The sequence below is a fragment of the Eubacterium album genome (assembly GCF_025336545.1).
GTDB lineage: Bacteria > Bacillota > Clostridia > Lachnospirales > Lachnospiraceae > Eubacterium_U > Eubacterium_U album.
Window position 1 is genome coordinate 57,672 of sequence record NZ_JAODBU010000007.1, and the last position, 211,778, is coordinate 269,449.

The 211,778-nt window shown below is 32.1% G+C and carries 181 protein-coding genes, 4 tRNA genes, 1 other RNA gene, 1 pseudogene, 1 riboswitch and 4 other annotated features; of the genes and pseudogenes, 163 read left to right on the forward strand and 24 right to left on the reverse strand.

The features are described from left to right. Positions 1-167 precede the first annotated feature (167 nt). The 7 genes from N5B56_RS07865 to N5B56_RS07895 all read left to right on the forward strand — a co-directional run bounded on the left by N5B56_RS07865 (position 168) and on the right by N5B56_RS07895 (position 6,324). Positions 168-884, forward strand: coding sequence for a CpsB/CapC family capsule biosynthesis tyrosine phosphatase (locus N5B56_RS07865; RefSeq protein ID WP_260978691.1), 717 nt, complete (start codon positions 168-170; stop codon positions 882-884). A gap of 21 nt (positions 885-905) precedes the next feature. Beyond that, positions 906-1,946, forward strand: a complete 1,041-nt coding sequence (locus tag N5B56_RS07870; protein ID WP_260978692.1) for an LCP family protein — start codon at positions 906-908, stop codon at positions 1,944-1,946. Positions 1,947-1,958: 12 nt separating this feature from the next. After that, positions 1,959-2,726, forward strand: a complete 768-nt coding sequence (locus tag N5B56_RS07875; protein ID WP_178516271.1) for a YveK family protein — start codon at positions 1,959-1,961, stop codon at positions 2,724-2,726. Between the two features lie 18 nt (positions 2,727-2,744). After that, positions 2,745-3,428, forward strand: coding sequence for a CpsD/CapB family tyrosine-protein kinase (locus N5B56_RS07880; protein WP_118565486.1), 684 nt, complete (start codon positions 2,745-2,747; stop codon positions 3,426-3,428). Positions 3,429-3,677: 249 nt separating this feature from the next. After that, positions 3,678-4,229 (forward strand): hypothetical protein, encoded by a 552-nt coding sequence (locus tag N5B56_RS07885; protein ID WP_260978693.1) that lies wholly within the window; start codon positions 3,678-3,680, stop codon positions 4,227-4,229. 63 nt (positions 4,230-4,292) lie between these two features. Then, entirely contained in the window at positions 4,293-4,556 is a 264-nt protein-coding gene (locus tag N5B56_RS07890; RefSeq protein WP_022088283.1) for a PqqD family protein, read from the forward strand. 76 nt (positions 4,557-4,632) lie between these two features. Further along, positions 4,633-6,324 (forward strand): ABC transporter ATP-binding protein, encoded by a 1,692-nt coding sequence (locus tag N5B56_RS07895; protein ID WP_260978694.1) that lies wholly within the window; start codon positions 4,633-4,635, stop codon positions 6,322-6,324. 62 nt (positions 6,325-6,386) lie between these two features. Here N5B56_RS07895 and N5B56_RS07900 read toward each other — a convergent pair whose 3' ends face one another. Next, on the reverse strand, positions 6,387-6,563 hold the full coding sequence (locus N5B56_RS07900) for a hypothetical protein (RefSeq protein WP_022088285.1): 177 nt from the start codon (positions 6,561-6,563) through the stop codon (positions 6,387-6,389). A gap of 348 nt (positions 6,564-6,911) precedes the next feature. Here N5B56_RS07900 and glmM point away from each other — a divergent pair, with 348 nt between their 5' ends. The 3 genes from glmM to hisC all read left to right on the forward strand — a co-directional run bounded on the left by glmM (position 6,912) and on the right by hisC (position 9,892). Next, positions 6,912-8,255 carry a phosphoglucosamine mutase gene (gene glmM, locus N5B56_RS07905; RefSeq protein ID WP_117910376.1) on the forward strand — a complete coding sequence of 448 codons (1,344 nt, stop codon included), beginning with the start codon at positions 6,912-6,914 and terminating at the stop codon, positions 8,253-8,255. Between the two features lie 82 nt (positions 8,256-8,337). Further along, positions 8,338-8,862 (forward strand): VanZ family protein, encoded by a 525-nt coding sequence (locus N5B56_RS07910; protein WP_158562687.1) that lies wholly within the window; start codon positions 8,338-8,340, stop codon positions 8,860-8,862. After that, entirely contained in the window at positions 8,837-9,892 is a 1,056-nt protein-coding gene (hisC, locus tag N5B56_RS07915; RefSeq protein ID WP_260978695.1) for a histidinol-phosphate transaminase, read from the forward strand. The genes N5B56_RS07910 and hisC overlap by 26 nt, the downstream gene beginning before the upstream one ends. A 209-nt stretch (positions 9,893-10,101) precedes the next feature. On the opposite strand, the gene N5B56_RS07920 is transcribed toward hisC, so the two are convergent. Next, positions 10,102-10,803 carry an ATP-binding protein gene (locus N5B56_RS07920; RefSeq protein ID WP_260978696.1) on the reverse strand — a complete coding sequence of 234 codons (702 nt, stop codon included), beginning with the start codon at positions 10,801-10,803 and terminating at the stop codon, positions 10,102-10,104. Positions 10,804-10,956: 153 nt separating this feature from the next. On the opposite strand from N5B56_RS07920, the gene N5B56_RS07925 reads away from it, so the two are divergent. The 19 genes from N5B56_RS07925 (at position 10,957) to N5B56_RS08015 (ending at position 27,913) form a co-directional block, all read left to right on the forward strand. Next, the gene (locus N5B56_RS07925; RefSeq protein ID WP_260978697.1) at positions 10,957-11,625 is read left to right on the forward strand and encodes a Crp/Fnr family transcriptional regulator; all 669 of its coding nucleotides are present in this window, start codon (positions 10,957-10,959) and stop codon (positions 11,623-11,625) included. Between the two features lie 162 nt (positions 11,626-11,787). Further along, on the forward strand, positions 11,788-12,633 hold the full coding sequence (locus N5B56_RS07930; RefSeq protein WP_260978698.1) for a formate/nitrite transporter family protein: 846 nt from the start codon (positions 11,788-11,790) through the stop codon (positions 12,631-12,633). A gap of 15 nt (positions 12,634-12,648) precedes the next feature. Further along, positions 12,649-14,178 carry a Y-family DNA polymerase gene (locus N5B56_RS07935; RefSeq protein ID WP_117910361.1) on the forward strand — a complete coding sequence of 510 codons (1,530 nt, stop codon included), beginning with the start codon at positions 12,649-12,651 and terminating at the stop codon, positions 14,176-14,178. Between the two features lie 110 nt (positions 14,179-14,288). Further along, a complete protein-coding gene (locus tag N5B56_RS07940) occupies positions 14,289-14,711 on the forward strand; it encodes a YolD-like family protein (RefSeq protein WP_117910377.1) in 423 nt (140 codons plus the stop codon). A gap of 83 nt (positions 14,712-14,794) precedes the next feature. Then, positions 14,795-15,172, forward strand: coding sequence for a CidA/LrgA family protein (locus tag N5B56_RS07945; RefSeq protein WP_260978699.1), 378 nt, complete (start codon positions 14,795-14,797; stop codon positions 15,170-15,172). Further along, positions 15,165-15,857, forward strand: coding sequence for an LrgB family protein (locus N5B56_RS07950; RefSeq protein WP_022088295.1), 693 nt, complete (start codon positions 15,165-15,167; stop codon positions 15,855-15,857). The genes N5B56_RS07945 and N5B56_RS07950 overlap by 8 nt, the downstream gene beginning before the upstream one ends. Positions 15,858-15,959: 102 nt before the next feature. Continuing rightward, positions 15,960-16,535 (forward strand): cytidylate kinase-like family protein, encoded by a 576-nt coding sequence (locus tag N5B56_RS07955; protein WP_118565481.1) that lies wholly within the window; start codon positions 15,960-15,962, stop codon positions 16,533-16,535. Between the two features lie 187 nt (positions 16,536-16,722). After that, a riboswitch (TPP riboswitch) is annotated at positions 16,723-16,829 on the forward strand. A 76-nt stretch (positions 16,830-16,905) separates the two neighbouring features. Next, positions 16,906-17,727, forward strand: a complete 822-nt coding sequence (thiM, locus tag N5B56_RS07960) for a hydroxyethylthiazole kinase (RefSeq protein ID WP_118565480.1) — start codon at positions 16,906-16,908, stop codon at positions 17,725-17,727. After that, positions 17,714-18,352: a thiamine phosphate synthase gene (gene thiE, locus N5B56_RS07965; protein WP_118565479.1), complete on the forward strand. Its 639-nt coding sequence runs from the start codon at positions 17,714-17,716 to the stop codon at positions 18,350-18,352. The genes thiM and thiE overlap by 14 nt, the downstream gene beginning before the upstream one ends. 92 nt (positions 18,353-18,444) lie before the next feature. Next, on the forward strand, positions 18,445-19,248 hold the full coding sequence (thiD, locus tag N5B56_RS07970; protein WP_117910365.1) for a bifunctional hydroxymethylpyrimidine kinase/phosphomethylpyrimidine kinase: 804 nt from the start codon (positions 18,445-18,447) through the stop codon (positions 19,246-19,248). 15 nt (positions 19,249-19,263) lie between these two features. Then, entirely contained in the window at positions 19,264-20,574 is a 1,311-nt protein-coding gene (thiC, locus tag N5B56_RS07975) for a phosphomethylpyrimidine synthase ThiC (RefSeq protein ID WP_117910366.1), read from the forward strand. A gap of 306 nt (positions 20,575-20,880) precedes the next feature. Further along, positions 20,881-23,457: an ATP-dependent chaperone ClpB gene (gene clpB, locus N5B56_RS07980; RefSeq protein ID WP_022088301.1), complete on the forward strand. Its 2,577-nt coding sequence runs from the start codon at positions 20,881-20,883 to the stop codon at positions 23,455-23,457. Between the two features lie 268 nt (positions 23,458-23,725). After that, positions 23,726-24,436: a polysaccharide deacetylase family protein gene (locus N5B56_RS07985; protein ID WP_260978700.1), complete on the forward strand. Its 711-nt coding sequence runs from the start codon at positions 23,726-23,728 to the stop codon at positions 24,434-24,436. 151 nt (positions 24,437-24,587) lie between these two features. Further along, positions 24,588-25,061, forward strand: a complete 474-nt coding sequence (locus N5B56_RS07990; protein ID WP_022088303.1) for a COG2426 family protein — start codon at positions 24,588-24,590, stop codon at positions 25,059-25,061. Between the two features lie 17 nt (positions 25,062-25,078). Then, the gene (locus N5B56_RS07995; protein ID WP_118565476.1) at positions 25,079-25,438 is read left to right on the forward strand and encodes a hypothetical protein; all 360 of its coding nucleotides are present in this window, start codon (positions 25,079-25,081) and stop codon (positions 25,436-25,438) included. 13 nt (positions 25,439-25,451) lie between these two features. Then, positions 25,452-25,631, forward strand: a complete 180-nt coding sequence (locus N5B56_RS08000) for a DUF4250 domain-containing protein (RefSeq protein ID WP_118565475.1) — start codon at positions 25,452-25,454, stop codon at positions 25,629-25,631. Positions 25,632-25,994: 363 nt separating this feature from the next. Beyond that, the gene (locus N5B56_RS08005) at positions 25,995-27,089 is read left to right on the forward strand and encodes an endonuclease/exonuclease/phosphatase family protein (RefSeq protein ID WP_260978701.1); all 1,095 of its coding nucleotides are present in this window, start codon (positions 25,995-25,997) and stop codon (positions 27,087-27,089) included. Positions 27,090-27,218: 129 nt separating this feature from the next. Then, entirely contained in the window at positions 27,219-27,617 is a 399-nt protein-coding gene (locus N5B56_RS08010) for an arsenate reductase/protein-tyrosine-phosphatase family protein (RefSeq protein ID WP_022088307.1), read from the forward strand. 173 nt (positions 27,618-27,790) lie between these two features. Further along, positions 27,791-27,913 carry a hypothetical protein gene (locus N5B56_RS08015; protein WP_260978702.1) on the forward strand — a complete coding sequence of 41 codons (123 nt, stop codon included), beginning with the start codon at positions 27,791-27,793 and terminating at the stop codon, positions 27,911-27,913. 55 nt (positions 27,914-27,968) lie between these two features. On the opposite strand, the gene N5B56_RS08020 is transcribed toward N5B56_RS08015, so the two are convergent. Continuing rightward, the gene (locus tag N5B56_RS08020) at positions 27,969-29,357 is read right to left on the reverse strand and encodes a citrate/2-methylcitrate synthase (protein WP_022088309.1); all 1,389 of its coding nucleotides are present in this window, start codon (positions 29,355-29,357) and stop codon (positions 27,969-27,971) included. A 493-nt stretch (positions 29,358-29,850) separates the two neighbouring features. Between N5B56_RS08020 and N5B56_RS08025 the strand changes: the two genes are divergently transcribed. The 18 genes from N5B56_RS08025 (at position 29,851) to N5B56_RS08110 (ending at position 50,970) form a co-directional block, all read left to right on the forward strand. Beyond that, positions 29,851-31,167 (forward strand): replication-associated recombination protein A, encoded by a 1,317-nt coding sequence (locus N5B56_RS08025; RefSeq protein WP_118565472.1) that lies wholly within the window; start codon positions 29,851-29,853, stop codon positions 31,165-31,167. A 27-nt stretch (positions 31,168-31,194) separates the two neighbouring features. Beyond that, entirely contained in the window at positions 31,195-34,737 is a 3,543-nt protein-coding gene (locus N5B56_RS08030) for a DUF5717 family protein (RefSeq protein ID WP_117910372.1), read from the forward strand. A 15-nt stretch (positions 34,738-34,752) separates the two neighbouring features. Then, positions 34,753-35,988 carry a DUF5716 family protein gene (locus tag N5B56_RS08035; RefSeq protein WP_260978703.1) on the forward strand — a complete coding sequence of 412 codons (1,236 nt, stop codon included), beginning with the start codon at positions 34,753-34,755 and terminating at the stop codon, positions 35,986-35,988. Then, the gene (locus N5B56_RS08040) at positions 35,985-36,764 is read left to right on the forward strand and encodes a tetratricopeptide repeat protein (RefSeq protein ID WP_022088313.1); all 780 of its coding nucleotides are present in this window, start codon (positions 35,985-35,987) and stop codon (positions 36,762-36,764) included. The genes N5B56_RS08035 and N5B56_RS08040 overlap by 4 nt, the downstream gene beginning before the upstream one ends. A gap of 71 nt (positions 36,765-36,835) precedes the next feature. Further along, positions 36,836-37,043 (forward strand) — a binding site (T-box leader). Between the two features lie 117 nt (positions 37,044-37,160). After that, positions 37,161-39,800: a valine--tRNA ligase gene (locus N5B56_RS08045; protein ID WP_260978704.1), complete on the forward strand. Its 2,640-nt coding sequence runs from the start codon at positions 37,161-37,163 to the stop codon at positions 39,798-39,800. Between the two features lie 84 nt (positions 39,801-39,884). Next, a complete protein-coding gene (locus N5B56_RS08050; RefSeq protein WP_022088315.1) occupies positions 39,885-40,034 on the forward strand; it encodes a hypothetical protein in 150 nt (49 codons plus the stop codon). A gap of 65 nt (positions 40,035-40,099) precedes the next feature. Then, on the forward strand, positions 40,100-41,551 hold the full coding sequence (locus N5B56_RS08055) for a tetratricopeptide repeat protein (protein WP_117909689.1): 1,452 nt from the start codon (positions 40,100-40,102) through the stop codon (positions 41,549-41,551). A gap of 107 nt (positions 41,552-41,658) precedes the next feature. After that, positions 41,659-41,991 (forward strand): STAS domain-containing protein, encoded by a 333-nt coding sequence (locus tag N5B56_RS08060; RefSeq protein ID WP_022088317.1) that lies wholly within the window; start codon positions 41,659-41,661, stop codon positions 41,989-41,991. 22 nt (positions 41,992-42,013) lie between these two features. After that, positions 42,014-42,511 (forward strand): anti-sigma F factor, encoded by a 498-nt coding sequence (spoIIAB, locus tag N5B56_RS08065; RefSeq protein WP_117909706.1) that lies wholly within the window; start codon positions 42,014-42,016, stop codon positions 42,509-42,511. After that, positions 42,489-43,205 (forward strand): SigF/SigG family RNA polymerase sporulation sigma factor, encoded by a 717-nt coding sequence (locus N5B56_RS08070; protein ID WP_117909688.1) that lies wholly within the window; start codon positions 42,489-42,491, stop codon positions 43,203-43,205. The genes spoIIAB and N5B56_RS08070 overlap by 23 nt, the downstream gene beginning before the upstream one ends. A gap of 419 nt (positions 43,206-43,624) precedes the next feature. Beyond that, positions 43,625-44,251 carry a stage V sporulation protein AA gene (locus N5B56_RS08075; RefSeq protein WP_260978705.1) on the forward strand — a complete coding sequence of 209 codons (627 nt, stop codon included), beginning with the start codon at positions 43,625-43,627 and terminating at the stop codon, positions 44,249-44,251. Between the two features lie 36 nt (positions 44,252-44,287). Continuing rightward, positions 44,288-44,716: a stage V sporulation protein AB gene (locus N5B56_RS08080; RefSeq protein WP_158562653.1), complete on the forward strand. Its 429-nt coding sequence runs from the start codon at positions 44,288-44,290 to the stop codon at positions 44,714-44,716. 81 nt (positions 44,717-44,797) lie between these two features. Next, complete coding sequence (locus tag N5B56_RS08085; protein WP_117909682.1) at positions 44,798-45,322, forward strand: SpoVA/SpoVAEb family sporulation membrane protein; 525 nt, start codon at positions 44,798-44,800, stop codon at positions 45,320-45,322. 276 nt (positions 45,323-45,598) lie between these two features. After that, on the forward strand, positions 45,599-45,994 hold the full coding sequence (locus N5B56_RS08090) for a DUF2752 domain-containing protein (RefSeq protein WP_158574515.1): 396 nt from the start codon (positions 45,599-45,601) through the stop codon (positions 45,992-45,994). 26 nt (positions 45,995-46,020) lie between these two features. Beyond that, complete coding sequence (gene rbr / locus N5B56_RS08095) at positions 46,021-46,557, forward strand: rubrerythrin (protein ID WP_022088324.1); 537 nt, start codon at positions 46,021-46,023, stop codon at positions 46,555-46,557. 301 nt (positions 46,558-46,858) lie between these two features. Beyond that, a complete protein-coding gene (locus N5B56_RS08100; RefSeq protein WP_260978706.1) occupies positions 46,859-48,877 on the forward strand; it encodes an LTA synthase family protein in 2,019 nt (672 codons plus the stop codon). Positions 48,878-49,032: 155 nt separating this feature from the next. Then, positions 49,033-49,995, forward strand: coding sequence for an NAD(P)/FAD-dependent oxidoreductase (locus N5B56_RS08105; protein ID WP_260978707.1), 963 nt, complete (start codon positions 49,033-49,035; stop codon positions 49,993-49,995). A 150-nt stretch (positions 49,996-50,145) separates the two neighbouring features. Beyond that, positions 50,146-50,970 carry a Cof-type HAD-IIB family hydrolase gene (locus N5B56_RS08110; protein WP_022088327.1) on the forward strand — a complete coding sequence of 275 codons (825 nt, stop codon included), beginning with the start codon at positions 50,146-50,148 and terminating at the stop codon, positions 50,968-50,970. 117 nt (positions 50,971-51,087) lie between these two features. Here the strand turns inward: N5B56_RS08110 and putP are convergent, their stop codons facing one another. Further along, complete coding sequence (putP, locus tag N5B56_RS08115; protein ID WP_118565465.1) at positions 51,088-52,629, reverse strand: sodium/proline symporter PutP; 1,542 nt, start codon at positions 52,627-52,629, stop codon at positions 51,088-51,090. A gap of 325 nt (positions 52,630-52,954) precedes the next feature. Here putP and spoVAD point away from each other — a divergent pair, with 325 nt between their 5' ends. From spoVAD to gdhA, 3 genes are all read left to right on the forward strand, one after another. Then, a complete protein-coding gene (gene spoVAD, locus N5B56_RS08120) occupies positions 52,955-53,965 on the forward strand; it encodes a stage V sporulation protein AD (protein ID WP_022088329.1) in 1,011 nt (336 codons plus the stop codon). Positions 53,966-54,018: 53 nt separating this feature from the next. Next, positions 54,019-54,372: a SpoVA/SpoVAEb family sporulation membrane protein gene (locus N5B56_RS08125; RefSeq protein ID WP_022088330.1), complete on the forward strand. Its 354-nt coding sequence runs from the start codon at positions 54,019-54,021 to the stop codon at positions 54,370-54,372. Positions 54,373-54,722: 350 nt separating this feature from the next. Then, a complete protein-coding gene (gdhA, locus tag N5B56_RS08130) occupies positions 54,723-56,057 on the forward strand; it encodes an NADP-specific glutamate dehydrogenase (protein ID WP_117909671.1) in 1,335 nt (444 codons plus the stop codon). 413 nt (positions 56,058-56,470) lie between these two features. On the opposite strand, the gene N5B56_RS08135 is transcribed toward gdhA, so the two are convergent. The 3 genes from N5B56_RS08135 to N5B56_RS08145 form a co-directional block, all read right to left on the reverse strand. Continuing rightward, entirely contained in the window at positions 56,471-56,656 is a 186-nt protein-coding gene (locus tag N5B56_RS08135; protein WP_022088332.1) for a hypothetical protein, read from the reverse strand. A 111-nt stretch (positions 56,657-56,767) separates the two neighbouring features. Further along, on the reverse strand, positions 56,768-57,955 hold the full coding sequence (gene gltS, locus N5B56_RS08140; protein WP_117909669.1) for a sodium/glutamate symporter: 1,188 nt from the start codon (positions 57,953-57,955) through the stop codon (positions 56,768-56,770). Between the two features lie 23 nt (positions 57,956-57,978). Further along, positions 57,979-58,935 (reverse strand): TAXI family TRAP transporter solute-binding subunit, encoded by a 957-nt coding sequence (locus tag N5B56_RS08145; protein ID WP_243053243.1) that lies wholly within the window; start codon positions 58,933-58,935, stop codon positions 57,979-57,981. Between the two features lie 478 nt (positions 58,936-59,413). Here N5B56_RS08145 and N5B56_RS08150 point away from each other — a divergent pair, with 478 nt between their 5' ends. The 3 genes from N5B56_RS08150 to N5B56_RS08160 all read left to right on the forward strand — a co-directional run bounded on the left by N5B56_RS08150 (position 59,414) and on the right by N5B56_RS08160 (position 65,759). After that, entirely contained in the window at positions 59,414-60,583 is a 1,170-nt protein-coding gene (locus tag N5B56_RS08150; RefSeq protein WP_260978708.1) for a cation diffusion facilitator family transporter, read from the forward strand. A 301-nt stretch (positions 60,584-60,884) separates the two neighbouring features. Next, entirely contained in the window at positions 60,885-62,495 is a 1,611-nt protein-coding gene (locus tag N5B56_RS08155) for a DEAD/DEAH box helicase (RefSeq protein WP_022088336.1), read from the forward strand. A gap of 294 nt (positions 62,496-62,789) precedes the next feature. Continuing rightward, positions 62,790-65,759 (forward strand): hybrid sensor histidine kinase/response regulator, encoded by a 2,970-nt coding sequence (locus tag N5B56_RS08160; RefSeq protein ID WP_260978709.1) that lies wholly within the window; start codon positions 62,790-62,792, stop codon positions 65,757-65,759. 164 nt (positions 65,760-65,923) lie between these two features. On the opposite strand, the gene N5B56_RS08165 is transcribed toward N5B56_RS08160, so the two are convergent. Further along, positions 65,924-68,506, reverse strand: coding sequence for a transglycosylase domain-containing protein (locus N5B56_RS08165; RefSeq protein WP_260978710.1), 2,583 nt, complete (start codon positions 68,504-68,506; stop codon positions 65,924-65,926). Positions 68,507-68,887: 381 nt separating this feature from the next. On the opposite strand from N5B56_RS08165, the gene N5B56_RS08170 reads away from it, so the two are divergent. From N5B56_RS08170 to N5B56_RS08180, 3 genes are all read left to right on the forward strand, one after another. Then, a complete protein-coding gene (locus N5B56_RS08170; RefSeq protein ID WP_260978711.1) occupies positions 68,888-69,514 on the forward strand; it encodes a YigZ family protein in 627 nt (208 codons plus the stop codon). Positions 69,515-69,632: 118 nt separating this feature from the next. Next, positions 69,633-71,456 (forward strand): translational GTPase TypA, encoded by a 1,824-nt coding sequence (gene typA / locus N5B56_RS08175; RefSeq protein WP_117909659.1) that lies wholly within the window; start codon positions 69,633-69,635, stop codon positions 71,454-71,456. A 277-nt stretch (positions 71,457-71,733) separates the two neighbouring features. After that, positions 71,734-72,744, forward strand: a complete 1,011-nt coding sequence (locus N5B56_RS08180; RefSeq protein WP_260978712.1) for a DUF5688 family protein — start codon at positions 71,734-71,736, stop codon at positions 72,742-72,744. Positions 72,745-72,807: 63 nt separating this feature from the next. On the opposite strand, the gene N5B56_RS08185 is transcribed toward N5B56_RS08180, so the two are convergent. The 3 genes from N5B56_RS08185 to N5B56_RS08195 all read right to left on the reverse strand — a co-directional run bounded on the left by N5B56_RS08185 (position 72,808) and on the right by N5B56_RS08195 (position 74,702). Further along, a complete protein-coding gene (locus N5B56_RS08185; RefSeq protein WP_117909655.1) occupies positions 72,808-73,041 on the reverse strand; it encodes a hypothetical protein in 234 nt (77 codons plus the stop codon). Positions 73,042-73,230: 189 nt separating this feature from the next. Beyond that, complete coding sequence (locus N5B56_RS08190) at positions 73,231-74,409, reverse strand: ISL3 family transposase (protein ID WP_260978713.1); 1,179 nt, start codon at positions 74,407-74,409, stop codon at positions 73,231-73,233. Between the two features lie 221 nt (positions 74,410-74,630). After that, positions 74,631-74,702, reverse strand: a tRNA-Arg gene (locus tag N5B56_RS08195). Between the two features lie 223 nt (positions 74,703-74,925). Here N5B56_RS08195 and N5B56_RS08200 point away from each other — a divergent pair. The 37 genes and pseudogenes from N5B56_RS08200 (at position 74,926) to N5B56_RS08380 (ending at position 118,696) form a co-directional block, all read left to right on the forward strand. Further along, positions 74,926-76,266, forward strand: coding sequence for a hypothetical protein (locus tag N5B56_RS08200; RefSeq protein WP_117909651.1), 1,341 nt, complete (start codon positions 74,926-74,928; stop codon positions 76,264-76,266). 45 nt (positions 76,267-76,311) lie between these two features. After that, positions 76,312-76,926 (forward strand): thiamine diphosphokinase, encoded by a 615-nt coding sequence (locus tag N5B56_RS08205; RefSeq protein ID WP_117909650.1) that lies wholly within the window; start codon positions 76,312-76,314, stop codon positions 76,924-76,926. A gap of 83 nt (positions 76,927-77,009) precedes the next feature. Continuing rightward, positions 77,010-77,744, forward strand: coding sequence for a pseudouridine synthase (locus N5B56_RS08210; RefSeq protein ID WP_117909648.1), 735 nt, complete (start codon positions 77,010-77,012; stop codon positions 77,742-77,744). Between the two features lie 31 nt (positions 77,745-77,775). Then, positions 77,776-79,728: an NAD-dependent DNA ligase LigA gene (ligA, locus tag N5B56_RS08215; RefSeq protein ID WP_117909646.1), complete on the forward strand. Its 1,953-nt coding sequence runs from the start codon at positions 77,776-77,778 to the stop codon at positions 79,726-79,728. Positions 79,729-79,991: 263 nt separating this feature from the next. Next, on the forward strand, positions 79,992-80,972 hold the full coding sequence (locus tag N5B56_RS08220; RefSeq protein WP_260978714.1) for an ABC transporter substrate-binding protein: 981 nt from the start codon (positions 79,992-79,994) through the stop codon (positions 80,970-80,972). A 142-nt stretch (positions 80,973-81,114) separates the two neighbouring features. Further along, complete coding sequence (locus tag N5B56_RS08225) at positions 81,115-82,101, forward strand: ABC transporter substrate-binding protein (RefSeq protein ID WP_260978715.1); 987 nt, start codon at positions 81,115-81,117, stop codon at positions 82,099-82,101. A 163-nt stretch (positions 82,102-82,264) separates the two neighbouring features. Continuing rightward, positions 82,265-83,050, forward strand: a complete 786-nt coding sequence (locus N5B56_RS08230; RefSeq protein WP_243053242.1) for an ABC transporter permease — start codon at positions 82,265-82,267, stop codon at positions 83,048-83,050. After that, complete coding sequence (locus tag N5B56_RS08235; protein WP_117909641.1) at positions 83,050-83,808, forward strand: ABC transporter ATP-binding protein; 759 nt, start codon at positions 83,050-83,052, stop codon at positions 83,806-83,808. The genes N5B56_RS08230 and N5B56_RS08235 overlap by 1 nt, the downstream gene beginning before the upstream one ends. A 28-nt stretch (positions 83,809-83,836) precedes the next feature. Continuing rightward, complete coding sequence (locus N5B56_RS08240; protein WP_118565454.1) at positions 83,837-85,324, forward strand: class I adenylate-forming enzyme family protein; 1,488 nt, start codon at positions 83,837-83,839, stop codon at positions 85,322-85,324. A gap of 56 nt (positions 85,325-85,380) precedes the next feature. After that, positions 85,381-85,602, forward strand: coding sequence for a phosphopantetheine-binding protein (locus N5B56_RS08245; RefSeq protein ID WP_022087867.1), 222 nt, complete (start codon positions 85,381-85,383; stop codon positions 85,600-85,602). Positions 85,603-85,711: 109 nt separating this feature from the next. Next, on the forward strand, positions 85,712-86,506 hold the full coding sequence (locus N5B56_RS08250) for an alpha/beta hydrolase (protein ID WP_022087868.1): 795 nt from the start codon (positions 85,712-85,714) through the stop codon (positions 86,504-86,506). A 447-nt stretch (positions 86,507-86,953) separates the two neighbouring features. Then, a pseudogene (locus tag N5B56_RS08255) lies at positions 86,954-87,988 on the forward strand (branched-chain amino acid aminotransferase); the annotation flags it as partial. A 237-nt stretch (positions 87,989-88,225) separates the two neighbouring features. Next, positions 88,226-88,780 carry a chromate transporter gene (locus tag N5B56_RS08260; RefSeq protein WP_022087870.1) on the forward strand — a complete coding sequence of 185 codons (555 nt, stop codon included), beginning with the start codon at positions 88,226-88,228 and terminating at the stop codon, positions 88,778-88,780. Beyond that, positions 88,777-89,346 carry a chromate transporter gene (locus N5B56_RS08265; protein WP_260978716.1) on the forward strand — a complete coding sequence of 190 codons (570 nt, stop codon included), beginning with the start codon at positions 88,777-88,779 and terminating at the stop codon, positions 89,344-89,346. The genes N5B56_RS08260 and N5B56_RS08265 overlap by 4 nt, the downstream gene beginning before the upstream one ends. A gap of 50 nt (positions 89,347-89,396) precedes the next feature. After that, positions 89,397-90,344: an AAA family ATPase gene (locus N5B56_RS08270; RefSeq protein ID WP_260978717.1), complete on the forward strand. Its 948-nt coding sequence runs from the start codon at positions 89,397-89,399 to the stop codon at positions 90,342-90,344. A 10-nt stretch (positions 90,345-90,354) separates the two neighbouring features. Next, positions 90,355-91,449, forward strand: a complete 1,095-nt coding sequence (locus tag N5B56_RS08275) for a DUF58 domain-containing protein (RefSeq protein WP_117909629.1) — start codon at positions 90,355-90,357, stop codon at positions 91,447-91,449. Positions 91,450-91,578: 129 nt separating this feature from the next. Continuing rightward, on the forward strand, positions 91,579-94,107 hold the full coding sequence (locus tag N5B56_RS08280) for a transglutaminase-like domain-containing protein (RefSeq protein WP_260978718.1): 2,529 nt from the start codon (positions 91,579-91,581) through the stop codon (positions 94,105-94,107). 309 nt (positions 94,108-94,416) lie between these two features. Then, positions 94,417-95,601, forward strand: coding sequence for an acetyl-CoA C-acetyltransferase (locus N5B56_RS08285; protein WP_022087875.1), 1,185 nt, complete (start codon positions 94,417-94,419; stop codon positions 95,599-95,601). Positions 95,602-95,871: 270 nt separating this feature from the next. Next, complete coding sequence (locus N5B56_RS08290; protein WP_022087876.1) at positions 95,872-96,663, forward strand: enoyl-CoA hydratase-related protein; 792 nt, start codon at positions 95,872-95,874, stop codon at positions 96,661-96,663. Positions 96,664-96,721: 58 nt separating this feature from the next. Further along, positions 96,722-97,561, forward strand: a complete 840-nt coding sequence (locus tag N5B56_RS08295) for a 3-hydroxyacyl-CoA dehydrogenase family protein (protein ID WP_147586455.1) — start codon at positions 96,722-96,724, stop codon at positions 97,559-97,561. A 92-nt stretch (positions 97,562-97,653) separates the two neighbouring features. Continuing rightward, positions 97,654-98,811, forward strand: coding sequence for an acyl-CoA dehydrogenase (locus N5B56_RS08300; RefSeq protein ID WP_022087878.1), 1,158 nt, complete (start codon positions 97,654-97,656; stop codon positions 98,809-98,811). 17 nt (positions 98,812-98,828) lie between these two features. Beyond that, positions 98,829-99,614, forward strand: coding sequence for an electron transfer flavoprotein subunit beta/FixA family protein (locus N5B56_RS08305; RefSeq protein WP_022087879.1), 786 nt, complete (start codon positions 98,829-98,831; stop codon positions 99,612-99,614). A 28-nt stretch (positions 99,615-99,642) separates the two neighbouring features. Continuing rightward, a complete protein-coding gene (locus N5B56_RS08310; protein WP_428979596.1) occupies positions 99,643-100,686 on the forward strand; it encodes an electron transfer flavoprotein subunit alpha/FixB family protein in 1,044 nt (347 codons plus the stop codon). A gap of 229 nt (positions 100,687-100,915) precedes the next feature. After that, positions 100,916-102,280 (forward strand): NCS2 family permease, encoded by a 1,365-nt coding sequence (locus N5B56_RS08315; protein WP_022087881.1) that lies wholly within the window; start codon positions 100,916-100,918, stop codon positions 102,278-102,280. 263 nt (positions 102,281-102,543) lie between these two features. Then, entirely contained in the window at positions 102,544-103,410 is an 867-nt protein-coding gene (locus N5B56_RS08320) for a C39 family peptidase (protein ID WP_260978719.1), read from the forward strand. 22 nt (positions 103,411-103,432) lie between these two features. After that, positions 103,433-103,930, forward strand: a complete 498-nt coding sequence (locus N5B56_RS08325; RefSeq protein ID WP_022087883.1) for a GNAT family N-acetyltransferase — start codon at positions 103,433-103,435, stop codon at positions 103,928-103,930. Between the two features lie 260 nt (positions 103,931-104,190). Then, a complete protein-coding gene (locus N5B56_RS08330; RefSeq protein ID WP_260978720.1) occupies positions 104,191-107,535 on the forward strand; it encodes an EAL domain-containing protein in 3,345 nt (1,114 codons plus the stop codon). A gap of 376 nt (positions 107,536-107,911) precedes the next feature. Further along, entirely contained in the window at positions 107,912-108,670 is a 759-nt protein-coding gene (locus N5B56_RS08335) for an NYN domain-containing protein (protein WP_118565450.1), read from the forward strand. A 141-nt stretch (positions 108,671-108,811) separates the two neighbouring features. After that, positions 108,812-109,044 (forward strand) — a binding site (T-box leader). A 192-nt stretch (positions 109,045-109,236) separates the two neighbouring features. Then, positions 109,237-110,460, forward strand: a complete 1,224-nt coding sequence (gene tyrS / locus N5B56_RS08340; protein ID WP_260978721.1) for a tyrosine--tRNA ligase — start codon at positions 109,237-109,239, stop codon at positions 110,458-110,460. 108 nt (positions 110,461-110,568) lie between these two features. Continuing rightward, positions 110,569-112,308 carry a S8 family peptidase gene (locus N5B56_RS08345; protein WP_260978722.1) on the forward strand — a complete coding sequence of 580 codons (1,740 nt, stop codon included), beginning with the start codon at positions 110,569-110,571 and terminating at the stop codon, positions 112,306-112,308. A gap of 199 nt (positions 112,309-112,507) precedes the next feature. After that, positions 112,508-113,380: a DegV family protein gene (locus tag N5B56_RS08350; RefSeq protein ID WP_336306287.1), complete on the forward strand. Its 873-nt coding sequence runs from the start codon at positions 112,508-112,510 to the stop codon at positions 113,378-113,380. 146 nt (positions 113,381-113,526) lie between these two features. Next, positions 113,527-113,805, forward strand: a complete 279-nt coding sequence (locus tag N5B56_RS08355) for a type II toxin-antitoxin system Phd/YefM family antitoxin (protein WP_022087889.1) — start codon at positions 113,527-113,529, stop codon at positions 113,803-113,805. A gap of 3 nt (positions 113,806-113,808) precedes the next feature. Continuing rightward, positions 113,809-114,126 carry a type II toxin-antitoxin system RelE/ParE family toxin gene (locus N5B56_RS08360; protein WP_022087890.1) on the forward strand — a complete coding sequence of 106 codons (318 nt, stop codon included), beginning with the start codon at positions 113,809-113,811 and terminating at the stop codon, positions 114,124-114,126. A gap of 290 nt (positions 114,127-114,416) precedes the next feature. Continuing rightward, positions 114,417-116,570 carry a PTS sugar transporter subunit IIABC gene (locus tag N5B56_RS08365; RefSeq protein WP_260978723.1) on the forward strand — a complete coding sequence of 718 codons (2,154 nt, stop codon included), beginning with the start codon at positions 114,417-114,419 and terminating at the stop codon, positions 116,568-116,570. 70 nt (positions 116,571-116,640) lie between these two features. Continuing rightward, positions 116,641-117,255 (forward strand): glycerol-3-phosphate acyltransferase, encoded by a 615-nt coding sequence (locus N5B56_RS08370; protein WP_118565446.1) that lies wholly within the window; start codon positions 116,641-116,643, stop codon positions 117,253-117,255. Continuing rightward, positions 117,243-118,361 carry an MGDG synthase family glycosyltransferase gene (locus tag N5B56_RS08375; RefSeq protein ID WP_022087893.1) on the forward strand — a complete coding sequence of 373 codons (1,119 nt, stop codon included), beginning with the start codon at positions 117,243-117,245 and terminating at the stop codon, positions 118,359-118,361. Before N5B56_RS08370 ends, N5B56_RS08375 begins: the two co-directional genes overlap by 13 nt. 176 nt (positions 118,362-118,537) lie before the next feature. Next, positions 118,538-118,696, forward strand: a complete 159-nt coding sequence (locus tag N5B56_RS08380) for a hypothetical protein (RefSeq protein WP_260978724.1) — start codon at positions 118,538-118,540, stop codon at positions 118,694-118,696. 86 nt (positions 118,697-118,782) lie between these two features. On the opposite strand, the gene N5B56_RS08385 is transcribed toward N5B56_RS08380, so the two are convergent. Beyond that, on the reverse strand, positions 118,783-118,983 hold the full coding sequence (locus N5B56_RS08385) for a hypothetical protein (protein WP_022087895.1): 201 nt from the start codon (positions 118,981-118,983) through the stop codon (positions 118,783-118,785). Between the two features lie 231 nt (positions 118,984-119,214). On the opposite strand from N5B56_RS08385, the gene N5B56_RS08390 reads away from it, so the two are divergent. From N5B56_RS08390 to hydF, 7 genes are all read left to right on the forward strand, one after another. Then, positions 119,215-119,874, forward strand: a complete 660-nt coding sequence (locus tag N5B56_RS08390) for an HAD family hydrolase (RefSeq protein WP_022087896.1) — start codon at positions 119,215-119,217, stop codon at positions 119,872-119,874. 316 nt (positions 119,875-120,190) lie between these two features. Continuing rightward, the gene (locus tag N5B56_RS08395) at positions 120,191-120,889 is read left to right on the forward strand and encodes an ABC transporter ATP-binding protein (RefSeq protein WP_022087897.1); all 699 of its coding nucleotides are present in this window, start codon (positions 120,191-120,193) and stop codon (positions 120,887-120,889) included. 11 nt (positions 120,890-120,900) lie between these two features. Next, the gene (locus tag N5B56_RS08400) at positions 120,901-123,171 is read left to right on the forward strand and encodes an ABC transporter permease (protein WP_260978725.1); all 2,271 of its coding nucleotides are present in this window, start codon (positions 120,901-120,903) and stop codon (positions 123,169-123,171) included. A gap of 366 nt (positions 123,172-123,537) precedes the next feature. After that, entirely contained in the window at positions 123,538-126,291 is a 2,754-nt protein-coding gene (locus tag N5B56_RS08405; RefSeq protein ID WP_260978726.1) for a PAS domain-containing hybrid sensor histidine kinase/response regulator, read from the forward strand. Between the two features lie 105 nt (positions 126,292-126,396). After that, a complete protein-coding gene (hydG, locus tag N5B56_RS08410; RefSeq protein ID WP_260978727.1) occupies positions 126,397-127,818 on the forward strand; it encodes a [FeFe] hydrogenase H-cluster radical SAM maturase HydG in 1,422 nt (473 codons plus the stop codon). 33 nt (positions 127,819-127,851) lie between these two features. Further along, on the forward strand, positions 127,852-128,703 hold the full coding sequence (locus N5B56_RS08415; protein ID WP_260978728.1) for a PHP domain-containing protein: 852 nt from the start codon (positions 127,852-127,854) through the stop codon (positions 128,701-128,703). A 27-nt stretch (positions 128,704-128,730) separates the two neighbouring features. After that, positions 128,731-129,987: a [FeFe] hydrogenase H-cluster maturation GTPase HydF gene (gene hydF, locus N5B56_RS08420; RefSeq protein WP_260978729.1), complete on the forward strand. Its 1,257-nt coding sequence runs from the start codon at positions 128,731-128,733 to the stop codon at positions 129,985-129,987. Between the two features lie 179 nt (positions 129,988-130,166). Here hydF and N5B56_RS08425 read toward each other — a convergent pair whose 3' ends face one another. Next, on the reverse strand, positions 130,167-130,532 hold the full coding sequence (locus N5B56_RS08425) for a metal-dependent transcriptional regulator (RefSeq protein WP_022089657.1): 366 nt from the start codon (positions 130,530-130,532) through the stop codon (positions 130,167-130,169). Positions 130,533-130,751: 219 nt separating this feature from the next. On the opposite strand from N5B56_RS08425, the gene N5B56_RS08430 reads away from it, so the two are divergent. From N5B56_RS08430 to N5B56_RS08475, 10 genes are all read left to right on the forward strand, one after another. Continuing rightward, positions 130,752-130,964: a FeoA family protein gene (locus tag N5B56_RS08430; protein WP_117909598.1), complete on the forward strand. Its 213-nt coding sequence runs from the start codon at positions 130,752-130,754 to the stop codon at positions 130,962-130,964. 128 nt (positions 130,965-131,092) lie between these two features. Further along, positions 131,093-131,314: a FeoA family protein gene (locus N5B56_RS08435; protein ID WP_022089659.1), complete on the forward strand. Its 222-nt coding sequence runs from the start codon at positions 131,093-131,095 to the stop codon at positions 131,312-131,314. Between the two features lie 200 nt (positions 131,315-131,514). Further along, entirely contained in the window at positions 131,515-134,025 is a 2,511-nt protein-coding gene (feoB, locus tag N5B56_RS08440; RefSeq protein ID WP_260978730.1) for a ferrous iron transport protein B, read from the forward strand. 286 nt (positions 134,026-134,311) lie between these two features. After that, complete coding sequence (locus N5B56_RS08445; protein WP_178514746.1) at positions 134,312-135,022, forward strand: LytR/AlgR family response regulator transcription factor; 711 nt, start codon at positions 134,312-134,314, stop codon at positions 135,020-135,022. Further along, on the forward strand, positions 135,022-136,347 hold the full coding sequence (locus N5B56_RS08450) for an ATP-binding protein (RefSeq protein ID WP_022089787.1): 1,326 nt from the start codon (positions 135,022-135,024) through the stop codon (positions 136,345-136,347). The genes N5B56_RS08445 and N5B56_RS08450 overlap by 1 nt, the downstream gene beginning before the upstream one ends. A 186-nt stretch (positions 136,348-136,533) precedes the next feature. After that, positions 136,534-139,461 carry a glycoside hydrolase family 3 N-terminal domain-containing protein gene (locus N5B56_RS08455; protein WP_260978731.1) on the forward strand — a complete coding sequence of 976 codons (2,928 nt, stop codon included), beginning with the start codon at positions 136,534-136,536 and terminating at the stop codon, positions 139,459-139,461. A 500-nt stretch (positions 139,462-139,961) separates the two neighbouring features. Then, the gene (locus N5B56_RS08460) at positions 139,962-142,385 is read left to right on the forward strand and encodes a glycoside hydrolase family 3 C-terminal domain-containing protein (RefSeq protein ID WP_260978732.1); all 2,424 of its coding nucleotides are present in this window, start codon (positions 139,962-139,964) and stop codon (positions 142,383-142,385) included. Between the two features lie 95 nt (positions 142,386-142,480). Continuing rightward, positions 142,481-143,065: a hypothetical protein gene (locus tag N5B56_RS08465; RefSeq protein ID WP_260978733.1), complete on the forward strand. Its 585-nt coding sequence runs from the start codon at positions 142,481-142,483 to the stop codon at positions 143,063-143,065. 200 nt (positions 143,066-143,265) lie between these two features. Beyond that, complete coding sequence (locus N5B56_RS08470) at positions 143,266-144,444, forward strand: iron-containing alcohol dehydrogenase (protein ID WP_260978734.1); 1,179 nt, start codon at positions 143,266-143,268, stop codon at positions 144,442-144,444. Positions 144,445-144,597: 153 nt separating this feature from the next. Beyond that, positions 144,598-145,950, forward strand: a complete 1,353-nt coding sequence (locus N5B56_RS08475; protein ID WP_260978735.1) for an MATE family efflux transporter — start codon at positions 144,598-144,600, stop codon at positions 145,948-145,950. A gap of 61 nt (positions 145,951-146,011) precedes the next feature. On the opposite strand, the gene N5B56_RS08480 is transcribed toward N5B56_RS08475, so the two are convergent. Both N5B56_RS08480 and N5B56_RS08485 read right to left on the reverse strand, forming a co-directional pair. Next, on the reverse strand, positions 146,012-146,803 hold the full coding sequence (locus N5B56_RS08480) for a YibE/F family protein (protein ID WP_022089793.1): 792 nt from the start codon (positions 146,801-146,803) through the stop codon (positions 146,012-146,014). Continuing rightward, positions 146,794-147,915, reverse strand: a complete 1,122-nt coding sequence (locus N5B56_RS08485; protein WP_260978736.1) for a YibE/F family protein — start codon at positions 147,913-147,915, stop codon at positions 146,794-146,796. Before N5B56_RS08485 ends, N5B56_RS08480 begins: the two co-directional genes overlap by 10 nt. 359 nt (positions 147,916-148,274) lie before the next feature. On the opposite strand from N5B56_RS08485, the gene N5B56_RS08490 reads away from it, so the two are divergent. Continuing rightward, positions 148,275-148,829, forward strand: a complete 555-nt coding sequence (locus N5B56_RS08490) for a phosphatase PAP2 family protein (RefSeq protein ID WP_260978737.1) — start codon at positions 148,275-148,277, stop codon at positions 148,827-148,829. Between the two features lie 184 nt (positions 148,830-149,013). Here the strand turns inward: N5B56_RS08490 and N5B56_RS08495 are convergent, their stop codons facing one another. Then, complete coding sequence (locus tag N5B56_RS08495; protein WP_260978738.1) at positions 149,014-150,564, reverse strand: M15 family metallopeptidase; 1,551 nt, start codon at positions 150,562-150,564, stop codon at positions 149,014-149,016. Positions 150,565-151,118: 554 nt separating this feature from the next. Here N5B56_RS08495 and N5B56_RS08500 point away from each other — a divergent pair. From N5B56_RS08500 to N5B56_RS08530, 7 genes are all read left to right on the forward strand, one after another. Beyond that, positions 151,119-151,493 (forward strand): GntR family transcriptional regulator, encoded by a 375-nt coding sequence (locus N5B56_RS08500; protein ID WP_022089797.1) that lies wholly within the window; start codon positions 151,119-151,121, stop codon positions 151,491-151,493. A 1-nt stretch (position 151,494) separates the two neighbouring features. Then, the gene (locus N5B56_RS08505) at positions 151,495-152,358 is read left to right on the forward strand and encodes an ABC transporter ATP-binding protein (protein WP_022089798.1); all 864 of its coding nucleotides are present in this window, start codon (positions 151,495-151,497) and stop codon (positions 152,356-152,358) included. Next, the gene (locus N5B56_RS08510) at positions 152,355-153,008 is read left to right on the forward strand and encodes an ABC-2 transporter permease (RefSeq protein WP_260978739.1); all 654 of its coding nucleotides are present in this window, start codon (positions 152,355-152,357) and stop codon (positions 153,006-153,008) included. The genes N5B56_RS08505 and N5B56_RS08510 overlap by 4 nt, the downstream gene beginning before the upstream one ends. Positions 153,009-153,074: 66 nt before the next feature. Further along, positions 153,075-153,314, forward strand: a binding site (T-box leader). A 101-nt stretch (positions 153,315-153,415) separates the two neighbouring features. Further along, positions 153,416-154,633 carry an aminotransferase class I/II-fold pyridoxal phosphate-dependent enzyme gene (locus N5B56_RS08515; RefSeq protein ID WP_260978740.1) on the forward strand — a complete coding sequence of 406 codons (1,218 nt, stop codon included), beginning with the start codon at positions 153,416-153,418 and terminating at the stop codon, positions 154,631-154,633. Between the two features lie 138 nt (positions 154,634-154,771). Beyond that, positions 154,772-155,284 (forward strand): flavin reductase, encoded by a 513-nt coding sequence (locus N5B56_RS08520; protein WP_022089801.1) that lies wholly within the window; start codon positions 154,772-154,774, stop codon positions 155,282-155,284. 45 nt (positions 155,285-155,329) lie between these two features. Then, positions 155,330-156,028, forward strand: a complete 699-nt coding sequence (locus N5B56_RS08525; RefSeq protein WP_022089802.1) for a GTP pyrophosphokinase — start codon at positions 155,330-155,332, stop codon at positions 156,026-156,028. Next, positions 156,025-156,783: an exodeoxyribonuclease III gene (locus N5B56_RS08530; RefSeq protein WP_260978741.1), complete on the forward strand. Its 759-nt coding sequence runs from the start codon at positions 156,025-156,027 to the stop codon at positions 156,781-156,783. Before N5B56_RS08525 ends, N5B56_RS08530 begins: the two co-directional genes overlap by 4 nt. Positions 156,784-156,911: 128 nt before the next feature. Here N5B56_RS08530 and N5B56_RS08535 read toward each other — a convergent pair whose 3' ends face one another. The 3 genes from N5B56_RS08535 to N5B56_RS08545 are packed head-to-tail and all read right to left on the reverse strand — an operon-like array spanning position 156,912 to position 159,964. Beyond that, the gene (locus N5B56_RS08535; RefSeq protein WP_260978742.1) at positions 156,912-158,345 is read right to left on the reverse strand and encodes an ABC transporter permease; all 1,434 of its coding nucleotides are present in this window, start codon (positions 158,343-158,345) and stop codon (positions 156,912-156,914) included. Beyond that, a complete protein-coding gene (locus tag N5B56_RS08540; RefSeq protein WP_260978743.1) occupies positions 158,338-159,291 on the reverse strand; it encodes an ABC transporter ATP-binding protein in 954 nt (317 codons plus the stop codon). The genes N5B56_RS08535 and N5B56_RS08540 overlap by 8 nt, the downstream gene beginning before the upstream one ends. A 1-nt stretch (position 159,292) precedes the next feature. Next, positions 159,293-159,964: a hypothetical protein gene (locus N5B56_RS08545; protein WP_260978744.1), complete on the reverse strand. Its 672-nt coding sequence runs from the start codon at positions 159,962-159,964 to the stop codon at positions 159,293-159,295. Positions 159,965-160,309: 345 nt separating this feature from the next. On the opposite strand from N5B56_RS08545, the gene N5B56_RS08550 reads away from it, so the two are divergent. Further along, positions 160,310-161,284, forward strand: a complete 975-nt coding sequence (locus tag N5B56_RS08550; RefSeq protein WP_260978745.1) for a Gfo/Idh/MocA family protein — start codon at positions 160,310-160,312, stop codon at positions 161,282-161,284. 209 nt (positions 161,285-161,493) lie between these two features. Here the strand turns inward: N5B56_RS08550 and ssrA are convergent. After that, positions 161,494-161,837: a transfer-messenger RNA gene (gene ssrA / locus N5B56_RS08555) on the reverse strand. A 77-nt stretch (positions 161,838-161,914) separates the two neighbouring features. After that, positions 161,915-162,715 carry a formate/nitrite transporter family protein gene (locus N5B56_RS08560; protein WP_147586488.1) on the reverse strand — a complete coding sequence of 267 codons (801 nt, stop codon included), beginning with the start codon at positions 162,713-162,715 and terminating at the stop codon, positions 161,915-161,917. A gap of 297 nt (positions 162,716-163,012) precedes the next feature. On the opposite strand from N5B56_RS08560, the gene N5B56_RS08565 reads away from it, so the two are divergent. From N5B56_RS08565 to N5B56_RS08600, 8 genes are all read left to right on the forward strand, one after another. Continuing rightward, a complete protein-coding gene (locus N5B56_RS08565; protein ID WP_117909566.1) occupies positions 163,013-164,140 on the forward strand; it encodes a hypothetical protein in 1,128 nt (375 codons plus the stop codon). A gap of 103 nt (positions 164,141-164,243) precedes the next feature. Beyond that, on the forward strand, positions 164,244-164,921 hold the full coding sequence (locus tag N5B56_RS08570) for a response regulator transcription factor (protein ID WP_022089811.1): 678 nt from the start codon (positions 164,244-164,246) through the stop codon (positions 164,919-164,921). Continuing rightward, the gene (locus N5B56_RS08575; RefSeq protein ID WP_260978746.1) at positions 164,921-166,432 is read left to right on the forward strand and encodes a sensor histidine kinase; all 1,512 of its coding nucleotides are present in this window, start codon (positions 164,921-164,923) and stop codon (positions 166,430-166,432) included. Before N5B56_RS08570 ends, N5B56_RS08575 begins: the two co-directional genes overlap by 1 nt. After that, positions 166,416-167,024 (forward strand): imidazole glycerol phosphate synthase subunit HisH, encoded by a 609-nt coding sequence (hisH, locus tag N5B56_RS08580; protein ID WP_117909562.1) that lies wholly within the window; start codon positions 166,416-166,418, stop codon positions 167,022-167,024. Before N5B56_RS08575 ends, hisH begins: the two co-directional genes overlap by 17 nt. Before the next feature lie 59 nt (positions 167,025-167,083). Next, on the forward strand, positions 167,084-167,845 hold the full coding sequence (hisF, locus tag N5B56_RS08585; protein ID WP_118565426.1) for an imidazole glycerol phosphate synthase subunit HisF: 762 nt from the start codon (positions 167,084-167,086) through the stop codon (positions 167,843-167,845). Positions 167,846-167,946: 101 nt separating this feature from the next. After that, the gene (locus tag N5B56_RS08590) at positions 167,947-168,834 is read left to right on the forward strand and encodes a diacylglycerol/lipid kinase family protein (protein WP_260978747.1); all 888 of its coding nucleotides are present in this window, start codon (positions 167,947-167,949) and stop codon (positions 168,832-168,834) included. Positions 168,835-168,848: 14 nt separating this feature from the next. Then, a complete protein-coding gene (locus N5B56_RS08595) occupies positions 168,849-169,523 on the forward strand; it encodes a uracil-DNA glycosylase (RefSeq protein ID WP_022089816.1) in 675 nt (224 codons plus the stop codon). Positions 169,524-169,547: 24 nt separating this feature from the next. Beyond that, positions 169,548-171,101 carry an ABC-F family ATP-binding cassette domain-containing protein gene (locus N5B56_RS08600; RefSeq protein WP_260978748.1) on the forward strand — a complete coding sequence of 518 codons (1,554 nt, stop codon included), beginning with the start codon at positions 169,548-169,550 and terminating at the stop codon, positions 171,099-171,101. A gap of 103 nt (positions 171,102-171,204) precedes the next feature. Here the strand turns inward: N5B56_RS08600 and N5B56_RS08605 are convergent, their stop codons facing one another. Beyond that, a complete protein-coding gene (locus tag N5B56_RS08605) occupies positions 171,205-175,449 on the reverse strand; it encodes a 2-hydroxyacyl-CoA dehydratase (RefSeq protein WP_260978749.1) in 4,245 nt (1,414 codons plus the stop codon). A 270-nt stretch (positions 175,450-175,719) separates the two neighbouring features. Here N5B56_RS08605 and N5B56_RS08610 point away from each other — a divergent pair, with 270 nt between their 5' ends. From N5B56_RS08610 to N5B56_RS08655, 10 genes are all read left to right on the forward strand, one after another. After that, positions 175,720-176,643: a DUF1751 domain-containing protein gene (locus tag N5B56_RS08610; RefSeq protein ID WP_260978750.1), complete on the forward strand. Its 924-nt coding sequence runs from the start codon at positions 175,720-175,722 to the stop codon at positions 176,641-176,643. A 25-nt stretch (positions 176,644-176,668) separates the two neighbouring features. Beyond that, on the forward strand, positions 176,669-178,165 hold the full coding sequence (gene malQ, locus N5B56_RS08615) for a 4-alpha-glucanotransferase (protein ID WP_260978751.1): 1,497 nt from the start codon (positions 176,669-176,671) through the stop codon (positions 178,163-178,165). A gap of 20 nt (positions 178,166-178,185) precedes the next feature. Further along, positions 178,186-179,442 carry a diaminopimelate decarboxylase gene (locus N5B56_RS08620; RefSeq protein ID WP_117909548.1) on the forward strand — a complete coding sequence of 419 codons (1,257 nt, stop codon included), beginning with the start codon at positions 178,186-178,188 and terminating at the stop codon, positions 179,440-179,442. A 14-nt stretch (positions 179,443-179,456) separates the two neighbouring features. Then, the gene (locus tag N5B56_RS08625; RefSeq protein ID WP_260978752.1) at positions 179,457-180,821 is read left to right on the forward strand and encodes a hypothetical protein; all 1,365 of its coding nucleotides are present in this window, start codon (positions 179,457-179,459) and stop codon (positions 180,819-180,821) included. Positions 180,822-180,833: 12 nt separating this feature from the next. Continuing rightward, a complete protein-coding gene (locus N5B56_RS08630) occupies positions 180,834-181,157 on the forward strand; it encodes a hypothetical protein (RefSeq protein ID WP_022089823.1) in 324 nt (107 codons plus the stop codon). A 19-nt stretch (positions 181,158-181,176) separates the two neighbouring features. Continuing rightward, entirely contained in the window at positions 181,177-182,172 is a 996-nt protein-coding gene (locus tag N5B56_RS08635) for a DUF2953 domain-containing protein (protein WP_260978753.1), read from the forward strand. A gap of 14 nt (positions 182,173-182,186) precedes the next feature. Further along, positions 182,187-182,537, forward strand: coding sequence for a GerW family sporulation protein (locus N5B56_RS08640; RefSeq protein ID WP_022089825.1), 351 nt, complete (start codon positions 182,187-182,189; stop codon positions 182,535-182,537). 287 nt (positions 182,538-182,824) lie between these two features. Then, positions 182,825-183,700, forward strand: coding sequence for a methylenetetrahydrofolate reductase [NAD(P)H] (gene metF / locus N5B56_RS08645; RefSeq protein WP_117909540.1), 876 nt, complete (start codon positions 182,825-182,827; stop codon positions 183,698-183,700). Between the two features lie 8 nt (positions 183,701-183,708). Further along, entirely contained in the window at positions 183,709-184,386 is a 678-nt protein-coding gene (locus N5B56_RS08650) for a vitamin B12 dependent-methionine synthase activation domain-containing protein (protein WP_260978754.1), read from the forward strand. Then, positions 184,376-186,787, forward strand: coding sequence for a homocysteine S-methyltransferase family protein (locus tag N5B56_RS08655; protein ID WP_260978755.1), 2,412 nt, complete (start codon positions 184,376-184,378; stop codon positions 186,785-186,787). The genes N5B56_RS08650 and N5B56_RS08655 overlap by 11 nt, the downstream gene beginning before the upstream one ends. Positions 186,788-186,946: 159 nt before the next feature. Here the strand turns inward: N5B56_RS08655 and rpmB are convergent, their stop codons facing one another. Further along, positions 186,947-187,132 carry a 50S ribosomal protein L28 gene (gene rpmB, locus N5B56_RS08660; protein WP_022089829.1) on the reverse strand — a complete coding sequence of 62 codons (186 nt, stop codon included), beginning with the start codon at positions 187,130-187,132 and terminating at the stop codon, positions 186,947-186,949. A gap of 383 nt (positions 187,133-187,515) precedes the next feature. On the opposite strand from rpmB, the gene N5B56_RS08665 reads away from it, so the two are divergent. From N5B56_RS08665 to rlmB, 23 genes are all read left to right on the forward strand, one after another. Next, on the forward strand, positions 187,516-187,875 hold the full coding sequence (locus N5B56_RS08665; protein ID WP_022089830.1) for an Asp23/Gls24 family envelope stress response protein: 360 nt from the start codon (positions 187,516-187,518) through the stop codon (positions 187,873-187,875). Between the two features lie 22 nt (positions 187,876-187,897). Beyond that, complete coding sequence (locus tag N5B56_RS08670; RefSeq protein ID WP_336306544.1) at positions 187,898-189,559, forward strand: DAK2 domain-containing protein; 1,662 nt, start codon at positions 187,898-187,900, stop codon at positions 189,557-189,559. Between the two features lie 16 nt (positions 189,560-189,575). Continuing rightward, positions 189,576-190,082 carry a DUF6106 family protein gene (locus N5B56_RS08675; protein ID WP_022089832.1) on the forward strand — a complete coding sequence of 169 codons (507 nt, stop codon included), beginning with the start codon at positions 189,576-189,578 and terminating at the stop codon, positions 190,080-190,082. A 117-nt stretch (positions 190,083-190,199) separates the two neighbouring features. Further along, on the forward strand, positions 190,200-191,654 hold the full coding sequence (gene guaB / locus N5B56_RS08680; protein WP_022089833.1) for an IMP dehydrogenase: 1,455 nt from the start codon (positions 190,200-190,202) through the stop codon (positions 191,652-191,654). Positions 191,655-191,918: 264 nt separating this feature from the next. After that, a complete protein-coding gene (locus N5B56_RS08685; protein WP_117909533.1) occupies positions 191,919-192,998 on the forward strand; it encodes a trigger factor in 1,080 nt (359 codons plus the stop codon). A gap of 153 nt (positions 192,999-193,151) precedes the next feature. Next, positions 193,152-193,448 carry a CAP domain-containing protein gene (locus N5B56_RS08690; protein ID WP_118565417.1) on the forward strand — a complete coding sequence of 99 codons (297 nt, stop codon included), beginning with the start codon at positions 193,152-193,154 and terminating at the stop codon, positions 193,446-193,448. A gap of 105 nt (positions 193,449-193,553) precedes the next feature. Beyond that, positions 193,554-193,752 (forward strand) — a binding site (T-box leader). An 87-nt stretch (positions 193,753-193,839) separates the two neighbouring features. After that, on the forward strand, positions 193,840-195,804 hold the full coding sequence (thrS, locus tag N5B56_RS08695) for a threonine--tRNA ligase (protein ID WP_022089836.1): 1,965 nt from the start codon (positions 193,840-193,842) through the stop codon (positions 195,802-195,804). Between the two features lie 108 nt (positions 195,805-195,912). Continuing rightward, a complete protein-coding gene (locus N5B56_RS08700; RefSeq protein ID WP_117909529.1) occupies positions 195,913-196,236 on the forward strand; it encodes a DUF1540 domain-containing protein in 324 nt (107 codons plus the stop codon). A 302-nt stretch (positions 196,237-196,538) separates the two neighbouring features. Then, positions 196,539-197,033 (forward strand): translation initiation factor IF-3, encoded by a 495-nt coding sequence (infC, locus tag N5B56_RS08705; protein WP_022089838.1) that lies wholly within the window; start codon positions 196,539-196,541, stop codon positions 197,031-197,033. A gap of 30 nt (positions 197,034-197,063) precedes the next feature. Continuing rightward, complete coding sequence (rpmI, locus tag N5B56_RS08710) at positions 197,064-197,261, forward strand: 50S ribosomal protein L35 (RefSeq protein WP_022089839.1); 198 nt, start codon at positions 197,064-197,066, stop codon at positions 197,259-197,261. Between the two features lie 22 nt (positions 197,262-197,283). Next, positions 197,284-197,640, forward strand: coding sequence for a 50S ribosomal protein L20 (gene rplT / locus N5B56_RS08715; protein WP_022089840.1), 357 nt, complete (start codon positions 197,284-197,286; stop codon positions 197,638-197,640). A gap of 166 nt (positions 197,641-197,806) precedes the next feature. After that, positions 197,807-198,859 carry an ABC transporter ATP-binding protein gene (locus N5B56_RS08720; protein ID WP_313958661.1) on the forward strand — a complete coding sequence of 351 codons (1,053 nt, stop codon included), beginning with the start codon at positions 197,807-197,809 and terminating at the stop codon, positions 198,857-198,859. Then, positions 198,859-201,027: a Gldg family protein gene (locus N5B56_RS08725; protein WP_022089842.1), complete on the forward strand. Its 2,169-nt coding sequence runs from the start codon at positions 198,859-198,861 to the stop codon at positions 201,025-201,027. The genes N5B56_RS08720 and N5B56_RS08725 overlap by 1 nt, the downstream gene beginning before the upstream one ends. Next, positions 201,027-201,683 (forward strand): DUF4340 domain-containing protein, encoded by a 657-nt coding sequence (locus N5B56_RS08730; RefSeq protein ID WP_260978756.1) that lies wholly within the window; start codon positions 201,027-201,029, stop codon positions 201,681-201,683. The genes N5B56_RS08725 and N5B56_RS08730 overlap by 1 nt, the downstream gene beginning before the upstream one ends. Positions 201,684-202,021: 338 nt before the next feature. Then, positions 202,022-202,094, forward strand: a tRNA-Val gene (locus N5B56_RS08735). 7 nt (positions 202,095-202,101) lie between these two features. Beyond that, a tRNA-Met gene (locus N5B56_RS08740) sits at positions 202,102-202,175 on the forward strand. 274 nt (positions 202,176-202,449) lie between these two features. Beyond that, a complete protein-coding gene (ispF, locus tag N5B56_RS08745; protein WP_022089844.1) occupies positions 202,450-202,917 on the forward strand; it encodes a 2-C-methyl-D-erythritol 2,4-cyclodiphosphate synthase in 468 nt (155 codons plus the stop codon). 3 nt (positions 202,918-202,920) lie between these two features. Further along, the gene (locus N5B56_RS08750) at positions 202,921-203,832 is read left to right on the forward strand and encodes a DUF2156 domain-containing protein (protein WP_022089845.1); all 912 of its coding nucleotides are present in this window, start codon (positions 202,921-202,923) and stop codon (positions 203,830-203,832) included. A 47-nt stretch (positions 203,833-203,879) separates the two neighbouring features. Further along, the gene (locus tag N5B56_RS08755) at positions 203,880-204,881 is read left to right on the forward strand and encodes a GNAT family N-acetyltransferase (protein WP_022089846.1); all 1,002 of its coding nucleotides are present in this window, start codon (positions 203,880-203,882) and stop codon (positions 204,879-204,881) included. 92 nt (positions 204,882-204,973) lie between these two features. Further along, on the forward strand, positions 204,974-205,627 hold the full coding sequence (cysE, locus tag N5B56_RS08760) for a serine O-acetyltransferase (protein ID WP_022089847.1): 654 nt from the start codon (positions 204,974-204,976) through the stop codon (positions 205,625-205,627). Between the two features lie 4 nt (positions 205,628-205,631). Then, entirely contained in the window at positions 205,632-207,038 is a 1,407-nt protein-coding gene (cysS, locus tag N5B56_RS08765; protein WP_022089848.1) for a cysteine--tRNA ligase, read from the forward strand. Continuing rightward, positions 207,023-207,475, forward strand: a complete 453-nt coding sequence (locus N5B56_RS08770) for a Mini-ribonuclease 3 (RefSeq protein WP_022089849.1) — start codon at positions 207,023-207,025, stop codon at positions 207,473-207,475. The genes cysS and N5B56_RS08770 overlap by 16 nt, the downstream gene beginning before the upstream one ends. A gap of 24 nt (positions 207,476-207,499) precedes the next feature. Continuing rightward, positions 207,500-208,240 (forward strand): 23S rRNA (guanosine(2251)-2'-O)-methyltransferase RlmB, encoded by a 741-nt coding sequence (gene rlmB / locus N5B56_RS08775; RefSeq protein WP_022089850.1) that lies wholly within the window; start codon positions 207,500-207,502, stop codon positions 208,238-208,240. A gap of 170 nt (positions 208,241-208,410) precedes the next feature. On the opposite strand, the gene N5B56_RS08780 is transcribed toward rlmB, so the two are convergent. Further along, a tRNA-Thr gene (locus N5B56_RS08780) sits at positions 208,411-208,483 on the reverse strand. Between the two features lie 261 nt (positions 208,484-208,744). Between N5B56_RS08780 and N5B56_RS08785 the strand changes: the two genes are divergently transcribed. The 3 genes from N5B56_RS08785 to N5B56_RS08795 all read left to right on the forward strand — a co-directional run. Then, on the forward strand, positions 208,745-210,703 hold the full coding sequence (locus tag N5B56_RS08785) for an RICIN domain-containing protein (protein ID WP_260978757.1): 1,959 nt from the start codon (positions 208,745-208,747) through the stop codon (positions 210,701-210,703). Positions 210,704-210,882: 179 nt separating this feature from the next. Continuing rightward, the gene (ilvN, locus tag N5B56_RS08790; protein ID WP_022089853.1) at positions 210,883-211,365 is read left to right on the forward strand and encodes an acetolactate synthase small subunit; all 483 of its coding nucleotides are present in this window, start codon (positions 210,883-210,885) and stop codon (positions 211,363-211,365) included. A gap of 87 nt (positions 211,366-211,452) precedes the next feature. Then, positions 211,453-211,778: NAD(P)-dependent oxidoreductase (locus N5B56_RS08795; RefSeq protein ID WP_260978758.1), on the forward strand; the 326-nt coding region annotated here is incomplete at its 3' end.

Sequence of the window (211,778 nt, forward strand, 5' to 3'; positions counted from 1 at the left end):
AGTTTTAACAAACTATTAAAACGAAAAGCAATAGTAGAGAGAGTAAGGCTTTTACTTGACAGTTATGATTTTTTAAAATATCATATATAAAGTAAAAGATTATTGGGGATATTAAGCCTGACAATAGTGTATGAATTACTTGATTTTTGAGACAAAAGGAGGCAGAAATGATTGATTTTCATTCTCATGTATTGCCTGGTATAGATGATGGAAGCAGTTGCGAGGAGGAATCACTTGACATGCTTCGTATAGCAAAGAGTCAAGGAGTTATTACAATGTTAGCAACTCCTCATTTTTATGCTCAAAATAATTCAGTCGGACATTTCCTAAAAGACAGAGAAAAGTCATTTAATAAATTAAAAGCATGTACCGAATACATGAAAGATGATGCGTATCCTGCTATAAAGCTTGGAGCTGAGGTGTGTTATTTTAATGGAATAGGACAGGCAAGAGAATTGGAAAAACTGTGTATAGAAGATACAGATGCGATTCTACTCGAGCTTCCTTTCACACAATGGAACAAATTTGTTTTGCAGGATGTCATAATGCTGATGGAAGAGAGACGTCTTACGGTTATTTTGGCACATATAGAAAGATTTTATGCTTTTCAGACAAGGAAAAAAATTTGGAAGGAAATGCTTGAATTACCTGTTATTTTCCAGGTGAATGCAGATTTTCATGACAATAGAAAGAAAAGAAAAGTCGTAAAAAAGTTAATAGAAAATGATAAACCTCTTATTTTAGGAAGTGATTGTCATAATGTTGAGAACCGAAAACCAAATCTTATAAGCGGATATGATTATATATCAGATAAATATGGTAAAAAGATGGTTGAACAAATAGATAATCTGGGAAGAGAAGTGCTTGGATTTGATACTAAATAAAATTGATAGGGTGTTAATCAAATGAAAAAGAAAAGAAAAAAATACATAAAAATTGTTGCAGGTATATTGATATTCATATTATTTATTATAGCTTTTGGATATGGACTCCAGTATATTGATAATAAGACGGAAAAGACGAATGTTTCGGATGAGGATTCTATTAATGACTGGAATGTTCAGGTCGCAAGAGGAAAAATAAAGCTTAATAAGAAAAAATATGATTATTATCATGATTTTGAAAATTACCTTCTTATTGGAACAGATGCTTCAGGAAATGATGGAGAAGGCGATGAATATCAGGGCAGTATGGCAGATTTTTTAATGCTTGTTATTGTTGATAAAACAGATGGAACTTATAGTTTTCTGCAATTTAACAGAGATACCATGACAGAGATATCATTAATTAATCATGAAGGAAAAGGTGCAGCAACGGCAACTCTTCAGTTATGTACGGCACATTGGTATGGTGGAAATAAAGAACAAGGCTGTAAGAATACAGTAAAAGCCGTAAAGAAATTATTAGGTGGTATGGAAATTAATGGCTATTATGAACTTAACATGAGTGAAATTCCTACACTTAATCAAATTGTCGGTGGAGTTACAGTAACATTAGAAGAAGATTTTACAGACAAATATCCTGAAATGAAAAAAGGAGCAACATTACAACTTACTGATGATGAAGCATACGCTTATGTACATGACAGATATGGTGTTGGTGATGAAGAAAATGCATCAAGAATGAAGCGACAACAACAGTATATGACAGGTTTCTTCAAAAAATTACAGGATAAAATTAAGTCAGACAGTAATTATACAACAGATATATTTAATCAGTTGCAGGATAAGGCAACAACAGATATAACAATTGGAACAATATCTAATATAAGCAATATATTTGCAAGTGGAACAAATAAGGGGATATATGAATTACAGGGAGAATCAAAGGTTGGCCAGGCACTGGGAGATAATCTTGATCATATTGAATTTTATGTAGATAAAGATTCTATGGTTACAACTATGGAGGATTTATTTGGAATAAAGGAACATAACAACAAGGAGTAAAGGAAAGAAAAAATGAAACAACAGGTAGATAATATTAATATGAATGAAAAAGAAGATGAAGTAGAAATTAATCTTTTAGACTTATTCAACTATTATCGTAAAAAGATTATTTTTATCATAATTGGTTTTGTAGTTGGAGCTATATTAGCAGGTCTTGGAACAAAATTTTTAATAACACCAAAGTACACTGCTACAGCTAAAGTATATATGGTATCTGCATCAAATAATTCAGTAGTTAATTTGGCAGACTTAAGTATTGGTACTTCATTGTCGGAAGATTATGCGGAATTATTGCATGTACGTCCTATAATAGAAGCAGTAAGCAAGGAAAATGATTTAGGATATTCATATGAACAGCTTAACGGAATGATTAGTATTTCTACAGTAGAAGATACACGTATTTTGAAAATAGCAGCTGTTAGCACTAAACCAAAGGAAGCTAAGATTATAGCGAATGCATTGGCTGAAAAGGCAGTTACTGAAATTCCTAAATTAATGGGAACTACAGCACCAAATATTGCAGAAAGAGCAATTACACCTAAATTTAAAAGTTCACCAAGTCTTAAGAAGAATACAATGCTGGGAGCACTTGGAGGGATGGTTTTAGTATTAGCAGTATTGACATTCTTATTTATTACTGATGATACAATTAAGACAGAAGAAGATATTGAAAAATATTTGGGAATTATTCCATTAACTGTTATTCCTGATGGAAATGTGAAATATGGTTCATATAGCAATTATGCAAAAGGAAAAAAAGATTATACACCGAAAAAATAAGCTTGAGGAGAAAGTAAAATGAATAAAATTAAAATGGATTCAATACAGGAACTTCCTTATGCTGTAGAAGAATCAATAAACCGTCTTCGTATAAATGTCAGCTTTTTAGGAAATGAAATAAAGAAAATTATGGTTGTAAGTACATTGCCAAATGAAGGTAAAAGTTTTGTTACAATGCAGATGTGGAAACAGATGGCTAATGCCGGAATTAAGTCAGTGTTAGTTGATGCTGATATGAGAAATTCAGTATTAGTGAAGAAAAATGATATGGAGCGTCAGGATGGGAAAGAAATGAAAGGTCTTGTAAATTATCTTGCAGAAGATTTTTCTCTAGATGAAGTTATATATGAAAGTCCTTTTGAAAATGGATACATTATTCCAAATGTAGAAAATATAATTAATCCATCAATGTTACTTGAAAGTGACAAATTTGGAAATATGTTAAATGAACTTTCAAAAGATTACAGATATGTATTTGTAGATGCACCACCACTAGGACTTGTTTCAGATGCTGAAAAAATTGGAAGCATGTGTGATGGAGCGATTCTTGTTATAAGAAGTGGAGAAATCACAAGAGCAGAAGTTAAGAATTCAATAAAACAGCTTGAAAGATCAGGATGTAAAATATTAGGAGTGGTTTTAAACCGTGCAACAGATTTGAAAAATAAATACAGTAAACAGAAATATTATAGTGGTAAATAGTAATGATTTATAATACTAAGGAAAAATCTATTAATAATACACAATATTTATGTATAAATTTTACCGAAAATGTCAAAAATATATAGTTTTATATAAAAAGGTATTTAAAAAGACACTCTTTAGTAGTATAATGTGCCTATGGTGAGCTTTTATGATTGTAAAAAGTTTGCTATAGGGCAATCGACTTGGCTTTGGTCGATGTTGCGAATTAATAAATAAAGCTCAATAGAGGACAGGAGGAACTTAATAATGATGAAGAAGTTATTGAAAGAAGTTGCTGTATTAGCAATGGCAGCAGTAGTAGCAGTTAGTTCAGTTTCAGGAGTACAGGCAGCAGTTGCTAGTCCAACAGTAAGTGTTGTACCGGTTGATAAGAAGAACGTTGCAGCTACAGATGGTAACAATGTAGATACAAAGGCTGATGGAACAGCTGAGGTTAACAATGTTACAGTTAGTAAGAATATAGCTACAGTACCTGCTACAGTAACAGTTGATGGGGTAACTTACACAGTAACAGTAATTAAGGCTAAAGCATTTGCTAAGACAGCAAAGAAAGCTAAACAGATTGTAATTCCAGCTACAGTTAAGAGAGTTAACAAGATGGGATTCACAGGAGCTAAGAAAGTAAAGAAGATTATTGTTAAAGGAACAAAGAGCTTCACAGTAAAGAAAGGTGCTTTCAAGGGATTAAATTCAGCTAAGATTACAGTTAAAGTTAATAAGAAGATGAAAGCTAAAGAATTCAAGAAATTAAAGAAGAATTTAAAGAAAGCCGGATTCAAGGGAAAAGTTACAAAATAATAATAATTACATAAAGAAAAGGAGCTTTGAAAGCTCCTTTTCTTTTTATAGAAGGAGAATGAAATGAAGATAAAAGAAGGGTTTATTTTAAGAAAAGTAGGAGGAAGTAACGTAATTGTTCCTACAGGAAATGAGACAAACGAATTTAATGGAATGATAACAACAAATGATACAGGTGCATTTATATTTGAGAAATTACAAAGTGGAATGAATAGTGATGAAATAGTCAAAACGATAACTGAAGAGTTTGAAATAGACAGTGAAACTGCAACGAAGGACGTAGAAAAATTCATTGAGAAAATGAAAGACGCAAATATATTTGAATAGTTATTCTGGCAAAAAAAGGGATAACTGATTACAAATATATTATTTATAATAATAGAGAAAGAATTTGATTTAGATAATGAAAGATAGAGAAAGTCTTGTATGGATAAAAGCTAAAGCTAAGAAGCAAAGCTTTAGAATAATTATTTTAAGTATAGCAAATATAATTCTTGCACTAATTGGAACAGGCTTATCGGTTTTAAGTAAGTTTGCAATAGATGCGGCAGCAAATGCAGCAGATGCGCAGGGACACGATGAATTTATTAAATTTAGAAACCAGATTATAGTTGTGGGCATTATTATTTTATGCACAATTTTGTTTAGAATGATTCTTAGAATTGCAACGCAGAGCATGACTGTTAAGGCACAGGCAGGTCTTGAAATGAGCATGAGATCGCAATTGTATCAGAGCATTATAAGAAAAAATTATAGTGATATAATGAAATATCATAGTGGAGAGTTAATTAACCGTCTGACAAGTGATATGAAAATAGTTACAGAAGGAGTTACATCAATTATTCCAACTATTTTGTTTTGCGTTTTCCAATTCTTAGGTGCTTTTATAGTGCTTGTTTCATTTGACTGGAGATTTACTATTTTATTTTTAGCAGCAGGAATTGTATTGTCAGTAACAACATTATTTTTTAGAAAAAAATTAAAAAGTCTACATAAGGCTGTTCAGGAGACAGATGGAAAAGTAAGATCATTTTATCAGGAATCAATAGAAAGCATTCTAGCTGTAAAAACATTTGGCGTAGAGGATAAGTTTGCTGAAAAAGGCGACATACTTCAAAAGAAAAATTATGATATGAAAATGAAACGAAGGGTCATAAGTATATGTGCAAACACAGGATTTAGTTTCATTTTTAATGCAGGGTATTTGTTTGCATTAATCTGGTGTGCATTAAAAGTATGCGCAAAGACAATGAGTTTTGGTACTTTGACTGCAATGCTTCAGTTAATATCCCAGATACAAACTCCATTTTTCAATATAACTAAGGTTATTCCGCAATATTACAGTATTTTGGCTTCGGCAGAAAGAATAATCGAGATTGAGAATATACAGGATGAACAAAGAAACGAACCAAAGGAAACGGTAAAAGAACTCTATGATAAATTCGATAAAGGTATATTTAAAAATATAAGATTCAGCTATGGAAGAGATATTGTACTTAAAGAAGGAAATGCAGATTTTAGTAAAGGTGAATTTGTGGCGATAAGGGGGATTTCCGGAATTGGAAAAAGTACTTTGTTTAAACTTTTGCTAGGAGTTTTCAGACCGGATGAAGGTGAGATAAAGTTATGCTTTAAAGATGGAGAAGAAGTTACTGTTTCACCTGATACAAGAAGAATGTTTGCGTATGTGCCTCAGGGAAATTTTTTGTTTAGCGGTACAATAAGAGAGAACCTAACTTTAATCAAAGATGCAGATGATGAAACAATAAAGCAGGCATTAATAGCAAGTGATATATATGATTTCGTAAGCAAATTACCAAATGGAATGGATACTAAGATTGGTGAAAACGCCATGGGATTATCAGAAGGTCAGGCACAAAGAATTGCAATTGCGAGAGCAGTTATAAGTGGAGCACCAATCTTATTGTTAGATGAAGCAACATCAGCGCTTGATGAAATGACAGAAAAGAGAGTGTTGGAAAATATAAAGAAATTAAAAGAAAGAACATGTATCATAATTACTCATAAACAGGCTGCGTTAGATGTATGCGATAAGGAATTTATAATTAAAGATAAGTGCTTATATCAAAAATAAAGTGGCATCAGGGATTATTTCCTGATGTCACTTTATTTTTGTGCCTTTTGTGAAATCCGGCATCATTTTATAAGTACATATTTATTCACCATATCCCACAATGAGTCATGAAATACCATTGCAAGTGCTTTCCATTGTTTATGCTTTTGTGATTCGTATTCTAACTGCTTTTTCAACTGCTGTATTTCAAGAAGTAAATCTTCCGTTTCCTTTAGTAGAAGTTCATTTTCATTAATCATTTTAAATGTCCTCTTCTAAATTATTGCTGTAAAGCCTATTAAATTATATCAGAAATATGAAGAAATATGGAAAGAATATATCGACACAAAATAGACAATTATGACAGTAATAAAGGAAAAAAAGTCGGAATTAAATATATATCTTGTAGATAAATGTCGGATTATACAATTTATCATACTTGAGGGTCGGAATATAGGGTTCAGGTTGTAAATGAAGATGGAATATTATATAATAAAAAGAGTGCCAAATGAAATGAATTTGGATATATGACGTAAGGTCATAAAAATGATGAAAGGAAATTGTCGGTGCTTATATTCAAATATATAGTAGACAATGAATTAGTGGAAATGGGAAAATATTTTGGAACAGATGGTTTTAGAGGAGAAGCAAATGTTAATTTAACAGCAATGCATGCATTTAAGATAGGACGATTCATAGGATGGTATTATGGAAGATATCATAAATGCTCAGTTGTTATTGGAAAAGATACAAGAAGAAGCAGTTACATGTTCGAAGACGCTTTGTCAGCAGGGCTTACATCTACAGGTGCAGATGTATACTTATTACACGTTACTACAACACCAAGTGTTTCATATGTTGTAAGAACAGGAGATTTTGATTGCGGAATTATGGTATCAGCAAGTCATAATCCATTCTATGATAACGGAATTAAGTTAATTAATGGCAATGGTGAAAAGATGGAACAGGAGGTCATTGATGAAGTAGAAAAATACTTAGACAGTGATTTAGAAAGTATTCCATATGCAAGAATGGAAAAAATCGGAAGAACAGTTGACTATTTTGCAGGAAGAAACAGATATATGGGTTATTTGATGTCACTTGCAACACATTCATATAGAAATATCAAAGTTGGTCTTGACTGTTCTAATGGTAGTGCATCTTCAATTGCAAAAGGAGTATTTGATGCACTTGGTGCAGAAACACATGTAATTAATGATGCACCGGATGGAACTAACATTAATAAAGAATGTGGTTCAACACATATTGAAGAATTACAGAAATATGTTATTGGAAATAAGTTAGATATCGGATTTGCATATGACGGAGATGCTGACAGATGTTTATGTGTAGATGAAAAAGGAAATGTTGTTAATGGTGATTTAATTTTATATGTTGCCGGAGTTTATATGAAACAGAAAGGAACTCTTGTAAACAATACAGTTGTAACAACAATTATGTCAAATATCGGTCTTTATAAAGCATTTGATGCAGTAGGCATTGATTATGAAAAGACAGCAGTAGGTGACAAATATGTTTATGAATGCATGAGAGAAAATGAATATAAACTTGGTGGAGAAGAATCAGGTCATATTATTTTTGGTAAGTATGCAACAACAGGAGATGGTATTTTAACATCAATCAAATTAATGGAAGTAATGCTTGCAAGCAAGAAAAAAATGTCAGAACTTACATCACCTGTTACAATCTATCCACAGTGCCTTAAAAATGTAAAGGTTAAGAGTAAACCGGAAGCACAGCAGGATGCAGATGTTCAGGCAGCAGTAAAAGAAGTTGCAGATAAGCTTGGAGAAGACGGAAGAATTCTTGTAAGAGAAAGTGGAACAGAGCCTGTAATTCGAGTAATGGTTGAAGCAAGAACTGATGAAGAAGCAGAAAAATGTGTTGACTATGTAGTAGATGTAATTAACAAAAAAGGTCATGCATTATAAAAGATATTTGATCATTGACACATTAAAGTAATTTATAATGTACAATAACTGTTTAATAGTTAATAAAGGAAAAACTTTTAAAATGAAAAAAATATACATAGTTAGAATAGTCTTAATTGTTTTGATAGGATTCTGGATGGGAACCATATTTGGATTTTCGGCTGAGAATGGTGAATCATCTCAGTCTCTTAGTGATAAGATTACTGTTAAAGTAGTTAAATATATAGAGCCTGAATATGACAGCAAGGATTTATTAAAGCAACAGGACATATTTAATAAAACCAGTTTTTTTGTAAGAAAGACAGGACATTTTGGAGAATATGCAATATTGGGGATATTGATAACTATGTTTGCAATGACATTTAGAGCATACAGAAGTAAAAAGATAAGATACCGGTTAATGACAATTGTCGTTCCGTTTATTTATGCGTGCACAGATGAATTCCATCAGGGATTTGTAGATGGAAGAAGTCCTAAATTTTTTGATGTATGCATAGATACGTGCGGAGCATTTACGGCAATAGTCATAATGATTGGAATTAATATATTGATAAAGAAGATAATGACAGAAAGGGATAGAAATGAAGACTTGGGAACAGTATATTAGAAAAGTAACTCCATACACACCCGGCGAACAGCCAAAGACAGCGAATGTAGTAAAATTAAATACTAATGAAAATCCTTACCCACCGGCACCGGGAGTGAGAAAAGCACTTTGTGATATGGATTCGGCAATTCTTCGAAAATATCCGGACCCGGGTGCAACAGAATTAGTTGATGCAATTGCTAAATATTATGGAGTTAAATCAAACCAGGTATTTGTAGGAGTAGGTTCAGATGACGTTTTAGGAATGGCATTTTTAACATTCTTTAATTCAGATAAACCAATACTATTCCCTGATATTACATATTCTTTTTACGATGTATGGGCAGATTTATTTGATATTCCTTATGAAACAATAAAATTAGACGATAATTTTGAAATAATACCTGAGGATTATTTTAGAAAAAATGGTGGAATCGTATTTCCTAATCCAAATGCTCCAACAGCAGTAGAGATGTCAATAGACAAGGTTGAGAAAATTATAAAAAATAATCAGGATTCGGTAGTAATTGTTGATGAAGCATATGTAGATTTTGGAGCAACTTCAGCATTAAAATTCATTGAAAAATATGATAATGTGCTAGTTGTAAGAACATTTTCAAAATCCCGTTCAGCAGCAGGTCTTAGAATCGGTTATGCAATGGGAAATGAAAAGTTAATCAGTGCAATGCTTGCTGTTAAGTTTTCGTATAATTCATATACAATGAATTTTCCAACAATCTATGCAGGTGTAGAAGCTATAAAAGACGATGCTTATTTCAAAAATCTTGTGGAAAAAATAATTACTACAAGAGAGAATGCAAAAACAAAACTTAAAGAATTAGGATTTACATGCACTGATTCAAAGACTAATTTTTTATTTGCAACTCATAAAAGCGCGAAAGCTGAGGATATATTTAATTATCTAAAGACAAAAAATATTTATGTAAGATATTTTAAGAAGCCAAGAATAGATAATTATTTAAGAATTACAATTGGCACGGATGATGAAATGGAAAAATTATATTTGGCATTAGAAGAATATTTAAAATAATATTGTCTGACACATTAATAAATATATATCGAGACAGGAAAAGTGTTAATAAAATTCCCGGAAGAAAAATTCCGGGAATTTTTGAATTTAAGTGCATCTGGCGGCGTACAATGTAAAGATGATAAAAAGTCGGAGTCAAAAAAATCCCCGACTTTAAAATAATTATTTTAACAAATAATAAGTGCTAAAATAGCAATTTATAGATTAACTTAATCTAAGATTCTTCCATCTGTAGAAATTGTAACTACATTCCATGGAATAAATTTTCCACTGTTTTTTATTGCATCTTTTGCAGCATTTTCTAAACCACCACAGCATGGGACTTCCATTCTCACAATACATACTTCTTTAATATCATTATTTTTAATTATTTCAGTTAACTTAATTGAATAATCAGTGTTGTCTAATTTAGGACAACCTACAATAGTTACATGATTTTTAATAAAATCCTGATGGAAATTTGCATATGCATAAGCAGTACAGTCGGCAGCAATCAGCAATTTAGCACCATCGAAAAATGAAGCGTTAGGTGCAACCAATTTGATTTGAACAGGCCACTGCATTAACTGACTTGAAGATACATAGGTTTGTTTATTTTCATTATTTACATTAGTCTCAGGGTGTAATGATTTAGCTTTCATACCCGGACATACGAAAGATGCAGGTGCAGCCTTTTTAGCCTGAGCAGCTTTTACAGCAGCTTCATTATATTCCGGAGCTTCACGTTCAACAAAAGAAATTGCATTCATAGGACACGCAGGAAGGCAGTCTCCTAAACCATCACAATAATCTTCACGAAGAAGCTTAGCTTTACCATTAACAATCTCAATTGCACCTTCATGGCAGGCATTTGCACAAATACCACATCCATTACACTTTTCTTCATTAATTTCTATAATACGACGAATCATATTAGACCTCCAATTTGAAATTTATTACAATTATTTGTATATTGATTTGATAATGCTAGTATAGTACAATCAGTATGACAAATCTGTTGTTAAAACAACAATAAAGATAATTAATTATATGTTATATGTAAAATTATTTTATGAGGTGCAACGATGAATTATCAACTCTTGTCAAATTCAAAATTATTTAAAGGGATGAGTGAAGAAGAAATAAAGACAATGTTAAGTTGCCTTGGGGCAGTTACAAAAAAATATAAAAAAGGTGAAGATATTTATAGAGTAGGAGAATCAATCCAACTATTTGGAATGGTTATTGAGGGCGGTGTAAATATTGAAAGCGATGATTTATGGGGAAACAAGAGCATATTAAGTCATATAGAACCCGGATTTATATTTGGAGAAACATATGCAAGTATTCCTGGAGAGGCACTGCTTGTAAATGCTGTGGCAACGGAAAATACTAAGATTTTATTCTTAAATGCTTATAGGGTGCTTGAAACGTGCCCCAATACATGTGGTCATCATGAAAAGTTAATTAAAAATTTACTTCAGATATCAGCTCATAAAAATTTAATGCTTTCAAGAAGAATATTACACACATCATCTAAATCCATTCGAGGAAGACTGTTAGCATATTTTTCAGATCAGGCGAAAATAAGTGGAAGTTATAAGTTTACAATCCCATTTAATAGACAACAGCTCGCTGATTATTTAAATGTAGACAGAAGTGCAATGAGTAATGAGTTGTCTAAAATGAAAAATGACGGAATAATAGAAATAGATAAAAATACATTTACGTTAAAAGAACAGTTGCAAGTATAAAATAGCAAATAGAAAAAATACATTTACGTTAAGAGAACAATCGTAAGTATAAAATATCAAGTAGAAAAAATACATTTACGTTAAAAGAACAATTATAAATATAAAACAACAATAAAAATAAAATGCAAATAAGCAAAAATACACAGAAAAAGGAGTGGTAAAATGCATTCACCATTAGAGATAGCAAAAAGTTACATAGAAATAGGAATACACAAAAGCAATCTGCCAATTTTCAAGATGATATTACTTGGATTTTTCGCAGGAATGTTTATAGGATTTGCAGGTATAGGTTCAACAGTAGCAGCAAGCAGTATATCAGTCGCTTCAGTAGCTAAGCTTGTAGGGGCAATGGTATTTCCGGCAGGAATGGCAATGGTTCTTGTTGCAGGAAGTGAATTGTTTACAGGGAATAATCTGATAATTTTATCTGTTTTGGCAGGGAAAAACAGCGTATGGAAGATGTTAAAAAACTGGTTATTTGTATATATAGGAAATTTCATTGGAACATCTTTTGTTGCGGTTTTAGTTGTATATGGACATACTCCTAATTTATTTCAGGGAGATTTGGCAGGTGCAATAGTAAATGCCGCAAAAGCGAGAACAGATTTAGCGGTTTCAGATAGTTTTGTGAGAGGAATATTATGCAATATATTGGTATGTATTGCAATTTGGATGTCATTTGCAGCAAAAAGAGTGTCAGGAAAATTAATGACAAGTTTCTGGCCGGTAATGATATTTGTATTATGCGGATTTGAGCATTGCATAGCGGATATGTATTTTGGAGTTGCAGGATTGTTAACAGCATCAGAGTATGGTATAACAGCAGATGGACTTACATGGTTTAATTTTCTTGTAAATAATTTGATACCTGTAACACTTGGCAATATTGTCGGAGGAGCAGGAATTGTAGGATGTGGATATTATATGGCATTTCTTCATAAGTCTCCACTTTCAGGAGAAACAGCAGAAAAAGAGGCAAAAGATATAGACATTGCGGAAGAATATTAATAGTGGAGGAGCAAAGTGGCAGAAAATGAAAAAACATATATAGCCATAGATTTAAAGTCTTTTTATGCATCAGTTGAATGCAGGGAAAGAAAGTTAGATTGTATGACTACAAATTTGGTGGTGGCTGACAAAAGCCGAACTGAAAAAACAATATGTCTGGCTGTTTCGCCGTCACTTAAAGCTTATGGGATTCCGGGCAGAGCCAGATTATTTGAAGTGATTCAAAAAATAAAAGAAGTTAATGAGGAAAGAAAGGCAAAATTGCCGGAAGGAGTTTTCCATGAATTATCGTATAATGATAATGTTATAAAAAAATCTCCATACGTAGGGGTTGATTATATTGTAGCGAAACCAAGAATGGCACTGTATATGCAATACAGTGCCAGAATTTATGAAATATATCTTAAATACATTGCATCTGAGGATATACATGTTTATTCTATTGATGAAGTATTTATGGATGTGACGCATTATTTAAAAACATATGAATTAACTCCTAAGCAGTTGGCAAAGAAAATAATAAAAGATATTCAACAGACAACGGGAATTACAGCAACGGCAGGTATTGGTACAAATTTATATTTGTGTAAGATTGCAATGGATATTATGGCAAAGCACATTCAGGCAGATGAAGATGGCGTAAGAATTGCTTATTTGGATGAAATGCTTTACAGAAAACAATTATGGAATCATAGACCAATTACAGATTTTTGGAGAGTCGGAAGAGGATATGCAAAGCAACTTGAGAAATATGGTTTGTATACGATGGGAGATATTGCCAGATGTTCAGTTGGAAAGGAAAATGAATTCCATAATGAAGAACTTTTGTACAAGTTATTTGGTGTAAATGCAGAATTACTGATAGACCATGCGTGGGGATGGGAGCCATGTACAATTGAAGATGTTAAATCCTATAAACCTGAAACTAACAGCTTAGGTTCAGGGCAGGTATTGCAATGCCCATACACGTGGGAAAAGGCAAGAGTTGTTGTTGGAGAAATGATTGAACTTCTTGTTCTTGATTTAGTTGAAAAAGAACTGGTTACTAATCAAATTGTGCTTACAGTAGGATATGACATAGAGTGTATTAAAAATCCTGAAATAAGAAAAAAGTACGATGGAAGTGTAACAACGGATTATTATGGAAGAAAGATACCAAAACACGCTCATGGGACAACAAATTTAAAAGAACATTGTTCATCTACAAAGCTTATAACTGAGGCAGTTTTAAAATTATATGATGAAATTGTAAATAAGAATTTGTTAATACGAAGAATAAATATAGCAGCAAATCATGTTATAAATGAAAAAGATGTTGTGAAAAAAGATGATTATGAACAGTTAGATCTATTTACTGATTATGAAGAACAGGCTAAGAAAAAAGAAACAGAAGAAAAGCAGTTACAAAGAGAAAAACAAATGCAAAAGGCTATGCTAGAGATAAAAAAGAAATATGGGAAAAACGCAATTTTAAAGGGAACTAATTTGACAGAAGGTGCTACAGCAATAGAGAGGAATGAAATGATTGGTGGGCATAAAGCATAAAATTAAGTTTGTTAAAAAGATATTTATATAAATTATAAATGAAATTTTATTAATTTAACATTATGTAAAAGTTAGAGATGTTAATAAGGTATGGAAAGGCAGATGGCAAAATGAGTAAAGAGGCAAAGAATACTTATGAAGATATTATAAATATGGAGCATCCAACATCAAAAAGGCATCCAAGGATGACGGTTTATAACAGAGCTGCACAATTTTCACCATTTGCTGCACTGACAGGTCATGAGGAGGCGTTGAAAGAAACTGCAAGAATTACTGATAATAAAATTGAATTAGATGAAAATGTTAAAAGAGAACTTGATTATAAATTACAACAGATATTAAATAAAAATGACTCTATTCAAAATGTGCAGATTACTTATTTTAAAAAAGATGAAAATAAAGAGGGCGGGGCATATTTAAATATATGCTCCAAAATAAAAAAGATAGATGAGTATAAAAAAACAGTTGAATTTACCGATGGAAAAGAAATTTTTATAGATGATATTATATCTATAGAGGAAGAAACAAAATGAAATAAGTTTGTTTTTAGAATGTTTTCTACGATTAGCCGCCGACAAAAGTACGGGGCAGTACATAGTTTTAAAGGAGCTTTAAGATGAAATATTTAAAACAATTTTTAATAATACTTGTAATTTCATATGCAGGAGAGTTGTTAAAATACGTGTTACCTTTACCGATTCCGGCTAGTATATACGGAATGGTTATTTTACTTGTAGGATTGCTTACAGGATGGATTGCACTTGATGCAGTTAAAGACGTTGGCAAATTTTTGATAGAAATAATGCCTGTTATGTTTATACCGGCAGGAGTAGGACTTATGTCGTCATGGGGAATACTAAAACAATTGATATTGCCTGTTAGTATAATAACAGTAGTAACAATAGTTACAGTTATGGCTGCAACAGGAAAGGTTTCACAATGGGTTATACGAAAAGGAAAATCTGATAAAGAGGAGAATGAAAAAGATGAATAATTTGCTTGAAACATCTTTATTTGCGGGCGTAAGCATAAGTCTTGTATCATATATGATTGGTCTTGCATTAAAGAAAAAATTTAAACTGGGGATATTTAATCCGTTATTGATTTCAATTATATTTACAATTGTTATTTTGGTTTGCGCAAATGTAGATTATGAAACATATAACAAGGGTGCAGTTTATTTAAGCTGGTTTTTAACTCCGGCAACAGTGTGCCTTGCAATTCCATTATATGAACAGTGGCAATTGTTAAAAAGAAATTTTAAAGCAGTAATTTTAGGAATATCAGCCGGAGTGCTTACCAGTTTGTGTACAGTGTTGATTTTGGCAAAATTAATGAAAATGACACACAGGGAGTATGTTACTTTACTTCCAAAGTCAATAACTACAGCAATCGGTATGGGCGTTTCAGAGGAATTAGGCGGATATGTTACAATTACGGTAGCAGTAATTGTAGTTACAGGAGTTTTAGGAAATATATTTGGAGAACTTATTTGCAAGATATTTAAGATTACGGAACCTATTTCAAAAGGATTGGCATTAGGAGCATCTTCTCATGCAATTGGAACTGCAAAGGCAATTGAAATGGGAGAAATCGAAGGTGCAATGAGCAGTCTTGCAATAGCTGTTACAGGCATTTTGACGGTAGTTTTAGCATCTGTATTTGCAAATTTTTTATAGAAATATATTAGGATGCAGGGTCAAAACGTTTAAGCCATCGTAAACTTGCTCATAAGTGGATAACTATAAATTTTACAGATTACTTAAAGAAGGAGTACAACTATGATTATTACAATAGCCAGACAGTGCGGATGTAATGGAGATGAAATAGGAAAAGCATTGGCACAAAAATATAATTTAAAATTATTTGACAAAAAAGCAATTTCTAAAATGGCAAAGGAAAAAGGGTATTTTGAAAGATACCCTGACTTTTACGGAGAAACACCTATGGATATGCTTATGCATTCGATTACGGTTTCTGAAGAAGATTCGCTGTTATACAGTACAGCAGGTAAAGCGTTGAAAAATGTAATTGATGAAGACAATTTTATTATAATTGGAAGATGTGGCAATTATGTATATAGAGATGATGTTAAATGTATTTCAATTTTCCTGTCAGGTAGCAAAAAAGTAAGAGAAGAAAACATTGCTAAGAAACATAACATTTCAGTAAGAAAAGCTCATAATACCGTGCTGCAGACAGATGAAAGAAGAAGCAAATATCATGGATATTATACCGGTGAAGAATGGGGAATGGCCGGAAATTATGATTTGTGCATAAATGTTGATAATTTAGAAGTAAATGAATTAGTTGAAGTCATAGATAGTTATATTAATAGAACCATAGGTGAAAAATAAATAATATAAGTGGTTTATGAAAAATAAAGAAATATAACGACGCCAGTTTAAAAAGATTATAGTGATATAGCTAAAAAACTAGTATTGACACAGAAACGAAAGCCGTCTATAGTTGAAGAAAAGAATGAAATTGATAATTAGTTTAGTTACTGATTAAAGTAATAACAATTAAAAAGATTGTTATTTGTGAAAATAAAAGGGGAGCTTGCATAAGCTTGCTGAGAGTAGGTTGTATACCTTGACCCATAACCTGATTTGGATAATGCCAACGTAGGAACATAATTATAGCAGATTTTGTGAGACAACAATATTTGTGCGGATGTGTTTATAGGCATATCCGCATTATTTTTGTAAAAGGAGGGAATTGTGCATGTTAGGAAAATACATAGAAGAGGTCAGAAATAATACACCTTTGGTTCATAATATTACAAATTATGTAACAGTTAATGATGTGGCAAATGTTTTATTGGCATGTGGAGGAAGCCCGATTATGTCTGATGAACCGGAAGATGTTGAGGATATTACAAGTATTTGCCAGGGCTTAAATATTAATATTGGTACATTGAATAAGAGAACTATAGAAAGTATGTTTATTGCAGGAAAGAGAGCAAATAAATTAGGGCATATGGTATTACTTGACCCTGTTGGAGCAGGAGCTTCAACACTTAGAACAAATACTGCAGTGGAGTTAATGAAAAAAATTAAATTTAATGCAATTCGTGGAAATATATCAGAGATTAAGACCTTAGCTTATGGTAGCGGAACAACAAAAGGTGTAGATGCTGATGTAGCAGATGCAGTGACCGAAGAAAATTTGGAAAATTCAATTAAATTTATAAAAGAATTTGCAAAAAAGAGTGAAACAATAATAGCTATTACAGGAGCAATTGATTTAGTAAGCGATGGAAAAAGATGTTTTGTTATAAGAAATGGTCGTCCTGAAATGGGAAAAATAACAGGAACAGGATGTCAGCTTTCAGGAATGATGACAGCATTTTTAGTAGCAAATCCTAACGAACAGTTAGAGGCAGCTGCAGCAGCAGTTTGTACAATGGGTCTTGCAGGTGAAATCGGATGGAGTTATATGAAAGAGGGAGACGGTAATTCTACATATAGAAATAGAATTATTGATGCAATCTATAATATGGATAAGGAAACTCTCGATAAAGGAGCAAAATATGAAATTAGATAAAAAAGATTTGTTATTGTATGCAGTAACAGACAGATATTGGTTAAACGGAAGAACTTTATACGAAGTAGTAAAAGAAAGTCTTGACGGAGGAGTTACTTTTCTTCAGTTAAGAGAGAAAAAATTAGATGAGGAGCATTTCCTTGAAGAGGCAAAAGAATTACAGAAGTTATGCAAAGAATATAAAGTACCTTTCATTATAAATGATAATGTGGATATTGCTGTAGAAATAGGAGCAGACGGAGTCCATGTAGGACAAAGTGATATGGAAGCAGGTATGGTAAGAGAAAAATTAGGACCTGATAAAATCATAGGTGTATCCGCACAGACAGTAGAACAGGCACTTTTGGCAGAAAAGAGAGGTGCAGATTATCTTGGAGTAGGAGCAGTATTTCCGACAAATTCAAAAGATGATGCAAAAGAAGTAACGTATGAAACTTTGAAAGAAATATGTGAAGCAGTGTCAATTCCTGTTGTAGCAATAGGTGGAATAACTCATGATAACATTAAAGAATTAACAGGAAGTAAAATAGACGGAATTGCAGTAATTAGTGCAATTTATGGAGCAAATAATATAAAAAATGCAGCTAGTGGCTTAAAAGAAGAAATAAGCAAAATTGTAGAATAATATTATCAGGTAAAGTAAGACTAGAGAACATATAGAGAATTACTATATATGTGACAAAAAGATAATTAAATAATAAATAGTAGGAGAATTATATGAAGACAGCCCTTACAATTGCAGGAAGTGATTCAAGTGGTGGAGCAGGTATTCAGGCAGATATAAAGACGATGATGGCAAATGGAGTGTATGCTATGAGTGCCATTACAGCTCTAACTGCTCAAAATACTACAGGCGTGGCGGCAATACAGAATGCAACACCTGAATTTCTGGCACAGGAAATTGACTGCATATTTACGGATATTGAACCGGATGCAGTTAAAGTAGGAATGGTTTCAGAGAAAGAACTTATAAAAGTTATTTCTGATAAATTAAAACAATATAAAGCGAAAAATATTGTTATTGATCCGGTAATGGTGGCAACAAGTGGCGCAAGGCTTATTAATGAAGATGCTGTAGACACATTAAAAAAAGAATTGTTTCATTTGGCAACGATTCTTACTCCAAATATTCCGGAGGCAGAAGAACTGGCCCAAATAAAAATAAACAACTCAAAAGATATGATAAAGGCAGCAGAAAAAATTGCAAAAACATATAACTGTGCAGTCCTTTGCAAAGGAGGACATAACCAAAATGATGCCAGCGATTTATTATATAAAGATAATGAATTCAAATGGTTTCATGGGAAAAGAATAGATAATCCAAATACCCATGGAACAGGGTGTACATTATCATCAGCAATAGCATCAAATCTGGCAAAAGGATATGATTTGGAAGAATCAGTTTTTAGAGCCAAAGAGTATATTTCAGGAGCATTAGCAGCTATGCTTGATTTAGGAAAGGGAAGTGGACCTATGAATCATGGATTTGCTATTACAAATGAATATACTAAAGTAAAATAATAAAGGAGAATTACGATGGAAGAAAGATTATATGCAACACAGATGGAAGCTGCAAGAAAAGGAATTGTAACAAAGGAATTAGAAATTGTAGCAAAAAAAGAAAAAATGGAAGTAAAGGAGCTTTTACCTCTTGTAGCAAGTGGTAAAGTTGTAATTCCTGCTAATAAGAATCATAAGTGTCTCGATCCTGAAGGAATAGGTTCTATGTTAAAAACAAAGATTAACGTAAATCTTGGAATTTCTAAGGATTGCAAAGATTATGATGTTGAAATGGAAAAAGTTATGTCAGCCGTAAAGATGGGTGGCGAAGCAATCATGGATTTATCAAGTCATGGAAACACACAGCCATTTCGTAAAAAACTTACAAGTGAATGTCCTGCAATGATAGGAACAGTACCTGTATATGATAGTGTAATTCATTATCAGAGAGACTTGGATACTTTAACAGCAAAAGATTTTATAGATGTAGTACGTTTACATGCACAGGATGGTGTTGATTTTGTTACACTTCATTGTGGAATTACAAGAAAAACAATAGAGCAGATTCGCAAACATAAAAGAAAAATGAATATTGTATCAAGAGGAGGTTCACTTGTTTTTGCATGGATGTGCATGACAGGAGAAGAAAATCCGTTCTACGAATACTATGATGAAATTCTTGATATATGTAGAGAATATGATGTTACTGTTTCATTAGGAGATGCCTGCAGACCGGGTTGTCTTGCAGATGCAACAGATGTATGTCAGATTGAAGAACTTGTTCGTCTTGGAGAATTAACTAAGAGAGCATGGGAAAAAGATGTTCAGGTTATGGTTGAAGGACCGGGACATGTACCAATGGATCAGATAGCAGCTAACATGAAAGTTCAGCAGACAATTTGTATGGGAGCACCATTTTATGTTTTAGGACCTTTAGTTACAGATATAGCACCCGGATATGATCATATAACAGCAGCTATTGGTGGTGCAATTGCAGCAATGAGTGGAGCAGCTTTCCTTTGCTATGTTACACCTGCAGAACATTTGGCACTTCCAAATTTAGATGATGTAAAGCAGGGAATAATTGCAAGTAAAATCGCAGCTCATGCAGCTGATATCGCAAAAGGCGTAAGAGGCGCAAGAGATATAGATGATAAAATGGGAGATGCAAGACGAGTTTTAGATTGGGATGCTCAGTGGGAATGCGCACTTGATCCTGAAACTGCAAAAGCAATTAGAGCAGACAGAGCACCTGAACATGAAGATACATGTTCAATGTGCGGCAAATTCTGTGCAGTCCGTAGTATGAACAAAGCTTTAAATGGAGAACATATAGATATACTCTAAACTTTAATGAAATTAAGGCGGATAATAATACGTAAATACATAGTATATAAGATGTCAGGGTAAGCAAACCTATGATTTAATGACTACGGCTTGCTCTGTGCTACATAAAAGGAACTGTTGCGTTATTGATATGTAACAGTTCTTTTTATGAAAACAAAAGAAAAACTAAAAAAATTAAAAAAATAATTAGCACTCACTCTTGACGAGTGCTAACAAAAGTGCTATAACGTATTTGTAGGAAAGGAAAATCCTAAGAAAGAGAGTGAAGAACTAATATTTAAAACAGAAGTTAAGGAGGTATAGAAGATGAACATTAGTAAATTTACACAGAAGTCAATTGAAGCAGTTCAGAACTGTGAAAAGGTTGCTGAGGAATTTGGTAATCAGGAAATTGATCAGGAACATTTAATATACAGCCTTGTTAATTTAGAAGACAGTCTGATTTTAAAATTAGTTGAAAAGATGGAAATCCAGACAACACATTTTAAAAACAGAATTGAAGATTATGTTAGTAAGAAACCTAAAGTACAAGGCGGACAGAGGTATATTAGTCAGAGTCTTAATTCAGCATTGCTAGCAGCAGAAGATGAAGCAAAGAGAATGGGAGATGAATATGTTTCAGTTGAACATTTATTCCTTGCTATGATTGCTAAGCCAAATAAAGAAGTTAAAGAATTTTTCAAAGAATATGGTATTACAAGGGAAAGATTCTTAAAGGTATTAGCTGAGATAAGAGGAAATCAGAGAGTAACAAATGATAATCCTGAGGCTACTTATGATGCACTTGGAAAATATGGACAGGATTTGGTTGAGAGAGCAAGAAATCAAAAGTTAGACCCTGTTATTGGAAGAGACAGTGAAATTAGAAATGTAATTCGTATATTGTCAAGAAAGACAAAAAATAACCCTGTTTTAATCGGTGAACCCGGTGTAGGTAAAACAGCAGCAGTAGAAGGTTTGGCTCAAAGAATTGTAAGTGGAGATGTTCCGGATGGATTGAAGGATAAAAAGATATTTTCACTTGATTTAGGAGCATTGGTAGCAGGTGCTAAATACAGAGGTGAATTTGAAGAGCGTTTAAAAGCTGTACTTGAAGATGTAAAGAACAGTAACGGAGAGATAATTTTATTTATTGATGAGTTACACACAATTGTCGGCGCAGGAAAAACAGATGGTGCAATGGATGCAGGTAATATGTTAAAACCTATGCTTGCAAGAGGTGAACTTCATTGTATCGGTGCAACAACACTTGATGAATATAGACAATATATTGAAAAGGATAAGGCTTTAGAAAGACGTTTCCAACCTGTTATGGTCAATGAACCAACAGTGGAGGATACAATTTCAATTTTAAGAGGATTGAAAGAAAGATATGAAGTCTTCCACGGAGTTAAAATTACAGATAGTGCATTAGTTTCAGCAGCAACATTATCTGACCGTTATATAACTGACAGATTTTTGCCTGATAAGGCAATTGACCTTGTTGATGAAGCTTGCGCGATGATAAAAACAGAACTTGATTCAATGCCTACAGAACTTGATGAACTTAGAAGAAAAGTTATGCAGATGGAAATTGAAGAGGCAGCCTTAAAGAAGGAAACCGATAATTTGAGCAAAGAAAGATTAGAGGAACTTCAAAAAGAATTAGCTGAACTTAGAGATGCATTTAACAATAAGAAAGCTCAGTGGGAAAACGAAAAGAATTCTGTAAACAAATTACAGGAACTTCGTGAACAGGTTGAACAGGTCAAGAAAGAAATACAGATTGCCCAGAGCAAGTATGATCTTGAAAAGATGGCTGAGTTACAATATGGTAGATTACCTCAGTTACAGAAACAGTTAGAAAGTGAAGAGGCAAATGTAAAAAATAAAGATTTGTCTTTGGTACGTGAAAGTGTTACAGATGAAGAAATTGCAAAAATCATTTCACGTTGGACAGGAATACCTGTTGCTAAACTGACAGAAACAGAAAGAAATAAAACTCTTCATTTGGATGAACAGTTACACAAACGTGTAATTGGACAGGATGAAGCAGTTACAAAGATTACTGAATCAATAATCAGATCAAAGGCGGGAATAAAAGATCCTGGTAAACCAATAGGTTCGTTCCTGTTTTTAGGACCTACAGGTGTAGGTAAAACAGAACTTGCTAAAGCACTTGCACAGAATTTATTTGACGATGAGACAAATATGGTTCGTATTGATATGAGTGAATATATGGAAAAATATTCAGTGTCAAGATTAATCGGAGCGCCTCCGGGATATGTTGGATATGATGAAGGCGGTCAGCTTACTGAAGCAGTTCGTAGAAAACCATATTCGGTAGTACTTTTTGATGAAATTGAAAAGGCTCATCCGGATGTATTTAATGTATTATTACAGGTATTAGACGATGGTAGAATTACAGATTCTCAGGGCAGAACAGTGGACTTTAAAAACACAATATTAATTATGACGTCAAATATTGGTTCTTCATATTTGCTTGAAGGAATCAATGACAATGGTGATATAAAGCCTGAGGCAGAAGAGATGGTTATGAATGATTTGAGAAATCATTTCAGACCTGAATTCTTAAACAGATTAGACGAAATTATTATGTTTAAACCACTTACCCGTGATAATATTGGCGGAATTGTAGATTTAATAGTTGCAAATTTGAATGAAAGACTTGCAGACAAAGATTTACATTTAGTGCTTACAGACGAGGCAAAGAAATTTGTCGCAGATAATGGATATGATCCGGTTTATGGTGCAAGACCGCTTAAGAGATATTTACAGAAGAATGTAGAAACCTTAGTAGCAAAGATTATTTTACAAGGAGATGTAAATATGGGAGATACTATTACGGTTGATGCAAAAGATGGAAAACTGATTATAAGATAAAGATATCAGACAAAGATATCAGACAAAGGTCTTTCGACCACTTATAAGCAAACTTATGTGGGCTTAGGTCTTTTTGACTCTGGTATTATATAAAAGCTGAATTATTAGCATAAAATATGGACTTGTGTAATAACAGGAATCGTATTAACATGTTGGTAATTCAGCTTTTTATTTTGTTTAAAACGTCCTATTAAACATATTCCACTTTACAAATATATATAATTTAAAGAAGATAAAAAAACATAAAAATAAGATTTAGAGGATTTAAATGAAGTTAAAAAAATGGTGGGTTATTGCATTAATTATGATATTGCCGCTTTTATTTATAATGGGAAATTTGAAGAAAAAAACTATAGAAACAGCAGAAAATAATTTGAAAACAATAAATAAATATAAAAACATAAAGAGGGTTGCGTTAACTTTTGATGACGGACCAAGCAGTGAATGTACCCCAAGACTGTTAGATATTTTGAAAAAAGAAAATGTAAAGGCGACGTTTTTTTTAGTTGGGAAAAATATAAAAGAAAACGAAGATATTGTTATAAGAATGAAAAATGAAGGACATCTGATTGGAAATCATACATTTAATCATAGTCAGTTAACGAAATTAGGATTTGATGAGGCGGTAGAGGAGATTAATACTACAAATGCATGGATTACAAATATTTCAGGATATATCCCGGAATACATACGTCCACCGTTTGGCAGTTTTACTGATGAACTTTTAAGCGAAACATCAATGTCTGTAGTTATGTGGAATGTTGACCCGTTAGATTGGAAATATAAAAATAAGGACATTGTAACTGATAAAATTTTAAAAAACGTAAAAAATGGAGATATTATTTTAATGCATGACATATTTGAAAGCTCTGTTGATGCAGCACAAACGGTTATAAAAGAATTAAAGAAACAGGATTATGTATTTGTTACAGTTGATAAAATGAATTCAAATAAGCAAATTATAAGAAGAGATAAATAGTAAATAAAAAAATAAGATTGCTTAATTTGGGGTCATTATTAACGTAGAGAAGCAACAAAGCAATCCACAAAAGGACTTGTGAAAAACAATAGGTAATGTTATACTTCAAAATGCTGGTATAGTATTAGAAAAATTATTTAAGGAGAGTTTTATGTTAAATTACATCATAATATTTTTGATTTCAATGGTTCCTCTTGTTGAACTTAGAGGAGCGTTAATTTATTCACAGGCAATTGGAATGCCTTTATTAGCTTCTTATATTATTTGTGTTATAGGAAATATGCTTCCGGTTCCAATCATTTATCTTTTTGCGAGAAAAGTATTGATTTGGGGAAAAGATAAAAAACATATTGGAAAATTCTTTACTTTTTGTATAGAAAAGGGCGAAAAAGGCGGAAAGAAACTACAGGAAACAGCAGGAAAAGGACTATTTGTAGCATTGTTTTTATTTGTGGGAATTCCACTTCCGGGAACAGGTGCATGGACAGGAACTTTAGCAGCAAGTTTTCTTGATATGGATTTTAAATCAAGTGTAATTGCTGTAATGGGTGGAGTTCTTTTGGCAGGAATTATAATGGGACTTGGAAGTGCAGGCGTATTTGGAGCGTTAACTGCATTATTTTAAGAGAATAGAGGCACTAAATGGATAAAAAATATGATTATTTAAAATATACACCAACATTGCCGGGAAAAATTGCTATAGGTATTGCAACACCATCAGCCATTATTGGAATTATTGCAGTATTTTTTGCTTTTAAATTTCCGGAGGCGTTTATTATAACTTTGATAGCAGAAGCGATAGCTGTTATAGGTGGAATTGTTCTTACAATAGACATTGTAAGATTTAATATTTCACAAAAGAAAAAACAAGACAAGATACAAAGTAAGTCAAAGAATAAAGAAAATACACCAAAAGAAATGGATATAATGAGAATTGTGCATATGATTATAGGAATAATTGCAGGAATCATTATAGGATATTTGATATGGGGTGTAAGATAAAAGGAGAATTATTATGACAGGTTTACCAAATGATCCGGTTATGTTACTTAGCGTAGTTAACACAGCACTTAGAGACACTCATCAGGACTTGGATGGATTTTGCAGAACAAGGGATGTTGAGAAAGACGAGATAATAAGCAAATTAAAAACAATTAATTATGAGTACAATGTAGAATTAAATAAATTTGTATAATATGTATAATAACAGTGTGAATTTCAGTAGCATATACGGAACTTGCATAGGAGAATCGGATGTGTCCGGTTCTTTTTTTATAACAAAAGCCCGGCAAACTAATTGCATTTGCATAGAATATCATTTGTCGGATGTAAGAACTTCGAAAAGCTATGCACCATTATGATAGCCTGATATAATCGATGAGTCAGCCTATGCGATTGAAAATATACAAAAAAAATAACGAAAAATACAAACTGCAATACTGAATAAAACTATAATAATATAAAAAAATGTAGTATAATCAAATAGTATGTATTTTATATGAGTTAACTGCGAATACATAAAGTAAAAATTTATAAAAATATCAACAAAGGATTAAGAATGAAAAGATTAAAAAATATAGTTAAAGCAATTTTTGCAATACTTATAATTATAATAGTTGTAGCTTTAGTGTATGTAGCATATGTCTTTATTTCATATGACAGAATAGATGACAAGCAGAAACTAAAAGTAAATGAACCTAAGGTTAAAAATGAAAATGTCAGTGATGAAGTTAATACAGGTGTAGAATATACAATAGGAACTTATAATGTTGGATTTGGAGCATATCTTCCTGATTACAGTTTTTTTATGGACGGAGGAAAATATTCCAGATGTTATAGTAAGGAAAGCAGTGCCAAAGCAATAAGAGGTGCAGCTACATTAAGCAGTGGTTATAATCCTGATTTTATGATGTTTGAGGAAGTGGATAGAAAATCAACAAGGAGTTATGGAGTAAATCAGGAAAATATTATAACTGACATTTTTGATGATTATTATAGTAGTTTTGCGGTAAATTATAATTCAGCATATTTATTTTATCCATTTTATAAACCTATAGGAAAATCATATTCGGGAATTGTCTTATATTCTAAATTCAAAATAACAGATTCATTGCGAAGAAGTCTTCCAATTTCAACAGGATTTTCTAAATTCCTTGATTTAGACAGATGCTATTCAATAAGCAGAATAAATGTTGAAAATGGGAAAGAATTAGTTTTATTTACGGTTCATTTATCAGCATATGGAAATAGCGATGAAATAAGAGAAGCTCAATTAAATATGCTTTTTAAAGATATGGAAAAGGAAGTAGAAGACGGAAATTATGTTATTTGCGGCGGAGATTTTAATCATGATTTGAAAGCAGATGAAGCAAAAAGTGACGAAACTGAAAGTTGGGCATATCCGTTCCCAAGAAGCGAAATGCCACAAGGGGTGACGTTTGCAATGGATAAACTGTCACAGGATGAGTTAGAACAAATGCCTGAATCGGCAAGAAATGCAGATATGGAATACATTCCGGGAAAAACATATGTAGTTACATTAGATGGGTTTATAATATCTGATAATGTAGAAATGACATCATATGAGGTGGTTGACACAGGATTTGCATATTCTGATCATCAGCCGGTTATAATGAAATTTATGCTTAAGTAATTGCAAATTTTTTACAGTAAAATTCGTAAGCAGAAAACAAGAAAATTTGAAAAAATTTGATATATATATGTATAAACATATTGTTGCTTACACTTGTAAAAATAGCTAACCATATGAGAGGAGGATTTCATGAATAAGAAAAAAGTCGTATTTGTATGCGTACATAATTCGTGTAGAAGCCAGATTGCGGAAGCATTGGGAAATCATCTTGCAGGAGATGTGTTAGAGTGTTATTCAGCAGGAACAGAGACAAAGCCGCAGATTAATCAGGATGCAGTAAGAATTATGAAGAAGTTATATAATATAGATATGGAAAAAAATCAGTATAGTAAGACCTATGATAAAGTTCCAACACCGGACATAGCCATTTCCATGGGGTGCGATGTTGGCTGCCCATATATTGGCAGGAACTTCGATTATAATTGGGGATTGCAGGATCCAACCGGCGGTAGTGACGATGCGTTTATGGAGGTAATATCTGAGATTGAAAAAAATATTTTAAATTTAAAAGAAAAGATGAGCAAATAAAGATAATTAATATTTTAGATTTGAGAGATATTTGATAATGAAATATTTTTTACGTTGAATTACAAGCTACATTTTTATATAATTAAACTAATTGATTGAGAGGGAGAAAATTATATTCCTAAATTCACGGTACAATTTTAGCACTAAATAAAACTGTTCAAGTGGAACCATCAATGCAAGTAGAGGCTAAAGCAGACAAACCTGCAATGGTTAAAAATGTTAAAGTTAAAATTGTAGGGAATAAGGCTTCTGTAAAATATAAAAAAGATACTGCGGATATATTAGAAAATCCGTAGTATCTTTTTATGCATTAATATCTAATTTTAAACTAATATCTAAATCAAATATATATTATACAATAGTTGTATGTCTGTCGTTAAGTGCAACGTACTTTGTCTTTTTCGCAACATTCATATATGCAGGTCTGATAATCTTTCCGGCATTAATGATTTCTTCTATACGATGTGCACACCAGCCTGAAATTCTGGCAGATGCAAACATAGGAGTAAACAATCCGTCAGGAAGTCCAAGTGAAGAATATATAAATCCACTGTAGAAATCAACATTTGCACTTACATTTTTCTGCATTGGCTTGCAACTTGCAATAACCTCAGGAGCAAGTCGGGCAACATTATTGTAAAGCTGATACTCATCCATAAGACCTTTTTCCTGTGCAAGCTTTTTAGCAAAGCCTTCAAGAATTTTTGCTCTAGGGTCAGAAATAGAGTAAACAGCATGACCGATTCCATAAATCAAACCTGATTTATCAAAGATTCTCTTATCAAGTATTGCATGCAAATAATTTGAAATTTCTTCATCGTCGTTCCAATTAGAAACTGTTTCTTTCATATGATCAAACATCTGTTTAACTTTAATGTTAGCGCCACCATGTCTTGGACCTTTAAGTGAACCAAGAGAAGCTGCGATTGCAGAATAAGTGTCCGTTCCTGAAGAAGAAACAACATGAGTTGTAAATGTAGAGTTATTACCACCACCATGTTCAGCATGAAGAACAAGAGCTAAGTCAAGGATTTTTGCTTCAAGCGGAGTAAAACTTCCATCAGGTCTAAGTAATCTTAATATATTCTCAGCCGTGGACATGTTAGGGTCCGGTGTGTTTATATGAAGGCTTTGTCCATGATGATAGTGGTTATGGGCATGGTATCCATAAACACTGATAAGTGGAACTCTTGCAATAAGACTTAAACTTTGACGTAAAACATTTGGAATTGATGTATCATCAGGATTATCGTCATAAGAGTAAAGTGTAAGTACACTACGTGCAAGCATGTTCATCATATCTCTACTTGGTGCTTTCATAATAATATCTCTTACAAAGCTAGGTGGAAGAGTTCTGTATTCAGATAATAAATTTGTGAAATTTTCTAATCTTTTTGCTGTTGGAAGTTCACCAAATAATAAAAGATATGTAACTTCTTCAAAACCAAAGCGGTTTTCATCTAAAAAACCTTTAACAATATCTTCGATATCTATTCCACGGTAAAAAAGTTTTCCTTCACAAGGAACAGCTTTTCCGTCAATCATATCGTAGGAATGAACATCACCGATTTCGGTAAGACCTGTAAGAACACCTTTACCGTTCTTATCACGAAGACCTCTCTTTACATCGTATAAATTATAGAGAGATTCATCAATACATGAATTATTAATGCATCTGTCCGCATATTTTAATATTTGTGGTGTAATCTGATCAGGTATGTTTTCATTTATGTTATTCATAGTGACCTCCTGTTGTACATAGAAAATCTATGATTGTTATTTAGAGTCTATAGCTACATTAGCATAGACGCCATTAAGTAGAACTTTAACATAATTAAGAAAAGACAACAATAAAACTTAAGAAAAACAAAAAAAGAAAAGTAAAAACTTAATTAAATTAAGCGAAATGCGCGAAAAAAGCACAAATATACTTGATAAGCTTACTATCAGGGCATAATAATCTAAGCCTTAAAGTAAAATTGTGGAATGTGAATAAACATTTATTATGATGTTAGGGCAAACGCCCCAACTTTGATGCCATATTTAAGCAGTAATTGGTAATACTGTTCTAATTCGTAGATAATGTACAAAAAGAAGGTAAAATGTGATAAAATAAAAAACGGATATGCCTTAAAGTACTATTCTAAAGGTATATTGTGTTAAAATAATTTTGATTATTGGGTCAGATAATTCACAAGTGAGTAATTAAAAGTAAAATAAGGAAGTGAAATCAATGGATTTATTTGATTTTATGAGAAATGAAAATATGGAGAAGGATTCTCCATTAGCAAGCAGGCTAAGACCAACAACATTAGACGAAGTAGTTGGACAGGAGCATATTATAGGTAAAGATAAACTTTTATATAGAGCAATTAAAGCAGATAAGTTAAGTTCAATTATTTTTTATGGACCGCCTGGGACTGGGAAAACAACATTGGCAAAAGTAATTGCGAATACAACAAGTGCAGAATTTACTCAGATAAATGCTACTGTTGCAGGCAAGAAAGATATGGAAGAAGTAGTGGAAAAGGCTAAACAGACAATGGGAATGTATGGAAGAAAGACTATATTGTTTGTAGATGAAATTCATCGCTTTAATAAGGGACAGCAGGATTACCTTTTACCATTTGTAGAAGATGGAACGTTAATTCTTATAGGGGCAACCACTGAAAATCCATACTTTGAAGTTAATGGGGCTTTAATTTCACGTTCTATTGTGTTTGAATTAAAGCCGCTTTCGACAGAGAATATAAAACAGCTAATTTTAAGAGCAGTTAATGATAAAGAAAAAGGAATGGGAGCGTTTAATGCGAGAATAGATGATGATGCGGCTGACTTTTTAGCCGAAATTTCAAATGGTGATGCAAGAACAGCATTAAATGCTATTGAATTAGGAATTTTAACTACTGATAAAAGTGAAGATGGAACAATCCACATAACAATGGAAGTTGCAGAACAATGTATTCAGAAAAGAGCCATCCGATATGATAAATCAGGAGACAACCATTATGATACAGTATCTGCATTTATAAAAAGTATGAGAGGCTCAGATCCTGATGCGGCACTTTACTATTTGGCAAAAATGCTTTATGCAGGTGAAAGTGTTGAATTTATAGCAAGACGAATTATGATATCAGCGGCGGAAGATGTGGGAATGGCAGATCCTAATGCATTAACAGTTGCCGTGTCTGCTGCAAATGCCGTCCACCAGATTGGAATGCCTGAAGCAAAGATAATATTGGCAGAGGCAGTGGTATATATGGCTACTGCACCGAAAAGCAACGCTTCTTATATGGGATTAGAGAAGGCGATGAGTGCAGTACAGAATACAAAGATATCAGGAATACCGGTTCACTTAATGGATGCACATTATAAAGGCGCAGCAAAGCTTGGACATGGTGATGGCTACAAATATGCACACGATTATGAAAATCATTATGTTAATCAGCAATATTTGCCGGATGAGCTTGTAAATGAAGTATTTTACAATCCGGGAGATTTAGGATACGAAGTTAAAGTAAAAGAACATTTTAAAAAGATAAAGGGATAGCACTAGAGTGATTAGAAAGGTGATAAATTGAAAGCATTAATAGAAAAATTAGCAATTGGAAATGTAGATTATGAAGTGCCTAAGGCACAGATTTCCCATAATAGCTTTGATATGGTGTTAGCAAAAGGGGAGATAGCCTACGGCTCATTTAACATCCGCTCTGAATCAAATATGAATATAAAAGGAGTGGTATATTCTTCAGATTATCATTTGAAACTAAAAAATGATCAGTTTTTAGGAAAAGACAATACAATCAGATTTGAGGCGAATACTGAACATCTTTATCCGGGAGACGATGTGTCAGGTAAAATAGACATAGTATCAAATGCCGGAGAGTTTTCTGTTAATTTTAATATTCATGTGAAGGAAGAAAATATAGAATCTTCAATGGGCCCAATAAATAATCTTGAGGATTTTACAAAATTAGTTCAGTATTCTCATGAGGAAGCTATTAAATTGTTTATGTCAAGAGAATTTAAACACAACATTATCGGACAGGATGTTTATACAAGAGCCTTGTACAATGAATTGATGAAAAATTATAACAAAGAGATAGCAATGGAAGAATTCCTTGTTAAAAAAGGCCTTAAAGAACCTGTTACAATCAGTATTGTAGATAATGAAAAGACATACGAAGATATAAAGGAATCTTATGCAGACTCTCTTAAAATTACAAAGAGTGGTTGGGGATATGTAGACATAAAAGTTGAAATTAATGGTGAAATACTTCATAACTGCAAAAATGAAATAAATCTGGACAATTTTATTGGAAACACCTGCGAATATGAATATTTGATAAATCCATTCAAATTACACAGGGGCAGTAATTATGCAGAAATTGTGTTAAAGACAGTTAATCAGACCTTAACATATAAAATTCATGTTAACAATCCTACAGAAGATATATCTAAATATATCGAAAATAAAAAGGATATTATTGATGTGATGAGATTATATATGAATTTCCGTACCGGAAAGATAAACTCATTAGATTGGAAAAAGTCAACAGAGGACATTGCAGAGAAAAGATTACATTATAACAATGAAGATATAATGGCATTGTTGATAAAAACTCAACTTACAATATTAGATGGTGAAGAAGAACAGATTACTTCATATCTTATGCAATTGTCAAAATTAGTATCAGTAAGTAAGACAAATAACAAACTTAAGAGTGTTGAAGCATATTGCTATTATTTATATTTGAAAACGATATATAAGCAAAATGCTACTTACACAGAAGAAGTTCGAAAAGAAATAAAGAACTATTATGAAAATGGTTATGATTCATGGAAATTATTGTGGATGTTAATGTACATGGATGACAGATATGACCAAAATCCAAGTCTTAAATATACTTTGGTAAAAGATCAGTTTAATAAAGGATGTACAAGTCCTGTGATGTTGTATGAAGCGGCAAAAATAATTTCAAAGCAACCGGAACTATTAAGGGTTATAAATAAATTTGAATTATTACTTTTGAGATTCATAAATAAATATGATATGTACAATGACAATTTAAATAAGCAGATAGTTACTTTGTTTGAAAAAGAAAAACAATTTGACAAAATAAAATTTGAAATATTGGCTGATTTATATGAAAAGACAGAAGATGTGAAAGTACTGGAAGGAATTTGCCAGATGCTTGTAAGCGGAGACAAAAAGAAACAGTTCTATTTTAAATGGTATGATGCCGGAGTTAAACATGATGTCAAAGTAACAAAACTTTACGAGTATTATATGTACACAATTGATACAACAAAAATGTTTAAATTATATCCACAGATATACAAATACTTTGCGTTTACAACGGAAACGTTAGCCTATAATAAAGCATATTTATATCAGAATATAATTAAATATTTTGACCAGGCAAGTGAGATGTATAAAAAATACAAAGCCGGATTAGAAAAATATGTAGAAGAAGAGATTATTAATAAGCATATTGATAATAATCTTATTGAATTGTACAAAAAAATGCTCACACCACATTTTGTTAACAACAGAATGACAAAATCATTACCTAGTATATTAAATGCATGGAGAATAACTGTTGATAATCCAAATATTACAGAAGTTATAATATACCATAAAGAATTAGACGAACCTCAGCAGGTTCACCTTAATGGAGGAGAGGCTTTTGTTGAAATATATACAGACAACCCTGTAATAATATTTGTGGACAAAGATAGAAACAAATACGTAAATATAGAATATACATGCAGGAAAATTTTAAGAAATGTTAAGATTTCTGAGGTAGATAATGGAAGCATCTACTTAAAGTTAGCAAAGATAGAAAAAAACATAAAAAAATCAGCAAATGTTGATATTTTACAGATGTTAAAGGATATGCTTAATGTTGAAAATATAAGAGGAACATATAGAAAATATCTTTTAAATGAAATTGTTTCTTACTATTATAAGAATTCTTATTTAGATGAGTATGATGATTATGTAATGGAAATGAATATGAACGAGTTAGATAAAGACTCCAGAAATAAAATAATGTCAATACTTATTGCAAATAAGAAATATAAGAGTGTATATCCGTATATATTAGAATATGGTCCGGAAAGATTAAGCGATGAAAGTGTTGAAGAATTTTGTACAGGAATAATTAAAGAAACAGAGTTTGAAGAAGATGCTTTTATACTTGAAATGTGTGTGAAATTATTTAGGATGAATAAGGTTACAAGAGTAATTCTTGCTTATCTTGGAAGATTTTTCCTTGGAACAAACGAAGAAATGTTTATGTTATATGAGGAAATTAATAAAAAGAACATAATTGAAAACACATTGACGGAAAGACTACTTGTTCAGTGCATTTTTGAAGGGGATGTAAGTGAAAGAATTCATGGAATATTTAATAAATATGTACAGAATCCTTCATATGCAACAATTAGAAAAGCGTTTTACACATATGTTTCATATAATTATTTTGTTAAAAATATTCCTTGTCCGGATTCAACATGGGATATAATGCAGCAGGATATTAAGGATGGAACGGAAGTGACAGTTATTTCAAAAATCGGATATTTGTCACATGTGATTGAAAGTGAGCATGTAACACAGGAACAGATTGAAACATCAAAGAAACTGATGAGTCAGTTAGCTAAAAAGAATATTGTATTTGAATTTTATAAGAAGTTTAATAAATGGTTTGCAGTTCCATACAATATAGTGGATAAAACCATAATTGACTATCGTACAAATCCAAAGAATAAAGTATACATTACTTATAAGATAAAATCCATAACAGGCGAAACAAAGGAAAAAACTGAAGAAATGCGTAGTGTTTATTCAGGAATATTTACAAAAGATGTAATTATGTTCTTTGGAGAAGAAATAGAATATTATTTTGAAGAAATATCTGAAACTGATAGTATTGAGACAAAGAAATATACAATGAAAATAAATCAGAAAGATATTTTTAATGATGAAGGAAGATTTGGAATGCTTAACGGCATGATGATTTGCAAAGAACTTCACAGAGACAAGGATGCAAGAGAACTTATGGAAACATATGAACTTCATACGGATGCATCAGAACAGTTATTTAAGTTACTATAGGCAGGAGGAATAACAATGAATAATAAAGCACTTATTCTTGGAATAGATTTTTCAAGTGATTTTTCTCAGTTGGCATTTTTGAATGATGCAGGGGAGCCTGAATCAATTAGCGTTGGACAGGATAAGCATTTTCTTGTACCTACAGTTATGTTTTTTAATGATGAATTAAAAGAATGGTCAGTAGGCGAAGAGGCAATTAACAGAAGCCAGAGAGAAAGTGGAAAAGTTGTTACAAACCTACCGGAAGCATTGTTTTATGATGAGTTAAAAGACCAGAATAGAGCAATGATGAAAGCATATATAGCTTATTTTGTAAAATTAGCGGCAAATTACACAAACGGGCAGATAATTAAAAGCATTGTAATGACAGTAGATAATTTGACAGTGGAAATAATGGAATGCTTTTATGAAACTATAGAAGCTTTAGGATATAAGAAAGAAAATACAAAAATATTAAGCCATTCAGAAAGTTTTATCTACTATGTGTTAAACCAGCATAAAGATGTGTGGGTAAATAATGTTTTAATGTTGGATTTTTCACAGCAGGGGCTTGTTTATAGAAGACTTAGCATAAGACATACAAGAGAAGCACATATAGCAGATGTAGAAACGAAAAAATTAGATGATGTTTTAACATTTGATAATATTAAAACAGATATTGATGAGGCTGACAAAATTCTTGAAGATTTTATGGACGAAGAATTGAATGAACACGTTATTTCAGCAGTATATTTTTCAGGTGAAGGTTTTTATAGTGGAGACTGGAAAAATACACTTAAAAAAACATGCAACAACCGACGTGTATTTAAAGGAAATAACCTGATAGTAAAAGGTGCAGTTTATGGTGCTAAAGAATTGTTTTATATTTCAAATTTTAGTGATTATATCATATCCTGTAAGGGAAGAACTAAGGTAAATGTTTCTATGGAAGTAAACCATCAGGGAAGCGAGAAACAGCTTGTGCTTTCAAAAATAGGAACTAACTGGTACGAAGCAGGTGCTGTTGCAGAATGTATTTTGGATAAACCGACAATAGCAAAATTCACAATACAGTCACCTATTACAAAAGAATCAGAAAACTTTTACATTGATTTACAGGATTTCCCGGCAAGAAAAAATAAGACAGTAAGAATCCAGATAAAATTTGCATATGTAAATGAAAATAAGTTTGCAATAGAGATAAAAGATATCGGGTTTGGAGAATTCTATGAAAGCTCAGGAAAAGTAGTTAGAGAGGAAGTGACAGTATGAGTGACATCACAATGTGCACATTGCACTCAGAAAAACCTTATTATATAACTGAAATTAATAAAAATATATATTCGATAGAAGAATTAAATTATTATCTTTATAATTATCTTTATTTAGTGGATGAAGAATTTTTTAGTGAAAGTCTGATTGATTATATTGAAAATGAATTAAAGCAGACAACAATAGCAACAGGGCTAAGACAGGCATTAAATAAAAATGGTAATCTAGGCGAAATGATTGCATTTGTAATAAAAAATTCAGGATATTACACACAAAAGGAAGCAGATGATTTAGAAAGACATTTAGTAATGCTTAATTCAAAAACATCTGCCGAAAGAATAAAGGCTAAGGCAGACATATTACTTGATAATCATAAATATAATATGGCAATTTCTTTTTATCAGAGCATTATAAATAAGGGAACAAATAGTGAATTATCAGAAACTTTTTATGGAAGTGTTTATAATAATTTAGGAGTTGCCTATACAAGACTGTTTGAGTACGATGAGGCTTTAGTGGCATTTAGAAATGCATATAGATTAAATAGTGCTGCAGAATCATTAGAGTCAATAATATTGTGTGACCTTATGTCAGGTAATGCTACTAATTTGAAAAACGATGTTGAAAAATACAAAGTAAGTGATCAGGTAGTTAACAGACTTAGAACAGAAATCATACAGCTTAAGGCTCATATTCATGTAAATTGGAACGACACAATTGAGAAAGATTATATTAGCCGACGTAAGAGAGAATATATTGTAGAAATAAATAGTTAAGAAATTGTGAAGGTTTAGCTTAGGCAGTTGACAAATAACTTTTTAATTATTATGATAAAAAACAGAAAAAAATAAATGCTATGATGAAGAGGAGTATCTTGTAACTGCTTAACAGAGAGTAGGTTGTTGGTGGAAGACCTATAAGTAAGTGCGAGGGAAGGTAGCTTTGGAGCAGCATCAGTGAACAGTTAAAAACTATCAGTAGCTGATGACGATTCGTCCCCGTTAAGGATATGATAAGTAAAACAAAAGGTGGTACCGCGGATATTCGCCCTTTTAGGAAAATGTCTGTGGATTTAAACATACAAAAGAGACAGCATTTTAAAGCTGTCTTTTTCCGTTCATAAGGATGATAATTTGCAGACTGGATTACAAATTATTTTAAAGGAGTACACAATGAAGGAATTAGAAAAGAACTATAATCCTGCCGATATTGAAGACAGATTATATGAAAAGTGGCAGGAAAAGAAATATTTCCATGCAGAAGTAGACAGAAGTAAGAAACCATTTACTATTGTTATGCCACCTCCAAATATTACTGGACAGCTTCATATGGGACATGCCCTTGACAATACAATGCAGGATATTTTAATTAGATTTAAAAGGATGCAGGGCTATGAAGCCTTATGGCTTCCGGGAACTGACCATGCATCAATTGCAACAGAAGCTAAGATTGTTGAAAATATGCGTGAAGAAGGAATTACAAAGGAAGATTTAGGAAGAGAAAAATTCTTAGACAGAGCATGGCAGTGGAAAGCGCAGTATGGTGGACGTATTGTTTCACAGCTTAAGAAAATCGGTTCATCATGTGACTGGGACAGAGAAAGATTTACAATGGATGAAGGCTGTTCAAAAGCTGTAAAAGAAGTTTTTGTAAATCTTTACAATAAAGGGCAGATTTACAAGGGCGAAAGAATCATCAACTGGTGTCCACACTGCTTAACATCAATTTCAGATGCAGAAGTAGAATATGAAGATCAGGCTGGTAAGTTCTGGCATTTAAGATATCCTTTAACAGACGGTTCAGGATATATTCAGCTTGCTACAACAAGACCTGAAACATTACTTGGTGATACAGCAGTAGCAGTAAACCCAAATGATGACAGATATAAACATTTAGTAGGAAAAACTCTTACACTTCCATTAGTTGGAAGAAAAATTCCTATTGTTGCCGATGACTATGTAGGTATTGACTTTGGTACCGGTGTAGTTAAGATTACACCTGCCCATGACCCTAACGATTTTGAAGTTGGACTTCGTCACAATTTACCTGTTATTAATGTATTAACAGATGATGCAAAGATTGTTGACGATTATCCTAAGTATGCAGGTATGGACAGATATGAAGCAAGAAAGGCAATTGTTGAAGATTTAGACAAAGAAGGCTTCCTTGTTAAGATTGAAGACCATGAGCATAACGTTGGTACATGTTACAGATGTCATACAACTATTGAACCTAGAGTATCAAAACAGTGGTTTGTAAAGATGGACGAACTTGCAAAACCAGCCATTGATGCTGTTAAAAATGGTGACACTAAATTTGTACCGGGATATTTTGATAAAACATATTTCCATTGGCTTGAAAACATCCGTGACTGGTGTATTTCACGTCAGTTATGGTGGGGACATCAGATTCCTGCATTTTATTGTGACGACTGTGGAGAAATGGTTGTAACTAAAGAAGACCATGCTACATGTCCACATTGTGGAAAAGAAATGAGACAGGACCCTGATACACTTGATACATGGTTCTCATCAGCATTATGGCCATTTAGCACACTTGGATGGCCTGATAAAACAGAAGAAATGGATTACTTCTATCCTACAAACACATTGGTAACAGGATATGATATTATTCCTTTCTGGGTAATGAGAATGATGTTCTCAGGACTTGAACATACAGGAAAAGTTCCATTTGATACAGTACTTATTCACGGCCTTGTAAGAGATTCACAGGGACGTAAGATGAGTAAGTCTCTTGGAAACGGAATTGACCCACTTGAAGTAATTGATAAATATGGTGCAGATGCTCTTAGATTTACATTAATTACAGGTAATGCTCCCGGAAATGATATGCGTTTCTATTGGGAAAGAGTAGAGGCAAGCAGAAACTTTGCTAACAAAGTATGGAATGCTTCAAGATTTATTATGATGAACATGCCTGAAGAAGGTATTGATTTAAATAAGAAACCTGAACAGCTTACAGATGCTGATAAGTGGATTTTATCTAAGTTAAATACATTAGTAAAAGACGTAACAGATAACATGGAAAAATACGAACTTGGTATTGCTGCAGATAAGATTTACGAATTTATCTGGGAAGAATTCTGTGACTGGTACATTGAAATGGTTAAACCTAGATTATACAGTGAAACAGATGACACAAGATATGCAGCACTTTGGACATTAAAGAAAGTGTTAATTGATGCATTAAAGATGCTTCATCCATATATGCCATTTGTAACAGAAGAAATATTCTGTACAATTCAAGATGAAGAAGAATCAATTATGATTTCATCATGGCCTGTATACACAGAAGAATATGCTTTCGCTAATGAAGAAAATGCAGTAGAATTAATTAAAGAAGCAGTTCGTGGTATTAGAAATACAAGAGCTGAAATGAATGTTAAACCAAGCAAGAAAGCAAAAGTATTTGTTGTATCAGATGATGAAGTTACAAGAAATATATTTGAAAATGGTAAAGTATTCTTTGCAACACTTGGTCATGCAAGTGAGGTAATTATTCAGGCTAATAAGACAGGCATTGATGATGATGCCGTATCAGTAGTTCTTCACAAAGCAATTGTATATATGCCATTTGCAGAATTAGTTGATATTGCAAAAGAAATAGAACGTCTTGAAAAAGAAGTAAAAAGATTAAACAAGGAATTAGCAAGAGTTAATGGAATGCTTGCAAATCCTAACTTCGTAAGTAAGGCACCTGAAAAGAAGATTAATGAAGAAAAAGAAAAACAGGCTAAATATCAGGAAATGATGAAGCAGGTTCAGTCACAGTTAGAAAACTTAAAGAAATAATTGTGGCAGGTTTGATTACAGTTTATGGTGGTATAAATTTATATTCACCAATAAACTGTATCAGGTAAAAAAGGAGGAATCAGAATGATTAATTTTGATGAAGAAATTAAGAAATTTCATCCAAGTCTTGAAATTGAAGAAGCTGAAGATGCCATATACAATAACGATGTGTCAGATATAACTGATATTATGATTGAAATGGTAAATGGATTAAAAGGAACTAATAACCAGTAAGTCGTTTTAGCCATATAACATATGTGTATGGCTTAGACTGAGGGCAACATAGATGGAGAAATAATATGATATGCTTTAACTGTGGTAATGTCCTTACAAATAGTGATTATTGCAGTCATTGTGGTATGGATGTCAGCATATATAAAAAGATTGTGAAGTTGTCAAACACTTATTACAACATGGGGCTTACAAAGGCACTTAACAGAGATTTGTCAGGTGCAGCAGATGCCTTAAGAAGAAGTGTAAAATTAAACAAAAGAAATACTGATGCAAGAAACCTTTTAGGCCTTGTTTATTTTGAAATGGGTGAAACAGTTCAGGCTTTTTCGGAATGGGTAATGAGCATGAACCTTCAGCCGGACAACAATGCAGCAGATAAATATATGGCGGCAATTCAGGCCGATAAGGGCAAAATTGATGAATTAAACCATACAATTAAGAAATTTAATATTGCATTAGAATATGCAAAAGATGGAACAGATGATATGGCTATTATTCAGCTGAAGAAGGTTTTGAATCAGAATCCAAACCTTATAAAAGGATATCAGTTGTTAGCCGTACTTTACATGAAACATGGTGAGTACGAAAGAGCCAGAAAAGCAACAAAGAAAGCTTTAAAGATTGATAAGTGTAATCCACTTTGTGTAAGATACTTAAGAGAAATTACAAATTATTTAGAAGATGAAAAGAAAAATAATCCTGAACGTAGAAGAAAACGTAGAATGGATCTTCGTGGAACTATGATAGACAGACCATATTTAAGTGGTGATGATGTTATAATTCCAAAGAATAATTTTAAAGAAGCAACTTCAAGTGCTCAGAGTATAATTCATATAGTTATGGGTGTTTTGTTAGGTGCAGCTTTGGTATTTTTCATTGTAACACCGGCAAGAGTATCAACTGTTAGTGATCAGATATCACAGGTAAAAGTTGATTACAATCAAAAAATTGCGATTAAGGATTCTTCTATTTCAGAGTTACAAAAGAGTGTAGATACTTTAACAGCTGAAAAGGAAGATTTGGCAGCAAGGCTTGGTGAATATACAGATACAGACAATACTTTAAGTAAGAATTATACTCAGTTATTATCAGCGGTTGCAAGTTACTTAAAGAGCGATTATGATGCCAGTGCTAAAAGTATTTTAAAGGTTGATACATCTTTGGAAATGAACTCATCAGCATTTACTGAAGTATATAATACTTTGAACAGTAAGATTGCATCAAGAGTAGCAGAAACAAGTTATGATGCCGGAATGGAAGCATTAAATAAAAAAGATTATTCTGCCGCCATTACTAATTTCCTTAAGGCAATAGAAGCAGATTCTAATAATGATGATGCTTATTACTATTTAGCATGGTCATATAAAAATAACGGTGATGAAAAGAATGCTAAAAAATATTTCAAGGAGATAGTGGACAAATTCCCTAACTCTAAGAATTACACAACAGCAAAGACTCAGGCAGGAGTTGATGATACTACAACATCAAGTGATGAAACTACAACTTCTGAAGAATAAGAGTACAATTAAATATAAGAATATAAGATACAAAAGAAAAAGCTATTGCGATAAATGCAATGGCTTTTTCTTTTGTTGTATAAAAATAATTTTCAAATGGAGGTTTTATGGAAGTTTTATATGAAATAAGAGGTGAAAATTTAATTGTATTTTTGCCGGAGGAATTAGACCATCACAATTCAAGAATGATAATGGAACAGTGCGATTGGTATATATTAGCTAATCAGTTAAAAAATGTAATATTTAATTTTAAAAGAACCACGTTTATGGATAGTTCAGGAATAGGGGTCATTTTAGGCAGATACAAACTTGTAAAGAAGGCATGTGGGGAAATTACCGTGTTAAATATAAATGATACAATAGATAGAATTTTTTCTATTTCAGGACTATATAAAATTTGCAAAAAATCAGAAGCTTCAAGTCTGACTGTAAATATTTAGGAGGAGACAAATGGTAAAGAAAATATTTGAAAATAATATGAAGTTAGAAATGGATAGCGTGTCTGAGAATGAGTCTTTAGCAAGAATGGGTGTAGCATCCTTTTTAACAAAAATTGACCCTACTTTAGAGGAGATAAATGATATAAAAACAGCTGTTTCTGAGGCAGTTACGAATTCAATAATACATGGATATAGAGATAAAAAAGGAATCGTAGAAATTAAATGCCATTTAAGAGAAACAATAATTGAAAAAGAAGATGAAATTTTACATATATCGTTAATAACAATCATTGTAAGAGATGATGGAACAGGAATAGATGATATAGAAAAAGCAATGGAGCCTATGTATACATCTAAACCGGAGAATGACCGTGCCGGAATGGGATTTGCATTTATGCAATTATTTATGGATACGGTAGACGTGTGGTCTAAGCCGTACATAGGAACAAGCGTGACAATGACAAAAGAACTAAAAAGAATTGAAAAGAAGGGAAATAATGGATGCAATAACGCTGATTAAACAGGCTCATGCAGGTGATAAGATGGCTAGGGATAAATTAATTCTTGAAAATACAGGACTTATATGGAGCATTGTAAAAAGATTTACAAATAGAGGATATGAGGCAGAGGATTTATTTCAGATAGGATGCATCGGGTTAATTAAATCAGTAGATAACTTTGATATGCAATACGATGTTAAGTTTTCTACATATGCAGTACCTATGATAGCCGGTGAAATAAAAAGGTTCTTAAGAGATGACGGACTTATAAAAGTAAGCAGGGCGTTAAAAGAACTGGCGTATAAAGCATATCAGGAAAATGAAAGAATTAAAAATGAGCTTGGAAGGGATGCAACTATAAGTGAACTTGCTAGTAAGTTGGAAGTGAGTGAGGAAGAAATATCGATGGCAATAGATTCGTCAATGGAAGTTGAATCACTGCATCAGACAATATACCAAAATGATGGAAATGAAATATATTTAATGGATAAATTAAAAAATGAGGAAGGCTGCGAAGAGGAAGCAATAAATAAAGTAATGATTTCACAAATATTAAATGAAATGACAGACAACGAGCGCCGATTAATAAAAATGCGATATTTTTCAAATATGTCACAAAAAGATGTAGGAGAGCAACTGGGAATATCACAAGTTCAGGTATCGAGGCTGGAGAAAAGAATTTTAACGAAAGCAAGGCTGGAGAGGCAAAGCTAGAAGCATTTACCAAGCTAACTAAAATTTTATTAGATAGTAAAAGGTATGAAGATTTAGATAGGGCTACTAAAGATATTGAATATCAGAAGAAATTAATGAAAGATTATAATATTACAGATTAATGAAAAAAGTATAATGTTGTAAAATGATGAAAGGCAGATGAATGATATTCCTTAAGAATAAAAAGGAATAAGAATCCATCTGCTTTTTTTACTAATGAAGCCATAGGCTGGAAAGAAATTGGATAATCGAAGCTTTTGAGAAACTAATCTAGTTGAGGTTAAGTTAGGAGTGTACTAAAAAAAATTCGATTATCCTTATTTTTAAACCATAATTTTTTAGTATTAATTATTAAAAAATAATAAAATTACAAAAAATGTACATAATAAGTGTTAATCAAGTGAAAGGCAGAAAATGTAATGAGTGATACAGTTTATATAAAAATGGACAGAAGTGTGGAAGTAACTCATGAGAAGGTGACAATAGGGGATATAGCAAAAATAGAATCTAAAAATAAGAATATAGTTAATAATATAAAACCAATAAAAATATTAGCAGATAAGCCTGAATTAGGTAACAGATATGTTATTTCGATTATGAAAATAATAGAAATAATAGATGAAAAATTTCAGAATGTTGATATATCAAATATAGGAGAAACAGATTGTATTGTAGAATTTAAAAAATCAAATACTTCATGTAAACCATTAGAAATATTAAAGACAGGTATTATATGTATTTTATTATTTTTCGGAGCAGGATTTTCTATTATGTCATTCAATAATGACGTGTCTATAGACCAAATGTTTTTGCAGATAAGTGGACAGATTAGCGAAGATACAGTTGGTGGAGCAAAAATTTTAGAACTTACTTATGCCATAGGTTTGGCAGTGGGAATAACAGTATTTTACAATCATTTTGGACCAAAGAAAATTACTAAAGATCCAACTCCAATAGAAACAGAAATGAGAAAATATGAAAATGAAATAAATGATGCACTAGTTGATGGGCATAACAGAGAAGATGGAAAACTGGATTTAAAATAAAGTCCTGAAAATAAAATGTAGAATATGGAGAAATTCATGAGTATTGTACAAATAATAATTTTATCAATAATAGGACTTGCAGGTGGTGGAATAATAGCAGCGGGAGTTTTTGCACTTATAACGACTACAGGCGTAATGACAAGATTTGCTGAAAAGACACATACTGCAAAATATGTAAGACAATATGAAAATGCAGTTGCTTTTGGTGCAATTCTATTTAATATATTCTGGGTGTTTGAACTAAATTATGAGGGAATGAAACTAGGAAATCAATTATTAGCATTAATAGGTTTGTGTCATGGGATATTCGTAGGATGTTTGGCAATTTCTCTGGCCGAGGCGTTAAATGCGACAGCTATATTTGCAAGAAGAATGAAGTTAGCAGTAGGATTGAGCTTTATTGTGTTAAGTGTGGCTCTAGGAAAAGGAGTTGGAGCTTTAATTTATTTTTTTAGTATGAATTAAAGCTGATGGAACGTAAATTAGTCTGATATATTACAGTAGTAGAACGACGTAATTAAAATAAATTGTAGATGGAGAAGAAAAATGAGTGGAGACAAAACAGTAAATATAAATGATGAGAAAGAGTTTAAAAATAATAGCAGTGACAAATGTGTTGGGAATGAAAATATAACAAAAGAAGAGTATAATCAATATGTTGAAAATATAACACCTTCATTTTCATTATGGAAAAATATGCTAAAAGCGTTTATTACAGGTGGATTAATTTGTCTTATGGGGCAGGTTTGGATTGAATTATTTAAATACTTTGGAATGGACAAAGAACAGGCAGTCAATTGGACAACGGTTGTATTGATAGCGGAAAGTGTAATATTAACAGGTCTCAATATTTATCCTAAGATTGGAAAATTTGGTGGAGCAGGTGCGTTAGTGCCGATTACTGGATTTGCAAATGGTGTGGCATCATCGGCAACAGAATTCGGTGCAGAGGGTCAGGTCTTTGGTATTGGATGTAAAATATTTACTATAGCAGGACCGGTTATTCTATACGGAATTTTTAGCAGCTGGGTATTAGGAATCATATATTGGATTATTAATTTAGTATGGTGATAATAATAAAAGTAATTGAGTCAAAAATAGAGAACAGTTGAAATAAAGAAAATAAGCGTTTAGATTTTAACTGATAATAAAATAAAAATGATATATTATAGAATAAAAAGACATTTTACAAGACATTTTTTAGGTAAATTGTGTTACAATAAAACTAGTAATCAGAAGAAAAATAAAGATAGAAAATATAGAATGAGTTGAGAGTTAATTTCTTATTTTAATAGTATAAACAGAATAAGAAATTAACTTGAAAAATACAAAGTAATGACGATAAATGTGATTAATGAAATAAAAAAAATAATTAACAATATTTTTAAGGATATAAAAAAGTATTATCCGCTTATAAGTTGCGTGATAATTTACATTTTTATCACATCTTTGATATTTAATGATATATGTCCAAGTAAGATATTATTTAAAATATCATGTCCGGGATGTGGACTTACCAGAGGCAGTATTTCACTTCTTACAGGGCATTTTAAAGCTGCAATGCATTATAATGCAGCAGCTGTCATTTGGGATATTGGAATTGCAATGATGTTTGTGCAAAGATATATACTTGAAAAGAAATATAAATATATGGATTATTATTGGATTGTATGTTGCGGACTAACCATAGTGTATTACATCATTAGAATGATTTACTATACACCTGCAGGTTTTCCGATTTAATATTTAAATTTACAGGAGGTTACATAATGGAATTAAAAGGATCAAAGACAGAAGAAAATTTATTAGCAGCATTTGCAGGAGAATCAGAGGCAAGAAATAAGTATACTTATTATGCTTCAAAAGCAAGAAAAGAAGGATATGTTCAGATTGCCAATATTTTTGAAGAAACTGCAGCAAATGAAAAAGAGCATGCAAAAATATGGTTTAAATTATTAAAAGGTGGAATTGGAACTACTGCAGAAAATTTAGCAGATGCAGCAGCAGGTGAAAACTACGAATGGACCGATATGTATGCAACATTTGCAAAAGAAGCCAGAGAAGAAGGATTTGACGAAATAGCAACTTTATTTGAAGGCGTTGCAGCAATTGAAAAAGAACATGAAGAAAGATACAAGAAATTGTTGGAAAATGTTGAAAAAGGTTTAGTATTTTCAAAAGATGGTGATACAATCTGGCAGTGTAGCAATTGTGGACATATATGTATTGGAAAACAGGCTCCTGAAGTTTGTCCTGTATGTGCACACCCACAGTCATATTTCCAGGTAAAAGCTGAAAATTATTAAATAAAAATAATTAAAAGACTCTCCGAAAACAAAAATTTTAAAGTGAACATAAGAAAAGCATTTTGGAATTTTTATTTAGGAGAGTTTTATTTTCGCTCCGGAATATTTTTCTGTAATAAAAAAGAAAGTAAATCTTAAGAATTTACATAAAATTTACTTAATCTTATATTGATATAATATGATAGCAAAATCAAAAGGTATAATCCAACATGAGTTTGATTATAAGTGGGTGAAAAAACTCGGAACACCGACATCAGATATTAGAGTTATAAATAAATTGTAATAATTAGGAGCGACAACAATGTATAAAATGAGTAACGGAAACTTAAATATTAAAAATAAATTTCAAAGAGATAAAAAACAGTTAATAGCAGATGTAATATTATGGATTATAATGTGCATAATTTATATTGTCTTTTGGAAGCAGAATTTAATGTATCTTAGACATAGATTTATTCCATCAAGGATTGTTATTATTACATTTCTTTTTATTGTAGGAAGTATAGGAATATTAATCAAAGACAAAATCCCACAAAAATATAATACAATAGCCTCATTTCTATTTGTAATTTTATCGGTTCCTTATAATTTTGTTATGTTAGAATATACATCACATCATAGAATATTGGATTTCTCGATAAATAAGATAATGGCTAATCTGATAATTATATCAATAATAGTATTAATAATATTTGCTATTACAAATAGCTTTAAAGCATCAATAATTGGAATAAACATAATATCAGTTGTATTTGGTCTGGTTTACTATTATGTAATAAAATTTAGAGGTACAGCGGTTTTAGCCGTTGATATTTTTTCAGCAACAACAGCAGCAAATGTGGCTGGAAATTATAATTACAGGATGAGCTACAGATGTTATTTATTTGTTATATTAACATATGTATTGAGCATTTATGTTTTGAAATTAGACAGGCATAATTTATTCAAGGGAAAGAAAAGACTTATTTCAGTAGGAATAGCAATCTTAGCAGTTGTTTGTGGTTTCTCTTTATTTATACAGAGTAGCAGATTTGATAATTCATTAAAAATTAAAATGTTTAAACCACAGGAAAGTTACAGAAAATATGGGGATTATCTGACCTTTACACATAGTATCAGATACATAAAGGGGCATAAACCGGAAGGATATTCTGAAGATAAGGTTGAACAGATTTCAGCACAATATCCCGGAATAAAAGGCAATGGTAAAAAGCCTAATATTATAATGATTATGAATGAAGCACTTGCAGATTTTTCATCAATATCAGATATCGAAACAAATGAAGATTATATGCCATTTATACATGGATTAACTGAAAATACAGTAAAAGGTGATTTGTTTGTTTCTATATTTGGAGGTGGAACATCAAAAACAGAGTATGAAGCGCTTACTTCAAATAGTATGGCATTTATGCCAAAAGGTTCAACTCCATATGTGACTTATATAAACAGAAAAACATCCTCTTTAGCTACAACTTTAAGAGCACAAGGCTATGGTGGAATGGTGGCCATGCATCCGTATAAGGGAAGTGGATATAAGCGAAACAAAGTATATCCTCTTTTGGGATTTGATAAATTTTATGATTTACCGGAATTTAACAATGCTAAAGTTATAAGAAATCATGTTTCAGATGAAGGAAATTTTGATAAAATAATTAAAGTATACGAGCAAAATAGAAAAAAGGATAAAAAACCATTTTTCTTATTTGATGTGACAATGCAAAATCACAGTAGTTATGATAGAAAATGGGACAATTTATCCGATGACATATCAACTATTAAAGATTATGGTGATGATGTAAATATTTATCTTAATCTGGTGAAAGCATCAGATGACGCTTTTAAAAAATTAGTTGAATATTTTTCAAATGTAGATGAACCTACAATGATTATAATGTTTGGTGACCATCAGCCAAAGCTAAATAATCATTTTTATGAAAATGTTGAAAAAGGATTTTCATTAGGTGATGAATATAAAATGTTTGAAAAGTATAATACTCCATTTGTAATATGGGCAAATTACGATATAGAGGAACAAACGGATGTAAAGATAAGTGCAAATTATATGGGAACAATGGTAGATGAACTTGCAGGAAATTCTATGAGCGGATATCAACAGATGGTAAACGAAATCAGAAAAGATATTCCAATAATTACTGCCGGAGGATATATAGGAGCTGACGGAAAATATTATCACACATTTGATAAATCTTCGCCATATTATGATAAAATAATGGACTATTGTTATTCTGAATACAATAATGTATTTGATAAGAAACATTTGGTAGATGAGTTTTTCAAAATAAATGATAATAAATAAAATGCATCGAAAAATATAAAAGTATATTGAATATTATTTATGTTAATACTTTGAAATCAAATATAGAATTTTTATAAAGTGGATTGTAATATGAAAGATACCTTCATGTATATTATTTTACTTTTAGGTAAAAAATAAACATGGAGGTGTTTTTTATGTATGATGTAGTAATTATTGGTGGAGGACCGGCAGGACTTTCGGCAGCTCTTTACTTGGCAAGAGCTAAGGTTAAGGCGGTATTATTGGAAAAATCAGGCTATGGAGGACAAATTGCCCTTACGCAAAAAGTAAAGAATTATCCCGGAATTTATGAAATATCAGGAAAAGATTTGGCAGACAGTATTCATGAACAGGGAGAAAGATATGGAGGAGAATTTTCTTTTGAAGTTGCCAAAGAAATAATTGATGAAAATGATAAGAAAATTGTTATTACTGATAAGAGAAAAATAGAATGTAGGGCAATAATTATAGCTACAGGCGCAGCACCCAAAAAGGCAGGTTTTGAGGGCGAAGAAGAGTTTATAGGAAAAGGAGTGTCTTATTGTGCAACATGCGATGGAAGATTTTTTGAGAAAAAAGAAGTATTTGTTGTAGGAGCAGGATATTCTGCATGTCAGGAAAGTATATTTTTAGCACAATTTGCATCAAAAGTTAATTTGATAGTAAGAAAAAATGAACTTTCCTGTAGTGGAGCAATTGTTAAAGAATTGAATGACAATTCTAAAATACAGGTATTCTATAATTCTAAAATAGAAAAAGTATCAGGAAATGATTTTGTACAGAGAGTTGGAATAATTAAAAGTGAAGCGGAATACAATGAAGAAACTATAGGAGATATAGAATACGAAAACAATAATAAAAATACAAAGGAATTTGAAGATAACGAAGGTTATGGTGTATTTGTTTTTGTGGGTTATGAACCTGAAAGTAAAATTGCTCCTAAAAGTGTTAAGCGTGATGAAAATAACTATATTTATGTCGATGATGATAAAAAAACGTCAGTTAATGGGATATACGCAGTAGGTGATGTTACACATAAAAAAATACGGCAGGTCATTACATCTGCAAGTGATGGAGTAGTAGCAGCAAAAATAATTGAAACCATTTTATTAAAATAATGAAAAATTTAGTAAAATAAGTTTACAAAATGAATTTTATGTACTAGAATACATAGAATGCAAAAGTACAAAGGCTAAAACTAATAGAATACAAGATATAAGAAAAATCAACTGTTTAGCAGAAATTGATGTATTAGGAGAGAAAACTTAATGGAAAGAAAAATGTTAGTGTTAGATATTGATGGAACACTTACAAACAGTAAGAAGGAAATTACATCTAAGACAAAGGAAGCAATAATTAAGTTGCAGAAAAATGGACACATAGTTGTTATAGCATCGGGAAGACCAACAGCAGGAATAATAGATATAGCAGATGAATTAGAACTTGATGTTTATGGTGGATTTGTATTATCTTACAATGGAGCTAAGATAACAAGCTGGAGAACAAATGAAGTTGTATACCAGCAGGTATTACCGGCAAAATATATTAGAATATTATATGATTTTGCAAAAGAAAATAATGTTGGATTAGTTACTTATGAAGATGAATGTGTAGTTACAGGAACACGTCATGATAAATATATGGAGCATGAAGCTAAGATTAATGGTATAAGAATTAAAGACGTAGCTCCATTCCCGGACTATGTAAACTTTAATGTAAATAAATGTCTTATGACAGCAGAACCTGAAAAAGCATTGGAAGTAGAAAATAAGCTTAATGAAATGTATGGAAATGAATTGAGTATATATCGTTCAGAACCGTTTTTCGTTGAGATAATGCCACAGAATGTAGATAAAGCAGCAACTTTAGATGTTCTTGTAAATATGTTAGGACTTAATAAAGAGAATACAATATGCTGTGGTGATGGATTCAATGATTTATCAATGATTAAGTATGCCGGAATTGGTGTTGCAATGGAAAATGCACAGGAAATTGTAAAAGAAAGTGCAGATTACGTTACCAAATCAAATGACGATGATGGAATTGTACATGTAATTGAAAAGTTTATTTTCAATGAAAAGAAGGCAGTATAATTATTAAATTTAGTTTATAAACAGAAAAAACGACTTTATATTGAAGTTTTTAAAGCTTACAAATAAAGTCGTTTTTTTTATAAATAGTAAATCGCATTTAATTAAAATTAGCCGATATTAATTTGTCATTCTCTTTACTTTGTCAAATTCATCGTAAATTTCCTGCTCAGGTTCAGGAGTAAGTAAACTTACAACAACAATGAATAGTGAGGCGATAATAAATGCAGGTAATAATTCGTAAATATTCCATGAACCACCGATAGGTCTAACAAGAAATTTCCATACAAATACCATAATTCCACCTGAAATCATTCCGGCAATAGCACCATATTTATTTGAACGCTTCCAGAATAATGAGAATAAAACAACAGGACCAAATGTTGCACCAAATCCCGCCCATGCAAATGAAACAATCTGAAATACAGAACTGTTAGGATTACTTGCAAGGAAAACTGCAATTATTGAGATTGCAATAACTGAAATACGGGCAACAATAATGTTTGCTTTTGCAGATAATTTAATATTAAATACACCACCAATAAGATTTTCAGTAACACTTGATGAAGCAGCAAGTAACTGTGAATCAGATGTTGACATTGTTGATGCAAGTATTCCGGCAAGAATCAATCCTGCAACTATTGCAAATAAAAGTCCGTTATTGCTTAAATGGTGAGCAATCTGTACGATAATTGTTTCAGCTTCTGAGGAAGAACCAAAACTTGGAACAATTCCATTTATAGACATGCTGTATCCTATTATACCAATTGATACTGCAATAGCCATTGAAATAACAACCCAGATTGTTGCAATTCTTCTTGATAAAGTAAGTTTTCTTGAATCTTCAATAGCCATAAATCTCAATAAGATATGAGGCATACCAAAATATCCTAATCCCCAGGCAAGAGTAGATGCAATTGACAAGAATCCATAATTTGTTGCTGAATTTGTTGTTGCATCATATAAATGAGTTAAACTTAAATATCCTGATAAATCTTTTACATTTGAATATACAACATCCATTCCACCTACAGAATTAACTCCATAGAAAAGGACGATTGCAAGTGCTATGGACATAATAATACTCTGGATTAAGTCAGTTGTACTTGCAGCTAAGAAACCACCAAGTGAAGTGTAAGCTACAATAACGATAGCACTAAAAATCATGGCTGTCATATAATCAATTCCGAATAAACGGTTAAATAATTTTCCACAGGCAGCAAAACCTGAAGCTGTATATGGAACAAAGAAAATAATTATAATAGTTGCGGAAATAAATTTTAAAATATTTGAATTATCTCTGTATCTGTTTGCAAAGAAGTCAGGTAAAGTAATAGAATTCCTTGAAACATATGAGTAATGTCTGATTCTTTTAGCAACAATTAACCAGTTAACATATGTACCTATTGCAAGTCCGGCAGCTGTCCAAAAAGCATCAGCTACGCCTGTAAAGTAAGCAACTCCGGGCAATCCCATAAGTAACCAGCTGCTCATGTCAGAAGCTTCGGCACTCATTGCTGTAACAAAAGGACCAAGCTTTCTACCCCCAAGATAAAAGTCATGTGTTGTTCGGCTCTTTTTTGTATAGTAAAAACCTATACAAATCATTCCTATCATATAGCCAATAATGGCAATAAGAATGCCAATTTCAGATGTAGTCATTTTTCCTCCTTACTGTTCAAAATTAGAACCACACGAATTAGACTAATATTCGTGCAAAAATAAATTTACTATAATTTGGTTTATTTCATTTGTTATTCGCTAGAAAATCAGAAATCTTAAGTAAAGTATAATCGTAAATTTTCATAAGCAATAAAAATGCCGTAAATAAACGCATATATTCTACTATTTTATGAAAAAAATAAGAAATTATCAACAAAAATCTACAAATAAGCAATTTTATAAACAAAATAAAGTGAATAATAAAATATTACAATGCAAATACTAATTATAGAAAAATTAATGAAATCGGGAGGAAATCAATATTATGGGAGAAATGATAGGAAAGCAAAGTGTTAAATTTGCGGAAGCCCCATATATTTTTGAGGGAGCATCTGTAGTTGGACCTAAAGAAGGAGAAGGCCCACTTGGAAAATTATTTGATGTGATTGAGCAGGATCCAATGCTTGGAAGTAAAAGCTGGGAAGAAGCAGAAAGTTTACTGCAAAAAGAAACCGTGCAAAAACTGTTGTTAAAATCAGGATTAAAAAAAGAGGATATAAGATATATTTTTGCAGGTGATTTGTTAGGACAGTTAATAGCAACCACATTTGGAATAATGGATTATGAAATCCCATTTATGGGACTATATGGTGCATGTTCAACTATGGGCGAAGGATTAAGTCTGGCAGCAATGATGGTTGCAGCAGGTTATGGAGAAAATGTAATAGCCATGGCGTCAAGTCATTTTGGAAGCGCAGAGAGACAATTTAGATTTCCATTAGAATATGGAAATCAAAGACCATTTTCGGCAACATGGACTGTTACAGGGTGCGGAGCGGCAATAGTTACAAAAAGAAAAGGATTTGCAAGAATTACAGGAGTAACAACGGGAAAGATAATTGACTATGGAGTGAAGGATGCCCAGAATATGGGGGCATGTATGGCTCCGGCGGCAGCAGATGTTATTTATAATCATTTAAATGATTTTGGAACCGCTCCTGATGATTATGACAAAATAATAACAGGTGATTTAGGATATGTAGGGCAGGCGATACTAATTGATTTGCTGAAACGAAAGGGAATAGATATTTCGAAAGTGCATATGGATTGTGGAATTGAAATGTTTGATAAAGAAAATCAGGATACTCATTCAGGAGGAAGTGGATGCGGATGTTCTGCGACAGTACTTACAAGTTATGTATTTAAACAACTGAAGAAAAAAGCGTGGAAGAAAATTTTATTTATCCCAACGGGTGCTTTGATGTCACCTATAAGCTTTAATCAGGGAAAGTCTGTTCCGGGAATTGCTCATCTTGTAGTGATTGAAAGTGTGTAATGATTTAGAAAATGAAATTGTAAAACGAAAATTAGGTTAGAAAGTGAGAAAAAATGATATTTTTAAAAAGTTTTTTAATAGGCGGAATAATTTGTGCATTAGTTCAGATTTTACTGGATAAAACAAAATTGTTACCGGGAAGGGTTATGGTTTTATTAGTAGTTTTAGGTACTATACTTGGTTTCTTTGGTTTATATCAGCCTTTAATTGATTGGGCAGGAGCAGGGGCAAGTGTACCTCTTATTGGATTTGGAAATAACTTATGGAAGGGAATGGCAGAACATATAGACAAGGATGGACTAATTGGAATATTTGAAGGAGGATTTACCGCAAGTGCCATTGGTATATCGGCAGCATTAATATTGAGCTATGTTGGTTCATGGTTCTTTAAATCAAAAATGCAATAGAAATAAATATATTTATGATTTATTTAATGTATAAAAAACATAAAATAAATGTTTGTTTTATAAAGGAAAATGTTAATAAATTAACAAACAGACGGATAAAATGAGGTGCTGACTACATTAAAAAAAGTCAATACTTTTGATTATTAAGTTTAAACGTTGAAAATAAAGGATAGAACTTAATTTGTGCTTAAAATTATCAATCATTACTTAATTTATTAAATAAAGAACAGAAGAATAGTTGAAAAAATAAAGTCTATATAATATAATTGTAGTCATGTGAATGGCATCGGAAGATAAATTTTGACGCATTTACAAGGATTAAGTAAAAATATATTAAGGAGGACTACAAAATGTCATATGTAGACGAGGTATTAGCAAAGGTTAAAGAAAAGAATGCTAGTGAACCAGAATTTTTACAGGCAGTTGAAGAAGTATTAAATTCACTTAGACCTGTAATTGATGCAAACGAGGAAAAGTATAGAAGAGAAGCTTTACTTGAAAGAATTTGTGAACCGGAAAGACAGTTTAAGTTCAGAGTTCCTTGGGTTGATGATAAGGGACAGGTACAGGTTAACACAGGTTACAGAGTACAGTTTAACTCAGCTATTGGACCATACAAGGGTGGTTTAAGACTTCACCCATCAGTAAATATTGGTATTATTAAATTCTTAGGTTTCGAACAGATTTTCAAGAATTCACTTACAGGCCTTCCAATCGGTGGTGGTAAAGGTGGTTCTGATTTCGATCCTAAGGGAAAATCAGATAGAGAAGTTATGGCATTCTGCCAGAGCTTTATGACAGAACTTTGCAAGTATATCGGTGCTGACACTGACGTACCAGCAGGTGATATCGGAACAGGTGCAAGAGAAATCGGATACATGTTCGGTCAGTATAAGAGAATCCGTGGATTATACGAAGGTGTTCTTACAGGTAAGGGACTTACATACGGTGGTTCTTTAGCAAGAACAGAAGCTACAGGATACGGATTACTTTACTTAACACAGGAATTAATGAAAGACCATGGCGAAAGTATGGAAGGCAAGACAGTAGTTGTTTCAGGTGCTGGTAACGTTGCTATCTATGCTATTCAGAAAGCTCATCAGATGGGTGCTAAGGTTGTTACATGTTCAGATTCAACAGGTTGGATTTATGATCCTGAAGGAATCGATGTAGACCTTCTTAAAGAAGTTAAAGAAGTTAAGAGAGCAAGACTTACAGAATATGCTGCTGCAAGACCTTCAGCTGAATATCATGAAGGACGTGGAGTATGGCAGATTAAATGTGATATCGCTCTTCCATGCGCTACACAGAACGAATTACTTATCGATGATGCTAAACAGTTAGTAGCTAATGGATGTAAGGCAGTTTGTGAAGGCGCTAACATGCCTACAACAATTGATGCAACAGAATACTTACAGGAAAACGGAGTTTGGTTCGTTGGTGGTAAGGCTGCTAATGCAGGTGGTGTTGCTACATCAGCTCTTGAAATGTCACAGAACAGCGAAAGACTTTCATGGACATTTGAAGAAGTTGACGCTAAATTACAGACAATCATGGTTAACATTTACCATAACATTAGTGATGCAGCTAAGAGATACGGATTTGAAGGTAACTACGTAGTAGGTGCTAACATTGCCGGATTTGAAAAGGTTGCAGAAGCTATGGAAGCACAGGGTGTTTGCTAATTAGAAAACACATTATAATGCAATAATTGACGTTATAACGTCTTAACAGGGCTATCGTGTATGCGATAGCTCTTATTAAAATCAGTAAGAAAATTAATAAAATATATACAAAGATATTGTCCTAATGCGAATAAGATAATAAGACATTTTGATGTTAACGGAAAACATTGTCTGGCACCAATAATGGATGATAAAATATGGAAAAAGTTTAGAAAAGAAATATTAAAAAAATAAAAAAAACAAAGACTGTATTTTCGATAAATTTAATATTGCAGAGTAGATACGATAATATAATCGACATCTTTATTTACGGTATCGTAACAATATTAAGTGATAGCAAAAATGCAGTCTTTTAATATATTTTAATAATATCTGTTCATAGAAAAAATGTAGTGTTTTTAATATATTAGATTTTACTGTTTTTTCTTCTTAATATGAATCTCCGGTATAGCTGTATCATAGTTTACAGAAGGCTGATCCTTAGTGGCTTTTAAAGTATCATCCTGCTTGTGTGTATGAATCTCAGGGATAGCTAAATTATCAATAGAAAGATTAAAGTCGTGTTTTTTATTAAATTTTTTTGATTTCTTAAACTCCATAATTACCTCCAAATACTTTATAAATAAATTTACAATTTTGTTATGAGAGTGAAACGTATCTTAATTCATTGATATTTAAATTTTTATAGTTAAATTTTAATACTTTGTAATCTACAACAGGTTGATGAAAAATGTAATAACAAGACTGTTAATAAAGTCTGCAAATAAACTACCAACAAGCGGAATTAACAAATAGGCTTTTATTGAAGGTGCATATCTGTCGCATAGAGCCTGCATGTTTGCCATTGCATTTGGTGTAGCGCCCATACCGAATCCACATGTTCCCGCTGCAAGAACAGCAGCATCGTAATCCTTCCCCATAATATTGAATATAACAAAATATGTGAAAAGAAAAATTAAAATAACCTGTGCACCTAAAAGCATAACAAGTGGTAATGCCAAAGATGCTAATTGCCACAATTTAAGTGTAATCATGGCTATACCTAAGAATAATGAAAGACAAATACCACCAAGGTCATTTATTTCACCCATACATATATCAAATTGGCCTGAATATTCTCCAATATTTCTTATTAAAGCAGCTGCAATCATTGCTCCAATATAAATAGGAAATGTTAAGCCTGTTTTAGTTAACATCCATGAAAAAATAGTTCCTATACCAATAGCAAGAATCAACTGATATACTGCCATTGCATACATATTTGCATGTCTTTCATGCCTTTTTTCGTCTTCGATTAAAAGACTGTCATCTTCTGCAACAACTGTGTTCAAAAGATTTTTCTTCTCAATAAGACGACGACCAATAGGACCACCGATTAAACTTCCTGCAATTAAACCAAATGTTGCAGCAGCAGTACAAATGGTTGTAGCTCCGCTAATGTTAAAATCTTCAAGTACAGGACCAAATGCTCCGGCAGTTCCGTGACCTCCTACCATTGGAATTGAACCGGTACACATTCCTATAAGTGGGTCTAAGTCAAGAAAATGTGACATCCCAACAGCAAGAAAATTCTGAGAAACAATAAGCGTTATAACTAGTAATAGGAAAATAAAAAGAGATTTACCACCACTTTTTAAAACCTTTAAATTGGCTTGAAAACCAACTGATGTAAAGAAAAATACCATACACACTTCACGAAGGGTATCATCAAACGAAAATTCGATTAATCCCGTTGAATGACATATGCATGTAAATATGGCAAATAGCAAACCACCAATAACAGGGGCAGGAATGCAAAACTTTTCCAAAAAATAAATTTTATGCTTCAAAAACTGCCCGAGTATTAAAACGACTACTGCGATGGCAAGTGTCTGATACATATCTAATTGTATATCCATAAAACTCCTTTCCTTAGACAAATTTATTCAGATTTTACTTTTATGTTGTGCTTTTTATAATATTTTACTGCACCTGGATGAAACGGAATGGAAATACCTTTAACGGCAGAAGTTTCATCGAGCTGTAAATTCACAGGAACGGAATATTGAAGATCCGCTGAATGTTCAAATAAAAATTCTGTTAAAGATTCTACAACGATGTCAGACAATTCGTTACTAGCAAGTAAAACAGCTTGAACAGCTACTGTTTTTATTTCTTCAGTTTGTCCGGTATAAGTATTCGCCGGAATTGTATAGTCAACATAAGTATCGTAAGCAGATTCAAGTTTTTTAGAACATGAATCGCTAATGCTTAAAAATTTAATAGGACATTGTTGTGCTAATTCTTCTATTATTGTTGTGCGCAATCCTGCAGTACAGAAAAATGCATCAATTTCACCGGATTGTAATTTGCCGGCGGCAGTAGTATAGTCATAATTTAAAGTGTCTACTAGTTTGTCTGATAAGCCGTTAAGTTGTAAAATTAAATTAGCAGTCTGTTCAGTACCTGAATTACTTTCACCGATGCTGACTTTTTTACCTAGTAAATCATCGATTGAATTTATGCCTGAATCATTGTGAACAACAATCTGGCAGGCTTCAGGGTATAATGCCGCGATTGCCTTGTAACCAGAACACTGGGTACTGACAAATATTCCGGTTCCGTTATAGGCATCATTAATTAAATCAGCCTGAGCAATTCCCATTTCAATATAATTTTTAGATAATAATCGTATGTTTGCAGCTGAACCAGCAGTAGATTTTACTTCAAAGTTAAACTTATCGTTTTCTTTAGTAGCAAGTTCCGTGAATGCATTTCCAAAAGTATAATACATTCCACCAATACCGGCAGAGCCAAATCGAATTTTTTCATTTTTAATGCCACAGCCTGATAACATAAGTGTTGTGAGGCTAAGTAAAATACATAAAAATTTTTTCAAATTAAAATTCTCCTTTACGTAAATTTAGGACACACCTAACTAATATTTTACAATAAAATAAAGTTAAATGGAATGAAAAAATAAGAAATAGGAAGAAAAAATAAAAAACAGGATAAAAAGAAAAGTACACATATGCGCTATTTTAATCAAATATCTTGACCAAAGTAGTAAAATGAAATATACTATATTAATACGCAAAATATGCCGTTGAAAAGAATAATTTTTGATTGATATATATATAACTTTAACGTAGAACAACAGGTACATATAATGTACCTGTTGTTCTACGTTTAGGAAAAGTTAGTTGTTGAAAACAAATATAATATGAGTCTAATTTTGATAAGTGTTAAATAATATTAAAAGAGTGCAGATATAGATGCTTAAGAAATAAATATTAGTTGTTGGTAAAAAGCATATCATTTTATAAAAGCAATATCATAATATTAGATGAAAAAATTTTTTTTAGAGGGAATAGAAAATGGTTACAGCATTGGCTAAAATTTTTTTGAAAGACGTAAAGATGAATGATTCTCAAGGAAGAAAAGCATATGGCACATTGTGTAGTGTAGTTGGAATTTTTTTAAACATATGTTTATTTGTTGGAAAATATTTTGCAGGAGTGTTAACGGGTGCAATTTCAATTACAGCAGATGCATTTAACAATTTGTCAGATGCAGGTTCATCAATAATAACATTAGTAGGCTTTTGGTTTGCAGGAAAGAAACCTGATACAGAGCATCCGTTTGGACATGGGAGATTTGAATATGTATCAGGAATGGCAGTTTCCTGTCTGATAATATTAATGGGACTTGAACTAGCGAAGAGTTCTGTTGATAAAATTATTCATCCACAGGAATTAGAATCTAGTATTTTGGCTATAACAATATTACTTATATCTATTTGTGTAAAATTGTATATGGCATTTTACAATACGGGTATAGGAAAGAAAATAGATTCAGTAACAATGAAAGCAACAGCAATAGACAGCTTAAGTGATTCCGTGGCTACAACAGTAGTATTAATATGTGTACTTGTTAATATGAAGTTTGGAATAAATATAGATGGTATATGCGGACTTTTAGTAGCAATTTTGATTATATATGCAGGAATTGGTGCGTTTAAGGATACGATATCTCCGCTTTTAGGTAAAATACCAGAGCCTGAACTTGTGGACAAAATTCATGATATTGTAATGAAACATGAATTAGTATACGGAATTCATGATTTGGTTGTTCATGATTATGGCCCGGGTAGAATGATGATTTCACTGCACACAGAAGTTCCCGGAAATGAAAATGTATATAAATTACATGACATGATAGACAATATTGAATCTGAACTACAGGAAAAGATAGGATGTGAGGCAGTAATTCACATGGATCCGATTGAAGTTGATAATCAGGTGGTTACAGATACAAGAAGTAAAGTTGAAAACATAGTTAAAAGTATAGATGAACATATGTCCATACATGATTTTAGAATGATAACAGGAGATACACATACAAATCTTATATTTGATGTTGTTGTTCCATTTTGTGTAGAAAAGAAACATGATGAAATAAAAAATAATATTGAAGAGAAGATAAGTGAACTTGATGATAAATATAGAGTTGTGATGAAAATAGAAGAAGATTATATTGGAAATTAACAAATCTGCATCAAAAGTAAAGTAAAATAGTTTGAAATAAAAATGGGAAGATATTCTGTATAGAAAATGTGTATTAATATAAAAAATAAGAGAATATGTAATAATATATATTAAAATATTAGAAACATATTTGCAAAACAGAATTAAATGTGTTACCATTTAAAGTCGACGTCAAAAAGTAAAAGTGTCTTTGTGATGTTTTTATTTTTTGACGTTTTTTGCTTTTTATAACAGAGAAAATTTATATTTATAAAAGTTTATTTTTGATTATAAAATTAATATTGAGAAAGGAAAAGTAAGGATGAAGTTTCAGGAATTAAATATATCAGATGAAATAAAGAAAGCAGTAAAAGATTTAGGATATGAAGAAGCAACTCCAATACAGGAAAAAAGCATTCCGGCAATTATGGAAGGAAAAGATGTAATAGGATTTAGCCAGACGGGAAGTGGAAAGACTGCTTCATTTGGAATACCGGCGATAGAACTTGTAGATATGACAATGAACAAAAAATTAAATCAGGTTCTTATACTATGCCCAACAAGAGAATTAGCATTGCAGGCAGCAGAAGAATTAAGAAAATTTGCAAAATACATAAAAGGATTAAATGTAGTATCTATATTCGGAGGGCAGAACATAGAAAGACAGTTTAAACATTTGCGTGAAGGAAGTCATATTGTAGTTGGAACACCGGGAAGAGTTATGGACCATATCCGCAGAAAAAGCCTTAAATTAGAACAGTTAAAGATGGTCGTGTTAGATGAAGCGGATGAAATGCTTAATATGGGATTTAGAGAAGATATTGAAACTATATTAAAGGCTACACCTGATGACAGACAGACAATTCTGTTTTCAGCTACAATGCCAAAGGAAATATTGGATATTACAAATAATTATCAGAAAAATCCTGAATTAATTAAAATAAAAAATAAGCAAATGACTGTAGACAGTATCGAACAAAGATTTTATCTTGTAGATAAAAATAAAAAGAAAAGTGCTACAGCATTGTTGCTTAGATATTACAGACCAAAACTTGCAATTATTTTTTGTAATACGAAGAGAATGGTTGATGAGTTGGTAGATTTCCTTGGAAAAAATAAATTTTTAGCACAGGGGTTACATGGTGATGTAAAACAGCAACAGCGAACAAATGTAATGAACCAGTTTAAGAAAGGTACATTTAATATTCTTGTTGCAACAGATGTGGCAGCAAGAGGAATTGATGTTAACAATCTTGATATTGTAATTAATTATGATTTACCTGAAGATAATGAATATTATGTTCATAGAATCGGAAGAACCGGAAGAGCAGGAAATGAAGGAAAATCATTTACATTAATAGATGGAAGAAAACAACTAGAAGATTTACGATACATTGAAAGATATGCTAAATGTGAAATTATTGAAAGTAAACTTCCGACAGTTGATGAAATAAAAACTCAGGATTATCAGCGAAACATTAACAGATTAAAGAAATTTATGGATAAGCACAATAGTTCAAATCAAAAAGAAATTGTTGAAATGTTAATTGAAGAAGGATATTCTTTGGAAAAAATTACTTTAGCATTAATGGATATGATGAATAGAAAAAATAATGATTATAGCGGCTTATCAGATGTTAAACCACTTGTAATTGTACGAAAAGAAAGAAAAAATAATGGTATAGGTAGAAAAAATAAAGCAGTAAAGAACAGACGTACAGAAAATGGGAAACAAACAGAGAAAGGAAGAAAGAACATATATAATAGAAAAAATAGTGAAGCAGAAAAGAAGAAATATAATGGTAAAAATAATGAATCAGATAAAAAAAGAAGAAAAAAGGGATTTGTAGAATCCGAAAATAGTAGCAGAAAATTTACAGAAAAAAAGAATAAAAAATCTGAAACAAACAAAAGAAAAAATAAACAAAAATAACGTAAAAATTTTGTAAAATAATTTATGGAAAATCTAAAACATAAAGGCTGCAAATGTTGACATAACAACCTAAAAGGAGTAACATTAATAAGTGATAATAGAATAAATGACCGAAGTAAAAATGCTGTTAGAATGAGAAATTTATGTTTCGCACTGATAGCATTTATTTTATAAAAATTATGAATTAATACGAAAATTTCAGATTTGATTAGATATAAATTGCAACGTAAAAATAATTTGTAAGGAGGTAAATTTGCAAGCTAAACAATCCGGAATGTAATTAAAGGAGAAAAATTGAAATTAGAGAATAGTAAAAATAGTCATTTAGGACGAATGATGGGGAGTTTATCATTAGGGGTGATGATATTTGCTGTTGCTCTAGCAGTATTGATGAATATACAGACGACGAGAAAGAGAGTTTCGGAACAAACTGCACAGTATATAAAGATAAGTACCATGCAGAATGAACAGATAATAGACCGTCTGTTAGTTGATGCAAAGGAAAGTATTAAATCAATAGGTAAATTATTTGGACAAATTATTGATGAGAACGGAAATGTAACAGCACATGATATAGAATCACTTAATCAGAATGTGAGCTTTGAAAGTTTAATTTATGTAAATAAGTATGGAATTGGAATTGATCAGGATAATAAAGAATACACATTTGCAAATGTAATAGCGTATTATGATGCGTTAAAAGGTGATACGGTTATAGCATTAAATCCATTAGGTAATTCTGATATGCAAAACAGAATATGCTTCTTTGCCCCGGTAGAGAAGGACGGAGAGATAGCGGGAGTATTAGTAGGAAATTTTGATGATGCAACATTAAAGAAATTTATGAATACAAAACTGTTTGGTTATACTTCAACAGCGTTTATTTGTAGTGAATCAGGAGAAATAGTTGCAAATTCAGTAGGTATTTTACAAAGAACAACATTAACAAGTTACCTTAAAGAACACAATCTGATGGATGATAATGGTATAGCGGAATTAAGAAACAGCTTAAAGAACAAAAATCAATATGCATTTGAAATACATGGTAAAAATTATGAATCAAGTGCATATATGATGAGGCTTGAAAACAGTGGTCTTATTTTAGTTCAGGCATTCCCTGTTGAGGCTACGAATAAACTGAATGCAACTGCCAATAAGGATAGTTGGAGACTTGTAACTATTTTAGCGGTATTTTTCATTATTTATTTAATAGGAACGGTTGTGTTTAATGTAAAAAAACAACGTAATATAATGAATGAAAAAGAATCTGTTGAGAATATTGTAACTGCAATAACGCAGATGTTTGATAGATTTATTTTAGTAGATTTAGATGAAGATAAATACGAATATATAATAGAAGATGAAAATAAAAAGCTACCCGGAATCGGATTTGAAGGTAGTTATGGCGATATCCTTCAGAATATATTTAGCAAATGTTTTAAAAATGATGAAAAGCATACATCAGTAGATACGATGTTGCAAAGAGAAAAACTTATAGAACAATTAGATTTTGGAAAAGATAGTTTTAGCCTTGAATATTCAGAAGAATTTGATACAGATAATGAATTTAGATGGACAAATCTGGCTGTTCTTTGTGTAGAAAGAAGAAGAGGTGTACCTACAAAGGTATTAATGGCATCTCAGGACGAAACGGAACTAAAGAAAAAAGAAGTCCGTGATCAGGAAGCACTTAGAGAAGCGTATCAGGCAGCAGAAAATGCAAGTAATGCAAAAAGTGATTTCTTATCAAAAATGTCTCATGATATAAGAACTCCTATGAACGCCATTATTGGAATGACGGCTCTTGCAGGAAGTTATATAGATGATAAAGACAGAATGTTAGAATGCTTAAAGAAGATTACTTCTTCAAGCAAACTTTTGCTTGGATTAATCAATGAAGTTTTGGATATGTCCAGAATTGAATCAGGTAATATTAAACTTGTGGATGAAGATATTGAGTTATCAGTATTGCTTGAAGACGTCCTTGAATTGGTAAAGGGCGATGTGAAAAATAAGAATCTTGATTTGAATGTGTCGATAGAAAATATGAAGCATGAAAAGGTTATAGGCGACAGTATTCGAATACAGAAGATATTTACCAATATTATAAGCAATTCAATTAAGTATACTCCAAATGGAGGAAAAATTAGTATTACGGTAAATGAAAAACCTACACATAGCAAGTCAACGTCCTGTTTTGAATTTATATTTGAAGACACAGGAATTGGTATGTCTAAAGAATTTGTCAAGAAAATATTTGTCCCATTCGAGAGGGCAGAGGACAGCCGAATTGATAAGATACAGGGTACCGGTTTAGGAATGGCTATTGTTAATAATATAATTCACATGATGGGAGGAGAAATTCAGGTTGAAAGTGAAATAAACAAAGGTTCCAGGTTTACCGTTACAATGGTTCTAAAGTTACAGGATGATAAAGAGGAAACAGATAAGGAATTAATAAACTTAAAGGTTTTAGTTGTTGACGATGAAAAAGTTGTATGTGATTCAACGTGCAAAGTTTTAAATTCTATTGGAATGAACAGCGAAGGTGTTACAACAGGAAAAGAAGCCGTTACAAGAGTTGTTGAAGAACATGAAAAGAATGATGATTTTTATGCAGCTATAATTGACTTGAATATGCCGGAAATGAACGGAATAGAAACAACAAAAGAGATAAGAAAAGCTGTTGGAAAAGATGTTCCGATAATAATTATGTCGGCATATGACTGGAGCGATATAGAAGAAGAAGCAAAAGCAGCCGGTGTTAATGCATTCATTTCTAAACCGTTGTTTAAGTCAAGGCTTACGACGACATTTAAGCAATTGCTTAATAATAATCAGGAAGAAGAGAATCCGCTATCTGTACTTAAGAATGAAGACTATAGTAATCGTAGAGCACTTGTAGTTGAAGACAATGAACTTAATGCAGAGATTATGAGAGAAATGCTTAATATGACTGGAATCAAAGTAGACCGTGCAGAAAATGGTAAAGTTGCAGTTGAAAAATTGGAAAGCGAACCTGAGAATTATTACGATATTGTGTTCATGGATATACAGATGCCGATTATGAATGGATATCAGGCTGCAGAAGCAATTCGACAAATGGATCAGAGAAAAGATGTTCATACAATTCCAATTATAGCAGTAACAGCGAATGCGTTTGTGGAAGATATTCTTACAGCAAAAGCAGCAGGAATGAATGAACATATAGCTAAACCTGTAGATATAAAAGAATTAGATGAGATACTACAAAAATGGCTGTAGATTAGCTTATAAGAAAAATTAAATACGGTTTATAGTATCATTTAATACATAAAAATGCGTAGTGTAAATTGAAACACTACGCATTTTTATTTGTATATTGTAAGACAAAGTTTATAAACTTAATTTTCAAATAAAACATTGTTTTATTTGTGGTTCTTTGTTTATTATTCTTTAGCACCATTAGAACCGGAAGAGCCATCATTTGAGCTACCGGAACCGTCTTTAGCATCATCAGAACCTGACGAATCAGAAGAACCACTTGAAACTGAAGTCTTTCTGTCAGCAGCATTGTCAGCAGCATTTGCCGAGCCAACTGTTACAGTCCCTGAGGTTGTTGCTTCTGTAGATGATTCGTTAGTAGTCTTTTTAGGAGTACCATAATGATAACTACATTTATTTGTTGGTGCAGTATCTTTTGAAAAATACTCTGTATAAGTATGAGGACATACGCCTTCGATTGCTAATGCACCTGATGATGAACAAAGAGTAACTTCTTCAACATCATCACTCATTTCAAAATCCTTAACTTCATAGCCTTTAACCTGATCAATTTGGCTCATAATTTTTGACCATAATCTTTCATGATATGCTTGGTCGGAACCAAGTTCTTTGTTTTCATCATATCCTGTCCAAATTGATGCAGTAAGATATGGTGTATATCCGCAGAACCATAAGTCGTAAGCACTTGAAGTTGTTCCTGTTTTACCTGAAACAGGCATTCCGTCTGTAAGCGCACATGCTTTACCTGTACCTTCAGTAATAACACTTGTCATTCCCTGAGTTAAAAGTGAAGCAGTAGATGACTTAAGAACTGTATGTGTAGTAGGAGTAGTATTGTCTAATAATATTCTTCCGTTACTATCAACTACTTTTGAATAAAATACAGGTCTTGTATAAGTTCCCTGATTTGCGATTGTTGCATATGCAGCAGTTATTTCCAAATTAGTAATACCATCAGTAATACCACCAAGTGCTAAAGGCTGTTGAATATCAGAAACAACTGAGCCGTCTTTTTCAGTTCTGTTTTGAACTAATGTTGTAAAACCAAAATTTAATAAATAATCAAAGCCAAGTTGCGGTGTAATTTCTGTAAGTGTTTTTACGGCACATACATTCATGGAATCAGCTATAGCCTTTCTGACTGTAACAGTACCACGGTAACCACTATACCAGTTTTTAACAGGACGTCCATTAGAATAATTAAAAGGTTCATCCTTTATTTTAGTAGTTAAAGTATATCCCATTGTATCAATTGCCGGTGCATAGGTTGATAAAACTTTAAATGTTGAACCCGGCTGTCTTGTTGATTGAGTAGCACGGTCAAGACCTAAACTAACCTTCTTAGAACCTCTTCCACCAACAATAGCTTTAACGTATCCTGTATATTGGTCCATAACTGTGAATGAAGCCTGAGGTTGAGGAGTGTAATATAAAGTTTCATATTCAACATCATCATCAGCTAATCCATCAGGATATAAATATTTTTTATATTGTTTTACACATTCTTTTGCAGCTTCTTTTGTTGAAAAAATTAATTTAAAAGAAGATTCGTTCAAAAGAACTTTGTGATAATAATTGATGTAACTTTCTGAATAGTTTTCAGTTGTTCCATCAGCGTGCTGAATTGTCCATGCCCAGTTAATGGAATAAGAAACTGTATTGGGATAGTTTTCAGCGTTTGATAATTCTTTATTGCAAATTTTTTGGATTTTTGAATCCTGAGTAGTGTAAATTTTTAAACCACCACTATATACGGCGTTATAAGCCTGAGTATAAGTATAACCTTTTTGTTCCTGTAAATCGCTCATAACCTGAGAAACCACTTCATCAACAAAGTAAGAGTAAACATTGTTGCTCTGAGTAATCTGATTATCTACAGACTGAATACGACTGTATACATCATCTTTCATAGCCTCATTATATTCATCTTTAGTTATATGACTGGCATCTAGCATATTTTTTAGAATTTTCTTCCTACGTTTAGCGTTAGCCTTCGGGTGATATATAGGGTTGTAAGCAGCCGGATTCTGTGTGATTCCGGCAATTACGGCACATTCTGATAAAGTTAAATCACTGACATCTTTATCAAAATATCTATGGGAAGCAGCCTGAACTCCTAATGTATTAGAACCAAGATTGATTGTATTCAAATATGTTTCAAGGATAGTTTCTTTTTTAGTAACTTTTTCAAGTTGAATTGCAAGATACTGTTCCTGAAGTTTACGTTTGACCTGATCACCTAAAGTTTCCTCTGAAGTCCAATCAGTAAAAACATTATTCTTTAAAACCTGTTGTGTAATAGTGCTTGCACCTTCGGAAGGGTTTAAAGTTGTAATTGCTACAACAACAGCTCGTCCGATACCCTGAATATCAATACCGTTATGTTCATAAAAACGGGCATCCTCAGTATCGATAAAAGCCCATTTTAAATTATCAGGTACCTGATCAATTGAAACCTTTATTCTGTTAGAACCGGAAGTGACAAGTTTTGCAATTTCCTTTTCTTTATTATTATAAACAGTTGTTGAATAAGAAGAAGGTACAATTGATACATCTTGAATATCAGGTGCAGCATCAATAATTCCACGAACAATACCAAAAACAAGGGCACATCCCGTTATACATATTAAAAGCAAAATGTATAATAAAATCTTGAAAAATACCACTAAACTCTTTTTTGAAAGACGTTGACCGGTTGAAACAAGATTCTTTTGTTTAGATATTGTTTCTCTATAACCATAGTTCATAAATAATCCTCCTATCCGCTACATTATAGCAAAAGTATATATTTTTATAAAGTAAAAAAGAAAAATATAAGACAAAATTCATAAATTTATCGAGAACAATGTTGAAATATAAAATATTACCTATTAAAATATACCTAAATAATTTAGAAAAACACCAAATCCTTTTTGAGACGGATGGCATATTTAATTAAAAAACGCTCGCGCTGCTTGACACTCGTAGCGGTTCTAAACCTCCATCTCATATTTTCCTTAGGACTTATGTTCCTAAGAAAAATATAGCTGTCGCTTTGAACCGACGGCGTCAAATGCATTTTATTTAAATATGCCATCCGTCTCAACTTAGATTTAGTGTATTTTTAAAAATTTTATGGGAGTATTTTAATGAGTGAATATAAAATAGTTGCAAAACCGGGAGTTGGTGAGTTTGTAGATAAAAAATCCAGGTTTATAGCGCATGTATATGCAATAGATTCGGAAGAGCAGGCTCAAGGATATATAGAAGAATTAAAGAAAAAATACTGGGATGCAAGACATAATTGTTACGGATATGTAATTGGTAAAAATAATGAAACACAGAGGTTCTCAGATGATGGGGAACCAAGTGGTACAGCTGGAAAACCAATACTGGAAGTTATAAAAGGAAATGATATTCATAATGTTTTAATTGTTGTAACAAGATATTTCGGAGGAACTTTGCTTGGAACGGGTGGTTTAATAAGAGCTTATACAAAATCTTCTCAGGATGGAATTGAAAATGCTTCTATTGTATGCAAAATTCAGGGAATAAGAACAAAAATAGAAACTGATTACAATGGCATTGGAAAGATTCAATATATTGCTGCAAGCATGGGAATAAAAAACATAGATACAATTTACACTGAAAAAGTCATAATTGATATCACGGTTAAGAAGGAAGATTATGACGGATTTGAAAAGAAAGTTGTAGAAGCGACAAATGGAAAAGCAGTATTTGGAGAAAAAGAAGAAGCGGAATTTGTTGTGGAATAATAATAGACAGAATAATAATAGGCAGATGTAAAAATTATTGAAAACGATGTTTCTATGTGGTAAAATGAACATTTGTGATACAATAAACAAAGATTTATTTAAGTAGGAAAGAGAAAAAATGATTAGAGAAGATGTAAGAAACATAGCTATTATAGCTCACGTTGACCACGGTAAAACAACTTTAGTAGATGAATTGTTAAAGCAGAGTGGTGTTTTTAGAGAAAATCAGGAAGTAGCAGAAAGAGTAATGGACTCAAATGATATTGAAAGAGAGAGAGGTATTACAATTCTTTCAAAAAATACTGCCGTAACATATAAGGATACAAAAATTAATATTATTGATACACCGGGACATGCTGACTTTGGTGGAGAAGTAGAACGTGTACTTAAGATGGTAAACGGTGTTGTTCTTGTTGTAGATGCATTTGAAGGCGCAATGCCACAGACAAGATTTGTTCTTCAGAAAGCGTTAGAACTTCAGCTTCCTGTTATCGTATGTATAAATAAGATTGACAGACCAGAAGCAAGACCTTTAGAAGTAATAGATGAAGTATTAGAATTATTTATAGAATTAGATGCAAATGAAGAACAGTTAGACTGCCCATTTGTATTTGCTTCAGCAAAACAGGGATTTGCAACATTAGATTTAGATAAGCAGACAACAGATATGAAAGACTTATTTGATACTATCGTTGATTATATTCCTGCACCACAGGGCGATCCTGATGCAGATACACAGGTATTAATCAGCACAATTGATTACAATGAATATGTTGGTAGAATCGGTGTTGGTAAGATTGATAACGGTACTTTAAAGATTAATCAGGATGTAGCTTTAGTCAACCATCATGAACCGGACAAAATGGAAAAGGTTAAGATTACAAAGTTATATGAATTTGACGGATTAAATAAAGTAGAAGTTAAGGAAGCAACAGTAGGTTCAATTGTTGCTATAGCTGGAATTACAGACCTTCATATCGGAGATACACTTTGCTCATTGGATAATCCTGTAGCAATTCCTTTCCAGAAGATTTCAGAACCTACAATTTCTATGCATTTTATGGTAAATGATAGTCCACTTGCAGGTCAGGAAGGTAAATTTGTTACTTCAAGACATTTAAGAGACAGATTGTTTAGAGAATTAAATACAGACGTAAGTCTAAGAGTAGAAGAAACAGAATCAACAGACTCTTTCAAAGTATCGGGAAGAGGAGAACTTCATCTTTCAGTATTAATCGAAAATATGAGAAGAGAAGGATATGAATTTGCAGTAAGTAAAGCTGAAGTTATTTATAAAGAAGATGAAAGAGGTAAGAAATTAGAGCCTATGGAAATCTGCTATATTGATGTGCCTGAAGAATTTGCAGGAACAATCATTCAGAGATTAAGTGACCGTAAAGGCGAACTTCAGGGGATGGCTCCAACAAATGGTGGCTATACAAGATTGGAATTTTCAATTCCTTCAAGAGGATTAATTGGTTACAGAGGTCAGTTTATGACTGATACAAAAGGTAACGGAATTATGAATACAGTATTTGACGGATATGGTCCATACAAGGGAGATGTTCAGTATAGAAAACAAGGCTCATTAATTGCATTTGAAGCAGGTGAAGCTATTACTTATGGATTATTCAACGCTCAGGAAAGAGGAACATTATTTATCGGACCTGGTGAAAAAGTTTATGCAGGTATGATAGTTGGTCAAACAGGAAAAGCAGAAGATATCGAAGTTAACGTATGTAAGACAAAACATTTGTCAAATACAAGAACATCAAGTTCAGATGAAGCTTTAAGACTTGTACCAAAGAAAGTATTAAGCTTAGAGCAGTCACTTGAATATATTGATACTGATGAACTTTTAGAGATTACACCTGAAAGTCTTAGAATTAGAAAGAAAATTCTTGACCCAACAATGAGAAAGAGAGCGCAAAGAAATAAATAAAATTATAATTTGCAAATCAATAAGAAACGATTACCTATGATTTATGTCATGAGTAATCGTTTTATTATTTTTGTGAAAATAAAGTGAAAGGCATAGTTTGGCTTCAGTTTATTAATTTTGAAGAAATCACGCTATGAAACAGAAATAAAATTAAAAAGTAGAAACAGAAATAAAATTAAAAAAGTAGTTGATTTTTATTTGGAAATATAATAAAATCAATTTGGCTATAAATGATTTGTAACATTACACGATATTAAGTGTAAAGGGGTACAAACCAATGAATTATGAGAATTTTGTTAAGAAAATTCACGGGGAATTTGAAATGCTTGCTGAAAGAAAAGGTCTTTCAGGCAGAGTTGTTATTAGGGACATAGTAAAGAATAACAATGTACATCTAAAATCTATAAGTGTTGTTAATGATGAAAATCGGGCAACGCCAACAATCTATTTGGAATCTTACTATGAAGAATTTTGTCAGGGAAAGGATATTTCGGATATAGCGAATGAGATATTTGAAATGTATATTATGAATTCCTGTGGACTAAATTTTAGTATGGAAGATTTTATGAACTATTCCTATATAAAGAATAAAATAGCATATAAAGTAATTAATTACGATATGAACAGAGAGATGCTTAAGACTGTTCCACATTTACATATTTTAGATTTGGCAATTGTGTATAATATTGTGATAGAAGAAGATGCGTATAATTCAGCTACTGCGATGATTAAGAAAGAACATTTAGATATGTGGCAAGTCAGCAAAAAAGAAATTGAAGAAGTAGCGTTAACTAATACACCTGAATTAATGCCTCCGGTTATAATGAGAATGGAAGATTTACTTGCTGAGATGATTATTAATGATATTTCGATGCAATGGGATGATGAGGATGAACAGGAACAATGGGATTTTGTTAAAGAAGATTGTGCTTATGGTGGACATCCGAAAGAAAAAGTGTCAGAATATGTACGTGAAGAAATTGAAAAAATGAAATATGATGATAAGATTGATATGTATGTTCTGACAAATGAAAAAAGAATTAATGGTGCAGGAACGATGTTTTATGATGGATTACTTAAGAAGTTTGCGGATAAAATAGAAAAAGATTTAATAATAATTCCAAGTTCTGTTCATGAAGTAATATTGATACCAAAAGATAATGAAATTTCAGATGAAGAAATAAATGAGATGATTGGTGAAGTTAATGAAAATGAATTAGAAACAGTTGAAATTTTATCAAATCATATGTATTTATACTGCAGAAGAGACGACAGAATATACATGTAAAATAAAAAAGGACAACAGTTAATTTGACAACGGTTGTCCTTTTTATGGTATAAAATAAATAAACTATCTATATTCTAAATTATCTAATTCACGCTGAAGTGCATACATATTATTTCTTGCTTCGTCAATTTTAGCTGTATATTGATTGAAAAATTCAACCTCTTCTTCATCTGGATCGCGCTGCTCGAGAATAGCCTGTACTATCGCAGACTGTGAACGTGAACGTTTAGATTCAAGTAGAGTGATTTCATCTTTACATTTTTTAATACCTTTACGTAATTTTGATTTCTTAAACATAGTCCATTCTCCTTTATAAATAGTTTACATTGTAAACTAAAATATTAATTAAATCCTAGCAAAACCTCTTTTTAAATTGTATCAAATTAAAAGGCATAATGCAATAAATATATGGCTCTTTGTCAAGAGTGGGGGTAAAAAGATTTTTGACACAGTTGTGAACTATTGTTCACAACTGTGTTTTCTCTTTTAAGCAGAAGTCATAAGGATTCTATTCCTAAAGTTCTCGAAATTTCTATATCCATAAGCATTTCGTTTAATTACTTTAATCTTATTGTTTGTTCCTTCCGTAAACCCATTTGAATATGAACAATCGAAAGAATTGAGTATGTATTTAGCCCAGTTGGATAACATTGTTAATGTCGCATTAAATTCTTCTAACTCGCTTGCCTGTGCTGCTAATATAAATTTCCTAAGTTTCTTATAAGCTTCATTTTTGTCTTTTGATTCCATAAAATCATAAAACTGCTCTTTTAAATAATAAGCCACAGCCAGATCATGAGATTGCGTGAGCATTACTTCTAAGGCCTGTTTGTTTTCGCTGTTAAGCATCCAATAATGAGATAACAGTATTCGCCGGCTTCTCTTAAAATACTTACGCTTTGAAGGATGCATATCCTTTTGAATACGTTTTCTTACATTTTCTAAAGCCCAGGTAATATATCTGACCACATGAAACCTGTCAATGACTATGTTTGCATTAGGAAAATAAGTTTCTGCAATGTCTCGATAAACATAGTTCATATCTATAATAAAATATCGTACATCTTTTCTGTTTTGAAATTCTAATAGATAATCCTTCAGTTTATATTGAGTTCTTGAAGGAAGAATATCAAATATTTTATGATTTTTCGGATCAGTTAGTATTGCCTGAAACTTCTCACCGCCTGCGTTACCTTTGAACTCATCAATGGATAAAACCTGTGGGAGAACAGAAGGTTTAGGATATTTAATATCTTCTATTCTTCTAAAAATGGTAGAAGGCGATATTCCAACCTGTTGGGCTACGGCGGAAACATTTTGCACCGCCTTAAGCATGTTTATTGCAAGAAAATTTAGTCTGGTTGTAATTCTGCAATGTTTAGGAAGTAAAGCAAAGTTTTCGTTAAAATGTTTGCCACAGCAATCACAGTGATATCTTCTTTTTGAGTAATGAAGATACGTGTTTTTACCCATTATTGGTGCATCTTTTATAATTGAAGGACGATAGTCATGAACTTTATTTGTCACTGCACCACAACATGGACAAACGTGATCACGACGTTCAATTTTAAAGTAAATATGCATTTCTTCTGGATATGATTCAACATTTGTTATAATTAAGTCTTTTATTTCTAGGATATTTGATATAAAATCATTGTTAGGCATAGGCAATCTCCTTTCGGTTATTTTGTGGTGAGTTAATTATAAAGGTTATAGGTTCCTGTGCCTACTTTTTTTACTTAAAACTTAAAAAGGTTCTAAACCTTACCCCCAAGTAAAGTTTAGAGCCTTTATTTTGCTTTTTATAACTGAAAATAGTGAAAAACAATGGAAAATTATCGAATTATGGATAATAATAATTGAGTTAAATGTGAATTTGTAAAAAACGCGCCTAACAGGAGTCGAACCTGCGTTACCGCCTCCGGAGGGCGGCGCTCTATCCACTAAGCTATAGGCGCATAAAAATATAATACAGGAATCTTAAGAAAATATCAAATATTTTTGTTGTATAATAAATAGTGTCGTATTGAATTTGGAGAAATAATTTGATATAGTTTAAGGAGGTTTTGTTTAAAATAATATAGAAATATTTAAATAAAATTATGTATTGGACAATGAGTATTGGAAAACGACAACAGGAAGTCGATAGAAATACAAAGATAATACAAGGAGCATTTAATAATGGGCTTTAAAAGTAATGGAATAAATGATTTTGATATAGAAGCATTAAAAAGAGAACAGGAAGAAAAGAAGAGATTAGCTAAGCTTGAAGAAGAAAGAGCAGCAGCTGAGAAGAAAAGACTTGAAGAAGAAGCTTTAAAACAGCAGGAATTACAGAAGCAGGAAGAACAGGCAATTTCTAATGACACAGAAGTTGTTGAACTTCAGGATACACCTGACGGATTAACAATGATGGGTGAAGATGGCAATGAAATTTCAATAGATAAAGAACAGAATGGTAATCCGGTAGATGTATCAACAGATATAACAGAAGATACAGTATCTGAATCACAGACATCAGATACAGTTATAAATGATACAGAAAGCGAAGATGAAATTAAGTCGGAAGAGGCTACGCTTGAAACGTTAGATAATGCATATTTAGATGAAGTGATGAAACAGCAGCCGGAGGAAGAAGAACCTCAGGATGAAGTAAGTAGATTGTTAAAGCAGATTTATGCTGATGAAGAAGCTGCCAAAAAGGCAAAGAAAGCCAAAGAGGAAAAAGAAGAAAAAGAAAAGAAACAAAAAGGAAAAAAGAAGAAAAAGAAAAAAAGTGCTAAGAATAATAAACAAAAAGCCGGATATAGTCATTCAATATATGGAGAAAATGATGATGATGACTACGATGATGACGATAAAGGTATTAGCCGATTTATTCCTGTAATAGGAATTGTTGTGGTAGTTATAGCGGTAATTGCACTTATAGCAGTTGGAATTAACGCAACAAATTATAAGAAAAATGACGAACCTGAAACAACATCATATGATCAGGCAAGCAATCCATTACAGGAAGATTCATATGAAGATATCTCTGATGTTGTAAAACTTTACTATCAGGCAAAGGCAGCAGGTGATGTTAATGCGTTAGCACAATATGTAGACAATATGGATGGTATTACTGAGGATAGCTTAGCAGAAGAATCATCTTATATAACAGGATATTCAGATATAACATGCTACACAAAGAATGGATTATATGCTAACACATATGTAGTATTTGTAAGATATTCATTACAGATTAAGAATATTGCAACTCCTGCACCTGGAATCTCTATACTATATGTAATCAGAGATGATGAAACGGGAAATATTTATATTCATAATGGAGTTACAGACAAAGAAGTTCTTGATTATATTAGTATGATTTCTCAGGATGATGATGTTGTAGCATTGTATACGGAAGTTAATAATTCATTAAATGATGCATTGAATGCAGATGGAGATTTAAAGAATTTCTACGATGCACTTGCAACTCAGAACAATGCAAATCAGAGTACAAATGATGGAGCAGCTCAGTAGCATTTGAAAATTAGAAACTTTAGAGATATATAAAGAGAGAACAAAATGAATAATATATGCTATATAGTTGGTGCCGGAGATAATACCGGCACCAATTTTACAAAAAAAGAAAATGATTATGTAATAGCAGTGGATGGCGGATATAAGATTGTTAAAAAATTAGGAATTAGTCCTGATTTGACATTAGGAGATTTTGATTCATTAGGTTATGTTCCTGATGAATTAAATATAAAGACTTTTCAAGTAGAAAAAGATTATACAGATACAATGATTGCCGTTATGGAAGCTATTAAGCTAGGATATACAGATATTAGAATTTACGGTGGTACAGGTGGAAGAGCTGACCATACATTTGCAAATATACAGACTTTGCTTTATGGTGCAAAAAAAGGTGCAGATATGCGTATGGTAGATAGCGATAGAGTTTACAACGTAATAAATGATTCTAAAATCATATTAAAAAATAGAATTTGCGTAAATCTGTCCATTTTTGCTTTAGGTGATAAAGCGGAAGGAGTTTCTATTTTAGGAGCAAAGTATGAACTTAAAGATGGAACTTTGACAAATGATTATCCACTTGCAGTAAGCAATACATTTGTGGGAAATGATGTAAGTATTGAAGTGAAAAAAGGTGCACTTTTAATTATTTATGACCGTTAAAATATTGGTGATAAGATAGATGTAGAAAAATGTAAATAGCGTTGGGAATAATCCCGGCGTTTTTCATTATAAAGGAACATGATATGGATAATAAAAAGAAAGAAGTAAAAGACGAACACGAATTAATAAGGTTAAATAAATTTTTAAGTGATGCAGGAGTATGTTCAAGAAGAGAAGGGGACAGACTTATTGAAGCAGGTAAAGTAGTTGTTAATGGTAAAGTCGCATTAATGGGACAAAAAGTGACTATAAATGACGATATTGTTGTAAATGGACAAAGGGTTTCAAGAGAAGACGAAAGAATACTTATAGCACTTAATAAGCCTGTTGGAATAGAATGTACAACAGATTTGAATAATAAAGATAATATTGTTGATTTTGTAAATTATTCAAAGCGAATTTATCCTGTGGGACGTTTGGATAAAAATTCACAGGGATTAATATTAATGACAAATGACGGCTCGTTAGTTAATAGCATTTTAAAAGCGTCTAATGGACATGAAAAAGAATATCACGTGTGGACAGATAAGCAGATAACAGATGAATTCGTTGAAAAGATGAGTAGTGGAGTTGAAATATTAGATACGGTTACAAGACCTTGTAAAGTAGTCAGATTAAAGAAAAATATGTTTTCAATAGTTCTTACACAAGGGCTTAACAGACAGATTAGAAGAATGTGTGAGGCATTAGGTTATAGGGTTGTAAAATTAAAGCGCATCCGTATAATGAACATCGAGTTAGGAAATCTTCCAATTGGAAGTTATAGAGATGTGACAAAAGAAGAATTTGAAACAATGGCAGAAAGTTTTAGAAAATAAAAATTATAAATAATTTTGAAAGGTAAATAAAATGGCGCAGTTAGATAGAATAAAGGAGTTAGTTGAGCTTTTAAACGAAGCTTCAAAGGCATATTATCAGGAGAGCAGAGAAATTATGCCTAATATTGAATATGACAGGTTATACGATGAATTAGTAGAACTTGAAAAGGAAACAGGCATTGTATTGGCAAATAGCCCTACTGTAAATGTAGGTTACGAGGTTATTAGTGAATTACAAAAAGAAACACATGAAAGTCCTATGTTATCTCTTGATAAGACAAAGGATGTAGCAACACTTGCTTCATTTGCAGGAGAAAGAAAAGCACTTTTGTCATGGAAACTAGATGGACTTACTGTAGTTTTAACATACAATAACGGAACTCTTGAAAAGGCAGTTACAAGAGGAAATGGTATTGTAGGAGAAGTAATTACAAATAATGCTAAAACATTTAAAAATATTCCAATTAATATTTCATATAAGGGACAGCTTGTGCTAAGAGGAGAAGCGGTAATTAAGTATTCGGATTTTAAAAAAATAAATGCCACAATAGAGGATGCGGATGCAAAATATAAAAATCCCAGAAATTTATGCTCGGGCTCAGTACGTCAGCTTAACAATGAGATAACTGCAAAAAGAAATGTAAACTTTTTTGCATTTGCCCTGATTAGTGCTCCGGGAGTAGATTTTGGAAATTCTATGGCAAATCAGATGAAATGGCTTGAAGAACAGGGATTTCAGGTTGTAGAACATAAAGAGGTAACTGAAGCAAATATGCAGCAGGCTGTAGAATATTTTGCAGAAAAAATAAAGACATTTGATGTTCCATCAGATGGACTTGTATTAATGTATGATGATTTAGCTTATGGAGCATCTCTTGGCTCGACAGCAAAATTTCCTAGAAATGGAATAGCATTCAAATGGGCAGATGAGCAGGCCGAAACAAAATTAAAATACATTGAATGGAGTGCAAGCAGAACAGGTCTTATAAATCCTGTGGCTGTGTTTGAACCTGTTGAACTTGAAGGGACAACTGTTAGCAGGGCAAGTGTTCATAATGTAAGTATTATGGAAGAACTTGAACTTGGTGTGGGTGATAGTATTTTAGTTTATAAAGCAAATATGATTATCCCGCAGATTGCAGAAAATCTTACAAAAAGTGGAAATGTAGAAATTCCTGACAAATGTCCTGTATGTATGGGCAATACAATAATAAAGAATGAAAACGGAATTAAGACTTTGTATTGTGACAATCCTAAATGCCCTGCAAAACATGTTAAGGCATTTTCTCATTTTGTATCAAGAGATGCAATGAATATAGAAGGACTATCAGAAGAAACTTTGGAAAAATTTATAGATGAAGGTTATATTAAAGAATTTGCTGACATTTTCCACTTAGACAGATTTAAAGAGGAAATAGTAAATAAAAAAGGATTTGGTGAAAAATCATATAATAATATAACAGCAGCAGTTGAAAAATCCAGAAGAGTAACTCTTCCTTCGTTTATCTATAGTCTTGGAATTGCTAATATAGGAATTTCAAATGCAAAGATGATTTGTAAGCAGTTAGATTCTATCGACAAAATCAGAAATGCAACAGTTGAAGAACTTGTGGCTATTGATAGAGTTGGAGAGATTATGGCAAAGAAGTTTGTTGAATATTTTGCAGATGAAGAAAACAATAGAAAGCTTAATAATTTATTATTAGAGGTTGAACTTTATATTGAGCAAAGCAATGATGAACAGGTACTTGAAGGAAAAACGTTTGTTATAACAGGAACTGTAAATGAATTTGCAAATAGAAATGAACTTAAAAAGTTTATTGAAGATAGAGGGGGAAAAGTAACAGGTAGTGTTACAGGAAAGACAAATTATTTGATTAATAATGATATAAATTCAAATTCATCAAAAAATAAAAAGGCAAAGGAACTTGGTGTTGAAATAATAGATGAACAGGGATTTATGAAATTAGTGGCACAGAATTAATTCTAAAGGGATTTTATGATTGGGTAGGATTGTGGGAGTGTATGGCACGGAACAATCCGTAGGCATCAAAGTTGAGGCTTTTGACTTCAATCTCATTTTATAAAAATATAAAGCAACAGAAAATTGGAAAAGTTAAACAAAAAACTTTTTTAATTTCCTGTTGCTTTTTTGATTATAAGTGTTATAATGATTTGGTAATTTGAAAATAAAGTTATAATACATATAACTAAAAGGTAATAACTTAATGTGAGAAGGAGAAAAAAATGAGAAAAAAGGTTATAGCATTAGCTATGATAGCTGCAATGGTAGTATCATTAACAGCTTGTGGAGGAAAGAACAACGATAAGCAGGGAAAGGATAGTACTGAATCTTTAAAAGTTGCATATCAGTCAGGAATTGCATATGCACCAATTTTAGTAATGAAGGATCAGAAACTTATTGAAAAGAATTATGATGGAAATGTTGATATTGATTGGCAGTTGCTTTCGGGTGGAGCAGCAATCAGCGAAGGATTAACTTCTAATACAGTTGATGTAGGAGCAATAGGAACAGGAGTTGCAATTACAGGGGCTAAAGCAGGAGCACCCTATAAGATTTTTGCAGGAATGTCATCACAGCCTTATAGAATATCAACAAATAAAGAAGAAATTAAGACTTTAAAGGATATAACAAAGGAAGACCAGATAGCAATTACAGGAATAAATAGCCAGCCACATATAGTTTTGGCAATGGCAGCTAAGGCTTATCTTGGAGATGCTCATGCATTGGATGCTAACCTTGTAGCACAGCCAAATGCAGACGGATATACATCATTAGTAAGTGGTGCAGTTCAGTGTCACATGATAATGTCACCGTATTGCTTTATGGAACAAAACAAAGAGGGAATTGATCAGATTGAGGTTGATGAAAGTGTATGGCCTGTAGGAGATACAACTATTGTAGGTGTTGCAACAGAAAAATTAAAAGAAGAAAGACCAAAGTTATATGAAGCAGTTTGTAAGGCAATGGATGAAGCAATTGAATTTATAAATGATAATCCTGAAAAAACAGCAGATATTTTAAAAGATTATTACGATGCATCGCAGGAAGAAATTGTATCTTGGTTAACTGATGATGCGTCAGTATTTTCAACAAAGCTTCAGGGCGTTATGAAGTTATCTGACTTTATGGTAGAAGAAGATTTCCTCGATAAAGGACCTGAAAGCATAAGTGAAATAGCATTTGATAATGTGGAAGGAAATTAAATTGTTTAAATAACAAAGTTGAATAAGACTAGCCTGTTTAAATATTTTAGCTTGTTATTAAAAATAGTTGAAAAATCAAAAATAAGTAACACAAAAGAGAAAATTAAACATTTTACAAAATGAAACATAAAGGAGCATGGAAATGAAGAAAAAAATTGTGGCATTGATTATGTCAATGATATTGGCAGTAACATTTACAGCGTGTGGAAGCAGTTCAGACAATACAGAAAGTAAGAAAGATAACGGTAAAGAAAAAATCACAATAGCATATCAGTCAAGTATTGCATACGCACCGATACTGGTAATGATGAATCAAAAACTTATTGAGAAACATTATGACGGAGAAGTGAATATTGACTGGCAGATGCTTGCAAATGGTGCAGCTATTAATGAAGGTTTAACATCAGGCTCAGTTGATATTGGTTGCATGGGAGCAGCTCCTGCGATTACAGGTATTAAAGCAGGAATTCCGGGAAAGATTTTTGCGGGAATTTCATCACAGCCATATGGTATTTTAACAAATCAGGATGATATAAATTCATTAAAAGATATTACAGCTCAGGATCAGATAGCAATTACAGGATTGAACAGTCATCCACATATTTTGTTAGCAATGGCGGCTAAGGCATATCTTGGAGATGCACATGCACTAGACGGAAAACTTACGGTTTTATCAAATGCAGATGGATATACATCATTATTAAGTGGTGCAGTCCAATGTCACATGGTAATTTCTCCATATAATTTTATGGAAGAAGCAGCGGATAATGTTCATAAAATTAAAATAGGTGAAGATGTATGGCCTAATGGAAATACATTTATTGTAGGTGTTGCTTCAAATAAGTTAAAAGAAAATAAACCTGAATTATATCAGGCAGTTTGTGATGCAATGGAAGAAGCAATGGAATACATTAATGAAAATCCACAGGAAACAGCTGAAATATTGTCAGATGGATATGATGCAACAGCAGATGAAATTCTTTCATGGATGAATGATCCGGCTTCAAGTTATACAACACAACTTCAGGGAATTATGGATTTAGCAGACTTTATGGTAGAAGCAGGATTTCTTGAAAATGGTCCAAAAGATATAAGTGAAATTGCATTTGACAATGTAAAAGGAAATTAATATTAATAAAAGAAACTAATAATGAGTAGAAAAATTTAGTAACCATATAAATAAAAATACTGCTAAGTGGTGTGAATACGACTTAGTAGTATTTTTGTGTGAATAAATGGGAAAACCGTATATGGATAAAAGCATAAGAAAGTAGAAAGGAACAGGAAAAACAGTGAAGAAAAATACAAAGAGATTAATTGCACAGTTAGTATTTATAGTTGCAGTTTTTACAGTGTGGGAATTGTATTACTATAACGTGATTGAACCAAGTGGTAAGACACTTTTATTCCCTGAACTTAGAAGTGTGGGTAAAGCATTTATGAATGCGTTTACGGTAAATGGGTTTGGAGCCATGGTTGCACATTCAATGCAGCTTATGTTAAAAGGTCTTTTAATAGGTGTAATATTGGCACTTATTTTTTCAAGTTTAGCAGTTGTAAGTGATACATTTTATGCTATTTACAATATGATTGTATCAATGTTTGACCTGATTCCGGGTATTGCGTTGACACCAATTGCAATTCTTTGGTTAGGAATTGGAGATGCATCAATTATATTTATCGTAATTCATTCAGTTGTATGGCCGATGTCAAGAAGTATTATAGATGGCTTTAATGCAGTTCCTAAATTATATTTGGAAGTAGGAGAAAACATTGGACTTAGTCCTGTAAGATTAGTATTTGGTGTATTTTTGCCGGCAGCTCTTTCGAGGATTTTCTCGGGTATAAAAATGGGATGGGCAAGAGCATGGAGAGGTTTAATAAGTGCAGAAATGCTTTTTGGAAGTGGCGGTTCAAAAGGAATTGGTTACTACATTACAGATAGAAGAACAAATATGGATATTGCCGGAGTATTTGCAACAATTTTAGTTATCATTTTAATTGGTTTAGTTGTTGAATACGGAGTATTTAGAACTATTGAGAATCACACATTTAAGAAATGGGGGATGTCAAGATAATGGATAAGAATATTTTAAAAATCAGAAATTTGGTAAAACAGTACGATAATTCACAAAATGTAATTTTAAAAGGAATTGATTTAGATTTAAATGAAGAGGATTTCTTATGTATATTAGGACCGTCAGGATGCGGAAAATCAACAATGATTAGATGCATAGCGGGATTTGAAGGATACGAAGGAACGATTGAAGTTAGCGGAGAAAAAGTTACAAAACCGGGACCTGACAGAATTATGGTTTTTCAGGATTTTAATCAGTTATTTCCGTGGAAAACAGTTTTAGGAAATATAACATACCCACTTAAAGTAGGTGGAATGAAGGATAAGGAAGAAAGAAAAAAGAGAGCTGAAAAGTATTTAGATAAAGTTAATTTGTTACAGTATAAAGACTATTATCCACACCAGTTAAGTGGTGGTATGAAACAGCGTGTAGCAATTGCAAAAGGACTTGCGTTAGGTTCTAAGATTATATTAATGGATGAACCATTTGCAAGCTTAGATGCCATGACAAGAAATAAAATGCAGTCGGAATTACTTCATATTAAAGAAAAGGAAAAAATGACTGTAATTTTTATCACACATAATATTCAGGAGGCAATTTCTCTTGGAAACAAAATTATGGTTATGTCTAAAAATGGAACAATTAAGGAAAAAATGGATAATCCGATTTCTAAACCTGTAACACCTGCAAGCGAAGGATACGGAGAATTGTGGGAGCATTTGAATAATGCATTAACAGAGGAAAATAAAGAAAAATGATCAGAATCAATATGAGGAGAAAGCAATAATGAATAATGAAGTAGCATCAATTTTAGAAGCAATAAAGATACATGCGAAAGAAACTCCTGATAAATTATGTGCCGGGGATAAGAAAAAATCAGCAACCTACAGCGAATTTTGGGATATGATTCAAAGGGCAGCGACATATTTGAAAAATAGTGGAGTAAGAAAGGATTCCATCGTCGTAATAAGAGGAGTTCAGAAGGTGGAATATCTTGTGGCAGCACTTGGAATACAGTTAGCAGGAGCTGCATATCTTCCTCTTGAAAAAGCAGTAAAAGATGATAGAATTCTTGAAATTATGAAGTTTGTTGAGGCAGATGTTTATGTGGCAGAAAAACCTGTGAATAATGAAAATGTGAAAAATATAAGCTTAAAAGAATTGCTTAAAATTGTGACGGATAAGACAAGCCCAATAGAAACATTTGAAATGCCTAAGTCGAATCAGTTGGCCGAGATTTTATTTACAACAGGTACAACAGGAAAATCAAAAGGAATAGAAGTTACATTTAAGACAGATATTGCTATTGCACAAAATGTTATAGACAGCGTTGAAATGGGCAAAGATGAGGTGGAATTGCTTTCAACTCCGATTAATCATTCTTTAGCAATTAGAAGATTTTATGGAGCAATGTACAATGGAAGTACAGCCATTTTGACAGATGGTTTTGTATTTGTGGAAGATTTCTTTAAGCTGCTTGATAATTATAAAATTACAGCTATTACATTTGTTCCTGCAATATTAGATATGGTTTTAAAATTTGCAAAAGATAGATTTGCAACATATGACAGTCAGTTTAATTATATTCAAATGGGTTCAGCACCATTGTCAGAAGCAGATAAGGAATTATTAACTAAGATGTTTCCTACTGTAAGACTTTACAACACATATGGTGCTACAGAATCAGGGTGTACAGTAATCCTTGAATTTAATAAATATGCTGATAAGAAAAACTGTATCGGAAGAACTACAGTTAATACTACAATTTTCTTTGTGGATGAAAATAGAAACGAGATTGAAGCATCATTTAAAAATCCGGGATACATGGCATTTAAAGGTGACATGAATATGCGTGGATATTACAAAGAACCTGAAATTACAAAAGAGGCATTGGAGAATGGAAATATTTATACAAATGATTTAGGATATGTTGGAGATGATGGACTCGTATATCTTCTTGGCAGAAAAGGAGATGTTATTAACATGGGTGGACTAAAGATTGCTCCTACGGAAATAGAAGAAGTTGTTGTAACGCATGAAAAAATCAAAGATTGCGCATGTATTCCTATTAAAGATGAAATTACAGGTGAAGCACCAAAACTTTTTGTCGTAATGAATGAAGGATGCGAATTTGATCAGAAAGAAATTGCAAAATTTATGCTAAATAAGCTTGAAGCGTTTAAAGTACCAAAGGTTTTTGAAGTTATAGATGAAATACCAAGAACTTTTAATGGAAAAATTATAAGAAAAAAATTAAAAGAATTGAATAAGTAACAAATATGTGATAGATATATATGTATATAAAAAATTGCCATGAGGAGGAAGATGAAATGAGAGATGAAGTTATTGAAATTTTAGCAATGATTAATCCAGCAATTGACGCTGAAGATGAAGACCTAAATATTGCAGAAGATCTTGACTCTATGGATATCATCGCATTAATTGCTGAACTTGAAGATAAGTTTGATATCGAAATCACAATGGAAGAAAAGACAGAAGAAAACTTCCAGAATGTAGATACTTTAGTTGAAATGATTAAGCGTTTACAGTAATTTAAAATAACAAAATAGGAAAAAGGAAAACAAAAAGAGCCAAGCGAATTATTTTTATGAAAAATAAAAATAATTGAACTTGGCTTGTTTAATATAAAGAGGAAAAAAGATGGCAATTATTGATTATAATTTTATGTCTCAATCACTAATGCATCCCACAACAGTCAAACTAGTTATGCCTTGTAATAATAAGCCTGAATATGTAATGATTTTTTTGCATGGAGTGTTAAGTGATGCTAATAATTGTGTTAGTAATATGGATGTGCAGGGAATGGCTGATAGATATAAAGTAGCATTTATAATTCCAAGCTGCGGAAACAGTTTTTACATAGATCATGGAGTAGCATTTGGAAATTATGGAAAATTTGTAGGCACAGAACTTCTTGAGAGAATGAGAAAGCAATTCAGTCTTCCAATGGACAGGGAACACACCATTATTGCAGGATTCTCAATGGGAGGATATGGTGCAATAAGAAACGGTGCAAAATATTGTGATACATTTGGCACCGTAATAGGTTTATCTTCGGCATGCCTATATGAAAAATCAGTCAATGAACTTAATAAAGGAAAATTTGGTTATTACAAATTACAAATGTTTGATAAGGTCTTTAAGGAAAAATCAGTTCCGGGTAATTTTAGTGAAAATTACAAATATGTAATTGAAGAGAAATTAAAGAAAGGCAAAAAATTACCTTTCTTTTACATTTCATGTGGCAGGGAAGAAGAACTTAGACAGATTAACACTGAATTTGTTAATTATTTAAAAGAATTACATGTAAAATGTTATTACAATTTATCTCACGGCGAACATAATTGGCAATTGTGGTCTAGGGAAATAGATAAGGCTCTTATGTATGTTACCGGTGGTGAAGGTGAAAATAGTTTTGTGGGTAAAGGTGTATAAAAATAATGAAAAAAATTGAAATTAGGAAAATGACATATACAGAAAAAAGGTATTGGGACTAAATGAAAATTGCTGTAATGACGATGAATTAAATTTGTGTCTCGTAAAGGAATTATAATTTGTATAATTGTATTGCAGAAATTAGTCATGCAGTAATATTAAATATAATCAATATATCTATACAGAAAAATCAAAATAAAATATTAAATAAAATCAAGGATGTTTTAGAACAAACATAGAGTTAAAGGGCTTTTGACAAAATTATAAAAATAAATTTAGTCTTATGAGTATTCAAATGTTGACATTGAAATAATTTGTGAGTAAAATTTATCTTATGGGTCGAGTAAAGTATATACGAGACTAAATAAAGTGCAATAGCAATCAGAGATAACTTGCCTTTTGCAGGGCACCAATCCTTACTGATAGTATTACACAGATAAATCGGAGGAAAAAAATATGGACAAGAAGAATATTGATTGGTCAAATTTAGGTTTTGGTTATGTTCAGACAGAAAAGAGATTTGTCTCAAATTTTAAAGATGGTAAATGGGATGATGGTCAGTTAACTGATGATGCAACAGTTGTTATCAGTGAATGTGCTGGTGTATTACAGTATGCACAGACATGTTTTGAAGGAATGAAAGCTTACACAACAGAAGATGATCGTGTAGTAATATTCAGACCTGATTTAAATGCAAAGAGAATGGAAGACTCAGCAAAGAGACTTGAAATGCCGGTCTTCCCTCAGGATAGATTTGTAAAAGCAATTGAAGAAACAGTAAAGGCTAATTTAGATTATGTACCACCATATGGTTCAGGTGCTACATTGTATATCAGACCTTATATGTTTGGAAGCTCATCAGTTATTGGTGTAAAACCGGCTGAAGAATATCAGTTCAGAGTATTTACAACACCTGTTGGACCATACTTCAAAGGTGGCGCAAAGCCTATCACAATCAAAGTAAGTGATTTTGACAGAGCAGCACCTCATGGTACAGGTCATATCAAAGCCGGACTTAATTATGCTATGAGTTTACATGCAATCGTTACAGCCCATGCAGAAGGATTTGACGAAAATATGTACTTAGATGCAGCAACAAGAACAAAGGTTGAAGAAACAGGTGGAGCTAACTTTATATTTGTTACAAAAGACAACACAGTAGTTACTCCTAAGTCAAACAGTATTCTTCCTTCAATCACAAGACGTTCATTAATGTATGTTGCAGAACATTATTTAGGGCTTAAAGTTGAAGAAAGAGAAGTATATTTTGATGAAGTAAAAGATTTTGCAGAATGTGGTCTTTGTGGTACAGCAGCAGTAATCTCACCTGTAGGAAAGATTAATGACCATGGTAAGGAAATCTGTTTCCCAAGTGGAATGGAAGAAATGGGACCTATTACTAAGAAATTGTACGATACATTAACAGGAATTCAGATGGGAAGAATTGAAGCTCCTGAAGGATGGTTATACGAAATTAAATAAAAGTATATAATCTAAAAAATAATATACAAGTTAAAAGATGCAGTTGTGGACGAGTGTTTGCAGCTGCATTTTTGATTTTAAATGACCACTTTATTTCTTGATAATTAATTTGATTAATTATATACTTAAGTTGCAACAGCAAAGTATGAATACAATAGTAAGAATTTGAAGTTTTGATAAAAATTAAATTACGAAAGAATAGGAGTGACAGGTTGTAACCTGAGAAGATAGAAAATTATGCAAAATAAAGACAAATGTATTGCTATATTTAAAACATTTATGAAAATTGGAGCGTTTACTTTTGGTGGTGGATATGCGATGTTACCTATGATTGAACGTTCCATGGTTCAACAGAAAAAGTGGATTACAGAAGAAGAAATGACAGATATGGTTGCAATTTCAGAAGCAACTCCGGGACCGATAATGGTGAATCTTGCTACATTTGTAGGAAGTAAAATCGCAGGAGTGCCGGGAGCAATAATGGCTACATTAGGAGTGATTGTTCCATCATTTTGTGCAATAACAATTATAGCTATGTGTATGAGACAAATAAGTGATATGATGCTTGTAAAATACGCTTTTGTTGGAATAAGAGCTGCGGTTTTAGTATTAGTTGTAAAAGCGATAGGAGTTGTTTATCGTGGATGCAATAAAAGTGTATTTGCTTATATAATAATGGGACTGGCATTGTTGTTGGTTGCATTTTTTAATGCTAATGCAATAATGGTACTTATAATAGCAGCAATATTAGGAATAGTGTATTCAAAACCATGGAAAGGGGAAGATAAATGATATATTTAAATTTATTTATTAACTTTTTCAAAATTGGTCTTTTTACCTTTGGTGGCGGATATGCAATGATTCCCATGATACAGGAACTTGTACTTAGCAACAAATGGATGGACACAAAGCAAATGGTAGATTTTATTGCAATCAGCGAAACTACACCAGGACCGCTTGCAATTAATATGTCAACTTATGTTGGATATGAGGTCGCAGGAATACCAGGAGCAATCTGCAGTACATTTGCAGTAGCATTACCATCATTCATAGTTATTATTCTTGTCGCAGGAGCTTATAAAAAATTTAAAGATAATAAAGTCGTTGTTGCAGTGATGAACGGAATAAAACCGGCAGTCGTAGGACTTGTCGGAGCAGCGGTTTTATCTGTTGCAGGAAATGTATTTACCGTTGGAAACTCAGTTTCAAAAATATTAACATCGGATAATCTTATATCATTAATAATAGTTATTACGTCAGCAGTTATGGCGATAAAAAAGAAAAATCCGGTAATCATTATATGTATTGGAGCCTTGTTGGGCATTATATTAAAATTTGCAGAAAGCATAATAATGTAGAACTGCAAATTAATTGTTTAAATCTTAAAATAAAAAATTAGGAGGGTTTTATGGAAAATTTATACGACAAAGCAAGCGAAATTTTAAATCAGGTAAAACAGGCGGTTGTTGGCAAAGATGATGCAATAGATAATATATTTGCGGCAATTTTAGCCGGTGGACATATTTTGATAGAAGATATGCCTGGAGTAGGAAAAACAACAATAGCTTTATCATTTGCAAAAGCAATGGGAATATCAAAGAAAAGAATACAGTTTACTACGGATATTATGCCGTCAGATTTGGTAGGTTTTTCAATTTATGATAACGAAACAAAATTATTTAAATATCAGTCAGGAGCTTTGATGTGTAATTTATTTTTGGCGGATGAAATAAATAGAACATCACCGAAAACACAGGCAGCGTTATTAGAGGTAATGGAAGAAAAACAGATAACAGTAGATGGTGTTACAAGAAGTCCGGGGAAACCATTTGTTGTAATTGCAACAGAAAATCCGGAAGGCTCAGCGGGTACACAACCGTTGCCGGATTCCCAATTAGACAGATTTATGATTTGCATTCACATGGGGTATCCGTCAGTTGATGAGGAAGTAGAAATTTTAAAAAGAAGACAAAAAGGAAATCCAATAGAAAATGTAAGACAGGTTTGTACTGTAGAAGATATTATTGCAATGCAAAATGAAATAAATGATATTTATATACATGATTTAGTATTTGATTATATTGCAAGGCTTGCAAAAGCAACGAGAGAAGATGAATTACTTAAAGCAGGCTTAAGTCCAAGAGGAACAGTTGCACTTGCAGGTATGAGCAGGGCATTAGCATGGATGGACAAAAGAAATTATGTTATTCCTCAGGATGTAAGCAATGCATTTGAGCCGGTTGCATTACATCGAATTACATTAAGCACAAAAGCAAAAGTAGGAAATGTAAAAAAAGAAAGCATTACAAAGAAAATAGTGGCACAGGTTAAAGCACCAATTGTTAGAAATAAGTAGAGAGGACGCTATGATAAAAAGATTAATAGAGTATATTATTTTGATTCTACTTACGATAATATTATTTTTCTTATACGATGATGAGATAGTAGGAATGATGCTTGTTATGGAGATAGTGTATTTACCGGTTTCTGTTATTTATATAAATTTGTGCAAATTATTTGTAAATGTACAAATGAAAAATTTGCAGCCTGTTGTAGAAAAAAATGAAAAATGTTCAATATTATTTGAAACAAGCAGTAAAGCATTTATTCCTTCGGTAAATATTGTGCTAAACATAGCTGTCAAAAACAGATTTACGGGAAAAAGTAAAAAGATAAAATTACGTGGGAAAACAAATGGAAAAAATAAGAATGAAATATATTATGACGTTGAGTTTAACCAGTTCGGAAGCGTAATTATCTCATTTGACAGTTATGAAGTACTAGATTGGTTTGGCATTTTTTCTTTAAAGAAAAAAGTCGAAGAGAAAGAAAATATATTAATATATCCGGAATTAAAACTTGTAAATGTAGAGGTAAAACAAAGTACAAGAAAATTTATAACTGAGGCGGACTATTATTCTACATATGAATCAGGAGATGACCCGTTAGAAACTTATCAGATAAGAGAATATAGAGAACAGGACTCAATACATGATATACATTGGAAACTATCAGCAAAAAATGACAAGCTTCTTGTTAAAGAAAGGGGAAAACCTGAAGGGTGTGCAGTGTTGATATGGGTTGATTTCTGTGGCAATAGCAAAGATAAAAAAAGCATAATTGAATCAATAGAAATTGCAACCGATATTTCATTTTCACTGCTTCAGGAAAAATGCAACAATGTGGTTTCATGGTATGACGGACAAAGATTGAAAACAGTTAATTTTAAGATAACATCATTGGAAAATTTATACCAAATGCTAAACGAAATATTGATTACAGATGTACACAAACTGCAGGAAGAAAATAGTTATGCATTAAATGATAAATTAGAAAAAGAAAACTATAGCACTGTCATAGAAATGAAATCTAATGGAATTATAAAAATTAATGATAGTGAACTTAGAATAACGAAAAACAAGAATAAAATACAATGGAAAAAATTATATTTTGAAGTATAAAAAACAAATTTATATTAATAAAATTGTCTGAATTATGTTTTAAAATAAAATAGTAAAATAGTTTATTACTAATTTTAAAATTAGCAAATTTCGTTGAAAGGCTTATATAAAATTATGGAGAAAAATGCATTGAAGGGTTGGAATAAAAAAAGCATACTAGATGTTGGTGTTAAAATCTGTATTTTAGTTTTTTTAATTGTGACTTTATTTAATACAATTTTTTACGAATTTAAAATAAATGCAAATATAAAAAGATTGATATTAACTGTATCAATAACATTAATTATTGCGTATATATTTGTATATTGTTTTAAATATATTTACAAATGGATACTTATAATTGGGGGAATGAGTTGTGTAACTTTAGTTACATGGACTTTCGAAAATCCTGAAGTTGCATGTGCTCATCTTATAAGAGGTATTTCGCCTATTTCTGAAGCCTATTATTCTATTTATAAAAAATATAATAATATTTTAAATTCAAATTATATCCTTGAGTATTCAAATTTAAATAAAATAGGAATTAATAAATATTTGTCATTAAAAGAAATAACTAATGTAAATGATAACTGGGAATTTTGGGTTATTGTAACATTAGTGATTTTTGTGATTTCGATTACATTTGTCTTAATTACAAAAAAGGAAAAAGGATTTTTCGTGGTTACTTTATTTATGGTAATTCCTATTGCATTAACATGTACTGTTGGAGCATTCCCATCAACTGAAAACTGCTTATTTATAATTGGCGGAGTAATGGTATATAGATTATATTTTGTTTTGAAAAAACATGGAAATGCAATTGGGAGCATAGTTGCCGGAGGGATAGTTTTAACTGTTCTTATGTGTTTGGCTTTTGGAATGAGACCATATATTAAGGAAAATAAAAAAATAAATGAACTTAAATATATTGAGGTAAAATCCAGTATTCAAAATTTTCAACTTAAAGAATTACCTACACAGATATTATCGTTTTTTGGAGGACCGTTTAGAAATGATAAAATAGTTTTAAATGGTAATTTGAATAATAGTAGTGAACGTACAATTACAGGAACAAAAATGATTAAAGTAACATTAACTCAAATGCCTGATGGAACGTTTTATATTAAAAATTTTGTGGGTGAAACTTATAAAAACAATAAATGGAGTGAGTTTAGTTTATCTGATTTAGAAAAAGATTCTAGTGGCTATAGATTGATGAAAGAAGCTGAGAACCGAAAAAGAATATATGGGGAAACTTACAATAGAATAAATCATTCAAGAGTGCCGGCAGCATTACAAATTGCAACATTAGATGTTTTTGCAGAATGTAAGAATATTGCATTTGTACCATATTATGCAAAAGTCACAGATGATGATACGGTGAATGGACATGGAAATCTAAATTTTATAAGTGGAGAGAATTCAAAAACATATCAGAAATATAATTATTTTCCAATGGAAGATGCTATGGCATTAGATGAGATGGATTATGGTAGTGATTTTGAAGACTGGAAAATTTATGAAAACAAAGTGGCGAAAATTGTAGATGAGCAGATTCCGGACAAATTGAGTAAAATAAGAGAATATAAAAGTAAGATATATTCTGACAATATAGATGATGTATCAAGTAATATTGATAAATTATTTTCAAATGGATTTAAATATACTTTAATGCCGGGAAAGACTCCGTCAGGGCAGGATGTATCAGAGTATTTTTTGACAGAGAGCAGAAAAGGATTTTGTGTTCATTTTGCTACAACTGCAACATTAATGTATAGAATGTGTGGAATCCCAGCAAGATATGTGGAAGGATTCGCAATCCCATCGAGTGCATTTGAAAGAGATAAAAATGGACATTATACGGCAGTTGTAACAGATAAGATGGCGCATGCATGGACAGAAGTGTTGAATTCATATATCGGGTGGGTTGTTAAAGATTATACAATAGCTGACACATCCTTAACTGAAGCTGAATCTGTTAATAGCCCGGAAGAAAAAGAGACTGAAAATTTAACTAATAAAATTGTAGAAGCAACAACTTCACAGACACAGGCTAATGAGACACAAAGCAATGAAAATAAAAATACTGATTTAGAAAATTCAAATGAGAGTGACACTAAAAATAGTGATAATACAAACATAAACGAAAATAGAAAAGTGATGGTTGGCATTATGTTGCTAGTTATAATTGCAGTCGTGATTTTATTTGTCGAATTTAATGCATTAAAGAAGAAAAAATTACGAAAATGCAGAAATATGTCTGCTGTTGAAGCGTATACTTATCTTTATTGCGTTGGAAGAAGAATGTGCGCAGGCAAAAATAATTTAAAAAGAAAAACATTAAGTGGTGCAAATCCAATAAATGTGAAGGCTAGAAGTTTAAATAAAGGAAACAGAGAAGAATCAAATATAAACAAGAAGAATAATTTGAATAAACAGACAATTGAATATGATGAATTTGAATATATAATGAATGAGTTGGATATTGTGAATAAAGAAGAGTGGAACTGGTTATACAAAAAGGCTTTGGAAGAAAAATTTTCTGATAAAAAGATAGAAAGTGAAGATGAGAAAAAAGCATATTTTATTTATATTAATTTTAGAAATAAATTAATTAAGAAAATGAAAAAAGATAATAGATATGGTAAACTAATTTGGCTTAGAATTAAAGGAATGTAAATTTTATAAACTATAGAAATGTTTTTCCTTTAATTATTTAAAAATTCGATATTTTTCACCTAATTTTTTATATTTCACTAGACAAAGAAAATATAATTTGTTAAAATTATAACAATCTCAGTGGACATAGGGATAACTGCGTGAATTAATGGTATTCACACAAATTTTACATATATTTTAAATGCGGTTTATTGCAAGATATATTGGCCTATGTTATCATTGAACAAGAGTGTGTCGTAAGGGATTACTTAGAATATATATTACAAAAGCGACGCGTAATTAAATTATTTTATATGGAGGATATTTATCATGTCAAAGAAAGTAGTTATTGCAGGCGCATGCCGTACAGCTATTGGTAAAATGGGTGGAGCTTTAAGCACAACTCCAGCACCTGTTTTAGGTTCTATCGTTATTAAGGAAGCTCTTAACAGAGCAGGCGTTCCAGCTGATCAGGTTGATCACGTATATATGGGATGTGTTATCCAGGCAGGCCTTGGACAGAACGTTGCACGTCAGGCAGCACTTAAGGCAGGACTTCCAATTGAAACACCAGCTGTAACAGTTAACGTTGTTTGTGGTTCAGGTCTTAACTGTGTAAATATGGCAGCACAGATGATTCAGGCAGGAGATGCTGATATCGTAGTTGCAGGTGGCATGGAAAACATGTCAATGGCACCATATGCTTTACCACAGGCTAGATTTGGTTACAGAATGAACAACGGAACAGTTGTTGATACAATGGTTAATGATGCTTTAACAGATGCATTTAACAATTACCATATGATGATTACAGCTGAAAACGTAGCTGATCAGTGGGGACTTACAAGAGAAGAATTAGATGAATTCTCAGCTAACTCACAGCAGAAATGTGAAAAGGCTATGGCTGAAGGAAAATTCAAAGATGAAATCGTTCCTGTTGAAGTTAAAACAAGAAAACAGACAATCATCGTTGATACAGATGAAGGACCAAGAGCTGGAACAACAGTTGAAACTCTTAGCAAGTTAAGATGCTGCTCAGGTAAGCCTGATGGAGTAGTTACAGCAGGTAATGCATCAGGAATTAATGATGGTGCAGCAGCAGTTGTAGTTATGAGCGAAGAAAAAGCTAAAGAATTAGGTGTTACACCAATGGCTACATTCGTAACAGGAGCACTTGGTGGTGTTGATCCATCAATCATGGGTGTTGGACCTGTTGCTTCTACAAAGAAAGCATTAGCAAAAGTTAATATGACAATCGATGATATGGACTTAATCGAAGCTAACGAAGCTTTCGCAGCACAGTCTGTAGCAGTTGCAAGAGACTTAAAATTCGACATGAGCAAAGTAAACGTAAACGGTGGTGCAATCGCACTTGGACATCCTGTTGGAGCTTCAGGTTGCCGTATCCTTGTTACATTACTTCACGAGATGCAGAAGAGAGACGCTAAGAAGGGTCTTGCTACATTATGTATCGGTGGTGGTATGGGATGTACTACAATCGTTGAACGTGACTAATAAAAAATAAATGAAATGCAGATGATGGATTGTTAATTGAAGTTAATAACTTTTTAATCTGTTAGAGAATAAGTTAATAATTTTTACATATGCATTTCGTCTTAAGCAATCAGGTGAGCTCTTTCACATATTGAAATAACGGTGATGGGGCTTACCTGTTTGAAGTGTAAATTGTTTTTTTGAGATGGCTCAATATAACAAATATTTTACTTTTATAGCCCAAAGCGTAGAATGCTATTTGCTTTGACTTTTATATTAAGGAGAATAAATATGGAATTTATCACATATGAACAGGAAGGATTTGTAGGTGTTCTTACAATCAACCGTCCAAAGGCACTTAATGCTTTAAATAGCCAGGTACTTACTGAATTAGAAGAAACAATTGATGCAATTGATATTAATACAACAAGAGCATTAATTATCACAGGTGCAGGCGAAAAATCATTCGTTGCAGGTGCAGATATAGGAGAAATGTCAACACTTACAAAAGCAGAAGGTGAAGCTTTTGGTAAAAAGGGAAATGATGTATTTAGAAAGATTGAAACATTAGAAATCCCTGTAATCGCTGCTGTTAATGGATTTGCATTAGGTGGTGGATGCGAAATTTCTATGAGCTGTGATATTAGAATCTGTTCTGAAAATGCAATTTTTGGACAGCCTGAAGTAGGTCTTGGAATTACACCTGGATTTGGTGGAACACAGAGACTTGCAAGAATTGTTGGACCGGGAATGGCTAAACAGATGATTTATACAGCAAGAAACATTAAGGCTGCTGAAGCTTTAAGAATTGGTCTTGTTAATGCAGTATATCCAGTAGAAGAATTAATGGATGCAGCTAAGAAGATGGCTAATGGAATCGCTATGAACGCTCCAATTGCTGTCAGAGCTTGCAAGAAGGCAATTAACGAAGGACTTGAAGTAGGTATGGATGATGCAATCGTAATCGAAGAAAAATTATTCGGTAGCTGCTTCGAAACAGAAGACCAGAAGGCAGGAATGGGTAACTTCCTTGAAAAAGATAAAGAAAAGAAATTAAAGGTAGTACCATTTGCAAATAAATAAGCGGAATGCTGAATTTATATTCAGATAATATTTATATTTTCATTTAGGAGGAAAAACAATGATAGTAGGAGTTATTGGTGCAGGAACAATGGGTGCAGGAATTGCACAGGCATTTGCAATGACAGACGGATATGAAGTACGTCTTTGTGACATCAAGCAGGAATTTGCTGATGGAGGAAAGGCAAGAATTGAAAAGAACATCAACTTCCTTGTTGGTAAAGAAAAAATCACAGCAGAAAAAGGTGCTGAAATTTTAGGAAAAATCCAGACAGGATTAAAAGACATCTGTACAGAATGCGATTTAGTAATCGAAGTTGCTCCAGAAGTAATGTCAATTAAGAAAGAAACATTTAAGGAATTACAGAGCATCGTAAAACCTGAATGTATTTTTGCTACAAATACATCATCATTATCAATCACAGAAATCGGTGCTGGACTTGACAGACCTATGATTGGTATGCATTTCTTCAACCCAGCTGACAGAATGAAGTTAGTTGAAGTTATTGCTGGTGGAAACACACCTAAGGAATTAGTTGAACAGATTAAGACAATCGCTACAGAAATCGGAAAGACTCCAGTAGAAGTTGCTGAAGCTCCAGGATTTGTTGTTAACAGAATCTTAATCCCAATGATTAACGAAGCAATCGGAATCTATGCTGACGGAATCGCTTCAGTAGAAGATATCGATACAGCCATGAAGCTTGGTGCTTCTCATCCAATGGGACCATTAGCATTAGGTGATTTAGTAGGTCTTGATATTGTACTTGCTATTATGGAAGTACTTCAGGCTGAAACAGGTGATCCAAAGTATCGTCCACATACACTTCTTAGAAAGATGGTACGTGCAGGAAAGCTTGGAAGAAAGACTGGCGTTGGTTTCTACGATTACAGCAAATAATACAATATACATGAGAGTTAGGGAGTGCCACTAGTCGATGATTAGTGGTATCCCCTTATATATTTATTTAATTTACATGGAGGAATTTAATAATGGATTTTACATTAAGTAAGAAACATGAAATGGCTCAGAGCCTTTTCAAAGAATTTGCCGAAAATGAAGTAAAACCTCTTGCACAGGAAACAGATGAAAATGAACAGTTCCCTGTAGAGACAGTTGAAAAAATGGCAAAAAATGGTTTCCTTGGTATCCCAGTTCCTAAGGAATATGGTGGACAGGGATGTGATCCTTTAACATACGCTATGTGCGTTGAAGAATTATCAAAGGTTTGTGGTACAACAGGTGTTATCGTTTCAGCACATACATCACTTTGTATCGATCCTATTATGACATTTGGTACTGAAGAACAGAAGCAGAAATACGTAGTTCCACTTGCAAAAGGTGAAAAATTAGGTGCTTTCGGTTTAACAGAACCAGGTGCTGGTACAGACGCACAGGGACAGCAGACAAAGGCTGTTTTCGATAAAGAAACAAATGAATGGGTATTAAATGGTTCAAAATGTTTTATTACAAATGGTAAATATGCAGATATTTATATCATCATTGCAGTTACAGGTAAAGTTGAAAAACGTGGTAGAATGATGAAAGAAATTTCAGCATTCATCGTTGAAAAAGGAACACCTGGATTTTCATTTGGTACAAAAGAAAAGAAGATGGGTATCCGTGGTTCAGCAACATACGAATTAATCTTTGAAGATTGCCGTATTCCAGCAGAAAACTTACTTGGTAAGCAGGGTAAAGGTTTCGGTATCGCTATGCATACACTTGATGGTGGACGTATTGGTATCGCAGCTCAGGCTCTTGGTCTTGCAGAAGGTGCTTTAGAAACAACTATTGCATACGTAAAAGAAAGAAAACAGTTCGGTAGAACAATCGGACAGTTCCAGAATACACAGTTCCAGTTAGCAGACATGGCTACTAAGGTAGAAGCTGCTAAGATGCTTGTATACAAGGCAGCTAAGGCTAAAGAAACACAGAAGACATATTCTGTAGAAGCAGCTCAGGCTAAATTATACGCAGCAGAAGTTGCAATGGAAGTTACAACAAAGGCTGTTCAGTTACACGGTGGTTATGGTTATATCAGAGAATATGACGTTGAGCGTATGATGCGTGATGCTAAGATCACAGAAATCTACGAAGGAACTTCAGAAGTTCAGCGTATGGTAATTTCTGCAAACTTATTAAAATAATTTAGGAGGTACTTATCGTGAAAATTGTCGTTTGTGTAAAACAGGTACCTGATACAAAGGGTGGAGTTAAATTCAATCCAGATGGTACATTAGATAGAGGTGCAATGCTTACAATTATGAACCCTGATGATAAAGCAGGTCTTGAAGCAGCACTTAGATTAAAAGATCAGTATGGCGCAGAAGTAACAGTAGTTACTATGGGTCTTCCAAAGGCTGAAGAAGTTCTTCGTGAAGCTATGGCTATGGGAGCTGATAAGGGAATCTTAGTAACTGATAGAGTTTTAGGTGGAGCTGACACATGGGCTACATCAACAACAATCGCAGGTGCTATCAGAAACCTTGATTATGATATTATTATTACAGGACGTCAGGCTATCGATGGTGATACAGCTCAGGTTGGACCACAGATTGCTGAACATCTTAACATTCCTGTTATCTCATATGCACAGGATATTAAGGTTGATGGAGATAGCGTAATTGTAGAACGTCAGTATGAAGACAGACATCACGTAATTAAAGCTCAGATGCCTGTATTAATTACAGCACTTTCAGAATTAAATGATCCTCGTTATATGACTCCAGGTGGAATTTTTGATGCTTATGATGCAGAAATTACAACATGGGGAAGAGCAAATCTTGTTGATGTAGAAGATGGAGACCTTGGATTAAAGGGTTCACCTACAAAGATTGCTAAAGCATCTGATAAAGTTCGTAAAGGCGCTGGAGAAAAAGTTACTCCAGATAGCCCGGCTGAAGCAGTTGATTACATCATGGATAAGCTTTTAACAAAGCACGTTATTTAATTAGAGAGGAGATTTAATCATGCAGAATATAAATTTAGAAGATTATAAAGGCGTATATGTCTTCGCTCAGCAGGTAGATAACGAATTAAGCTCAATCGCGTTCGAACTCCTCGGAGAAGCAGGAAGACTCGCAAAACCATTAAATACAGAAGTTACAGCAGTACTTCTTGGATCAAACGTTGGAAATCTTGTAGATCAGTTAGCTGAATATGGCGCTGACAAGGTTATCGTAGTAGATGATCCTGAACTTGAAACATATAGAACAGAACCATATGCACATGCTTTAGCAGAAGTTATCAACAAATATAAACCTGAAATTATGTTAGTTGGTGCAACAGCAATTGGTAGAGATTTAGGTCCTACAGTTTCAGCTAGAGTTGCAACAGGTTTAACAGCTGACTGTACATTACTTGAAATTGGTGACTTCCCATTAGTTGCTATTCCAGGTAAGGAACAGAAACACAATCAGTTATTAATGACTCGTCCGGCATTTGGTGGAAACACAATTGCTACAATCGCTTGTCCTGATAACCGTCCTCAGATGGCTACAGTACGTGCAGGTGTTATGCAGAAGGCTGAACCAAAGCCAGGTGCTAAGGCAGAAGTTATTGAATTCAATCCAGGATTTACACCAAACAACAAATATGTTGAAATCATGGATGTAGTTAAAGAAGTTGCTGAAACAGTTAACATCATGGACGCTAAGATTTTAGTATCTGGTGGACGTGGAGTTGGAAGCAAAGAAAACTTCAAGATTCTTGAAGATTTAGCAGAAGCTCTTGACGGAACAGTTGCATGTTCTAGAGCAGTTACAGATAACGGTTGGTTACCAGTTGACAGACAGGTTGGACAGACAGGTAAGACAGTTCGTCCACAGGTTTACTTCGCAATTGGTATTTCTGGAGCAATCCAGCACGTTGCAGGTATGGAAGAATCAGATCTTATTATTGCTATCAATAAAGATGAAGATGCTCCTATCTTTGATGTAGCTGATTATGGTATCGTTGGTGATTTAAACAAAATCGTACCACAGCTTACAGAAGCTATTAAGGCTGCAAAGGCTAATGCATAATTAAATATAATATACGTTAAGTTATATTAACATATTTAGGAATCTCCGCATCTTTGGATGCGGGGATTTTTGACTTCTCGACATCATGTATAATAAATCCTCAATTATTCATATAAAATTAATATAGAAAAAAGAGTGAAACTTTGTTATAATTTTGTGGTTACAATAGTAATAAAAATAAAGAAAGGAAGTATAAGATGACAAACAAGTTATCTATACAAAGGAGAAAATGTTAGAAAAAATATTCAAACTTAAAAAAAACAATACTTCTGTAAAAACTGAAGTTATTGCGGGTATTACAACATTTATGACAATGGCATATATTCTTGCTGTAAACCCTAACATCTTAAGTGCCTCAGGAATGGACAAAGAGGCTATTTTGATTGCTACATGTATAGCATCATTTGTTGGAACAATGTGTATGGCATTTATGGCAAATCTTCCATTTGCCTTATCAGCAGGTCTTGGATTAAATGCATACTTTGCTTACACAGTATGTGGAGAAATGGGATATTCATGGCAGATTGCTTTATTTGCGGTATTTGTAGAAGGTATTATATTTATAATTCTTTCATTAACAAATGTACGTGAAGCAATTTTTGATGCTATTCCTCTTAATCTTAAAAAGGCAGTATCAGTAGGTATTGGTTTATTTATTGCATTTATCGGATTACAGAATGCAGGATTAGTAAATGATTCAGAATCTACACTTGTTACAATTACAGATTTTACAAGTAACTTCCATACAGCAGGAATTTGTGCATTATTAGCAGTAATCGGTGTATTTATTACAGCTATTCTTTACATTAAGAGAGTAAAAGGTTCAATCTTAATAGGTATCGTTTCAACATGGGTTTTAGGAATTATTTGTGAACTTACAAAGATTTATGTTCCTGATAACGAAAGCTTTTTCTCAGTAATTCCAACACATTTTGTAAGCTTTGATTTTTCAGCTTTAGGAGAAACTTTTGGACAGTGCTTTAAACTTGATTTTAAAGCAGTAGGAATTGTTAACTTTATTATTGTAGTATTTGCATTCCTCTTTGTTGATTTATTTGATACATTAGGAACAATTATTGGTGTTAGTACAAAGGCTGGAATGCTTGATGAAAATGGAAAGCTTCCTAACATTAAACCAGCTCTTATGTCAGACGCTATTGCTACATCAGCAGGTGCTATTTTAGGTACATCAACAACAACAACATTCGTAGAATCTTCAGCAGGTGTTGCAGAAGGTGGTCGTACAGGTTTGACAGCAGCAGTAACAGGTTTATTATTCCTTGTTTCAGTTGTTCTTTCACCATTATTTATTACTATTCCATCATTTGCTACAGCACCGGCATTAATTATGGTAGGATTCCTTATGTTTGGAGCAGTAACAGATATTAAATTTACAGATGATAATTTGACAGATGCAATCCCTGCATATCTTTGCATTATTGCAATGCCATTGTTCTATAGTATCTCAGAAGGTATCTCAATCGGAATTATTTCATATGTATTATTAAATGCTATTTGCGGTAAAGCAAAAGAAGTAAAACCATTGATGTACATTCTTGCAGTATTATTCGTATTAAAATATATATTCTTATAAGAAGAAAAAATAGAATTTAAGAAAAAAACAGAAAAACAAAAGGCCTTTGTCATTATTAGATGTCATCAATATGTTAGAAAAGAACTAATTATTGATAGTCATTGTGACAGAGGTCTTTTTGATGAAAAACAAATTTTTGGATAGTTGAATTAAAATAATGTATGAGATATTTATAAAATTCAAAAAATCTTAAAGAAATATTTATGTTTTTAATGTCGAAAATTGTTATTATACTATTTAGATAAGCAGAAAGAAGGTACGATATGTCAAGAAGAGCAGAAAACTTAAGAAGAAAAAGACAAAGAAAAATAATGTTAATTAGAAAATATATAAGATTTACATTTTGCTGTGTACTTATAGTAGTTTTGGCATTTGCAATTAATTATCTAAAGAAAAATATGAATAACATATCTGAAAGCGGAAATAGTGGCGGAAATGATGTAAAAAAAATAAAAGAATCAAAAGAGGAATCAGCAAAAGATGTAATAAAAAACTATGCAGAAAAACATGGTTACACTTTAGAGGATTATCCGGAAAATATACAAAAATTATTTGAAAGAAATAAAGAAACAAAAGATTTTGTCTTGAAATATCCTGAAAAAAAGGGAAAAGCATACGATATTGATTTTTCAAAATATAAGAAAACTACAGAGGTTCCGCTATTTATGCAATGGGATCAGAGATGGGGTTATTATACATACGCAGGTGATTGTATGGGAATTACAGGCTGTGGACCGACATGCCTTTCGATGGTGGCTGTTTATGTGACAGGAAATATAAAATATACTCCGAAAATGATTGCGGATTTTGCAATGAAAAATGGATATGCAGATGAAGAAAATGGTTCAGCATGGTCACTTATTTCAGAAGGTGGCAAGCAGCTTGGCATGCAAGTTATAGAAATACCGTTAGATGAACAAAGAGTAAAAGATAATTTGGAAGTAGGTAATCCAATTATATGTGTAGTAGGACCAGGAGATTTTACGACACAGGGACATTTTATAGTATTAACTAAATATAAAGATGGAAAAGTAAGAGTTAATGATCCTAACAGTAAAGCAAATTCAAATAAGCAATGGGTGTTTGAAGATATAAAAGATCAGATAAAAAATCTATGGGTTTTAAGATAAATTAAAGGATTAAAAATAAAAAATGAAAGAAAATTTGAATTTTAAAGCAGGAGATATAAATAGATTAGAGGATATTTTTAAATTGTATGTTGATGCAAGAAGGACTAAAGGATGTACATGGACAGAAGAATATCCAACAAAAGAAATAATAAAAAATGATATTTTAAGAGGGGATAGTTTTGTTATAGTTAATGAAAAAAACAATGAGATAATAGCAGCAATTTCAATAGATGATGATAAGTTAGTAGAAGAACAGAAATGCTGGTCAAAAGAACTAAAACCGGCAGGGGAACTGGCAAGACTGGTAATAGCTGAAGAATATAGAGGTAATGGACTTGCAGGAAATTTGATACAAGGAGCCATGGAAAACTTACAAAAAAGAAAATATAAGGGAGTACATTATCTGGTAAGCCCAAATAACGCTAACGCACTGAGAGCATATAAAAAAATGGAATTTAATGATTGTGGAAGAATATTTTTGTATGACCATGAATGGATATGCTATGAAAGGGGAATATAAAAAGGTATAAATATAATAAAAAGTGTAGAAAAGGTGCAATAAAAAAGAATAACATTAAAAAATGATTCAAAAAACAATAAAAAAGTATAAAAAGCATAATAAAAAAGTTACCAGATTAGTAATTGAGTTTTGTTGAATAAAACTGTATATGTAGTATAATATTCATATGGAATAACGGAAAATTAATATTCAATTTAGAAAAATTATAATAATGACTATAGATTGATTATAAATGCGAGATAATAATGACTGGAGGACATATGAAGAAAACGGTTTTAGTTGTTGAAGACCAGGAAATGAACAGAGAAATTCTTAAAGCCTTATTAGAAGACAGATATACTGTTATTGGGGCTGAGAATGGTCTTGAGGCATTAGAAATTTTAAAAACAGACAGTGAACGTATTTCTGCAATTTTATTAGACATTGTAATGCCGGTTATGGACGGATATGGATTTCTTGAAGAATTTAAGAAAGAACCGGAATATAATAAAATACCTGTAATTGTAACAACAGATAAAGATGCGGATGAAACGGAAGAGAAGGCCTTGGCTTTAGGCGCTAATGATTTTGTAAATAAGCCATATAATATCAAAGTATTGCTTAGAAGAATCGATAATCTTATCGATATGAAAGAATCTATTTACAGACTTAGAGATGCTGAAAGAGATTCTTTGACAGGAGCTTATAACAGAAAGGCTTTTTATAGAAAGGCAAAAGAAATAATAAAAAGTAATCCGGAAGAAAAATATCAAATTATTGCGTCAGATATAGAAAAATTTAAATATTTTAATGATGCATTTGGATGGAAAGAGGGAGACAGCCTTTTAAAATTTTATACTGAGATGCTAAATGGAATATTTGAAAATAAGGATGTGTTGTTTGCCCGTGCCCATTCAGATATTTTTTACTTTTTATCTAAGGAATCCGATAATATAATTAATACTTTAATATATGCTACGAAGATGGTATATCATAGATTTTATGAAGCAAAAATAAGTTTTAAATTTGGTGTATACAATATTGAAGATAAGAGCATCATTATAAATTCTATGTGCGATAATGCTATTGCAGCATGTAATCAGGCTAAACTCACATATGATCATGATGTGTACATATATGACGATGCATTAATGAGTAAAAATCAGCAGAATATTCAGATTACAAAAACTATGAAACAATCTCTTATGAATGAGGATTTCAAGGTGTATTATCAGCCTAAATATGATATTCAGACTAATAAGATGATTGGAGCAGAGGCACTTATAAGATGGCAACATCCGGAATTAGGATTTATTTCGCCGGGTGAATTTATTCCGATATTTGAAGAAAATGGATTTATTACTGAACTCGATATATATATATGGGAGCATGTATGTGGATTCATTGAGAAAATGAAGAATGAACACAATAAGATTCTTCCGGTATCTGTCAATGTATCAAGAAAAGATATTTACAAAGAAGGACTTCCGGAGATTCTTAAAAGTATGGTTGAAAGACATAATCTATCACCTACATACTTACACTTAGAAATTACAGAATCAGCATATATGGAAAATACTGAAAATATTTTAGAAGTAGTCAGAAGATTAAAAGAATATGGATTTATTATAGAGATGGATGACTTTGGAAGTGGATATTCATCATTGAATATTTTAGCTGAACTTCCAATAGATATAATTAAGCTTGATATGAAATTCATTCAGAATGAACAGAAAAATAAGAATAGCCATAATATTATCAGTTCAATAGTAAATCTGGCAAAATGGATGAATCTTATAATTGTAGTTGAAGGTGCAGAGATAGAAGAACATATTCAGTATTTGAGAAGATTAAAATGTAATTTTGTACAGGGATATTATTTCTCAAGACCGATACCTGAACAGGAATTTAAAAATAAATTATTAAGTGAAGATATAATTCCAATTTTTAATTTAGAGAGTTATAAAGAGTACAAGAAATTATCAATAGATGACCAGAACGGCGAGACAGAAGTGATAGTCCTTGTGGATGAATTACAAAGAAACCGTGAAATGTTTAGAAACTATCTGGATACGGAATATAGATTTGTAGAGTTTGACAATGAAGAAGAAGCTTATCAATTTATAAAGAAGAATTATTACAACATTATTTTAACAGTTGTAGATACTAATATAAATGAAGAAGATAAGTTTCATTTACTTTACGAAATGAAAAAGAACGATAAATTAGATGAGATTCCGGTATTATATACAACAGGTGACAATGAAAATGTATATAAAGATATTGCATTTAAAAACGGTGCAGATGGTATGCTGTTTAAACCATATGACAAATATGAATTAAACAATACGGTTGAAAGATTATTTGAAGAGCATCGTAAAAAGGTAATTCAGAAATTACGAGTTGTTGAAGGTCAGGTTAAACTTGATACAATGACAGGACTTCTTAACAGAAAAGAGTTTGAAAGACAGGTAAGATTGTTCTTGAGCAGTTCAGGAAAAGAAGCTATATTCCTTATGATTGATATTGATAATTTTAAGGGAGTAAATGATAGTCTTGGACACATTATGGGTGATCAGGCAATAATTAATGTGGCCAATATTCTTGACAGTGCTTTTTCAGAAGAAAATTTATCGTGTAGATTTGGTGGAGACGAATTTGCTGTATTTATAAAGCGTGGAATGACAATAGATGAACTTAATAACGAAATGGAAATATTGAGAAATAAACTACGTATTAATGTGGGAGAAATGAAGATTTCATGTTCAATGGGTGTTGCAATGTTTCCGGCTCATGCGACAGAATATAAAGAACTTTACAGATGTGCTGACATGGCACTTATTCAGGCTAAGAAATTAGGAAAGAATCAGTTCCAGATATATACAGGTAATGAAGAAATGTCAATGCCTATAGATGTTAGAAACATGGGATGGCTTATTGAAGAATCACATGAAATTATATTTATATGCAATGAAAAAACAAAAGAATTATTGTATATGAATCGTGCAGCAAAGGAAGAATTAACTTCTGATAAAACAAAAGAACTTATTGGATTAAAATGTCATGAGACAATATGGGATTCGAATGCACCATGTGAACATTGTGATAAATTCTGTAATGAACTTATTAAAGAAGTTGACGTTAAGAATGAGGATACAGGTAAGACATATAATATTAGAATAAGAAAAGTACCTTGGAATTCAGGGTATGCGCTTATACATTTTGCAGAAGATATTACAAAGAAAATACAGGATGATAATATTATTAATGGAATGCTTGATAATATTAGATTTGGACTGGAAGAAGAAAAATACATATATTGGCACGTATCAATGGATACCAATATTTGCGATTTAGGAACAAAGACAAAAGAAACATTTAATGTAGAAGCGGATAATGTTGATTATATAGAATTTATTAAGGGAAATGTAATCGTAAATGAAGACGTTGATAAATTTATTGAATTCTATAAACAAACAAAATTACAGAAAACAAATAAAAAAATTCAGATAAATTGTTTTGACAAGGATGGAAAAGTAAGAAAAGCTTTATTAAGTCATATTGTTTTATACACACCAACTGAAAAAAACAATGGAGTAATTGGATTGCTTAATTATATTGATTAAATGAAGTTGCAAAGATTATAATTTTATGCAGATAATTAAAGTTTTGCAAGTGTTTAGTTAATATTTAACAGGCAGTAAATATTACAAGAAAATCTGAATCTGTAAATACTTTAAATAATCTGAATTTTGACACCTACATTTATATATTGTATAATGTGTGTGTTTGCAGCTATAAGGAGCCGTAAGGCTCCTTATGTTATATATCGGGGAAGAGAAAATGATATATAAAGACTATATGTGAGTATGTAGTTGGTGCATACAAAGGCTTCTATAGTTTATATAAGTCAAAGAGGTATCACTTTTATATAAGAGAATTTCAATGAACAAAGGATTATGGGTATCCTTAATTAACCCAAATATAAAAAGGAGGAAATAAATGTTCGGATTAAAAAAAGATAAAAAACCGGAAGCACAAGTGTTTGTTGACTATGAACATTGGTATTATGCATACAGAAATAAGTTTCAGATGAAGCCTAATATTGAAGAGTGGATTGAAGAACTAAAACAGGAATATAATATTACAAGATTGTATGTTTTTGGGGATTTTTCAAAATATAATATAGGAAATGATTTAGAAAGATTAAAAGGAATTACTAAGAATATTATACATACAGCCAGCGATAAAGAAGGCGTTGATAAAGATTTTACGGATGTGATTATTTTAGATGCGATTTATAGAAGTGCTGCAAAAAAGGACAAAACTAAAGTATATGTTTTATTTACAGGGGATGCGCATTTTACTAAAGTTGCAGAATACTTAAAGGAAATAGGCAAAAAAGTTATTATTTATGGGGTTAAATATTCATTTAGCAATAAACTTAAATCAGTCGCAACAAGTTATGTCGAGATGCCAAGACAGTCACAGGAAAAACATCATTATAATGAACTTATTCTAAATAGTTTATATAAACAGAAACAGAAAAATCGTTCAGTTGTTACATATTGGAAGACCATTCAGTGTGTAGCGGATTATAATAAAGTTCCGAAAGATAAAGTAAAGGTTGCTGTTGACGGATTAATAAAACAGAAGTATTTATATCAGGAAGAGAAGAAATTTAAGAGGGGAAAAGTTGTTTCTGTATTGAAAGCAGATTGGAATAAGATTTCAAATGATGGTATTTGGGAGAAGGAATAAAAATTCCGTTTATCTAAAAGCAAATTCCACAGCACGATGGAAGAGTGAAATTTAAAATTTTAATTTTGGAAGGAATAAAAATATTAAAAAACAGTTGATTTTTTTGCTACAAAAAGTTAGTATAGAAAAAGATTAATTATTTATAAGACGTTGAGAGGAAGAAGTAACTTAATTGTACTTGCAAGAGAGTAATCGGTTGGTGTGAGATTATGAAGTAGATTTTGTGAAATACATCCTGGAGTTACAACCTGAAAAGAAATGAGTAGGGAATGTCGGGAGCGCCCGTTATAGCGCAAGAGTGTGTTTGCACTCGTAGAGGAAGATTTCGTGAGAAATTTTTATTTAGAGGTGGTACCGCAGTTAATGCCCTCTGTATCGTAAGATGCAGAGGTTTTTTTTATGTATGGCAAGGTCATATTTATGAATCTAAGCTTAAAAAATGCAATTTTAATTTTCGCAGATAATAGAAAATTGCATATCGGTATCAAAAATTTAATAAGTATCCTAATAACTTGAAACACTTATAAAGAAATTTAATGAATTTTAATTTAAGAAAGGAAAAAAAGATGACAATTTATGATGAATTAGTAGCACGTGGTCTTATAGCCCAGGTTACAGATGAAGAAGAAATTAAAGAATTAATTAACACAGGAAAAGCAACATTTTATATTGGATTTGATCCTACAGCAGATTCACTTCATGTAGGTCATTTTATGGCTTTATGTCTTATGAAGAGATTACAGATGGCAGGCAACAGACCTGTTGTATTGCTTGGTGGTGGAACAGGATACATAGGTGATCCTTCAGGACGTAACGATTTACGTCAGATGCTTACACCTGAAACAATTGAACATAACTGCGAATGTTTTAAGAAGCAGATGGAAAGATTTATTGATTTTGGAGAAGGTGGAGCTATTGCAGTAAACAATGCTGATTGGTTATTAAAACTTAACTACATTGATGTATTACGTGAAGTAGGACCATGTTTCTCAGTTAACAATATGCTTCGTGCAGAATGCTACAAGCAGAGAATGGAAAAAGGTTTAACATTCCTTGAATTTAACTATATGATTATGCAGTCATATGACTTTTATCATTTATTTAAAGAATATGGATGTAACATGCAGTTTGGTGGAGATGATCAGTGGTCAAATATGTTGGGTGGTACAGAATTAATCCGTCGTAAACTTGGAAAAGATGCTTATGCCATGACAATTACACTTCTTATGAATTCAGAAGGAAAGAAAATGGGTAAGACAGCTAACGGAGCAGTATGGCTTGACGCTAATAAAACATCTCCATTTGAATTTTACCAGTACTGGAGAAATGTAGGAGATAAAGACGTATTAAAATGTATCCGTATGTTAACATTCCTTCCACTTGAAGAAATTGATAAGATGGATGAATGGGAAGGAAGCCAGTTAAATAAAGCAAAAGAAATTCTTGCATTCGAACTTACAAAGATGGTTCATGGTGAAGAAGAAGCAAAGAAAGCTGAAGAAGCATCAAAGGCATTATTTGCAGGTGGTGGAGATGATTCAAATATGCCAACATCTACAATTACACCGGATCAGTTAACAGATGGTGGAATTGGAATCATGGATTTAATGGTAACTTGTGGATTAGCAGGAACAAAGAGTGAAGCAAGAAGACTTGTACAGCAGGGTGGCGTATCTGTTAATGATGAGAAAGTTACAGATATAGGTTTTGTTGTTACAGAATCAATGTTAAAAGACGGAGCTAAGATTAAAAAGGGTAAGAAGAAATTCCATAAGGCAATTATGGACTAAGCTTTAATTCAGAATCGATAATACAAAAAGTAGAACACTTATTACATTCTAAGTAATTATGGTAAGAAATTTTCATAGAATGTAATAAGTGTTTTTTTAGGTATGTTTATGAGTGAAAAAATAGAAAATTTATTGAATGTTGCCTTGGAAGCTAATATTCAGGAATTAGATAAATGCCGGGAACTATCAGCAGGTTTTAATCCAATAGATAACTCCTGGGATTTGATTATAAGGTTCACGGGAACTCCGGATTTTTTAGAAAAATATAATGGAATACAATATGAAATATTGTCAAATAATTTTGCAATATTATCTGTGCCAAAAGAAACTATTGATAAACTTGCTGAGGATGACAGTGTTATTTATATTGAAAAAGCAAAACCGTTATATTTTGCAGTTATAAATAACAGAAGTGAAGCATGTGTTACAAATGCACAGAATCAGTTTGGTATATATGGAGAAGGGGTAATTATTGCGGTAATAGACAGTGGAATAGATTATGCAAATTCAGCATTTATAGATGAATTTGGGAAAACTAGAATTATTGAGATTTGGGATCAGACAATAGGGAATGGTGAAAATACATACGGTTTTAACAGAGGAACATTTTATACGGATAGTCAGATAAATGCAGCAATAAATGCGCCGGATTTTAGAGAAAGATATGAAATTGTACCATCAAGAGATTATTCAGGACATGGAACTCATGTAGCAGGTATTGCTGCAGGAAATTTTGCAAACGATAAAAGAAATAATATCGGAATAGCAACTAAAAGCAAATTGTTAATTGTTAAATTGGCGACACCGAGAGAAAATTCGTTTCCGACAACAATAGAACTTATGGAAGCAATTGATTATGTAACAAGGAAAGCAGAAGAGCTGCAAATGCCGATTGTTATAAATTTAAGTTTTGGAAATAACTATGGTTCTCATGATGGAACATCATTGCTTGAAACATATATTAACGAGATATCTGCAAAGGAAAGAATATCCGTTGTAATAGGTTCAGGAAACGAAGGAAATGCGGGGGGACATACAAGTGGAAAAATCGATACAGGTGAAACAGAAAATATAGAATTTGCAGTATCAAATTATCAAAATTCCCTTAATTTGCAAATATGGAAGTCTTATGCAGATATATTTGAAATAGAATTAATTTCACCAACAGGCGAAAGTACCGGAATTTTTACTGATGCAAATGAAGTTATGAAATATAATATCTCTTCAGATAGAACAAGGTTGATGGTATATTATGGAACACCTAAACCTTATAGCATATATCAGGAGGTATATGTTCAATTCGTGCCTGAAGATATGTATATTCAGTCAGGTATTTGGACTGTGAGGATAACATCGGTTAAATCAGTGTTAGGAGCGTATAATATGTGGTTGCCTGTTGAGGCTTCATTAGGTACAAATACAAGGTTTTTAAATCCTATACCTGACACTACGTTGACAATTCCATCAACTGCTTCTAAAGCAATTACTGTAGGAGCGTATGATAGTAACAGGCAGACATATGCAGACTTTTCAGGAAGAGGATTTACAAGAGAAACAAATCAAATTAAACCGGATATTGTAGCACCGGGAGTAGATATAATATCGGCGGCAGTTGGCGGAGGACTTTCATCAAAAAGTGGAACATCAATGGCAACGCCATTTGTTTCAGGAGCAGCAGCGTTGCTTATGGAATGGGGAATAATTAATGGAAATGACAAGTATTTATATGGAGAAAAACTTAAGGCTTATCTGATAAGAGGAGCAAGAAAAATAGATGGATTTAAAAAATGGCCAAATCCTATGATGGGATGGGGAGCATTATGTATTAGAAATAGTATACCGAGATGATATTTGAAATTTGTACTATAGGACTATAGACTTTATGGACAAATAATGGTATAGTTGTCTAGTTACCCGTTTGAAGTTGTTTATTTTATAAAGTAAATTGCGTGGTATACAACATATGCCAATTAATTAGTGGTATATATTTTGATATTTGAATTTGATAATACGTTAGTTTGTAGTTATATATACATTTGGAGGAATAATGATGAAGAAGACAGGAATTTTAACTGACAGTCATAGCGGAATAACACAGGAAGAAGCTAAAAAACTTGGGATATATGTGTTGCCAATGCCATTTTACATTAATGATCAATGTCATTACGAAGGTAAAGATATAAGTAGAGAAGAATTTATAGAATTGCTTAAAAATGATGAGAATGTAAGTACATCACAGCCATCACCTGAGGCAGTTATGAACTTATGGGATGAAATTTTAAAAGAATACGAAGAATTAGTTTATATACCAATAAGCAGTGGACTTAGTGGCTCATGTTCAACAGCAATGGCTATGGCACAGAATGATGATTATGATGGTAAAGTTTTTGTAGTTGATAACGGAAGAGTTTCAACGCCTATGAAACAGTCTGTTTTAGATGCAATCGAGTTGTTAAATGAAGGTTGTAGTGCGAAGGAAATAAAGAACAGACTTGAAGATGCAAAAGGAAAAATGGGAATTTTTGTTGCTGTAGATGATTTGAAATATTTAAAGAAAGGTGGAAGAATTTCATCTAGTGTAGCACTTGTAGGTGGAATGCTTAAAGTTAAGCCAATTTTAAAATTTGATATTGGTACACTTGATTCTTTTAAAAATTGTAGAGGATTGATAAAGGCAAAAACAGTAATGATAGAGGAAGTGAAAAGAATAGTTACAACAGACTATGCAGAAGACTTTGAAAAAGGAAATGTACATATTTTAGCAGCATCAAGTGCTGATGAAGAAGAAACAAAGAAGTGGGTTAATGAAATACAGGAAGCTTTCCCTGGAATAAAAGTGTTATGGGATTATTTACCAATGGGAATAACATGTCATATTGGACCGGGAGGACTTGGAATAGGATATTCTGTAAGACCATAAAGATGTAAATATTTATTATTATGAAGATATTGTATTAAAAGTAAAATTTTCTTAACACGTTTTAGTACAATTTTATACATAGATAGTTGAAAGAGATAGCAAAATTATGATATAATTTGCATATAATATATGTGGAGGTGATTATAATGTTATCTATACAGGAATCAATAAGACCATCTGCTGATTTAAGAAATCATTATAATGAAATATCTAAGCAGTGTAAGGAAAATAAAGAAGCAGTAATTATTACAGTAAATGGTAGAGGAGATACAGTTTCTCTATCATATGAAGAATATAAAAATATGAAAGCACGAATAGAGTTGTTAGAAGTGCTAGCTGAAGCAGAGGATGATGTGAAAAATGGTAGGGTTGCCCCGATAAGTGATACATTTGATGATTTACGTAAAATGTTTCAGGAGGGGTAAGTGATGAAATATGAGGTGATAAGAACTGATACAGCTGATGCAGGAATTAGAAAAATAATACTATATATTGCTCAGAATTTTGGAAATACGGTTGCACTTGAAAAACTAGATGATATTGAAAAGAGAATTCTTCAGTTAGGTGAAGATCCATATATTGGAACAAATCCAAGATATTCTATACTTAGGCGACAGGGCTATAAAGTACTTATTTTAGAAAAAAATTTAGTTTTTTATAAAATTGATGAAGTAAACAAGCAGGTAGTTGTATATGCAGTTATAGATCAACGACAGGATTATTTGAATATTATACAAGGTTTATAAATTAATAAAAAGTTTTAAATTGAATAAAAATGTTAAAGGGAATCCTTCTTAACGAGTATGTTAAGGAGGATTTCCTGTATTTAGAGAATGTTTTTATGTCAGATTTATAGTAAAGAAAAATTGTTTATAGGTCAGGTTTATATTGTAGAAAATTTAAAATAGTTTCAGGTGTGACAGGATGATTGTAAGAGTTAATTTACTAATCACATTCCGTGTTACATATGTGAATGTGTAAAAAGCATGAATGATATAAAAAATATAGTCAAAAATAAGTAAAAAGGAGATATAAAATGAAAGATAAAATTTTTGGCGTATTACAGCGAGTAGGAAGATCATTTATGCTTCCAATAGCAATTCTACCGGTTGCAGGTTTATTGCTTGGACTTGGTAGTTCATTTACGAATGAAACAATGTTAAAGACATACGGACTTTGGAATGTAATGGGACCGGGAACATTATTTAATGCTATATTTCAGGTTATGAGTGATGCAGGGAATATAGTATTTGCTAATCTACCTATTATATTTGCAATGGGCGTTGCCATTGGTATGGCTAAGAAAGAAAAAGAAGTTGCAGCACTGTCGGCAGCAATAGCATTTTTTATAATGCATGCATCAATTGGCGCAATGATAACAATTAACGGCGGAGCAGAAAAAATGTTAGAAGGTGCTACAGCTGATGTTGTGGGCATAACTTCTCTTCAGATGGGAGTTTTTGGCGGTATTATTGTAGGATTAGGAGTTGCAGCATTGCATAATAAATTTTACAAAATACAGTTGCCACAGGTGCTATCGTTTTTTGGAGGAACAAGATTTGTCCCTATTATATGTTCTTTGGTATATACGTTAGTAGGTATTTTAATGTTCTTTATATGGCCTGTAATTCAAAGTGGTATATATTCCGTTGGTGATTTAGTACTTAATTCAGGATATGCAGGAACCTGGGTGTATGGATTTATGGAAAGATTATTGATTCCATTTGGTCTTCATCATGTATTTTATCTTCCGTTCTGGCAGACAGGTGTTGGTGGAACGATGGAAGTTGGAGGACAGCTAATAGAAGGTGCTCAAAATATATTTTTTGCACAGCTTGCTGATCCTACAGTTACTGAATTTTCAGTTTCAGCGACAAGATTTATGTCAGGAAAATTTCCTCTTATGATTTTTGGGCTTCCGGGTGCTGCACTTGCAATGTATAAAACGGCAAAACCAGAGAAAAAGAAAGAAGTTGAAGGACTTTTATTATCAGCTGCGCTTACATCCATGATTACCGGAATTACAGAGCCGTTAGAATTCACATTCCTTTTTGTTGCACCTTTACTTTATGGCATACATTGTGTATTTGCGGGACTTGCATATATGCTTATGCATGTATTTAAAGTTGGTGTAGGGATGACTTTTTCAGGCGGTCTTATTGATATGTTTCTTTTTGGTATAATGCAGGGAAATGCAAAGACAAACTGGATATGGATTGTTATAGTAGGTGTGGTATATTTTATTGTCTATTATCTGTTGTTTAGTTTTTTAATAAATAAACTTGATTTAAAAACACCGGGAAGAGATGATAGTGATGAAGTTAAATTATATAGAAGAAGTGATGTCGAAGCAAAGAAAAAAGGTGAAGCAAAAGCAGATAATGTAAATTCGTCAGATGAATTATCAGAAATGATTTGCAAAGGACTAGGTGGAAAGAAAAATATATCAGATGTAGATTGTTGTGCCACAAGACTTAGATGTACGGTTTATAAAGCAGAATTAGTAAATGATTCATTACTAAAAAATACAGGAGCGTCAGGGGTTGTCCATAAAGGAAATGGTGTGCAGATTATTTATGGACCAAGAGTAACAGTTATTAAATCTAATTTTGAGGATTATCTGGAAACAGCTCCAAATATAGAGTATAATAAAAAAGATAATACCGTTAAAAATGAAGACAAAGAAGATGATATTTTTAATGAAGATAAAGACAAAAAGAAAATAGTTAAATCAATTGTAATTTCAAGTCCTATTACAGGAATATCTGCAAATTTGGATACAGCAACAGATGAAGCATTTGCAAGTAGAATGATGGGAGATGGCGCGATAGTCACTCCGACAGATGAAATTGTTGTGGCACCTGATGATGGAGAAATTATATTTGTATTTGATACTAAACATGCAGTAGGGTTTACAACTAAAGATGGAATAAGTATGATTATTCACATTGGAATTGATACTGTAAAATTAGGCGGACAGGGATTTAGCGTATTAGTAAAAGCAGGTGACAAAATGAAAAAAGGTGATACAATAATGAAACTTGATTTAGAATATTTAAAACAAAATGCACCATCAGTTGCTTCACCTGTTATATGTACTGAATTAGCTGACAATCAGAAAATCAGATTAGTTGCAGAAGGAAAAATAAATGCAGGCGAAGAGTTATTTGCAATTGATTTTTATGAGTAAAATACGAATGTATTAAGATATGTATAGATATGCATATTTACAAAAATACAATTGGAGAATTATATAAATTATGAGAACAATACTTTATGCTTTATTTGGATATATTTCAGGTAGTGTTTTATATGCTAAAAATTTTATGAAATTATTTAATAAAGAAGAATTAATTGAAGAAAGTAAAGATAAGAATCCGGGAACAGCAAATGCATTTATGTACGGAGGAATGACTTGTGGAATCATGACACTTATATGTGAACTTTTAAAGGGAATTGTACCGGTACACATGTATATAAATGGAGCAACACCACAGGAAATGGGAATAATTCCGCTAGCAATTGTTTTAACTATGCCTGTTGTTGGCCATGTGTGTTCTATGTTTGACAATTTCCATGGAGGAAAAGGAATTGCCGTAACATTTGGATGCCTGTTAGGGCTAGCACCTGATATAAAGGCTGTAATTATTTTGGCATTATTTTTTATATTTTACTCACTAATATTTAGAGTAATTCCACATTTTTACAGAACAATAGTTACTTATGTGAGTACATTGGCGGGACTATTCATATTAAATGAAAATCAGGCAGTGAATATTGGATTTTTATTTATTACATTAGTTGTGTTAGTAAGACTACATCAAAGTACAGAAGTTAGAGAAAAGTTAAGGATTAAATTATTATGGATGCGTTAATATTATCATGTGGCACAGGCGGTGGACATAATGCAGCAGGTGCAGCTATAAAAGAAGAACTAATTAAAAGAGGATATAATGTTAAATTTTTCAATCCATATGCTTTAAAAAGTAACAGGCTTGCAAGAGTTATAGACAGGGCATATGTCGGACTTGTACAGAAAGCTCCAAATGTATTTGGAGTTGTGTATAAAATTGGAAATGCTTACAGAAAACTTCCTTTTCATTCTCCGGTCTATTATGCAAATGGAAGAATTGCAGCAATAATAGAAGATTATATTCAAAAAAACAAATGCGACATAATAATTATGCCACATTTGTTCCCGGCAGAAATCATAACTCAAATGAAAAGAAAAGGATATGAACTTCCACCTACAGTTTTTGTTGGAACTGATTATACATGTATTCCGTTTACAGAGGAAACAGAATGTGATTATTATGTTATTCCTGCCAAGGATTTGGAAAAAGAATATATTAAGCGTGGGATAAAAAAAGAAAAATTAAGAACTTTTGGAATTCCGGTTAGAGAGGTATTTGATCATAGCATTAATATGGATGAGGCTAAACTAGAACTTGGACTTAGTGTTAGTAACAGATATATTTTGGTATCAGGCGGAAGCATTGGTGCGGGAAATGTTGAAAAAGTTGTAAAGAATTTATCCGATTATTATGATGGAACAAATGTAAAACTAATAATAATTTGTGGAAATAACAAAAAACTTTTGAATAAACTTAAGGACAAATATAGTGAGAAATGTATTTTAATAGGTCATACGAACGATATTGCAAAATACATGATGGCAAGTAATTTAATTATCGGAAAACCCGGTGGGTTGTCTTCTACCGAGGCAGCAGTTGTAGGAAAGCCTTTTATCCATATTACACCTATTCCGGGGTGCGAAACTTACAACATGAGATATTTTTACAGCAAAGGAATGAGTATTCCGGTTAAAAGAATTACAGAAAAATTTGGAAAGATATGTGATAAAACAATGGAAGAAGACAATAAAAAGAAAATGATTTGTCAGCAGAAAAATAATATTTCAGCTAATGCAAGAATTCTTATTGGTGATATGGCTGATGAATTGTGTAAAACTAAATTGTAATTTGTAGTAAGTTTGTTTGATATCATATCGTATATTTTGCCAATATAATCATAAAAGTCAATGATATTTGAAAAAATCAAATATTGTTGGCTTTTTTTAAGTTCATTTAAGGTTGGCATTTTATTATATGACCATAAGATGAAACTCAGTTAGATAAGTGAAATGAAGTGTAAGATATGAGACATAAATTTTTAGTAGGAATTATGGCAGTAACAATGGTAGGTGCATCTCTTAGTGGGTGTGTAGGCAGTTCAGGAAAACAATCAAATGAAGAAAAGACTGTTTATGGACAGGTAAGCAAGGTATATGATGATGAAATAACTATAAAGCTTTGAACCTTAAATGTATAGCGAATTATATTATAAAAATTTACTTCAAATAAAAAACGGAATTGGAAAAATCCAACTCTGTTTTTATTTGATTAAACAACATTCTTGATTTTAGACCATTTGCCATAAATCTTTTTACCATTTACAGTAGTTCCGTCATCTGATAAAACAATAGAAGTTTCAGTCCCAGTAGTATCAGCATAAACTGATTTTAGATTAATACATCCAATTCCCAAAGAAACTATATTTAATGATAATATTGTTGATAAAATTAATTTGTCTGATTGTTTCATATAACAAATCCTCCTTTTAATATTTTAATTGTTGTACATATAATAGAATGCGAAACTAAAATGAACTTTAAATGGCAGTCGGTGTTGAAAAATAATCTAAATTTAATTAAAATTTATTGTGTAATAACAGATAAAAAATAAAATGAGTAAGGTTAATTTTTTATAATAAATATTTTAGGTGGTTAATCCAATTAAAAAAGAAAATACATATTAGAAGAGGAGTAGAAAATTATGAATAAGGGAATAATATTTGATGTAGACGGAACAATTTTAGATTCAATGAAAATCTGGATGGATGCAGGAAAAATATATTTGGATAAGTTTGGAATTGAGGAAAAAGAAAATATTGCAGAGGTTTTATTTGATTTAACGATGGCTGAAGGTGCAAAATACATAAAAGAAACATATAAATTGGATAAAACTATACAGGAAATTATTGATGGAATAAACAGTGTTGTATATGAATTTTATGAAAATGAAGCAATGCCAAAGGATGGAGTGTTGGAATTTATAGAGTATTTATATGAAAATAAAATTCCAATGACAGTTGCAACATCTACAGACCGACCAATGATTGAAGCAGCTTTTAAGAGATTAGGTTTGGAAAAATATTTTAAGAAGATATTTACAACAACAGAGGTTGGAAAGGGAAAAGACAATCCGTTAATATTTGAAAAAGCAATGGAAGAAATGAAAAGTGATAAAGCAGGTACATGGCTTATGGACGATGCATTTTATTCATTGAATACAGCTTATAATAATGGAATTAATACAGTTGGAATATATGATGATTCTAGCAAATTGCATCAGGAAAAGGTTAAATCAGTATCTACAATCTATATTAAAGATTGGACTCAGGTAAAACAGTTAATTGCTGATATGAATTTGTAAAGCATATGAACATAAACTTATAAGCTAAATAACAATAATATATATAGATGATGTATAATTATTTATGATAATAATAAAATACAACTCCCACATATGGATTTTTTGTGTGCTAGAGATATTAACTTAAGTGCATTTGCAACTGCGTGCGTTATTAAGTTAATACCTCAAATCTGCACAATTTAAAACCTATATGTGGGAGTTTTTCTTGATTTCTATGAAAAAGAATGTATAATCATAAATAAATAGGTAGCGATGACTAACTATAGTTAGAAATACACAACGTAAAAGATTAATAAAAAAATAGAGAGGAGTAAATATGTTTTTAGAAATCAAGGACATAAAAAAGAGTTTTGGAGACGATAAAAATAAGACAGAAGTGTTAAAAGGAATCAATTTTTCAGCACAAAAAGGTGATATTTGTGTACTGTTAGGACCTTCAGGTTCAGGAAAATCTACGCTTCTAAATATTATTGGCGGAATAGATGAGGCAGACAGTGGAACTATAACAGTTAACGGAGAAGTTATTCAGAATATGAATGAAAAAAATCTTACGCAATACAGAAGAAAGCATTTAGGATATGTATTCCAAATGTATAATCTTATACCAAATTTAAACGTAAAAGAAAACATAGAAGTAGGAGCATATTTGAGTGATAATCCATTAGACATAGATGATTTGCTTAAAACATTAGGCCTTTATGAACATAGACATAAATTGCCAAATCAGTTATCAGGAGGTCAGCAGCAGAGAACATCAATTGGAAGAGCAATTGTAAAAAATCCAAGTATTTTACTTTGTGATGAACCTACAGGAGCGCTTGATTATAATACTTCTAAAGAAATACTAAAGCTGATTGAGGATGTTAATCATAAATATGGTAATACAGTAATTATGGTTACACATAACGACGCAATAAAAAATATGGCAGACAGGGTTATAAAATTAAGAGACGGACAAATCAGAAAAGATTATGTTAACGAAGAAAAAATTCCTGCTATGGAATTAGAGTGGTAGGAGGTTAGATAATGAAAAATCCGTTACATAAAAGACTTCCAAGACAGTTAAAAAGCGAATTTGGAAAGTATGTGGTTATTTTTCTGTTACTTATTGGTTCGATTGGATTTATATCTGGATTTCTTGTTGCAGCAAATAGCATAAAGAAAACATATGATAATAGTTTTAGTGTTTATAACATTGAAAATGGTAATTTTGAAATGTTGTCTCCATTAAGTGATGAGGCGATAAATGAAATAGAAAATCAAGAAAAAATTTCCATATATAATAATTATTACATAGAAGAAGATACTGATACAAATTTAAATGATAAATATGACAGTACACTTAGAATATTTAAAGACAGAAAGAAAGTTAATAAAGTATGCCTTATGGAAGGTAAAAAGCCGGATAATAAAGATGAAATTGCCATAGACAGAATGTATGCAAATAATAACGATGTTGAAGTTGGTGATTACATTAAAGTTTCGGATAAGAAATTAAAAGTCACAGGTTTTGTAGCTTTATCAGATTATAGTGCATTATTCTCAAATAATGGAGACTTAATGTTTGATGCAGTAAAATTTGGTGTCGCAATAATGACAGATGATGGATACAATCAGTTCGGAGATGAACACAAATTTTACAGTTATTCATGGAAATATGATAAAGAGCCTTCCACAGAGAAAAAAGAAAAGAAGGTATCAGATAAGTTATTAGAAGTTATAGCTTCTAAAGGAATTGTGAAAAATTTCATTCCAAGATATACAAACAATGCAATTAATTTTACAGGTGATGATGTAGGAAGTGACAGAGGAATGATGATTGCTTTACTATACATTCTAATTGTAATAATTGCATTTATATTTGCAGTAACAATAACAAATACAATTAATAAAGAAGCAACGATAATAGGAACTCTTAGAGCGTCAGGATATTCAAAAAGAGAAATAACAGCTCATTATATGGAAATTCCATTAATAGTTACGATTATTTCAGCTATAATAGGAAATATACTTGGATATACGGTATTTAAATATGTATGTGTCGGAATGTATTATGGAAGTTATAGTCTTCCAACATATACAACGGTATGGAGTGCAGAAGCATTTGTGCTTACAACACTTGTTCCGTTTATAATAATGCTTGTTGTAAACTATGTGTTTATAAGAAAGAAACTCAGACTTTCACCAATGAAGTTCATAAGAAATGATTTATCAACTTCAAAGAAAAAGAAAGCCATAAGATTACCACATTTTAAGTTCTTTAACCGTTTCAGAATTAGGGTTATTATTCAGAACAGATATAATTATCTGACTTTATTTGTTGGAATCGTATTTGCAAATTTATTGCTTTTATTTGGATTAATGCTTCCGGCATTACTTGATTCTTATAATGACAGCATAATTGAACATATGGCTGCAAAGTATCAGTATGTATTGAAAGCACCTCTTGAAACAGAAACAAAGGATGTAGAAAAATATTTCATGAGCACAGTTGAAAAAACGGGCGATAATGGTGAAAAAGACGATATATCAGTATATGGAATATCAGATGACAGTAAATATTTATCAATGAATTTTGAGCGTGGAAAGGTCTATGTTTCAGATGTATTTGCAGACAAGTACAGATTGAAAAAAGGTGATAAATTCACTTTAAAAGAAAGTTATGGAACTAAAAAACATACTTTTGAAATTGGTGGAGTTTATGAATATCCTATTGGACTTACGATATTTATGAATGAAAAAGATTTTTGCAAAGAGTTCAATGTAAAAGACAATGAATTTACAGGATATTTTTCAAATGTAAAAATAAAAGATATTGAGCAGGAGTACATTTATTCTGTTATTACTCAGGATGATTTAACTAAAATGGCAAGACAGATGGATGTATCTATGGGTAGTATGATGAATATGGTAAACATTGTGTCAGTTATTTTATCAATGCTTGTAATGTATCTTTTAATTAAGCTTGTTATAGAAAAGAACAGTTTATCGATTTCTATGGTAAAAATTTTAGGATATGATAATAATGAAATAAGAAAACTTTATCTGACTGCAACGACATGGGTTGTAATCGCATGCGTAGCATTAAGCATTCCGGTTGTAGTATGGATTATAAAAGATTTGATTTACAGACCAATGATGATGGAAATGAAAGGATGGATTATATTGAAAATGGATCCGATAGTATATGGTGAAATGTTTATTCTTGGCATGTTAGCATATGCAGTAGTTTCATTCCTCGAATTTAGAAAAATTAAGAAAATACCTATGACAGATGCATTGAAAAATGTAGAATAACAAGATACCCACAGATGTATTCCGGTTTTGTGAGGGTTTGTGATATTAACTAAATAACGCTTGCGCTGCTTGTCACTCGCAGCAGTTCTAAATTTCCAGCTATATTTTGTTGTTAGAACCTTTGGCTCTAGGCAAAATCCGCTGTCAATTTGAACCAGCGGTGACAAATGCCTTTAGTTAATATCACAAACCCTCACAATTAAGAATTAATCTGTGGGTATTTTTATTTATAAAATTATGAAAGTATAAGTTTTTGTATTTAAAAATCATATCGCAAAATATCACCTGTCATTGAAAGAAAAAAGAATCAGTCGTATAATAATAAAAAAGCACAGTTCGGAAATAGTTATATAACGAGGAAATTATATGAAACAAAATATTGAACAGGAAAAATCAATTATTAATGAAACACTGTTAAATTCAATTCCAGGTGGAATAATAATTGTAAAAGTAGTTGAAAACAATATAGAATGTCTCTATTTTAATGAGGCATTTGCAAAATTATCAGGAAGAACGCATGATGAATTACAACGTTATCTTGATGGTGGGGTAAATGTTATAGATATTATATATGAGGCAGATAGAAAAAAGTTTTTGACGAGTATTTTATGCAAAATACAAAGTGATAATGAAGTAGAAGAAAGATATAGATATTATACAGCCACGGGAAATGTTCAGTGGATTAATTTGGTCGCTTCAAAGATTAGAGAAGAGGATGGATGTCCTGTTTTTTATTGTGCATGTACAAAGTTGTCAGATGAATTAGATTTGTATATAAAATTATCAGATGAATCTCCGGTTGCAACATATGTAGCAGAGAAAAAGGAAAGACGAATATTATATGCAAATGCTGAGTGGAAGAAAATAGAAAATATCCCTCAGGATATAAATGTAATTGGAAAGAGTGTGTATGAATTAATACCGGCTGAGAGAATAATATTTAGCGAGAAAGAAATAAATGAATTAACTTCTCAGGCTTACAGACAGATACATATTAAAAGAAATAACAGATATTATAGTCTGGGTACAAAAAGCTATTTATGGAATGATATTGATGCATACATGGTATATTTTGTTGATGAAACTGAAAGCATATTAAAGCAACAAAAAAAATTAGAAATATATCAGGCAGAACTTAAAACAAGAGAGGAAATGTCACAGGATATAATTGCTTCATATCAGATAAATCTTACTAAAAACAGAATTGAAAGAAGTAACTTTAAAAACAATTATGCTAATTCGACAGATGATGTTGTAAATGAAAACACATCATGTGAAGCTGCTGTTGAATATTTTATCGGATTAATTTTATCTGATGAAGTAAAAAAAGAAATAAGAAATAAATTTTCAGCCGGAAGCATTATAATGCAATACCATAATGGAAAAGAAAATATTGACTCTGAAGTTCAGATTGTAATGAAAGATGGAGAGATTAAATGGGTTAAGATTGTTGCTAAAATTTTAAGCAATCCCATTACTTCTGAAATTATGGAATTTGTGTATATACAGGATGTGACTGAAAAGCATACTATAAAATCAATAATGGATAAGTGTATACATACGGAATATGATTGTATAGGTTTGATAAATACAATCAATGGCCAAATTATGATTTTTAATTATAGAAACACATATGGCGAAATGAAAATGCGCAAGAAGAATTTTTTCGCAGATGAAATAGATACATTTATAAATAATAATATTGGAGAAGAAGAACGCGAAACGGCAAGAAAAGAATATGCGTTAGATAATATTAAAAAGCAATTGAAAAAAAATGACAATTATTATTTTTATCATAATATAACATCTAACATTGAAAAAGGAGTACGAAGAAAGAAAATTCATTTTCAATATTTAGATTCTGCCGTAAATAAAAATGAAATTTTATTCATGGTAACAGATGTTACGGATATTTATGAAAAAGAAAGAAAAAATAGCGAGAGATTAGCAAAAGCGCTAGAAGAGGCAAAACAGGCAGCTAAAGCTAAAAGCGAGTTTTTGGCACGAATGAGTCATGAAATAAGAACACCTATGAATGCTATTATTGGAATGTGCGAAATTGCTAAAGATGATGTTGATAAAAGAGAAGTTATAGCAAAAGAAATAGACCAGATTAATGAGTCAGGTAAATATCTGTTAGGACTTATTAACGATATATTAGATGTAAGCCGTATTGAAAATGACAAATTTGAACTTTATACGGAATGGTGCAGTATGTATAACGTTGTTAAACCTATTGTTTCAATGATGAGTCCATTAATGAAAGAAAAAAATATAGAATTTATTTATCCTAATTTTATCAAAAAAGAAAAAGATAAAGAAGTTTTATGTTACATTGATAAAATGCGTGTACAGCAGATGATTATTAATCTTTTAAACAATGCTTATAAATTTACTAAACCGGGTGGAAAGATAACCTGGAAAATAGAAAACATTAATGTAGATGATAAGACTGCAAAGGAAAGAATAGTAATCAGTGATACAGGCTGTGGTATGAGCAAAGAATTTGTACAGAAAATAGGCGAGCCTTTTATGCAGGAGAGAAATGAATTTTCATCAGAACTTATAGGCACGGGACTAGGACTATATATTGTTAAAAAAATTGTAGATGCGATGGGATTTACCATGAAAATAGAAAATGAACTTGGTAAGGGAACAACATTTATAATTGAGACAGAATATAGTTACAAATATAATGAAGATGATGAAAATCAGTTGGAAAATAGTAATGTTTCGGGAATGAGAGTGTTACTTGTAGAAGATAATGAAATTAACAGAGAAATTGCACAGACTCTTTTAGAAAGAGAGAAAATAATTGTGGAAACTGCAGTTGAGGGAAAAGAAGCAGTTGAGGCATTTGAAAAATCTGATTTGGGATATTATGATGCAATTTTAATGGATATTCAAATGCCTGTGATGGACGGTCTTGAGGCTACAAGAACAATTAGAAAATTGAATAAAGCCGATGCAAAAACAATACGAATAATTGCAATGTCGGCAAATGCGTTTGAAAGTGACATAAGGGCGAGTATTGATGCAGGAATGAATGCTCATTTAACAAAACCAATAGAAATGGAAAAGGTTTTAGAAGAAATTGCTAAAAGTAAATTAAAAAAATAGATATAGAATATGTAATGTAAATTATTAATATTTTATAAATTTAATCGTCAAAATGATGAATAAACAAAAGAAAGATGTATAATTACAGGAAAGAAGGACATAAAAGTGTATGATATAACATCAAAATCGGCAGATGATTTTATTAATCATGAAGAAATTCTAGATACAATTAAATATGCAGATGAAAATAAAAATAATATAAAACTTATTGATTCGATTCTTGAAAAAGCCAAATTAAGAAAAGGACTATCCCACAGGGAAGCGTCCGTATTATTAGCATGTAAAGATGAAAATAAAAACAATGAAATGTTTAAACTTGCTGAACAGATAAAAAAAGACTTTTATGGAAATCGAATCGTAATGTTTGCTCCACTTTATCTGTCGAATTATTGTGTTAACGGATGTGTATACTGTCCTTATCATGCTAAGAATAAGCATATTGCCAGAAAAAAACTTACACAGGAAGAGATTAAAAAAGAAGTAATAGCTCTTCAGGATATGGGACATAAAAGATTAGCACTAGAGGCAGGAGAAGATCCTGTTAATAATACAATGGACTATTATCTTGAGTGCATTAAAACAATATACAGTATAAAACACAAAAATGGAGCTATCAGACGTGTAAACATTAATATTGCTGCGACGACTGTTGAAAATTACAGATTATTAAAGGAAGCAGGAATTGGAACTTATATACTTTTTCAGGAGACTTATCATAAGGAAAGCTATAAGAAATTACATCCGACAGGACCAAAGAGTGATTATAATTATCATACAGAAGCAATGGACAGAGCAATGAAAGGTGGAATTGATGATGTAGGTCTTGGTGTATTATTTGGACTTGATAAGTACAGATATGAATTTGCAGGATTATTAATGCATGCTGAACATTTAGAAGCTGTCTTTGGAGTTGGACCACATACTATAAGTGTGCCTAGAATTTGCGATGCAGATGATATAGATAAGTCATCATTTTCAAATGGAATAAGTGACGATATTTTTGCAAAGATTGTTGCATGTATAAGAATTGCAGTTCCATATACAGGAATGATTGTATCTACAAGGGAAAGTCAGAAGACAAGAGAAAGAGTATTACATCTTGGAATTTCTCAGATTAGTGGTGGCTCAAGAACAAGTGTGGGCGGATATTTTGAAGCAGAATCTGAAGAAGAAAATTCAAGGCAGTTCGATGTAACTGATACAAGAAGTCTTGATGAAGTGGTTAACTGGCTTATGAAAATGGATTATATACCAAGTTTTTGTACAGCCTGTTATAGAGAAGGCAGAACAGGTGACAGATTTATGTCTTTATGTAAAAGTGGTCAAATACAGAACTGTTGTCTACCAAATGCATTAATGACTTTACAGGAGTATTTAATGGATTATGCTTCATCTGAAACAAAAGAAATAGGCGAAAATTTAATTCATAAAGAAATTGAAAATATTCCTAATGAAAAAGTAAAGAATATTGTAATAAAAAATTTAAAATTAATAAAAGATAATAACAAAAGAGACTTTAGATTTTAAAACAAACGTTAAAATCCTCTCTAGGAGGTTTATATGAAAATAGATATGCATTGTCATACAAAAGAGGGATCGCTAGATGGAAAAGTCCCAATTAGTGAGTATATAAATATATTAAAATCTCAGGGTTATGGGGGAATGTTAGTAACAGATCATGACTCTTATGATGGGTATAGATATTGGAAACATAATATAAAAAATGTTGACAAGGACTTTGTAGTATTTAAGGGAATAGAGTATGATACATTAGATGCAGGACATATCATTGTAATTATGCCGGAGAATCTTAAATTAAGGCTTATGGAACTTAGAGGAATGCCGGTACAGTTGCTTATTCCAATAGTTCATAATTATGGAGGAATATTAGGACCTGCGCATCCATTTGGTGAAAAGTTTATGAGCTTTATGAATTCAAAAGCTTATAAAAGAAATCCGGACATTTTATCTGAATTTGATTTTATTGAAGTGTTTAATGCCTGCGAATCTAAAATGGCAAATGATAAAGCGTTAGAAATGGCTGAAAAATATAATTTGACAGGAACAGCAGGAAGTGATTCACATAAGACGGAGAGCATAGGATATGCATACACAGTAATTCCTGATGAAATAAGAAAAGAAAGTCAGTTGATTGAGTATATAAAACACAGAAATAAGACTGAATTTGGTGGAAAAATATATGAAAATACTTCAAGAGGTAAATTAGGAAAAGCCAAGATAATAACAACATATTTATTTTGGATTTATAATAAATTTGGAGGTTGGAGTCGTGGAATCCAGCGTAATGGAAAACTTAAAAAAGGTTATATTGAAAGAATAGATATAATTGACAATGATAAAAAAGAAAATAAAGATAAAACAGAATATAAAGGAAAAGATAACAATAATTAACAGTTAAAAGAAATAATGGAGAAAATAATGGGTTTGAACGAAACAACTAGAGGTGAACGTATTCATATAGGAATATTTGGAAAGCGAAATGCAGGTAAATCTAGTGTGATTAATGCAATTACAGGTCAGAAATTATCGATTGTATCAGATGTTTGTGGTACAACAACTGACCCGGTATTAAAAGCAATGGAACTTTTACCTCTAGGGCCTGTTGTGGTAATAGATACTCCGGGAATTGATGATGAAGGAGAACTTGGCAAATTAAGAGTTCAGAAAACTTATCAGATGTTAAATAAGACGGATATAGCTGTTATAGTTATTGATTTAAATGAAAAGAATAATAATGATATGTCTCATAAAATTTTAGACGATGACATTTCTCTTATAAATGAAATTAAAAAACGAAATATTTCTTATATTATTGTTTTAAATAAAATAGATTTAATTAAAACAGATTTAAAAGAAAATCAAGTTTATAAAAAATTATTAGAAATAGTGCCTGAAAATAAAATAATTGGAATAAGTGCTAAAGCAAATAAGAATATATATGAATTAAAAGAAAAGATAGCCACATTAAAGCCGGAAAATGAATTTAAATATCCGATAGTCAGAGATTTAGTCGATGAAGGAGATATTGTTATTTTAGTGACACCAATAGATTCAGCAGCACCTAAGAGCAGACTTATATTACCGCAGCAGCAGACTATAAGAGAATTATTAGAAGTAGGGGCAATTACGATTGTGATTCAGCCGGATAAACTTGTTGCTACTTTAGATAAATTAGTACAAAAACCGAAATTAATTATTACAGACAGTCAGGTATTCAAACAGGTAGCAAAAGATACACCTAATGATATGCTTTTAACTTCTTTTTCAATATTAATGGCAAGGCATAAAGGAAATCTTAAGACACAGGTAGAAGGTGCAGCTACTATCGAAAATTTAAATGATGGAGACAGAATTTTGATTTCAGAAGGTTGCACTCATCATAGACAATGCGATGATATAGGAACGGTTAAGCTACCTAATTGGATAAAAAAATACACAGGAAAAGATTTAAAACTGCATTTTACAAGTGGAACAGAATTTCCGACAGATTTGTCAGAGTACAAATTAATTATTCATTGTGGCGGATGCACATTAAATGAAAAGGAAATGAAATATAGATTAAAGTGTGCAAACGATAATAAAATTCCAATGACAAATTATGGTACATTGATAGCGTATATGAATGGAATTCTTGAAAGAAGTATAGAAGTATTTAATACTAATAAACGAAAATAATGGCTCGTTGTCAGAAATGGGGTAAAACAAGTTTATAACCAGGCTGCAAATAACCAAAATAATATTATATGTAGTGTTTTAGGTTATTTACTACACATATGATAAATGAGTAAAACCCACATCAATGGAAAATGATGTGGGTTTTACTCATTAAAGACTATAATAAATGTTTAAAATAATTAGTGTGATTTTACATGATTCTTTATAGCCGCAAAGCTTTCCTTGCTAATCACATGCTCAATTCTACATGCATCTTCTGTAGCAATTTCTTCAGGAACTCCTAAACGTACTAACCATGATGATAAGAGTTCATGTCTTTCATATATCATGTCTGCAATCTGTTTTCCAGATTCTGTAAGATAAATGTATCCGGCGTCAGTAACAGTGATATGACCTTTCTCTCTAAGGTTTTTCATAGCAATGCTGACGCTTGATTTCTTAAAACCTAATTCGTTGGAAATATCTACGGAACGAACAACGGGAAGTTTTTTGCTAAGAACAAGAATAGTCTCTAAATAATTTTCTGCCGATTCATTAATAATCATGTTGAAAACCTCCTTGTATTTCTCGTATTGTCTTTTGATATTGTATCACAAAGTGGAATATTACTCAAATTATATTGAATAAAAATATAAAGGTATTTTTATAAAAAATAGAAAAAAATTTGGAATTTTAGTAAAATAATTATTGACATCTAATTTGCGTTAGCATATACTAACTGTTGAAAATAAGGTTTATCTTTACTTAAGAAGAAAGAAGGAAACATGATGCCATTAACTATGATAAATGAAGGAGAACCAACGGTTATCAAAAAAGTTGGCGGTAAGGAAGAAACAAGAAGGTTTTTGGAAAACTTAGGATTTGTAGTAGGTGGAACTGTTACAGTTGTTTCACAGATGGGTGGAAACATGATTGTTAACGTAAAAGATTCACGTGTTGCAATAGGAAAAGATATGGCTAATAAAATTATGGTTTAGATTTAATAAAGAAAATTAAAGTTTTATTTATTTGATTAAATATTATTAAATCTTTTTTGTTGTGCAGGTATTTAAGAGTGCACAATCATAATTTTACATATAAAAAGAAATATGAAAGAAGGATAGCAATGAGTACATTAAAGGAAGTTGCAGTTGGAAAGACTGTGAAAGTTAAGAAACTTACTGGAGATGGCCCGGTTAAAAGAAGAATTATGGATATGGGCATAACAAAAGGTGTTGAAGTATATGTAAGAAAAGTAGCACCTTTAGGAGACCCGATTGAAGTAACTGTAAGAGGATATGAATTATCTCTTAGAAAAGCAGATGCAGAAATGATTGAGGTAGAATAATTTTTTTTACCTACAAGTTAGAAGTGACTAATAAAAGTAAGTACAACATAATGAAAGTGAGCGATATGCAATAAAGGTAAGCAATGAAGAATTGCGGTCAGAATGATAAAACTTGCGTTTGAAATTTTGAGTTAACTTACTAATGACAAAATAGCATATTATTACACATTTGAAAAAGATAGTAAAAAAAGGAGAAAAAAATGTCAATTAAAATTGCTTTAGCAGGTAACCCTAACTGCGGAAAAACAACTTTGTTTAATGCTTTGACAGGTTCTAATCAGTTTGTTGGAAACTGGCCAGGCGTTACAGTTGAAAAGAAAGAGGGTAAAATCAAGGGAAATAAGGAAGCTACATTGGTCGATTTACCAGGTATTTACTCTTTATCTCCATATACGCTAGAAGAAGTGGTTGCAAGAAATTATCTTATAACAGAAAAGCCGGATGCAATAATTAATATTGTTGATGGTACAAACATTGAAAGAAACTTATATCTTTCAACTCAGATTATGGAACTTGGTATTCCTGTAATCATGGCTGTTAACATGGTTGACGTATTAGAGAAAAACGGTGACAAAGTTAACATCGAAAAATTAAGTCAGAAACTTGGATGCGAAGTAGTGGAAATTTCAGCTCTTAAAGGAAAAGGAATTGATACACTTGTAAAAAAAGCAGTTGCTTTAGCTAACAAAAAACAGGCTTCAATAGCAGTTCATGAGTTTACATTAGATGTTGAAAATGTAATTAAAGATGTAGAAAACCTTCTTGGAAGTGGTGTTGCTCCTGAACAGAAGAGATTCTTTGCAATAAAGCTTCTTGAAAAAGATGATAAGATTAGTGAAATGATGACAGAAATTCCTGATGTATCAAATGAAATAGCAAAGCTTGAAAAAGAATTTGATGATGATACAGAAAGTATTATTACAAATGAAAGATATACATATATTTCTTCTATTATCGGAGAATGTATTAAGAAGTCTTCAAAGAAGGGATTATCAGTATCAGATAAAATTGATAAAGTAGTAACTAACAGATGGGCTGCGCTTCCAATCTTTGCAGTAGTAATGTTTGTTGTTTACTTTGTATCAGTAACAACAGTTGGTTCATGGGCTACTGACTGGGCTAACGATGGTGTATTTGGTGACGGATGGCATTTATTTGGCATAGGAACAAGTTCTTATGAAGATGCATCAGGCGATTATGAAAAGCAGACAGCAGCAGTGGATGCTTTCATTGAAGCAGCTAAGGACAAAGGAATCAGCACAGATAATATCGAAGAAGTTCTTGGGGACGAAGAAGCAAGTGAAGCTGATAAAACAGCAACAGTTGACGCATTTGTTGCTGAAGCCGGAGTATCAGACATTACTGCAAAAGCAGAAATTGAAGATGAAGATGGAAATGTAAAAGACAAGTTTGACGTAACAGTTAATGATTTTAAGACAGCAACAGAAGCAGAAGAACCTGATCCTGCAGATTATGGAGTTTGGGTACCAGGTGTTCCTGTGATTATTGGAAATGCACTTGAAGCAATTAACTGTGCAGGCTGGTTGCAGGGATTAATCCTTGATGGTATTGTAGCCGGTGTTGGTGCTGTACTTGGTTTCGTACCACAGATGCTTGTATTATTTATTTTCTTAGCTTTCCTTGAAAGCTGTGGATATATGGCAAGAGTTGCGTTTATCATGGACAGAATTTTTAGAAAGTTCGGTCTTTCAGGAAAATCATTCATTCCAATGTTAATTGGTAGTGGATGTGGTGTTCCGGGTATCATGGCATCAAGAACAATTGAAAATGACCGTGACCGTAAGATGACAATTATGACAACAACATTTGTTCCTTGTGGAGCAAAACTTCCTATTATCGCATTAATAGCAGGTGCGTTTTTTGGAAATGCAGGTTGGGTAGCAACAAGTGCATACTTTATTGGTATTGCAGCAATTATCTGCTCAGGTATTATTTTAAAGAAAACAAAAATGTTTGCAGGCGATCCGGCTCCATTCGTAATGGAACTTCCTGCATATCATTGGCCAACAGTTAGCAACGTACTTAGAAGTATGTGGGAAAGAGGATGGTCATTCATTAAGAAGGCAGGAACAATTATTCTTCTTTCAACAATCGTACTTTGGTTCTTAATGAGCTTTGGTTGGGTAGATGGAAAATTTGGAATGTTAGAAGCAGAACAGTTAAACGACAGTATTCTTGCTTCAATTGGAAGTGTAATCGCCCCTATCTTCACACCACTTGGATGGACAAAAGCAGGTGAAGGATGGAAGATGGCTGTAGCAGCTATTTCAGGTTTAATTGCAAAAGAAAATGTAGTAGCAACATTTGGTATGTTATTCGGTTTTGCAGAAGTTGCAGAAGATGGTACAGAAATCTGGGGAAATCTTGCACAGATTATGACACCAATCGCTGCTTATGGTTTCTTAGTATTTAACCTTCTTTGCGCACCATGTTTCGCAGCTATGGGTGCTATTAAGAGAGAGATGAACAACAAAAAATGGTTCTTCTTTGCAATTGGATACCAGACAATTCTTGGATATGTAGTTGCATTATGTATTTACCAGTTAGGTACATTATTTACAGCAGGAACATTTGGAGTTGGAACAGTAGTGGCAATCTTACTTGTAATCGGATTTGGATACTTATTATTCAGACCATACAAGGAAAGTACATCTTTAAAAATTGACTCTAAAAAATTAGCAAAAAACTAATTTAAACATAATAAAATATTTATACAGAGGACTTTACAGGATATGTAGGTTAATGCCAATCGTATTCTGTAAAGTCCTTTTTTGTTTTTAGCGTACTATCTTCCAATATATGGTGTAAACAAGACATTAAGGTTTTGTTTACACTAATTTTTTTGTATGTTAAGATATAATTTATAAGGAGTTTTACAATAGTTGCACAGTTATAAATAACGGATTTTAATATTTGAAAATAAAGTTATGAGGGTGTAGTGGTTAATTTTAAAATTACGAAGAGTAGGAGGATACAATGATTAATATTGCAATAGTTGAGGATGAGAAATTATACGTATCTCAATTAAAAGAATATATATCAAGATATGAGAAGGAAAGCGGAAACAGAATTAATGTAAGAGTATTTCCGGATGGAGCGGAAATAGTTGAAAATTATTCAGGAGATTTTGACATAATTCTTATGGATATTCAGATGAAATATATGGATGGAATGACGGCTGCTGAACAGATTAGAAAATTAGACAGCGAGGTAATTATAATGTTTATTACAAATATGACCCAATATGCAATAAGAGGATATGAAGTTGATGCATTAGATTACGTTGTAAAACCGGTTGAATATTTTCCGTTTTCGCAGAAACTTGATAGAGCGATAGGAAGACTACAAAATAAAAAGAAAGTATTTGTATCAATTCCTGTAGAAGATGGTGTTTTAAAAATGGAAATTGATGATATATATTATGTTGAAAGTATGGGACATTCTCTCATATATAGAACTAAGAAAGGCGAATTTACTGCAAGAGGTACAATGAAAGATATGGAGGAAATATTATCGCCATATGGATTTTTCAGATGCAATAAAGGATATATTGTTAATCTCAAATACGTCGATGGGGTAAAAGAGGGAGTGTGCCTTATTAATGACGAGGAGTTATTAATAAGTAGAGCAAAGAAAAAGCCGTTTATGGAGGCTTTAGTTAATTATATGAGTGGGGTGACTGAATAATGGAAACAATTTATCAGGATATTCCAAGATTTTATACGGCATTAGCAGAATGGGGAGCGTGTGTAATTTATATTTGCCTTATTAAGAAGAGGTTCAATAATAAAATAACAGTTGCATTATCAACGTTATTTTTAGTTGCACAGATTGCGTTGTTAGTTCCAACGGGAGATTTGCCAACAGTATGGTGGATTCCATGTATGGTGGCTGCGGCACTTTTAATGTATTTATTCATATATACGGTAGGAAATGTGCATTCAATTACGGCGGCATATTTATGTGCGAGAGCATTTCTTATTGCTGAGTTTACAGCATCATTTCAGTGGCAGTTGGATTGTTATCTGAATGCAAGAGTTGATGTTGAGCATTTTGTATTTGCAAAGATAGTAATGCTGGTTGTTATATATACAGCAATTTTTGTATTAGTTGCATTTATGGAAAAGCCGTTAATGAATCCTGAATATTTAAATAAAATTACATATAAAGAATTTATTGCAGTTATAGCTATAGTGGCAGTAGCATTTACATTTAGTAATTTAAGTTTTATTTGGAAAAATACTCCATTTTCAAGTGGATTTAGAAGTGACATATTTAACATTAGAACATTATTTGATTTAGCAGGAATGACAATTCTTTATGCTTATCAAAGTAGAGTTTGTGAACTTATGGCTGAGTCAGAAATTGTAACAATGGATTCAATGTTAAAGAGCCAGTACAATCAATATAGAAATTATCAGGAAAGCATAGATTTAATTAATATGAAATATCATGATTTAAAGCATCAGATTGCAGGTCTTAGGGCAGAAACGGATATCGATAAAAGAACAGAGTGGCTTGATGCAATGGAAGATGATATTAGAGGATTTGAGAGTGTTACTAATACAGGAAATAAGGTATTAGATACTATTATAGCGGGAAAGATAATGCATGGACAGAAATATGATATTAAGTTTACCTGTGTTATTGATGGAAAATTACTTGAGTTTATGCATGTTACTGATATTTGTACTATATTTGGAAATGCAATTGATAATGCAATTGAAAATGTAGTAATGATTAAGGATATTGAAAAAAGAATTATACACGTGACTGTTTCTGCAAAGAATAAATTTGTACTTATTCAATTTCAGAATTATTGCGAAGTTAAACCAAATGAGGATAAAAGAGGAATTAGATTATTTGAGAGTTCAAAGGCTGACAAAAGAAATCATGGATTCGGACTTAAGAGTATTCAATATACAGTTGACAAATATGACGGAACCATGAAAGCAGGAATGAATAAAGATTGGTTTGAACTCACAATATTAATTCCTTGTAGTAACAAATAATTGTTAAATAAATGTGAAAAGTGCACATATAAGTGCACTTTTTTTGTGCAAAAAGTATATGCAAAATGCAGTTAATGAGTGATTTTCGACAGTTTATGACAGAAAACTCAAATTAAATTAGGATGTGGTAAATTATAGTTACAAGGAAACAGCGGATACCGCTCAGATGAAAAAGGAGGAAATGAGATGTTAGCTATTAACTGGGATGACGTTATAGGAGTTATTCAAAGTATATCAACACACTTAATAGTAGGTGTAATAGCAATTATTGTCGGAATAATTGCTATTGTAGCAGTAAAAGGATTAAAGAAACCTTTAAAACGTTTGGTTCGTGGAGAGGTTTTGGTAGCAATGGTATTGGTAATTGTTGTAATTGCAAATTTAATTTGTACAGGACCAATGAACACATTGTTAACATCAGTAGCAGGAAAGCCGGTTAGCAAAATCGACGCAAAGACAACTGAAGAAGCTACTGATTTAGTTTCAGAAATTGTGGAAGAAGGAGCAGTTCTTTTAAAGAATGATGATAACGTTCTTCCTGTAACAAGTGGTAAGTTAAACGTATTTGGCTGGGGTTCAACAAATCCTTGCTATGGTGGTACAGGTTCAGGTGCATTAAATGATGCATATCCTACAGTTAATTTAATCAAAGGTTTAAATGACGCGGGAATCGAAACAAACAAGGAATTAACAAAATTCTACACAGATTATGAAGATAAACATCCTGAAGTAGGAATGATGAGTTGTGATTGGACATTACCTGAGCCAAATGTAAGTCTTTACACAGATGAAATGATGAACAATGCAAAAGAATTTTCAAACACAGCAATGGTAGTTATTTCACGTGTAGGTGGTGAAGGTGCTGACCTTCCAACAGATATGGCAGCAGTTGCTGACGGAACATACAAAGCAGATATTCCGATGACATATGACGATTCAGTAAATGAAGGAAAAGACTGGGACAAAGGAGATCATTTCTTACAGTTATCAAACAGAGAAGAAGAAATGCTTGATCTTGTATGTAAAAACTTTGACAACGTAATTGTTGTATACAATGGTGCAAACCCATTTGAATTAGGATTTATTAATGATTACAAACAGATTAAGGGTGCATACTGGTGTGCAGGTGCAGGTCAGTCAGGATTTGACGGATTTGGACGTATCGTATCAGGTGAAGTTAACCCATCAGGTAGATTAGTTGATACATTTGTATATGATTTGACAAAAGCTCCAACATGGAATAACATGGGAGAATTTGAATATACAAATATGAGTGATTTCAAGGTTGATGCAACAGCTTTCAGTCCTGAAACACAGCCAACTTTTGTAAATTATGTAGAAGGAATTTATGTAGGATATAAGTTCTATGAAACAGCAGCTACAGAAGGCCTTATTGATTATGATAAGACAGTTCAGTACCCATTTGGATACGGACTTAGCTACAGCACATTTGAACAGAAAATTGTAAATTCAAGCACAGAAGGTGACACTGTAACATTGACAGTTGAAGTTAAGAACACAGGATCAGTTGCTGGTAAGGATGTTGTAGAAGTATATTATAATCCTCCATATACAAATGGTGGTATTGAAAAATCAAGTGCAAACTTAGTTACATATACTAAGACAGGTTCAATTGAACCGGGTGCAACTCAAACAGTTGAAGTTTCATTTGATAAAGAAGATATGGCATCTTATGATTCAAAGACAGCTAAAGCATATGTTTTAGAACAAGGTGACTATGTGGTATCTATAAATTCAGATTCACATACAGTATTAGACAGCGTTAATGTAAATGTTCCTGAAACAATTAAATATGGCGAAGATAACAAACGTGAAAGTGATGTATCAGTTGCAACAAACGAATTTGATTTCGCAGAAGGTGATGTAACATACCTTTCAAGAGCAGATAAATTTGCAAACTATGAAGAAGCAACAAAGGCTCCAACAAGTACAGAAATGTCAGATGAAGCTAAAGCAGGATTTTATAATGTATCAAATTATGATGCAAAAGCAGGTGAAAAAGATGAAGATCCTGATGCAGAATATCCAACAACAGGAAAGAATACAGGAATTAATTTAGTTGACATGCGTGGTGTAGACTATGATGATGAAAAATGGGATACATTCATGGATCAGTTAACAATTAAGGAAATGAACAGTATGACATCTCTTGGTGGATATCAGACTGCAGCAATTAAATCAGTAGGAAAATATAGAACAAATGACTGTGATGGTCCGGCTTCTATTAATAACAACTTTACAGGACAGGGTTCTGTAGGATTCCCTGCAGCAGTAGTAATTGCAGCTACATGGAATAATGAATTAGCAAATAAATTTGGTGATTCAATCGGAACAATGGCAGATCAGATGGATACAGCAGGTTGGTATGGCCCGGCTATGAACATTCATCGTACAGCATTTGCAGGACGTAACTTTGAATACTATTCAGAAGATGGTGTATTGTCAGGAGATATCGCTGCAAGCGCAATTCAGGGTGCACAGGCTCACGGAGTATATGCATATATGAAACACTTTGCATTAAATGATCAGGAAACAAATAGAACAAGCATGCTTTGTACATGGGCAAATGAGCAGGCAATCCGTGAAGTTTACTTAAAACCATTTGAAAAATCAGTTAAAGATGGTGGCTCATTAGCAGTTATGTCATCATTCAACTACATTGGAAACCGTTGGGCAGGTGGATGCTCAGAATTATTAGAAGATGTTCTCCGTGGTGAATGGGGATTCAAGGGATTTGTTGAAACTGACTACTTTGGTGTATATGGTTACATGAACGCTGACCAGGCAATTCGTAACGGTACAGACCTTATGTTAGTAAACTATGCAACAGAAGCAAATGATATGAAATATACTGAAACAGCAGGAGCACAGCAGAAATTACGTCAGTCAGCAAAACGTATTCTCTATGTTGTAGCAAATAGCCGTCAGTACAGTGAACTTGGAATTGAACAGTCACAGCAGCCAAACCGTTGGGAAACAATTCTTAAAGTTGTAGATGTTTGCGCAGCAATTATCTTAATTGCCTGGGAAATCTTATTAATAGTAAACTTCAACAAGAGAAGAAAAGAAGTTGTTGTAGAACAGGCAGAATAATATAGTTGTTTAAGAATAATTATAGATTATAACTAAAGGTAATCATGCTACTTGTAGAGCATGACGACCGGAAAACTCCCTCAAATGCATCCTTACTTAAGTGATTAAAACTTAAGTAAGGATGCATCTTTTTTATGCACAATGAAAGAGTTTCAGCCTGATTAATGTCAAACTGATTTAAAGATATAATGTCCTGGGTTTAAGATAGTATTTATGCTTATAAGTAGTGAAAGTGCTCTGCTAGTACGGCTGACAATTATGCTTATAAGTAGTGAAAGTATTCTATTAATATATCTACAACTGTGATTACAATCAGTAAAAGCATTCCTTAAAGATACCCGTATAAAAGCACCGTTTATGTCTCTAAAACGGCAGTTTATGACAAAAGAATATATTTGATATTTTAGATGATATATTAAGATTAACAAAATGAAAGAAGAATTTAGCAACAAAAAAAGAAAGTTAGTACATAAATATTGCGATTAGAAAAGGAGAGTAAAATGAAACATCAGGACTTACTTAATAAAATGACTTTGGACGAAAAAGCAGCAATATTAAGCGGAATGACAGAGTGGGAAACAAGAAATATTGACAGATTAAATATACCGTCAATGTTTTGCTCTGACGGACCTCATGGGATTCGTAAGCAGGAAGGTGATGGCGATCATTTAGGATTAAATGCATCAGTTCCAGCAACATGTTTCCCAACAGCAGCAACAGTTGCAAACAGCTGGGATCCGGAATTAGGCGAAGAAATAGGAAAAGCTTTAGGCGAGGAAGCAGTAGCTTTAAATGTAAATGTAATACTTGGTCCGGGATTAAATGTAAAAAGAAATCCTTTATGTGGAAGAAATTTTGAATATTTTTCAGAAGACCCATATTTAGCAGGAAAAATGGCTGCTTCATATATTAAGGGAATTCAAAGTAAAGGTGTTGCAGCATGCCCAAAACATTATGCAGTAAATAGTCAGGAATTAAGAAGAATGGCTTCTGATTCTGTATTAGATGAAAGAACATTAAGAGAAATATATTTAACAAATTTTGAAATTGCTGTAAAAGAGGGAAATGCCAAAGCTATTATGAGTGCATATAATCAGGTAAATGAAGTATATGCAAATGAGAATAAGCATTTATTACAGGAAATTTTAAGAGATGAATGGGGATTTGATGGAATAGTTATTACAGACTGGGGAGCATCAAATGACCATACAGCAGGCGTTGCAGCAGGTTCTAATTTAGAGATGCCGGCACCGGGACTAGGTTCAGCAAGAGAACTTTTAAAATCAATTGAAGAAGGACGACTTACTGAAAAAGAATTAGATGAGTGTGTAGATACATTGTTAGATGCAATTTTAACATTTGCAAAAAAAGAAAAAAGCAATAGTAAGTATGATAAAGAATTGCATCATGAGATAGCAAAAAAAGCAGCAGGAAAGAGTGCTGTATTACTCAAGAACGAAGAAAATATTCTTCCATTAAAAGAAGGAACAAAGGTAGCAGTTATAGGAGATTTTGCAATTGAACCAAGATTTCAGGGAGCAGGTTCATCAGTTGTAAATGCTACAAAAATAGAAACAATAGCAAATACAATAGCACAATATAAACTTGAAAATATAGGAATAGCAAAAGGTTATGACAGAATAGGTAAGGAAAATAATCAATTGCTTGAAGAAGCGAAAGAAATAGCTTCAAAAGCAGATGTAGTTCTCTATTTCTTTGGATTAGATGAATTAAGCGAGTCAGAAGGATTAGACAGACAACATATGAAAATTCCTGCAAACCAGATTAAATTACTTGAAGAATTAAGCAAGGTAAATAAAAACATTGTAGGAGTATTAAGTGCAGGTTCAGCAATTGAAACACCTTGGGATGTTAATTGCAAAGGACTTTTGCATGGATATTTGTCAGGACAGGCAGGAGCAGGTGCATTACTTGATATTATTACAGGAAAGATAAATCCATCAGGAAAATTAAACGAAACATTACCTGTAAAATATGAAGATGTACCTTCATACAATTATTTTCCATCAAAGGAACGAACATCAGAATACAGAGAAGGAATATTTGTAGGATATCGTTACTATGACACAGCTAAAGTTCCTGTAAAATATCCATTTGGATATGGACTTTCATATACAACATTTGAATATTCAGATATAAATGTTGCAGAGGACAAGGTTACATTTACAATCACAAATACAGGAAAAATGGATGGCGAAGAAATTGCCCAGATGTATGTAAGCTGTAAGTCAGATAAAATATACAGACCTAAAAAAGAATTAAAAGGATTCAAAAAAGTATTTTTGAAGGCAGGCGAAAGCAAACAGGTTGAAATACCATTTGATGATAAGACATTTAGATATTTCAATGTAAAAACAAATAAGTTTGAAATTGAAACAGCAGAATATGTTATTAACATAGCTTCAAATGTAGAAGACGTAAGAATTTCAGCAGAAATTTCTATAAAAGGAACAGAGGCAGAAAATCCATATGACAAAGAAAAAATGCCATCATATTACAATGCAGATATCAAAAATGTAGATGATAAGCAGTTTGAAACTTTGCTTGGAAGGAAAATCCCTGATGGAAGCTGGTCAGGTGAACTATCAATGTATGATGCATTTTGCCAGTTATATTATGCTAAAAGATGGGTAGGACGATTAGTTTATAAAATTTTAACAAGCATAAAGAAGAAGAGCGAAGCAAAAGGAAAACCGGATTTAAATATATTATTTATTTACAATATGCCTTTTTATGCATTAGCAAAAATGACAGGTGGAATGGTTAGTACAGAAATGGCACAGGGAATTGTAAGCATTTGGAATGGGCATTTCTTTAAGGGTGTCGGAAAAGTTATTAAAGGATTCTTTGCAAATAACAAAGCAAATAAAGAATATGAGAAAAGACTTTTAGGAGAAAAATAAATATTAAGCAAAGATAGAAATTGTTAGGAACAAAATTAAAATTATTGATTAATGTGAAAACTTAAAAAGATATAAGAAGTACAAGGAGAGATAAAATGAAACAGATTTGGAGCAATTTTAAAGAAAAACATCCTGAATTAGCAAAGTGGTTATACCAGATTTTCTACTTTATAGTATTCAGCGAAGGTGTAACAATATTTCAGTATTTAGTATTTACATTTATGCCAAAAATGTTAGGTGTCGGACTTGCAGGAACAGAGTTTATGTGGCCACAGATTGACATGCATATATTTGGTGTAGATTTTACTTGGAGCTTACTTGGATACAATGTTGTAAAAAATGCAGCAGGTGTAGTAGTAATTGGTGGTGGATTAGGATATTTCATCAGTTATGAATTAGGTTCATTTTTAGCACAGTGTATTAACTTCCCATTACAGAGAAATATTACATTTAAGAGTAAAGGGAATCCATGGTATCAGGCAATGTGGTATTTCATAGCATGGGTTGTAATTTCACTTATCTGTAACGGATTTAATAATTTATGGATGCCTATAGCATCAGCATATGTATCACCTGCAATTTATAACATACTTGTAACATTTATTACAGGCGGTGTATCGATGATAATATTCTTCTTCGTATTTAAAATTATTTTCCCTGAAGGAGAAAAGGATAAATAGATTGATTTATAGTAAATAAAATTATATTAAAAATTAAAAAGCCATAAACAAATAATAAAGAGGATGCTTTCAGAAAATGGAAGTGTCCTATTTTGCTTGAAAAAATAATATCTTAAAAAATAAATTGAAAAAATAATAAATGAAGAATAAAATAAGGTAGAGAATTTAATAGTCAACAAACAGAAAAGAGGTAATGAAATATGTACAATTTTGAATATTACACACCAACATTTATAGAATTTGGAAAAAAATCAGAAGAAAAAGTGGCACAGCTTATAAAGGCACAGAATTGTAAAAAAGTTTTGATTCATTACGGTGGACATAGTGCAAAAAAATCAGGATTAATTGATAAAATAGAAAAATTATTAACAGAAGAAAATATACCATATGTAGAATTAGGAGGAGTTGTTCCTAATCCAAGGCTTTCATTAGTTTATAAAGGAATTGAGTTAGCGAAAAAAGAGAATGTTGATTTTATTCTTGCAGTAGGTGGAGGAAGCGTTATCGACTCTGCAAAAGCAATCGGATATGGAATTGCAAATGAAGGAGATGTATGGGATTTCTATGCACAGAAGCGTGTTACGGATAAATGTGTTCCTGTAGGTGTTGTTCTTACAATTGCAGCAGCAGGAAGTGAAATGAGCAACAGCTCAGTTATTACAAATGATGAAACAGGACTAAAGCGTTCATATCATACTGAAATTTCAAGACCAAGATTTGCAATAATGAATCCTGAATTTACAATGACATTACCGGAATATCAGACGGCATGTGGATGTACAGATATAATGATGCATACAATGGAGCGCTATTTTACAGCAGGAGAAACGATGGAACTTACAGATAAAATAGCAGAATCTGTAATGCAGATAGTTCTTAAAAATGCACCAATTCTTTTGGAACAACCGGATAATTATGAAGCAAGAGCAGAAGTAATGTGGGCAGGAAGTTTGTCACATAACGGACTTACAGGATGTGGTATTAAAAACAAAGATTTTGCAACGCACATGTTAGAGCATGAATTAGGCGGAGTATATGATGTGGCACATGGAGCAGGATTAGCTGCTGTATGGGGAAGCTGGGCAAGATATGTATATAAAGAATGCCTTGGAAGATTTAAGAAATTTGCAATAAATGTAATGAATGTTGAAGAGGTAGGAAGTGATGAAGAAATTGCTTTAAAGGGAATAGAAGCAATGGAAAAATTTTATCATAGCATTGGAATGCCAACATCAATAAAAGAGCTTGGATTAGACCTGACAGATGCAGATATAGAGAAACTAGCAGACCAGTGTTGTGATGCGTGTGGTGGACATAAAGGCTCAGCGAAGGTTCTATATAGAGAAGATATTGTAAAAATTTATAAAATGGCAAGATAATATAATGCAATGACACATTAAAGATAATATATTGTAAAGTGTCTAAATAATATACAAAAGCAGATTTTATAAAAAGTTTTTAAAAGAAAGAGAATATATTGGGGAAAATTACATGCACATTAAATTTTAGATTAAGTAAAATTTGGAGAAAAAATGAGTAAAGTAAAAAATAAACAAATGGACATGATACATGGACCAATGTTTTATAAGATATTGTTCTTTGCACTTCCATTAGCCGCAAGCAGCATTCTGCAGCAGTTATTTAATTCGGCAGATGTGGCTGTAGTTGGAAGATTTGCAGGAAGTGCAGCTTTAGCAGCTGTAGGAGGTAACAGTCCCGTAATTAATTTGCTTATAAATATGTTTGTTGGATTATCAATAGGTGCAAATGTAATAATTGCAAATTTTATTGGACAGGGAAGAGAAGACAAGGTTAAAGAAGCAGTACACACTGTTATGTCAGTGGCACTTATAAGCGGAGTATCATTGCTTGTGATAGGTATAATCATAGCAAAACCAATTCTCTTAATGATAAATACACCATCAGAAGTTATAAATCTTGCAGTACTATATTTAAGAATTTATTTTTTAGGAATGCCATTTGTCATGGTTTATAACTTTGGAGCAGCGATACTAAGAAGTACAGGTGAAACCAGAAAGCCTTTATATTGCCTTATTATTTCAGGAATTATAAATATATTACTAAATTTATTACTTGTAATAGTATTTCATTTAAGCGTTGCAGGTGTTGCCATAGCAACAGTTATAGCAGATGGAGTTAGTGCTTTTTTAGTAGTATATTTTCTATCGCATAGTGATGATGCAATAAGATTAAATATTAGAGAATTATCGTTAAATAAAGAAATAGTTGTTAAGGTAATCAAAATAGGAGCACCGGCAGGATTACAGGGAGTTGTATTCTCTTTGTCAAATGTATTTATTCAGTCAGCTATTAATGGATTTGGAACACATGCGATGGCAGGTTCTTCTGCGGGATTAAATTACGAATATTTTACATATTACATGATAAATGCTTTTAATCAGACAGCGGTTACATTTACAAGCCAGAATTATGGAGCAAAGGATCTTGAAAGATGTAAGCGGGCATTTAGAATAAGTCTTGTTACAGGTATGGCATTAACACTTGTCATGAGTTTTATTTTTGTGGGCGCAACGGACTTTTTCGCAGGTATCTATACAAATGATCCTGTAGCAATAAAATATGCGATAATAAGAATGAAACATGTAACTTTACTAGAATGCCTTACAGGCGTATATGAAATATCAGGAGGAGCGCTCAGAGGAATGGGACATTCACTTCTTCCGGCACTACTTACTGTAATAGGTTCCTGCGGATTTAGAGTAGTATGGTTATATACAGTATTTAAGGTTGTTCCGACATTTACAATGCTTATGAATGTATATCCTGTAACATGGGTAATAACCGGGACAATGGTAATGACCTCATATTTGATTATTAGAAAAAGAATAGAAGCAGGACAATAGGTAAAGATTAGTAAAAGACTATATAAAATAAATTAAGACAAAAAATTTCGGAGGGATTAGTTTAGTCCTCCGAAAATTTTGCAATGAAATTATGAATTTTTTTATTTCTGCATATGATTGCATAAATAAAAGAAGTAAGAGGTATTATTATTAAGCAACCAATACATGATAATAATAAAGAAAAGATTTCCTGAAAAAATGAAGAAGAATTAATAATGGTATTAGTTGAATATACATAAGTACGGTAATAAATAAACAACATAAGAGATTCACCAAGGAAAACAAATGATAAAGTGTTTACTGTTGTTCCTAATATATCTTTCCCAATAACAGCTCCTTCATAAATGAGCTTTCTTTTAGAATAGTCTGGATTATGAATAAATATTTCGTGTAAAGATGAGGATATAGCCATACTTGTGTCAATAACTGCACCTAATTGGCCCCACACAAAAGCAACCATTAAAATATTTACCATTTTAAATTCAACTGCGCTTCCTAAAAAGAAAACCTCTTCTTCCTGCATTTCAATCTCATTAAATCCACCAATATGTCCTTTAATACTGAAAATATAAATAATCACGCATGAAAAAATGCAGACCATTAAAACAGAAATCAGGCTGCTAACAGTTTTAATGTTCAATCCATTCTGAAATTTTATTGTAACAAGGCAAAATACCAAAGAACTTACAATTATAATCAAATAAGGTGAAACTCCAATTAAGAGGAGAAAAATACTAATTGCTCCAATAAAAACATTGCAAACTAAAGTTATAAATGATTTTGCACCTCTTTCGCCACCTAATACAAGCATTAGAACAAACAAAATGAAAAATAATATATAAACTATTCGCATTTTCTAAATCCTTTCTTAAATAGTAAAACAGCAATAATTCCTGAAATTGGAAGAGAAATAACAATCCCTATAGAACCAATTAAAAATCTTACAATATCAAAAATATAATCAATAGTAAAAACGGATATCAGGTTGTATCCATTACTCAATTTTAAAATAATAATAGGTAAAGAACTGCTTAAGTAAGCAAAAAATAATACATTAATCATTGTTCCCATTACATCATAAATAATTTCATATATTGAATTTACAAGTTTACTGTAGGAAACAGATGGATTTGTGGCAACAATTTCACTTACAGCAGTATTAATGGTAATTGCATTGTCCATAACCGCACCTAAAAGACCAAGCAATGAACTTAAAAAGAATATATCTTTAAGAGGCAGTGACGCAACTTCGTATTGCTGCATGTCGTAAGGCAAATCACCATTTGCATAAATTGTTACATAGTATAAAGCGGCAATGATTAATACAGATGCTAAAGTTGAAATAATTGCTCCTAAAGTCTTTATATGAAAACCACTTACCAAAATAAGAGTAACAACTGTGAAAAGAATTATTTCACATATCCACACGGGAAAATTGACTGAGTCTTCTGTAATAAAATTCATACAATATATAAAAGAGCAGATATTAATAATAACTGAAATTATAGTTAAAAATCCTAAACGTCCTGAGGTAAAGATAAGTAAAAGCATAACCATTCCAATAAGTAAAAATAGAAATGAATCACGTTTTGGAGAAATATTTGTTGCAGTTAAATTATCGTTACTTTTTTTTATAGAAGCAAATAATTTATCACCCTTATTATATTTTACAGAGGTAATTTCTGATTCAGAGTATGAATTATCAAATGAAACAGTATGACCTTTGTATTTACCATTTAAAATTTTTGCCTTAATGTTTTGCACAAATGTATTTTCTGTTTTACCGGTCGGACTTGTATTAACACCCGCATTTGATGTGGAAATATCAGTAATTTTTATTATTGTCCTTTTGTAAAAAGATTCATTATTAAAAATAAATAATGTCATTATAAGAAAGCAACCGATTAAAAGACAGAATTTAAATATAAGTTTATTATTGCTTTTTAAAAGTGCTTTAAAGTTCATAATAACTCCTGTTTTTTTAATTATTCAGCCATGAAGATAAGAATAAATCATTGTTGATATATGAAAATTTTTTAGCACATATTCTGAATAATTATTATATTTTATTTAATCTATTCTAACAAAATAATATAGATTTTTAAAAGTAATTTGTCAAATGAAATCGTTATCTAAATTGTTAACATAAATTATTTATTAGTATAAATTTTATTTGTATTATTAGTGTGAAAATTTGGTGGTAAAATTTTTTTGTTGTTAATGTAAATTTTGGCAACAAAAATTTTATTCGTTTATAATATTTTAGATATGTGATAGTATATTATTGCTTAAATTAAGAAAGATAAATATACGTGAGGTAATGTATGATAGATAAATTGTTAGATATAGATGGTAATATTCTTCTTTGGATTCAGGATAATATAAGAAATGATATTTTGACTCCAATTGTTAAATTTATAACTTCACTTGGAAATGCAGGAATGATTTGGATTGCAATAACATTAATTTTGCTAATTTTTAAAAAAACAAGAAAATTAGGTGGAATATGTGCATTATCTCTTATATCATCACTTGTAATTAATAACTTTATTTTGAAAAATCTTGTGGCAAGAGTAAGACCTTATAATCAGATTTCTGCATTAAATTTGATAATTGAAAAGCAAAAAGATTGGTCATTTCCATCAGGTCATACTGGAAGTTCATTTGCATGTGCATGGGCAATATTTAGAAATGCTCCAAAGAAATATGGGGTACCGACATTAATCCTTGCAATATTAATTGCACTTTCACGATTATATGTCGGAGTTCATTTTCCGAGTGATGTTTTAGCAGGAGTTGTCACAGGAATATTGTCAAGTTATGTAGGTCAGTTTTTATTTGAAAAAATAAGCGAAAAAATTAAAACTGATAAACAGTAGGTAATCTATATGCTTTTAAATTAAAAAGAAAGACTTTAAAAAGTATATATAAGAAAAAATATAAGTAAAAAGCAATATAAAAAATTATGAATACAAAGAACATAATAAAAGGTGTATTTGCCATTTATGTAATAGTAATCTGTTACTGATTATTTTAATGGCTAATACACCTTTTATTTGCTATTTAACCTCCAAAATAAGAGAAGTGCATATAATCTTTACGCTCACCCCAGAATCCTCGGCTAAATCCATATTTTTCAAGAATTTTTACCAAATTACATTTCAAAGGTATTGAGTATTTATTTTTCTTTGGCTTCCAGAAAGAACCGGCAAGAATTTGTTTCCCCTGGACCATATAGTTTTCGTTTGAATTGATGTCAAAGGCAAGGCCTAAGCAATGCTCAGAAGTTGATGAATTTCCGCGCCAATTATAACAACCGATATCATGTATTGGGAATCTTTCCTTGCTTTTATAAATTTCTTTAAACATTTTATCTACAGAAGGAGCAACACCTTTATGAACATAGAGATAAAAAGTTCTCGTATATTTTTTACCATGCCTGTTTATATCCCAAACTTTAGCTTTTACTAATTTCATATTTTTCCAAGCTTGTTTGCTGTTTTTGTATTTATAAATATTTTTATTACCAAATATACGTTTATGTCTGCTTGTGTAATCTTCATCTTTGTATGTGTAGTAATCACAGTATTTTGTATATGTCTCAGGTTCAATACTTTCTAATTTTTTACCTTTTACATTTACATATCCAAATACTTTGTAATAATAAGCAACTCCATTTGTAAGTTTTTTCTGTGTATAAGAAGTGGTTGAGTTACTTTTTATTGTTTTTAATTTTTTGTAACCTGAGTCATAGGATGTTGAGTAATAAATAATATATCCGTCAGCATCATTTAAATTTTTCCAGGTAATTGTATTTGTACCAGGTTTATTAGATGCAGATTTTTTAATTTTAGTTGCATCGATTCTTACGATATCTGATAAAGCAGAAGAAATTGTACCTGAATATTTTTGGCCATTAAATAACACATAAGGGCATACTTTATAATAATAAGTTTGTCCTACAGTCAGATTACAGTCCGTATATGATAATGCTGAATTTTCATAGAAAGAATCATAATATGACAAATTATTATTTGTGGCTGAAGAATTTATATAATCACAAATTAAAGTAAAATCAGAATCCGGATTAGTGCTTCTATAGATATAATAACCTGAAGCATCTGATACAGGATACCAGTTTACTGTCATTGATTTTCCACTTGAAGCTGTAACAGATTGAAGTGCGACCTGATTAAGAGGTATGAGTATCTGATTAGAAACAACTTCATCACTACATATTTCGCCAAAATAATAGTCGTAAGTATAAGCTACGATTTTATAATAATAAGGAACACATTTTGAAATATTGTAATCAGTGTATGATGTGCTGTATCGTGACAATGTAGTTAATAATTCATAAGCCCCATTTTCTGAAGTGGCTCTGTAAATATAAAATCCATTAACATAATAGTTGTCATAGTTCCACGTAAGTGTAACAGATGAAGAGTAAGAATCAGATGAAACAGTTGCGGTAAAATCTGTAGGGGCATTAGGTTTTGTAACAGTTGTTTCTGTCTCTTTCTCTTTCTCGTCAAATGCAAATGCATCTACATGAAAAAATGCTCCTAGTGAAAGAGCAAATATAATAGTCATAACAAGACTAAACTTTTTCATAATAAAAATCCTCCTTTATTTACAAATTCATAGTGTGCTAATAAACATATTCTTGAAAGAATACCTGCGCTATTTGTTACTTTCCGGATTAGACATAATTATATGTATCAAACACGTCATTTTTTCTTTTTTTCTGCGCCGTTTATGGTACCTAAAAAAGTAAAACTCGCCTAAAGGCTCAAACATTACTTTTTCAGGTACACTATGCTCGCAAAAATAGAAAAAATTTCCTATCGTTTGATACATATAATTATGTCTAATCTGAGATACAAACAAATATCTGTGGTATTAAACAAAAATTGCTTTTGTTTTGAACTGACAAAAATAAATGTTGTTTCCAGACAAAATAGTAACATATATATAATATGACATGTTTCTATAAAAATCTACTTTTATTAATTAGAATATTCAGCAAAAAATTTTGCACTAAAAATTTTGATTCCCCCAATATATATAATTAAATCCACTCTAGTAAAGATAAAAAATAAACAGTATATAACAGTTGACAGAACAGTTTGTACTGTTATATACTGTTTATATAAGGAGGGAGTTATATGAATCTTATAATTAATAATTCCTCGCAGACACCTATTTATGAACAAATTGTTGATCAGGTTAAGGAACAGATAATAAGAGGAAATCTTAAGGAAGGTAATGCACTGCCTTCGGTAAGGGCAATGGCGAAAGAACTTAGAATTAGTGCTTTAACAGTAAAGAAGGCATATGATGCATTAGAGCAGGAAGGTTATGTTGTAACAGTTCATGGAAAAGGCAGCTATATTTCTAATATTGGTAGCAATATTAAGTTAGAGGAACTTAGAAGAGAAGTGGAAAAAGATTTTGAAACTGCCATTAGAAAGGGAAAGAGAAGTGGAATGACTGATGATGAGATAAAAGAATTGTTAGAACTTATTTTGGAGGATATGTAATATGATTGAGATTAGTAATATAAAGAAAAACTATCAGAACTTTAGGCTTGAATGTTCGTTAAATATTGCGCCAGGTAGAATAACAGGAATCATTGGAGCTAATGGAGCGGGAAAGAGTACTTTGTTTAAGGCGATTCTTGGTTTAATTAATCTGGATGAAGGACAAATAAAGATTTTTGGAAAAGACAGCAGAAAGTTAGATGTACACGACAAAGAAAAATTAGGAGTTGTGCTTGCAGAGAGTGGATTTAGTGAATATTTAAAAGTTAAGGCACTGGTTCCGATATTAAAAAATATGTATCCGGATTTTGATAAAGATATGTTTTTGAATAAATGTAACAATTTTAACATTCCACTTAATAAGATGATTAAAGATTTATCTACGGGAACAAAGGCGAAATTAAAAGTAATAGTAGCTATAAGTCACAATGCTGAAATATTGATTCTTGATGAGCCAACAGCAGGATTAGATGTTATAACAAGAAATGAAGTTTTAGATATTATTAGAACATATATGGAAGAGGAAATGCGAACTGTAATCATAAGTTCTCATATATCAAGTGATTTAGAAAATTTATGTGATGATATTTACATGATTAATGATGGTAAAATAATTTTGCACGAAGATATGTATAAACTTTTAGATTTGTATGGAGTTATAAAGGCAAATGAAGAACAGTATGAAAATTTAAAATCAGATACAAATTATAAAAATATAATTCTTTGCTGCGAAAAGGAAAAATATGGATATAAATGTATAACTAACGACAGAAAATATATAGTTGATAATTATCCGGAAATAGTTATAGAAAAAGGCAATATAGATGAATTAATTATGGTTTTAGTGAAAGGTGAGAAGATATGAAAGGTTTAATAATAAAAGATTTTCAATTACTTTTTAGTAATAAAAGGATTTTGTATATAGTATTTGCTATAGCACTATTCAGTGCGATGATGGGAGATGGAATAACACTTACATATATTTCATCTTTTGTTGCAGTAATGTTACAGGTTAGTGCATTGGCTACGATTTCATATGATAATTATCAGCATGGAAACACTTTTTTAATGACATTACCGTTAAAAAGAAAAGATTATGTGATAGAAAAATATATTTTTTGCAGTATTATTGCATGTGTTGGAATAATGTTTTCATTAATTCTGGGTTTATTAGCCAGAATGAGAACAAATCATATGAAAATAGAAATAGTTGTCGGAATAGTTATTGCAATAGTATTTTTAATTTACTCCTTTATAGCAATTCCTCTGGAATTAAAGTTTGGAAATGAAGTAGGAAGGACAATACCATTTATTATAGGAGTGGTAATATTTTTAATTGCACAGATTTTAATACAGGTTAATGATAGTTTATTTGATTCAATTATGAATTGGTTAAATAAATTAGAAAATATAAGCGATATAACCGCTTTAATGATTGCGATTGCAGCATTTGTGATTGCATTAACAATAACGATTCCAATTAGTATAAAAATCATTAATAAGAAAGAATTTTAAAAAAATATAAAATCAAACGGTTGAAATTTATTTTATTAAGTGATACTATACTAAAAGATTAGATTAATAAAGGCTGTGAAGGAGAGGAGTAACTTTCGGAGAGTTTATAGAGAGAAGATGGTAGCTGGAAATCTTCAATGAACCGTTAGTGAAGCAGTTCCGGAGCTTTGAACCCAACGGCATTATTGCTTAGTAGGCTTCAACGGGTTCTCCCGTTACAGAGAGATGATGTGGATGTGCATCAGCAGAGTGCAGAATAATAAGTTCTGAATATTAGGTGGTAACACGGAGTAATTCGCCCTAAACGTTTAACAACGTTTAGGGCTTTTTTTATGCATGACAAATCCATATTTATGAAAGTCCGTTTTCAATGAAAACGAAATTTTGATTATCAGGAGGTAAATGAAATGAGAACATTTGAGAAATCATCAAAATTAGATTATGTATGTTATGATATTAGAGGACCAATTATGGACGAAGCCCAGAGAATGAGTGAACAGGGAATTGATATTTTAAAATTAAATATTGGAAATCCTGCACCATTTGGATTTAAGGCACCAAAAGAAATAGAAGAAGCAATTGGAAATAATGCTGCAATTACAGAGGGATATTCAGATTCAAAGGGACTTGTATCAGCAAGGGAAGCAATCCTTAAATATTGTCAAAGTAAGAATATGCCGAATGTATCAATTGATGATATTTATACAGGAAATGGTGTAAGTGAATTGATTACAATGTCAATGAATGGATTATTAAATTATGGAGATGAAGTTTTAGTGCCAATGCCTGATTATCCATTGTGGACTGCATCAGTTACTTTAGCAGGTGGTAAAGCAGTTCATTACAGATGTGATGACAAGCAAAACTGGTATCCTGACATTAAAGACATGGAAAGTAAAATCACTCCGAAGACAAAGGCAATTGTTGTTATAAATCCAAATAATCCAACAGGTGCATTATATCCGACAGAAATATTAGAGCAGATAGTTGATTTGGCAAGAAAACATGAATTAATATTATTTGCTGATGAAATATATGACAGACTTGTTATGGATGGAAAAGAGCATATAGCTCTTTCGTCATTGGCACCTGATTTATTAACTGTAAGTTTTAACGGATTATCCAAATCACATTTAATAGCAGGTTACAGATGTGGATGGATGGTCCTTTGTGGAGAAAAGAAACATGCAAAAGGCTACATAGAAGGAATTAAATTACTTTCAGCTATGCGTTTATGTTCAAATGTTCCTGCACAGTCATTAATTCCGGTAGCACTTGATAATTTGGAAAGCACAAAAGAATTACTTGTTCCGGGTGGAAGAATTTATGAACAGAGAGAAGTGATTTATAATGCTTTAAATGAAATAGATGGGCTTTCAGTAGTAAAACCTACAGCAGCATTTTATATGTTCCCTAAGCTTGATATTAAGAAATTTGGTATTATAGATGATGAAAAATTTGTTCTTGATTTCCTCAAGGAAAAACATATTTTATTTACTCATGGTGGAGGATTCCATTGGGATCAACCGGATCATTTTAGAGTTGTATTTTTACCTGAAGTGTCTGTTTTATCGACAGCAGCAGACAGACTCAATGACTTCTTAAGCGCATATCATCAGAATTAAAGTATTATAATGAATTAATTTGAATATCGTGGTAAAATGAGACTAGGAATGTTCTTTGACTTGAAAGAAACTTTCCTAGTCTTAAATATGCAGTAAAAAAGTCTGCATAAAAAGAAATATATAACGGAGGTTGCTAAAATGAGTAATTTTAAAGAGATTACACCGGAAGAATATAAAGGAAACGTATTTAATGATATAGGAAAAAAATGGATGCTTATAACAGCTGCTAAGGATGGAAAAGTTAATACAATGACTGCTTCATGGGGCAATATGGGAGTTATGTGGGGAAAAGATATTGTATCAGTGTTTATAAGACAGACAAGATTTACAAAAGAGTTTGTTGATAATGCAGACTGCTTTTCAATTTCATTCCTTGACCATGAAAAGTATGCAAAGGAACTTAGTTATTTAGGAACAGTATCAGGAAGAGATGAAGATAAAATAAATAAAGCAAATCTTCATGTAGAATTTAGCGGAGATGTTCCTTATATAGAAGAAGCAGATGATGTTATGATTTGTAAAAAGATGTTTAGACAGACTATGGAACCGGACGCTTTTATTGATAAAGAAGCATTAGAAAAATGGTATAGCGATAAGAATTATCATGACATGTATATGGCATCAATAGAACATATATTAGAAAAAAAATAATAAATGCAGGGTATTTTGTACCACATGCAAAAGAAAGGATAAGTATTGAAAGTAGGGCATATTAGAGATTATTTCATCCGTGGAATACTAAAAACTGACACATTTCAGAAAGTGCATGAAAATATAATGCCAATGAATGAATTAATGGCATATTACAGATGTGCTATTATGGAGGTAGAAACTAAGTTTAAAGTACTGAATGAAGAATTTTCACTTCAGTATGACAGAAATCCAATTGAAACTATTAAATCAAGATTAAAATCAGCAGATGGTATTGTTGAAAAATTGAACAAAAAGAATTTACCATTTACTGTTGAGGCAATAGAAGAATATATTAAAGATGTAGCAGGTGTAAGAGTTATCTGTTCATTTGAAGAAGATATATATCTTTTAGCAGACTGCTTATTAAAGCAGGATGATATAGTTTTATTAGAGATGAAAGATTATTTCAAAAATCCTAAGGAAAATGGATATAGAAGTTTACATTTAATTGTAGAAGTACCGATTTTCCTAAAAGAGGGAAAGAAGTATATGAAGGTCGAAGTTCAGCTTAGAACTATCGCAATGGATTTTTGGGCTACGCTTGAACACAAACTAAGATATAAAAAGAACATAAAACCGGAAATACTAGAAGAATTATCACAGGAATTATATGACTGTGCAGAAATGACAGCAAAGCTGGATGCTAAGATGTCATTGATTAAGAACAGACTTTCACAGGAAAACGGAGAAGAAATCAGATGAAAAAACTAATATCATGGAATGTAAACGGATTAAGAGCCTGTCTTGGAAAGAATTTTATGGAATTTTTTGATTATGTAGATGCAGATATATTTTGTTTACAGGAAACAAAGATTCAGGAAGGACAGGTAGACTGGAATAAAGAAGGATATTATGCATATTGGAATTATGCAGAAAAGAAAGGATATTCAGGAACAGCAATCTTTTCAAAAGAAAAGCCTTTAAACGTTACTTATGGCATAGGCATTGAAGAACATGATAAAGAAGGAAGAGTAATTACATTAGAATTTGATAATTACTATATGGTTACAGTGTATACTCCAAATTCTCAAAATGGTCTTGCACGACTTGAATATCGTATGAAATGGGAAGATGATTTTAGAAATTATCTATTAAATTTAAAGAAAAATAAGCCTGTTATAGTAACAGGAGATATGAATGTTGCACATAAAGAGATAGACCTTAAAAATCCTAAAACAAACAGAAAGAATGCAGGATTTACTGATGAAGAAAGACAGAAAATGACGGAACTTTTAGAGGTAGGATTTATAGATACATTCAGATATTTTTATCCTGATACAGAAGGAATATATTCATGGTGGTCATATAGGTTTAAGGCAAGAGAAAAGAATGCAGGATGGCGTATAGATTATTTCCTTGTATCTGATGATTTAAAAGATAAAATAATTGATGCACATATTCATACTGAAATAATGGGCTCAGATCATTGCCCTGTTGAGTTAACAGTAGAATTATAAAAGAAATAGGTTGTGATTCAGTTAATGCAATTGGTGATTGAGGTTGAGTTAACAGTAGAGTAGTAAAATAAAGGTTACAGATTATCATATATAGTGATTAGTCTGTAACCTTTTTATAATAAGTTTAATTAAACATTTCTTCTTGTAAATGCATCATGTGCAATAAACAGGAATAAGAAAATGTGTATTGCAATAACGCTAACTGAAAAAATAGGTGTCATACCAAAGAATGTAAATGAATTTTCAACAATGTTTGAGAATGACATATTTGCAAATATCGTGTAACGTACAAAGTCTAATGATAACATTTGTGCAATTGAAACAGCCATATCCGAACCTAAGTAAATCATGATTGGAATTGCAATTGCTATAGCTGAATTCCTAAATAATGCTGATAACATAAATGCTATGATGGCAGTAATCATTATTGCTCCAAATGTCATGAAGAAATTAGAGAGGATATGTAACAATCCTGAACTTGCAATAATGCTTCCGTTTTTAACTATTAACAGAGGTGTAGATAATTCTCCCGTACCAAACACAATAATAGTGAGTAAAACAGATAATACATATGATAATAATGTTAAAACAAATCCATATGTTAAAAATGTAATAAATTTGCTCCAAAAGATTTTGTATCTTTTCACAGGTGTTATAAGTAAGAATTTAATTGTTCCATTAGAAAATTCAGATGAAACAGTGGTTCCGGCTAAAATAATCAAAATAAGAGCAATAATAATTGTAGCATTAATACATCTTTTTAAAGATAAAAATGCATTGCCTGTGTATATATATGGTTCATATGATGACATCTGAGGATCAGGGTTTTTATAAATAACTGAATCAGTATTATTTTCTAACTGATATTTTGCTATCAGATAATTTGATTCAGTAGTATTAAATTCTGTTTCGTCATATGAAGCACCACTTTCTTTTGTTGAAAGTAAATCGGAATAGCTAGTATCATATTGTGAAAAATTAGATATAAGACTGTATTTTTGAGCGTTTGAATCAGGATCTATATCATTTTTTAAATAGTTTTCATAAGTATCCTTTAATAATTTAGCACCGTCTTTTGTATGACCATCGTTGTTAATTGAATCGGCAGTTAACTGAATATAACTTTTCCAATCATTATCTTTAAGTGAAGAAACAATTGTATCACATAATTTTTGATAATGTTCACGGTCTTCATTTGAGTTGACTAAATCAGATGAACCATCTTTATCAAATGAATTAATTGAACTTAAATATGAATAGTAATCGCTTAAAGCATTTGATTCCCAACGTGAATTGTCATATATATCTTGCATTGTATAATCAAGAGATTTAGCAAGTTTTAATTCTTCTATATACGCATCGTCTCTATATTCATCAGTTTCACTAGTTGCATATTGTAATTCCTGATCAATAGAAGAGTAATAAATATCATCGTTATTATTACAGGAAAATTTTGTAAAAACTGAAATGCCAATTATAAATAATACAATGGCTGCAAGAAAGAAATAAGTGCTTTTTTTATGAAATAATTTTGAATATTCGTTTTTGATTAAATTAAGCAATTTGGTTACCTCCTTTTACGTTAGTTATTTCCATAAAGGCATCTTCAAGTTTCTGGTTTTCAATAGGAATAATGGCGTAAATGCTGATTTTGTTTTTAACAAGTAAATCTGTAATTGTAGAAACAATGTCTTTAGATGAATCCCTGTTAATCTTTAATTCAAATGTAGTATCGCCTGTTATTGAATTTACAATATCAGGGTTATAGTCTGTAATGATAGTAATAGCAGAATTACTGTCTGATACTTCAAAGTTGTAAGTTACATCCTGACCTGATACAATATGAAGCATATTTTCCATCGTATCAACACTTAAAATATTTCCGTTTGACAAAATAGCTACTCTGTCGCACATTAATTCCATTTCGCTCATAAGATGACTTGATACTAAAACGCAAACATCTTCTTTGTGAGCCATATTTGTTAAAATATCACGTAACTGTTTAATTCCTGCAGGGTCAAGACCGTTGGTAGGCTCATCTAAAATTAACACTTTAGGATTGTGCAATAATGTAATAGCAAGTCCTAAACGCTGTCTCATACCTAGAGAATATTTGCCTACTTTTTCATTTATACGATTTGATAAACCGACAAGCTCAATTACTTCGTTAACTCTTTCAATAGTTACTGACTTGTGTAAACGTGCATATTGTAAAATATTTTGCTTACCGGTCATATATTTATAAAATTCAGGATTTTCAACGATAGCTCCGATATTTTCCATGGCAGCTTCAAAGTCATGCTCAAGACTTTTTCCGTTGATTAAAATTTCACCATCATCTATATTGAGCAAACCTGTAATCATTTTAATTAAAGTTGTTTTACCGGCTCCGTTTGGACCAAGAAGGCCGAATACTTCACCTGTTTTTGTTTCAAATGATACTTTGTTTAAAACAGTTCTGGAACCAAATCTTTTTTCTATATTCTTAATTTCCAATGCTGTACTCATGTTAATCCTCCTTATCGTCAAGTTTTGTGCAGTTTGAGTCTGTAACATAACTGTCCCAGGTACTTATTTTCCATTTGCCTGATTCATAAGTGTAGTAAATAGTACCTTCGCAAGTGCAGTTTACTTTATAATAATCATTAGTTGAGGCGTTGTTGGAATCTTGTGAATCTTCAGAACCATCATCGTAATAATCATTATTGTAATCGCTAAGTGTACAAATAGTACCCGGTGTAAATACTGTAGATGTTTCTTTTCCAACGATATCTACTGTGTATTTTATATTTGCACTGGCAATTTTAGGACCGGCTTTTGAAATCTTAACTGACTGAACTGAACCGGATGCATCTTTTATATCAAATAAAGAATTGTCAGAGTCAAGAGTAGAATCTAAAGTTGCTTTCATGCCTGAGATAGTAGAACCACTTGATGAATAATGTTTATCTGTCCAATAATTATTTAACATGTCTGTAATAAGTTCGCGATGTTTATTTAAATCAACTGATTCAGAGTTTGTTTTTAAAACATCGTTTATATAATTTTCAGTTGTTTGTCTAATAGTATCTTTTTGTGTTGAGAATGTTATGTAATCAACAGAAACGTAGATTACAAGAATAACAAGACAAATAGCAGACAATATAATTCCACGATTTGTCTTCTTTAAAAATTTCTTCATAAAAAATAACCTCCAATTTGTTTTGTGAATTTATAATATCAAACTAAAAAATGTTTTTCATTTATAAAAAATTAAAATTGTCTTAAGATAGGAGCATCAAAGTCAGGGATATGACTTCGTCATTTATAAGTAACATATAATAACAAATAATAAAAAATAATAAAAAATGATAGCGAATAATAAAATGTGTTTGAAAAAACATAAAAGTAATGTAAAATTAACTATATGAATGATAGGAAAGATTAAAAATATAGTTGGAAAAAGAAATTGTTTTATATATACTATTCCAACCAATATCAGTTAATCAAAGGTAGGAAACAATACATATTAAAAGGAGGAAAGTGAATGATAAATTTTGCAACGATAGGAACAAATTTTGTAGTTGATTGGTTTTTAGAGGCGGTAGAACAATGTGATAACTTATGCTATGTGGCAACATATTCAAGAGATAAGGAAAAAGGAGAAGCATTTAGCAAAAAGCATAATGGGAAAATGGTGTTTACGGATTTGAATAAGCTTGCTAAATGTGATGAAATTCATGCAGTATATATTGCAAGCCCTAATAGCTTACATTATGAACAGACTAAACTTTTGATTGAAAATGGAAAACATGTAATGATTGAAAAGACAATTACAAGCAATCAAAAAGAATTAGAAGAATTAATAAATTTGGCAATAAAGCATAATGTAGTAATAATGGAAGCAATGAGAAATGTAATTGACCCGGGATTTTTTGCTATAAAAGAAGCAATAGAACTTGTTAAGCCTGTTAGAAGAGTAAGCTTTCAATATTGTCAATATTCATCAAGATACGATAAATATAAGCAGGGAATATTTGAAAATGCATTTCGTAAGGAATTTTCAAATGGAGCATTAACGGATATAGGTGTATATTGTGTGCATCCGCTTGTAAAATTATTTGGTATGCCACAGGAAATAATGGCAATGGCACAAATATTACCTGATAGTATTGATGGACAGGGAACAATAATTGCAAAATATCCTGAAATGTTGGCAGAAGTATTGTATTCAAAGATAACAAATTCAAAGATACCTAGTCAGATTCAGGGAGAAAAAGGAGCAATTATTATTGAGGACATACCTAACCCGAGAAAAGTAAAAGTTATTTTTAACGATAATACGGAAAAGATAATTAAAGTGCCTGAATGTGAAAATAATCTTGTATTTGAAGCAAAAGAGTGGGCACGACTTATTGAAATTGGAAAATTTACAGACGAACATATTAAATATTCACATATGTGTGTTAAAGTTATGGATGAAGCAAGAAGGCAACAGGGGGTTGTATTTCCAGCAGATTAGGGAAGGTAGCAAGTTCTAATTCAAATGATGCACCACAGGAATTTGTTGTAATTGGAATGAAATAGTTATAATTAAATTTCAAATAAAAAATACACCTCATTTCGAGGTGTATTTTTATTAAAGATTATTGGAACAGACGCATTCAAAGGCGAACACCGTCCGCAAGCGTCTGCGTAGGCAATATGCTTACTTCGTAAGCACATTACATGTAGTGGACTAGACGGGAGTTGAACCCGTGTCCAAAAGCCTCTCCATTGTACTTCTTCTATCATAGTCAGTTATTTAACATTCCCTTAAACAAACCGGAACTAACACCGTTTTGCTCTTAGTAGCTTCATAAAATCACTGAAAGCGCAAAGCTTAGCAATCAGAGTTTCCTGCTAAAGTCGATGCCAATATCAGGGCCGCAGGCAACCTTGTATTGACAGCTGCCATTAATTAGGCAGCGTAAGCTAAATTATCTTCAGCGTTTAATTTTAATTGTATGATTTAACGCATCATCTACGGATAGCTTCTCCAACTTCAAAACCCCTGTCGAAACCAGTACTAGCCCTTACTGGAGTAGGTAAAAGTCTACCTTGGTCTTTTATTTTAAAACATATTTTAAATATAGTCAATTGGAAATATTGTCTATTTTTGCTTTGGTGTATATAAGTTAGAATACCAATATAAAACTCCGATTCCAACACCACCAATGATATTACCGATAGTTACAGGTAATAAATTTTTAACGATGAAGTTCCACCAGCTAAGACCTGTTACATCTAATCCATAATTTCCATACATCTGATTAATGAATAAACCACCACTTATATAACTCATATTTGCAACGCTATGTTCAAAAGCACAAATAACGAAAACGATAATAGGGAAGAATAAACATATAATTTTGCTTGCAGCAGATTCGGTCATAAATGTCATAAATACTGCAACACATACTAAAATATTACAAAAAATACCTTTAATAATGGCATCAGTAAATGAAATATTGCATTTAGATACAGCAGTACTTAAGAGATTTGTTGCTAATTGTCCATTAAATAAAGTATAAACATGACCGTATGTACATAAAAATGTAAATACAACACTTCCTATAAAACTTCCTATATAAACAACAACCCAGTTCTTAAGCATTTTCGCTACAGAAAGTTTTTTCTCAAGAACAGAAATAATCATAAGGTTGTTACCTGTAAATAACTCACTTCCGTTTAAAACTACCATTGCTAAACCAGCAGGGAAGATACATGCATTTATCAATCTTGCTATAGCTGCATTTTCTAATGAACATGATGCAGCGGCAGCACCGGTTCCGGCTATGGAAATAAAGAATCCGGCTACAATTCCTAATACCAACATTTTTAATGTAGGTAAATTACCTTTGACAACACCTACTTTTGAATAGCGTTCAGTTGCTTCTCTTGTACTAATCATTTTTGTTACCTCTATTTTTATTTTTTCTTTTTTGTTCCCCCTCAAATATATAAAAAACCAAAGATATTTTTACCATATATTAACGCGAATGTAAAGGTTATAAACATAGAAGAAACACAATAAATGACAACAAATTATATAAAGTAACAAAATTGTTATTAAAAATTAATAAAATTTACGACAAAAATAATATTTTCTTTTTAAACAAATTATTGTATTATAGGCGTATCGTAAATAAGTATGCCTATTTAATAGGTAAGAAATAAAAATAATAGTTACGCTGTAGCAGGAGGGATTATGAGAAGATTAGCATTATTAATGATTTTTAGCATTGTAGCTACTATGACTTTTGGATGTGGAAAAACGGAAGGAGAAGAAAAGAGTACAAAAGAGGAAGTAACTACAATTCAGGAAACAGAAGAGCCATTGGAAACAAAAGATGACAAGGTTGATTTGTTAGAATACATAGATGAATTAAAAAGAGTAGCTTATTATTTTAATATGAAAGAATCTGATAGTGAAAAAGGAAATGTAGAGCAACATTGGAAAGGAAATGGCATCGAAATAAATGTAATTAAAGGTTCAAGTCAGAAACTTCATGACTATAACTATCCTGATTTTCAAATTATTGTAACTGATAATGATGAAATTTCAGTGCTTGGATACTCTTTAGGGGATGAGATTAATTATTACATGGATCCTGTAGTTGAAAAAATGGGATGGGATGTTAATTATGATGGAAGACTTGATGAAAAAAGAAGTGTTGTATTTACGAAAGTTGCAGATGACAGAATACTCTATGTTTCATTTACATCAGATGACAAAGATATTACACAAATGGAAATATATACAGATTATAAAGAAGTAGTAAATGAAGTAGTACAGGATAAACAGAAAGAACTATATGAAAAATACGAAAAAACTTTGTATAAATTACAAAGCAAAGACCCAAATCAAAATGTTGAGTTCGCAAAAATAGGAAATAATTATTATCCATGTATGCTTGTGTGGAGTAAGGAAAGCCGCGAAATGAAACTTTATTATTTGAATAAAAAAGGTAAAATTGCCCATACTAAAGCATTTCAGTCTATGACATATAATCAGGATGGAACAGTTACGCTTGTTAATAATATAATTGGGAATACACAAATTGTTGTATGCCAATACAAGGATGAAAAGTTGAAAGTTATTTCAAGACTTGTAACTGACAACTCAGGAAATACAAAAAAATATCTAATAAACGATAATGAAGTAACAGAGAAAGAATATAATAAAGTCGTAAACTCATATAAGAGAGATAACGACAGATATAGAACATATTCTTATAATGGAGCTGAATACAGTGGATATGAAGACGTTTCGCATGCACTTTCAGCATTAGAAACAAAAATTCAGCAAATTGAGCAGGCAGAAGCAGAAAAATAACTATATTTCATAAAATCATCACATATTTTGTGTTATATTTTACATTATAGAAGTTGAAATGTTATTTCTATATGAAATATTAGTGCTGCGGAGGTACACATAAATGGATGAATTAAAGATTTTAGTTGTAGATGATGAATCAAGAATGAGAAAACTTGTTAAGGATTTCCTTGTAAAGAAACAATATAAGGTATTAGAAGCAGGAGACGGCGAAGAAGCAATTGAGGTATTCTTTGGAAACAAAGATATTTCATTGATAATTCTTGACGTTATGATGCCTAAAATGGACGGTTGGGAAGTATGTAAGGAAATAAGAAAATTTTCAAAAGTCCCAATCATAATGCTTACAGCAAAAAGTGAGGAAAATGATGAACTTAAAGGATTTGAACTTGGAGTTGATGAATACATATCAAAACCTTTCAGTCCTAAAATATTAGTTGCAAGAGTTGATGCAATTTTACGACGTGCTAATAAAATTGGCGCTGATATGACAATAGAAGCAGGAGATATTAAGATAGATAAGGCTGCTCATATTGTTAAGGTTAAAGATAAGGAAATTGAACTAAGCTTTAAAGAATTTGAATTGTTGACATATTTTATTGAAAATAAAGGAATTGCTCTTTCAAGAGAAAATATTTTAAATAATGTATGGAATTATGATTACTTTGGAGATGCCAGAACAATAGATACACATGTCAAGAAACTTAGAAGTAAATTAGGTGACTGTGGTGATTACATAAAGACTGTTTGGGGCATGGGATATAAATTTGAGGTAAACTAATGAAACATTCAATTAAGTATAAACTGCCAATATTAATCATTGTAATTATGACAGTAGCTATTGCGCTTGCATCAACATTTGGAACAGCTTTTATTGAAAAATATTATATTTCACATAAAAAAGATGTTATTGTTGCTGTATATAATAAGATGGCTCAGGTTGTAAAAGAAGATAAGGATTTATCTGAAAGCGACAACGTACAGGCGCTAAATGATGAGTGTGAAAATGCCGGTGTAACAATAATTATGATAGACAGTTCCGGAAACACAATATATGAATATGGTGCAGGAAAGACATTACAAAGACGTTGGCAGGAAATGATATATGGTGCGGCATTTGGAGCCGAAAGAGAAAGAACTATTATAGAAAAGAATGACAATTATACGATGCAAAGAGCCAGAGATTTATTGTCTGACCAGGAATATTATGAATTGTTTGGAACATTAGATTCAGGCTATTACTTTGTAATCAGGGTATCGGTTCAGAATATGAGGGAGACTCTTAACATTACAAATAAATTCTATTTGATTCTTCTTATATCTATGACTGTTGTAATGACAATTATGATGATTATAGTAACGAGAAGATATACGGACCCGATACTTGAACTTGCAACAATTTCAACAAGAATGTCAAATTTGGATTTTGATGCTAAATATACAGGAAAACATAAAGATGAAATAGGCGTTCTTGGAAATAGTATGAATGAGTTGTCAGCTAAATTGGAAGGGACAATCCTTGAACTTAAAAAGGCAAATATAGAACTGCAAAAAGATATCGAGCAAAAGATTGAAATTGATGAGATGAGAAAAGATTTTATTTCAAATGTATCTCATGAATTAAAAACACCGATTGCTCTTATTCAGGGATATGCAGAAGGTTTAAAGGATAATATTAATGACGACCCTGAAAGTATGGAATTTTATTGTGATGTAATTATTGATGAGTCAGATAAAATGAACAAAATGGTTAAAAAACTGCTGGCACTTACACAGATTGAATTTGGAAATAAACAGGTAAATATCGAAAGATTTAATCTTGTTGATGTCATGGAAGGCATTATTAAATCCGTTCAGTTAAGAGCGGAGCAGGAGAATGTTAAAATAATATTTGAAAATAAAGAACCTGTATATGTTTGGGCAGATGAATTTCAAATTGAGGAAGTAATTACAAACTATGTAAGTAACGCATTTAACCATATTGACGGAAAAAGAATAATTGAGATGAAAATTGTAGAAAAAGATGGTATAGTAAGAATGTCAGTCTTCAATACCGGTAAACAGATTCCTGAAAATGAATTGGAAAATGTTTGGATTAAATTCTATAAAGTAGATAAGGCAAGAACCAGAGAATATGGTGGAAATGGCATTGGACTTTCTATTGTTAAGGCGATTGCTGACAGTATGAATAAAAAATGCGGAGTATTTAACCATGAGGATGGTGTTGAATTCTGGTTTGAATTAGATGGAAAAGCTTCAGAGGAAGGACTGGAATATGATAGCAATAATTGACTATGATGCAGGAAATATTAGAAGTGTTGAGAAGGCGTTTCAATTTCTGGGAGAAGAAACGATACTAACACGAGACAAGGATGTAATTTTAGGTGCAGACAAAGTTGTACTTCCGGGCGTAGGCTCATTTGGTGACGCTATGGAAAAGCTTAATAAGTATGATTTAGTTGATACTGTGAAGGAAGTTGTGTCACGAAACATACCATTTCTTGGAATATGTTTAGGCTTACAGTTATTATTTGAAGAAAGTGATGAAACACCGGGAGTAAATGGACTTGGAATTCTACCGGGCAAGATTATAAAGATACCTGAAGGTGAAGGTTTGAAAGTTCCACATATTGGATGGAATTCGTTAGATTTTCATAATAATGGAAGATTATTTAAAGGAATAGATGAGAAAGCATATGTTTATTTTGTTCACTCTTATTATTTGAAAGCAGATGACGAAAACATCGTAACAGCAACTACTGAGTATGGTGTACATATACATGCGTCCGTTGAGAAAGAAAATGTATTTGCATGCCAGTTTCATCCGGAAAAGAGTGGAGATATAGGACTAAAAATATTGAAAAATTTTGCAGAGATAAATTAGTTATTTCGAGTAGGAAAATTCCTACTCGATTTTGTCGTATTTTATATTAGGAGGAAAATATGCACACAAAGAGAATTATACCTTGTTTAGATGTTAACAATAATCGTGTTGTAAAAGGAGTAAATTTTGTTAATTTGCGTGATGCAGGCGACCCTGTAGAGGTAGCAAAAGCATACAATAAGGCGGGAGCAGATGAATTGGTGTTCCTTGATATTACAGCATCATCTGACAATAGAAATACAGTTGTAGATATGGTAAGAAGAGTAGCTGAGCAGGTTTTTATACCATTTACAGTTGGAGGCGGAATCAGAACTGTAGACGACTTTAAGACTTTGCTTAGAGAGGGAGCAGATAAGATATCTATAAACTCATCGGCTATTATGAATCCAAGACTTATAAGTGATGCAGCTGATAAATTTGGAAGTCAGTGTGTAGTTGTTGCCATAGATGCAAAAAGAAGAGCACACGGCTCGGGCTGGAATATTTACAAAAATGGTGGAAGAGTAGATGTTGGAATAGACGCTGTGGAATGGGCGCGTAAAGTAGATAAATTAGGGGCAGGAGAAATACTTCTTACAAGTATGGATTGCGATGGAGTTAAGAGGGGATATGATGTAGAACTTACAAGAATCATATCTGAAAATGTGTCAATACCTGTAATTGCATCAGGTGGGGCAGGTAAAAAAGAGCATTTTTATGATGCACTGACAGAAGGAAAGGCTGATGCAGCACTAGCAGCATCATTATTCCACTATAAAGAATTAGAAATAAATGACCTTAAACATTACCTTAAGGAAAAAGGTGTCCAGGTTAGAATATAATTGGAAAAACGAATTAAGATTCAGTATATAGAATTTTCCAGACAATAGCCTTAATTTAAAGTTAAGGCAATATAGATTATTATATAGAGTGAGAGATTAAAATGAAATATTATTTTATAATTAATCCTGAAAGTGGCAGATTTGCCAATGATAAAGAAGGGTTTATTGAAAGAATAGATAAAGCGTGCAGGCTTAGAGACATAAAATACGAAATTCATTACACTGATGGATTTGGTAAAGCCAGAAAAGTGGCAGAAAGCATCCCGGATGATGAAGAATGCATTTTGTTCTCAGTAGGCGGAGATGGAAATTTAAATGAAATAATAAATGGTGTTGTTAAGAAACATATGACAGTAGGTGTTATACCGGCAGGAAGCGGAAATGATTTTTACAGAACATTGTCTGCACTTGGAAAAGGCGAACACAGATGTGACTTAGGAATTATCAATGACAAGTATTTTATAAATATTGCATGTATAGGCTTAGATGCTGATATAGCAAATAACATAAGTGTAATCAGACAAAAGAAGTGGATACCTGTAGGTCAAAGATATACATGTAGCATAATTTATTCGTATTTTAAATATAAATTTAAAGAATTAACTACAATATTTGGTGAACAGTCTAAAAAAGGCGAATACACAATAGTTACTGTATGTAATGGACAGTATTATGGTGGAGGACACAGAATTGCACCACATGCATTAATAGATGATGGATACTTTGAAATATATATGGTTGATAAAATGCCTAAAATATTAATACCGGGACTTTTATTAAAATTAAAAAACGGAAGACATGAAAAGTCAAAGAGAGTGGTAAGATACACAGACAAAGGATTAAAAATTCAGTCAGATATTCCTGTAACATGTAATGTTGACGGAGAAATGCTAACAGATACTGAATTTAAAATCAGAATCGAGAAAAGTGCAATAAAAGTTTATAATGATCCGCAGTTCGTAGAAGAAATAGTTGGTAACAATATTTGACAGAGGTTAAATAAATGGGAATGATAACAAATGATTGGTTAGAAGCAATACAGCCTGAATTTTCTAAACCATACTACAAAGAATTATATAGTTTTGTTAAAGATGAATACAGTAAAACAATAGTATATCCTCCGGCAGAAGATATATTTAATGCATTTCATTTTACACCACTTAAGGATGTAAAAGTATTGCTGCTTGGGCAGGACCCATATCATAATGTAAATCAGGCGCATGGATTGAGTTTTTCGGTATTACCCGGAAATGATATACCACCTTCATTACAAAATATTTATAAAGAATTGCATGATGATTTGGGATGTTACATACCTAATAATGGCTATTTGAAAAAATGGGCGGATCAGGGGGTACTGTTACTTAACACGGTGTTAACTGTAAGAGCTCATCAGGCAAATTCTCATCAGGGACACGGTTGGGAACAGTTTACTGATGCAGTTATAGAAGCTGTAAATGCACAGGACAGACCGATAGTAATATTTTTGTGGGGATCACCTGCACAAAAGAAAGCAAAGATGTTGACTAATCCAAAACATTTGGTGCTTAAATGTCCACATCCAAGTCCGCTTTCTGCATACAGAGGATTTTTTGGATGCAAACACTTTAGCAAAGCAAATGAATTTCTAAAGGCAAATGGAATAGAACCAATAGACTGGCAAATAGAAAATATTTAATTTACCTAAGATGAAAGGAAAAATATGAGCATATTAAATGTAGAACATTTAACACATGGTTTTGGCGATAGAGCAATTTTTGATGATGTATCATTTAGATTATTAAAAGGTGAACATATAGGACTTGTTGGAGCGAATGGTGAAGGTAAGTCAACGTTTATGAATATAATAACAGGTAAATTGCAACCTGACGAAGGCAGAGTTGAATGGGCTAAAAATGTCAGAGTAGGATATTTAGACCAGCATATCGTTTTAGAAAAAGGAATGACAATAGAGGATGTTTTAAAATCGGCATTTGACTTCCTGTTTGAAATGGAAGAAAACATGAATGACATTTGCAATAAAATGGGTGATGCGGATGAGAAGCAACTTGAAATATATATGGATGAACTTGCCGTTATTCAGGATATGCTTACAATGCATGATTTTTATCTGATAGATTCAAAGGTAGAAGAAATAGCAAGGGCATTTGGATTAACAGATTTAGGACTTGATAAAGATGTAAATGATTTAAGTGGTGGTCAGAGAACAAAGGTATTGCTTGCAAAACTATTGTTAGAAAAGCCTGACATTTTATTGCTTGATGAACCGACAAACTATTTGGATGCCGAACATATTGAATGGTTAAAGAGATATTTACAGGATTATGAGAATGCTTTTATTTTAATATCACATGATATACCGTTTTTAAATAGTGTTATTAATTTGATTTATAATATGGAAAACCGGAAACTAGACAGATATGTAGGCGATTACGATAAGTTTAAAGAAGTACACGCCGTAAAACAGGCACAACTTGAGGCTGCATATAACAGACAGCAAAAAGAAATTGCTGATTTAAAGGATTTTGTGGCAAGAAATAAAGCTAGAGTTTCAACAAGAAACATGGCAATGTCAAGGCAGAAAAAACTTGATAATATGGATTTAATTGAACTTGCAGGAGAAAAACCAAAACCGGAATTTAGATTTAAGGAAGCAAGGACGTCCGGCAAATTTATAATAGACACAATGAATCTGGTAATCGGATATGATAAGCCATTATCTGTGCCACTTAATTTGTCTATGGAAAGAGGACAGAAAATTGCAGTAATAGGAACAAATGGTATTGGAAAAACAACTCTTTTAAGAAGTATTTTAGGAGAAATTAAACCTATAGATGGAAAAGTTGAATTGGGAGATTATCTGCAAATAGGCTATTTTGAACAGGAAATAAAGGAAGAAAACCGTTCTACATGCCTTGAGGAAATCTGGGATGAATTCCCTTCATTTAACCAATATGAAGTAAGAAGCGCGTTGGCTAAATGTGGACTTACTACAAATCATATTGAAAGTCAGATAAGAGTGTTAAGCGGAGGAGAGCAGGCAAAAGTCCGTCTTTGCAAATTAATTAACAGAGAAACAAATCTTTTGGTTCTTGACGAACCTACAAATCATTTGGATGTAGATGCTAAGGCAGAATTAAAGAGAGCGCTTACAGAATACAAGGGAAGCATACTTATGGTATGTCATGAACCTGATTTTTATGAGGATTGGGTAACAGATGTGTGGGATGTAAGCCAGTGGAGTCTGTTAGATTAAGATATAAGACATATAATAAATTAGATAGAATATCACAAAACAAGGCATGGGTTCATTTCGAACCTATGCCTTGTTTTGTATGATATACCAAATGGTACATATTTTAATTCTCTTTTTCTTTCAATCTTTTATTTGCAGTTGCAAGCATAAGTTTAATTCTGTTTAACTGATTAACTTCACTTGCACCGGGATCATAGTCAACAGCAACAATATTTGCTTCTGGGTGCATTGCACGAAGTTTTTTAATAACACCCTTTCCAACAATATGATTTGGAAGACAGGCAAAAGGTTGTGTACAAACGATGTTTGGAACTCCGTCTTTTATTAAGTGAAGCATTTCACCTGTAAGGAACCAACCCTCACCGGTTTGGTTGCCGATTGATACAACTTCTTCAGCCATTTCAGACATTTCCCAAATATCACTTGTAGGAGTGAAGTGTTTACTCTTTATCAAAGCGTCTTTAGCTGTTCTTCTGAAATATTCTATAGCTTTTATTCCAATATTGCTAAGAATAACTGATGATTTCTTGAAACCTAATTTTTCAGCTTTAAATGTAGAATTCCTAAATCCGTATAAGAAGAAGTCTACAAGGTCAGGCATAACGGCTTCAGCACCTTCAGATTCCAATAAGTTTACAAGGTCGTTGTTAGCAGTAGGAGAGAATTTAACAAGAATTTCACCTACTATACCAACACGAGGTTTTTTAATATTCTTTACAGGAATGGCATCAAATTCTTCAACAATCTTTTTGAGATTATTTTTATATCGCTTCATTCCAAATTTATTATCTGAAAGTTCAGCACATAATTTATCTTCCCATTTCTTATGAAGTGCATCTGTTTCACCGGAGTTTACTTCGTAAGGTCGTGTCCTATATACAACTCTCATAAATAAGTCTCCATACATGGCTGCCTGAACTGCTTTGACAGCAAACTTAGGAGTAAACTTAAAGCCACTATTCTTTTCAATGCCCGATAAACTAAGTGAAAGAACAGGAATATATTCTAATCCTGCTTTTTCTAATGCACGTCTGATAAATCCGATATAGTTAGTAGCACGACATCCGCCACCTGTCTGAGTAATAACAACAGCCACTTTGTGTAAATCATATTTTCCAGATAATAATGCTTCCATAATCTGACCTACAACAATAAGTGAAGGGTAGCAGGCATCATTGTTAACATACTTAAGACCCATATCAATGCATGATTGTTCACTTGGAAGAACTTCAAAGTTGTATCCACATGAATTCATTGCAGATTGAAGCATCTTAAAGTGAATTGGACTCATCTGAGGTGTAAGTATTGTATATTTTTCATCAAACATCTGCTTTGTAAATTCAACTTTTTTGATTGAAGATGGCTTGATGTCTCTTTGATAATTTCTTTCTTTTCTTATTCTAATGGCTGAAAGAAGAGAACGTATTCTGATTCTTGCAGCGCCTAAGTTATTAACTTCATCGATTTTAAGAACAGTGTAAATCTTTCCTGATTTAGTTAAAATATCATTTACGCAGTCAGTCGTAACGGCATCAAGACCACATCCAAATGAATTGAGCTGAACTAAATCAAGATCATCTCTTGTTTTTACATAGTTAGCAGCTGCATAAAGTCTTGAATGGTACATCCACTGGTCAGATACAATCAAAGGTCTTTCAACAGGAGCTAAATGTGAAATAGAATCTTCTGTTAAAACGGCAAGACCATAACTGTTAATCATTTCAGGAATACCGTGGTTGATTTCAGGGTCAACATGGTATGGACGACCTGCAAGTACGATACCGTGAAGATTATGTTCCTTTATATATGCTAATGTCTCTTCGCCTTTTTTGCGAATGTCATCTCTTGAAGCTAATAATTCTACCCATGCAGCATGTGCAGCCTGAGTAATTTCGGCTTTAGAAATATCAAATTCTTTTGAAAATTCTTCAACAAGTCGGCTTGTAATAGTTCCCTCATTTGTTAAAGCCATAAACGGATTCATAAATTTGATAGAATTATCGTTTAATTCTTCAACGTTATTTTTTATATTTTCTGCATAAGATGTAACAATAGGGCAGTTGTAGTGGTTATTAGCATCCGGTGTTTCATTTCTTTCGTATGGTATACACGGATAGAAAATAAAATCAATACCGTTTCTGATTAACCAGGTAACATGACCGTGAGCAATCTTTGCAGGATAACATTCTGATTCACTAGGAATTGATTCAATACCTAATTCATATATTTTTCTTGAAGACTCAGGTGAGAGAACAACTCTGTATCCTAATCTTTTAAAGAAAGTAGCCCAGAATGGGAAATTCTCATACATATTAAGTACACGTGGAATTCCTACAGTTCCTCGTTTAGCATTTTCCTCAGACAATGGTTCGTAATCAAACATTCTGTGGAATTTATATTCAAATAAGTTAGGAATGTTATCTTTATTTTTCTCTTTTCCAAGACCTTTTTCACAACGGTTTCCGCTTATGAAACGTCGTCCGTCAATAAATTTATTTATAGTAAGCATACAGTTGTTTGTACAACCTTTGCATCGTGTCATTGTTGTTGTGTAATCAAATTTGTTAATTGCATCGATAGAAAGCATTGTTGTTGCTTCGCCGTGATAACGTTCTCTTGCAATAAGGGCAGCACCAAATGCACCCATAATACCTGCAATGTCAGGACGGATAGCTTCACATCCTGATATTTTTTCAAAACTTCTTAAAACAGCATCATTGTAAAATGTTCCACCCTGAACAACAACTTTTTCCCCAAGGTCTTTAGGGTCTGTGATTTTAATAACTTTATATAAAGCATTCTTAATAACAGAATAAGCAAGTCCGGCAGAAATATCTGCAACGCTTGCACCTTCTTTTTGTGCCTGTTTTACATTTGAATTCATAAATACTGTACAACGTGTACCAAGGTCTGTAGGATTCTTTGCAAATAAAGCTTCTTTAGCAAAATCGACAACTGAGTAATTAAGCGATTTAGCAAATGTTTCAATGAAAGAACCACAACCTGATGAGCAGGCTTCATTTAACTGGACGCTGTCTACAGTCTGATTCTTTATCTTAATACATTTCATGTCCTGACCGCCGATATCAAGAATACAGTCAACGTCAGGTTCAAAGAATGCAGCTGCATAATAATGTGCAACAGTTTCAACTTCACCTTCATCAAGCATTAAAGCCGCTTTAATTAAAGCCTCACCGTATCCTGTAGAACAAGAACGTACAATTTCAGCATCTTTAGGCAATTTAGAGTAAATATCTTTAATTGCACCAATAATAGTTGCCAAAGGATTTCCATTGTTACTGCTGTAGAATGAATATAATAAAGTTCCATCTTCTCCGACAACAGCTGCCTTAGTAGTAGTAGAACCTGAATCTATACCTAAGAAACATTTTCCTGAATAAGTGCTTAAATCACCTTTCTTTACTGTATCTTTGTTGTGTCTTACAGTAAATTCAGTATATTCAGCTTCATTTTTAAATAAAGGTTCCATACGTTTGATTTCCATATCCATCTTAATTCCTTTAGAAAGACGGTTATACAAATCTGTTATATTAACTAAAACTTTTGAATCGTGATTCATTGCAGAACCTGTAGCAGCAAATAAATGTGAATGCTCAGGTGCAACAATATGTTCATCATCGAGATTAAGAGTTCTTATAAATGCATTTTTTAATTCAGGAAGGAAGTGAAGAGGTCCTCCTAAAAATGCAACTGTACCACGAATAGGTTTTCCGCATGCCAAACCCGAAATGGTCTGGTTTACAACTGCTTGGAAAATAGAAGCAGCTAAATCCTCTTTTGTAGCACCTTCGTTAATTAATGGCTGAATATCTGTTTTGGCAAATACACCACAACGTGCGGCAATTGGATAAATTGCCTGATAATTAGCAGCGTATTCATTTAAACCACTGGCATCAGTCTGAAGAAGAGAAGCCATCTGGTCAATGAAAGAACCTGTACCACCGGCACAGATACCGTTCATACGCTGTTCAATTCCATTTGTAAAATAAATTATTTTTGCATCTTCGCCACCAAGTTCAATTGCAACATCTGTCTGAGGTGCATAATCATTTAATGCTGTAGAAACAGCTACAACCTCCTGAACAAATGGAACTCCTAAGTGCTTTGACAAAGTAAGTCCGCCTGAACCTGTAATCATAGGTGATAAGGTAATGTCACCTAATTTTTCTTTAGCCTTTTTTAATAATCCGGCTAAAGTTTCCTGAATATTTGCATAGTGACGCTCATAGTCAGCAAACATAATTTCATTATCATTATTTAAAATTGCAATTTTTACAGTTGTTGAGCCAATGTCAATACCAAGGCTGTAATATGCTTTATCATTCATTGTTGTTTACCTTCCTCTTAAGTTATAAAAATCCATAAACGTTATACATTATATTATAATTTGCGACAAATAACAACATATAAATAAGTACATAAGAGTAACAAATTTGTGAATTGTTTTTAAAAATGTCCTGATTTTTTAATTAAAATTTAACAATCAGGGTGTAACATTTTAATGTGCCAAAAAAGATATGTAAAAAATGTATTGTATGTTTGACAAAAGATACTAATAAAATTATACTTGTATAAGATTTTAGAATAGGAGATTTCTATGAAACAATCAAACTTTGAAAGAAAATTCAGCAGATACGCAATTAGCAATTTATCCCTATATTTAGTAATCGGATATGCCATAGGTTATGCAATTTATTATTTGTTCCCGGATTTATATGAATATATTACATTTGATCCATATTTAATATTACATGGACAGATTTGGAGACTTGTATCATGGGTAGTTACAATGCCTGAGGCATTAGGTCTGTTTACTATAATTATGCTTTTCTTTTATTATTCAGTAGGAAACAATCTTGAATATACATGGGGAAAGTATCGATATAACGTATACATTTTTTCAGGAATGCTATTTACGATTATAGGTGCATTTCTTTTATATGCAATTTTAATAATAATGTGTAACACAACAGGTGAATATGAGACAGTGTTAAATGCAGTTGGCATGAGCTATAGTGGCACAAGTGTAACGGATTTAGCAGTAATATATAGAGGTATTGGCATGGGAATAGGTAATTTTGTAAGTACCTATTATATCAATATGTCAATATTCCTTGCATTTGCAGCTACCTATCCTAATGCAGAGGTATTGCTTTATTTCATAATTCCTATAAAGGTAAAATGGTTAGGAGTATTATATGGAGCATTCATATTTGCGGAAATTCTCCAGGGTTCATGGGTAACAAGAATGATGGTAATTACATCGTTACTTAATTTTATGATTTTCTTCTTGCAAACAAGAAATAAATTATCACCATATCAGATAAAACGAAAAAGAGAATATCGAAAGAATATACGTCAGGCTACACAGCCTAAATATGAAAATGGCGCTAAGCATAAATGTGCAATCTGTGGAAGAACAGAATTAGATGATCCTAATTTAACTTTCAGATATTGTTCAAAATGTAGTGGAAATAAAGAGTACTGTCAGGACCATTTATTTACACATACACATTGTTAATTGAAAATGGAGGAATAAAATATATATGGCTCAAAAAGAATTTGAAAGAGGTGCGGGAATATTGATGCATATTAGTAGTATTCCTTCACCTTACGGAATAGGTTCTTTTGGAAAAAATGCATATGAATTTGTTGACAGATTAGTTGCTGCGAGACAAAAGTACTGGCAGGTTCTGCCACTTGGAACAACAAGTTATGGAGACAGCCCATACGCTTCTTTTTCTGCGTTTGCAGGTAATCCTTATTTTATCGATTTGGATACATTAATTGAAGAAGGTCTTATTACAAAAGAATATGTAGATAGTTTTAGATGGAACATTGAAGAACAGTATGTTGACTATGGTTTGATATATAATTCCAGATTTATTGTTTTAAAAGAAGCTTATAAGAATAGTAATCACAAGGCATTGAAAGAATATAAAGAATTTGTTAAAGAAAATGATTTTTGGCTTGATGATTACTGCTTGTATTGTGTATGCAAAAATGATGCTGAGTCGACTTCGTGGCAGGATTGGGAAGAGGATATAAGATTCAGAAAGCAGGAAGCATTAGATAAAAAGATAGAAGAATTTTCAGATGAACTGGATTTTTATAGGTTTTTACAGTTTAAATTCTTCGAACAATGGTTTAAACTAAAAGAGTATGCCAACGAAAAAGGAATCGAAATAATAGGAGACATTCCTATTTATGTTGCTATGGATTCAGCAGATGTATGGTCTCATCCTGAAATTTTTCAGCTAGATGAGAATCTGGAGGCAAAAAAAGTGGCAGGAGTTCCGCCGGATGCTTTTTCTGATTTAGGTCAGAGATGGGGAAATCCGTTATATGATTGGAAAAAGTTAGAAAAAGATGATTTTTCATGGTGGCGAAAGAGAATGGAACACTCCGCAAAATTATACGATATAGTAAGAATTGATCATTTTATCGGAATGACAAAATACTATACAATACCTGCAGAAGATGAGGATGCCAGAAACGGAAAATGGGAAAAAGGTCCGGGAATGAAACTTATAAAAGCGATATCGCAAGCAATAGGAGACAAGAAAATCATTGCTGAAGATTTAGGTGTAAAAATACCTGAAGTAGTGGAAGTCCTTGAAAAGAGTGGATTTCCTGGAATGAAGGTTTTAGAATTTGCATTTGACGGAGACAGAAAGAATGATCATTTGCCATATTTTTGGACGCAGAATACTGTGGGTTATGGTGGAACTCATGATAACGATACCTTAATGGGATATTTTACAGGTTTGCAATATTGGGAGTTAGGATACATAAGAGAGTTCTTAGAATGTAGACATGGCTCGATTGAAGATATTGTGGATAAATTATTTACATGCGCCTATGCCAGCGTGGCGAATGTTGTAATATTCCAAATGCAGGATGTTTTAAAAGTTGGCAATATTGGCAGAATGAATCTGCCATCATCAATGGGAGCTAACTGGCGTTGGAGAATGACCAAAAACCAGTTTGGTGATAAAGAAGTTGAGAGACTTAGATATTTAACCGATATATACGGCAGATAATTATTAGGAGGACTGAAAAAATGGAAAAGAAACCGTTTGTAACACTTGAACAACTTAAGGAAATTGAAAAGACTTATCCTACGCCATATCATATTTATGATGAAAAGGGTTTTATGGAGAATGCAAGAAAAGTTAATGAAGCATTTTCATGGAATAAGGGATTTAGAGAATATTTTGCTGTTAAAGCTGAACCAAATCCATTTATCATAAAGAAGTTAAAAGAAGTCGGATGTGGTGTTGACTGTTCATCATATACAGAACTTATGATTGCTGACAAATTAGGTTTTAGAGACGATGAGATTATGTTCTCTTCAAATGAAACACCTGAAGGTGAATTTGGATACTGCGCAAAGCTTGGTGGAATTATTAATCTTGATGATATTACAATGATTGATTTCATGGAAAAAGAAGCAGGCATTCCTGAAACTGTAAGTTGCAGATATAATCCGGGTGGAGTTTTTGAAGCATGTAACGGAATTATGGACAATCCGGGAGATGCTAAATATGGAATGACTCACGAACAGATTATTGAAGCTTACAAGATTTTAAAAGAAAAAGGCGTAAAGAATTTTGGAATTCATGCATTTTTAGCTAGTAATACAGTTACAAATGAATATTATCCAAGACTTGCCAAGACAATCTTTGAGCTTGCAGTTGAATTAAAAGAAAAGACAGGAGCACACATTAAATTCATCAATTTATCAGGTGGTGTTGGAATACCTTACAGACCTGATCAGGAACCAAATGACATTATGGTTATTGGTGAGGGAGTAAGAAAAGTATACGAAGAGGTACTTACACCGGCAGGAATGGACGATGTAGCTATTTATACTGAAATGGGAAGATTTATGATGGGACCATACGGTGCACTTGTAACAAAAGCCGTACATGAAAAGCATATTTACAAAGAATATATTGGCGTAGATGCATGTGCTGCTAACTTGATGAGACCAGCAATGTATGGAGCTTACCATCATATTACTGTTATGGGTAAGGAAAATGAACCTTGCGACCATACATATGATATTGTTGGTTCATTATGCGAAAATAATGACAAATTTGCAGTAGACAGAAAATTGCCAAAGATTGATATGGGAGATTTCCTTGTAATTCATGATTCAGGAGCTCATGGATTCTCGATGGGATATAATTATAACGGAAGACTTCGTTCTGCAGAATTATTGTTACAGGAAGATGGAAGCGTAAAATTAATTCGTAGAGCAGAAACTCCAAAAGATTATTTTGCTACATTTGATTTCTGTGACATTATGAAATAGTCATGGAGGAAAATATGAGACAGATAATTAATGAGATTTCTAAGGGTAAAAATATAGATGATAATCTAAAAAAATATGCAGATGGATTTAGTAAAATAAATAATAAATTTGCATATATCAGACTTGCGCTTAACTACTATACTTTTTTGCAGATGCAGCAGGATGAAAATGATGTAATAAGTTCTGATATTGTCTTAGAATTAAATAAGATGAATGAAGTTATTGCAGACATGAGTGAAGAAGATATAAGTGTAGTTGAGGATATGCGTAATAACATCATTAGAAAAATGCAGGCCTTAACATATTATGTAGATAAGTATAATGTATACGAATTTGCGTACAACAGAGTTGAATATAAATATCACGATTATGATATGCCGGCAAATTATAGTGATGAAGAATTTACAAGAAAAATAATGAAGTATATATTCGATGATGAAGACACAACTATAATTAACAGTAAAATATGTGAAATTATAGGTCAGCTTCCAATCAGAATGACTAAATCAAAGTTTTTTGAATATGTAAATTCGGGATTAGATGTATATAATCAGGGCGAAAAGAGTAGTTTAGATGATTTTGTTTATAGAATAAGAACAAGTGCTATTTTACAAGAAAAGGAAGATTATAAACTTTTATATCCGGAAATTCATGATACATTTGAAGAATTAGATAAATATGATTTGAAGAATATAACAGAAGATGAAGTTAATGAATTTTCTGAAAAATTATCAGAGTTAACAGCTTATATTGATGATAATGTGTCTGCAAATATGATGATGCAGGAATTGATTAATGATGTTTTGCTTGTGCTATATACATCAGAGAGTCAGGAAAATGATGACATTACAGCAATATGTAGCGAAGTTGTCAGTGAAACTAATTTGATGTTTACAGGAAAATTTGCTCATAAGACAAACGAAGAATTAGAGGCGATGTTTGTCAAATTAGAAGGTAAACAGGAAGAACTTTATCACAATATAATGAATTACGATATTGTTGACCAGATATTAGATAAGAATAAAGATGACATTATCAGAAATAATCTTGAAAAAACATATGAAAAGGTATCAAGACTTCCTCTGTTAAATTCAGACAGTTTATTTGTGGAATTTGACAAAAAACAGGATAAGGATAAGGTAAATGAAGAATATTTAGAAAAGGTAAAGGAAAATCTGTACAAAGAATTTATCGACAAATTCGCTAATAGTCAGAGACTGATAAAGAAGTCAATAATGTCTGCAACATTGAGTGAATTACCTGTATTTTTCAACAATATAAGTGAATTACAGGATTTCGTATACAATTGTTTAAAGGGATGTACTGATATGGCAGAAAAAAAAGGATGCTTAGAAATTATTTCATCGATGATTGTATAAATGGAGGTGCATATGAAATGGTGCGATGATTTGTATATAGGACATGAAGCAATGGACGATAAGGATAATATTGTCTCTAAAATAAAAGAAGGAAAAATGCAGTTTAATATTTATGTATTGGCTGCACCCTTCAATGATACGGATGTCCTTGACATTTATCCGTCATATGTGCTCTTACAAAAGAGATATCTTAATTCGGAACTTATGATTTATGGTATAGCTAAAGGCAAGGAAGAAGCTTATGATATGACCCAGTTGATTATTATGGATTGTTTCCGCGCAACCGGACAATTTAAACTAAAGGAATATATGGAAAATAATCATAGTTTCACTTGATTGCAGCAGAAGGAGTAAAATGTTACATATTTTATTAATTTTATTAAAAATAATAGGAATTATTCTGCTGGCAAGTCTTGCTTTAGTTGCGCTGTTGTTTATTTTACCGGCATCATATAAGATTGAAGGAATAAAAAATAAAGAACAAAGTTATTTAACAATTCATGGTGGATGGCTTTTTCATCTTCTTCATTTTAATATGGAATACAGTGAAGAACTGAAGTATTCATTGAGAATTTTTGGATTAAAAATTTTTAGTGATGATACTGATGAAAATGAATATGATTCTTATGAAACATTTGAAAATGACAAAAAATATGAAAAACGTGGCAGTACAGAAGATAATGATAAAAATATGAATTCTGTAGAGAGTGACGATTTCATAAAAGCCGGACAAGAATTTAAGGGTGATAATATTGAGGGAAAAGCTTTGGCAAACAGTCAGAAAAATTTAGATAAAGAAAGTGTAGATGAACGTCGGTCTTATATTAACAAAGAAGAATCATCAACCGATGAAGAGAATAGTGATTTAGACTATAAAGTAAAGCAGTTAATAGAGTTTATTAAAAATATATGGTTTAAATGTAGAAAACTATTTGGTAAAATAAAGCATAAGGTTCGAAGCACAAAACACAAATTTAAAAATAATCAAAAAAAATTTAAATATTTAATAGAGTATTTAAAGAGTGAAGAAGTAAAAACTGCATATAACTATATTAAAAGTAAGACAAAGCAGATTGTAAAGTTACTGAAACCTAAAAAAATAAGAGGAAAACTTGAGTTTGGATTTGACAGCCCGGACAAGACGGGAAAGATGCTTGGAGTTATTGCAGTTGTATGTACTGCGTTAAAGCTTAATATGGATAATTTTCAAATAGAACCTGATTTTGAAAACAAGAAATTTAACGGAATAATCAAGGCGTGGGGACATTTTTCTATAGGAGTTGTAGGTGTTTATATTTTACAGATTTATATGAAAGATGAAGTGCATGCCGTTATTGATAAGTTTAGTTGACAGGAGGTATTTATATGTCAGAAGATAGAAAAGCCACAGATGATTTACTAAGAGCAATGGAAAAATTTATTACTACAAAATCTGTTGTAGGTGAAGCAATAACTGTTGGAGATACAATTATTCTTCCTATGGCTGATGTTTCTTTTGGAATGGGTGTTGGTACTTTTTCAAAAGATACAAGTGCAGGTGGAGGAGTTGGTGGAAAGATAACACCAAGTGCCGTATTGGTTATAAAAGATGGTTCTTCAAAACTTATCAGTATAAATGACCAGGATGGGTTCTCGAGAATCATTGATATGGTTCCTGATATTGTTAATAAATTTACAAGTAAAAATGATGATGCAGATACATTTGATGAAGAGTAAATGAAAATTAAGAATTATTACAATTGATTTTTAGAAATAAATTAATAAAAATGGCTTGTTTATAGGTTATTTTTATTAATTTTTTTCATATAATATCTATATAAAAACACTAGGAATTAAAATGGGAAAAGTTTGTGGATTTGCTTTATTTTGGGTCGCGCTTGGAATGACTATAGCGTTAATAATAAGTAGCACTTTTTTAGTGGTATGCTTAATAATTATGTGCCTGATTTTAGGGTATAATCTTTTTTGCTCATGCAAATAAAATACAGAAAGGTAAATGAACAATGAACATAGCAGATTTATTTGAAGAAGGAAAAACAATATTTTCTTTTGAGGTATTTCCACCAAAGAAAGAAAGTGGAATAGAAACGGTATATGACACAATAGAAAAACTTACGGATTTGAAACCTGATTTTATTAGTGTTACTTATGGAGCAGGTGGAAGTGGAGTGACAAATCCTATAACAAAGGATATTTGCTCAAAAATTAAGAATGAATATAAATTAGAAACAATAGCTCATTTGTCATGCATTAATAACACAAAGGATGAAATAGATAAGATTCTTGAAGAATTAAAAAAAGAGGGAATAGACAATATTTTAGCCTTAAGAGGTGACAGAGTTGAAGGCTTAGAACCTAAAAAAGATTTTACATATGCATCAGATTTAACAAAATATATTATGGACAAGGGTGGATTCCATGTTTCAGGAGCATGTTATCCTGAAGTACATATGGAAGCAAAAGATGCAGTTGATGATATAAAGAACTTAAAGAAAAAAGTGGATGCAGGAGCAGACCATTTGATTTCACAGTTGTTTTTTGATAATAGAGTATTCTACGATTTTCTGGAAAGAGCTAGAATTGCAGATATTAATGTACCGATTGAAGCCGGAATTATGCCTGTAACAAGTAAGAGCCAGATTGAAAGAATGGTTACAATGTGTGGAGCAAGTATTCCTGCATCATTATCAAGAATAATGCAGAGATATGAATCAAATCCGGAAGCTTTAAGAGATGCAGGAATTGCATATGCGATTAATCAGATTATTGATTTGGCAGCTAATGGAGTTGATGGTGTACATATTTATACAATGAACAATCCTTATGTAGCAAGAAAAATTACAGAAGGAGTTGAAAGTGTGGTTAAGCACAACAGATAAGGAATAAAATGAGAGATAAAGACATAATACTTGACTATGTAAATGTAAATGAAGCTTTAAGATATTTAGGATATGGGGATAATAAACCTGACAATAATACAAAAAAAATATTGGATATATGTAGTGAAGAATTGCTAAAGGTTATACAGCCTAAATATGTTTATAGAGTATTTGATTTAAATGAAGATTATTCTATAGATGGTGTGGATTTTGAATTAAAAGGAGAGGCAATAAAAAATCATCTTAAAGGATGTGAAAAAATTGCCATGATGTGTGTTACTTTATCTTCAGGAGTAGACTCTTTGATTAGAAGAAAGCAGATAGGAGATATGGCACAGGCGGCTATAATAGATAGCATGGCTTCAGCTGCAGTGGAACAGGTATGTGACAAGGTTGAAGAAATTATAAAAAAAGAATTTCCTCATTATGAATATACATGGAGATTTGGTGTTGGATATGATGATTTTCCGTTAGAATTGCAACAACAGTTTTTAAATGTTGTAAATGCATCAAAACAGATAGGCGTATGTGTTAATGATAGTTTTATGCTAACACCTACAAAATCAGTTACATGTATAATTGGTATGGGACATAATCTTAATACATCAAGCAAGAAGAGTTGCGATAATTGCAGCTTTAGAGAAAAATGCCAATATAGGAAGGCGGGAAAGAACTGTGGACGTTAAAGAATTATTGAAAAAAGGATATATTGTTTTAGACGGAGCTATGGGAACCATGCTTCAGAAAAAAGGAATGAAGATGGGAGTGGTTCCTGAAACTTTGGGAATTACCAAACCTGATTGGATTATTGATATTCATAAACAATATATTGAAGCCGGTTCGGATATTGTTTATGCAAATACATTTGGCGCAAACAGATATAAGTTAAAGGGTACAGGATATTCAACAGAAGAAATAATAAAAAAGGCAATTGAAAACGGTAGAAAAGCATGTGAAGGAAGCGAAAGTTATGTCGCTATTGACATAGGACCTATAGGACAACTTCTTGAACCGACAGGAAGTTTAAGCTTTGAAGAAGCATATGATATTTTTAAAGAAGAAATTCTTGCCGGAAAAGATGCAGATGTAATTGTAATTGAAACAATGACGGATTTGTTAGAAACAAAAGCAGCAGTATTGGCAGCTAAAGAAAATTCAAACTTACCGGTGTTTGTTACAATGACATTTGAAGAAAATAAGAGAACATTTACAGGATGTTCAGTCTCAGCAATGGTACTTACAATTGTGGGACTTGGGGTTGATGCAATTGGTGTAAATTGCTCTCTTGGACCTGACCAGTTAGCACCAATAGTAGAAGAAATAGGAAAATGGTCAGATATTCCGGTAATTGTAAAGGCTAATGCAGGTTTGCCTGACCCTGTTACAAATGAATATGATGTAACACCTGAGCAGTTTGTTGAAGATTATAAACAGATGTTAAAATATGGTGCAAGAATATTTGGTGGATGTTGTGGTACAAATCCTGAGTATATTCGTGCTGTTAAAGCAATGCTTGTAGAAGCACAGAAGAATAATGAATTTGAATCAAACAGACAGGAAAGACAACTTGCAATATGTTCTCCTATTAATACTGTAGTAGTTAATCAGCCAAGAATTATCGGTGAAAGAATCAATCCTACAGGTAAAAAGCGTTTTAAACAGGCGTTAGTTGAAAAAGATATGAACTATATTTTAGGACAGGCAACTGAACAGATAGAAGCCGGAGCTGAAATATTAGATGTAAATGTTGGTCATCCTGAAATCGATGAAAAAGAAATGATGATTAAGACTGTAAAAGAACTTCAAAGCATTGTTTCAGTTCCACTTCAGATCGATTCAACAAAACCGGAAGTTATTGAGGCGGCTTTGCGTGTTTATAATGGTAAGGCAATTGTAAACTCGGTAAATGGCGAAGATAAGGTGTTAGACACGATTCTACCTATAGTTAAGAAGTACGGTGCTGCAGTTATCGGACTTGCATTGGATGAAAATGGCATCCCTGCTGATTATAAAGGACGAGTAGAGATAGCAAAGAAAATTTTAAATAAAGCATTAAGTTATGGAATACCAAAAGAAGACGTCATTATAGACTGTTTGGTTTTAACTGTTTCAGCAGAACAGAAAGCTGCAGGAGAAACTTTAAAGGCATTAAATATTGTTAAAAATGAATTAGGATTAAGAACTGTTTTGGGTGTATCGAACATTTCATTTGGTTTACCAAACAGAGAATTAGTAAATAAGACATTTTTGACAATGGCACTTACAAATGGACTTGATTTGCCTATTATGAATCCGAATGTTCCGTCAATGGTATGGGCTGTAAGAACTTATAAGGTGCTTGCAGATATTGATAAAAATTCAATGGAATTTATTTCCCATGCGGATGAATATACAGAGGTAGTTGGAAACAGTAAAACAAAAGAAGGCGCAGTTCCAGCTGATAATGGTGATGCAAATGACGGTAAGAACAGTAAATTGCTAAAGGCAATGGAACAGGGACTTAAAAATGAAGGTGCAGAACTGACAAGAGCTTATCTTGAAAATAAAGACGCCATGGAAATAATAAATGATATGCTTATTCCGGCGTTAGATGTTGTTGGTGATAAATTTGAGAAAGGAAAAATATTCCTTCCACAGCTAATTATGGCAGCTGATGTTGCAAAAGTATGTTTTGATGAAGTTAAGAATTATATGTCAGCTAAAGGTGGTCAGTCAGAACAAAAAGGTAAGATTGTAATAGCTACTGTAAAAGGTGATATTCATGATATCGGAAAAAATATTGTGAAAGTAATTCTTGAAAACTATGGTTATAATGTAATTGACCTTGGAAGAGACGTGGACCCTATGAAGGTAGTAGAAGCTGTAAAGGAAAATGATGTAAAACTCGTAGGTTTATCAGCACTTATGACTACGACATTAGGTTCAATGGAAGATACTATTAATCTTTTGAAGGAAAATAATCTTGATTGCAAAATAATGGTCGGTGGAGCTGTGCTTACTGAAGATTATGCAATGAAAATCGGAGCTGATTATTATGCAAAGGATGCAAAGCGAAGTGCAGATATTGCTAAAGAAGTTTTAGGATAAAAAAGATATATTGCGGTGGTGTTGTGCTAAGGCCGGACCACCGTTTTGTTTTGAATCAATGTCTCAAATCGCTGTTGTGATATGTTCTGTGTTAGAAAAATAAATTTTGAGTAAAAAAATTAAAAATAAAAAAGAACCAACTGCGTTGGTTCTTTTTTATTAAGCACGTTCAACCTTACCTGATCTTAAGCAAGAAGTACAAACGTACATTTTCTTTGCGCCTCCGTTAACTTTAACTTTAACAGATTTGATATTTGATTTCCACATTTTATTTGAACGTCTATGAGAATGGCTCACAGCGTTACCAAAATGAGCACCCTTATCGCAAATTTCACATTTAGCCATAATAGCACCTCCTTACACAAAACAATTAGGTCAAATTAACGTAATTGACCTGACACAAAGAGCATTCTAACAGAAAATATTGCAATTTGCAACAGTTTTTTGTATAAATATAAAAATAAATCCAACAAATTACCTATTTAAATAAGAAACAGTTCAGCCAAAAGCTCGAATCCGCAGATAAATCTGCTACTTCTCGCTTATTTGGCTCACCAAATGCCACCATACCATTAGGCCCAATAGCCTGCGAGCAGTCTTTGAACCTAATGGTATAGTGGCGCTTGGCTGAACTGTTGATAAAATCTGCTTTTATTTTTTTAGAAAAGAATGTATAATATAGTAAGCTATGTATAAAAATGATTTTGAGATATACAGGAGGTATATATATGAAAGGAAAGATGAATACTGATTTAGGTCAGGTTTTAATTAGCCCTGAAGTAATCGCTAAATATGCCGGAACAACAGCATGTGAATGTTTTGGTATTGTTGGTATGGCAATGGTAAGTGTAAAAGACGGTCTTGTTAAATTATTAAAGAGAGACAGCTTATCAAAAGGAATAAATGTTACAATTGATGAAAATAATGAGATTTCAATAGAATTCCATGTTATTATCGCTTATGGTGTTAATATTTCTACAATAGCTGAGAATATTATTTCTAGTGTTAAGTATAAAGTAGAAGCTTATACAGGAATGACAGTTAAGAAAATTAATATATATGTTGAAGGAGTTAGAGTAATAGACTAACTAATTACTCAAGGAGGAAATTATTTTGGTTAATAAGATTGATGCTAGTATGTTTCAAAAAATGTTCTTAGCAGGAGCAAAAAATCTTGAAGCAAAGAAAGAATGGATTAATGAATTAAATGTATTCCCTGTACCGGATGGAGATACAGGTACAAATATGACATTAACAATTATGTCAGCAGCTAAAGAAGTAGGCGGAATTGAAAATCCTGATATGAAAGTAATTGCTAAAGCAATATCATCAGGTTCCTTAAGAGGAGCCAGAGGTAATTCAGGTGTTATCCTTTCCCAGTTATTCAGAGGATTCACAAAGGAAATTAAGACATGTGAAGAAATTGATGCAATGGTTTTAGCAAAAGCCTGCAATAGAGCGGTTGAAACAGCATACAAAGCAGTTATGAAACCTAAAGAAGGTACAATCCTTACAGTTGCAAAAGGAATGGCAGATAAAGCAGCACAAGTAGCTGAAACAGAAGAAGATTTAACAGTAATGATTGATGAAATCATTAAACATGGTGATGATGTACTTAATCAGACACCTGAAATGCTTCCTGTTTTAAAACAGGCCGGAGTTGTTGATTCAGGTGGACAGGGATTAATGCAGGTTGTAAAGGGTGCTTACGATGCATTCCTTGGAAAAGAAATAGACCTTACAATAGAAGATGCAGCTAAACCGGTTGACAAGTCTAAATTAGAAGTTACAGATAATTTTGATATTAAATATGGATACTGCACTGAATTTATTATTAATTTAGATAAAGAAATGCCTATTGAAACAGAAAAAGAATTTAAAGCATATCTTGAATCTATAGGTGATTCTATTGTAGTTGTTGCTGATGATGAAGTAGTAAAGGTTCATGTTCATACTAATGATCCGGGACTTGCTATTCAGAAAGCTCTTACATTTGGATCTCTTTCAAAGATGAAGATTGATAATATGAGAGAAGAGCATCAGGAAAGATTAATTAAAGATGCTGAGAAAGTAGCAGCTCAACAGGAAGAAGAAAAAAAGAATGAGCCAAGAAAAGACTATGGATTTGTAGCAATTTCTGTAGGTGAAGGCTTAGATGAAATATTTAAGGGATTAGGAGTTGACTATATTATTTCAGGTGGTCAGACAATGAATCCAAGCACAGAAGATATTTTAGAGGCAGTTGATAAGATAAATGCCGATACAATATTTGTTCTTCCTAATAACAAGAATATTATTCTTGCAGCACAGCAGGCTGAAAGTTTAGTTGAAGATAAAAAGCTTGTTGTAATTCCATCAAAGACAGTTCCTCAGGGAATTGCAGCTATGATTGGATTTGTACAAGAATCTTCAGTAGAAGAAAACAAGGAATCAATGATTGAAAACATGTCATATATAAAGACAGGACAGTCAACTTACGCAGTAAGAGACACAGTTATTGATGATAAGGAAATTCATGAAGGAAATATTATGGGTATAGGTGATGACGGAATCCTTTCAGTAGGTGAAGATATTGCTGATACAACAGTTGATATGATTCGTGAAATGGTTGATGAAGAATCAGAAATTGTCAGCCTTTACTATGGTAGCGATGTGACAGAAGACGATGCAAATGAATTAGCAAAAAAAGTTGAAAAAGCACTTCCGGACGTAGAAGTAGAAGTTTATCCGGGTGGACAGCCAATTTACTATTATATAGCATCAGTGGAATAGGCTTGGAGGAATACGTATGGAAGAAACATTTGTAGAATATATTGTTAAAACAAAAACATCACTTTCAGCAATTGGAATTAGAATAGGATGCATATTTATTGTTATATGTTGCTTTTTACTTACAGCAGTTCTTGGAATTTTAGGTGTAACATTAGGTGTACTGGCCATTTATCTCACATATATGGCTTTTCAGATGACAAGTGTAGAATATGAATATTCAATACTTAACAGTGAAATTTCTGTTGATAAAATAATGGGACAGAGAAAAAGAAAAAAAGTTGCTGAATTTGATATGAAAAATGCAGAAATAATGGCAGATGCAGACAGTGAAGAAATTCTTCGCCGTGTTAATAATGAAATGAAGGTTCTTGATTATTCATCAAGAGAAGCCGGAAAATTAAAATATGCTGTTATTTTCAACGAAGCAAATGGGATTACGGAAATGATTTTTGAACCAAATGAAAAAATGGTTGAAGCATTACACAAAATAAGACCAAGCATAGTTAGAATTGCAAACAGATAGTTAAATATTTACATTCCTTTATGGAAAGTAATTTATTGACAATAAAAAGAAATTTTGTTAGTGTTAGTTCTAATAACTAAAAACAAAAAAGATAAAGAGAAAGAGAGGAATATTCCAATGGGAAAAATTATTGGTGAAGGAATTACTTTTGATGACGTTTTGTTAGTACCACAGTACTCACAGGTTACACCTAATATGGTTGACTTAACAACACACTTAACAAAGTCTATCAAGTTAAACATTCCAATGATGAGTGCCGGAATGGACACAGTAACAGAACACAGAATGGCTATCGCCATGGCAAGACAGGGTGGTATAGGTATTATCCACAAAAATATGTCAATCCAGGAACAGGCGGACGAAGTAGACAAAGTAAAACGTTCTGAAAACGGTGTTATTACAGATCCTTTCTATTTAACTCCAGAACATACATTAAAAGATGCTAACGATTTAATGGCAAAATTCAGAATTTCAGGTGTTCCTATTGTTGTAGGAAAGAAATTAGTTGGTATTATTACTAACCGTGATTTGAAATTTGAAACAGATGGTTCTAAGTTGATTAAAGATTCAATGACATCTGAAGGATTGATTACAGCTAAAGAGGGAATTACACTTGAAGAAGCTAAAGCAATTTTAGCTAAGGCAAGAAAAGAAAAACTTCCAATCGTAGATGACGATTTCAATTTAAAGGGATTAATTACAATAAAGGATATTGAAAAACAGATTAAATACCCATTATCAGCAAAGGATGAACAGGGAAGACTTCTTTGTGGTGCTGCAGTTGGTATTACAACAAATGTACTTGAAAGAGTAGATGCTTTAGTAAAGGCTAAAGTTGACGTTATTGTAATTGATTCAGCTCATGGTCATTCACAGAACATTTTTAATACTTTAAAATTAATTAAAGATAAATATCCTGATTTACAGGTAATAGCAGGTAATGTTGCAACAGGAGCTGCTACAAAGGATTTAATCGAAGCAGGAGCAGATGCAGTAAAGGTCGGTATTGGACCTGGATCAATTTGTACAACAAGAGTTGTTGCAGGTATTGGTGTACCACAGATTACAGCTATTATGGATTGTTACGAAGTAGCTAAAGAATATGGAGTACCTATTATTGCAGATGGTGGAATCAAGTTTTCAGGTGACATTGTAAAAGCAATCGCTGCAGGTGGAAATGTTTGTATGATGGGTTCAATGTTTGCAGGTTGTGATGAAGCACCTGGTACATTTGAATTATTCCAGGGAAGAAAATACAAAGTATACAGAGGTATGGGTTCAATTGCTGCTATGGAAAATGGTAGTAAAGACAGATACTTCCAGACAGATGCTAAGAAACTTGTTCCAGAAGGTGTTGAAGGACGTGTTGCTTACAGAGGAACATTGGAAGATACAGTATTCCAGTTAATGGGTGGTCTTAGATCAGGTATGGGATATTGTGGAGCTAAGGACATTGAAACATTAAAAGAAACAGGACAGTTTGTTAAAATTTCAGCAGCTTCATTAAAGGAAAGTCATCCACATGACATCCATATCACAAAAGAAGCTCCAAACTATAGTACAGAAGTTTAATATTTACTTAATATAGTTTGAAATAATTGTGAATTATAAAATTTTACTATGTAAAATCATAATAATATGTTAAAATTAAAAGGACTTTTGCGGAATGTAGAAGTCCTTTTATATTATGCAGAGGTGTCATTATACTTAATTTTTGTTTAGAAAATGATAAAGGTGTAAATGAGTTGAAAAATAACGGTTACTAAATGAAGCAGTTTAGTGATTGCTTATAAAATTGACACGTGTATAAAATTTGAATTATATGAGGAGAAAGTAATGAAAGTATTAAAGAAGATTTGGGTTCCGGTCTTAATTGCGATTATATTAATTGCATTTGGTGGGGCAGTATATTATCAAAAGGCAGTAGTTCCTAAAAAGGAAATTGATAAAAAAGCAGGAATTACATCCGGTAAATTAGATGATTATATTACATTAGGAGAATATAAAGGTTTATCATGTGAAGTTACACAAGATGATATCGATGAATCAATAAAAGAAGAAACACAGACATATACAGAAGTTGACAGAGAAGCAAAAGAAGGCGATTGCGTTGAAATTACATATACAGGTTATGTAGACGGAGAAAAGGACAAGAATATCAGCCAGAGTAATTGTGAATTATATGTTGGACAGGAAGAAAGCCTTTATGCAGAATTTACAAATGCAGTTGTTGGACATAAGGCAGGAGATAAAGTAGAATATCAGGCAAAAGATACAGATGACATAAATTATGTTGCGGAAAAAGATTCTGATTACACGGGCAAAAACGTTAAGTTTACGCTTAAACTTGTATCTGTAAGCGAAGAAGAAACAGAAGATGTAACAGATAAATGGGTAAAGGATAATTATAATGAAGATTATGGAATCTCAACAGTAAAAGAATTCTATAAATGGAATGAGGATTATGTTCTTGAAAACAAAAAGAGTGATTTATGGCAGAGTGCAGTTGATAATGCGACAATGAATGGATATCCTCAGGAAATGTATGATAGTGTAAAAGAAGAATTTGATTCGGATGCAGCATATTATGCAGACTCTTATGGAATTACAGTTGATGAATATTTGTATGATTTCTCAGGATATACAGAAGAAAGCTTACAGGAAGAATATTTAAATGAAGTAAAATCTAATCTTGTAATGTGGAAAATTGTTGAAAAAGAAAATTTGACAGCTTCATCATCTGAAATCGAAGATAAATACGAAGAATTATATGCTGATTGCGGATATGATAATGTTGAAGAGATGAAGAAAGATTATACTGATAAAGAAATTGAAGAAGCAGTGTTACTTGATAAAGCTATGGATGTTGTGTACGATAATGCAAATATAACAAAATCTTATAGCTTGCCAAAATAAAAATAAAACTGTAATAAGTTTACAAGTTTTATTATTGAAATACAGGAAAGTTGTTAAATAAAATTGATTTATAAGTCAGTAATGAAAAAATAAATAAGACAATAAAGATAGATAGAACAGATAATATGAACGATGTAATTTTGCAAGTGTTATTTGTTCTATTTTTTGTCTAGAGTAAGAACAACTGAATGCGATGAATTATTCAGTTACACAAGACCTGATGGAACATCCTACTTTACAGCGTTTAAACAGGCAGGAATTGATGATTGGACAAGAAGAGCAGAGAATTTGGCAGAGGATTATGATACTCCTGCAGAAGTAGTGAATGCGTGGATGAAATCTCCTACGCATAAGGCAAATATTATGAATGGAGAATTTGAGTATATAGGAATTGGATGTGTTAAAGTTGGGGAACATATATATTGGACACAGGAATTCTTAACAAGATAATGAAGAACAGAAAATATACGGCGTTTTATAAAAAATAAATACAAAATAAATTATAGCATTTGAAGTTGACAAAGCAACTTTAAATGCTATAATTGTGTTTGAATAAAGAAAACGTTGACGAGACGAGTAGATTAGCAGGAGGGCTACAGAGAGAAGCACTAAGGCTGGAAGTGCTTTGCGGATGGCTAATTGAAAACTACCTCTGAGTGACCCCAATCAGGTCCGGTGATTCCGTTATAATCGCAATGAGAGGCCTATGTAAAATAGACAATCAGGGTGGAACCGCGAGATATTCGTCCCTGCTTACTAATTGTAAGCAGGGCTTTTTTATTGTATTAATGAGTCTGGCTTACAAGAAATAATTATCAGATGTGTAAAGGAGAAAGTGAAAATGAAGATTACTTTAAAAGATGGCTCAGTAAGAGAGTATTCAGAACCAATGACAGTAAACGACATCGCATTTGACATTTCAGGCGGGCTTGGAAGAGCAGCATGTGCAGGAGAAATTGATGGCGAAGTTGTAGATTTAAGAACAACAGTAGACAAAGATTGTAATTTAAATATTTTAACATTTAAAGATGAAGCTGGAAAAGCTGCATACAGACACACTACATCACATGTTCTTGCAGAAGCAATTAAGAATTTGTATCCGGATGTAAAATTGGCTATTGGACCTTCTGTTGATAATGGATTCTATTATGATTTTGACAGCGAACCATTTTCAAGGGAAGATTTAGATAAAATTGAAGCTGAGATGAAAAAAATCATTAAGAAAGGTGCCAAACTTGAAAGATTTACACTTCCAAGAGAAGATGCAATCAAGTATATGGAAGACAGAAATGAGCCATATAAGGTAGAACTTATTAAAGATTTGCCGGAAGATTCAATTATATCTTTCTATAGTCAGGGTGAATTTGTTGATTTATGTGCAGGACCACATTTGATGTCAACAAAGTCAATTAAAGCATTTAAATTGACATCTTCATCAATGGCATACTGGAGAGGTGATTCTAATAAAGCAAGACTTCAGAGAATTTACGGAACAGCATTTGACAGCAAAGATGATTTAAAAGCTTATTTAGATGAACTTGAAGAAGCAAAGAACAGAGACCATAATAAACTTGGTAGGGAAATGGAACTTTTTACAACTGTAGATGTAATCGGACAGGGACTTCCATTACTTATGCCAAAGGGACAGAAGATGGTTCAGAAATTACAAAGATGGATTGAGGACCTTGAAGATAATGAATGGGGTTATGTACGTACAAAGACTCCATTAATGGCAAAGAGTGATTTGTATAAAATTTCAGGACACTGGGATCATTACAAAGAAGGAATGTTTGTATTAGGCGATGAAGAAAAAGATAAAGAAGTATTTGCACTTCGCCCAATGACATGTCCATTCCAATACTATGTATACAAAGCAAGCCAGAAGAGTTATAGAGATTTGCCATGCAGATATGGTGAAACATCTACACTTTTTAGAAATGAAGATTCAGGTGAAATGCATGGACTTACAAGAGTTCGTCAGTTTACAATTTCAGAAGGTCATCTTATTGTAAGACCTGACCAGATGGTTAAAGAATTTAAGGATTGTATAGCATTAGCTCAGTACTGTTTACAGACTTTAGGATTAGAAGAAGATGTAACATATCATCTTTCAAAATGGGATCCTGAAAATAAAGAAAAATATATCGGAGAACCTGAAGTATGGAATGAAACAGAACAGGATATTAGAAATGTTTTAAATGAATTAAATATCCCATTTGTAGAAGATGTTGGTGAAGCAGCGTTTTACGGACCAAAGGTAGATATCAATGCAAAGAATGTATATGGAAAAGAAGATACAATGATTACAATTCAGTGGGATGCTTTATTAGCTGAACAGTTTGATATGTATTACATTGATGAAAATGGAGATAAGGTAAGACCATATATCATCCATAGAACATCTATCGGATGCTATGAAAGAACACTTGCATGGTTAATTGAAAAATATGCAGGCAAGTTTCCAACATGGTTATGTCCTGAACAGGTAAGAGTTTTACCAATTTCAGATAAATATGTTGACTATGCAGAAAAAGTAGCTGCAGAACTCAAGAAAAACGGAATTGATGTTACTGTTGATGGAAGATCAGAAAAGATTGGATATAAGATTAGAGAAGCACGTTTAGACAAACTTCCTTATATGCTTGTTGTAGGACAACAGGAAGAGGCTGATGGAACAGTATCTGTAAGAAGCAGATTTGCAGGTGATGAAGGAATTAAGAAATTAGATGAATTTATTGATGCAATTTGCAAAGAAATCAGAACAAAAGAAATCAGAAAAGAAATTCCATTAGAAGAGAGAAAATAATACTGATTTAAAAATTTTGTTTATTAAATAAAATGCATAAAAAAAGAACAATTGAAGAAAATAAGCATATCGGAAAATTTCCGAAATATATAATTGGAGGACGAAGATATGCCTATTTTAAATTGTTCAGTTCAAAATTGCTATTATAACAAAGAAAAGAAGTGCTGTCTTGATGGAATAAGAGTGGAAGGAAGCACAGCAGATACTGTTAACTCAACAGCCTGTGGAAGTTTTAAGGAACAGGGTGAAGGAAGCTATACAAGTGATTGTCATTGTGGAATGTCACCGGAAACAAAATTACAGGTGCAGTGCGAAGCAGTTAAATGTACATTTAATGGTGATAAAAAATGTTGCGCAGATCGTATAGGAATTGAAGGTAATGGTGCAAAGCATTATACTGAAACAGCCTGTGGAACATTTAAGCCTGAATAAAATGTAAAATGATAAATTAAAAAAGGTATTTCAAAATAGTGATTTAAGGACGGATAAGTGAATTTATCTGCCTGATTAAAGCTTGAAGAAAACAAAAAAACATAAATCAAAAAAATGTGTTGACATATGTATTGCAAGATGGTAATATATATGTCGATGTATAAAACAAAGCAGAGTATCCACTCTCACCCAGACACATAGAGGTGATTCGAGGTTAACATTTAATTCATTTGATTTGAGTTTTTAGTGGATAGTCTGACTATCCACTTTTTTTATGGAGGTGCAATACCATTAGCGAGTTAATGATTAATGAACAGATTAGGGACAAAGAAATAAGGCTCATTGGTTCAGATGGAGAACAGCTTGGAATTATGTCTTCAAGAGAAGCATTGAAGAAGGCTGAAGAAGCTGAATTAGATTTAATTAAGATTGCCCCAAAGGCTCAGCCACCTGTTTGCAAGATTATGGATTACGGAAAGTATAGATATGAATTGCAGAAGAAGGAAAAGGAAGCCAAGAAAAAACAAAAGTCAGTAGAAATTAAGGAAATCAGATTATCTCCTAACGTTGAGATTAATGATTTGAAGACAAAGGCTAATAATGCAAGAAAGTTCTTAGAAAAGGGTGACAAAGTTAAAGTAACTCTTAGATTCAGAGGACGTGAGATGGCTCATATTAGTAGTAGTGCGCATGTTTTAGATGACTTTGCTAAGTTATTAGAAGATATATCAGTAATAAGCAAAAAAGCTAAACTTGAAGGTAGAAACATGACAATGTTTCTCGAACAAAAGCGATAGGCTAGAGTTTAAATTAAGGAGGAATATAAAATGCCAAAAATCAAGACAAGCAGAGCAGCTGCAAAACGTTTTAAAGTTACAGGAACAGGTAAACTTAAAAGAAACAAAGCTTATAAGTCACATATTTTAACAAAGAAATCAACTAAGAGAAAGAGAAATCTTAGAAAAGCAACAGTTACTGATGCTACAAACGTAAAAAATATGAAGAAGATTTTACCTTATTTATAATTCTGAGTAGGAGGAAATTATCATGGCAAGAATTAAAGGCGGAATGAACGCTAGAAAAAAACATAATAGAGTATTAAAGCTCGCTAAGGGTTACAGAGGAGCAAGATCAAAACAGTATAGAGTAGCAAAGCAGTCAGTAATGAGAGCTTTGACTTCAGCTTATGCTGGTAGAAAGCAGAAAAAGAGACAGTTCAGACAGTTATGGATTGCAAGAATTAACGCTGCAGCTAGAATGAATGGTCTTTCATACAGCAAATTTATGTATGGTCTTAAATTAGCAGGTGTTGAAATGAACAGAAAGATGTTAGCTGAAATGGCAGTTAACGATGCTGAAGGATTTACTAAATTAGTAGAAGTTGCTAAAGCAAAATTAGCATAATTTTAATATATTTAATACTTATAAAAAAGCAGTGAGTTATTCTCACTGCTTTTTTATTTTCACAAAAGAATCACAATTTGAACGAAATAACGTCACAATTGAAACATAGAATATACAAGAAAGTTATTGTAACGATACAATGCAATAAAATAGTAGGAGGAAAGACATGAGTATTGTAGAGATAAACAATCTTGTTAAAAAATATGGAGATAACGTTGCAGTTAATGATTTGAGTCTTAATATTGATTCAAAAGGTGTCTATGGATTTTTAGGACCAAATGGTGCAGGAAAATCTACGACAATGAACGTATTAACAGGGTATATAGGTGCAACATCAGGAACTGTTATAATTAATGGATATGACATTTTTAAAGAGCCTGAGGAGGCAAAAAAGAATGTTGGCTATTTGCCGGAGATTCCACCCCTTTATCAGGATATGACTGTATATGAATACTTGGAATTTGTATCTAAGATAAAGAAAATAAAGAAGGAAGAAAGAAAGGCTTGCATAGAACAGTCTTTGGAAATGACAAGAACGACAGAAATTAGAGAACGACTTATTAGGAATTTGTCAAAAGGATATAAGCAAAGAGTAGGAATTGCGCAGGCAATTATGGGAATGCCTGACCTTATTATTTTAGACGAGCCAACAGTAGGTCTTGATCCAAAACAGATAATAGAAATTAGAGATTTGATTAGAAATTTAGGAAAAGAGCATACTGTAATTTTGAGCTCGCATATTTTGACTGAAATAAGTGAAGTATGTGAGAATATATTTATTATTTCTCAGGGCAAACTTGTGGCTTCAGGTAGGGAAGAAGAATTAATTGAAGAACTTGCAGGAGAAAACAGAATTGAGGCTATTATTAAAGGTGATGCGAATGAAATAGAAAATATACTTGATAAATTTGGATGCAAACATTCAATTGAAACTTTAGATGATGAAAAATGTAAAGCACAGATAGTGACATCACGTGATATTGATATAAGAGAAGGATTGTTCTTCGCATTGGCAGAAAAGAAAATGCCGTTATTAGAACTTAAGTTTAAGACTAAATCTCTTGAAGATTTATTTATTGAACTTACGACTGAATATAAGGCACAGCCAAAGAAAAAAGGTCTTAAGTTTAAAAAGAAAAATTCAGAAAAATTGGATGATAAAAACTTAGCAGATAATTTAAAAAATGAAGAAAAAGAAGTGCAGGAGGTAGAAAAATAATGCTAGCAATATATGAAAAGGAACTTAAATCATATTTTACTTCAGTAATTGCCTGCCTGTTTATAGCAGTTACAACATTTATAGCAGGTATATTCTTTATCTATTATAATCTTACATATGGCTATACACAAATGTATGCTGCATATAATGCATTACTAATTTTAGTATTTACAATACCAATTCTTACAATGAAAATTGTTGCAGATGAACGAAGACTTAAAACGGACCAGCTGATTTTGACATCTCCTATTTCAGTTGGAAAAACAGTTGTAGGTAAGTTTTTGGCGTTGGTTACAATATATTTGATACCTGTTTTAATAATGTGTGTATATCCACTTATTTTATCCAGATTTGGCGAAGTGTCATTTAGATTGGCATACACAAATATATTAGGATTATTTTTATATGGCTGTGCATTTATTGCAATAGGTGTATTTATTTCATCCATAACGGAAAGCCAGGTTATATCGGCCATTTTAAGCATAGTAATTTTATTTATGGGTTACATGATGAACTCCTTAGAAAATATGATTTCATCTTCAGGAAATGTACTTACAAAAATACTTGGCGCATTTGATTTGTTGTCACCTGTAGATGAATTTATGAGTGGTGTAATTTCTCTTTTTGGAGTAGTTTATTATCTGACAATTATTGTTTTGTTCCTATTCCTCACTTGTCAATCAATACAAAAAAGAAGATGGAACGTATCTAAGGCAACTATTTCAACAGGTGTATTTAGCACGGGATTTATCGCTGTAGCAATCGTAGTAGCAGTATTTGTAAATCTTGTTGCAGGTAAGGTTACAGATAAATCTTCATGGGCAAGCATAGACATGACAGCATCTAAGTTGTATTCAATAACAGATGATACAAAGAAAATGTTGAAGAAAATAAATGATGACGTTGTTATCTATGTTATGGCAGCTAAAGATGGCAGTGATGATACAATAAAGAAAACATTAAAAAATTACGAAAATAGCTCAAAGCATATAAGTGTTGAATATAAAGATACAAAATTAAATCCTTATTTTTACGCAGATTATACAGATTCAGCACCTACATCAAATAGTTTAATTGTTGTAAATAAAAAGACAAATAAGTCAAAGGTTGTAGATTACAATAACATTTATGAAGCAGATACAAGTTCATATTACACTACAGGCTCCACATCTTACACAGGATATGACTGTGAAGGTCAGTTAGACAGTGCTATATCATATGTGTTATCAGATAAGAATCCGGTTGTTTATCAGATAACAGGACATGATGAAATTGGAATGGGCTCGAAGTTTTCAGATGCAATTTCTAAAATGAATTGTGATGTTGAAGAAATAAAATTAGCAAGTATGGACAGTTTATCAGTTGATGATTGCGAAATGATAATGATTTTAGGACCTACAAAGGATTATTCTAAAGATGAGACACAGAAAGTTATTGATTATTTAAATGCCGGAGGAAAAGCAATTATTGCATGTGAGGCTTACAAGAGCGCACAGACAGATAAACCAAATTTTGAATCGATATTAGAAGCATTTGGAGTGAAAGTTGTTGAAGGTGTTATAGCTGAAAATGATACAGATTTCTACTCAAATCAGTACGGACCATTCTTTACATTTGCAAACGGCTCAGGAAGTTTTGCGTCAGGAATAGATAACTATATAATTGCTCCATATGCAAAAGGATTACAACAGGTAAATAAAGATGACTCTTCAATAACATATACATCTTTAGCAACAACATCAAAAGCAGTATCAAAAACACATTTGAAAAGTGCAAAAAAATATACTAAAGAAGATGGAGATGTTGAAGGAACATTTGATTTAGGAGCACAAATAAAGAAGAGTGTAACAAGCGAAAATGAAAATGGAGAAAGCACAACTACAGAAACCAACATTTTGGCGTTAAGTTCAGTTTATATGTTAGATGACAATATGAATGAACTTGTTGCAGACGCAAACCTTGAAATGTTCAATAATGCTTTAAGTGAGTATATTAATACAGATGATTCTGTAGAGACTTTGTCAATTCCTTCAAAGAGCCTCCAGGCTTCTCAGTTGACAATTACAGCATCAGTTTCAAGACTTGTAGGAATAATTGTTGCAGTTGTACTTCCTATAGCTATTTTAGTTGCGGGAATCGTAATTTGGACTAGAAGGAGAAAGAGATAATGAATAAACAGAAAAAACAATTTGTTGTAGTAGTTATTTTGATGGCAGTATGTATCATTGGTTATTTTGGCGTTGGTAAATTTTATAAAAATCAGGAAGAAAAAGAATATGAAAATAAAGAGGCAACTGCAATAACGGCATTTGAGTTAAAAGATTATGAAAAAATAACAGCTTTTAACTATATAACAAATGGCACATCGATTACATTAACAAAAGATAGCGATGGAAAATGGCATGATTCAAGCGATGCATCAGTAAATATAAGCAAAGATTCAGTTGAAACTGATATGCTTGCAAAACTTGTGTCAGTAACTGCAGATGAAAAAATTGCTAAAAAGGACGACGTATCTCAATATGGATTTACCATAGATGATAATGGAAATGTAATTGCAGAGACAAATACAATAGCGCTTACAGACGAGGATAACACAACGTATACATTGTATATTGGAAAAGAAAATCCTTATGATACAAGTAAATATTATATGATGGTTGAAGGTAATGATAATATTTATTTGGTTGACTCAGATATTCAAACGGCATTTTCGAAGAATATATCAGATATAACTGAGACAACAACAGAAGCTGCGACACAAGAGAGCACAGAAGTACAGACAGAAGAAATAACTGATGAGGCTGAAGCGAGAACAAATTAGTAAAAAATAGCAAACTATTGAAAAATGTAAAAAAGGAACTGCTAAGACAGAACAAATAAATAATTTTATGATTATCCAAAAAAAGTTGATTTATAATAATTAAATATAAATCAACTTTTGGGTATTATAATGATAAAGCAAGGGTGAAATTATAAAGATAGTTAAATTTAATTGATGTTAATTAATAAAAAATGATGAATAGAAAAGGTAAATTCAATCTTGTAAGAGTGAATTACACTACAAATTAAACTACTAGTTAAAAAAATTAAAAAAAATGAAAAAAGTTGTTGACAAAAGTTGCACAAATGGTTATATTAATAAAGCAGTTTGATTGCAACGGGATCTTAGCTCAGCTGGGAGAGCACCTGCCTTACAAGCAGGGGGTCACAGGTTCGAGCCCTGTAGGTCCCATTTATATGGCGAAGTAGCTCAGTTGGCTAGAGCACACGGTTCATACCCGTGGTGTCGAGGGTTCGAATCCCCCCTTCGCTACTTAAGAAGGTTCTGATTAAGGAAACCTTCTTTTTTTTCGTTTATTTAGAAGGTTTATGAAATTTATAAGAAAAAATTGAGCATTGATTATTTGTTACAAAACTTGTAATCTTTGTAGATAAAAATACATGAATAGTGTTATACTAAAAAATATGTGTCAGAGAGTGTATAAATATAGTATTTTAATTAACAAGTCGTATATCGACTGAGATATAGAAAAATGCTATAATATATATTTGAATTAATTTGTTGTATTTATTAAAGGAAATAGATTATGAGAATTGGAATGGGATATGATGTTCATAGATTAGGAAAAGAGAGAAAATTAATTTTGGGTGGAGTTACAATTCCGTATGAATATGGATTGATTGGTCACTCAGATGCTGATGTTGTTGTTCATGCTATTATGGACGCACTTCTTGGTGCAGCTGCACTTGGAGATATCGGAAAACATTTTCCTGACAATGATGAACAATATAAAGATATATCGAGTATTATATTATTAGAACACGTAGGAAAATTGTTAAAAGATAACAATTATACAATTGGAAATATTGATGCAACAATTATTGCACAAAAACCAAAACTTGCTCCATATAGAGAACAGATGGTAAAAAACGTAGCGAAAGCTTTAAATATAAACGAAAATCAGGTTTGTATTAAAGCAACGACAGAGGAAGGATTAGGATTTACAGGAGAAGGCTTGGGAATTTCATCTCAGGCGATTGCACTGCTTAATTAAGTTATGAAGGATGTAGAATTAAAAGATATTAGAATTGAAGATTACAATAAGTTACAGAAATATTATTTAATGAGAAGGCCAGAGACGGCAGACAGTAATTTGTTGGATTTATATATGTGGACTGATTGTTATCCAACACAATATTTTTGTAATGAAAAAGGTGTGATGTGGGTAGCAAAAAGCGAAGATAATAAATATTATTCTTCAGTTCCATGTTGCAGGAACGAAGATTTAAAAGAGTGCTTTTATGATACTCAAAAATACTTTAATGAAGTTTTAAATAAGAAGCTTGTTATGTATGTAGTTGATAAAGAAGCAGTTGATATTCTTAATTTGCCGGAAGATAAGTATACTGTAATTCCTGATAGAACTTATTATGATTATGTATATGATGCTCAAAAATTACAGACATTAAGTGGTAGAAAATATCATAAAAAAAAGAATCATTACAATGCATTTTGTAGGGAATATGAAGGAAGATATGAATTTAAACTGTTAGATAGTACGCATCATGATGAGATAATGGATTATTTGGAAAATTGGAAACAGCATAAAGAGCATACAGAAGAAAAAGAATTTATAGATTTTGAAGCAATTGGAATCAAATATCTTTTAGAACATGAAAATGTATTTGATTATAAAATTGGCTCAGTTTATATAGATGATAAATTAGAAGCGTTTACTATTGGAAATTACTACAAACAGGAAGATATGGTTTATATTCCTGTGGAAAAAGCTAATCCAAACATTCGTGGTTTATATACTTTTATATGTAGCGAGTTCTTAAAAGTAGCATTTCCAAATGCAGCAAAAGAAAACAGAGAAGACGATATGGGATTAGAAGGACTAAGAAAGTCAAAATTGTCATATAATCCAATATATATGGTTGAAAAATATACAATAATTCAAAAATAGTTTCTAATTGTTCGATTAGAAATTGTTTGAATATCAGGAGATGGAACATGATTAGATATTTAGAAAAAAACGAAAAACTGAATATCCGAAGTATTTATGAACAATGCTTTCAAGATAGTAAGGAATATACGGATTACTATATGAATAATTGTCTTAAGAATAATTTTGTTGCAGTTGATGAAGAGGACGGAGAAATTATTGGTGCAGTACATTTGATACCAAAGACTGTAACAACAGGTAAGCTTAAAACTAATGTATTTTATATATACGGTGTATCAACATTAGAAAAATACAGAAGAAAAGGTGTAATGAAATCAATATTCAAGTATATTCTTAGTGATATGTATGAAGATATGGAGGCATTCACATATTTGATTCCATCAGATGAGACAAACGCCATGATTTATAGAAAACTTGGCTTTGAGTATGTAATGGATAAAGAACTACAGAAAAAGGAAGAAGCAAGGAAAAAACCTAGCCATTCACTTATTCTTAGAAAGGCAGAGCCTTCTGATTTCCCAAGATTAGCAATTTTTGCTGAGTCGGCAATGGAAGAAAGGTATGATGTGTCTTTGACTAAAAATAGAGATTATTTTAAAAAAATGAATGATTTATTAGAAGTTGAGGATGGCAGAATCGAAATTTATGTTGAGAATAAGGTTGTTGTAGGATATCGAATAGTTGTAGATGATGAAGCAATTGAGGAAGTTCTTGACAATGAAACACAAAGTATGACATGGTTGCTAAATGAAAAAAAGCCATATGCCATGGCAAGAATTATAAATTTAAGAAAAACACTAAGACTTATAGGAATGAGAGGAGTAGGACAGTTTGTGATAGAAATTGAGGATTCAGTCCTTCCGGGAAATAATGGAAGATTTAAAATTTCCTATGAGCATACAAATATAAAAATGGAGCCAACAACTGAAGAAGCAGAGTTTCATGTTACAATTGGACAGTTGACACAACATGTATTTGGTTATAAATTAATTGATGGATTGCCTGAAGTCTGTATGAAGCACGGATTTTTTATTAATGATTATGTATAGAAATTATCATTACAAGTGTGTATAATCTATGTTGATATCTATGGATATAGGTTATTGATATTTATAGAAGGAAGTAAAAAGAGGGATTTAAAATGGGATTCATTCAATATTATAAAGAGCAGGTGGAAGTAATTAAGGATAGAGACCCTGCAATTAAAACAAATTTAGAAGCATTGTTATACCCAAGTTTTTGGGCAATATATAAATATAGAAAAGCTCATAAGTTATATGAAAAAGGACACGTATTTCGTGCAAGAATGATATCACAAAGAGCTGCAAGAAAGACTGGAATAGAAATTCATCCTGCAGCACAGATTGGTAAAGGATTATTTATTGACCATGGTCATGGAGTTGTTATTGGTGAGACAACAATAATAGGAGATAACGTAACTTTGTATCAGGGTGTTACATTAGGTGGTTCAGGAAAGGAAAAAGGTAAAAGACATCCAACTTTGCAGGATAATGTAATGGTTGGAGCGGGAGCTAAAGTATTAGGCTCATTTACAATTGGAGAAAATTCTAAAATTGGAGCAGGTTCTGTTGTTTTAGAAGAAGTGCCTCCGAATTCAGTAGTTGTAGGTGTACCGGGTGAAATTGTAAAACAGGATAATGTAAGAATGCCAAGGCTCGATTTGGATCAGGTTAATATGCCAAATCCTGTTCAGTTGGAAATAAAACAACTTAAAAAAGAAAATCTCGAATTAAAAGAAATAATGATGAAACTAGCAAATCATATTAAGGAGTAATAAGATGCAAATATACAATACGCTGACGAAGAAAAAAGAAATATTTAAACCGATAGACGAAAAACAGGTAGGAATGTATACATGTGGGCCTACAGTTTATCATTATGCACATATTGGAAACTTAAGAAGTTACATAATGGAAGATGTTCTTGAAAAAGAATTAAGATACGAAGGATATAATGTAAAAAGAGTCATGAACATTACTGATGTAGGTCATTTGTCAAGTGATGCCGACACAGGTGAGGATAAGATGCTTAAAGGAGCAAAAAGAGAACATAAGACAGTTCTTGAAATTGCAAAGTTTTATACAGATGCTTTCTTTAGCGATTGTAATAAATTAAACATCAAAAGACCTGATGTAGTTGAACCGGCAACAAATTGTATAGATGAATTTATTAAAATGATTTCCGGATTGTTAGAAAAAGGATATGCATATATCGCAGGTGGAAATGTATACTTTGATACATCAAAATTGGACAAATACTATACTTTGTCAAGCCATAATGAAGATGACTTGATGGTTGGTGTAAGAGATGATGTTGATGTTGATGAAAATAAAAGAAACAAGACTGATTTTGTATTGTGGTTTACCAAGTCAAAGTTTGACGATCAGGAATTAAAATGGGATAGCCCATGGGGAGTAGGATATCCGGGATGGCATATTGAATGCTCATGCATAAGTATGAAGCATTTAGGTGAAAATTTAGATTTGCATTGCGGAGGAATTGATAACATTTTCCCTCATCATACGAACGAAATTGCACAGAGTGAAGCATATATTGGACATAAATGGTGTAATTACTGGTTCCATGTTCATCATTTAAATGATAAGCAAGGTAAAATGAGTAAATCAAAAGGTGATTTTCTTACAGTATCTCTTTTAGAGAAAAAAGGATATAATCCACTTGTGTACAGAATGTTTTGCTTACAGTCTCATTACAGAAAACCATTGCAATTTTCGTATGAAGTATTAGATTCAGTTGCTGCAGGATATAAGAAATTAAAGAATAGAATTGCTAAATTAGACAAAGAAGGAACTGTTAATGAGGCAAAGGCAGCTGAATATAAAAAGAAATTTATAGAAATAGTTGGAAACGATTTAAATACAGCATCAGGTATTACTTTAATTTATGACTTATTAAAAGATGATGTAAATGATGCAACAAAGAGATACATTATTGAAGATTTTGATAAAGTATTATCTTTGGATTTATTGGAAAATGAAAATACACAGGAAAGTTCAGACGTAGATTCTGAAATGGAACAGTATATTAAAGAAAGGATTTTAAAACGAGCTGAAGCTAAGAAGGCAAAAGATTTTGCAACAGCAGATGCTATAAGAGAAGAACTCGCAGCTAAAGGAATTGTTTTGAAAGATACAAGAGAAGGAACAACATGGACAAAAGCGTAAATAATAACGACATTTTTAAAAGTATAAAAGAATCCATGGGATTAAAAGAAATTAATATTGTTGATTATTCACCTTTGACATTGGCTTACATTGGGGATGGAATTTATGAAATTGTAATCAGAACAATGATAGTTGATGAAGCAAACAGGCAGGTTAACAAAATTCATAAAGCAGCTGCAGATTTAGTAAAAGCTAAAACCCAATCAGATATGATACTTAGTCTTTATGAAGATTTGACTGAAGATGAGGCTCGTGTTTATAAGCGTGGAAGAAATGCTAAAGCTATAACAAGGGCAAAGAATGCATCAATGGGTGATTACAGAAGAGCAACAGGTTTTGAGGCTGTAATGGGATATTTATATTTGACTGAGCAGTCTGAAAGAATGATGGAACTTATAAAAAAAGGATTAAACAATATTAAAGAGGATAAGGAATAAGCTTTAAGATTAAGAGGAAATAGAATGAGATATAGCGAGTTGACTTTAGAAGGACGTAATGCTGTAATTGAGGCGTTCCGTGCGGGAAAAACAATCGATAAATTGTTTGTATTAGAGCATTGTCAGGAAGGCTCGATGAACACAATTATCAGAGAAGCTAAGAAAAAAGATACAATTATAAATTATGTTAAAAAAGAACGTCTGGATCAAATGTCTGAAACAGGAAAACATCAGGGAGTAATAGCGTATGTAGCTGCATATGATTATGCTACAGTTGATGATATTCTTGAAAGGGCAAGAGAAAAAGATGAACAGCCTTTCATTATAGTTTTAGACAATATTGAAGACCCACATAATTTAGGGGCAATAATAAGAACTGCTAATTTAGCAGGTGCACATGGAGTTATTATATCAAAACACAGAGCAGCAGGGTTAACAGCAACAGTTGCAAAGGCTTCAGCAGGTGCAATAAACTATACTCCTGTAGCAAAGGTTACTAATATAGCAAAAACAATTGAAAAACTTAAAGACCAAGGATTATGGTTTGTATGCGCTGACATGGGTGGAACAAGAATGTATGACCTTGATTTGAAAGGACCTATAGGTCTTGTTATAGGAAATGAGGGAGAAGGAGTAAGTAGACTTGTAAAAGAAAAATGCGACTTTATTGCTTCAGTGCCTATGTTTGGAGATATAGATTCCCTTAATGCTAGCGTTGCTACAGGTGTTTTAGCATATGAAATTGTAAGACAGAGAATGCTATAATATATTAAATGCTTTGTTTGATAGACAGAGAAGACTATAATGAATGAAATTCTGATAGAAAGATGATTATATAGTTTTAATTTTTTTAAAGTGTAATTAAAATTTAGCATTAAGTATTAAATAGAAAAAATAAGAATCAGCAAATCAGATGCTGATTCTTATTTTTTAGAAGCTCCCGACGGGACTTGAACCCGAGACCTCTACCTTACCAAGGTAGCGCTCTACCGACTGAGCTACGGGGGCTTAATTAATTTAACTTAAATGATAATAACATAAAGATAGTAAATAGACAATAGAAAAAAGTAAATGTAATTTATTTGATTGTACAAATTGTATTGCTTAATTGAAATGTTAACGATTAAAAAAATAAAATAATTGTGCAAAATTCATAAAAAAACATTGCAATATTGAAAAAGATTGTGCAAAATGATAAACTATATACAATTGGAAATTGGGGAATGATTATAATGAGCTATATGATGTGTTTGAAGGAGGACTTTTTTAATGAGAAAATTATCTAAGAAAATACTTTCTTTGTATGCAAAGAAAGCAATTATTGGCTTAGCATCAGTTGCGATGGTTGCGACTATGTCGTTGAGTACAATAAATGTGTCACCGGTTAAGGGAGCGACAACTTCATCAACGTTAGTATGGAGTGATGAATTTAATGGGAATTCTATTGACGCTTCAAAATGGGGATTTGAAATAGGAACAGGTTCAAATGGATGGGGAAATAATGAACAACAGTACTATACCAATAGAACAGATAATGCATATGTTGCTGATGGAGCGTTACATATTAGAGCTAAAAAAGAAGCGTATGGTGGAAAAAATTATACATCAGCAAGACTTAATACAAATGGAAAATTTACATTTACATATGGATATGTAGAAGCAAGACTTGCGCTTCCGTCTAGTCAGGGAATTTGGCCTGCATTTTGGATGTTGGGAGCAAATATTGGAAGTGTAGGTTGGCCATCGTGTGGTGAAATAGACATTATGGAAGCAATAAATGCAGAAAATAAAACATATGGTACATGTCATTGGAATGCAAATGGACATGCAGAATATGGAAAACCAACTGGAAATTTTGATATAACACAGTATCATACATACGGTCTCCAGTGGGATAATCAGTATATTAGATTTTTTGTAGATGGAAATAAATTCTATGAAATGTCAATAGCAAATAATGCAGGAGATACAGATGAATTCCACAAGCCATTTTATTTATTGCTTAATGTGGCTGTAGGTGGCAATTGGCCGGGATTTTCAATTGATGATAGTGCATTCCCACAGGAAATGAAAGTTGATTATGTTCGAGTATATCAGGACAATCCTTCATTTGATAGTTCATCATCAAATAATGTAGATAAAAACAATGGTGGAAATAGTGGTAATACGGGAAGTACAGGAAATACAGGAAATACAGGAAATACAGATACATCAAATACACCAGCTAGTGGAATGGGAATGAATTCGTCAGGAAACAATTCAGCTACAGCTTATGTAAATGATTCAAAATGGACAGATATTCATTATTCAGTAAATAATGGTGCACAGCAGAATGTAAGAATGACACAATCAGGAAATAAGGCAACATATACTATTAATGGATTGAAATCAGGAGATAATGTTAGTTATTGGTTTACATATTGTAATACATCAGGATATGTAAAAGATACATCAAAATACACATATACACATAACAGCAGTGGCTCATCATCAGGAAGCAGTTCATCAGGAAGCAGTTCATCAGGAAATGTAAATTCAACATCAGGAGATGTATATATTTATCAGGATATTAATTATGGTGGAAATACAGCATCTTTAGGAGTTGGAAATTATACATTAAGCAGTCTTTTGGCAAAAGGATTTAAAAATGATGATTTGTCATCTATTAAAGTACCTTTTGGATACAAAGTTACATTATATGATAATGATAATTTTGGTGGCAAATCAATGGTTGTCACATCAGACACTAATTGGATAGGCACAGCATTTAATGATAGAGTATCATCTATTAAAGTTGAAAAAGCAAGATATAAGATTGTTAATAAACATAGTGGACTTTGTCTTGATGTTGCAGGAGCAAATAAGGCAAGTGGTACAAATGTACAGCAGTGTGAGGCAAATGGAAATATAGCTCAGGAATGGGAGTTAGATTATAACAATGATGACTACACATATATTATTAAAAGTGCATTAACAGGAAAAGCTCTTGATATGGGCGGATGGTCACAGGATAATGGTGGTAATGCCATAATTTGGGATAATAATAAAACAGCTAATCAAAGATGGTATATTACTCAGGTTGATGGAGGATATGTATTCTTCATTAACAAGCATAGCAATAAGTCATTAGAAGTTGGCGGATGGTCTACATCTAATGGTGGAAATGTTCAGCAGTGGGATTATAAGGCTCAAGCTAACCAGTTGTGGAAATTTGAAATGGTTAATTAGGTTAAATTAAAAAAAGGCTCCGTTATTGAAAAATAATGGGGTCTTTTGCACGATTTATAGCAAAAAAATATATAAAGAAACTCAATTTCCAGATATTTACAATGTGTTGGAATTATTGACAAAAAATGCATATGTGATAATATAAAATGAGTAAAATAAAAAGAAGGAGTTACTCAAATATGAATAAAAAAGTTTTATCAGTTTTGGTAGATAATACATCAGGTGTACTTAATAGAGTAGCTGGTTTGTTCAGCAGAAGAGGTTATAATATTGATAGCTTAACTGTTGGAGTAACACAGGATCCTAGATATTCAAGAATGACAATTGTTGTAACAGGCGATGATGATATAATCGAACAGATTATTAAACAGATTGAAAAGCTTGTAGACGTAAATAAGGTTGAGGTACTTGAAGATAATAATTCAGTGTGCAGAGAATTGATTTTAACAAAAGTTAAGACAACACCTGAACAGAGACAGCAGGTTATGGCAGTAGCTGATATCTTCAGAGCTAAGATTGTTGACGTTGGTATAGATTCACTTATTATTGAATTAACAGGAAATCAGAATAAATTAGATGCATTCTTGAATCTTTTAGCTGATTACGAAATTTTAGAACTTGTAAGAACAGGAATTACAGGTCTTGCAAGAGGAACAAAATAATAAACAAAAATTATATCTGTGATAAAGCAGATTGGTTTTTAGTTGCTTTATGCAACAAATAATACATATATTTACGGAGGCGTAACAATGTCAGAAGCAAAAATTTATTATCAGGAAGATTGTAACCTTTCATTATTAGATGGAAAGACAATCGCAATCATCGGTTATGGTAGTCAGGGACATGCACATGCATTAAACTTAAAGGAATCAGGATGCGATGTCATTATTGGTTTATATGAAGGAAGCAAGTCATGGGCTAAGGCTGAAAAGCAGGGATTTAAGGTATATACAGCGGCAGAAGCAGCAAAGAAAGCTGACATCATCATGATTCTTATTAATGATGAATTACAGGCTGATATGTACAAGAAAGACATCGAACCAAACCTTGAAGCAGGAAACATGCTTATGTTTGC

Bases quoted from the DNA above. Each gene is read 5' to 3' on its own strand.
- N5B56_RS08390 (WP_022087896.1), top strand. From the start codon at position 119,215: ATGAATAAGGGAATAATATTTGATGTAGACGGAACAATTTTAGATTCA.
- N5B56_RS08685 (WP_117909533.1), top strand. From the start codon at position 191,919: ATGAAAGTATTAAAGAAGATTTGGGTTCCGGTCTTAATTGCGATTATA.
- N5B56_RS08325 (WP_022087883.1), top strand. From the start codon at position 103,433: ATGAAAGAAAATTTGAATTTTAAAGCAGGAGATATAAATAGATTAGAG.
- N5B56_RS08640 (WP_022089825.1), top strand. From the start codon at position 182,187: ATGTCAGAAGATAGAAAAGCCACAGATGATTTACTAAGAGCAATGGAA.
- N5B56_RS08060 (WP_022088317.1), top strand. From the start codon at position 41,659: ATGGAAGTTTTATATGAAATAAGAGGTGAAAATTTAATTGTATTTTTG.
- N5B56_RS08210 (WP_117909648.1), top strand. From the start codon at position 77,010: ATGGATAATAAAAAGAAAGAAGTAAAAGACGAACACGAATTAATAAGG.
- N5B56_RS08560 (WP_147586488.1), bottom strand. From the start codon at position 162,715: ATGATTAGTACAAGAGAAGCAACTGAACGCTATTCAAAAGTAGGTGTT.
- N5B56_RS07875 (WP_178516271.1), top strand. From the start codon at position 1,959: ATGAAACAACAGGTAGATAATATTAATATGAATGAAAAAGAAGATGAA.
- N5B56_RS08590 (WP_260978747.1), top strand. From the start codon at position 167,947: ATGAAATATTATTTTATAATTAATCCTGAAAGTGGCAGATTTGCCAAT.
- N5B56_RS08345 (WP_260978722.1), top strand. From the start codon at position 110,569: ATGAGTGAAAAAATAGAAAATTTATTGAATGTTGCCTTGGAAGCTAAT.
- N5B56_RS08750 (WP_022089845.1), top strand. From the start codon at position 202,921: ATGAAGGATGTAGAATTAAAAGATATTAGAATTGAAGATTACAATAAG.
- thrS (WP_022089836.1), top strand. From the start codon at position 193,840: ATGAAGATTACTTTAAAAGATGGCTCAGTAAGAGAGTATTCAGAACCA.
- N5B56_RS08245 (WP_022087867.1), top strand. From the start codon at position 85,381: ATGAGAGATGAAGTTATTGAAATTTTAGCAATGATTAATCCAGCAATT.
- N5B56_RS08135 (WP_022088332.1), bottom strand. From the start codon at position 56,656: ATGGAGTTTAAGAAATCAAAAAAATTTAATAAAAAACACGACTTTAAT.
- N5B56_RS08300 (WP_022087878.1), top strand. From the start codon at position 97,654: ATGGATTTTACATTAAGTAAGAAACATGAAATGGCTCAGAGCCTTTTC.
- N5B56_RS08545 (WP_260978744.1), bottom strand. From the start codon at position 159,964: ATGAAGAAATTTTTAAAGAAGACAAATCGTGGAATTATATTGTCTGCT.
- N5B56_RS08205 (WP_117909650.1), top strand. From the start codon at position 76,312: ATGAATAATATATGCTATATAGTTGGTGCCGGAGATAATACCGGCACC.
- ilvN (WP_022089853.1), top strand. From the start codon at position 210,883: ATGAATAAAAAAGTTTTATCAGTTTTGGTAGATAATACATCAGGTGTA.
- clpB (WP_022088301.1), top strand. From the start codon at position 20,881: ATGAACATTAGTAAATTTACACAGAAGTCAATTGAAGCAGTTCAGAAC.
- N5B56_RS07865 (WP_260978691.1), top strand. From the start codon at position 168: ATGATTGATTTTCATTCTCATGTATTGCCTGGTATAGATGATGGAAGC.
- metF (WP_117909540.1), top strand. From the start codon at position 182,825: ATGAACATAGCAGATTTATTTGAAGAAGGAAAAACAATATTTTCTTTT.
- N5B56_RS08105 (WP_260978707.1), top strand. From the start codon at position 49,033: ATGTATGATGTAGTAATTATTGGTGGAGGACCGGCAGGACTTTCGGCA.
- hydF (WP_260978729.1), top strand. From the start codon at position 128,731: ATGGGTTTGAACGAAACAACTAGAGGTGAACGTATTCATATAGGAATA.
- N5B56_RS08200 (WP_117909651.1), top strand. From the start codon at position 74,926: ATGGGCTTTAAAAGTAATGGAATAAATGATTTTGATATAGAAGCATTA.
- tyrS (WP_260978721.1), top strand. From the start codon at position 109,237: ATGACAATTTATGATGAATTAGTAGCACGTGGTCTTATAGCCCAGGTT.
- rpmB (WP_022089829.1), bottom strand. From the start codon at position 187,132: ATGGCTAAATGTGAAATTTGCGATAAGGGTGCTCATTTTGGTAACGCT.
- N5B56_RS07910 (WP_158562687.1), top strand. From the start codon at position 8,338: ATGAAAAAAATATACATAGTTAGAATAGTCTTAATTGTTTTGATAGGA.
- N5B56_RS08500 (WP_022089797.1), top strand. From the start codon at position 151,119: ATGAATCTTATAATTAATAATTCCTCGCAGACACCTATTTATGAACAA.
- N5B56_RS08450 (WP_022089787.1), top strand. From the start codon at position 135,022: ATGGAAACAATTTATCAGGATATTCCAAGATTTTATACGGCATTAGCA.
- malQ (WP_260978751.1), top strand. From the start codon at position 176,669: ATGGCTCAAAAAGAATTTGAAAGAGGTGCGGGAATATTGATGCATATT.
- thiD (WP_117910365.1), top strand. From the start codon at position 18,445: ATGAAGACAGCCCTTACAATTGCAGGAAGTGATTCAAGTGGTGGAGCA.
- N5B56_RS08425 (WP_022089657.1), bottom strand. From the start codon at position 130,532: ATGATTATTAATGAATCGGCAGAAAATTATTTAGAGACTATTCTTGTT.
- N5B56_RS07900 (WP_022088285.1), bottom strand. From the start codon at position 6,563: ATGATTAATGAAAATGAACTTCTACTAAAGGAAACGGAAGATTTACTT.
- N5B56_RS08475 (WP_260978735.1), top strand. From the start codon at position 144,598: ATGAGTAAAGTAAAAAATAAACAAATGGACATGATACATGGACCAATG.
- N5B56_RS08490 (WP_260978737.1), top strand. From the start codon at position 148,275: ATGATAGATAAATTGTTAGATATAGATGGTAATATTCTTCTTTGGATT.
- N5B56_RS08385 (WP_022087895.1), bottom strand. From the start codon at position 118,983: ATGAAACAATCAGACAAATTAATTTTATCAACAATATTATCATTAAAT.
- N5B56_RS07890 (WP_022088283.1), top strand. From the start codon at position 4,293: ATGAAGATAAAAGAAGGGTTTATTTTAAGAAAAGTAGGAGGAAGTAAC.
- N5B56_RS08020 (WP_022088309.1), bottom strand. From the start codon at position 29,357: ATGAATAACATAAATGAAAACATACCTGATCAGATTACACCACAAATA.
- N5B56_RS08000 (WP_118565475.1), top strand. From the start codon at position 25,452: ATGACAGGTTTACCAAATGATCCGGTTATGTTACTTAGCGTAGTTAAC.
- N5B56_RS08320 (WP_260978719.1), top strand. From the start codon at position 102,544: ATGTCAAGAAGAGCAGAAAACTTAAGAAGAAAAAGACAAAGAAAAATA.
- N5B56_RS08515 (WP_260978740.1), top strand. From the start codon at position 153,416: ATGAGAACATTTGAGAAATCATCAAAATTAGATTATGTATGTTATGAT.
- N5B56_RS08370 (WP_118565446.1), top strand. From the start codon at position 116,641: ATGAGAACAATACTTTATGCTTTATTTGGATATATTTCAGGTAGTGTT.
- N5B56_RS08755 (WP_022089846.1), top strand. From the start codon at position 203,880: ATGATTAGATATTTAGAAAAAAACGAAAAACTGAATATCCGAAGTATT.
- N5B56_RS08505 (WP_022089798.1), top strand. From the start codon at position 151,495: ATGATTGAGATTAGTAATATAAAGAAAAACTATCAGAACTTTAGGCTT.
- N5B56_RS08040 (WP_022088313.1), top strand. From the start codon at position 35,985: ATGAGTGACATCACAATGTGCACATTGCACTCAGAAAAACCTTATTAT.
- N5B56_RS08265 (WP_260978716.1), top strand. From the start codon at position 88,777: ATGATATATTTAAATTTATTTATTAACTTTTTCAAAATTGGTCTTTTT.
- N5B56_RS08290 (WP_022087876.1), top strand. From the start codon at position 95,872: ATGGAATTTATCACATATGAACAGGAAGGATTTGTAGGTGTTCTTACA.
- N5B56_RS08675 (WP_022089832.1), top strand. From the start codon at position 189,576: ATGGAAGAAACATTTGTAGAATATATTGTTAAAACAAAAACATCACTT.
- thiM (WP_118565480.1), top strand. From the start codon at position 16,906: ATGTTAGGAAAATACATAGAAGAGGTCAGAAATAATACACCTTTGGTT.
- N5B56_RS08035 (WP_260978703.1), top strand. From the start codon at position 34,753: ATGAATAATAAAGCACTTATTCTTGGAATAGATTTTTCAAGTGATTTT.
- N5B56_RS08620 (WP_117909548.1), top strand. From the start codon at position 178,186: ATGGAAAAGAAACCGTTTGTAACACTTGAACAACTTAAGGAAATTGAA.
- N5B56_RS08405 (WP_260978726.1), top strand. From the start codon at position 123,538: ATGAAACAAAATATTGAACAGGAAAAATCAATTATTAATGAAACACTG.
- cysS (WP_022089848.1), top strand. From the start codon at position 205,632: ATGCAAATATACAATACGCTGACGAAGAAAAAAGAAATATTTAAACCG.
- N5B56_RS08110 (WP_022088327.1), top strand. From the start codon at position 50,146: ATGGAAAGAAAAATGTTAGTGTTAGATATTGATGGAACACTTACAAAC.
- N5B56_RS08355 (WP_022087889.1), top strand. From the start codon at position 113,527: ATGTTATCTATACAGGAATCAATAAGACCATCTGCTGATTTAAGAAAT.
- thiE (WP_118565479.1), top strand. From the start codon at position 17,714: ATGAAATTAGATAAAAAAGATTTGTTATTGTATGCAGTAACAGACAGA.
- N5B56_RS07955 (WP_118565481.1), top strand. From the start codon at position 15,960: ATGATTATTACAATAGCCAGACAGTGCGGATGTAATGGAGATGAAATA.
- N5B56_RS08285 (WP_022087875.1), top strand. From the start codon at position 94,417: ATGTCAAAGAAAGTAGTTATTGCAGGCGCATGCCGTACAGCTATTGGT.
- ispF (WP_022089844.1), top strand. From the start codon at position 202,450: ATGAGAATTGGAATGGGATATGATGTTCATAGATTAGGAAAAGAGAGA.
- putP (WP_118565465.1), bottom strand. From the start codon at position 52,629: ATGACTACATCTGAAATTGGCATTCTTATTGCCATTATTGGCTATATG.
- N5B56_RS08085 (WP_117909682.1), top strand. From the start codon at position 44,798: ATGAGTGGAGACAAAACAGTAAATATAAATGATGAGAAAGAGTTTAAA.
- N5B56_RS08350 (WP_336306287.1), top strand. From the start codon at position 112,508: ATGATGAAGAAGACAGGAATTTTAACTGACAGTCATAGCGGAATAACA.
- N5B56_RS08010 (WP_022088307.1), top strand. From the start codon at position 27,219: ATGAATAAGAAAAAAGTCGTATTTGTATGCGTACATAATTCGTGTAGA.
- N5B56_RS08250 (WP_022087868.1), top strand. From the start codon at position 85,712: ATGGCAATTATTGATTATAATTTTATGTCTCAATCACTAATGCATCCC.
- N5B56_RS08240 (WP_118565454.1), top strand. From the start codon at position 83,837: ATGAATAATGAAGTAGCATCAATTTTAGAAGCAATAAAGATACATGCG.
- N5B56_RS08665 (WP_022089830.1), top strand. From the start codon at position 187,516: ATGAAAGGAAAGATGAATACTGATTTAGGTCAGGTTTTAATTAGCCCT.
- N5B56_RS08260 (WP_022087870.1), top strand. From the start codon at position 88,226: ATGCAAAATAAAGACAAATGTATTGCTATATTTAAAACATTTATGAAA.
- N5B56_RS08380 (WP_260978724.1), top strand. From the start codon at position 118,538: ATGAGACATAAATTTTTAGTAGGAATTATGGCAGTAACAATGGTAGGT.
- N5B56_RS08190 (WP_260978713.1), bottom strand. From the start codon at position 74,409: ATGCCTAACAATGATTTTATATCAAATATCCTAGAAATAAAAGACTTA.
- N5B56_RS08430 (WP_117909598.1), top strand. From the start codon at position 130,752: ATGATGCCATTAACTATGATAAATGAAGGAGAACCAACGGTTATCAAA.
- N5B56_RS07940 (WP_117910377.1), top strand. From the start codon at position 14,289: ATGAGTAAAGAGGCAAAGAATACTTATGAAGATATTATAAATATGGAG.
- N5B56_RS08045 (WP_260978704.1), top strand. From the start codon at position 37,161: ATGAAGGAATTAGAAAAGAACTATAATCCTGCCGATATTGAAGACAGA.
- N5B56_RS08595 (WP_022089816.1), top strand. From the start codon at position 168,849: ATGGGAATGATAACAAATGATTGGTTAGAAGCAATACAGCCTGAATTT.
- typA (WP_117909659.1), top strand. From the start codon at position 69,633: ATGATTAGAGAAGATGTAAGAAACATAGCTATTATAGCTCACGTTGAC.
- N5B56_RS07990 (WP_022088303.1), top strand. From the start codon at position 24,588: ATGTTAAATTACATCATAATATTTTTGATTTCAATGGTTCCTCTTGTT.
- N5B56_RS08445 (WP_178514746.1), top strand. From the start codon at position 134,312: ATGATTAATATTGCAATAGTTGAGGATGAGAAATTATACGTATCTCAA.
- N5B56_RS08435 (WP_022089659.1), top strand. From the start codon at position 131,093: ATGAGTACATTAAAGGAAGTTGCAGTTGGAAAGACTGTGAAAGTTAAG.
- N5B56_RS08185 (WP_117909655.1), bottom strand. From the start codon at position 73,041: ATGTTTAAGAAATCAAAATTACGTAAAGGTATTAAAAAATGTAAAGAT.
- N5B56_RS08100 (WP_260978706.1), top strand. From the start codon at position 46,859: ATGTATAAAATGAGTAACGGAAACTTAAATATTAAAAATAAATTTCAA.
- N5B56_RS08725 (WP_022089842.1), top strand. From the start codon at position 198,859: ATGCTAGCAATATATGAAAAGGAACTTAAATCATATTTTACTTCAGTA.
- N5B56_RS08520 (WP_022089801.1), top strand. From the start codon at position 154,772: ATGAGTAATTTTAAAGAGATTACACCGGAAGAATATAAAGGAAACGTA.
- N5B56_RS07880 (WP_118565486.1), top strand. From the start codon at position 2,745: ATGAATAAAATTAAAATGGATTCAATACAGGAACTTCCTTATGCTGTA.
- glmM (WP_117910376.1), top strand. From the start codon at position 6,912: ATGGGAAAATATTTTGGAACAGATGGTTTTAGAGGAGAAGCAAATGTT.
- N5B56_RS08005 (WP_260978701.1), top strand. From the start codon at position 25,995: ATGAAAAGATTAAAAAATATAGTTAAAGCAATTTTTGCAATACTTATA.
- N5B56_RS08630 (WP_022089823.1), top strand. From the start codon at position 180,834: ATGAAATGGTGCGATGATTTGTATATAGGACATGAAGCAATGGACGAT.
- N5B56_RS08375 (WP_022087893.1), top strand. From the start codon at position 117,243: ATGGATGCGTTAATATTATCATGTGGCACAGGCGGTGGACATAATGCA.
- N5B56_RS08330 (WP_260978720.1), top strand. From the start codon at position 104,191: ATGAAGAAAACGGTTTTAGTTGTTGAAGACCAGGAAATGAACAGAGAA.
- N5B56_RS08700 (WP_117909529.1), top strand. From the start codon at position 195,913: ATGCCTATTTTAAATTGTTCAGTTCAAAATTGCTATTATAACAAAGAA.
- N5B56_RS08395 (WP_022087897.1), top strand. From the start codon at position 120,191: ATGTTTTTAGAAATCAAGGACATAAAAAAGAGTTTTGGAGACGATAAA.
- N5B56_RS08235 (WP_117909641.1), top strand. From the start codon at position 83,050: ATGGATAAGAATATTTTAAAAATCAGAAATTTGGTAAAACAGTACGAT.
- N5B56_RS08485 (WP_260978736.1), bottom strand. From the start codon at position 147,915: ATGAACTTTAAAGCACTTTTAAAAAGCAATAATAAACTTATATTTAAA.
- N5B56_RS08785 (WP_260978757.1), top strand. From the start codon at position 208,745: ATGAGAAAATTATCTAAGAAAATACTTTCTTTGTATGCAAAGAAAGCA.
- guaB (WP_022089833.1), top strand. From the start codon at position 190,200: ATGGGAAAAATTATTGGTGAAGGAATTACTTTTGATGACGTTTTGTTA.
- N5B56_RS08335 (WP_118565450.1), top strand. From the start codon at position 107,912: ATGTTCGGATTAAAAAAAGATAAAAAACCGGAAGCACAAGTGTTTGTT.
- N5B56_RS07950 (WP_022088295.1), top strand. From the start codon at position 15,165: ATGAATAATTTGCTTGAAACATCTTTATTTGCGGGCGTAAGCATAAGT.
- N5B56_RS08480 (WP_022089793.1), bottom strand. From the start codon at position 146,803: ATGCGAATAGTTTATATATTATTTTTCATTTTGTTTGTTCTAATGCTT.
- N5B56_RS08720 (WP_313958661.1), top strand. From the start codon at position 197,807: ATGAGTATTGTAGAGATAAACAATCTTGTTAAAAAATATGGAGATAAC.
- N5B56_RS08455 (WP_260978731.1), top strand. From the start codon at position 136,534: ATGTTAGCTATTAACTGGGATGACGTTATAGGAGTTATTCAAAGTATA.
- rlmB (WP_022089850.1), top strand. From the start codon at position 207,500: ATGAGATATAGCGAGTTGACTTTAGAAGGACGTAATGCTGTAATTGAG.
- N5B56_RS08570 (WP_022089811.1), top strand. From the start codon at position 164,244: ATGGATGAATTAAAGATTTTAGTTGTAGATGATGAATCAAGAATGAGA.
- hisF (WP_118565426.1), top strand. From the start codon at position 167,084: ATGCACACAAAGAGAATTATACCTTGTTTAGATGTTAACAATAATCGT.
- rpmI (WP_022089839.1), top strand. From the start codon at position 197,064: ATGCCAAAAATCAAGACAAGCAGAGCAGCTGCAAAACGTTTTAAAGTT.
- infC (WP_022089838.1), top strand. From the start codon at position 196,539: ATGATTAATGAACAGATTAGGGACAAAGAAATAAGGCTCATTGGTTCA.
- N5B56_RS08225 (WP_260978715.1), top strand. From the start codon at position 81,115: ATGAAGAAAAAAATTGTGGCATTGATTATGTCAATGATATTGGCAGTA.
- N5B56_RS08575 (WP_260978746.1), top strand. From the start codon at position 164,921: ATGAAACATTCAATTAAGTATAAACTGCCAATATTAATCATTGTAATT.
- N5B56_RS08510 (WP_260978739.1), top strand. From the start codon at position 152,355: ATGAAAGGTTTAATAATAAAAGATTTTCAATTACTTTTTAGTAATAAA.
- N5B56_RS08600 (WP_260978748.1), top strand. From the start codon at position 169,548: ATGAGCATATTAAATGTAGAACATTTAACACATGGTTTTGGCGATAGA.
- N5B56_RS08460 (WP_260978732.1), top strand. From the start codon at position 139,962: ATGAAACATCAGGACTTACTTAATAAAATGACTTTGGACGAAAAAGCA.
- N5B56_RS08605 (WP_260978749.1), bottom strand. From the start codon at position 175,449: ATGAATGATAAAGCATATTACAGCCTTGGTATTGACATTGGCTCAACA.
- N5B56_RS08625 (WP_260978752.1), top strand. From the start codon at position 179,457: ATGAGACAGATAATTAATGAGATTTCTAAGGGTAAAAATATAGATGAT.
- N5B56_RS07885 (WP_260978693.1), top strand. From the start codon at position 3,678: ATGATGAAGAAGTTATTGAAAGAAGTTGCTGTATTAGCAATGGCAGCA.
- N5B56_RS08635 (WP_260978753.1), top strand. From the start codon at position 181,177: ATGTTACATATTTTATTAATTTTATTAAAAATAATAGGAATTATTCTG.
- N5B56_RS07945 (WP_260978699.1), top strand. From the start codon at position 14,795: ATGAAATATTTAAAACAATTTTTAATAATACTTGTAATTTCATATGCA.
- spoVAD (WP_022088329.1), top strand. From the start codon at position 52,955: ATGGGAGAAATGATAGGAAAGCAAAGTGTTAAATTTGCGGAAGCCCCA.
- N5B56_RS07930 (WP_260978698.1), top strand. From the start codon at position 11,788: ATGCATTCACCATTAGAGATAGCAAAAAGTTACATAGAAATAGGAATA.
- N5B56_RS08180 (WP_260978712.1), top strand. From the start codon at position 71,734: ATGAATTATGAGAATTTTGTTAAGAAAATTCACGGGGAATTTGAAATG.
- N5B56_RS08025 (WP_118565472.1), top strand. From the start codon at position 29,851: ATGGATTTATTTGATTTTATGAGAAATGAAAATATGGAGAAGGATTCT.
- N5B56_RS08470 (WP_260978734.1), top strand. From the start codon at position 143,266: ATGTACAATTTTGAATATTACACACCAACATTTATAGAATTTGGAAAA.
- N5B56_RS08015 (WP_260978702.1), top strand. From the start codon at position 27,791: ATGCAAGTAGAGGCTAAAGCAGACAAACCTGCAATGGTTAAAAATGTT.
- N5B56_RS08080 (WP_158562653.1), top strand. From the start codon at position 44,288: ATGAGTATTGTACAAATAATAATTTTATCAATAATAGGACTTGCAGGT.
- N5B56_RS08540 (WP_260978743.1), bottom strand. From the start codon at position 159,291: ATGAGTACAGCATTGGAAATTAAGAATATAGAAAAAAGATTTGGTTCC.
- N5B56_RS07995 (WP_118565476.1), top strand. From the start codon at position 25,079: ATGGATAAAAAATATGATTATTTAAAATATACACCAACATTGCCGGGA.
- N5B56_RS08465 (WP_260978733.1), top strand. From the start codon at position 142,481: ATGAAACAGATTTGGAGCAATTTTAAAGAAAAACATCCTGAATTAGCA.
- N5B56_RS08730 (WP_260978756.1), top strand. From the start codon at position 201,027: ATGAATAAACAGAAAAAACAATTTGTTGTAGTAGTTATTTTGATGGCA.
- N5B56_RS08050 (WP_022088315.1), top strand. From the start codon at position 39,885: ATGATTAATTTTGATGAAGAAATTAAGAAATTTCATCCAAGTCTTGAA.
- ligA (WP_117909646.1), top strand. From the start codon at position 77,776: ATGGCGCAGTTAGATAGAATAAAGGAGTTAGTTGAGCTTTTAAACGAA.
- N5B56_RS07985 (WP_260978700.1), top strand. From the start codon at position 23,726: ATGAAGTTAAAAAAATGGTGGGTTATTGCATTAATTATGATATTGCCG.
- N5B56_RS08165 (WP_260978710.1), bottom strand. From the start codon at position 68,506: ATGAACTATGGTTATAGAGAAACAATATCTAAACAAAAGAATCTTGTT.
- N5B56_RS08315 (WP_022087881.1), top strand. From the start codon at position 100,916: ATGTTAGAAAAAATATTCAAACTTAAAAAAAACAATACTTCTGTAAAA.
- N5B56_RS07870 (WP_260978692.1), top strand. From the start codon at position 906: ATGAAAAAGAAAAGAAAAAAATACATAAAAATTGTTGCAGGTATATTG.
- N5B56_RS08365 (WP_260978723.1), top strand. From the start codon at position 114,417: ATGAAAGATAAAATTTTTGGCGTATTACAGCGAGTAGGAAGATCATTT.
- N5B56_RS08610 (WP_260978750.1), top strand. From the start codon at position 175,720: ATGAAACAATCAAACTTTGAAAGAAAATTCAGCAGATACGCAATTAGC.
- N5B56_RS08495 (WP_260978738.1), bottom strand. From the start codon at position 150,564: ATGAAAAAGTTTAGTCTTGTTATGACTATTATATTTGCTCTTTCACTA.
- N5B56_RS08565 (WP_117909566.1), top strand. From the start codon at position 163,013: ATGAGAAGATTAGCATTATTAATGATTTTTAGCATTGTAGCTACTATG.
- N5B56_RS08400 (WP_260978725.1), top strand. From the start codon at position 120,901: ATGAAAAATCCGTTACATAAAAGACTTCCAAGACAGTTAAAAAGCGAA.
- N5B56_RS08170 (WP_260978711.1), top strand. From the start codon at position 68,888: ATGAGTGAATATAAAATAGTTGCAAAACCGGGAGTTGGTGAGTTTGTA.
- N5B56_RS08155 (WP_022088336.1), top strand. From the start codon at position 60,885: ATGAAGTTTCAGGAATTAAATATATCAGATGAAATAAAGAAAGCAGTA.
- N5B56_RS07925 (WP_260978697.1), top strand. From the start codon at position 10,957: ATGAATTATCAACTCTTGTCAAATTCAAAATTATTTAAAGGGATGAGT.
- N5B56_RS08295 (WP_147586455.1), top strand. From the start codon at position 96,722: ATGATAGTAGGAGTTATTGGTGCAGGAACAATGGGTGCAGGAATTGCA.
- N5B56_RS07920 (WP_260978696.1), bottom strand. From the start codon at position 10,803: ATGATTCGTCGTATTATAGAAATTAATGAAGAAAAGTGTAATGGATGT.
- hisC (WP_260978695.1), top strand. From the start codon at position 8,837: ATGAAGACTTGGGAACAGTATATTAGAAAAGTAACTCCATACACACCC.
- N5B56_RS08650 (WP_260978754.1), top strand. From the start codon at position 183,709: ATGAGAGATAAAGACATAATACTTGACTATGTAAATGTAAATGAAGCT.
- N5B56_RS08275 (WP_117909629.1), top strand. From the start codon at position 90,355: ATGATAAAAAGATTAATAGAGTATATTATTTTGATTCTACTTACGATA.
- N5B56_RS08770 (WP_022089849.1), top strand. From the start codon at position 207,023: ATGGACAAAAGCGTAAATAATAACGACATTTTTAAAAGTATAAAAGAA.
- N5B56_RS08150 (WP_260978708.1), top strand. From the start codon at position 59,414: ATGGTTACAGCATTGGCTAAAATTTTTTTGAAAGACGTAAAGATGAAT.
- feoB (WP_260978730.1), top strand. From the start codon at position 131,515: ATGTCAATTAAAATTGCTTTAGCAGGTAACCCTAACTGCGGAAAAACA.
- rplT (WP_022089840.1), top strand. From the start codon at position 197,284: ATGGCAAGAATTAAAGGCGGAATGAACGCTAGAAAAAAACATAATAGA.
- hisH (WP_117909562.1), top strand. From the start codon at position 166,416: ATGATAGCAATAATTGACTATGATGCAGGAAATATTAGAAGTGTTGAG.
- thiC (WP_117910366.1), top strand. From the start codon at position 19,264: ATGGAAGAAAGATTATATGCAACACAGATGGAAGCTGCAAGAAAAGGA.
- N5B56_RS08125 (WP_022088330.1), top strand. From the start codon at position 54,019: ATGATATTTTTAAAAAGTTTTTTAATAGGCGGAATAATTTGTGCATTA.
- N5B56_RS08270 (WP_260978717.1), top strand. From the start codon at position 89,397: ATGGAAAATTTATACGACAAAGCAAGCGAAATTTTAAATCAGGTAAAA.
- N5B56_RS08055 (WP_117909689.1), top strand. From the start codon at position 40,100: ATGATATGCTTTAACTGTGGTAATGTCCTTACAAATAGTGATTATTGC.
- N5B56_RS08550 (WP_260978745.1), top strand. From the start codon at position 160,310: ATGATAAATTTTGCAACGATAGGAACAAATTTTGTAGTTGATTGGTTT.
- cysE (WP_022089847.1), top strand. From the start codon at position 204,974: ATGGGATTCATTCAATATTATAAAGAGCAGGTGGAAGTAATTAAGGAT.
- N5B56_RS07895 (WP_260978694.1), top strand. From the start codon at position 4,633: ATGAAAGATAGAGAAAGTCTTGTATGGATAAAAGCTAAAGCTAAGAAG.
- gdhA (WP_117909671.1), top strand. From the start codon at position 54,723: ATGTCATATGTAGACGAGGTATTAGCAAAGGTTAAAGAAAAGAATGCT.
- rbr (WP_022088324.1), top strand. From the start codon at position 46,021: ATGGAATTAAAAGGATCAAAGACAGAAGAAAATTTATTAGCAGCATTT.
- gltS (WP_117909669.1), bottom strand. From the start codon at position 57,955: ATGGATATACAATTAGATATGTATCAGACACTTGCCATCGCAGTAGTC.
- N5B56_RS08415 (WP_260978728.1), top strand. From the start codon at position 127,852: ATGAAAATAGATATGCATTGTCATACAAAAGAGGGATCGCTAGATGGA.
- N5B56_RS08075 (WP_260978705.1), top strand. From the start codon at position 43,625: ATGAGTGATACAGTTTATATAAAAATGGACAGAAGTGTGGAAGTAACT.
- N5B56_RS08220 (WP_260978714.1), top strand. From the start codon at position 79,992: ATGAGAAAAAAGGTTATAGCATTAGCTATGATAGCTGCAATGGTAGTA.
- N5B56_RS08070 (WP_117909688.1), top strand. From the start codon at position 42,489: ATGGATGCAATAACGCTGATTAAACAGGCTCATGCAGGTGATAAGATG.
- N5B56_RS08530 (WP_260978741.1), top strand. From the start codon at position 156,025: ATGAAAAAACTAATATCATGGAATGTAAACGGATTAAGAGCCTGTCTT.
- N5B56_RS08360 (WP_022087890.1), top strand. From the start codon at position 113,809: ATGAAATATGAGGTGATAAGAACTGATACAGCTGATGCAGGAATTAGA.